The organism is Thioalkalivibrio sp. AKL7 (assembly GCF_000381705.1).
GTDB lineage: Bacteria > Pseudomonadota > Gammaproteobacteria > Ectothiorhodospirales > Ectothiorhodospiraceae > Thioalkalivibrio > Thioalkalivibrio versutus.
Genome location: NZ_KB906948.1, coordinates 115343 through 344675, shown reverse-complemented (window position 1 = coordinate 344675; position 229333 = coordinate 115343). Strand labels below are relative to the sequence as shown.

214 protein-coding genes, 1 tRNA gene and 7 pseudogenes (1 of these 222 only partly in view) are annotated in these 229333 nt (G+C 66.7%); 121 read left to right on the top strand and 101 right to left on the bottom strand.

Annotated elements, in window-relative coordinates:
• Positions 1-233, top strand: partial view of a nuclear transport factor 2 family protein gene (locus G315_RS0104505; RefSeq protein WP_019612003.1) — the 3' portion only. The gene continues 229 nt to the left of window position 1, outside the view; 233 of the gene's 462 nt are visible here — the last part of the coding sequence; its start codon lies beyond the left edge, outside the window; it ends in the stop codon at positions 231-233.
• 360 nt (positions 234-593) lie between these two features.
• Here G315_RS0104505 and G315_RS0104500 read toward each other — a convergent pair whose 3' ends face one another.
• The 6 genes and pseudogenes from G315_RS0104500 to G315_RS0104475 form a co-directional block, all read right to left on the bottom strand.
• Positions 594-1136 carry a shikimate kinase gene (locus G315_RS0104500; protein ID WP_019612002.1) on the bottom strand — a complete coding sequence of 181 codons (543 nt, stop codon included), beginning with the start codon at positions 1134-1136 and terminating at the stop codon, positions 594-596.
• Positions 1137-1242: 106 nt separating this feature from the next.
• Positions 1243-3394, bottom strand: a pseudogene (gene pilQ, locus G315_RS13730) (type IV pilus secretin PilQ).
• Between the two features lie 20 nt (positions 3395-3414).
• Positions 3415-3957, bottom strand: a complete 543-nt coding sequence (locus tag G315_RS0104490; protein WP_038031938.1) for a pilus assembly protein PilP — start codon at positions 3955-3957, stop codon at positions 3415-3417.
• Positions 3957-4538 carry a type 4a pilus biogenesis protein PilO gene (locus G315_RS0104485; protein ID WP_018144542.1) on the bottom strand — a complete coding sequence of 194 codons (582 nt, stop codon included), beginning with the start codon at positions 4536-4538 and terminating at the stop codon, positions 3957-3959. The genes G315_RS0104490 and G315_RS0104485 overlap by 1 nt, the downstream gene beginning before the upstream one ends.
• Positions 4538-5101: a PilN domain-containing protein gene (locus G315_RS0104480; RefSeq protein WP_018144543.1), complete on the bottom strand. Its 564-nt coding sequence runs from the start codon at positions 5099-5101 to the stop codon at positions 4538-4540. The genes G315_RS0104485 and G315_RS0104480 overlap by 1 nt, the downstream gene beginning before the upstream one ends.
• Positions 5098-6165 (bottom strand): pilus assembly protein PilM, encoded by a 1068-nt coding sequence (locus G315_RS0104475; RefSeq protein WP_038031942.1) that lies wholly within the window; start codon positions 6163-6165, stop codon positions 5098-5100. Before G315_RS0104475 ends, G315_RS0104480 begins: the two co-directional genes overlap by 4 nt.
• Before the next feature lie 143 nt (positions 6166-6308).
• Between G315_RS0104475 and G315_RS0104470 the strand changes: the two genes are divergently transcribed.
• On the top strand, positions 6309-8684 hold the full coding sequence (locus G315_RS0104470; RefSeq protein ID WP_018144545.1) for a penicillin-binding protein 1A: 2376 nt from the start codon (positions 6309-6311) through the stop codon (positions 8682-8684).
• Positions 8685-9314, top strand: a complete 630-nt coding sequence (locus G315_RS0104465) for a hypothetical protein (RefSeq protein WP_018144546.1) — start codon at positions 8685-8687, stop codon at positions 9312-9314.
• Positions 9315-9344: 30 nt separating this feature from the next.
• Here G315_RS0104465 and hemE read toward each other — a convergent pair whose 3' ends face one another.
• The 4 genes from hemE to rpsU form a co-directional block, all read right to left on the bottom strand.
• Positions 9345-10400 (bottom strand): uroporphyrinogen decarboxylase, encoded by a 1056-nt coding sequence (gene hemE, locus G315_RS0104460; protein ID WP_018144547.1) that lies wholly within the window; start codon positions 10398-10400, stop codon positions 9345-9347.
• 8 nt (positions 10401-10408) lie between these two features.
• Positions 10409-11815, bottom strand: a complete 1407-nt coding sequence (locus G315_RS0104455; protein WP_018144548.1) for an FAD-dependent oxidoreductase — start codon at positions 11813-11815, stop codon at positions 10409-10411.
• Positions 11816-11890: 75 nt separating this feature from the next.
• A complete protein-coding gene (locus G315_RS0104450) occupies positions 11891-12337 on the bottom strand; it encodes a GatB/YqeY domain-containing protein (protein WP_018144549.1) in 447 nt (148 codons plus the stop codon).
• A 39-nt stretch (positions 12338-12376) separates the two neighbouring features.
• Positions 12377-12592, bottom strand: coding sequence for a 30S ribosomal protein S21 (rpsU, locus tag G315_RS0104445; RefSeq protein ID WP_018144550.1), 216 nt, complete (start codon positions 12590-12592; stop codon positions 12377-12379).
• Positions 12593-12772: 180 nt separating this feature from the next.
• Here rpsU and aroB point away from each other — a divergent pair, with 180 nt between their 5' ends.
• The 7 genes from aroB to G315_RS0104410 all read left to right on the top strand — a co-directional run bounded on the left by aroB (position 12773) and on the right by G315_RS0104410 (position 25878).
• A complete protein-coding gene (gene aroB, locus G315_RS0104440) occupies positions 12773-13882 on the top strand; it encodes a 3-dehydroquinate synthase (RefSeq protein WP_018144551.1) in 1110 nt (369 codons plus the stop codon).
• A 4-nt stretch (positions 13883-13886) separates the two neighbouring features.
• Positions 13887-15056 (top strand): deoxyguanosinetriphosphate triphosphohydrolase, encoded by a 1170-nt coding sequence (locus tag G315_RS0104435; protein ID WP_018144552.1) that lies wholly within the window; start codon positions 13887-13889, stop codon positions 15054-15056.
• A gap of 11 nt (positions 15057-15067) precedes the next feature.
• Positions 15068-16948: an SPOR domain-containing protein gene (locus tag G315_RS0104430; protein WP_026182035.1), complete on the top strand. Its 1881-nt coding sequence runs from the start codon at positions 15068-15070 to the stop codon at positions 16946-16948.
• 192 nt (positions 16949-17140) lie between these two features.
• Positions 17141-21604, top strand: coding sequence for a glutamate synthase large subunit (gene gltB, locus G315_RS0104425; RefSeq protein ID WP_018144553.1), 4464 nt, complete (start codon positions 17141-17143; stop codon positions 21602-21604).
• A 186-nt stretch (positions 21605-21790) separates the two neighbouring features.
• Positions 21791-23572, top strand: a complete 1782-nt coding sequence (gene dnaG, locus G315_RS0104420; RefSeq protein ID WP_018144554.1) for a DNA primase — start codon at positions 21791-21793, stop codon at positions 23570-23572.
• A gap of 176 nt (positions 23573-23748) precedes the next feature.
• Positions 23749-25698: an RNA polymerase sigma factor RpoD gene (gene rpoD / locus G315_RS0104415; RefSeq protein ID WP_255346797.1), complete on the top strand. Its 1950-nt coding sequence runs from the start codon at positions 23749-23751 to the stop codon at positions 25696-25698.
• 103 nt (positions 25699-25801) lie between these two features.
• Positions 25802-25878: transfer RNA gene (locus G315_RS0104410), tRNA-Ile, on the top strand.
• A gap of 230 nt (positions 25879-26108) precedes the next feature.
• Here G315_RS0104410 and G315_RS0104405 read toward each other — a convergent pair.
• The 4 genes and pseudogenes from G315_RS0104405 to G315_RS14055 form a co-directional block, all read right to left on the bottom strand.
• Complete coding sequence (locus G315_RS0104405) at positions 26109-26537, bottom strand: hypothetical protein (RefSeq protein WP_018144556.1); 429 nt, start codon at positions 26535-26537, stop codon at positions 26109-26111.
• 205 nt (positions 26538-26742) lie between these two features.
• Positions 26743-27450, bottom strand: coding sequence for a hypothetical protein (locus tag G315_RS0104400; protein WP_026182036.1), 708 nt, complete (start codon positions 27448-27450; stop codon positions 26743-26745).
• A 19-nt stretch (positions 27451-27469) separates the two neighbouring features.
• Positions 27470-29605 carry an adenosylcobalamin-dependent ribonucleoside-diphosphate reductase gene (locus G315_RS0104395; RefSeq protein WP_019612000.1) on the bottom strand — a complete coding sequence of 712 codons (2136 nt, stop codon included), beginning with the start codon at positions 29603-29605 and terminating at the stop codon, positions 27470-27472.
• A gap of 101 nt (positions 29606-29706) precedes the next feature.
• Positions 29707-30411: pseudogene (locus tag G315_RS14055) on the bottom strand (2OG-Fe(II) oxygenase).
• Between the two features lie 390 nt (positions 30412-30801).
• Between G315_RS14055 and G315_RS0104385 the strand changes: the two are divergent.
• From G315_RS0104385 to G315_RS0104320, 14 genes are all read left to right on the top strand, one after another.
• Positions 30802-32133, top strand: a complete 1332-nt coding sequence (locus G315_RS0104385; protein ID WP_018144560.1) for a choice-of-anchor D domain-containing protein — start codon at positions 30802-30804, stop codon at positions 32131-32133.
• 581 nt (positions 32134-32714) lie between these two features.
• On the top strand, positions 32715-33578 hold the full coding sequence (gene gspC, locus G315_RS0104380) for a type II secretion system protein GspC (RefSeq protein ID WP_018176198.1): 864 nt from the start codon (positions 32715-32717) through the stop codon (positions 33576-33578).
• Entirely contained in the window at positions 33575-35494 is a 1920-nt protein-coding gene (gene gspD / locus G315_RS0104375) for a type II secretion system secretin GspD (protein WP_018144562.1), read from the top strand. Before gspC ends, gspD begins: the two co-directional genes overlap by 4 nt.
• The gene (gspE, locus tag G315_RS0104370) at positions 35495-37051 is read left to right on the top strand and encodes a type II secretion system ATPase GspE (RefSeq protein ID WP_018144563.1); all 1557 of its coding nucleotides are present in this window, start codon (positions 35495-35497) and stop codon (positions 37049-37051) included.
• Positions 37052-37055: 4 nt separating this feature from the next.
• Positions 37056-38285: a type II secretion system inner membrane protein GspF gene (gene gspF, locus G315_RS0104365; RefSeq protein ID WP_018144564.1), complete on the top strand. Its 1230-nt coding sequence runs from the start codon at positions 37056-37058 to the stop codon at positions 38283-38285.
• Between the two features lie 2 nt (positions 38286-38287).
• Positions 38288-38758, top strand: coding sequence for a type II secretion system major pseudopilin GspG (gene gspG / locus G315_RS0104360; protein ID WP_018144565.1), 471 nt, complete (start codon positions 38288-38290; stop codon positions 38756-38758).
• An 8-nt stretch (positions 38759-38766) separates the two neighbouring features.
• Positions 38767-39339: a GspH/FimT family pseudopilin gene (locus G315_RS0104355; protein WP_018144566.1), complete on the top strand. Its 573-nt coding sequence runs from the start codon at positions 38767-38769 to the stop codon at positions 39337-39339.
• 2 nt (positions 39340-39341) lie between these two features.
• A complete protein-coding gene (gspI, locus tag G315_RS0104350; protein ID WP_018144567.1) occupies positions 39342-39734 on the top strand; it encodes a type II secretion system minor pseudopilin GspI in 393 nt (130 codons plus the stop codon).
• On the top strand, positions 39721-40407 hold the full coding sequence (gene gspJ, locus G315_RS0104345; RefSeq protein WP_026182037.1) for a type II secretion system minor pseudopilin GspJ: 687 nt from the start codon (positions 39721-39723) through the stop codon (positions 40405-40407). The genes gspI and gspJ overlap by 14 nt, the downstream gene beginning before the upstream one ends.
• A complete protein-coding gene (locus tag G315_RS0104340) occupies positions 40404-41204 on the top strand; it encodes a general secretion pathway protein GspK (protein ID WP_018144569.1) in 801 nt (266 codons plus the stop codon). Before gspJ ends, G315_RS0104340 begins: the two co-directional genes overlap by 4 nt.
• Positions 41205-41252: 48 nt before the next feature.
• The gene (gspL, locus tag G315_RS0104335; RefSeq protein ID WP_018144570.1) at positions 41253-42551 is read left to right on the top strand and encodes a type II secretion system protein GspL; all 1299 of its coding nucleotides are present in this window, start codon (positions 41253-41255) and stop codon (positions 42549-42551) included.
• Entirely contained in the window at positions 42548-43042 is a 495-nt protein-coding gene (gspM, locus tag G315_RS0104330; RefSeq protein WP_018144571.1) for a type II secretion system protein GspM, read from the top strand. The genes gspL and gspM overlap by 4 nt, the downstream gene beginning before the upstream one ends.
• A 1-nt stretch (position 43043) precedes the next feature.
• Entirely contained in the window at positions 43044-43862 is an 819-nt protein-coding gene (gene gspN / locus G315_RS0104325; RefSeq protein ID WP_018144572.1) for a type II secretion system protein N, read from the top strand.
• A complete protein-coding gene (locus tag G315_RS0104320) occupies positions 43859-44554 on the top strand; it encodes an outer membrane protein assembly factor BamD (RefSeq protein WP_018144573.1) in 696 nt (231 codons plus the stop codon). The genes gspN and G315_RS0104320 overlap by 4 nt, the downstream gene beginning before the upstream one ends.
• Positions 44555-44836: 282 nt before the next feature.
• Here G315_RS0104320 and G315_RS0104315 read toward each other — a convergent pair whose 3' ends face one another.
• On the bottom strand, positions 44837-45613 hold the full coding sequence (locus G315_RS0104315) for a hypothetical protein (protein ID WP_018144574.1): 777 nt from the start codon (positions 45611-45613) through the stop codon (positions 44837-44839).
• A 489-nt stretch (positions 45614-46102) separates the two neighbouring features.
• On the opposite strand from G315_RS0104315, the gene G315_RS0104310 reads away from it, so the two are divergent.
• Complete coding sequence (locus G315_RS0104310) at positions 46103-48445, top strand: S8 family serine peptidase (protein WP_018144575.1); 2343 nt, start codon at positions 46103-46105, stop codon at positions 48443-48445.
• A gap of 174 nt (positions 48446-48619) precedes the next feature.
• Here the strand turns inward: G315_RS0104310 and G315_RS0104305 are convergent, their stop codons facing one another.
• The 5 genes from G315_RS0104305 to G315_RS0104285 form a co-directional block, all read right to left on the bottom strand.
• On the bottom strand, positions 48620-49606 hold the full coding sequence (locus G315_RS0104305; RefSeq protein WP_018144576.1) for a DUF4382 domain-containing protein: 987 nt from the start codon (positions 49604-49606) through the stop codon (positions 48620-48622).
• A 254-nt stretch (positions 49607-49860) separates the two neighbouring features.
• Complete coding sequence (locus tag G315_RS0104300) at positions 49861-50586, bottom strand: 2OG-Fe(II) oxygenase (RefSeq protein WP_018144577.1); 726 nt, start codon at positions 50584-50586, stop codon at positions 49861-49863.
• Positions 50587-50742: 156 nt separating this feature from the next.
• On the bottom strand, positions 50743-51501 hold the full coding sequence (locus G315_RS0104295; RefSeq protein ID WP_018144578.1) for a molybdopterin-binding protein: 759 nt from the start codon (positions 51499-51501) through the stop codon (positions 50743-50745).
• Between the two features lie 22 nt (positions 51502-51523).
• Positions 51524-52618, bottom strand: a complete 1095-nt coding sequence (gene hemH, locus G315_RS0104290) for a ferrochelatase (protein ID WP_018144579.1) — start codon at positions 52616-52618, stop codon at positions 51524-51526.
• A 114-nt stretch (positions 52619-52732) separates the two neighbouring features.
• Complete coding sequence (locus G315_RS0104285; protein ID WP_018144580.1) at positions 52733-53314, bottom strand: HNH endonuclease; 582 nt, start codon at positions 53312-53314, stop codon at positions 52733-52735.
• Between the two features lie 334 nt (positions 53315-53648).
• Between G315_RS0104285 and G315_RS0104280 the strand changes: the two genes are divergently transcribed.
• The 8 genes from G315_RS0104280 to G315_RS0104245 all read left to right on the top strand — a co-directional run bounded on the left by G315_RS0104280 (position 53649) and on the right by G315_RS0104245 (position 66784).
• Positions 53649-54782, top strand: coding sequence for an NAD(P) transhydrogenase subunit alpha (locus tag G315_RS0104280; protein WP_018144581.1), 1134 nt, complete (start codon positions 53649-53651; stop codon positions 54780-54782).
• Positions 54779-55090 carry an NAD(P) transhydrogenase subunit alpha gene (locus G315_RS0104275; RefSeq protein ID WP_017942675.1) on the top strand — a complete coding sequence of 104 codons (312 nt, stop codon included), beginning with the start codon at positions 54779-54781 and terminating at the stop codon, positions 55088-55090. Before G315_RS0104280 ends, G315_RS0104275 begins: the two co-directional genes overlap by 4 nt.
• Positions 55087-56475 carry an NAD(P)(+) transhydrogenase (Re/Si-specific) subunit beta gene (locus G315_RS0104270; RefSeq protein ID WP_018144582.1) on the top strand — a complete coding sequence of 463 codons (1389 nt, stop codon included), beginning with the start codon at positions 55087-55089 and terminating at the stop codon, positions 56473-56475. Before G315_RS0104275 ends, G315_RS0104270 begins: the two co-directional genes overlap by 4 nt.
• A gap of 405 nt (positions 56476-56880) precedes the next feature.
• Positions 56881-59097 carry a primosomal protein N' gene (locus G315_RS0104265; RefSeq protein ID WP_019611998.1) on the top strand — a complete coding sequence of 739 codons (2217 nt, stop codon included), beginning with the start codon at positions 56881-56883 and terminating at the stop codon, positions 59095-59097.
• Positions 59098-59197: 100 nt separating this feature from the next.
• Positions 59198-60961 (top strand): arginine--tRNA ligase, encoded by a 1764-nt coding sequence (argS, locus tag G315_RS0104260; protein ID WP_018144584.1) that lies wholly within the window; start codon positions 59198-59200, stop codon positions 60959-60961.
• Between the two features lie 3 nt (positions 60962-60964).
• The gene (locus tag G315_RS0104255; protein ID WP_018144585.1) at positions 60965-61555 is read left to right on the top strand and encodes an SPOR domain-containing protein; all 591 of its coding nucleotides are present in this window, start codon (positions 60965-60967) and stop codon (positions 61553-61555) included.
• 2 nt (positions 61556-61557) lie between these two features.
• Positions 61558-65502, top strand: a complete 3945-nt coding sequence (gene hrpA / locus G315_RS0104250; RefSeq protein ID WP_018144586.1) for an ATP-dependent RNA helicase HrpA — start codon at positions 61558-61560, stop codon at positions 65500-65502.
• A complete protein-coding gene (locus G315_RS0104245; protein WP_369699424.1) occupies positions 65492-66784 on the top strand; it encodes an FAD-dependent oxidoreductase in 1293 nt (430 codons plus the stop codon). The genes hrpA and G315_RS0104245 overlap by 11 nt, the downstream gene beginning before the upstream one ends.
• 169 nt (positions 66785-66953) lie before the next feature.
• Here the strand turns inward: G315_RS0104245 and G315_RS0104240 are convergent, their stop codons facing one another.
• The 3 genes from G315_RS0104240 to G315_RS0104230 are packed head-to-tail and all read right to left on the bottom strand — an operon-like array spanning position 66954 to position 69356.
• Positions 66954-68288, bottom strand: coding sequence for an ATP-binding protein (locus tag G315_RS0104240; RefSeq protein WP_018144588.1), 1335 nt, complete (start codon positions 68286-68288; stop codon positions 66954-66956).
• 25 nt (positions 68289-68313) lie between these two features.
• Entirely contained in the window at positions 68314-69030 is a 717-nt protein-coding gene (locus tag G315_RS0104235) for a response regulator transcription factor (protein ID WP_018144589.1), read from the bottom strand.
• Positions 69027-69356 (bottom strand): PepSY domain-containing protein, encoded by a 330-nt coding sequence (locus tag G315_RS0104230; RefSeq protein WP_018144590.1) that lies wholly within the window; start codon positions 69354-69356, stop codon positions 69027-69029. The genes G315_RS0104235 and G315_RS0104230 overlap by 4 nt, the downstream gene beginning before the upstream one ends.
• 95 nt (positions 69357-69451) lie before the next feature.
• On the opposite strand from G315_RS0104230, the gene G315_RS0104225 reads away from it, so the two are divergent.
• Together G315_RS0104225 and G315_RS0104220 are read left to right on the top strand one after the other, a co-directional pair.
• On the top strand, positions 69452-69763 hold the full coding sequence (locus G315_RS0104225; RefSeq protein WP_018144591.1) for a DUF2288 family protein: 312 nt from the start codon (positions 69452-69454) through the stop codon (positions 69761-69763).
• On the top strand, positions 69764-70156 hold the full coding sequence (locus tag G315_RS0104220; protein WP_018144592.1) for a DUF3775 domain-containing protein: 393 nt from the start codon (positions 69764-69766) through the stop codon (positions 70154-70156). It abuts the gene before it with no gap.
• Between the two features lie 16 nt (positions 70157-70172).
• Here the strand turns inward: G315_RS0104220 and G315_RS0104215 are convergent, their stop codons facing one another.
• The gene (locus G315_RS0104215; protein ID WP_077277014.1) at positions 70173-70481 is read right to left on the bottom strand and encodes a PilZ domain-containing protein; all 309 of its coding nucleotides are present in this window, start codon (positions 70479-70481) and stop codon (positions 70173-70175) included.
• A 224-nt stretch (positions 70482-70705) separates the two neighbouring features.
• Between G315_RS0104215 and G315_RS0104210 the strand changes: the two genes are divergently transcribed.
• Both G315_RS0104210 and G315_RS0104205 read left to right on the top strand, forming a co-directional pair.
• Positions 70706-71017 (top strand): c-type cytochrome, encoded by a 312-nt coding sequence (locus G315_RS0104210; RefSeq protein WP_018144594.1) that lies wholly within the window; start codon positions 70706-70708, stop codon positions 71015-71017.
• Positions 71018-71034: 17 nt separating this feature from the next.
• A complete protein-coding gene (locus tag G315_RS0104205; RefSeq protein WP_018144595.1) occupies positions 71035-72330 on the top strand; it encodes an FCSD flavin-binding domain-containing protein in 1296 nt (431 codons plus the stop codon).
• 314 nt (positions 72331-72644) lie between these two features.
• Here G315_RS0104205 and G315_RS0104200 read toward each other — a convergent pair whose 3' ends face one another.
• The gene (locus G315_RS0104200) at positions 72645-72845 is read right to left on the bottom strand and encodes a YdcH family protein (protein ID WP_018144596.1); all 201 of its coding nucleotides are present in this window, start codon (positions 72843-72845) and stop codon (positions 72645-72647) included.
• A gap of 348 nt (positions 72846-73193) precedes the next feature.
• Here G315_RS0104200 and G315_RS0104195 point away from each other — a divergent pair, with 348 nt between their 5' ends.
• Positions 73194-73964, top strand: coding sequence for a S9 family peptidase (locus tag G315_RS0104195; RefSeq protein WP_018144597.1), 771 nt, complete (start codon positions 73194-73196; stop codon positions 73962-73964).
• A 120-nt stretch (positions 73965-74084) separates the two neighbouring features.
• On the opposite strand, the gene G315_RS0104190 is transcribed toward G315_RS0104195, so the two are convergent.
• Complete coding sequence (locus G315_RS0104190; protein ID WP_018144598.1) at positions 74085-74825, bottom strand: ferredoxin--NADP reductase; 741 nt, start codon at positions 74823-74825, stop codon at positions 74085-74087.
• Between the two features lie 115 nt (positions 74826-74940).
• Between G315_RS0104190 and G315_RS0104185 the strand changes: the two genes are divergently transcribed.
• Both G315_RS0104185 and G315_RS0104180 read left to right on the top strand, forming a co-directional pair.
• On the top strand, positions 74941-75522 hold the full coding sequence (locus tag G315_RS0104185) for a thioredoxin family protein (protein WP_018144599.1): 582 nt from the start codon (positions 74941-74943) through the stop codon (positions 75520-75522).
• Between the two features lie 175 nt (positions 75523-75697).
• Complete coding sequence (locus G315_RS0104180) at positions 75698-76228, top strand: hypothetical protein (RefSeq protein WP_018144600.1); 531 nt, start codon at positions 75698-75700, stop codon at positions 76226-76228.
• Positions 76229-76633: 405 nt separating this feature from the next.
• Here G315_RS0104180 and G315_RS0104175 read toward each other — a convergent pair whose 3' ends face one another.
• Positions 76634-76990: a hypothetical protein gene (locus G315_RS0104175; RefSeq protein WP_018144601.1), complete on the bottom strand. Its 357-nt coding sequence runs from the start codon at positions 76988-76990 to the stop codon at positions 76634-76636.
• A 98-nt stretch (positions 76991-77088) separates the two neighbouring features.
• Between G315_RS0104175 and G315_RS0104170 the strand changes: the two genes are divergently transcribed.
• On the top strand, positions 77089-77295 hold the full coding sequence (locus tag G315_RS0104170; RefSeq protein ID WP_018144602.1) for a hypothetical protein: 207 nt from the start codon (positions 77089-77091) through the stop codon (positions 77293-77295).
• 76 nt (positions 77296-77371) lie between these two features.
• Here G315_RS0104170 and G315_RS0104165 read toward each other — a convergent pair whose 3' ends face one another.
• From G315_RS0104165 to nadA, 3 genes are read right to left on the bottom strand one after another with little or no spacing between them, the layout of a single operon-like run.
• Entirely contained in the window at positions 77372-77713 is a 342-nt protein-coding gene (locus tag G315_RS0104165) for a DUF86 domain-containing protein (protein WP_018144603.1), read from the bottom strand.
• A 4-nt stretch (positions 77714-77717) separates the two neighbouring features.
• Positions 77718-78029: a nucleotidyltransferase family protein gene (locus G315_RS0104160; protein WP_018144604.1), complete on the bottom strand. Its 312-nt coding sequence runs from the start codon at positions 78027-78029 to the stop codon at positions 77718-77720.
• 43 nt (positions 78030-78072) lie between these two features.
• On the bottom strand, positions 78073-79155 hold the full coding sequence (gene nadA / locus G315_RS0104155; protein WP_018144605.1) for a quinolinate synthase NadA: 1083 nt from the start codon (positions 79153-79155) through the stop codon (positions 78073-78075).
• A gap of 134 nt (positions 79156-79289) precedes the next feature.
• On the opposite strand from nadA, the gene G315_RS0104150 reads away from it, so the two are divergent.
• A complete protein-coding gene (locus G315_RS0104150) occupies positions 79290-79721 on the top strand; it encodes a hypothetical protein (RefSeq protein WP_018144606.1) in 432 nt (143 codons plus the stop codon).
• Positions 79718-80257, top strand: a complete 540-nt coding sequence (locus tag G315_RS0104145) for a protein disulfide oxidoreductase (RefSeq protein ID WP_018144607.1) — start codon at positions 79718-79720, stop codon at positions 80255-80257. Before G315_RS0104150 ends, G315_RS0104145 begins: the two co-directional genes overlap by 4 nt.
• Positions 80258-80316: 59 nt before the next feature.
• Here G315_RS0104145 and G315_RS0104140 read toward each other — a convergent pair whose 3' ends face one another.
• A complete protein-coding gene (locus G315_RS0104140) occupies positions 80317-80616 on the bottom strand; it encodes a HigA family addiction module antitoxin (protein ID WP_018144608.1) in 300 nt (99 codons plus the stop codon).
• A gap of 24 nt (positions 80617-80640) precedes the next feature.
• On the bottom strand, positions 80641-80919 hold the full coding sequence (locus G315_RS0104135; RefSeq protein WP_081612096.1) for a type II toxin-antitoxin system RelE/ParE family toxin: 279 nt from the start codon (positions 80917-80919) through the stop codon (positions 80641-80643).
• A gap of 248 nt (positions 80920-81167) precedes the next feature.
• On the opposite strand from G315_RS0104135, the gene G315_RS0104130 reads away from it, so the two are divergent.
• The 4 genes from G315_RS0104130 to G315_RS0104115 all read left to right on the top strand — a co-directional run bounded on the left by G315_RS0104130 (position 81168) and on the right by G315_RS0104115 (position 82496).
• Positions 81168-81419, top strand: a complete 252-nt coding sequence (locus tag G315_RS0104130) for a type II toxin-antitoxin system Phd/YefM family antitoxin (RefSeq protein ID WP_081612091.1) — start codon at positions 81168-81170, stop codon at positions 81417-81419.
• The gene (locus tag G315_RS0104125) at positions 81416-81670 is read left to right on the top strand and encodes a Txe/YoeB family addiction module toxin (RefSeq protein WP_018144611.1); all 255 of its coding nucleotides are present in this window, start codon (positions 81416-81418) and stop codon (positions 81668-81670) included. The genes G315_RS0104130 and G315_RS0104125 overlap by 4 nt, the downstream gene beginning before the upstream one ends.
• A 203-nt stretch (positions 81671-81873) precedes the next feature.
• Entirely contained in the window at positions 81874-82116 is a 243-nt protein-coding gene (locus G315_RS0104120) for a type II toxin-antitoxin system Phd/YefM family antitoxin (protein ID WP_019611997.1), read from the top strand.
• A complete protein-coding gene (locus G315_RS0104115; RefSeq protein WP_019611996.1) occupies positions 82116-82496 on the top strand; it encodes a type II toxin-antitoxin system VapC family toxin in 381 nt (126 codons plus the stop codon). The genes G315_RS0104120 and G315_RS0104115 overlap by 1 nt, the downstream gene beginning before the upstream one ends.
• Positions 82497-82639: 143 nt before the next feature.
• Here G315_RS0104115 and G315_RS0104110 read toward each other — a convergent pair whose 3' ends face one another.
• Positions 82640-83506 (bottom strand): SUMF1/EgtB/PvdO family nonheme iron enzyme, encoded by an 867-nt coding sequence (locus G315_RS0104110; protein WP_019611995.1) that lies wholly within the window; start codon positions 83504-83506, stop codon positions 82640-82642.
• A gap of 274 nt (positions 83507-83780) precedes the next feature.
• Between G315_RS0104110 and G315_RS0104105 the strand changes: the two genes are divergently transcribed.
• Complete coding sequence (locus tag G315_RS0104105) at positions 83781-84314, top strand: GspH/FimT family pseudopilin (protein ID WP_026338820.1); 534 nt, start codon at positions 83781-83783, stop codon at positions 84312-84314.
• A 45-nt stretch (positions 84315-84359) separates the two neighbouring features.
• On the opposite strand, the gene G315_RS0104100 is transcribed toward G315_RS0104105, so the two are convergent.
• Positions 84360-84773, bottom strand: a complete 414-nt coding sequence (locus tag G315_RS0104100) for a type IV pilin protein (protein WP_019611993.1) — start codon at positions 84771-84773, stop codon at positions 84360-84362.
• A 189-nt stretch (positions 84774-84962) separates the two neighbouring features.
• Here G315_RS0104100 and G315_RS0104095 point away from each other — a divergent pair, with 189 nt between their 5' ends.
• From G315_RS0104095 to G315_RS0104080, 4 genes are all read left to right on the top strand, one after another.
• Positions 84963-85514: a GspH/FimT family pseudopilin gene (locus G315_RS0104095; protein ID WP_019611992.1), complete on the top strand. Its 552-nt coding sequence runs from the start codon at positions 84963-84965 to the stop codon at positions 85512-85514.
• Positions 85508-86323 carry a prepilin-type N-terminal cleavage/methylation domain-containing protein gene (locus G315_RS0104090; RefSeq protein ID WP_019611991.1) on the top strand — a complete coding sequence of 272 codons (816 nt, stop codon included), beginning with the start codon at positions 85508-85510 and terminating at the stop codon, positions 86321-86323. Before G315_RS0104095 ends, G315_RS0104090 begins: the two co-directional genes overlap by 7 nt.
• A gap of 22 nt (positions 86324-86345) precedes the next feature.
• The gene (locus G315_RS0104085; RefSeq protein ID WP_019611990.1) at positions 86346-87644 is read left to right on the top strand and encodes a pilus assembly PilX N-terminal domain-containing protein; all 1299 of its coding nucleotides are present in this window, start codon (positions 86346-86348) and stop codon (positions 87642-87644) included.
• Positions 87645-87711: 67 nt separating this feature from the next.
• Positions 87712-89100, top strand: coding sequence for a hypothetical protein (locus tag G315_RS0104080; RefSeq protein ID WP_019611989.1), 1389 nt, complete (start codon positions 87712-87714; stop codon positions 89098-89100).
• A gap of 147 nt (positions 89101-89247) precedes the next feature.
• Here G315_RS0104080 and G315_RS0104075 read toward each other — a convergent pair whose 3' ends face one another.
• The gene (locus tag G315_RS0104075) at positions 89248-89847 is read right to left on the bottom strand and encodes a hypothetical protein (RefSeq protein ID WP_369699423.1); all 600 of its coding nucleotides are present in this window, start codon (positions 89845-89847) and stop codon (positions 89248-89250) included.
• A gap of 122 nt (positions 89848-89969) precedes the next feature.
• On the opposite strand from G315_RS0104075, the gene G315_RS0104070 reads away from it, so the two are divergent.
• The 4 genes and pseudogenes from G315_RS0104070 (at position 89970) to G315_RS0104055 (ending at position 91641) form a co-directional block, all read left to right on the top strand.
• On the top strand, positions 89970-90281 hold the full coding sequence (locus G315_RS0104070; protein WP_019611987.1) for a nucleotidyltransferase family protein: 312 nt from the start codon (positions 89970-89972) through the stop codon (positions 90279-90281).
• Positions 90271-90618 (top strand): annotated as a pseudogene (locus G315_RS13725) (DUF86 domain-containing protein). The gene G315_RS0104070 and the pseudogene G315_RS13725 overlap by 11 nt, the downstream one beginning before the upstream one ends.
• Before the next feature lie 404 nt (positions 90619-91022).
• Positions 91023-91253, top strand: a complete 231-nt coding sequence (locus G315_RS0104060; protein WP_017942638.1) for a type II toxin-antitoxin system Phd/YefM family antitoxin — start codon at positions 91023-91025, stop codon at positions 91251-91253.
• 1 nt (position 91254) lies between these two features.
• Positions 91255-91641 (top strand): type II toxin-antitoxin system VapC family toxin, encoded by a 387-nt coding sequence (locus G315_RS0104055; protein WP_017942637.1) that lies wholly within the window; start codon positions 91255-91257, stop codon positions 91639-91641.
• Between the two features lie 216 nt (positions 91642-91857).
• Here G315_RS0104055 and typA read toward each other — a convergent pair whose 3' ends face one another.
• From typA to speA, 3 genes are all read right to left on the bottom strand, one after another.
• Positions 91858-93678: a translational GTPase TypA gene (gene typA, locus G315_RS0104050; RefSeq protein WP_017942636.1), complete on the bottom strand. Its 1821-nt coding sequence runs from the start codon at positions 93676-93678 to the stop codon at positions 91858-91860.
• Positions 93679-94136: 458 nt separating this feature from the next.
• Positions 94137-94379 carry a YcgL domain-containing protein gene (locus G315_RS0104045; protein ID WP_018144623.1) on the bottom strand — a complete coding sequence of 81 codons (243 nt, stop codon included), beginning with the start codon at positions 94377-94379 and terminating at the stop codon, positions 94137-94139.
• A 4-nt stretch (positions 94380-94383) separates the two neighbouring features.
• Positions 94384-96288 carry a biosynthetic arginine decarboxylase gene (gene speA, locus G315_RS0104040; protein WP_019611984.1) on the bottom strand — a complete coding sequence of 635 codons (1905 nt, stop codon included), beginning with the start codon at positions 96286-96288 and terminating at the stop codon, positions 94384-94386.
• A 292-nt stretch (positions 96289-96580) separates the two neighbouring features.
• Here speA and speE point away from each other — a divergent pair, with 292 nt between their 5' ends.
• The 3 genes from speE (at position 96581) to G315_RS0104025 (ending at position 98404) form a co-directional block, all read left to right on the top strand.
• Positions 96581-97432: a polyamine aminopropyltransferase gene (gene speE / locus G315_RS0104035; RefSeq protein ID WP_019611983.1), complete on the top strand. Its 852-nt coding sequence runs from the start codon at positions 96581-96583 to the stop codon at positions 97430-97432.
• Between the two features lie 460 nt (positions 97433-97892).
• Positions 97893-98120 carry a ParD-like family protein gene (locus tag G315_RS0104030; RefSeq protein ID WP_018144627.1) on the top strand — a complete coding sequence of 76 codons (228 nt, stop codon included), beginning with the start codon at positions 97893-97895 and terminating at the stop codon, positions 98118-98120.
• Entirely contained in the window at positions 98120-98404 is a 285-nt protein-coding gene (locus G315_RS0104025) for a type II toxin-antitoxin system RelE/ParE family toxin (protein ID WP_018144628.1), read from the top strand. Before G315_RS0104030 ends, G315_RS0104025 begins: the two co-directional genes overlap by 1 nt.
• 137 nt (positions 98405-98541) lie before the next feature.
• On the opposite strand, the gene fetB is transcribed toward G315_RS0104025, so the two are convergent.
• From fetB to folB, 6 genes are all read right to left on the bottom strand, one after another.
• On the bottom strand, positions 98542-99348 hold the full coding sequence (fetB, locus tag G315_RS0104020) for an iron export ABC transporter permease subunit FetB (RefSeq protein WP_018168345.1): 807 nt from the start codon (positions 99346-99348) through the stop codon (positions 98542-98544).
• Positions 99339-99959, bottom strand: coding sequence for an ATP-binding cassette domain-containing protein (locus G315_RS0104015; protein ID WP_019611982.1), 621 nt, complete (start codon positions 99957-99959; stop codon positions 99339-99341). Before G315_RS0104015 ends, fetB begins: the two co-directional genes overlap by 10 nt.
• 333 nt (positions 99960-100292) lie before the next feature.
• Entirely contained in the window at positions 100293-101546 is a 1254-nt protein-coding gene (locus G315_RS0104010) for an ammonium transporter (protein ID WP_018144631.1), read from the bottom strand.
• 34 nt (positions 101547-101580) lie between these two features.
• Positions 101581-101919 (bottom strand): P-II family nitrogen regulator, encoded by a 339-nt coding sequence (locus G315_RS0104005; RefSeq protein ID WP_012981610.1) that lies wholly within the window; start codon positions 101917-101919, stop codon positions 101581-101583.
• 68 nt (positions 101920-101987) lie between these two features.
• Positions 101988-102701, bottom strand: a complete 714-nt coding sequence (locus G315_RS0104000; protein ID WP_018144632.1) for a TorF family putative porin — start codon at positions 102699-102701, stop codon at positions 101988-101990.
• 280 nt (positions 102702-102981) lie between these two features.
• Positions 102982-103347, bottom strand: coding sequence for a dihydroneopterin aldolase (gene folB, locus G315_RS0103995; RefSeq protein WP_018144633.1), 366 nt, complete (start codon positions 103345-103347; stop codon positions 102982-102984).
• 73 nt (positions 103348-103420) lie between these two features.
• On the opposite strand from folB, the gene G315_RS0103990 reads away from it, so the two are divergent.
• Both G315_RS0103990 and G315_RS0103985 read left to right on the top strand, forming a co-directional pair.
• Positions 103421-104446 (top strand): amidoligase family protein, encoded by a 1026-nt coding sequence (locus G315_RS0103990; protein ID WP_018144634.1) that lies wholly within the window; start codon positions 103421-103423, stop codon positions 104444-104446.
• A 49-nt stretch (positions 104447-104495) separates the two neighbouring features.
• On the top strand, positions 104496-105263 hold the full coding sequence (locus G315_RS0103985) for a gamma-glutamyl-gamma-aminobutyrate hydrolase family protein (RefSeq protein WP_019611981.1): 768 nt from the start codon (positions 104496-104498) through the stop codon (positions 105261-105263).
• Between the two features lie 39 nt (positions 105264-105302).
• Here G315_RS0103985 and msrA read toward each other — a convergent pair whose 3' ends face one another.
• The 13 genes from msrA to def form a co-directional block, all read right to left on the bottom strand.
• Entirely contained in the window at positions 105303-105935 is a 633-nt protein-coding gene (gene msrA / locus G315_RS0103980; protein WP_019611980.1) for a peptide-methionine (S)-S-oxide reductase MsrA, read from the bottom strand.
• A gap of 11 nt (positions 105936-105946) precedes the next feature.
• Positions 105947-107107, bottom strand: coding sequence for a PQQ-dependent sugar dehydrogenase (locus tag G315_RS0103975; RefSeq protein WP_019611979.1), 1161 nt, complete (start codon positions 107105-107107; stop codon positions 105947-105949).
• Positions 107108-107149: 42 nt separating this feature from the next.
• The gene (locus tag G315_RS0103970) at positions 107150-107977 is read right to left on the bottom strand and encodes a DNA-formamidopyrimidine glycosylase family protein (RefSeq protein ID WP_019611978.1); all 828 of its coding nucleotides are present in this window, start codon (positions 107975-107977) and stop codon (positions 107150-107152) included.
• Positions 107978-108242: 265 nt separating this feature from the next.
• The gene (locus G315_RS0103965; protein WP_019611977.1) at positions 108243-109235 is read right to left on the bottom strand and encodes a lysophospholipid acyltransferase family protein; all 993 of its coding nucleotides are present in this window, start codon (positions 109233-109235) and stop codon (positions 108243-108245) included.
• Positions 109232-109591 (bottom strand): tetratricopeptide repeat protein, encoded by a 360-nt coding sequence (locus G315_RS0103960; RefSeq protein ID WP_018144640.1) that lies wholly within the window; start codon positions 109589-109591, stop codon positions 109232-109234. The genes G315_RS0103965 and G315_RS0103960 overlap by 4 nt, the downstream gene beginning before the upstream one ends.
• A 40-nt stretch (positions 109592-109631) precedes the next feature.
• Entirely contained in the window at positions 109632-111086 is a 1455-nt protein-coding gene (locus G315_RS0103955; protein WP_018144641.1) for a TrkH family potassium uptake protein, read from the bottom strand.
• Positions 111087-111099: 13 nt separating this feature from the next.
• Positions 111100-112479 (bottom strand): Trk system potassium transporter TrkA, encoded by a 1380-nt coding sequence (trkA, locus tag G315_RS0103950; protein ID WP_018144642.1) that lies wholly within the window; start codon positions 112477-112479, stop codon positions 111100-111102.
• Between the two features lie 23 nt (positions 112480-112502).
• Positions 112503-113882 (bottom strand): sigma-54 dependent transcriptional regulator, encoded by a 1380-nt coding sequence (locus G315_RS0103945; RefSeq protein WP_018144643.1) that lies wholly within the window; start codon positions 113880-113882, stop codon positions 112503-112505.
• Entirely contained in the window at positions 113879-116080 is a 2202-nt protein-coding gene (locus G315_RS0103940) for an ATP-binding protein (RefSeq protein WP_018144644.1), read from the bottom strand. Before G315_RS0103940 ends, G315_RS0103945 begins: the two co-directional genes overlap by 4 nt.
• A complete protein-coding gene (locus tag G315_RS0103935) occupies positions 116065-116643 on the bottom strand; it encodes a DUF4390 domain-containing protein (RefSeq protein WP_018144645.1) in 579 nt (192 codons plus the stop codon). Before G315_RS0103935 ends, G315_RS0103940 begins: the two co-directional genes overlap by 16 nt.
• Positions 116643-118001 carry a 16S rRNA (cytosine(967)-C(5))-methyltransferase RsmB gene (gene rsmB, locus G315_RS0103930; RefSeq protein ID WP_018144646.1) on the bottom strand — a complete coding sequence of 453 codons (1359 nt, stop codon included), beginning with the start codon at positions 117999-118001 and terminating at the stop codon, positions 116643-116645. The genes G315_RS0103935 and rsmB overlap by 1 nt, the downstream gene beginning before the upstream one ends.
• The gene (gene fmt / locus G315_RS0103925; RefSeq protein ID WP_018144647.1) at positions 118001-118966 is read right to left on the bottom strand and encodes a methionyl-tRNA formyltransferase; all 966 of its coding nucleotides are present in this window, start codon (positions 118964-118966) and stop codon (positions 118001-118003) included. Before fmt ends, rsmB begins: the two co-directional genes overlap by 1 nt.
• Positions 118966-119499, bottom strand: coding sequence for a peptide deformylase (def, locus tag G315_RS0103920; protein ID WP_018938922.1), 534 nt, complete (start codon positions 119497-119499; stop codon positions 118966-118968). Before def ends, fmt begins: the two co-directional genes overlap by 1 nt.
• A 142-nt stretch (positions 119500-119641) precedes the next feature.
• On the opposite strand from def, the gene G315_RS0103915 reads away from it, so the two are divergent.
• The 16 genes from G315_RS0103915 to G315_RS0103840 all read left to right on the top strand — a co-directional run bounded on the left by G315_RS0103915 (position 119642) and on the right by G315_RS0103840 (position 135048).
• On the top strand, positions 119642-120808 hold the full coding sequence (locus G315_RS0103915) for a LysM peptidoglycan-binding domain-containing protein (RefSeq protein WP_019611976.1): 1167 nt from the start codon (positions 119642-119644) through the stop codon (positions 120806-120808).
• Positions 120809-120829: 21 nt separating this feature from the next.
• Positions 120830-121969 (top strand): DNA-processing protein DprA, encoded by a 1140-nt coding sequence (dprA, locus tag G315_RS0103910; protein WP_019611975.1) that lies wholly within the window; start codon positions 120830-120832, stop codon positions 121967-121969.
• Entirely contained in the window at positions 121966-122451 is a 486-nt protein-coding gene (locus G315_RS0103905) for a DUF494 family protein (RefSeq protein ID WP_018144651.1), read from the top strand. Before dprA ends, G315_RS0103905 begins: the two co-directional genes overlap by 4 nt.
• A gap of 139 nt (positions 122452-122590) precedes the next feature.
• Positions 122591-125149, top strand: coding sequence for a DNA topoisomerase I (locus G315_RS0103900; protein WP_018176248.1), 2559 nt, complete (start codon positions 122591-122593; stop codon positions 125147-125149).
• Positions 125136-125741 (top strand): L-threonylcarbamoyladenylate synthase, encoded by a 606-nt coding sequence (locus G315_RS0103895; RefSeq protein WP_019611974.1) that lies wholly within the window; start codon positions 125136-125138, stop codon positions 125739-125741. The genes G315_RS0103900 and G315_RS0103895 overlap by 14 nt, the downstream gene beginning before the upstream one ends.
• Positions 125742-125757: 16 nt before the next feature.
• On the top strand, positions 125758-126687 hold the full coding sequence (gene hemF / locus G315_RS0103890; RefSeq protein ID WP_019611973.1) for an oxygen-dependent coproporphyrinogen oxidase: 930 nt from the start codon (positions 125758-125760) through the stop codon (positions 126685-126687).
• 23 nt (positions 126688-126710) lie between these two features.
• The gene (gene hemB, locus G315_RS0103885; RefSeq protein WP_026338818.1) at positions 126711-127727 is read left to right on the top strand and encodes a porphobilinogen synthase; all 1017 of its coding nucleotides are present in this window, start codon (positions 126711-126713) and stop codon (positions 127725-127727) included.
• Entirely contained in the window at positions 127724-128572 is an 849-nt protein-coding gene (aroE, locus tag G315_RS0103880) for a shikimate dehydrogenase (protein WP_019611971.1), read from the top strand. Before hemB ends, aroE begins: the two co-directional genes overlap by 4 nt.
• 102 nt (positions 128573-128674) lie before the next feature.
• On the top strand, positions 128675-129337 hold the full coding sequence (locus G315_RS0103875; protein WP_018650581.1) for an OmpA family protein: 663 nt from the start codon (positions 128675-128677) through the stop codon (positions 129335-129337).
• Positions 129338-129529: 192 nt separating this feature from the next.
• Complete coding sequence (gene aroQ / locus G315_RS0103870; RefSeq protein WP_018176254.1) at positions 129530-129970, top strand: type II 3-dehydroquinate dehydratase; 441 nt, start codon at positions 129530-129532, stop codon at positions 129968-129970.
• Positions 129971-129979: 9 nt separating this feature from the next.
• Positions 129980-130435, top strand: coding sequence for an acetyl-CoA carboxylase biotin carboxyl carrier protein (gene accB / locus G315_RS0103865; RefSeq protein WP_019563328.1), 456 nt, complete (start codon positions 129980-129982; stop codon positions 130433-130435).
• 51 nt (positions 130436-130486) lie between these two features.
• On the top strand, positions 130487-131833 hold the full coding sequence (gene accC / locus G315_RS0103860) for an acetyl-CoA carboxylase biotin carboxylase subunit (protein ID WP_018938912.1): 1347 nt from the start codon (positions 130487-130489) through the stop codon (positions 131831-131833).
• 31 nt (positions 131834-131864) lie between these two features.
• A complete protein-coding gene (prmA, locus tag G315_RS0103855) occupies positions 131865-132746 on the top strand; it encodes a 50S ribosomal protein L11 methyltransferase (RefSeq protein WP_019611970.1) in 882 nt (293 codons plus the stop codon).
• A 228-nt stretch (positions 132747-132974) separates the two neighbouring features.
• Positions 132975-133622, top strand: a complete 648-nt coding sequence (locus tag G315_RS0103850) for a DUF3426 domain-containing protein (protein ID WP_018951817.1) — start codon at positions 132975-132977, stop codon at positions 133620-133622.
• Between the two features lie 110 nt (positions 133623-133732).
• Positions 133733-134725 (top strand): tRNA dihydrouridine synthase DusB, encoded by a 993-nt coding sequence (gene dusB / locus G315_RS0103845; RefSeq protein ID WP_019611969.1) that lies wholly within the window; start codon positions 133733-133735, stop codon positions 134723-134725.
• Complete coding sequence (locus G315_RS0103840; RefSeq protein ID WP_018144664.1) at positions 134722-135048, top strand: helix-turn-helix domain-containing protein; 327 nt, start codon at positions 134722-134724, stop codon at positions 135046-135048. The genes dusB and G315_RS0103840 overlap by 4 nt, the downstream gene beginning before the upstream one ends.
• 56 nt (positions 135049-135104) lie before the next feature.
• Here the strand turns inward: G315_RS0103840 and G315_RS0103835 are convergent, their stop codons facing one another.
• Positions 135105-135866, bottom strand: a complete 762-nt coding sequence (locus G315_RS0103835) for an inositol monophosphatase family protein (protein ID WP_018176257.1) — start codon at positions 135864-135866, stop codon at positions 135105-135107.
• 161 nt (positions 135867-136027) lie between these two features.
• Between G315_RS0103835 and G315_RS0103830 the strand changes: the two genes are divergently transcribed.
• Positions 136028-136345, top strand: coding sequence for a DUF2322 family protein (locus G315_RS0103830; protein ID WP_018938908.1), 318 nt, complete (start codon positions 136028-136030; stop codon positions 136343-136345).
• An 18-nt stretch (positions 136346-136363) separates the two neighbouring features.
• Here G315_RS0103830 and G315_RS0103825 read toward each other — a convergent pair whose 3' ends face one another.
• The 3 genes from G315_RS0103825 to G315_RS0103815 are packed head-to-tail and all read right to left on the bottom strand — an operon-like array spanning position 136364 to position 137882.
• On the bottom strand, positions 136364-136948 hold the full coding sequence (locus G315_RS0103825; RefSeq protein ID WP_019611968.1) for a histidine phosphatase family protein: 585 nt from the start codon (positions 136946-136948) through the stop codon (positions 136364-136366).
• Positions 136945-137502 carry a 1,6-anhydro-N-acetylmuramyl-L-alanine amidase AmpD gene (gene ampD / locus G315_RS0103820; protein WP_018951821.1) on the bottom strand — a complete coding sequence of 186 codons (558 nt, stop codon included), beginning with the start codon at positions 137500-137502 and terminating at the stop codon, positions 136945-136947. The genes G315_RS0103825 and ampD overlap by 4 nt, the downstream gene beginning before the upstream one ends.
• The gene (locus tag G315_RS0103815) at positions 137499-137882 is read right to left on the bottom strand and encodes a thioredoxin family protein (protein ID WP_019611967.1); all 384 of its coding nucleotides are present in this window, start codon (positions 137880-137882) and stop codon (positions 137499-137501) included. The genes ampD and G315_RS0103815 overlap by 4 nt, the downstream gene beginning before the upstream one ends.
• Before the next feature lie 86 nt (positions 137883-137968).
• Here G315_RS0103815 and G315_RS0103810 point away from each other — a divergent pair, with 86 nt between their 5' ends.
• Together G315_RS0103810 and G315_RS0103805 are read left to right on the top strand one after the other, a co-directional pair.
• Entirely contained in the window at positions 137969-140020 is a 2052-nt protein-coding gene (locus tag G315_RS0103810) for a UvrD-helicase domain-containing protein (protein ID WP_019611966.1), read from the top strand.
• A 2-nt stretch (positions 140021-140022) separates the two neighbouring features.
• Positions 140023-140817 carry an endonuclease/exonuclease/phosphatase family protein gene (locus G315_RS0103805; protein ID WP_019611965.1) on the top strand — a complete coding sequence of 265 codons (795 nt, stop codon included), beginning with the start codon at positions 140023-140025 and terminating at the stop codon, positions 140815-140817.
• On the opposite strand, the gene G315_RS0103800 is transcribed toward G315_RS0103805, so the two are convergent.
• Positions 140780-142507 carry a potassium/proton antiporter gene (locus G315_RS0103800; RefSeq protein ID WP_026330508.1) on the bottom strand — a complete coding sequence of 576 codons (1728 nt, stop codon included), beginning with the start codon at positions 142505-142507 and terminating at the stop codon, positions 140780-140782. The two genes, G315_RS0103805 and G315_RS0103800, sit on opposite strands and share 38 nt — an antisense overlap.
• Before the next feature lie 88 nt (positions 142508-142595).
• On the opposite strand from G315_RS0103800, the gene G315_RS0103795 reads away from it, so the two are divergent.
• The gene (locus G315_RS0103795; protein ID WP_018168382.1) at positions 142596-143555 is read left to right on the top strand and encodes a lipid A deacylase LpxR family protein; all 960 of its coding nucleotides are present in this window, start codon (positions 142596-142598) and stop codon (positions 143553-143555) included.
• Positions 143556-143565: 10 nt separating this feature from the next.
• Here G315_RS0103795 and G315_RS0103790 read toward each other — a convergent pair whose 3' ends face one another.
• On the bottom strand, positions 143566-144540 hold the full coding sequence (locus G315_RS0103790) for an MBL fold metallo-hydrolase (protein ID WP_026331237.1): 975 nt from the start codon (positions 144538-144540) through the stop codon (positions 143566-143568).
• Positions 144541-144700: 160 nt separating this feature from the next.
• On the opposite strand from G315_RS0103790, the gene G315_RS0103785 reads away from it, so the two are divergent.
• The 3 genes from G315_RS0103785 to dut all read left to right on the top strand — a co-directional run bounded on the left by G315_RS0103785 (position 144701) and on the right by dut (position 147299).
• Entirely contained in the window at positions 144701-145297 is a 597-nt protein-coding gene (locus G315_RS0103785) for a DUF502 domain-containing protein (RefSeq protein WP_018176261.1), read from the top strand.
• Between the two features lie 302 nt (positions 145298-145599).
• Complete coding sequence (gene coaBC, locus G315_RS0103780) at positions 145600-146817, top strand: bifunctional phosphopantothenoylcysteine decarboxylase/phosphopantothenate--cysteine ligase CoaBC (protein ID WP_019611963.1); 1218 nt, start codon at positions 145600-145602, stop codon at positions 146815-146817.
• A gap of 20 nt (positions 146818-146837) precedes the next feature.
• The gene (gene dut, locus G315_RS0103775; protein ID WP_019611962.1) at positions 146838-147299 is read left to right on the top strand and encodes a dUTP diphosphatase; all 462 of its coding nucleotides are present in this window, start codon (positions 146838-146840) and stop codon (positions 147297-147299) included.
• A 24-nt stretch (positions 147300-147323) separates the two neighbouring features.
• On the opposite strand, the gene hmpA is transcribed toward dut, so the two are convergent.
• On the bottom strand, positions 147324-148505 hold the full coding sequence (gene hmpA / locus G315_RS0103770) for an NO-inducible flavohemoprotein (protein ID WP_019611961.1): 1182 nt from the start codon (positions 148503-148505) through the stop codon (positions 147324-147326).
• A gap of 175 nt (positions 148506-148680) precedes the next feature.
• On the opposite strand from hmpA, the gene argB reads away from it, so the two are divergent.
• Complete coding sequence (gene argB, locus G315_RS0103765) at positions 148681-149559, top strand: acetylglutamate kinase (RefSeq protein WP_018168391.1); 879 nt, start codon at positions 148681-148683, stop codon at positions 149557-149559.
• On the opposite strand, the gene G315_RS0103760 is transcribed toward argB, so the two are convergent.
• Entirely contained in the window at positions 149549-150217 is a 669-nt protein-coding gene (locus G315_RS0103760; protein WP_019611960.1) for a DUF4124 domain-containing protein, read from the bottom strand. The genes argB and G315_RS0103760 overlap by 11 nt on opposite strands.
• On the opposite strand from G315_RS0103760, the gene G315_RS0103755 reads away from it, so the two are divergent.
• Positions 150210-150971, top strand: a complete 762-nt coding sequence (locus G315_RS0103755; protein ID WP_018144681.1) for a sulfite exporter TauE/SafE family protein — start codon at positions 150210-150212, stop codon at positions 150969-150971. The genes G315_RS0103760 and G315_RS0103755 overlap by 8 nt on opposite strands.
• Positions 150972-151221: 250 nt before the next feature.
• Here the strand turns inward: G315_RS0103755 and G315_RS0103750 are convergent, their stop codons facing one another.
• Both G315_RS0103750 and G315_RS0103745 read right to left on the bottom strand, forming a co-directional pair.
• Positions 151222-153405 carry an HAD-IIB family hydrolase gene (locus G315_RS0103750; RefSeq protein WP_019611959.1) on the bottom strand — a complete coding sequence of 728 codons (2184 nt, stop codon included), beginning with the start codon at positions 153403-153405 and terminating at the stop codon, positions 151222-151224.
• Positions 153402-154799: a glycoside hydrolase 100 family protein gene (locus G315_RS0103745; RefSeq protein WP_018168395.1), complete on the bottom strand. Its 1398-nt coding sequence runs from the start codon at positions 154797-154799 to the stop codon at positions 153402-153404. Before G315_RS0103745 ends, G315_RS0103750 begins: the two co-directional genes overlap by 4 nt.
• A gap of 115 nt (positions 154800-154914) precedes the next feature.
• On the opposite strand from G315_RS0103745, the gene G315_RS0103740 reads away from it, so the two are divergent.
• From G315_RS0103740 to G315_RS0103725, 4 genes are read left to right on the top strand one after another with little or no spacing between them, the layout of a single operon-like run.
• Positions 154915-155556: a TetR/AcrR family transcriptional regulator gene (locus tag G315_RS0103740; RefSeq protein WP_019611958.1), complete on the top strand. Its 642-nt coding sequence runs from the start codon at positions 154915-154917 to the stop codon at positions 155554-155556.
• Between the two features lie 16 nt (positions 155557-155572).
• On the top strand, positions 155573-156007 hold the full coding sequence (locus G315_RS0103735) for a cytochrome c (RefSeq protein WP_018168397.1): 435 nt from the start codon (positions 155573-155575) through the stop codon (positions 156005-156007).
• A 7-nt stretch (positions 156008-156014) separates the two neighbouring features.
• On the top strand, positions 156015-157154 hold the full coding sequence (locus G315_RS0103730; RefSeq protein WP_018168398.1) for an efflux RND transporter periplasmic adaptor subunit: 1140 nt from the start codon (positions 156015-156017) through the stop codon (positions 157152-157154).
• The gene (locus G315_RS0103725; protein ID WP_019611957.1) at positions 157151-160240 is read left to right on the top strand and encodes an efflux RND transporter permease subunit; all 3090 of its coding nucleotides are present in this window, start codon (positions 157151-157153) and stop codon (positions 160238-160240) included. Before G315_RS0103730 ends, G315_RS0103725 begins: the two co-directional genes overlap by 4 nt.
• 13 nt (positions 160241-160253) lie before the next feature.
• On the opposite strand, the gene G315_RS0103720 is transcribed toward G315_RS0103725, so the two are convergent.
• On the bottom strand, positions 160254-161333 hold the full coding sequence (locus G315_RS0103720; protein WP_018168400.1) for an EAL domain-containing protein: 1080 nt from the start codon (positions 161331-161333) through the stop codon (positions 160254-160256).
• A gap of 116 nt (positions 161334-161449) precedes the next feature.
• Between G315_RS0103720 and msrB the strand changes: the two genes are divergently transcribed.
• The gene (gene msrB, locus G315_RS0103715; protein ID WP_019611956.1) at positions 161450-161848 is read left to right on the top strand and encodes a peptide-methionine (R)-S-oxide reductase MsrB; all 399 of its coding nucleotides are present in this window, start codon (positions 161450-161452) and stop codon (positions 161846-161848) included.
• Positions 161849-161902: 54 nt separating this feature from the next.
• Entirely contained in the window at positions 161903-163102 is a 1200-nt protein-coding gene (locus tag G315_RS0103710) for an MFS transporter (RefSeq protein ID WP_019611955.1), read from the top strand.
• Between the two features lie 303 nt (positions 163103-163405).
• On the opposite strand, the pseudogene G315_RS14710 reads toward G315_RS0103710, so the two are convergent.
• The 5 genes and pseudogenes from G315_RS14710 to gshA all read right to left on the bottom strand — a co-directional run bounded on the left by G315_RS14710 (position 163406) and on the right by gshA (position 171065).
• A pseudogene (locus G315_RS14710) lies at positions 163406-163612 on the bottom strand (hypothetical protein).
• A gap of 374 nt (positions 163613-163986) precedes the next feature.
• Entirely contained in the window at positions 163987-167127 is a 3141-nt protein-coding gene (locus G315_RS0103705) for an efflux RND transporter permease subunit (protein ID WP_019611954.1), read from the bottom strand.
• The gene (locus G315_RS0103700; protein ID WP_018144692.1) at positions 167124-168236 is read right to left on the bottom strand and encodes an efflux RND transporter periplasmic adaptor subunit; all 1113 of its coding nucleotides are present in this window, start codon (positions 168234-168236) and stop codon (positions 167124-167126) included. Before G315_RS0103700 ends, G315_RS0103705 begins: the two co-directional genes overlap by 4 nt.
• A 76-nt stretch (positions 168237-168312) precedes the next feature.
• On the bottom strand, positions 168313-169329 hold the full coding sequence (locus tag G315_RS0103695; RefSeq protein WP_018144693.1) for a glutathione S-transferase family protein: 1017 nt from the start codon (positions 169327-169329) through the stop codon (positions 168313-168315).
• Between the two features lie 149 nt (positions 169330-169478).
• Positions 169479-171065, bottom strand: a complete 1587-nt coding sequence (gene gshA, locus G315_RS0103690) for a glutamate--cysteine ligase (protein WP_018144694.1) — start codon at positions 171063-171065, stop codon at positions 169479-169481.
• Between the two features lie 175 nt (positions 171066-171240).
• Between gshA and G315_RS0103685 the strand changes: the two genes are divergently transcribed.
• From G315_RS0103685 to G315_RS0103640, 9 genes and pseudogenes are all read left to right on the top strand, one after another.
• The gene (locus G315_RS0103685; RefSeq protein WP_018144695.1) at positions 171241-172098 is read left to right on the top strand and encodes a helix-turn-helix domain-containing protein; all 858 of its coding nucleotides are present in this window, start codon (positions 171241-171243) and stop codon (positions 172096-172098) included.
• Positions 172099-172237: 139 nt separating this feature from the next.
• A complete protein-coding gene (locus tag G315_RS0103680) occupies positions 172238-173326 on the top strand; it encodes a class I SAM-dependent methyltransferase (RefSeq protein ID WP_019611953.1) in 1089 nt (362 codons plus the stop codon).
• 24 nt (positions 173327-173350) lie between these two features.
• Positions 173351-173650 (top strand): annotated as a pseudogene (locus tag G315_RS0103675) (hypothetical protein).
• A 34-nt stretch (positions 173651-173684) separates the two neighbouring features.
• Positions 173685-174137, top strand: coding sequence for a DUF302 domain-containing protein (locus tag G315_RS0103670; RefSeq protein ID WP_019611951.1), 453 nt, complete (start codon positions 173685-173687; stop codon positions 174135-174137).
• 45 nt (positions 174138-174182) lie between these two features.
• Positions 174183-174797: a hypothetical protein gene (locus tag G315_RS0103665; RefSeq protein WP_019611950.1), complete on the top strand. Its 615-nt coding sequence runs from the start codon at positions 174183-174185 to the stop codon at positions 174795-174797.
• The gene (locus tag G315_RS0103660; protein WP_019611949.1) at positions 174797-175318 is read left to right on the top strand and encodes a TlpA disulfide reductase family protein; all 522 of its coding nucleotides are present in this window, start codon (positions 174797-174799) and stop codon (positions 175316-175318) included. Before G315_RS0103665 ends, G315_RS0103660 begins: the two co-directional genes overlap by 1 nt.
• 126 nt (positions 175319-175444) lie before the next feature.
• Positions 175445-175844 (top strand): annotated as a pseudogene (locus tag G315_RS13720) (hypothetical protein).
• Between the two features lie 269 nt (positions 175845-176113).
• Complete coding sequence (locus G315_RS0103645) at positions 176114-176515, top strand: hypothetical protein (protein ID WP_019611945.1); 402 nt, start codon at positions 176114-176116, stop codon at positions 176513-176515.
• Between the two features lie 217 nt (positions 176516-176732).
• Positions 176733-178418: an alpha/beta-hydrolase family protein gene (locus tag G315_RS0103640; RefSeq protein WP_019611944.1), complete on the top strand. Its 1686-nt coding sequence runs from the start codon at positions 176733-176735 to the stop codon at positions 178416-178418.
• 12 nt (positions 178419-178430) lie between these two features.
• Here G315_RS0103640 and G315_RS0103635 read toward each other — a convergent pair whose 3' ends face one another.
• The gene (locus G315_RS0103635; RefSeq protein ID WP_019611943.1) at positions 178431-178847 is read right to left on the bottom strand and encodes an ABZJ_00895 family protein; all 417 of its coding nucleotides are present in this window, start codon (positions 178845-178847) and stop codon (positions 178431-178433) included.
• Between the two features lie 94 nt (positions 178848-178941).
• Positions 178942-179304: a hypothetical protein gene (locus tag G315_RS0103630; protein ID WP_018169192.1), complete on the bottom strand. Its 363-nt coding sequence runs from the start codon at positions 179302-179304 to the stop codon at positions 178942-178944.
• Positions 179305-179555: 251 nt separating this feature from the next.
• On the opposite strand from G315_RS0103630, the gene G315_RS0103625 reads away from it, so the two are divergent.
• Complete coding sequence (locus G315_RS0103625) at positions 179556-180200, top strand: outer membrane protein (protein ID WP_019611942.1); 645 nt, start codon at positions 179556-179558, stop codon at positions 180198-180200.
• Between the two features lie 36 nt (positions 180201-180236).
• Here the strand turns inward: G315_RS0103625 and G315_RS0103620 are convergent, their stop codons facing one another.
• A complete protein-coding gene (locus tag G315_RS0103620; protein ID WP_018144708.1) occupies positions 180237-183413 on the bottom strand; it encodes an efflux RND transporter permease subunit in 3177 nt (1058 codons plus the stop codon).
• Positions 183414-183416: 3 nt separating this feature from the next.
• Positions 183417-183836 (bottom strand): annotated as a pseudogene (locus G315_RS13715) (efflux RND transporter periplasmic adaptor subunit); the annotation flags it as partial.
• A 209-nt stretch (positions 183837-184045) separates the two neighbouring features.
• On the opposite strand from G315_RS13715, the gene G315_RS0103610 reads away from it, so the two are divergent.
• Positions 184046-184882 carry a zinc-dependent peptidase gene (locus G315_RS0103610; protein WP_018144710.1) on the top strand — a complete coding sequence of 279 codons (837 nt, stop codon included), beginning with the start codon at positions 184046-184048 and terminating at the stop codon, positions 184880-184882.
• Positions 184879-185286 (top strand): flagellar basal body-associated protein FliL, encoded by a 408-nt coding sequence (gene fliL / locus G315_RS0103605; protein WP_018144711.1) that lies wholly within the window; start codon positions 184879-184881, stop codon positions 185284-185286. Before G315_RS0103610 ends, fliL begins: the two co-directional genes overlap by 4 nt.
• Positions 185287-185419: 133 nt before the next feature.
• Here the strand turns inward: fliL and G315_RS0103600 are convergent, their stop codons facing one another.
• Complete coding sequence (locus G315_RS0103600; protein WP_018144712.1) at positions 185420-185716, bottom strand: hypothetical protein; 297 nt, start codon at positions 185714-185716, stop codon at positions 185420-185422.
• Between the two features lie 86 nt (positions 185717-185802).
• The gene (locus tag G315_RS0103595) at positions 185803-187716 is read right to left on the bottom strand and encodes an ABC-F family ATP-binding cassette domain-containing protein (protein WP_019611941.1); all 1914 of its coding nucleotides are present in this window, start codon (positions 187714-187716) and stop codon (positions 185803-185805) included.
• A 265-nt stretch (positions 187717-187981) separates the two neighbouring features.
• Here G315_RS0103595 and G315_RS0103590 point away from each other — a divergent pair, with 265 nt between their 5' ends.
• A complete protein-coding gene (locus tag G315_RS0103590; RefSeq protein ID WP_018144714.1) occupies positions 187982-188905 on the top strand; it encodes a GGDEF domain-containing protein in 924 nt (307 codons plus the stop codon).
• Positions 188906-188923: 18 nt separating this feature from the next.
• Here G315_RS0103590 and G315_RS0103585 read toward each other — a convergent pair whose 3' ends face one another.
• Entirely contained in the window at positions 188924-189862 is a 939-nt protein-coding gene (locus G315_RS0103585; RefSeq protein WP_019611940.1) for a hydrogen peroxide-inducible genes activator, read from the bottom strand.
• The gene (locus G315_RS0103580) at positions 189859-190215 is read right to left on the bottom strand and encodes a DUF3301 domain-containing protein (protein ID WP_026289493.1); all 357 of its coding nucleotides are present in this window, start codon (positions 190213-190215) and stop codon (positions 189859-189861) included. Before G315_RS0103580 ends, G315_RS0103585 begins: the two co-directional genes overlap by 4 nt.
• Positions 190216-190311: 96 nt before the next feature.
• On the opposite strand from G315_RS0103580, the gene G315_RS0103575 reads away from it, so the two are divergent.
• The 4 genes from G315_RS0103575 to G315_RS0103560 all read left to right on the top strand — a co-directional run bounded on the left by G315_RS0103575 (position 190312) and on the right by G315_RS0103560 (position 194959).
• The gene (locus G315_RS0103575; RefSeq protein WP_018144717.1) at positions 190312-191142 is read left to right on the top strand and encodes an inositol monophosphatase family protein; all 831 of its coding nucleotides are present in this window, start codon (positions 190312-190314) and stop codon (positions 191140-191142) included.
• A complete protein-coding gene (locus G315_RS0103570) occupies positions 191139-192542 on the top strand; it encodes an adenylate/guanylate cyclase domain-containing protein (RefSeq protein ID WP_019611939.1) in 1404 nt (467 codons plus the stop codon). The genes G315_RS0103575 and G315_RS0103570 overlap by 4 nt, the downstream gene beginning before the upstream one ends.
• Positions 192539-193660, top strand: coding sequence for a tetratricopeptide repeat protein (locus tag G315_RS0103565; RefSeq protein ID WP_019611938.1), 1122 nt, complete (start codon positions 192539-192541; stop codon positions 193658-193660). Before G315_RS0103570 ends, G315_RS0103565 begins: the two co-directional genes overlap by 4 nt.
• Positions 193661-193744: 84 nt before the next feature.
• On the top strand, positions 193745-194959 hold the full coding sequence (locus G315_RS0103560; protein WP_018144720.1) for a TraB/GumN family protein: 1215 nt from the start codon (positions 193745-193747) through the stop codon (positions 194957-194959).
• 36 nt (positions 194960-194995) lie between these two features.
• Here G315_RS0103560 and G315_RS0103555 read toward each other — a convergent pair whose 3' ends face one another.
• The 4 genes from G315_RS0103555 to G315_RS0103540 are packed head-to-tail and all read right to left on the bottom strand — an operon-like array spanning position 194996 to position 198073.
• The gene (locus tag G315_RS0103555; protein WP_018144721.1) at positions 194996-195994 is read right to left on the bottom strand and encodes a zinc-binding dehydrogenase; all 999 of its coding nucleotides are present in this window, start codon (positions 195992-195994) and stop codon (positions 194996-194998) included.
• Between the two features lie 59 nt (positions 195995-196053).
• Positions 196054-196545 carry a Slp family lipoprotein gene (locus tag G315_RS0103550; RefSeq protein WP_018144722.1) on the bottom strand — a complete coding sequence of 164 codons (492 nt, stop codon included), beginning with the start codon at positions 196543-196545 and terminating at the stop codon, positions 196054-196056.
• Positions 196546-196547: 2 nt separating this feature from the next.
• Complete coding sequence (locus G315_RS0103545) at positions 196548-197132, bottom strand: Slp family lipoprotein (protein ID WP_051080078.1); 585 nt, start codon at positions 197130-197132, stop codon at positions 196548-196550.
• Between the two features lie 44 nt (positions 197133-197176).
• A complete protein-coding gene (locus G315_RS0103540) occupies positions 197177-198073 on the bottom strand; it encodes an HDOD domain-containing protein (protein WP_018144724.1) in 897 nt (298 codons plus the stop codon).
• 194 nt (positions 198074-198267) lie between these two features.
• On the opposite strand from G315_RS0103540, the gene G315_RS0103535 reads away from it, so the two are divergent.
• The gene (locus G315_RS0103535; protein WP_018144725.1) at positions 198268-199062 is read left to right on the top strand and encodes a dienelactone hydrolase family protein; all 795 of its coding nucleotides are present in this window, start codon (positions 198268-198270) and stop codon (positions 199060-199062) included.
• 51 nt (positions 199063-199113) lie between these two features.
• On the opposite strand, the gene G315_RS0103530 is transcribed toward G315_RS0103535, so the two are convergent.
• The 5 genes from G315_RS0103530 to metH form a co-directional block, all read right to left on the bottom strand.
• Positions 199114-200487, bottom strand: coding sequence for a response regulator (locus G315_RS0103530; protein ID WP_018144726.1), 1374 nt, complete (start codon positions 200485-200487; stop codon positions 199114-199116).
• A gap of 213 nt (positions 200488-200700) precedes the next feature.
• A complete protein-coding gene (locus tag G315_RS0103525) occupies positions 200701-202254 on the bottom strand; it encodes a bifunctional GNAT family N-acetyltransferase/carbon-nitrogen hydrolase family protein (RefSeq protein WP_018169211.1) in 1554 nt (517 codons plus the stop codon).
• Positions 202255-202311: 57 nt separating this feature from the next.
• Positions 202312-202635 carry a hypothetical protein gene (locus tag G315_RS0103520; RefSeq protein ID WP_018144728.1) on the bottom strand — a complete coding sequence of 108 codons (324 nt, stop codon included), beginning with the start codon at positions 202633-202635 and terminating at the stop codon, positions 202312-202314.
• On the bottom strand, positions 202632-203024 hold the full coding sequence (locus G315_RS0103515; protein ID WP_018938304.1) for a PH domain-containing protein: 393 nt from the start codon (positions 203022-203024) through the stop codon (positions 202632-202634). Before G315_RS0103515 ends, G315_RS0103520 begins: the two co-directional genes overlap by 4 nt.
• Positions 203025-203160: 136 nt before the next feature.
• On the bottom strand, positions 203161-206952 hold the full coding sequence (gene metH, locus G315_RS0103510; RefSeq protein WP_019611937.1) for a methionine synthase: 3792 nt from the start codon (positions 206950-206952) through the stop codon (positions 203161-203163).
• A gap of 155 nt (positions 206953-207107) precedes the next feature.
• On the opposite strand from metH, the gene G315_RS0103505 reads away from it, so the two are divergent.
• Positions 207108-207842 carry an arginyltransferase gene (locus tag G315_RS0103505; RefSeq protein WP_019611936.1) on the top strand — a complete coding sequence of 245 codons (735 nt, stop codon included), beginning with the start codon at positions 207108-207110 and terminating at the stop codon, positions 207840-207842.
• A 29-nt stretch (positions 207843-207871) separates the two neighbouring features.
• Here G315_RS0103505 and G315_RS0103500 read toward each other — a convergent pair whose 3' ends face one another.
• Together G315_RS0103500 and G315_RS0103495 are read right to left on the bottom strand one after the other, a co-directional pair.
• The gene (locus G315_RS0103500; protein WP_019611935.1) at positions 207872-208720 is read right to left on the bottom strand and encodes a methyltransferase domain-containing protein; all 849 of its coding nucleotides are present in this window, start codon (positions 208718-208720) and stop codon (positions 207872-207874) included.
• Complete coding sequence (locus G315_RS0103495; RefSeq protein WP_018169217.1) at positions 208717-209535, bottom strand: class I SAM-dependent methyltransferase; 819 nt, start codon at positions 209533-209535, stop codon at positions 208717-208719. The genes G315_RS0103500 and G315_RS0103495 overlap by 4 nt, the downstream gene beginning before the upstream one ends.
• Before the next feature lie 492 nt (positions 209536-210027).
• Between G315_RS0103495 and purH the strand changes: the two genes are divergently transcribed.
• Genes purH through G315_RS0103480 form a run of 3 tightly spaced genes read left to right on the top strand, consistent with a single transcriptional unit; the run spans position 210028 to position 215425 of the window.
• Complete coding sequence (purH, locus tag G315_RS0103490) at positions 210028-211593, top strand: bifunctional phosphoribosylaminoimidazolecarboxamide formyltransferase/IMP cyclohydrolase (RefSeq protein WP_019611934.1); 1566 nt, start codon at positions 210028-210030, stop codon at positions 211591-211593.
• A 13-nt stretch (positions 211594-211606) separates the two neighbouring features.
• Complete coding sequence (purD, locus tag G315_RS0103485; protein WP_018144735.1) at positions 211607-212896, top strand: phosphoribosylamine--glycine ligase; 1290 nt, start codon at positions 211607-211609, stop codon at positions 212894-212896.
• Positions 212897-212938: 42 nt separating this feature from the next.
• Positions 212939-215425, top strand: a complete 2487-nt coding sequence (locus G315_RS0103480) for a glycogen/starch/alpha-glucan phosphorylase (protein ID WP_018144736.1) — start codon at positions 212939-212941, stop codon at positions 215423-215425.
• Between the two features lie 15 nt (positions 215426-215440).
• On the opposite strand, the gene cysQ is transcribed toward G315_RS0103480, so the two are convergent.
• The 3 genes from cysQ to G315_RS0103465 all read right to left on the bottom strand — a co-directional run bounded on the left by cysQ (position 215441) and on the right by G315_RS0103465 (position 217778).
• On the bottom strand, positions 215441-216274 hold the full coding sequence (cysQ, locus tag G315_RS0103475; protein ID WP_026182045.1) for a 3'(2'),5'-bisphosphate nucleotidase CysQ: 834 nt from the start codon (positions 216272-216274) through the stop codon (positions 215441-215443).
• Between the two features lie 51 nt (positions 216275-216325).
• Positions 216326-216871, bottom strand: coding sequence for an ADP compounds hydrolase NudE (gene nudE / locus G315_RS0103470; protein ID WP_018144738.1), 546 nt, complete (start codon positions 216869-216871; stop codon positions 216326-216328).
• A gap of 193 nt (positions 216872-217064) precedes the next feature.
• Positions 217065-217778, bottom strand: a complete 714-nt coding sequence (locus G315_RS0103465; RefSeq protein ID WP_026338817.1) for a hypothetical protein — start codon at positions 217776-217778, stop codon at positions 217065-217067.
• A gap of 32 nt (positions 217779-217810) precedes the next feature.
• On the opposite strand from G315_RS0103465, the gene G315_RS0103460 reads away from it, so the two are divergent.
• Positions 217811-218548 (top strand): HAD family hydrolase, encoded by a 738-nt coding sequence (locus G315_RS0103460; RefSeq protein WP_019611932.1) that lies wholly within the window; start codon positions 217811-217813, stop codon positions 218546-218548.
• Here G315_RS0103460 and G315_RS0103455 read toward each other — a convergent pair.
• A complete protein-coding gene (locus tag G315_RS0103455) occupies positions 218541-218780 on the bottom strand; it encodes a hypothetical protein (RefSeq protein ID WP_018144741.1) in 240 nt (79 codons plus the stop codon). The two genes, G315_RS0103460 and G315_RS0103455, sit on opposite strands and share 8 nt — an antisense overlap.
• Positions 218777-219418 (bottom strand): 7-cyano-7-deazaguanine synthase, encoded by a 642-nt coding sequence (locus G315_RS0103450; RefSeq protein ID WP_018938314.1) that lies wholly within the window; start codon positions 219416-219418, stop codon positions 218777-218779. The genes G315_RS0103455 and G315_RS0103450 overlap by 4 nt, the downstream gene beginning before the upstream one ends.
• Positions 219419-219461: 43 nt before the next feature.
• Here G315_RS0103450 and G315_RS0103445 point away from each other — a divergent pair, with 43 nt between their 5' ends.
• Both G315_RS0103445 and G315_RS0103440 read left to right on the top strand, forming a co-directional pair.
• A complete protein-coding gene (locus G315_RS0103445; protein ID WP_018938315.1) occupies positions 219462-219923 on the top strand; it encodes a TerB family tellurite resistance protein in 462 nt (153 codons plus the stop codon).
• A gap of 311 nt (positions 219924-220234) precedes the next feature.
• Complete coding sequence (locus G315_RS0103440; protein WP_018938316.1) at positions 220235-220897, top strand: sulfite exporter TauE/SafE family protein; 663 nt, start codon at positions 220235-220237, stop codon at positions 220895-220897.
• Between the two features lie 49 nt (positions 220898-220946).
• Here G315_RS0103440 and G315_RS0103435 read toward each other — a convergent pair whose 3' ends face one another.
• From G315_RS0103435 to ppsA, 4 genes are all read right to left on the bottom strand, one after another.
• Positions 220947-221399, bottom strand: a complete 453-nt coding sequence (locus tag G315_RS0103435; protein ID WP_018144745.1) for a DUF4426 domain-containing protein — start codon at positions 221397-221399, stop codon at positions 220947-220949.
• Positions 221400-221536: 137 nt separating this feature from the next.
• Positions 221537-222097, bottom strand: coding sequence for a YggT family protein (locus G315_RS0103430; RefSeq protein ID WP_019568473.1), 561 nt, complete (start codon positions 222095-222097; stop codon positions 221537-221539).
• Positions 222098-222329: 232 nt separating this feature from the next.
• The gene (locus tag G315_RS0103425) at positions 222330-223160 is read right to left on the bottom strand and encodes a pyruvate, water dikinase regulatory protein (protein ID WP_018938318.1); all 831 of its coding nucleotides are present in this window, start codon (positions 223158-223160) and stop codon (positions 222330-222332) included.
• Complete coding sequence (gene ppsA, locus G315_RS0103420; protein ID WP_019611931.1) at positions 223153-225525, bottom strand: phosphoenolpyruvate synthase; 2373 nt, start codon at positions 225523-225525, stop codon at positions 223153-223155. The genes G315_RS0103425 and ppsA overlap by 8 nt, the downstream gene beginning before the upstream one ends.
• Before the next feature lie 175 nt (positions 225526-225700).
• Here ppsA and G315_RS0103415 point away from each other — a divergent pair, with 175 nt between their 5' ends.
• Genes G315_RS0103415 through G315_RS0103400 form a run of 4 tightly spaced genes read left to right on the top strand, consistent with a single transcriptional unit; the run spans position 225701 to position 229287 of the window.
• Complete coding sequence (locus G315_RS0103415) at positions 225701-226195, top strand: ATP-dependent zinc protease (protein ID WP_051076217.1); 495 nt, start codon at positions 225701-225703, stop codon at positions 226193-226195.
• Positions 226192-227727 carry an inactive transglutaminase family protein gene (locus tag G315_RS0103410; RefSeq protein WP_018938321.1) on the top strand — a complete coding sequence of 512 codons (1536 nt, stop codon included), beginning with the start codon at positions 226192-226194 and terminating at the stop codon, positions 227725-227727. The genes G315_RS0103415 and G315_RS0103410 overlap by 4 nt, the downstream gene beginning before the upstream one ends.
• Positions 227727-228755: an alpha-L-glutamate ligase-like protein gene (locus G315_RS0103405; RefSeq protein ID WP_019611930.1), complete on the top strand. Its 1029-nt coding sequence runs from the start codon at positions 227727-227729 to the stop codon at positions 228753-228755. The genes G315_RS0103410 and G315_RS0103405 overlap by 1 nt, the downstream gene beginning before the upstream one ends.
• 49 nt (positions 228756-228804) lie before the next feature.
• Positions 228805-229287, top strand: a complete 483-nt coding sequence (locus tag G315_RS0103400; protein ID WP_018144752.1) for a transcriptional repressor — start codon at positions 228805-228807, stop codon at positions 229285-229287.
• Positions 229288-229333 lie beyond the last annotated feature (46 nt).

Genomic DNA, 229333 nt, shown 5'->3' with positions numbered 1-229333 from the left:
CGAAGATCGTGGGGCGCCAGGAGACCGGGGAGATCATCAGCCTGGTCATCGAAGAGGCGATCACGCGACCGGGCGACGTCACGCCCACCGGGACGATCCTGATCAGCCAGACCTGGCGCTGGCTCGACACGGGCTGGCGCCTGCTGTTTCACCACGCCTCGCACGGGCGCCGCTCACCGCCATCGCAGGACGGCATGTTCGTCCCCGATGGCGGCGGCAACACCCGCCACTGACGATCAACGCGACCCGGCGGGAACGACACGCAACCGGTCATACGCGGTTCACAGGAAGACTGGAAGATCGGAAGGATGTTTTGCGGGTGATGCCGGGGGCACAGGCCCCTTGGCGCATTTTCCGGCTTTCGGTTGGTGATTTTCTCTTCCTGACTCGCAAAGGCGTTCAGCCAGCCGACGGGCCGTAGGATGGGATGAGCGCAGCGAATCCCATCAAGGAACGGACACGACGCGGGAAATGATGCGTTTCGCTGCGCTCCACCACACCCGACCGCAGCGGAGGGGACCCAACGCTCCCCGCGATTGGCTGAGGCTCGTGGCTAATCCGATTTGTCTTTGCCTCCTGCGTGGAGGAGCCAACTACCCGTCGGAGCGGGGCTGGCACAGGTCGGGGCGCTGCACCTGCAGGGCCGCGCATACGCCCTTGACCGCATCGCGCACCCGCCGCCCCTTGCCCTCCAGCGTAAGGTCCGCGACCTCCTGATAGAGCGGATCGCGGACCGCGAACAACTCCTGAAGGCGGGCCTTCGGGTCCGCGGCCTCCGCGATCAGCGGGCGCTTGCGGTTGCGGCGAGTCCGCCGGAACTGCTCCTCTACCGGCACCCGCAGGTAGATCACGAACTGATCGCGCAGCTGTTCCCGGTTCTCCGGGCGTTCGACAACCCCCCCGCCGGTGGCAATCACCGCGCCCTCCTGTTGCAGGAGCGACTCCAGCATCGCCGTCTCGCGCTTGCGAAAACCGCCCTCGCCCTCGAACTCGAAAATGGTCGGGATATCCACGCCGGTACGCCGCTGGATTTCCTGATCGGTATCGAAGAACGGCCGCCGCAGCAGCCCCGCGAGGCCGCGCCCGATTGTGCTCTTGCCGGCCCCCATCGGGCCTACCAGTACGATGTTCTGCATGGGCGCCAAGGCTACTGGCTGGGCCCCCCAAAGAAAAGCCGGGGACAAGCCCCGGCTTTCGAGATCGAACCCATCGGGGGGCAATCCCCGACGCCACACCTTGCGCTCAGTCGAGTACGCGCGGCGTCACAAAGATCAACAATTCCGCTTTGGTATTCTCCGTGGAGCGATTGCGGAACAGGTTTCCGAGGAACGGAATATCCCCGAAGAACGGCACCTTCTCGAGGTTGGTGCGGCTGTCGATCTCGTACACACCGCCCAGGACCACGGTCTCGCCGTTGCCCACGAAGACCTGGGTCTCCACCTCGCGCTTGTTGATCCCCGGCACCCCAAGGATCACACGCTGGCTGGGCTCGTCCTTTGTCACCTTGATGTCGAGGATCACGTTGCCGTTCGGCGTGATCTGCGGCGTCACTTCCGTCGACAGTACGGCCTCGATGAACTGGGTCGAAGTCGCGCCGGATGCAGTGGCTTCCTGGAACGGGATCTCTTCACCTTGCTTGATCGTCGCCGTCTGGCCATTGGCGGTGATCACACGCGGGCTGGAGATGATCTCGCCGCGATTCCACCTGCAGCGCGGATAGTTCCAGGTCGAGCAACACGCCACTGCGCAGGATGCTCAGCCCTGCCTGCCCGGCATTGCCACCGGCCGGCAGCGAGCTGTTCAGCCGGTTGCCCAGTTCTACACCCCCCGCTCGTGCACTCGCGCCGGTGGGATCTTGATTGGGGATACCACGGGCGCTACTAGCCCCATCCAAAGACCCACCGACACCCAACTGAGTTCGCCCACTAGTTCCCCGTGATCCACTAATCCCGAACCGCGCACCCAGTTCCCGGTTGAAGGTGTCCTCCGCGATCACGATGCGGGTTTCGATCAGCACCTGCTGCACCGGGACATCCAGTGTGGAGACCAGGCGACGGACGTCCTCGATCCGGCTCTGGGTATCCTGCACCAGGAGGGTGTTGGTGCGCGTGTCGATGGTGATGCTGCCACGCTCCGAGAGGAATTCGCCGCCATCACCGCCGCGAATCAGGGACGCGATCTGCTCGGCCTGGGCGAAATTGATCTGCACGAACTCCGTGCGCAGGGGCTCCAGCTCCTGTCGATCGCGCTGAGCCTCCATCTCCAGGCGTTCACGCGCCGCGATCTCTTCGCTGGGGGCGACGTACAGGACATTGCCGTCCATTCGCTTGTCGAGCCCGCGGGCACGCAGGATGATATCCAGCGCCTGGTCCCAGGGGACGTTGTTCAGGCGCAGGGTGATGTTGCCCCCCACCGTGTCACTGACCACGATGTTCAGATCGGTGAAATCCGCCAGCAACTGCAGAACGGAGCGCACCTCGATGTCCTGGAAATTCAGGGACAGGCGCTCGCCGGCGTACTCCTCTTCCTCGCGGGCGCGGGCCTGGCGTTCGGCCTCGGAAATCGGGGCGACCTCGAGGACGAACTGGCGATCACTCTGGTAGGAAATGATCTCGTACTCGCCGCGCGCCTCGATCTCCATGCGTACACGATTGCGCTCGGCGACGGTGTCGATGGTATGCACCGGGGTGGCGAAATCGACCACGTCGAGGCGACGTTCCAGCGACTCGTCGACCATGGCGCGCGGGAAGGTCATCTCGATGCGGCCGGCCTGCTCGCGAACGTTGATCTCGGCACCAGAGCGGGAGAGATCCACCTCGACGCGACCTTCGCCCTCGCTGCCCCGCCGGAAATCGATACCCGTGATCTCCATGGGTCGGGCGCTGCGGGTCGTGGCGGCGGGTTCACCCGCACGATCCACGACCTGCTGGGTGCGTGCATCCGCCTCGGAAACCCCGCGGCCCAGCGTAAGGATGAGATTATTGCCCTCGACTCGAGTCTGGTACTCGGAGGCCTGAGTCAGGTTCAGCACCACGCGGGTGCGGTTGCCCGCCTCGACCGTGCTCGCCCGCAGCACCGGGCCCACATTCAGGTCCGTCTCGCGCCGCGGCAATGCATTGCCGACATTGGGCAGATCCAACGCGATGCGCGGCGGTGAATCAATCGCAAAGGCGCGAATATCGGAGGGCGGCGTCTCCGAGAAACGCAGGTTCACCTGCACCCGGTCACCGCTCAGACTGCCGGCCCGGATCTCTTCCAGTTCGGTGGCAGCCACCCCCTGGGACACCATGAACAGCAGGCCCGCAACGACCGTGCCTGCGAAAGCGCGCATGGAAGAACCCATGTTGAATCCCCTGTTGGTTGTGCCGACCTTGCGGCGAATGCTCGTCATCATCTTCTTCTCCCCCCCAACCGCTAGTCGGTCAGCGCCACCGAGTTTTCACGTTCCACGTGACCGCCGAAGGCATCCGGCACGATCTCGACCAGCCGGATCTGGGTCGGCGTGATCTCGATGATCTCCCCGTGGTTCTGGCCCATATAGTTGCCCGCAGTGACGCGCTGAACCCCTCGATCCGGGGTCCGGACCAGGGCGTAGCGCACGCCATGCTGCTCCAGCGACCCGACCATCCGCAGCGAATCCAGCGGAAAGCCCTCGAGGAACTCGCGCGGGCGGTCAGGATCAATCTCGGCGTCTCCTGGCTGCCCCTCGGCCGCGGCGAGCTCCGGCTGGGCGATTACCGACGAGTCGAAAGGCGACCGGGCATGCCCCGGATAGAGATAGGGCTCGTGCGGCTCCAGGGTGGGGATCGGCTCGATCCCGCTCCCCGGGCGCTCCTTGACCTCGGCGATGTACTGCTCGAGGTCACGGTTGTCCTGAGTACAGCCCGACAGCAGGATCCCGCCCATCAGGACCATGGCCAGTCCGGGCCATACCGCTCGCATGGAAGAATGCCTCATCAGTTCTCCTCCAGGTAGCGATAGGTGCGGGCGACCGCATCCATCAGCAGGTCGTTGTCGGAATCGCCCGGACGGATATGCATGTTGTGCATGGTGACCACGCGCGGCAGGGCCGAGACACCGCTGACGAACTCCGCGAGATCCTCGTAATCGCCCCGGACGCGCAGACGGATCGGAACCTCGGCGTAGAAGTCGCGCCGGTTCTCGCCACGCGGCTCGAACAGCTCGATCTCGAGACCCGCCTGCAACCCTGTCTGCGAGACATCGACCAGCAGGCTGGGGATCTCGGCACTACTGGGCAGCAGCTCGAGCAGCGAGGCGAACATGCGCTCCATCTCCTCCAGCTGGTCCTCGTAGGCCTGGAGGTTGGCAGCCCGCTGCTGCTTGTCCTCGAACTCGCCGCGCAGCTGCAGTTCGCGGCTCTCCGCGCGCTCGAGCTCTGTCCGCTGATCGCCGATGAAGAGGTAATAGGACAGGCCGAGGATGGCCAGAACAATCACGACCAGGATCAGGCCCTTCACGCCCCAGGAGGCTTCCCCGATGTTGTTGAAATCGACCTGCTTGAGTTCATTGAGATCCATCAGGAATCCCCCTCTGCGGCATCCGGCCGGGTCTGTGTGGCATCCAGTCGGAAGTCACGCACCTGGAGGCGACCCTCCTCGCGGGTCTCGATAATCTGCAGATTGGAACTGCCCAGCCAGGGCGACCCATCGATCCGGCGCATCAACGCGGAGATCCGGGTGTTGGACTCGGAGCGCCCGACCAGGCGCACATTCTCGCCTTCCTGGCGGACCTCGTTGAGGTAGGTACCATCGGGCAGGGTCTCGACCAGCTGATCGAAGAGATGCACGGCCTCGGGCCGCTGCGCCTGCAGGGTCTGGATGACTTCCATTCGGGCAATAAGGGCCTCGCGCTGTTCGTCGAGATCGCGAATCCGGGCGATCTGACGATCCAGTTCGCGGATCTCGCTTTCCAGCATCTGGTTGCGGGACTGCTGGTGGTCGATCAACGCGCCGATAAAACTGTAGCCAACGAAGGCGAGCAGGACGCCGACCACCGCGGCGCCACCAACCGCGGCGAAGAACTGCTTGCGCCGCTGTTCGCGTGCCTTCTCGCGCCAGGGAAGGAGGTTGATATAAATCATGACGCATACCCCCGCACGGCCAGGCCACAGGCCGTCATCAGCGCCGGGGCATCATTGGCAAAACGTTCCTGGTTGACCCTTTTGGCCAACGCCATCCCGCGGAACGGGTTCGCGATCGATACCGGCGTGCCGGCGGCCTCCTCGAGCAGTTCGTCCACCCCCGGGATGGCCGCACAGCCGCCACCCAGGAGGATGTGATCGATGGTGTCCTGCGGGCGGGTCACGTAGAAGTACTGCAGCAGCCGCTGGATCTGGTCGACCATGGTCTGCTTGAAGGGCTCGAGGATGGAGCTTGCGTAGTCGGACGGCAGGTCGCCACTCATCTTGGCGGAGCCGGCCTCCTGATAGTTCATGCTGTAGCGCCGCATGATCTCCTCGGTGAGCATGCGGCCGCCGAAATTCTGCTCGCGGGTGTAAACCACGCCCTCGTCCTGACTGACGACATACACGGCGGTCACCGAAGAGCCGACATCCACGACCGCCACGATCGGCTTGCTCTCGCGGTCGGGGACCTGCTCCATCAGGCGCTCGGCGGTATGCTCGATCGCGTATGCCTCGACGTCGATCAGCTCGGGGGTCAACTTGGCCGCCTCGGCAATGGCCACGCGCGAGTCCACGTTCTCGCGGCGCGAAGCGACCACCAGGACATCGACCATCTCGGGGTTTTTCTCGTTCTTGCCGAGGACCTGGAAATCCAGGTTGACCTCTTCAAGCGTGTAGGGGATGTACTGATCCGCCTCCACGAAGACCTGGCCCTCGAGCTCCGCATCGCCCAGCGCGGCCGACATCTGGATGGTCTTGGTGATCACGGCGGAGGACGGCACAGCCATCGCGCAGTGCTTGAGGCGGGTGCCGGATCGCTTGACCGCCCGGGCGAGGGCATTACCCACGGCCTCGGTGTCCTGACAGACCTTGTCGACCATCACCCCATCGGGCAGCGGTTCGACCGCGAAGGCCTCGACCCGATAGCCCTTACCCTGTCGCGTCAGCTCCAGCACCTTGACGGCTGCCGAGCTGATATCCACGCCCAGGACCCCTTGTTTGGATTTTCCGAGACTCAGCACACATCCCCCTGTATACCCCGACGAAAGTAACTGGTAGCGTTACAATCACGTATGCTAGCTGGTTCACAATATACACCGCGACTTCAGGGTTGCAAGTCGCTTTGAAAGCGACTTCTCATCTTGGCCTCACTTTTTTTGCTGTCATGAATCCGCTCCTTAAGATTATTACGGCGCTGCTGGCCCTGATTCTGGCAGCCGGAATCGGCCTGTCCATCGCGGCGGCCGCTCTCTATGTTTACTACGCGCCGAGCCTCCCGGAGGCCGACGCCGTACGCGATGTGCGCCTGCAAACTCCACTGCAGGTCCGCAGTGCGGATGGCCGCCTTATGGGTGAATTCGCGGAAGAACGGCGCATTCCCGTGCCGATCGACGCGATCCCGCAGCAAGTCCGCGATGCCTTTATTGCGGCGGAAGACGAGCGCTTCTATGACCATCCGGGTGTGGATGTCATGGGTCTTGCCCGCGCCGGACTGAATGTGATCTCCACCGGCGGCGAGCGCAGCCAGGGCGGCAGCACCATCACCATGCAGCTCGCGCGCAATATCTTCCTGACGCGCGAGCGGACCTACGAACGCAAGCTGCGCGAGATCTTCCTGGCCATCCGCCTGGAACAGGAACTCGAGAAGGACGAGATCCTCGAGCTATACCTGAACAAGATCTATCTGGGACAGCGCGCCTACGGGATCGAGGCCGCCTCGCGGGTATATTTCGGCCGCTCGCTGGATGCGCTGGAACTGGACGAGATTGCCACGCTCGCCGCCCTTCCCAAGGCGCCATCGACCACCAACCCGGTAAGCAACCCGCAACGGGCCGAGATCCGCCGCAACTACGTACTGCGGCGGATGCTGGAGACCGGCGTGATCGACGAGGATGCCTATACCTCCGCCATCGAGCGCCCGGTGCTGTCCGAACGCCACACCACAGCCACCGAGATCGACGCCCACTGGGTCGCCGAAATGGCGCGCCAGATGGTCGTGAACCTGTGGGGTGACGACGCCTACCGCCGCGGCCTGCAGGTGCACACGACGATCGACTCCCGCCAGCAGGAAGCGGCCAACCAGGCACTGCGCGAAGGATTGCTGGAATATGACGAGCGTCACGGTTTTCGCGGTCCCGAAATACGGCTTCCCGGCAATACCCTGGAGGACGCCGAGGCACGCGAGCGAGCGCTGATGGCCATTGGGGTGCACGGAAGGCTGCTGTTCCCGGCCGTCGTCCTGGGGACCGACGCCGGGGTACTGCGCGTCGACGGCGGCCGCATTGGCGAACTGGAAGTCCTGCCGGAAGACCGCGAATGGGCCGGCTCACCGGCGCTCGAACGCGGCGACGTGATCCGTATACGTCCCTATACCGACGGCCGCTGGCGCCTGGCGCAAAAGCCGGAAGTCACCGGCGCCGTGATCGCCCAGGCCCCTCAGGACGGCGCCATCCTGGCACTGGCCGGCGGGTTCGACTTCTTTGAAAACCGCTACGACCGCACGACCCAGGCGCAACGCCAGCCCGGATCCGCGTTCAAGCCGCTGGTCTATGCCCTGGCCCTGCGCGAGGGCCACCGGCCCGAAGGGACCGTGATCGACGCGCCGATGGTCTTCAACGACCCCGCCCTGGGGGCCGAATGGCGCCCGCAGAACTACTCGCGGCGCTTCCACGGCGAGACCACCCTGCGCGAGGCACTCGCGAATTCCCGCAACCTGGCCTCCATCCGCCTGCTCGACCGCCTGGGCACCGGAAACGTGCACCAGGAACTGACGCGCTTCGGCCTGGACCTCGAAAGGCAGCCAAACAATCTGTCCATGGTCCTGGGTACCGGCTCCCTCACCCCGCTGCAGCTGAACAATGCCTATGGCGTGTTCGCCAGCGGCGGCCGCCTGAACAGCCCCTGGATCATCGCCCGCATCGAGACGGCGGACGGCGAGACCCTGTACGAGGCACCGACCGAACGCGCCTGCCCGGCGCCCTGCACAAACCCGAAGGGACAGGATCTGCCGCTGGTCGCCAGCAGTGGCCCGTTGCAGTACACCGATCCGGTACCGGTCCTGGATCCCGGTGTCGCCTGGCAGATGAGCGACATGCTGCGCAGCGTCATCACATCCGGAACCGGACGGCGGGCCATGGAACTGGGCCGGTCCGACCTGGCCGGCAAGACCGGCACCACCAATGACTACCGCGATGCCTGGTTCGCCGGGTTCAACGCGGAGCTGGTCGCAACTGCCTGGATCGGCTTCGACGACAACCGCGAGCTGGGCCGGCGCGAAAGTGGCGGGCGCGCGGCCCTGCCAATCTGGACTCGCTTCATGGGCAGCGTGCTGGCCGACCAGCCGGAACGGCCGGTGGAGCGCCCCAACGACCTGGTGCGAGTCGCCATCCTGCCGAACGGCCAGCGCGCCCCCAGCGACGACGCCCCGGGCGCGCGCAACCAGTGGCTGCTACCCCACCAGATCCCGGAACGCGGACACGTCATTCCGGGGAACGGCGAGAACGGCAGCAGCGGGAACCAGCAACCCGAACTGGTCTTTTAAATGGCCAGCCCCTCGCGCGCGCGCCAGGAGCTGGCCCAGGAAGCCGCTCGCATCATGCTCGACGACGGCATCCGGGACTTCGGCCTGGCCAAGCGGAAAGCCGCGGAACACCTGGGCGTGGACGCCCGACACGACATGCCCGGCAACCTGGAGATCCAGGACGCCGCCATCGAACGCAGCCGGCTGTTTGCCAGCCCCGCCAGCCGCGCCGCCTACCGCGGCCGCCTGGAAGCGGCGCTGGTCGTGATGGAACGCCTGGAGCACCTGGAACCGCGGCTGGTCGGCCCACTCCTTCAAGGGCTAGTGGAATCGCAACCGCTGATCAATCTGCATGCCTTCGCCGAGACAGTGGAAGAGGTCATCCTGGAGATGGGGGATCGGGGGATTCACTGCGAGACCGGCGAGCGCCGTTACCGCAGCCGGCAGGGGCGCGAACAGCGCATCCCCTTCCTCGCCTTCCGCGGACCGGACGACACCGATGTTGAGCTCACGGTATTCCCGCTGGACGGCCTGCGCCAGGCGCCACCGTCGCCGGTGGACGGCCGCCCGATGCAACGCGCAACCCGCGCGGACGTAGAGAGGATGCTGGCGGAGGCCGGCGCCGAAGAGGCGGCGGCCACGGCGGAATAGCAACCGGGCCGTACGCTCGCGCCGGGCGGACTAGCGTCGGTAGTTGGTTACGGTATCCACCATCGCGGCGACCCGCTCCGGATCGATCCCCGGATGAATGCCGTGGCCAAGATTGAAGACATGACCGGTTTCGCGGTCGAAACCATCCAGCACCCGCTGGGTCTCTTCGCGGACTACCGCCTCGGGTGCGTAGAGCACCGACGGATCGAGGTTGCCCTGCAGCGCAACGCGATCGCCGACCCGCCGGCTGGCCTCGGCGATCTCGATGGTCCAGTCCAGCCCCAGGGCATCCGCCCCGGTATCCGCCATCATTTCCAGCCAGGCGCCACCACCCTTGGTGAACAGCGTCACCGGGACGCGGCGGCCATCGTTTTCACGGATCAGCCCGTCGACGATGCGCTGCATGTAGGCCAGCGAGAACTCGCGATAGGCCCGCGGAGTAAGCGAACCACCCCAGGTGTCGAAGATCATCACCGACTGGGCGCCGGCGCGGATCTGCGCATTCAGATAATCGGTCACCGCGGTGGCGACCTTTTGCAGCAGGGCGTGCATCGCCTGCGGCTCGCCGTACATCAGACGCTTGGTCTCGGCGAAGTCGCGCGAGCCCTGGCCCTCAACCATGTAGGTCGCCAGGGTCCATGGGCTGCCGGCAAAACCAATCAGCGGGACCTGGCCGTCCAGCTCGCGGCGGATCAGGCGCACCGCGTCCATCACGTAGCGTAGCTCCTGCTCCGGGTCCGGCACCGGCAGGTTCTCGATCGCCTCCAGCGTACGCACCGGCTCGCGGAAACGTGGGCCCTCGCCCGTCTCGAAATACAGACCCAGCCCCATCGCGTCGGGGATGGTGAGGATGTCGGAGAACAGGATCGCCGCATCGAGAGGAAACCGGCGCAGTGGCTGCATGGTGACTTCGCAGGCCAGCTCCGGGTTCTGGCACAGGCTCATGAAGCTGCCGGCCTGGGCGCGGGTCTCGCGGTACTCCGGCAGGTAGCGCCCGGCCTGGCGCATGATCCAGATCGGCGGACGCTCCACCGGTTCGCGCAGCTGGGCTCGCAGCAGGAGGTCGTTCTTCAGGTTCTGGGACATCGAAAGGCTCAAACGCCGAGGTATTCAAGGATGCCTTCGGCGGCCTCGCGGCCCTCGAAGACGGCGGTGACCACCAGATCGGAGCCGCGCACCATGTCGCCGCCCGCAAAGACCTTCGGATTGCCGGTCTGGAAGGCATGCTCGCCCGCGGTCTGCACGCGGCCGCCCTCGTCGATGCCGATCTTGTAGTCGGCAAACCAGTCGGAGGGAGACGGACGGAAGCCAAAGGCGATCAGCACCCGGTCGGCCGGGATTACGTGTTCGGAGCCGGGGACCGGCTCGGGACGGCGGCGGCCACGTTCGTCCGGGGCGCCCATCTGGGTACGCACGACCTTCACGCCCTCGACCTTGCCGTCGCCGACGATCTCCACCGGCTGCACGTTGAACTCGAAATGCACACCCTCTTCGCGCGCATGCACCACTTCCTTGCGCGAACCGGGCATGTTGTCTTCGTCGCGGCGGTAGGCGCAGGTCACCGATGCCGCGCCCTGGCGGATCGAGGTGCGGTTGCAGTCCATCGCGGTGTCGCCGCCACCCAGCACGACCACCCGCTGGTCGGCCATGTCGATGAACTCGTGGCCTTCTTCCTGCGGCCAGTTCATCACCTGGCGGATATTGGAGATCAGGAACGGCAGGGCGGGATAAACGCCCGGCAGGTCCTCGCCGGGGAAACCGCCCTGCATCGCGGTGTAGGTGCCCATGCCGAGGAACACGGCATCGTATTCCTCCATCAAAGCGTCCATCGCGATGTCGCGGCCGATCTCGATATTCAGGCGAAACTCGACGCCCATGCCCTCGAGGATCTCGCGGCGGGTGCGGATCACGTGCTTTTCCAGCTTGAACGGCGGGATGCCGAAGGTCAGCAGACCGCCAATCTCCGGATAGCGGTCATACACCACCGCCTGCACGCCATTGCGCGCCAGGATGTCCGCGCAGCCCAATCCCGCGGGCCCGGCGCCGATCACCGCGACCCGCTTGCCGGTCGGGGTGACATCCGACAGATCCGGGCGCCAGCCGGCCTTCAGGGCCTCGTCGGTGATGTACTTCTCAACCGAGCCGATGGTGACCGCGCCGAAGCCGTCATTCAGGGTGCAGGCCCCCTCGCACAGACGATCCTGCGGGCATACGCGGCCACAGACTTCGGGCAACGAGTTGGTCTTGTGCGAGAGCTCGGCGGCCGCGAACAGATTGCCTTCCTCCACCAGCTTCAACCAGTTGGGGATGAAGTTGTGGACCGGGCACTTCCATTCGCAATAGGGATTGCCACAGGCCAGGCAACGGCCGGCCTGTTGACCGGCCGTGGCGGGATCGAACTGACCAATGATCTCGCCGAATTCGTGGATCCGGATCTCGGCGGGGGTCTTCTGGGGGTCCTGGCGCGGGAGGTCCAGGAACTGCATCGGATTGGAAGCCATGGAACACTCGCTCCGACGAAATCGGGATAGGGGCCGCGATGGGCCCGGGGAGTTCGGCCGGGATCCGGCCCGTAGTCAGCCCTGCAGGGCGGCGCGGACCTTCTGGCTCACCTGGCCCATGTCCGCACGCCCGAAGACCCGGGGTTTCAGCACCCCCATGACGCGGCCCATGTCACCCGGGGCACTGGCTCCGGTCTCGGCAATCGCCTCGCTTACCAACTGGTCCAGCGCGGACGCGTCCAGCGGCTCGGGCATGTATTCCTCGATAATGACGACCTCGGCGGCCTCGCGCTCGGCGAGGTCCTCGCGACCGCCCTTCTGATACTGATCGATGGAATCACGCCGCTGCTTGAGCATGCGATTGAGGATCGCCAGCACGGTGTCGTCGTCGGCCTCGCGCCGCTCGTCCACCTCGAACTGCGATACCTCGGCCTGAATCATGCGCAATGCAGCCAGGCGGTCCTTGGCGCGGGCCCGCATGGCCTGCTTGACGTCATCCTGCAACCGGGCCTTGAGCGACATCTTTGGGTCCTCGGGTCCGGGCAGCCACCCGGACGGGGTTCAGTACAAACGCACCCGACGAGTCATGTCGCGGGAATTCTTCTTCAGCTGACGCTTCACCGCGGCAGCGGCCTTGCGCTTGCGCTCGGTGGTCGGCTTCTCGTAGTACTCACGGCGGCGGACTTCCGCGACCACGCCGGCTTTCTCGCAGGTGCGCTTGAAACGGCGCAGGGCGACCTCGAAGGGCTCGTTCTCACGAATTCGTACGTGCGGCATACAATCTCCGAAACGGATGCAGGATCATCTCGATCAAAAATAACAAAACCGGCCGCCAAACACTCCGGGCGACCATGCAGAACTCCCTATGGTAATCCAACCGGCGCCAATTGCAAAAGTCCGTGAAGCGATCCGCACCATGCGGAATGCCCGGCTTACGCCGCCGTCGGCCCGCACGCTATGATGACGGGCATGGAAAGTCTCAACGTAGAACTGGGCGAACGCGGCTACCCGATCCACATCGGGCCGGGCATGCTGGGCGAACCGGAGCGGCTCCGGCCGGCACTGCACGGCCGGCGCATCGCCGTGGTGACCAACACCACGGTCGGGCCGCTGTATGGCGACGCCCTGCGCCGGAACCTCGCCGCCTGCGACATCAGCAGCGACCCGCTATGGATCGAACTGCCCGACGGCGAACAGCACAAGACCCTCGTGACGGTAGAGACCATCCTGTCCCGGCTGCTGGAGGCGCGCCTGGATCGCGGCAGCCGCATCGTCGCCCTGGGTGGCGGGGTGGTCGGGGATATCGCCGGGTTTGCCGCCGCGATCTACCAGCGCGGTATCGACTTCGTTCAGGTCCCAACCACCCTGCTCGCCCAGGTCGACTCCTCGGTTGGCGGCAAGACCGGTGTCAATCACCCGCTGGGCAAGAACATGATCGGCGCCTTCCATCAGCCACGCGCCGTGGTCATCGACACCGACACCCTCAAGACCCTGCCCCAGCGCGAGCTCCAGGCGGGCCTGGCCGAGGTGATCAAGTACGGCCTGATCCGCGACGCCGAGTTCTTCGCCTGGCTGGAGGAACACATCGACGCCCTGCGCGCACTGGAACCCGAACCGCTGGCCTACGCGATCCGTCGCTCCTGCGCCTGCAAAGCCGAGATCGTCGCCGCCGACGAGCGCGAGGGCGGCATTCGCGCCCTGCTCAACCTGGGCCACACCTTCGGCCACGCGATCGAGGCCGGCATGGGCTACGGCGCCTGGCTGCACGGCGAGGCCGTGGGCACCGGAATGGCCATGGCCGCACGCATGTCCGAACGCATGGGCTGGCTGGATACCGCTGGTCGCGAACGCGCCGAGGCCCTGATCCAGCGCGCCGGCCTGGCCCTGGAACCGCCGGGGGCGGTGACCCCGGACCGCTTCCGCGAACTGATGGCGATCGACAAGAAGGTGGCCAGCGGCCGCCTGCGCCTGGTACTGCTGCGCGGCATTGGCGAAGCCGTCCTCACCGACGCGTTCGATCAGGACGCCCTGGACGACACCCTGCACGAGCATGCCCGTGTCGCCTGAAACCATGGCCACCCCCAGCGCCGCCACACCGGGCCTGGCGCCCTACGCCTGCGACCCCGCACGTTCGCGCGGCCGCGCCCAGGCCGAGGCCGCGCCGCGTCACCGCAGCGATTTCCAGCGCGACCGCGACCGCATCGTGCATTCCAGCGCCTTTCGCCGGCTGGAGTACAAGACCCAGGTCTTCATCAGCCACGAGGGCGATCTGTTCCGCAACCGCCTGACCCACTCGCTGGAGGTCGCGCAGATCGGGCGCTCCATCGCGCGCGCCCTGCAACTGAACGAGGACCTGACCGAGGCCGTCGCGCTGGCGCACGATCTCGGCCACACCCCCTTCGGGCATGCCGGGCAGCACGCACTGAATGCCTGCATGCGCGAGCACGGCGGCTTCGAGCACAATCTGCAGTCGCTGCGCATCGTCGACCTGCTGGAGCGCCACTACGCCGACTTCGACGGCCTCAACCTGACCTACGAGACCCGCGAGGGCATCCTCAAGCACTGCGCACCCGAGAAGGCGCGCCAGCTGGGCGAGATCGGGGTGCGCTTCCTGCAGAAGGAACAGCCGAGCCTCGAGGCCCAGCTCGCGAACGTCGCCGACGAAATCGCCTACAACAATCACGACGTCGATGACGGCCTGCGCTCCGGGCTGCTCACCATGGACCGCCTCGCCGAGGTCACCCTGTTCCGCGACTGCCGCGAGACGGTCCAGGCCCGGTATCCAAACCTGGACCCGCGTCGCATCCAGCACGAGACCGTCCGGCGCATGATCGACGCCCTGGTCGGCGACCTGATCGAGACCAGCCAGGCCGCGATCGACCACCAGCGCCCGCAAACCCCCGACGACGTGCGCCGCGCCGGCGAGGCACTGATCCGCTTCAGCCCGCAGATGGCGGAACAGGCGCGCGAGCTCAAGGGCTTCCTGCGCGAGAACCTCTACCATCACCACCAGGTCCACGGGGTAATGCACAAGGCCCGCCAGCTGATCCACGATCTGTTTGCCGCGTTCGAGTCGGAGCCACGCCTGATGCCCGAGCACTACCAGCGGCATGCCGACGAGATGGCCACCCACGACGCGCACGGGCCGCAACGCGCCATCGCCGACTACATCGCCGGCATGACCGATCGCCACGCCATCCGTGAACACCACCGCCTGTTCGACCTGGGCACGCTGACCTGAAAAGGAATTCGATGGCGCTTTCCGAACAATGCCTGGAACACCTCGGCCTGCACGCGCCGCCGTTTGACGACGCGCCCGACGAGACCTTCATCTACAGCGACCCGCTGCTGGATGGCCTGCTCGAGTCCGCGCGGGCTGCCCTGAACGGCCCCGGCGCAGTCGTGCTGATGACCGGCGAGAACGGTTCCGGCCGCAGCCTCCAGCTGATGCGGCTGCTGGCGATGCTGCCCGACCCGTTCGAGCTGATCGCCTTCCGTGCGCGCATCAACACCCAGTTCGAGTCGGTGGACAACACCATCCGCAATTACCTGCGCTCGCAGAACGCGGACGACCCCGATCGCCCACTGACCGAACTCCTTGGCGACCGCGTCGCCGAAGGCGTCGACCCGGTTATCGCGATGGATGACGCGCACCTGGTCGGCACCGACATCGTCAACAACCTGATGCGCATGCGCAGCGAGATCCTTGCCAGGCAGGGCCGCGCCCCGCGCATCATCCTGGTCGGCTCCAGCGGACTACTGCGCCGCCGCCTTTACCTGCCCGACCCCTCCGACGAGGACCAGGTCACTCGCGTCAGCCTGCGCGCGTTCAACCTGGAGCAGACCGCGGCCTACCTGCGCCACCGCCTGCAGGCCGCCGGCCTGGCCGACCCCGATCGCCTGCTGGATGCAGACGCCATCCATCACCTGCAGACCACCAGTCAGGGCCTGCCCGGCAACCTCAACCGCGAAGCCAACAGTTTCCTCGAGCGCCAGTGCCGCAGCGAGCGCCGGACCGGTGCCGCAGCCGCCGGCAGCACTGCCCCGGGGGTGGCCGCGGGCGAGGCGGCCGAGACAGACACCGACATCGAACCGCAAGACGGGGAGCCCGCGGTCACCCCCTCCACCCGCGAGGGCGAGCCGGCGAGCGAAACGCCTCCGGAGACGGCCATCCACGCCAGCCGCGACCCGGAAGACGACCGCTTCACCCCGGCGGCCGAGGCTCTTGCCGCGTCCACTCCGCGACCCGACCCGCCCCGCGCGACAGCCCCCGAGGTGCCGCCGGGCGAGCCGGGCGGCATCGACGCCGATCACCGCATCCCGGAGCCGCCGGCGGCGGAGAACGTCGCCTTCTGGAACCAGCGCTGGTTCGTCCCGGCGGTAGCCATCACCGTGGCCCTGGGCATCGCCGCCCCGGTCGCCTGGCAACTGCTGGAGACGGAATCCGCGCCGACCGATAGCGAGATCATCGAACTGCCCCTGCCCGCGCCGCGCATCACCGAGGCCGAGCCAGAACCCACGCCCGCACCCGCACCCGAGGAGCCGAAAGCCACCACCGACGACGAGGTCGCCGTGGCCGACCCCCTGGACCTGCCCCCTCCGGCCGAAGCCGAACCGACCGAGCGGGAGACCGCCCCCCAGGACCCGGCCGCGGACGAGCCCGAACCCGAGACGGCGGCGGAACCCGCGGAGACGGCGCCCGCATCCGAACCGCAGGCCGAGCCAGAAACCACGCCGGAGCCGGAGCCTGAACCCGCACCCGAACCCACGCCCGAGCCCACGCCCGAGCCGGAACCCGCCACCGAAGAGCCGGCCGCAGAGGATGCCGACGCCGAGCGCCTGCGCAACGACCGCGCCTGGCTGAACGACCAGGACGGTGGCGCCACGACCATCCAGCTGCTGGCCGCGCCAAACATGGGGGCCGCACGGGCCTATGCCGATCAGCACGACCTGGGCGGGATCCGCTATATCCCAACGCGCGTCAACAACCGCGAATTCGTGGTCATCCTGGCCGGGGTCTTCCCCGACCGGGCCGCCGCCCAGCGCGCCGCGGAGGACCTGCCCGCCGCCGTGCGCCGCGACGAACCCTGGATCCGCTCCATCGGCTCGGTCCAGAACGCCGTGCGCGACTGATCCCCCGCGCTGCGTGGTCACCACGACTTAACCTGCGTCGATGTCGTGTCTTCTTGACCGGCCCCGGTTTGCCGGGAGAATGACGGTTCGGCTATATTCCTGCGCCTTTTTCCGTGTTCTTTTTCCAGGGACGGCCCTGACCAACGTACCGCGCCCGCGTATGGCCCCGCGCGCTGCGACCGGAGTTGACCAATGCGACAGAACCAACTGAACGGCACCCTCTACCGCCCCGAATTCGAGCGCGACAACTGCGGCTTCGGCCTCATTGCGCACATGGACGGCGTAGCCAGCCACTGGGTGGTCGACACCGCGATCAAGGCCCTGGAACGCATGACCCACCGCGGCGCGATCGCCGCCGACGGCAAGACCGGCGACGGCTGCGGGCTCCTGATGAAGACCCCCGAGGCCTTCCTGCGCACCCTCGCCTCCGAGTCGAAGATTGAACTGGCCGAGCGCTTCGCCGCCGGCATCGTGTTCATCAACCCGGCAAAGATCGCCGAAACCCGCGCCGCCGTGGAGAGCGCCATCGAGCGCGGCCCGCTCCGGCTTGCCGGCTGGCGCGAGGTGCCGGTCAATCCGGAAGAGGCCTGCGGCGCCGAGGCGATGAAGAGCCAGCCGCACATCCTGCAGGTGTTCATCAATGCCCCGGCGGAGATGGACGCGGCCGACTTCGAGCGCGCGCTGTTCGTGGTGCGCCGCCGCGCCGAGATCGCGATGGGCGACGACCCGGTGTTCTACGTGCCCAGCCTGTCGGCACACGTACTCTCCTACAAGGGTCTGGTGATGCCGGCCAACCTGCCGGTGTTCTACCCGGACCTGAAGCGCCCGGAACTGGAGACGGCAATCTGCGTGTTCCACCAGCGCTTCTCCACCAACACCTTCCCGCAGTGGGGCCTGGCGCAGCCGTTCCGCTTCCTCGCCCACAACGGCGAGATCAACACCGTGCAGGGCAACCGCAACTGGGCGGTCGCGCGCCAACACAAGTTCGCCACCGAGAAGCTGCCGGAGCTGACCGAGCTGGAACCGCTGGTCAACCTGGCGGGCTCCGACTCGCAGAGCCTGGACAACATGCTGGAGGTCCTGCTGGCCGGCGGTATGGATCTGTTCCGCGCAATGCGCCTGCTGGTCCCGCCGGCGTGGCAGAACGTCGCGCACATGGACTCCGACCTGCGCGCGTTCTACGAATACAACTCCATGCACATGGAACCCTGGGACGGCCCGGCCGGCATCGTGCTGACCGACGGCCGCTACGCCGCCTGCACCCTGGACCGCAACGGCCTGCGCCCGGCGCGCTACGTGATCACCAAGGATCGCCACATCACCCTGGCCTCGGAGATCGGCGTGTATGACTACGCCCCCGAGGACGTAGTCGCCAAGGGGCGCCTGAAGCCCGGCCAGATGCTCGCCGTGGACACCGAGTCCGGCGAGCTGCTGCAGCCCGAGGACGTCGACCGCATCAACCGCACCCGCCAGCCCTACCGCCAGTGGCTGCGCGCGCACGTGAAGCACCTGAAGAGCCAGCTGGACGACAACCAGCTGTTCTCCGGCGAGCCGATGCCGCCCGAGCGCCTGGAGACCTACGAGAAGCTGTTCGACGTGACCTTCGAGGAACGCGACCAGATCCTGCGCGTGCTGGCCGAGGCCGGGCAGGAGGCCGTGGGCTCCATGGGCGACGACACCCCGTTCGCAGTGCTCTCCAGCCACACCCGTTCGCTGTTCGACTACTTCCGCCAGCAGTTCGCCCAGGTGACCAACCCGGCGATCGACCCGCTGCGCGAAAGCATCGTGATGTCGCTGGAGACCTGCTTCGGCCGCGAACAGAACCTGTTCGAGGAGACCCCGGACCACGCCCACCGCCTGGTGTCCGACTCCCCGGTGCTGTCCGAGGCCAAGTTCCGCGAGCTGTGCAACCAGACCGAGGACGCCTTCCGCGTCGAGCGCATGGACCTCAACTACGACGTCCATTCCGGCTCGCTGGAGGACGCCGTGAAGGCCCTGACCGAGCACGCGGTCGAGGCCGTGCGCGACGGTGCCGTGGTGCTGGTCCTGTCGGATCGCGGCATCGACCCCGAACGCCGCCCGATCCCGGCCGCGCTGGCCGTGGGCGCGGTTCACCATGCCCTGATCAGCGCCAAGCTGCGCACCGACGCGAACATCGTCGCCGAAACCGCCACCGTGCGCGACCCGCACCACTTCGCGGTGCTGCTGGGCTATGGCGCCACCGCGATCTATCCGTACCTGGCCTACTCGGCGCTGCACGGCATGTGCCAGTCCGGCGAGATCCCGAACGCGGACCCGCTGACCCTGGCGCAGAACTACCGCCGCGGCATCAACAAGGGCCTGTTCAAGATCCTGTCCAAGATGGGCATCTCCACCATTGCCAGCTACCGCGGCGCGCAGCTGTTCGAGATCGTCGGCCTGTCCGACGAAATCGTGGAGACCTGCTTCAAGGGCACCACCAGCCGCATCCAGGGCACCCGCTTCGCCGACATTCAGGCGGATCTGGAGACGCTGTCGAAGCGTGCCTGGAACCCGCGCAAGAGCGCTGGCCAGGGCGGTCTGCTGAAATACGTCCACGGCGGCGAGTACCACGCCTACAACCCGGACGTGATCCAGACCCTGCACCGCGCGGTGCAATCCGGCGACTACGGGATCTACAAGGAATACGCGGACCTGGTGAACGAACGCCCGGTGACCGTGCTGCGCGACCTGCTCAAGGTGCGCGACGACATCGAGCCGATCGAGCTTGACGCGGTCGAGCCCGAGGCCGACATCCTGCCGCGCTTCGACTCCGCCGGCATGAGCCTGGGCGCGCTGTCGCCCGAGGCCCACGAGGCCCTGGCCACCGCGATGAACCGCCTCGGTGGACGCTCCAACTCCGGCGAGGGCGGCGAGGCCGTCTCCCGCTACGGTACCGAGCGCATGTCCAAGATCAAGCAGGTGGCCTCCGGCCGCTTCGGCGTGACCCCGCACTATCTGGTCAACGCCGAAGTCCTGCAGATCAAGGTCGCCCAGGGCGCCAAGCCCGGCGAGGGTGGCCAGCTGCCGGGGCACAAGGTCAACAAGATGATCGCGGAGCTGCGCTTCTCGAATGCCGGCGTGGCCCTGATCTCGCCGCCGCCGCACCACGACATCTACTCCATCGAGGACCTGGCGCAGCTGATCTTCGACCTCAAGCAGGTCAACCCGGATGCGCTGGTCTCGGTGAAGCTGGTCTCCGAGGCCGGGGTCGGTACCATCGCCGCCGGCGTGGCCAAGGCCTACGCCGACTTGATCACCATCTCCGGTTACGACGGCGGCACTGGCGCCAGCCCGCTGACCTCGGTGAAGTACGCCGGCACCCCGTGGGAGCTGGGCCTGTCCGAGACCCACGCGACCCTGCGCGGCAACGACCTGCGCGACAAGGTGCGCCTGCAGACCGACGGCGGGCTGAAGACCGGCCTGGACGTAATCAAGGCCGCGATCCTGGGCGCCGAGAGTTTCGGCTTCGGCACCGGACCGATGGTGGCGCTGGGCTGCAAGTACCTGCGCATCTGCCATCTGAACAACTGCGCAACGGGTGTGGCCACGCAGGACAAGGTGCTGCGCATGAACCACTTCATCGGGCTGCCCGAGATGGTCATGCACTACTTCCAGTTCGTCGCCCGCGAGACCCGCGAATGGATGGCGAAGCTGGGTGTGCGCAGCCTGACCGACCTGATCGGCCGCACCGACCTGCTGGAGATCCTGCCGGGCGAGACGCCCAAGCAGCAGCACCTGGACCTGAACGGCCTGCTGGCCAGCGGCGACCTGGCCGACAAGCCGCGTTTCTGCAAGGCGCCGAAGAACGAACCGTTCGACAAGGGTGAGCTCGCCGAGAAGATGGTCGCGGAGATGCTCGAGGCCATCGAGAGCAAGGCCGGTGGCGAATACCACTTCGACGTGGCCAACACCGATCGCTCGATCGGCGCGCGGCTGTCCGGAGAGATTGCCAAGCGTCACGGCAATCAGGGCATGGCGGACGCCGCGATCACCGTGCGCATGAAGGGCACGGCCGGGCAGAGCTTCGGCGTGTGGAATGCCGGCGGTCTGCACCTGTACCTGGAAGGCGATGCCAATGACTACGTCGGCAAGGGCATGACCGGCGGCAAGCTGGTGATCCGGCCGCCGGAGGGCTCCAGCTTCGCCAGCCAGGACACCACCATCATGGGCAACACCTGCCTGTATGGGGCGACCGGCGGCAAGCTGTTCGCGGCCGGCCAGTGTGGTGAGCGCTTCGGCGTGCGCAACTCCGGCGCGATCGCCGTGGTGGAAGGCATCGGCGACCACGGCTGCGAGTACATGACCGGCGGCGTGATGGTGGTACTGGGCAATACCGGCATCAACTTCGGCGCGGGCATGACCGGCGGCTTCGCGTTCGTGCTGGACCGGGAGAACGACTTCCCGGACCGCATCAACAACGAGCTGATCGACCTGCACCGCCTCGACACCGAGGAGATGGAGGCGCACCGGAACTACCTGGAGGAACTCGTCACGGAATTCGTGCACGAGACCGACAGCGCCTGGGGCCGCGAAATCCTGGAGCGCTTCGACGACTACCAGGGCTCGTTCTGGCTGGTGAAGCCCAAGGCCTCGGAACTCCGGGGCCTGCTGGCCAACCTGCGCCAGGCCGCCTGACCCGCCATCCGGCAGCACTACGATTCGGGCCCCTCACGGGGCCCGTTTTGTTTGGGCGATCGCAAAGGCGGGATGAGGGGGCTCGCACTGACGTGAACGGATCGATGCCCTGACGACCACCGGGCCCTCCGGGCTATCATGCGAACCCAACCACCGGCACGACTCCGAGGAACACGCAGCGACCCCATGGCAGGCCTCATCCCCCAGGCGTTCATCGACGATCTGCTAGAACGCAGTGACATCGTCGAGATCATTCAGCGCCGCGTCAGCCTGAAGAAGGCCGGGCGCGAGTTCGCGGCCTGCTGCCCGTTCCACGGCGAGAAGACGCCGTCGTTCTACGTCTCCCCGCAAAAGCAGTTCTATCACTGCTTCGGCTGCGGGGCGCATGGCACGGCCATCAGCTTCCTGATGGAGTACGAGAACCTTAGCTTTCCCGAGGCGATCGAGCAGCTGGCCGAACAGGCCGGGCTCGAGGTTCCGCGCGAGGCCGGGGATGACGACCGCCGCGAGGCCCATGCCCCGCTGTATGACGCGCTGGACGCGGCCGCCGAATGGTACGTACAGCAACTGCGCCAGACCCCTAGGGCAGTCGAGTACCTGAAAAACCGTGGCATCGACGGCGCCACCGCACGCAACTACCAGATCGGCTGGGCCCCGCCCGCGGGGCTGATCGAGGCGCTCAAACCACGTTTCACTCCGCAGCAACTGGTCGATGCCGGCCTGGCCGCGCGCCGCGACGACGGCGGCATCCGCGAGCGCTTCCGCGCGCGCATCATGTTCCCGATCCGCGACCGGCGCGGGCGCATCACCGGCTTCGGCGGGCGCCTGATCGAGGACGGCGAACCGAAATACCTGAACAGTCCGGAGAGCGAGGTTTTCCACAAGGGCCAGGTGATCTATGGCCTGTTCGAGGCGCGCAAGGCCGGCACCCGGCTGGACGACATCGTGGTGGTCGAGGGCTACATGGACGTGGTCGGCCTGGCCCGCGCCGGGTTCCACCGCGCAGTGGCCTGCATGGGTACCGCGCTCACCCGTGCCCACCTGGACAGCCTGTTCCGTCAGGTCTCGCGCATCACCCTGTGCTTCGATGGCGATGCCGCCGGCCGCCGCGCCGCCTGGCGCTCGCTGGGCGAGGCGCTGCCCGCGATCCAGGGCCTGCGCGAGGTGCGCGTGCTGTTCCTGCCGGAGGGCGACGACCCGGACAGCCTGGTCCTGCGCGACGGCCTGGCCGGCTGGGAGGAGCGCCTCGCCGGCGCCCTGCCCTTGTCCGAGACCCTGATGCGCCTGCAGCGCGAGGAGCACCCCACCGACACCGCCGAAGGCCGCACCCGCTTCGCCCACGCGGCGATGAAGCTGGTCGCCACCGCCCGCGATCCGCTGTTTCGTGACCAGCTGGTCGAACGCATCGGACAGGAGACGGGGCTCAGCCAGGAGCGACTGGAACAGGTCCTGTCGGAACAGCCACCCCAGCCTGCCCGCAACCCTGAACCGGGCCCGGGTCACGAGCTCCCCGCCACCCCCGGCGGCCGTGCGCCCGCGCGCGGCGAGAGCGCCCCGGCCTTGTGGGGTGCCCTGCTCGCCCGCGTCCTGCAACACCCGGAACTGGACTGGTCACAGCCCGAGTTCCGCCAGGTCGTCGAGCTGCCCGGAGCGGCCGCCGAGACCCTGCGTAATGTCCTCGCGGCCCTGGACGAGAGCCCTGGACGCCACACGGCCGGCCTGCTGGAGCGCTTTCGCGACCAGCGCCACTTTCAGCGACTCATGGCCCTGGCCCACCAGGAGCTCAACGACGGCGAGCCAGCAGTCACCCGCCAGACGGCGCTGGACTGCGCCCGCCAGCTCCTGCGTCAGCACTATCGATTGCGAATTCGTGAACTGACTCGCCCCGGTTCCGAACTCGGAACGGAACAACGCGCCGAGCTCGCCCGTCTTACCCAGCAGTTGCAGCGGTTCGACCTGCCCAAATAGCGCGCCGGGGCTTGAAGCGCCCGGATTCGCCCTCAACATAGCGGTCAAGGAGGTCGCCCCAGAGCCGGGTCGCGACCCAGCCTTGACCCGAGAATCCATCAGGCCACCGGCAATATAAGAATCTTCTGCTACAATGTAGGATTGATTTTTCTGCGTCCCACTTTCCTTGAGCCGTCTTGCCACGGCTCAAACAAGCACCTCGGAGTACGACCGCAATGAATCGTGAAGAGCAGCAATCCCAGCTCAAGGAACTGATTGCCAAGGGCAAGGAGCAGGGATACCTCACGTATACCGAGGTAAACGACCACCTGCCCGACTCGATCATCGACTCCGACCAAGTCGAGGACATCATTGCGATGATCAACGACATGGGCATCGCGGTGCATGAGCAGGCCCCGGACGCCGACAGCCTTCTGCTGTCCGACGGTTCGGTCTCTGCCGACGACGACGCCGAGGACGCCGTGGCGGCGCTCGCCTCCGCCGACAGCGACTTCGGCCGCACCACCGACCCCGTGCGCATGTACATGCGCGAGATGGGCACGGTCGAGCTGTTGACCCGCGAAGGCGAGATCCGCATCGCCAAGCGCATCGAAGAGGGCCTGATGCAGGTCCTGTTCGCGCTCGCCCACCATCCGGGCGCGATCGAACGGCTGATCCGCGAATACGACCGGATCGTCGAGAACAATGGCCGCCTGACCGACCTGGTGGTTTCCTTCATCGACCCGAATGATCACGCCAACGGTGAGGCCGTGGCCCGTGGCCTGGTGACACCGGAGCAGGCCCAGAAGGCCCAGGACGAGCAGAAGGCGGCTGCGGCGGCCGCCGCCGAGCAGCAGGCCAGCGCCGAACTGGATGCCATCGTCGACGAGGTGGAAGACGCCGAAGAAGACGAAGAAGCCGCCGAGCCGGTGGACACCGGCCCGGATCCGGAAGAGGCGCGCGAGCGCTTCGAAAAGCTGCGCAAGCTGCACGCCAAGGCGCACAAGGCCTTCGAGAAGGGCAACCGCGAGGCCTACGCTGTAGCACGCGAGGCCACCGCCAAGTACTTCATGGAGTTCAAGCTGATCCCGCGCATGGTCGACCAGCTGACCACCCAGCTGCATGGCAGCATCGACCACGTCCGCCGCCACGAGCGCCGCATCATGGCGCTGGCCGTCGAGCAGGCCCAGATGCCGCGCAAGGCCTTCATCGACAGCTTCCCCAAGAACGAGACCAATCTCGACTGGATCAAGGAAGCCTGCAAGGCCAAGGGCAAGTACACCAACGCCCTGGCCCAGCACGAAGAAGAGATCGTGCGCCTGCAGAAGAAGCTGGCCGAGATCGAGCGCGAGGCCAGCCTGAACATCGCCGAGATCAAGGAGATCAACCGCCGCATGTCCATCGGCGAGGCCAAGGCCCGCCGCGCGAAGAAAGAGATGGTCGAGGCCAACCTGCGCCTGGTGATCTCCATCGCCAAGAAGTACACCAACCGCGGCCTGCAGTTCCTCGACCTCATCCAGGAAGGCAACATCGGCCTGATGAAGGCCGTGGACAAGTTCGAATACCGCCGCGGCTACAAGTTCTCGACCTACGCCACCTGGTGGATTCGCCAGGCGATCACCCGCTCCATCGCGGACCAGGCGCGCACCATTCGCATCCCGGTGCATATGATCGAGACGATCAACAAGCTCAACCGCGTCTCCCGCCAGATGCTGCAGGAGATGGGCCGCGAGGCCACCCCGGAAGAGCTGGCCGAGCGCATGGAGATGCCCGAGGACAAGATCCGCAAGGTGCTGAAGATTTCCAAGGAGCCGATCTCCATGGAGACCCCGATCGGCGACGACGAAGACTCGCATCTGGGCGACTTCATCGAGGACGAGAAGGTCGCCTCGCCGTCCGACTCCGCCGCACAGGAGAGCCTCACCGAGGCCACCCGCGAGATCCTGTCCACGCTGACCCCGCGCGAGGCCAAGGTCCTGCGCATGCGCTTCGGTATCGACATGAACACCGACCACACCCTCGAGGAGGTCGGCAAGCAGTTCGACGTCACCCGCGAGCGCATCCGCCAGATCGAGGCCAAGGCCCTGCGCAAGCTGCGCCACCCGACCCGCGCCGAACTGCTGCGCACCTACACCGACGCCGAGTAACCGGCGTCCCGGCCCGGCGGCCGGAACCCGACCTAGCGATGCGGCGCCATCTTCCCCTTGCGGGTAGAATGGCGCCGCAGTCGTTTGTACGCCCCCCGAATACGGGCCTGTAGCTCAGTTGGTTAGAGCAGGGGACTCATAATCCCTTGGTCGTCGGTTCGAGTCCGACCGGGCCCACCATTCGCTTGCGCTCGCGCTGGGCGGGTCGGACTATCCCGGCGCACGCCGTTCCGGCCTCGCGAAGCCAGGCTTCGCGCCGCTACGCAGCCGGCCTCCACCCAACCGGGCCCACGACTCCCATCCGAGATTTACGGCACAAGCCCGTCCCTGTAACGAGCCGGCATGCAGCCATACCCATCTGCACGGGCAATACGCCCCCTGCGGCAGCGGCCCCGCGCGGGACCTTGCGCTCAGGGCGCCTCGGCGGTGATGAGGCCGCGCTGGAGGTCGACGGTGATCCGCTGTCCCTCGATGACCGTGGCGCTGGCCAGCAGGAAGATCTCCACGAACTCGTTTCGCTCCTCCTCCGGCATCTCCGAGGAGGCACTGGAGGCATTAAAGGTGCCGAACATGGTGTCGTGGGCGCCGGCCGAGTACAGGATCAGTCGCTGCATGGCGGTCTGGTCGTCCGGCGATGGTGCAGCAGTATCCAGGACCGGTTCGCCCAGCTTCTGCTTGATGGTGGAATAGAGATGAAACAGGTATTCCGCCGCGCTTTCGCGCCCGCGCCGATCCTGCAGGGTGAAATTGGCGGAGACCGCCTGGCCACTGCGGGCACGTAGCACGATGTGCTTCGACTCGGGCTGCTCGTCGGCGTACGGGTTCAGGATGTTGGCCACGATGTCTCCAGAGCGGAATGGACGAGCCGGGGAGACTACGAGACCCCCTTTGAGATTTCCACGGCGGCCCTGTCGGCCGAGGGGTTATCCATGCTGGTGGATACGCGATGAGGGCCACCGGCACCGACGAGTCAGGGGCCGGTGGCCTCGGTTTGTTCGGGCGGACCACGGGGAGGCTGCGCGCCCTTTCCTGTCGCCGAAGGAACTAGCACTTGGAATAGCCGCAGTCGCGGCAGGTGGGGCAGCCGTCGATGATCTCGAGGTGGCCGCCGCACTGGGGGCAGGGGGCTGCGCCGATGGTTGTTTGAGCCGGTGCCTCCAGGGTCACGGCTGCGGCGGAATCAGGGGTTAGGTCCTGGTCGCGAAAGGTGGCAGCAAGCTCGCGCAGCGGGCGCGGCTGGCCGTCCGGATCGAGGAAGCCGCGGCGCTGGAGGATTTGTTGCAGGGCGTGGGCAATGGCCGCGACCTCGGAGGGATGGTAGAGGGGCTTGCCGTATTCGTTGGTGCCGCAGCGGACCGGGCCGCGATCCCAGGTGACCTTGCGCAGGTCGCGCAGGGCGTGGGTGGCGTAGCCCCCGCGGGCCGCCAGCGACAGGCTGCGCATGGTGGCGGAGATCCACTGGTAGGACTCGGAGTGCTGCCCGGTGGGCAGGAAGAATTCGATCGGGCGCTCGATGGTCACACGCTCGCCGCCCACCGTGCCGGAAACGGCCACGAAGCTGACCACGAGGTAGACCGTCTGCGGCCCCTCCTGGGTCCAGTAGCGGACCTTTTCGGTGACCGACTCAAGCTCGCCCTCGGGGCGCGACGGGATACGCTTGCCCAGCGGGTTATCGTCGCCCGGCGGTGGACTCTCTCCTGCCGCAACATCCGAGCGGCGAACGGCGATGATGGGCTGGTCGATCCGGTGCATCGTGTCCTCCCCGATGACGTCAGACATCGTCGTAGTAGCCCTCGTCCAGCGCCGCGAAGAGATTGGCGGCGGTGTGCACCTGGCCCTCGTACTCCACATCTTCGTCGCCGCGCAGGGTCACCTCCTGGCCATCCGCCAGGGTAAAGGTGTACCAGGTGCTGCGCAGGCGCTCCGGGTCCATCAGCACGCCCATCTGCGCCTGCGGGTTCGGCCGGTAGGTGGTGCAACCCTTGAGCCCCGCGCGCCAGGCCTGCAGGTAGACCTGCTGAAAGTCTTCGAACGGGAACTCGCTCGGGACATTGAGCGTCTTGGAGATGGCCGAGTCCACCCACGGCTGGGCGGCGGCCTGCATGCGGATGTGGGCGTCCACGCTGACCTGGTCCGCGGTGATCGCGTTGGCGGGCAGATCCCCCGGCCCCGCCTCGGCATCGACCAGAGCGCGGTAGGCCAGCAGTTCGAAGGAATAGCAGTCCACCGCCTCGCGGGTACGCCGCCCGGGCTGGCGGATGTTGCGCGTGGTGTGGTGGAGAAAGGTCGGCTCGATGCCGTTGCTGGCGTTGTTGGCGACCGAGAAGCTGATGGTGCCGGTGGGCGCGATGGAGGTGGCGTGGGTAAAGCGCGCGCCCTCCTCCGCCAGCGCCGCGACCAGGGCCGGGTCCTCCCCGGCGATGCGCTGCATGTAGGCGCTGAAGCGCGCGTGCAGCTCGCGCCCCTTCAGCACGTTGCCGACCCGATAGCCGGCCTCGGCCAGCGCCGGCTGACGACGCAGCATGTCCGCGGTCAGCGTGAAGTCCTCGTCCATGATCGGCGCCGGGCCCTTCTCCCGCGCGAGATCCAGCCCGACCCGCCAGCTCTCCAGCGCGAGACGTCGACAAACCTCCCCGGTGAAGGCTGCGGCCGACTCGGATCCGTAGACCTCCCCCAGCATCGCCAGCGCCGAACCGAGCCCGAGGATACCCATGCCGTGGCGGCGCTTGCGCAGCATCTCGGCGCGCTGCTCCGGCAGCGGCAGCCCCGAGATATCCGCGACGTTGTCCAGCATGCGCGTGAATACGCGCACCACGCGCTCGAAACGGGCCCAGTCGAATGTCGCGTCTTCGGTGAACGGATCGGAGACGAAGCCCGTCAGGTTCACCGACCCCAGCAGGCAGGCCCCGTCCGGCGGCAGCGGCTCTTCGCCGCAGGGGTTGGTCGTTCGGATCACCTCGTCGAACCAGGCGTTGTTCTGGCGATTGACCTGATCGATCAGGATAACGCCGGGTTCCCCGACGTCATAGGTGCTGCGCATCAGGGCCTCCCACAGCTCGCGGGCACGGACGCGGCGGTAGATGCGGCAGGCGACGCGGCCCTGTTCATCGACGCGGTAGTCGTCCTCGATCACCGGCCAGTCGCGGTAGACGATGTCGGATGCGGCCACCTGGTCCCGCTCTACAGGCAACAGCGGGAAGGCCAGCGCCCACTCCGCGTCGCGCTCCACCGCCTCCAGGAAGGCGTCGCGCACCAGCACCGAGAGATTGAACTGGGTCAGCCGCCCCTTGCGGCGCTTGGCGAGGATGAAGCGCTGGATGTCGGGGTGGCCGACATCCAGCGTCGCCATCTGCGCCCCGCGGCGCCCGCCAGCCGCGCCGATGGTCCGGCAGGTCTGGTCGAAGATCGGCATGAACGCGACCGGACCGTTGGTCGGGGCCCCGGCGCCCGCGACCAGCGCACCTTTCGGGCGCAGCGTGCTGAAGTCATAGCCGATGCCGGCCCCGGCCTTCAGCGTCAGGCCGGCAGCGGTATTGGCATCGAGGATGGCCTGCAGGGAATCGCGGATCGTCCGCGAGACGGTGCAGTTGATCAGCGTGGTGTGCGGCTTGTACGCCTCGGCCGCGGCATTGGCCAGGATGCGCCCGGCCGGGATGGCGCCATTGTCCAGCGCCCAGCGGAAGTCCCGCTCGACCTGCGCGCGCTTGCCCGGCACCTCGACCGCAGCGAGCGCCCGCGCCACACGGTCGAACATCGACTCCACCGAACTGTCCACGGGCTCGCCCTGCGCATCGCGAAGCTGATAGCGCTCGGCCCAGATCGCATAGGACGAGGGCTGCAACGGCACGTCGAGCGACGTGTCCCGAGGGGGTAGCGCGTTGTCATGCGATTGCCAGCTGTCGCCCATGATGGCCCGCCGCTCCGCGTTCGATCCGGGGCTTCAGGAAGCCCGTTCTCCGATCATGGGCGCCGGCGGCGGACGCTGCAAGGCAGCGCGGCCGGCATCCATCAGAAGCGGTCGAGGCTGGCGAGCGGGTTCGGCAGGTCGCGGATGCGCATCCAGGAGGCGATGCTGGCGCGCCAGCGGCGAGTGGACAACACGGCATGAGGAACAGCACCAGCGTCCCCGCCCGCGGCCGGATGCGGCGGATCTCGCACCCTTCGCGCTCGTAGATCGCGAACTGCCCACCGTCGCGTTCGCGTCAGTGGCGGTTCAGGTAGGACATCAGCGACAGGCGGCGGCAGTTACCGGCCTGGAAGGCGCCCACGTCCCAGGCGTAGTGGGTGCCCGGGCGGATACAGGGCGAAGTGCGATTCCGTCTCGAACAGGCCCGGGATCAGCGACCGCCTCACCTGCAGCCGGATCTCGTCCAGGCGCGCCATGAACGCCTGCCGGGCGGGGCTCGAACCATCCAGCCAGTGAATCCAGTCGCCACGTGTAGACCGGTCGCGATGGCGCTCCCCCGCACGCCCGATCCGCGCCTGCTCCAGCCGCGCCGCATCCCGCAGCGCATACACCTCGTCGCGCAGGGCGTCGACCGTCGACGCGGGCAGGAAATCAGGCCAGACGAACAACTGATCGCTCGCTAGGGCATCTAGCCAGTCATCCGGCTCGCGGGTTCCGGGGAATGCAACATCAGACGGCCTCGGCAGGCAGGCCGGAACGATCTCGGTGGGGGATGGCCACTCGGGCCGCGGGAGAGGCAGATTCACGCGCAGGGGTCGTCCATTCGGGCCGCCGTGGTGGCACACAGGCAAGTGCTTGCCGAAGCAGTATACCGGGCAAATATCCGCTTAATCGGGGTAGCACCCCGCTTCACGGGACCCCGGCGCGATAACGAGGGGGTAACGGCGTGCCTTCCTCGGCGTTCATTCATCATTATTCTTAGGCAGAAGGTAGCCCTCCGGACGACAGGGGTTCTGGCGCGGCCGGGTCGCCTATGTTCGGCACCGCACGGACCCAGTTCTCGTTCTTCCACTAGATTTTCTCCGTAATCAGGTTCCCGGCGGACAACCCGACGCGCCGCCTGACCGTTCCCGGCACCCGCAACCCTTGCAGGGCACCGATCCGGTCACCCCGCCCATCGATGGAGAAACAAAGCCATGACGCTTGAATATGGAAAGTCCCGACTCCTGGTACCAGCCCTGCTGGCAGCGTCCCTTGGCCTGAGTGGCTGCGGTGGCGGGGGCGGCGGTGATGGCGGCGGTGGCAACACGGCTTCCGGGATCACGGTGGTGCCGAAGAGTTTCGATTTCGGGATTATTACGGAAGGCAACGAGGATCACGTGCTCCCTCGGCAGTTCATCATCCGCAACGAGGGAACAACAACCCACAACATCTCGAGCATGAGTCTGTTTGGGGATCACCCAAACCAGTTTGAGCTGGACGAGTCGGGTGGCAACGCCCCCTGCGGAGCGCCCCCGTTTGACCTCCCGGCCGGCGGCAGCTGTACCGTTGTGGCTGAATTCAAGCCTGTGCGTCTCGGCGAGTTCAATGCCCTGTTGGTTGCGCAAAGCGATGACCCCAACACCCCCACGTTCGGGGGCGTTCTGAGGGGCACTTACGAACCAATCAAGTCGATCCACGTCAACGTCAACCAGGTCAACGCGTGCGCCTTTCCCCCCAAGGCATTTGTGTCCGTCACCGACCAGGCCGACTTCCCCATTCCGAACTTGGTCGCTGGCGATTTCACTCTTGCAGGGTTCGCCCCCGGTAGTTATGGCGTGCAACCGATCAGCCGAAACTACACCGACCTCTCTCTCAGCATCACGATGGACTATAGCGGCAGTATCACCGACTTCCCCGACGCTGTAGACAACATGGAGGCGGGCGCGACATCGCTGGTAGACGCGATGCAGGACAACGATGAGGCGGACATCATCAAGTACGCCGACGATGTCAAGCCCATGACCGAGTATTTCAAATCCGACAAGGACATACTGAAGGCCGCGATCAACAATCCGCCCGACCTCGGCAGAGACACCGCGTTCTACGGCGCAACCGAGGAAGCCATCGCACGGTTCGATAATCCCGGCAGCAACAACGACAGGAAGGCCGTCATCGCTTTGACCGACGGCGAAGATACTGTTGTTGAGGACACGGAGGCCGCGCTGCACGACACTATCGGTGAGGCGGTAGGAGCGGATATCCCTGTTTTCACCATCGGGTTCGGCGAATTCCTTCAGGAAGCTCAGAAAGATGAACTACAAAGGCTCGCGGACGGCACGGGCGGCTTGTTCTACCAGCCAGCAAGTGACGCCAACCTCCAACAGGCCTTTCTGCAAGTGGCCCTGCTACTCTTTGAGTATCAATATGTGATCGAGTTCGACGACCTCTCAGATAAAGAAGGAACCTCACTTGAGGTCACCGTAGCGTACGAGGGTGTCAAGGACGCGACAGGGACCAAGACCATCCAGGCTTGTTCGGGACCGTAATTCCGGCATTCGCCCGAAAGCCATTTTCGGTGCGGGGACGGCGCTCGTTGCGGAAGCCGACGATATCGGCGGTGATGTCCGTCAACCAGGCCGCGTTCGGACACGATGGATGGAGCCGCCGGTCCAGGTGGCTCCATCCACCGGCCGGCGCGGCCTCATCCCATGGTCGTCACGACGAACGCCCGCTTCCAGACCGGGCGCAGCCCCTGTTCCCGAATCCGATGGCAGCCCCGGCAGCGGCCGGCATCCAAACGTGGACTTCACCAGGAGAAATCGACTTGGGAGCCGCAAGACACGACACCTTCGCGCCTCCGGGGCGTTCGCCTCCGCGCACGGGCGCGAGGCGTCTCCGGAAAACCGGAAGCCGCATGGGCCGGGACTCGACCCCACTTGGCGAAAGCGGCATGCTGAACAATGCAGGATCGGGGAATCAGGGGCATCCACGCGAACGGGTACATTAAATCGTGTTCCCCCAGGCCCTATTTCAAGACGCGATCCGACTCGACCTAGCGAGAACCGCCGGGGCCAGCCAACCGAATAAACCGCGAACGCCGTTGACGATGCCACCTTCGCCCCGACTTGTGCCCTTACTCCCGCTCTGGATCCTCAGTGCCGGGCTGCTGGCGGTCACGGCATGGCTGATCGCGGGTCTCGTCTGGTCGATCGCCGTTCCGGGGTACACCTACCCGTCGGGCACCACGGTCCACGCGGAACGGGCAACCGCCAGTCGCCCCGCCCCGTCTCCTGGAGCCGATGCCCCTACTCGGTCCGGGTTTTCCCGAAGCGCCGAATTCACTCCCTTCGGCAGCCCCCGGCAAGCGGGCCAACAGGCCATCGAGAACGCGCCGGAGACCCGCCTGAGTCTTGAGCTCCTCGGGGTCCTGGCGACCGGACAGGGCAACGGTAGCGCGATCATTTCCGCAGGGCGGGCCAATGTCGAGCTCTACCACGTGGGCGACACCATCGGGAACCAGCTGGCGACACTGCATCAGGTACACGCGGACCGGGTCATCCTGGAGCGCGAAGGCCGACTGGAGACACTGCGGCTCCCGCGGGGCGACGAACTGCGAGTCGATGGCGGCCGCTCCGATACCGATCAGCGCTCGTCACAAACCACCGGTTCCCCAGCGCCGATCACGGCCAACATCAGCCGATCCCGCTGGCTCGAGGACCCGCAGCGCGCCATGAATTCGCTGCGTGCCCAGCCCGTAATGCGGGATGGCGCGCTGCTGGGCATTCGGGTCACCCCGACGCGCAACCAGCGCGAATTCGAACGCGCCGGTCTTCAGGAAGGCGACATCATCACATCGATCCAGGGGCAGCAGGTCCGCGACATCGAAGACCCCGAACAGATCCTCGCTGGACTCGGCAACACCGACCGGGTGAACATCACCATAGAACGTGACGGGCAGACCCTGCCGCTGACCATCGAGTTAACCGAATGAGCCTTCGACTCCGCCTTGGCGCCCTTGCACTGTCCCTGATCTGCGCAACGGGGTCCGTCGCAGCGGACGAGCTGACGCTTAATCTTCGCGACACCAACATCAGCAACCTGATCGATCTTGTGTCCGAGGAAACCGGGACCAATTTCATCGTGGACCCACGGGTGCGCGGCAACATCACGGTCGTTTCCAGCCGCCCCGTGCCTCGGGACGAACTGATGGATCTGTTCCACGACATCCTCAAGATCCACGGATTCGCAGCCATTCCGGGCGAATCGTCCACCCGCATCGTGCCCGACGCGCAGGCCAAGCAGGATACGCCCACAATCCTCGATATCGAGGCAGAACCGGACGCCGACGTACGGGGCGGGAGCATTGTCACCCACGTGATCGCATTGCGGCATGTCGCCGCCGCCCAGCTCGTTCCGGTCCTTCGCCCGCTGATCCCGCAAGGGGGGCATCTTGCGGCGGCCACCGAGCCCAACACGCTGCTGATTTCGGATACGCGCAGCAACGTGCATCGCATCCGTGCCCTCGTCGAACGCATGGACCTGCCATTCGCTGACGATTTCGAGGTCATTGAACTCCGGCACGCCCGCGCCGGGGAACTCGCCGAGCAGCTGCAGGTTCTGGCCCGGGAGGGCACGGGAGAGCTCGCCACACCCCAGGTCCTCGCGGATCGTCGCAGCAACGCCATCATCCTCTCCGGGCGCGAGGAGTCTCGCCTGCGCCTGCGCGGGCTCATTGCCCAGCTTGACCGCGAGATGGAAGAAGGGAACGCACGCGTGCACTACCTGAAGTATGCGCGGGCCGAGGAGGTTGCCGAACTGCTGCGCAACATCGCCGAAAAGAGCCCGGATATCGGCCCCGACGAACAGGGCGGAAACAGGATCCACATCGAGGCACACGAGTCCACAAACGCCGTGGTGACCTACGGCCCCTCCGACTTCATCCGCGACTTCGACATCATCGTGGAGCAGCTCGATATCCGCCGGGCGCAAGTCCTGGTCGAAGCCGTCATCGCGGAGGTCTCGTCGGATCGCGTGCAGGACCTCGGCGTGCAGTGGGGCGCCATCGGAAACAGCGGTGCCGGGGTCCTCAACTTTTCCGGCCCCGGGTCACGCGGGATCCTCGAACTCGCCGCGGGCGTGGAGGGGTTCCTTGACGGGAGCGTGTCCTCCCCCCCGGATATCGGGGACGGCCTGACCGCCGGGGGCGTGGGGTCGACCGGAAGCACGCGGATCGCGGCCCTAGTCAACATGCTGCAACGCGACACCTCCAGCAACATCCTGTCCACCCCCAGCCTTCTGACACTGGACAACGAGGAAGCCGAGATCGTGGTCGGCCAGAACGTGCCGTTCATCGTCGGACGCTCGATCGAGGATTCGGGCCAGGCCTTCGACACGATTCGTCGCGAGGATGTCGGGGTGAAGCTTCGTGTGCGGCCTCAGATCAACCAGGGCAATGCCGTGCGCCTGGAGATCGAACAGGAGGTCTCGCAGTTGGCGCCGGGTACTTCCGGCGCGGCCGATCTCATTACCAATACCCGGACACTGAAGACCCACGTCCTGATCGATGACGGCGACATGCTGGTGCTCGGCGGGCTGATTGAAGAACAGCAAACGGACAGCGAGGCGCGCGTCCCCGGGCTGGGCAGCATCCCCGGGCTTGGGCGACTCTTCCGGGCGGACCGCAACCAGACCGAGAAACGAAACCTGATGGTGTTCCTGCACCCGCGCATCGTCCGGGACAGCGCCCGTGGCGCCGAGCTGACCAGCGAGAAGTACAGCTTTATCCGCGGCGAGCAACTGCGCGAGCAGGCGCGCACCCAGCAGCGCAGAAGCCCGGTCCTGCCGGAATGGGAGCGCCTGACCCAGCTCCCGCCCAGCTTCGAAGATGTCCATGGCCATCGCGACTGAATGGCCGAGGGTACCCCGGCCATGAGCGCGGGGGCGACCCGGGAACTCGTGCCGGACGCCCCGAACGCGCCCGGGACGCCGGTGACCGGTACGTTCGCCGTGAGCTACACCTTCGCGCGCCGGGTCGGCGCCGTGCCCGGCGATCTGGTCGCGGGCAAGCGCCAGATCTTCCTGCGCCACGACGCCGATCCGCAGGGGCTCCTGGAACTGCGCCGACGCAGCCCCGAGCCGCTGAACCTGCAAACCGTCGACGACAAGACCTTCGAGCAGCGGCTGCGCGAGCGCTACGAATCCTCCAGCTCGCGGGCCATGCAATCGATGGAGGAGCTGGATGGCAACCTCGACCTGTCGAGCGTGGCGGAATCCCTCGCCGAGCCGCAGGATCTCCTGGAGGCCGAAGACGATGCCCCGATTATCCGGCTCATTAATGCGCTGCTGACGGAGGCGGTACGGGAAAACGCGTCGGACATCCACATCGAGCCCTTCGAGAGCCGCCTGGCCGTCCGGCTGCGCGTGGATGGCGTCCTGCGCGAAATTCTGACCCCGCCCGCGGGGCTTGCATCGCTTATCGTCTCGCGCATCAAGGTGATGGCACGGCTGGACATCGCGGAGAAGCGTCTGCCGCAGGACGGACGCATCTCCCTCAGGGTCGCCGGTCGCGCGGTGGACGTGCGCGTCTCCACCCTGCCCTCGGGCCACGGAGAACGCGTGGTGATGCGACTGCTGGACAAGCAGGCCGGTCGCCTTGACCTTACCCACCTGGGCATGGATCCGGATACCCGTGACACCCTCGAACGGATTGTCACGCGGCCGCACGGGATCGTGCTGGTCACCGGCCCGACCGGGTCGGGCAAGACGACCACGCTGTACGCGGCGCTGACCCGGCTCAATGACCGCAGCCGCAATATCCTGACCGTCGAGGACCCGATCGAGTACTACCTCGACGGGATCGGACAGACCCAGATCAACAGCCGTATCGACATGACCTTCGCCCGCGGCCTGCGAGCCATCCTGCGCCAGGACCCGGATGTCGTGATGGTCGGCGAGATCCGCGATGTCGATACCGTCCAGATCGCGGTGCAGGCGAGCCTGACCGGTCACCTGGTCTTTTCGACCCTGCATACCAACTCCGCGATCGGGGCCATCACGCGCCTGCGCGACATGGGCGTGGAACCGTTCCTGCTCTCCTCGACCCTGAACGGGATTCTCGCCCAGCGGCTGGTACGGGTCCTTTGCAAGGACTGCCGCGAACCGCACCCGGCATCGCCACGGGAATGCGAACTGCTGGGCGTAGCCTCCACGGAACCTCCCACGCTCTACCGTGCGCACGGCTGCCCGAGCTGCAACGAACTCGGCTATCGCGGCCGGACCGGCATCTATGAGCTGGTGGAAGTGAACGAACGCCTGCGCACACTCATTCATGACAATGCGAGTGAACAGGCCATGGTCCAGGCCGCGCGCGAGAACAGCGTGAGCCTCCGCGCCGATGCCTGCCGGCGGGTTCTCGACGGCACGACCAGCCTCGAGGAAATGCTGCGCGTCACCGAGGCGGGCTAGGGCCATGCCCGCCTTCGAATACCAGGCGCTGGACGCAGCCGGCCGAACGCACAAGGGCGTGACCGAGGGGGATACCGCCCGCAGCGTCCGGTCCCAGTTGCGCAGCGAAGGCCTGACCCCACTGGATCTGCTCGAAATCGGCGAATCCTCGGCCGCCACGCGGGGTACCCGGACCCACTCGGGACGCGGCGGGGCCGGCGGCATCGGCGCCCTCGACCTCGCGCTTGCGACACGCCAGATGGCCACGCTTGCGCGCGCCGGCCTGCCGGTGGAGGAATGGCTGGCGACCGTCGCACGCCAGTCCGAAAAGCAGAAGGTACGCAACATCCTCAGTGCCGTGCGCACCCGGGTCATGGAGGGGCATTCGCTGGCCCAGGCGCTGGGCGCATTTCCGCGCGCGTTTCCCGAGATCTACCGCAGCACCGTCTCGGCCGGCGAGGCCTCGGGGCACTTGCACCTGGTACTGGAGCGTCTGGCCGAATACCTCGAGAATCGCCACGCGTTGCGGCAAAAGGTCATGCTCGCCCTGATCTATCCGGTCATCCTGACCCTGGTGGCCCTTGGCGTGACCGTGGGCCTGGTTGTCTATGTCGTACCCGAAGTGGTCCAGGTCTTCGAGGGCCTGGACCAGCAGCTGCCCACACTGACCCGCATGCTGATCAGCACCAGTGATCTGTTGCGAACCTATGGCCTGTACGCACTGATCGCCCTGGGCGTGCTCGTGGCATTGCTGGCCCACTGGCTGCGCAAACCCGGGCCGCGCATGCGCTTCGACCGGCTGGTATTGCGCCTCCCGCTCGTGGGGCGCTTGGTCCGGGGGCTCAACACGGCCCGGTTTGCACGCACCCTCAGCATCCTGTCCGCCAGCGGGGTGTCACTCCTGGATGCGCTGCGAACCGGCGCCGAGGTCATCGACAGCCGCCCCATGCGCGCCGCGGTGGAGGATGCCTCGCTGCGAATCCGCGAGGGCCGCAGCATCGGTCAGGCCCTGGAAGAGACGGGATACTTCCCGCCGATCACCGTACACTTGATCCGTAGCGGCGAGTCCAGCGGGCGGCTCACCGAGATGCTGGAACGGGCCGCCGAGACCCAGGAGCAGGAGGTCGAATCCCGCATCAGTATCAGCATGGGCCTGTTCGAACCCTTGCTGATCCTGACCATGGGCGGCATCGTCCTGGTCATCGTCCTCGCCATCCTGCTCCCGATCTTCGAACTCAACCAGCTGGTGAATTGAACATGCAAGAACCCCGCTCTGCCTGCCTTGCGCGTACCGGATTCCGCGGTGCCCGAGGTTTCACCCTGATCGAGATCATGGTGGTGGTGGTCATCCTCGGCATCCTTGCGGCCATCGTGGTCCCTCGCGTGATGGATCGCCCGGACGACGCCCGGATCACCAAGGTCAAGCAGGATATCCGCACCATTGAAACTGCTCTGAATCTCTACCGTCTGGATACTGCCCGATATCCCACCACCGACCAGGGACTGGATGCCCTGGTGGAACGCCCGCGCAGCGGGCCGGAAGCCCCCCAGTACCGCCAGGGCGGCTACATGGACCGCCTGCCGAGCGACCCCTGGGGCAACCCATACCAGTACCTGAACCCCGGGCGACATGGCGACTTTGACGTCTTCAGCTATGGCGCCAACGGACGCCGCGGTGGCGAGGGCATCGAGGGCGAAATCGGCAACTGGAACATGGACGAATTCTGAGCACGCCCATGGCGACCCGCCGCGCATGCCCCTCCGGCTTCACCCTGATCGAACTGCTGGTCGTGATGTTCGTGATCGGCGTGGTGGCCAGCATCGGCGTGCTGTCCATGAGCCAGCTGGGCAGCCGGAGCCTCGAACAGACCGCTCGCCAGCTGGCGGGCCAGATCGAACTCGCCCGGGAACACACCCTGTTGACCGGCCAGGCGCTGTCCATCGGAATTGGCACGCAGGGGCTGGTCATTCTGGAGCGCCAGTGGCTCGACGACGCCCGGGTCACCTGGACACCGATCGAGCGGGGGCCGCTGGGTCCGCGGGACTTTCGGCAACACGGGCTGCAACCACGGCTTTATGTAGACGGGCGGCGCAGCAGCCTCCGCGAAGGGCCGGAGCATAATCGCATCGCCATCAGCAGTAGCGGCGACATCGAACCCTTTGAATTGGTGCTGGAAAACCCCGACGGGCAAAGCGGTTTCGTGCTCCGGGTCGAACGGGGTCAACCCATCCAGGCCTTCGAGCACCCGCCACCGGTAGGCGGCGAGCCCCGCCACCTGTTGATGGCCCGTCCGGCACAGCCCAACTAGCCATGGCGGCACGCGGCACACGGCGCGGATTCACGCTACTCGAGGTCCTGATTGCCCTGGTGGTGCTCGGCGTCGCCCTCGGGGCCCTCATCAAGGCGGGCAGCGAACACGCGCGCAATACCGCCTATCTGCAGGAACGTACACTGGCCGGATGGGTGGCCAGCAACCTGCTCGCCGACTACGAGGCCGGGTTGCGGCGCGTCGATGTCGGTACCGAGCGCATTCAGTCCACCCTCGCGGACCGCGAATGGGAGGCCAGCATCGAGATCACCGATACGGTCATCGACGCCCCGCTGGAGCTGCCGGCGGTGCGCCGTATCGAGGTCCGGGTGTGGCCGCTCGATGGCGACCCCGACCATCCTCTCGTGCAGACGACCGGCTATGCATTGCCCTGAAATGCCGGCACATCGGCCATGTTCATTGGGCGCCTCGCGCGGCTTTACCCTGCTGGAGCTGCTCGTGGCCGTGGCCGTGTTCGCCACCGTTGGCGTGCTGGCCATCGGCGGACTGCGTGCAGTGCTGATGGCGGACCATGCCACGCAAGCCCAGAGCCAGCGCCTGGCGGAGCTACAGGTCACGCTGGCGGTGCTGGAACGCGATCTGCGCCACAGCATCGAGCTGCAGCCCCGCGACGGCTACGGCGACCGCCTCCCGGCCCTGCGTTACAGCCCGGTCACGGACCCGCGACAACTGGAGCTGGTACGGGCGGGAAGCGGGGAACACGGCCGTCTGGCGCGGGTCGCCTGGAGAGTCAGTGAACGCGGGCTGGAACGGGTTACCTGGCCGGTGCTGGACGGTGCCCTGCCGGAATCCGAGCAGGTGCGCCTGTTTCTCGGTCGGGACGCACATGCCGGGGAAAGCGCCACGGCGGATCGCGAAATGACGTGGGACACGGGCGATGAACTGGAGATCCGCTTCGACTTTGTCGATGGCGACACCCAGGAGGTCACGGACAGCTGGCCACCGCTGGATAGCGGCGACCGCCGACCGACGCAGGTGATCGTCCGCCTGGTCGTTCCGGGACTCGGACCCGTCGAGCGCCGCATTGCCCTGCCGGGGGCCCAGTGAAGAACAGACATTCGGGTGCCGCGCTGATCACGGCCCTGCTGGTGGTCGCGATCGCCAGCGTGACGGCGGTCACCATGACCATGCGCGACAATCAGCAAGTGTTCCGCGCGGCCACCATCCAGGACCAGGATCGGGCGCGGCACCTGACCCAGGGGGCCGAAACCGTCGCCCTGCACATGCTGGAAAGGCTGCCAGATTACGACGACCTGCCGTGGGAGGGCTGCGCGTCTCCCACATTGCCACTGGAGGTCGAGGGTGTCGGCGTGCGCGCCCGCCTGGAGAATCTTCACTGCCGCTTCAACCTCAACAGTCTCGGACGCGCCGATGACCCGCCCCTTGAGGCCTTCGCCGGCCTGATCGAACAGGCCCTCGCGGCAACCGAGGGTCAGTCGGGTAACGCCCAACGCCTGGCGGTCGCCGTACATGACTGGATGAACCCGGAAACGGACGACCCGGTATATCGCGGCCTGGAGCCGCCCCGGCTCAGCGGCAACCGCCCGATGCGCCTCGCGTCGGAATTGCTTCAGGTACACGGGTTCGACCCGGACCTCTGGCAGGCGCTGGCACCCTGGGTCGTGGCCCGGCCGGGCACCGACAACGCCATCGACATGGAACGCGCCCCGGACTCCGTCACCACCGCGGCGCTGGGTCAGGCGACCGAACAGAGCCGCGACGTTCGCTATTTCCGTCTGCAACTGGTTGTCCGCATCGCCGGACGGGATTATTTTCACTGCGCGATCCTCGATGGCCCCAACGGGCGTACCATTATTCGCGAACACGCTCCCTGCGAACCCTGAACAAGAAGACTGGATGCCTGCAGACGCCTTTCACTCACTGGACTCGGCATGAACTGGTTCCTCTTCCAGCTGCCAGAACCCGAGATGCTGGGCGCGGATACGCCGCTTCGGCTGCGCTGGCTGCGGCTGCGCAGGAACGGCGCGCTGGCGGATCAGGGCAAGGCGGCACCGGACGAGCTGCGCGCCCTGATCGCCGCGGACGACCATGCGGTTGCACTGCTCCCCGGGGAACGCGCCCCTCTCCATCGGGTGTTCGTGCCCGGGAAGTCGGGCCGCGTGCGTCGCCGCGCGCTTCCGTTCGCCCTGGAAGACCGCCTCAGCGAGGATCTGGAACAGCTCCGGATCGTTGCCGGCCCTCGCCACGGTACCGAGACCCTGGCCGGCGTGGTCGCGCATCGGGACCTGGACTGCTGGCAAGACTGGCTTCGCGAGCTCGGCATCCGCGTGTCGCACATGATCCCGGATCTTGCGCTACTGCGAACCCTGGACCCGGGCGATCAGGTCTTCCTGCTCTCGGGAACGCAACGCAGCATCGTGCTTTCGCCCGAGGCCGAACCCCTCGCGATGCCCCGGGAAGTCGCCAGCTGGTGGTTGCAACAACGCTCCGCCGCCACCACGGCCTCCGATGACACCAGCGCCAACGAAACGCGGCCTCCCCAGACCGCCGTTCATGTGGTGGGTCCGGCCGCCGAACCCGACCCGCACACCCCCCTCCAGCCGCCGTCCGAATGGTCCGGCGACGTCCTCGAGCTCCTGCTGGCCGGGGTGCAATCGGGAGGCCTCCCGCCGCCCGAACTACAGCGCGCCGTACGGGCTGCCCTTGCCTTCGACTTCGCATCGCCCGCCGAAAGCCGGACCTCGCTCGGCGCCCTTCCCGCACCATGGCGCGCACCGGCGGCACTGGCGCTCGTGCTGGCCGCCGTCTGGCTTGGGTCCGTGTGGCTGGAGGCCTGGCAACTCGAGCGGGAATACCGGGCGACCGAACGGGACATCGCGGCCCTGTTCGAGGAAACCCTGCCGCAGGCCCGCATGGTCGCCCCCGTGGCCCAGTTCGAGGGCCTGCTGGGACAGGCCGAATCGGACACGACGACTGCGACCATACACAGCCCGCTCGGCGAAGCCCTTGCCAGCATCATGGAGGGCCTCGCCCCGCGCGACCTGACCCTGCAGCGTCTGCGGGGCGACCCGGATCGCCTCGAACTCGAGCTGGAGGGCAGCGGAATCGCGGAACTGGAACAGTTGCGCGAGGCCCTGCGCGAAGCCATGTCCGCGCGTGTGCGGATCGTCTCGGCCGAAACCGGCGAGCAAGGCGTCCGGGCACGCATGACCATCGAGCAAGAACCATGAAGGCCTACTGGGACGCCCTGCAGACACGCGAGCAACGGATCCTGCTGGCAGGTGGCTTGGTCCTGCTCATCGCAGTGGGGTTCCTGGGCGTCGTCGAGCCTCTGCTGGAAAGCCGCGAACAGTCCCGCGACCGACTCACCGAGGCGCGCGCGGAACTGGCCTGGATGCAGGCCACCGCCCCCGAGGTCGCGGCCGCCCGCAGCCGCGAACCGACACAGGACAATCAGCGCCCGCACCTTGAAGGCCGCTCGCTGATCGCCCACGTGGATGCCTCCGCGCGAGCCTTCGGTCTCGGCGAATACCTGGCACGCGCGCGCCCTGGCGATACCGGCGTGACCCTGCACCTCGAGGGGGCGCCCTACAGCGACCTGATGCGCTGGCTCGGCGAACTGGAACAAGAAGACGGCGTCGTGCCCGGACGCATCTTGCTGGAACGCGTCGTCGAACCGGGGCGCATCAATGCCGAACTCTTTCTGACCCGCGAGTCGTAGTGTGACCGTCGCCGCCAACAACCGCGTCGATGAACGCCACCGGGATCGCCCCGCATGGTTCTCGCTGGGGGCGCTTTTTGTTCTCGTCCTGCTGCTTGCGCTGGTCGTACGCGCGCCCGCTTCCGTCGCGCTGGCGGGTGCCGAGCGGTGGGCCGGTTTGCCGGAGACGATCACCTGGGAACAGGTGCACGGGTCGCTCTGGCAGGGTAGCGTCGAGGGGGTTCAATCACCGGCGGGGCCGCTGGGCCAGCTGCACTGGGATGTGCGACCCGGCGAGCTTCTGCGCGGGGGGCTGGGCGCCGACATCCACTGGGCCCCGCCCGGCGGCGGCGAACTCCGGGGAGCGCTCCGGCTCGGCCTCGACAGCGTGCAGCTCTCCGGGCTCGAAGGGACCCTGCCAGCGGCCGCCCTGCATCAGTGGGACACGGGCATCCCCCTGGTTCTGGACGGCCGGTTGCAGACCAGCGGACTGCACCTCCGGGTCCATCGGGACGGAACGGTGGAACACGCCTCGGGGCGGGTCAACTGGCAGGAAGCGGCCGCGGGCCTCCCCCGCCCCTTGCCCCTGGGCGAGCAACGCGCGACCCTGCGCGAAGAGGACCAGCGCTTGGAGATCGACCTGGATGCCTCGCCAGATGCCGAACTGGGCATCACCGGCACGATTCGCCTGGACCTGCGTACGGATCCCCCGGGCATGGATGCGCGGGTTTTGCTGGACCCGCGCGCCCACGCCGATGCCGCCATTCAGCGTTTGCTCGAAAACAATCTTCGCCGTGACGACCAGGGACGGTATCTATGGACCGCAGGATCAGCCCCGTGACACCCGAACGAAACCCGATAACGCCCCGCCGGTTCCGGCCTGCCTCCCCGACTGCCGCGCTGACCGCCAGCGCACTGTTCGGCCTGATGCTGGCGGGTTGTGCCACCACCCCGCCAAACGGGTCCCAGCCCCCGCCAGAGGATATCCGCTATGCCCTGGAACGCGGGGACTGCCGTGCGGCTTACAGTGCGCTGGATACGGCCGACGCACCCGCCTCGGTCGACGTCCGCCTGTCGGTCGCCCGGGTATGCCTGCAGCGCGGGGAATTCGCGCGCACCCGCAACCTCACCGATACCATCCGCCAGGAGAACCCGGATCATCCGGATATCGACTACGCCGCGTATCTCGGTGCCCTGGCGCATCTGGGAACGTGGAACCGGGCCTCGTCCGCGCCACCCAAACAACGCAGCGAACAGGGCCGCCAGGTCTTCCTCCAGCTGGCCGCCTTCCTCAACGACTACCCCATGTCGGAGTACGCGGAGTCCATTGCCCCGCGCCTGGCCCGCCTGCGCGAGAACCTGGCCGACATCGAACTGGAGATCGCCGACCGATCCGCCGCGGCAGGACACGCAGACGAGGCCCGCGCCCGAATCGAGTACGTGCGCGACTATTACCCGGGTACCACGGCCGCCCAAACCGCCGCCGAAAGACTGAAAGCACGTGAAGTCGACGAAGACGATTCCAGGAACTGACCGACCAAGCGACACACCCCGACAGCCGGCAGGGCCGCCTGTCGCATTCCCGCCCCTCACTAAGCAGGGCAAGTCGCCCCCCCTCGGGAAGTCGACAGGTCCACCAGGACGAAAGAGAAGTCCGTACGGGATGTAGCCGTGACCGATAGCTGGTCTCTGGCGCACCCCTTTCCATCCGAGGCAACAAAAAGGGCCCGGATCCATCTGGATTCGGGCCCTTGTGGAAAGGCTGCCAAAGCGGTTCATCTGAACACGCAAGCCAACCCCCAGGGTTGACCAATATCAGAGCACTGGCTGCAAGGGCCGGAAGACAATGGCATTCGGGTTGGAGACTACGATCTGCAGAATTTCGCCCATGCCCGGCTCGTTCAGCAAGGCCGCAAAGCCAGTGTAGTCTCCGTTCAGATTGTCACATCCCTCAACCGTCATATCGACCGAGTAGAGATTCTTGTCCGGATTCAGGGACCGCGCCCCTCCGGAATAGAAACACCCCTCACTGTCCTGGGCAAAGAAGTCGCCCGCAGCATCGATAGGGACTACAACATGGTATCCAGGTTCATAGTAGCCCCAACTACCTTCGATCATGTCCGTATCCGAAGGCTGGTCGTACTGGGTGTCGTATTCAAGGGAAACCGTACCCTCGGTGTCCAGTGAGGTTTCGAATACCAGACTCATGGATTCTGACGTCGTCACCGTGCCTTCCAGCACAGCATCCGCGAAGTACCAGCCGTTGATTCCGTAAGCACGGACATCGGCATTCACCCGCTCACCCGTTACCGAGTATTCGCCAGCGTAAATGACCCCCTCGTCCTCGCTGATCGCAAACACCCGGCCGTCGTAGAAAAGTCCTTGGGCATCGAACGTCCCAACGCCTTCTTCGGTGAAGGTGCCACGCCAGATGCCTTCTGCAGACGCTTGTTCCTGTTCATCGCCTTCATCGCTCCCGCTTGAAGAACCGCCACCACCGGACGACCCTCCGCAGCCTGCCACCAGGGCGATTGTCACGGCCGCAAGGCCGAGCTTCCATGCAGATCCCTCTGCCGATTTCAGATTCCACATACTTCCCTTCTCCCTTTTATTTTTTCCATAAAGCCTGTGAGGGCTTGGCCGAGTCTAAAGAACCGGGGATTCAATCACCAGCCGCGCAAACAGCCAGAACCCATATGGAAAGCCACTCCTGACCGATACTAAAAGACCGAACTGGGCAGGGTTTGACAGTCCCAGCCGCCCGGACCTGCGATTCTTGTTCGACCGCGGCGAGTTCCTTCTCGCGTCGGCGGCCGAGCGAGCTTGAAGGACAGCGCGCTGGGCGCACCCGTCGAAATCGCCGATGCCCCAGACATGCTGGTGACCCGGAGGAGCTTTGGAGTGAAGCAGTCATTCGGCCCATCAAATGGCGACGTGCATCGCCATGAACCAGCGCGATCGATGCGGCAGGTCTTCGCATGGATTTCACTGGCGTTGTCTTCGGCGCTTCTGGCGGTCGGGTGCGGGGGTGGGGGCGGCGGATCATCCAGTGGGGGTTTCGTCGTGTCCGGGAGCATCGAGGTGCAGGCCTTGCATCATGTCGATTCCGATACGAACGACCCGGAAAGCCGGATCTCCAGCAACAACGACCTGGCCAATGCGCAAGCGGTGCGCATGCCCGCCATCATCGGCGGATTTGTGGCCAGCCCCCTGACCGACAGCCGCTTCGGCTCGGCCGGAGACCCGGATGACATATTCGTGGCCGAGTTCGAGGCCGGCGACCAGGCCTTGCTGGAGTTCCCGGATCCCGCACGGGCCGATCTCGACCTGAACCTGATTGATGAAGACGGGATGCTGGTGGATGCCTCCATCGGGATCGACGGTTTCGAACGCGTCGTCGCACCCGAGGCCGGGCTTTACTATGTCCGGGTATCGGCCTATTCGGGCCAGTCCGCGTACCATTTGCGACTCGACTCGTCGCAGCTGCTGGACCCCGCGCATGCGGCAAGCCTGCGTGTGGCGGATGACTTTGTGCCGGGCGAGATCATCGTGCGCAGCGCGGACGAGATCCGCCCATTTGCACAAGGGAAAACCCCGGCCGACATGCTCCTGCAGAGGATTTCCGGGGCGCCGGGACGCGAGCAGCTCTGGCGCATCCCCGAGGGTCATGCGGAGGCAGTCATCAGTACGCTGGGCCTGCATACGCCCTCGATCTCGCCCGCAGTGGCCTGGCGCACCCCGGAACACGCCGCTCGCCATGACACCCTGCGCGTCATCAAGGCGCTGCGGGGACAACCGGATATCGTCTCGGCATCGCCCAACTACCGAATGACTCCCCTGCGGACGACGCCCAACGACCCACACTGGGGAGATCAATGGTTCCACGAAGCCATCAACCTGCCGCAAGCCTGGGACATCACCACCGGCCAGGAAGCAGACGAAGAGGTTGTCGTGGCCGTCATCGATACCGGCGTCTACCGCGAGCACGAAGACCTGGACGAGAACCGACTCTTCCCGACAAAGCGGTTTGTCTGCGATCCGGCAGACAGCACCTGTGATGAAGAGCGTTCCTGGCATGGTACGCACGTCACCGGAATTATCGGGGCGGCCACCGACAACAGTCTGGGCGTCGCCGGCATCTCCTGGGGGGTGGACATCCTCCCCGTCTGGACGCTGAACGGGACCGGGACCCTGAACGACACGCTACAGGGGATTCGCTATGCCGCGGGTCTGCCGAACGACTCCGGCACCGTACCCGACAAGCCGGCCGACATCATCAACCTCAGTCTCGGGGGCGGTGGCTACAGCGCAGAGGCCGATGCACTCTTGCAGGAGGTACGCGAGCTCGGAATCCTGGTGGTCGCGTCCTCGGGCAACGACGGAGTCGGCACGGTCGGCTATCCCGCGGCCTACGAATCGGTACTGGCAGCGGGCGCCACGGACCGCAACGCCGAACGCGCCTGGTACAGCAACTACGGCCCCCGCCTGGACCTGGTGGCGCCCGGGGGCGTCATGATTCACCCCGAAGACGGCATCCTGAGCACCTGGGTCAATGACACGGGCGAAACCCTTGCATCGGACTACGCATTCCTTCAGGGCACTTCAATGTCCACAGCGGTCGTTTCCGGCGTCCTTGCGCTGGGCCACGCGGTGAATCCGGAGCTCTCCCCGGGATTGCTGCTGGAGCTGCTCGAATCGGGCCAGCTCACCCAGGACCTGGGACCCACGGGTTGGGACCCGGAAACCGGGTGGGGCGAGATCGACGCGCATCAGGCGGTCCAGGAGATCGCGGCCCGGGCCGGCTCGGGAGAGCTGGCACCCCGGATCTCGGCATCCCCACAAAGCCTGAACTTCGGCTTCACCGGAACGGGCCTGGATCTGCGCCTGCGCAACGGGGGCGATGGCACCCTGCTGATTGAAGACATCGCCTCGCCCGCGACCTGGCTCACCGTGGAACAACACGCGGTCACCGACGACGGTCTGGGGCTTTATCACGCCTACGGGCAGCGCGATGCCCTGAGCCCGGGCGACTACGAGTCTCGCTTGCGCATCACCGCCGACAACGGCGACCCGCGCGACATTCCGGTCGGCATCCGGGTCGCCGAGCGCGACCCGCAAAGCGATACCGTGGGACGGGTCTACGTACTCCTGCTCGACCGCGACGATCGCGTCGTGGCGCAAACGGCCCTGGAACCCGAGTTCGGGACCTACCGCTATCGCTTCGAAGGGGTGCCCGCCGGGGATTATCGCGTGGTCGCCGGCACCAACATCGCGGGCGATGACCAGATTTGTGCCGGCGCCGAGGCCTGCGGAGCCTGGCCTCAATATGGAGCCCGCGAGACCTTCCGGGTGGATCGCGACCGTACCGGACTCGACTTCGGAATCGCCTGGCGGCCGTTCACAGACGGTGGTTTTGCCCTGTAGCCCCGCTGCCCAGCGCTTGGGGTGAACTGGATCACCGGGCCTCGCACCGGGACGCGGGAAACGATTTACACCTAGAAACAGAAAGGGGTGCCGGGTCAGAACCCGGCACCCCTATGGCTTTCCCCTACTGCAGGGCAGCGGCCCATAAGCCGTAACCCACTCGGACGATCGATACTAGCTATCCGGGAAATTCACTTCCGTCGTCTCACCCGCCTCGACTTCGGCGTTGGCCTGATCGACGAACTCGATGGCAGTGGCCTCCTCCGGATCGTCCTCGCCCGCCTCGAAGGTCAGGGCCACCGTGTAATCGCCCGCCTCCAGGAATCCTGCGGTGTAGCGGTACTCCCAGTCACCGGTCGCCTCGACATGGCGGTAGTGCACGTTGGCCGTGGTCACCGCATCGTCATCGTCGTCGCGGAGATCACGCGGCTCACGGTCAGGGCCCTCGAAGACATAAACCGCCGCGCCCGGGCAGGCGTACAGCCCCGGTTCGCGCTCTTCGCAGGTGAAATCCGCGGGGAGCAGCCCGGGATCCACTGTCCCCGTAATGGCGCCCGCTTCACGGTTATCCACCAAACGCAGCGAACGCCGCATGCGATGGTAGCCCTCAAAGCGAGTGTCTTCGCGGATCGCTTTGCGCAGATCAAAGTCCACGGTGAACGAGGCCTCTTCGTCCTCCGCAATGCTGAAGCCGCTGGATAGCTGCAAGCCCGCCTGCAACCCACCCGGGATGATCAGGTTCTCGCTGTAGCCATCCACGAACTCGATGAACGAGCTGGTCGCGAAATTGGAGAGCGGCGGCGCACTGACACCCTCTTCGCGCTCCAGATGAAAACGGATCCAGTCGTAATCGCCTGCCGGGACTTCTGCGTCCTCGAACAGGAATTCAGAGTCTTCGCCTTGCAACGCGAGCAAATCGATCTCGCGAACGGATTCGTCCTCACCCAGATCGATGCGAATGCGTTCGCCGTCGGAAGGCTGTAGCTCGATATGGGTAAAGCGGACCACGACCCGGCTGGCCGAATCGACAGGGGCATCCGTCACGGCAAGGCTCATCTGTCCGGTCCCGCCACCGCTGCTCCCGCCGCCGCCACAGGCGACGAGCCCCGCCGTCGCGATCCCCAACCCCACCAAACGAGTCAAATTGCCAATCTTGTGCATCACGGTCTCCCTCTAGCCAGAAACGTCCTTTGCAAGCCTAGGCAGTTTGCCAGGCCCGATGACGCACAAAGCCGCATGGACCGCGGAAAGGCTGGAAAACCAGAAGCGCATCACACGAAACGAACCGCACGGAGCCGCTGTCGGGGCGAGTCCCGCGTCGCGAATGGGCGGGGTCGACTTGCGATTTCGGCGAGAACTCGGCAGGCGTCGGCCCGCCGCAGCGTTGGTCGACACCGCCGAGGCAACCAGAAGCGTCAGAAGCGGTCGAGGCTGGCGAGGCTGGCGAGGGGGCCCGAGAGATCGCGGATGCGCATCCAGGAGGCGATGCTGGCGCGCCAGCGGCGGGTAGGCAGGACGGCATGGGGTACGGTCTGACTGAGAAACATCACCAGCGTCCCCGCGCGTGGCTGGATGCGGCGGATCTCGCGCCCTTCGCTGTCGTAGATTGCGAGCTGGCCGCCGTCGCGTTCACGCCAGTGACGGTTCAGGTAGAACACCAGGGACAGGCGGCGGCAGTTGCCGGCCTGAAAGGCGTCCACGTGCCGGGCGTAGTGCGTGCCAGGCGGATACAGGGCGAAGTGGGATTCGGTCTCGAACAGGCCCGGAATCAACGCCCGGCTCGCCTGCAAACGAATCTCGTCGAGGCGCGCCATGAACGCCTGCTGCGCGGGACTCGCGCCATCCAGCCAGTGAATCCAATCGCCGCGGGTCGCCCGGTCCCGATGGCGTTCGCCGGCACGGCCGATCCGCGCCTGCGCCAGTTGCGCCGCATCACGCAGCGCATAGACCTCCTCTCGCAGGGCGTCGACGATCTCCTGCGGCAGGAAATCGGGCCAGACGAGCCGATGCTCGTGCGCCAGCGCATCCAGCCAGCCGTCGGGCTCGCAGAATTCAGAGGAGGAGTCGGCCACGACCGGCGCAAGGGTTGGCGCGGTCTCGGCGGCTTCCAGCCATTCGGGGCCAAGGGCAGGCAGGTTCACGTACTCGGGTCTTCCATTCGGGCCGCGATCGCGGCGCGCAGGCGGGCGCCTGTCAGGCAGACGCCCAGATCAGCGTCTTCCCCACAGGATATATACCGGGAACGCCAGGGTGCGCAAGGGCTTTATAGCACCGTTGCCCTGCCAAGAGGCTGCAGACTAGTACGCCAGAAAACCGCCGGCGATCAGGTGCTGGCGCAAGGCGGCCTGGGCCTCGGTGACGCGGGCGCGGGCGCCACGCAGGCCCAGCTCGACCTGCGGCGCCTGGCGGTCCATGCGCGGGAGACAGGAGATGCGCAGGTCGGGGAACGCGGCCTCCATGGCCTCGAGCACCGGGACCAGGCGGCTCTCGGTGACATTCTCCAGGCGCAGGACCTCTTCCACGGCACCCGCTGCCGCATCGCGGTCGGGGAAGCGCTGCTCCAGGACCCGGCGGGCCATGGGCTCGGCCATGGCCGGGAAACCGGGTACGCAGTGATGCTGCGCACAGCTAAAGCCGGGGATGCCGTTGACCGGGTTCGGGATCAGGCTGGCCCCCTCGGGGAGCTCGGCCATGCGTACGCGGTGGGGCCAGGCGTCGGCACCGAAGCGCTCCTCGAGGATGGCCATGAATTCGGGATGAGGCGCCAGCGGCCGGCCCAGTGCCTCGGCCAGGCAGGCGCGGGTGCGATCATCCGGGGTCGCGCCGATGCCGCCGAAGCTGAACACCTCGGCGCCGCTGGCCAGGGTCTCGCGGAAGGTCTGCGTCAGCAGGCGGGCGTTATCACCGACGATACGGATCCACGCAAGTTCCAGCCCCCTTTCCGCCAGCGCCGCGGTCAGGTGCGCCTGATGCCGATCGCGGCGCTTCCCGCTCAGGAGCTCGTCGCCGATGATCACGGCGCCGATCTCGATCGTGTGCGATCCCCGGCCGTCCATCGTGGGTCGATCCATCGCCGATCTACTGCTTGGCACCCATGGCCAGCGCGCGCTCGCGCGCAGCCGCACGCGCCTCGGGGGCGTTGTCCGGATCGTCGAGCCACGGCGCCAGGTGCTGCTGCAGCAGCCCGGCCAGGAAGTCGAGATGATCGGCGCGGTCGTTCAGCGCCGGGATGTAGTGGAAGCGCTCGCCGCCGGCCTCGGTGAAGATCTCGCGGTTTTCGTCGCCGATCTCCTCGATGGTCTCCAGGCAATCCGCCGAGAAACCGGGGCAGATCACGTCCACCGAGCGCACGCCCTGTCCCGGCAAGGCCTCCAGGGTCTTGTCGGTGTAGGGCTGCAGCCATTCCTCGCGACCGAAGCGCGACTGGAAGGTGACCTGCCACTGGTCGTCGTTCAGCCCCAGCGCCTGCGCCAGCTTGTGCCCGGTGGCGTGGCACAGGCAGTGGTAGGGGTCGCCCTGCAGCAGGTAGCGTTTGGGGATGCCGTGGAAGGACATCATCAGGCGATCGGCCTGACCATGCGCCTGCCAGTGCTCGCGCACGCTGTTGGCCAGGGCCTCGATGTAGCCGGGCTGGGCGTCATAGGCGGCGATGAACTGCAGATCGGGCACCCAGCGCCAGCCCTTGAGCACGTCGGCCACGGCATCGAAGGTGGAGCCATTGGTGCTGGCCGAGTACTGCGGGTACAGCGGCAACACGACCACACGACGCACGCCCTGGCGGCGCAATTCGTCCAGGCCGGATTCAATGGACGGGTTGCCATAGCGCATGCCCAGGGCGACCGGGACATCCTCGCCGACCTGCGCGGCCAGGCGCTCGCGCACACCGGCGGCCTGGCGTTTCGAGATCGCCAGCAGCGGCGAGCCCTCGTCGGTCCAGACGGTTGCGTATTTCGCCGCCGAGCGCTTCGGCCGGATATTCAGGATCACGCCGTTCAGGATCAGCCACCAGATGGGTCGCGGGACCTCGACCACGCGCGGGTCCCAGAGGAACTCCTTCAGGTAGCGCCGCAAGGCGGGCGCGGTGGGTTCGTCCGGCGTCCCCAGGTTGGTCAGCAAAACGCCGACGCCGCGCGCCTGGCCATGGCGATAATCCGCTTCTCCGAAATACTTCATGGGGCTCCTTGCAGGCATGGGGGACGGTGACTCCCTGTCGGAGTCACGGAGCGTCGCTTTGGTTCACACGCCAAGGATACCCGCGGGCACGAGTGGGCGCGCGCCCGGGACGGATCAGACGCTACGACCCCGCAACGGGCTGGTACGCGGGAAGTGCGCCTGCAGGAACTCCATCTGGTCGGCCAGCACGCGCTTGCCCTTGAGGAAGATGTATTCCGCGTGGGTGGGCGTAAACGGGATGGCGAGCAACTGCATCCCGGCCTCTTCCGGCGTGAACCCGGCCTTGTGGTTATTGCAGCGCTTGCAGGCGGTGACCACGTTGGTCCAGGTGTCTTCGCCGTCCTGGCTGATCGGGGTCACGTGGTCGCGGGACAGATCGTGTTCGGGGAACGCGTGACCGCAGTAGAGGCAAAGGTGGGCATCGCGGCGGAACAGGGTGGTGTTATTGAGCGGGGGGATGTAGTCGTTGAAGCGGGACTTGCGGGTGCCGTGAGTGGCGATGATCGAGTTGACCTCGACCCGTGACTGCAACCCGGTGCGCGCGTTGATGCCGCCGCGCATGCGATATAGCGGGCTGCCACAGGTGTAGGCCACCTGCTCGGTGTAATAGAGGCGCACGGCCTGCTCCAGGCCGATCCACTCCAGCGGCATGCCCGCGGCATCCGTGCGCAGGACCTGATGCTCATTCGGCAACATGACCCCGTCCCGTCTCAAGGAAACACGGATTTGCTCACGCGGCGTACGGGTGAACAAATCCATGCCGCCTTCGATACCCGAAAAACAATAAACAGCCTTCAGGAACAAAGCAATTACAACGCCATGACCCGCGGTATCGTAAGCTCGCCCAACCTGACGGGCCCTGCAACGAGAGTGGACACGGTTTAAGCACGAGGCCGGATCCGCTACACTCGCGGGTCGTTTTTTGTGCGGCACGCCCGAATCACGCGTGCCGCATCCGATTTCACCACCCGCGAGCGCGGCTGAACGTCCCATAGGGAATACGGGAACGCTTGGCCCGGGGAGAGAGCGCATGGCAATCAAATTATCCGTTCCCAAGGAGTCCGCCAGCGGCGAGCGCCGCGTGGCCCTGGATCCGTCGGTAGCGGCCAAGTTCAGCGATATGGGCATCACGGTGCAGCTGGAAAAGGGTGCCGGTTCCGAGGCCCATTTTCCGGATGCGGCCTACGATAAGGCCTCCGTGGTCGACACCGAGACCGCCTACGGCCAGTCGGACCTGATGGTCCGCGTGGCACCGCCGACAGTCGAGGAGATCAACCAGCTGCCGGAAGGCTCGACCGTGGTCAGCCTGTTCCACGCCCACCGCAACCCGGATGTGGTCAAGGCGATGCAGGAGCGCAAGATCCTGAGCTTCGCGATGGAGCTGATCCCGCGCATCTCGCGCGCCCAGAGCATGGACGTGCTGTCCTCGCAGGCGGCCGTGGTCGGCTACAAGGGCGCGATCATGGGCTCCGACCTGTCCTGCCGCTTCTTCCCGATGCTGACCACCGCGGCCGGCACCATCCGTCCGGCCAAGGTCATCGTGATCGGCGCCGGCGTGGCCGGACTGCAGGCGATTGCCACGGCCAAGCGCCTGGGCGCGATGGTCGAGGCCTATGACGTGCGCTCCGCCACCAAGGAGCAGGTCGAGTCGCTCGGCGCGAAGTTCCTCGATCTCGGCGTCTCCGCCGAGGGCGAGGGCGGCTACGCCCGCGAACTGACCGCGGAAGAGAAAAAGCAGCAGCAGGATGCCCTGGGCGAGTACATCGCCAAGGCCGACGTGCTGATCACCACCGCCGCGATCCCGGGACGCGATGCACCCAAGCTGATCCCCAAGATCATGGTCGAGGGCATGAAGCCGGGTGCGGTCATCATCGACCTGGCGGCCGAAGGTGGCGGCAACTGCGAGCTGAGCAAGCCCGGCGAGACCCACGACCACAAGGGCGTGATCATCCATGCCCCGTTGAACGTGCCCTCGCAGGTCCCGCTGCATGCCTCCGAGATGTATGCCAAGAACCTGCTGAATTTCCTCACGCCGATGATCGCCGAAGGCGGCGAATTCCAGCCCGACTGGGATGACGAGGTCATCGCCAAGAGCGTGCTGACCCGCGATGGCGAGATCGTGCACGAGGCCACCCGCGAGGCCCTGAAGGGAGCTCAATCATGATCATCGAAGGCTTTATCGCGCTGTACATCTTCATGCTCGCGGCCTTCACCGGCTACGAGATCATCTCCAAGGTCCCGGTCATCCTGCATACCCCGCTGATGTCCGGTTCCAACTTCGTCCACGGCATCGTGCTGGTCGGGACCATGGTCGCGCTCGGCCACGCCACGACCCCGCTGGAACAGGCCATCGGCTTTGTCGCCGTGATCCTGGCCGCGGGCAACGCCGTGGGTGGCTATGTCGTCACCGAACGCATGCTGGAGATGTTCAAGACCAGCAAGAAGGACGACAAGAAGGGAGATAACGCATGAGTCTGATTATCAACCTCGCCTATTTTGCGGCGGCGGTCCTGTTCATCGTCGGCCTCAAGCAAATGTCTTCGCCGACCACCGCGCGGCCGGGCATCATGTGGGCCGGCGTGGGGATGGTGCTCGCCACGCTCGTGACCTTCGTGCATCCGGAGGTCTCCGGGGGCGTGAACTACACCCTGATCGTCCTGGGTATCGTCATCGGTGGCGGTCTCGCCTGGTGGAGCGGCAAGAAGGTCGCCATGACCGACATGCCGCAGATGATCGCGCTGTACAACGGCATGGGCGGCGGCGCCGCGGCCGGCATCGGCGCGATCTACCTGCTGCAGGCCACCCCGGAAAGCGTCAGCAACACCGGCCTGGCGATCGCCACCACCGGCTCGCTGATCGGTTCGGTCGCCTTCTCCGGTTCGCTGGTGGCCTACGCCAAGCTGCAGGGCCTGATGAAGAAGACCTTCCACTTCCCGGGCCAGCAGGTGGTGAACATCGCCATCTTTGCTATCACCGTGATCCTCGGCTTCATGCTGGCGACCGGCGGCGGCGAGATCGGCTCGGCCACACTGCTGCTGTTCTTCGTCCTATCGCTCGCCTTCGGCATCCTGATGACCCTGCCGATCGGCGGCGCCGACATGCCGGTGGTCATCTCGCTGTACAACGCCCTCACCGGCCTCGCGGTCGGCCTCAAGGGCATCGTGCTCGACAACCCGGCCCTGATGATCGCCGGTATCGTCGTTGGCGCGGCCGGCACGCTGTTGACCCAGCTGATGGCCAAGGCAATGAACCGCCCGATCAAGAACATCCTGTTCAGCCAGTTCGGTGGCAGCAGCGGGGGTGCCGAGGAAGCGATCGAGGGCACCATGAAGGAGATCCAGGCCAACGACGCCGGGATCATGATGGCCTTTGCCGAGAAGGTGATCATCGTGCCGGGCTACGGCATGGCCGTGGCGCAGGCACAGCACAAGATCTGGGAATTCACCCAGCTGCTGCAGAAGCGCGGCGTGGACGTGAAGTTCGCGATCCACCCGGTCGCGGGCCGCATGCCCGGGCACATGAACGTGCTGCTGGCCGAGGCCGGCGTGCCCTACGACATCATCTTCGACCTCGACGAGATCAACGAGGAGTTCAAGACCGCGGATGTCGCCATGGTCATCGGCGCGAACGACGTCGTGAACCCGGTGGCCCGGACCAATCCGGACTCGCCGATCTACGGCATGCCGATCCTCAACGCGGACCAGGCGCACAACGTCATCTGCGTGAAGCGCGGCAAGGGCTCCGGTTTCTCGGGCATCGAGAACCACCTGTTCTATGCCGACAACAACCAGATGTTGTACGGCGACGGCCAGAAGGTGGCCGCCGAACTGGTGGCATCGGTCAAGGCCCTCGGCTAGTCGGCCCGCCCCACTCGCGGGGCCCGGACACCGGGCCCCGCAACCGAAACCCGGCCACCGTTTTGCGGTGCCGGGTTTTTTTGTTGCTCACCCACCGGGCCAGGATTGAAACCCGAAATCTGTACGATTCCTGTACAAACTACCCACAAGGGCCGGGGTCAAACCCCGGTTAGCACACACAGCGCGCACTCGGTTTCACATAACGATCATAACTCGCTGTTTTCCCTATATTAAATGGATCTGGTCGATTTTTGCCCAATCCAAGTAGCCCTTAGCAGTAACAAGCATTTAGGGATGTTCATACCGATTCACCCACAGAGTTATCCACAGCTTTTGTGGATAACCCCCTCCCGCAGTGCGGCGGCCACTCCCCCTCCCCGGCGTCCGACACAGTAGACTGTGCGCATGCCTGCCGCGCCCCGAATCGCCTGCATCGCGCTGGATCGCCCTCTGGACCGGCTGTTCGACTACCGCATCCCCGAGGACCTGACGCTTGCACCCGGCCAGCGGGTGCGCGTGCCCTTCGGGCGCGGGTCGACCATCGGGGTCGTGGTCGAGCTGGCATCCACCAGCGAGGTTGCACCCGGCCGCCTGCGTGCGATCCAGGAAGCACCCGAGGCAAAACCGATCCTGGGGCCCCGCCTGCTGGAGTTGCTGCAGTTCGGGGCGCGCTACTACCACCACCCCCTGGGCGAAGCCCTGCTGGGGGCACTTCCCCCGGCCCTGCGCCATGGCGACCCGCTCCCCGCCCTGACCCCGGAGACCCTGTGGCGGATGACACCCGCGGGCCGCCAGGCGCTGGCCGACGGTGACGCCCGCGGGCGACGCCAGCAGGCCGTCCTCCGCGCGCTGGCCCACCCGGATTCCACACCACATGCCTCACCAGCCCTGGATCGCGCCACCCTGGCCGCCGCCACCGGGCTGCAACTCGCCCCGCGCGAACTGCGCGCGTTTGCGGAACGCGGCTGGCTGGAGGCGATCACGCCCGACCCGAAACAGCCACCGCCCCCGAACACCAGCGACCACACCCTGACCGCCGAACAACGCGCCGCCGTCGACGCCCTGACCCCGGATACCGGCGTACCCCTCCTGCTGGAGGGTGTTACCGGCAGCGGCAAGACCGAGGTCTACCTGCAAATGGCCGAACGCGTGCTGGCACGCGGGCGCCAGGTCCTGTTCCTGATCCCCGAGATCGCCCTGACGCCACAGCTGAGCGCGCGCATCCAGCAGCGCTTCCCCGGGCAGGTCGCCCTCCTCCACTCCGGGCTGTCCGAGGGCGAGCGCCTGCGCGCCTGGGAGTCCGCCCGTCAGGGGCAGCGCCGCATCGTCGTCGGCACCCGTTCGGCGCTGTTCACGCCCCTGCCCGATCTCGGCCTGATCATCGTTGACGAGGAGCACGACAGTGCCTTCAAGCAGCAGGACGGCTTTCGTTACAACGCCCGCGACCTGGCCATCAAGCGCGGCCAGCTGGAACAGGCCGCGGTGGTCCTGGGCTCGGCCACGCCGACCCTGGAGACCCTGCATGCGGCGACCACTGGCCGCTACGCCCATGCCCGACTGGCGACGCGCCCGGACGGCTCTCAACCGCCCGCCGTCGAGGCCATCGACACGCGTGTGCACACCCCGGACGAGGGCCTCACCGCCCCGCTTCTGGATGCCATGCAACAGACCCTCGCCGCCGGCCACCAGTGCTTCCTGCTACTGAACCGGCGCGGCTTCGCCCGCGTGCTGGCCTGCGACGCCTGCGGCTGGGTCGCCGAATGCCCGGACTGCGATGCGCGCCTGACCATCCACGCGCACAACCCGCGTGCCGTCTGCCACCTCTGCGGTCACCAGGAACCGCGCCCCCAGCGCTGCCCGCAATGCGGCGAGGCCCTGGCCCAGCGCGGTCTCGGCACCCAGCGCCTGGAACAGGCCCTGGCCCGCCACTACCCGACCACTCCGCTGATCCGCCTGGACCGCGACAGCATCCGCCACAAGGGGGCACTCGAGGAGGCACTGGACCGCATTCGCCAGCTGGATGCCGCCATCGTCGTCGGGACCCAGATGCTGGCCAAGGGCCACGACTTCCCGCAGGTCGGACTGGTCGGCGTGATTGACGTCGACCAGGGCCTGTTCAGCGTCGACCTGCGCGCGACCGAAAACACCCTGCAGCTGATCGTGCAGGCCGCCGGGCGCGCCGGACGCGGTTCCGGCGGCGGCCGCGTCCTGCTGCAGACCGGTCATCCGGACCACCCCCTGATCCGCGGCCTGAACGCCGCGGACTACCCGGCGATGGTCGCGCCCCTGCTGGAGGAGCGCGCCGCCGCCGAGATGCCACCCCACGGCCACCTGGCCCTGGTCCGCGTCGAGGCGGGCGATGCCGAGACCACCCGCCGCCACGCCGAGCGCGTCGCCACCCACCTGCGCAACGCCGCCGCCGAAGGCCTGCGCGTGCTCGGCCCGGCCCCCGCACCGCGCCACCGCGTCAATCGCCGCTTCCGCGAACAGATCCTGCTGCAGTCCACCCAGCGCGGCCCACTCCATCGGGCCCTGACCCTCGCCCGCCACGCCTGGCAGACCGACGACCTCCCGCGCGGCACCCGCATCGCCATCGACATCGACCCGGTCTCGCTGGCGTAAACCGCCGCCCGGTTCCCTTCGAGCGCCCCGTACCGGGGCGGCACGACCAGCGCTTCCGGGTTAGAATGCGGCCCTTTTTACCCGACGGATCGAGCTTCCCTTGAAAGACACCCTGACCGAGGCCCTGGCGGCCGCACTGGAGACCCTGGTGGCCGAAGGCCGCGTACCCGCCGACCACGGTGTCGAGGTGCAGGTCACGCGTGCGCGCGACCGCGAACACGGCGACTTCGCCGCCAACCTCGCGATGCAGCTCGCGCGCCCGGCGAAATCCAAGCCACGCGATCTGGCCGAGGCCCTGTGTGCGGCCATGCCCGAGGTGCCCGGCCTCGCCGGCACCGAGATCGCCGGCCCCGGTTTCATCAACTTCCGCCTGGCCGCGGATGCCCGCACGCTGGTGCTGGGCCGCGTCGCGACCCAAGGTGCCGACTTCGGCCGCTCCAGCGTAGGCGGCGGACGCCCGGTGCAGGTGGAATTCGTCTCCGCCAATCCCACCGGGCCGCTGCATGTCGGCCATGGCCGCGGCGCGGCCTTCGGCGCCACGGTGGCCGACCTGCTGGATTTCTGCGGGTTCGATGTCACCCGCGAGTACTACGTGAACGACGCCGGGCGGCAGATGAACATCCTCGCTGCCAGTGTGTGGCTACGCTACCTGGAGCAGCACGGTGTCCCGGTGCCGTTCCCGGCCAACGGCTACAAGGGCGACTACATCTACCCGGTCGCCGAGACGCTGACCGCGCAGATCGGCGAACAGGGCGTGCACCCGGCCGAGGCCGTCACCCGCGGTCTTCCGGCGGACGAGCCGGACGGCGGCGACAAGGAAACCTTCATCGACGCGGTGATCGGCCGCGCCCGCGAGCTCCTGGGCGAGACGCTCTACCGCAAGGTGTTCGACTGCGGCCTGAACGCGATCCTCGATGACATCCGCGACGACCTGCGCGAGTTCGGCGTGGAGTACCAGTGCTGGTTCTCCGAACGCAGCCTGGCCGACTCCGGCGCGATCGACGCCGCGGTGGAGGACCTGCAGGGGCGCGGCGCGCTGTACGAGCAGGACGGGGCCCTGTGGTTCCGCTCTACCGACTACGGCGACGACAAGGACCGCGTGGTGCGCCGCGAGAACGGCGACTACACCTACTTCGCCTCCGACATCGCCTACCACCGCGAGAAGTTCCAGCGCGGTTTCGAGCGCGTCATCAACATCTGGGGCGCCGACCACCACGGCTACGTCCCGCGCGTGCGCGCCGCGCTGCAGGCCCTGGGCCTGGACCCCGGCCGCCTCGACGTGCTGCTGGTGCAGTTCGCGATCCTCTACCGCGGTGGCGAGCGCCTGCCGATGTCCACCCGTGCCGGGCAGTTCGTCACCCTGCGCGAGCTGCGCGACGAGGTCGGCTCGGATGCCGCGCGCTTCTTCTACGTACAGCGCCGCTGCGACCAGCACCTGGACTTCGACTTGGATCTCGCCAAGTCGCAGTCCAACGACAACCCAATGTACTACATCCAGTACGCCCACGCGCGCATTGCCAGCGTGCTGCGCACCGCCGCCGAGCGCGGACATGCCCCGGCCGCCGCCGACGCCGCAGGCCTCAGCACGCGCCTGACCGAACCGCAGGAGGATGACCTGCTGGATCGCCTGGACCGTTTCCCGGAGGTGATCGCGGCGGCCGCCGAGGCCTGCGAACCGCACCAGATCGCCCAGTACCTGCGCGAGCTGGCCGCCGGCTTCCACGCCTACTACAACGCGGTACCCTTCCTCAACGCGGACGACCCCGACGTGATCGGCGCGCGCCTCGCGCTGCTGACCGGCGCCAAGCAGGTGCTGCAAAACGGCCTGCGCCTGCTGGGCGTGACCGCCCCGGAACGGATGTAGACCATGGCCCAGGCGCGCAAGACCCGTCGCAAGTCCGCCCCGCGGAAGGCCTCGCGGCCGATCCCCGGCTGGGTATGGATGTTGCTCGGCCTGCTGATCGGCCTGGGGCTTGCCGCCGTGCTGTACCTGCAGGGTGCCGACCGCTCGCCGGATCTGGGCGCGCTGTTCGGTGACCCGGATCCCGCGACCGAGACGGCCGCCCCGACCCCGGCACCGGTGGAGCGGGACACCGTTCCCTCGGACGACGAGCCCCGCTTCCGCTACTACGAGCTGCTGCCCGAGGACGAGATCCGGGTGCCGGAGTCCGAGCGCGACGCGCCCGCCCCGGCTGTGCCACCGGCCGCATCGCCCAGTGAAGGCGATCCGGTCGTCCTGCAGACCGGCTCGTTCCGCCGCTTTGCCCAGGCCGACGAGATGAAGGCACGACTGACCCTGCTCGGTCTGGACCCGAAAGTGCACGAGGTCGAGATCCAGGGCGAGACCTGGTACCGCGTCTACCTCGGCCCGTTCAGTGACGAGGACCGCGTGCGCCAGGCGCTGGAGCGCCTGCGCACGGAGAATATCGAGGCCCTGCGTCTGCGCTACCAGGGCTGAGCGTGAAACCGGCCCCCGCACCGGATCTCGACGCCCTCGCGGCCCGCATCGAGGCGTTGCCCTCCGGCGGCGAACGCAAGGACCTCGCGGACCTGCTGCGCCGGGCCCGCCAACGCCAGCGGCGCGGGCAGCCGTGCGACCGCATGGCCCGCACCCTCGCCGAACGCCTGGCCACCACCGAGGGGGCCGGCCCCCAGGTAGGCAGCGACGAGCGCGCCCGCCTGCGCCCGCAACCCGTCTACGCCGGCGACCTGCCGATCCACGCCGAACGCGAACGCATCGTCGCCGCCATCCGCGAGCACCCGGTGCTCGTGCTGTGCGGCGAGACCGGCTCCGGCAAGACCACCCAGCTGCCCAAGCTGTGCCTGGAGGCCGGGCGCGGCGAGGCCGGGCTGATCGGTCACACCCAGCCGCGCCGGATCGCCGCGCGCTCGGTGGCCAGCCGCATCGCCGAGGAACTGGGCACCACCCTGGGCGGCAACCGGGACTCCACGGTCGGCTTCAAGGTACGTTTCTCCGACCAGACCGGGGCAAACAACTGGATCAAGCTGATGACCGACGGCATCCTGCTGGCGGAAATGGCGCATGACCCGGAGCTACGCGCCTACGACACCATCATCGTCGACGAGGCGCACGAACGCAGCCTGAACATCGACTTCCTGATGGGCGTGCTCAAACGCCTGTCGCACAAGCGCCCCGAGCTGCGCATCATCATCACCTCGGCCACCCTCGACCCCGAACGGCTGTCGGCGTTCTTCGACGACGCCCCGATCCTGACGGTGGCCGGACGCACCTATCCGGTAGAGGTCCGCTACCGGCCGATCGAGCCGGAGGATACTGGGGACGAAGGCGACGAACAGGGGCGTGGTGAACGCGACCTGTTCGACGGCATCCGCGACGCGGTGGCCGAGTGCGAGCGCGCCGGGCCCGGCGACGTACTGGTGTTCCTGCCCGGCGAGCGCGAGATCCGCGACGCCCACCAGGCCCTGCGCGGCCAGGTCCGCGCCGACACCGAGATCCTGGCGCTCTACGCACGCCTGTCCGCGCGCGAGCAGTCGCGGGTATTCCAGTCACACAGCGGCCGCCGCATCGTGCTCGCGACCAACGTCGCCGAGACCGCGCTGACCGTGCCCGGCATCCACTTCGTAATCGACTCGGGGCTCGCGCGCATCTCGCGCTACTCCTGGCGCTCGCGGGTGCAACGCCTGAGCCTGGAGGCCATCTCGCAGGCCGCCTGCGACCAGCGCGCCGGGCGCTGCGGCCGGCTGGGCCCCGGCATCTGCATCCGGCTGTTCGCGGAAGACGACTTCAACCTGCGCCCGCCCTTCACCGACCCGGAGATCCAGCGCTCCAACCTCGCCTCGGTGATCCTGCAGATGGCCGCGCTGAAGCTCGGCCAGCCGCGCCAGTTCCCGTTCCTCGACCCGCCCGACCCGCGCCTGGTCAAGGATGGCTACCACCTGCTCGACGAATTGGGCGCGGTAGACGAGCGTGGCCGGATCACCCGGCGCGGGCGGCAGCTCGCGCGCATGCCCATCGACCCGCGCCACGCGGCGATGCTGCTGGCCGGCACCGAGCACGACTGTGTCACCGAGACCGCCACCATCGCCGCGTCCCTGTCGCTGCAGGACCCGCGCGAGCGCCCGGCCGAGGCCACCCAGGCGGCGGACCAGGCCCACCGCGAGTTCCAGGTCGAGGGGTCCGACTTCATGGGCATGCTGCGGCTGTGGGACGCCTGGCACATCGCCCGCGAGGACCTCGGGTCCAGTGCCCTGAAGCGCTGGTGCCGCGAGCACTTCCTGAACTTTCTGCGCATGCGCGAATGGCAGGAGCTGCGCGTACAGCTGCTGCGCCTGGCGCGCGAGATGGACCTGCACCCGAACCAGCAACCGGCGGACGCCGAGGCGGTGCATCGGGCGCTGCTGACCGGGCTGGTCAGTCAGGTCGGGCAGAAGACCGAGCGCGGCGACTACCTGGGCGCGCGCAACCGCCGCTTCCAGATCCACCCCGGCTCGGTGCTGGCGAAGAAGAAGCCGGCCTGGGTGATGAGCGCGGAGATCGCCGAGACCACGCGTGTCTACGCCCGCGACAACGCGCGCATCGAGCCCGACTGGATCCTGACCGCCGCCCCGCATCTGCTTAAGCACCACATCTTCGAGCCGCACTTCCAGGGCCGCAGCGGACGCGTCGGGGCCTTCGACCGCATCACCCTGTACGGGCTGGTCGTGGCACCGAAAAAGCCTGTGGACTTCGCCAAGCACGACCCGGCCGAGGCGCGGCGCATCCTGATCCGCGAGGGCCTGGTCGGTGGCGAGCTACGCTCGCGCTCCAACGGCGTGCGCGCCAACCGCGAGGCGGTGGCCGAGATCGCCGAACAGGAGGCGCGCGGGCGCCGCCGCGACCTGCTGGTGGAAGAGGAGCGCCTATTCGACTTCTACGACGCCCGTCTGCCGGCCGCGATCACCGACGGCACGAGCTTCGAGACCTGGGCGCGCAAGACCGAAAAACACGATCCGGAGGCGCTGAAGATCGACCGCGCCGAGCTCATGAACGAGCCAGAGGCCACGCTCCCGGAAGGCGCCTATCCCGACCATCTGGAGCTCGAGGGCCTGCGCCTGCCACTGGCCTACCGCTTCGAACCCGGCCAGCCGGACGACGGCGTGACCGTCACCATCCCCATCGCCGCGCTGAACGCGGTGCCCGACTGGCTGGGCGACTGGCTGGTGCCGGGGCTGCTGGAGGATCGCGTGACCGCCCTGCTGCGGAGCCTGCCGAAGGCCCTGCGCCGCCAGTTCGTACCCGCCCCGGACTTCGCCCAGGCCGCCCTGGCCCGCATCGAACACCGCCAGGGCCCATTGATTCCCGCACTGGCCGCGGCCCTGCGCGCCATGACCGGCACCGACATCCCGCTGGATGCCTGGCGCCCGGAGACCCTGGAGCCGCACCTGGTGATGCGCTTTCGCATCCTCGACCCGGAGGGAAAAGAGCAAGCCAGCGGCCGTGACCTGCCCGCGCTGAAGCGCCAGCTGGGCGACAGCGCCGAGGCCCACTTCGACGCCAGCCGCCCGGACGAGATCACCCGCGAGGGCATCACCGAGTGGGATTTCGGTGCGCTGCCGGAGAGCGTCGAATTCGACCACCAGGGGGCACAGCTGCGGGCCTTCCCGATCCTGGTCGACCGTAACGATTCGGTCTCGCTGGAGCTGGAACCCGACCCGACCAAGGCCGAACGCGCCCACCGCGCGGGCCTGCGCCGGCTGTTCCTGCTCGGCGCCCGCAAGACCGCGCGCGATCTGCGCCGCCAGCTCCCGGAGATCGAACGCGCCTGCCTGAACTACTCGACGCTGGGCAGCTGCGAGACCCTGCGCGACCAGATCCTGGAGGCCGCTGCGGACCGCGTGTTCCTGACCGAGCCCTGGCCACGCGCCGCCGAGGCGTTCGCCCAACGACTCAACGAGTCGCTGCCGGCGTTCTCGCCCACCGTAATGGAGCTCTCGCGCCTGACCGCCGAGATCCTGCGCCGCTGGCACGACCTGCGCACCCGGCTGCAGGGCGACCTGCCGCTGTCCTGGATCGAGGCCGCGCGCGACATCCGCGGGCAGCTGGAAGCGCTGGTCCCGGCGGATTTCCTGCTGCGCATCCCGCATGATGTCCTGCCGGAACTGCCGCGCTACCTCGAGGCGATCGACAAGCGCCTGGAACGCCTGAGCCAGGCCCCGGACAAGGACCGCGCCCGCCGCGTCGCCGTGGAGCCGCTGTGGCAGCAGGCGCAGGAACTGATCGCCCGCGCCCCGGACCACCCGGACGTCCTCGCCTTTCGCTATCGCATCGAGGAATTCCGCGTCTCGCAGTTCGCCCAGGAACTGGGCACCCGCGAGAAGGTTTCGCCCAAACGCCTGGAACGCGAATACGCGACACTGATCCAACGACTGGCCAGTGGCACATGAGCCACGACAACGGAAGGACCAACGGATGCGCGTAGCGGTCATCGGCGCCGGGGTGATCGGTGTCACCACAGCCTGGTACCTGCAGGAGGCCGGAGCCGAGGTCGTGCTGCTGGACGCCGCTGCGGCGCCGGCCAGCGGATCCAGTTTCGCCAATGGCGGCATGCTGCATGCCAGCCATGCCGAACCCTGGAACGCCCCGGGCGTGGGTCTCGACCTGCTGCGCTATCTCGGGCGCCGCGATTCGCCACTACTGGTGCGCCCGCACGCCATACCGGGGCTGATCGGCTGGGGCCTGCGCTTTCTCGGCAACAGCCGCCGCGCGCGCTTCGAGGAACACACCCGGCTCAATGCGCGCCTGGCGGCCTTCTCCCTGCAGGAGATCGACCGCCTGCAGCGCGAGCTGGCACCCGAGGGGCTGGACTTCGACTTCCGCCGCAGCGGCATCCTCAAGCTATTCCAGGACCCGGCCAGCCAGGCCCGCAATCGCACCGCCAGCGAGGACATGGCGGACGCCGGCGTGCGCTTCGAGGACTGGACCGTGGAACGCATCATCGCCGAAGAGCCGGCGCTGGCCCCCGTGCGCGATCAATTGTGCGGCGGGCTCTACTTTCCCGACGATGCCATCGGCGATGCCGCCCGCTTTACCGCGGGCCTGCTGGCCATCGCCCGCCGCCGCGGACTGACCTATTGCCCGGGCGTGGCGGTGCGCCTCCTGCGCACCTTCCGCGGCCGCCTCGATGCGCTGGAGACCTCGGAAGGCCCGATCGCCGCGGATGCCTGTGTCGTTGCCAACGGCTACCACGCGCCCGATCTGCTGCGCCCACTCGGGATCCGGCTGCCCGTGGCACCGGTCAAGGGCTACTCGCTGACCCTGCCGATGGACGCCGGAACCCGGATTCACCTGCCGCTGATCGACGACGCCAACAAGGTCGTGATGACCCCGCTGGGCGATCGCCTGCGCCTGGCCGGCACCGCGGAGTTCGCGGGTCGCGACGGCAGCCTGAACCCGCAGCGGGCCGCCAGCGTACTGGATCATTGCCGGCGCACCCTGGCCAGCCTGCCCGACCGAATGGATGCCGAGACCATGGCCCCGTGGACCGGCCTGCGCCCGATGAGCGCACGCGGCACCCCGATCCTCGGGGCGACCGCGGTACCCGGCCTTTACCTCAATACCGGGTCCGGCCACCTCGGCTGGACCTTCGCCTGCGGCGCGGCCGCGCTGGTGCGCGACAGTGTGCTGGGCGAGCCCCCGGCGTTGCCGATGGACGGCCTCACACTCTGATTTCGAAGGGTTTGGGGCGCGACACGCCCTGGTTGATGCGTTTCGCGGTGCTCAACGCATCCTACGGGGGCGATGTCCAGCCGCGCGGTGTCGTTGCGGAGCTTTGTAGGATGCGTTGAGCACCGCGAAACGCATCATGGAGTAACCCCCGACCCCGCCCGCACCGGTTTCAGGACGCGGAAAACACCATGCGGATGCGCGCGCCGTGGAGCTCCGGGGCCTGCTCGATGAACAGCGTCCCGCCGTGGTCGGTCACCAGGGTGTGGATGATGCTGAGACCGAGCCCCTGACCCTCACCGCGGCCGTCATCCTGGCCGCCGCGGGTATCGGCGCGCTGCCCGCGCTCCAGCACCCGGGCACGATCGGCCGGCGGGATGCCGGGGCCGTCATCGTCGATGATCAGCATCACCTCGCCGGGCTGGCAGCGAGTGGTAATGCGCACCCGCGTGGTCGCATGGCGGATGGCATTGTCCAGGGTATTGCCGAGGAGCTCGAAGATCGCCCCGCTGTCCATGCGCAGGACGCAGCCCGCAGCCAGATCGGTCTCCAGCGCCACCCCTTCCTGGGCCGCGAGCCGTCCCAATGCCTGTCCGGTACGCTCGATGATCGGCCCCAGCGGCTCGGCAGCCTGGAACGGGGCCGGCCCAAGCCGCTGGGCCTGGTTGAGCTGATGCTGGACGATGCCCTGCAGCCGGTCGACCTGGCGCTGCATGTCGTCATTATCCGGTCGCGCGCTCTCGAGGTTCAGGCGCAGGGCGGAGATCGGGGTCTTCAGGCTGTGAGCCAGATCCGCGAGGGCATTTTGCTGGCGCGCCAGGCGGGCGCGTTCGAACTCGACCAGGTCGTTGATGCTGCCGGTCAGGGCGCGGACCTCGGTGGGATAATCGCCGGCCAGATGCGCATGGTCGCCGTGGCGCAGGGCATCGAGGTCACGCCGGACCTGGCGCAGCGGGCGCAAGCCCCAGAACCACAACGCCAGCGAGAGGACCAGGATCATGGAGAGGGTCATGGTCATCAGCCCCTGCCAGAGGCTGGTGCGGTACTGCTCGACCTGTTCGCTGAAGGCCTCGCGGTCCTCCAGCATCTGGAAGGTCAGGCCGACCTGACCGCCGTCCAGCTCCCACTGCACCGGCAGGCTGAAGCTGAAGTAGTCGTCTTCCGTCCAGCCGCGCAGGGAGACGCCGACCGCGGACGGCGAGCGCCACAGGGTCTGACCCTCCTCGCCCAGGATACGCGCGTACAGACCGCTGACTGGCAACTGCAAACGGCTCTCGGGGAGCATCTCGGGGACGCGCACATCGGCCGGGCCAACCACCTCGGCCAGCCCCATCAGCAGCAGGACTTGCGCCTCGAGGCGGGTTTCTACCGCATCCGCCGCATTGTCGCGGAAGGCGGCCTCCAGCACCCAGGCGGTCAGCAACGAGAAGATCAGCACGGTGATCGCCGTGACCCCCGCCAAGCGCAGGACCAGACTCCCACGCAACTTGCGCAGGGCCGCTGTCATGCGGACCCGGCAGCCTCGCGGCAGGTCATCGAGGGCTGTCCGACTCGTTTTCCGGCACGGCGTCGGGTTCGCGGGCGAAGCGGTAGCCGCGTCCGCGCAGGGTCTCGATCAATCCCAGGCTGCCGTCGGCATCCAGCTTGCGCCGCAGGCGCCCGATCAGGACCTCGATCACGTTGCTTTCGCGGTCCTCGTCGTGATCGTAGAGGTAGTCCGCCAGCGCATCCTTGCTAAGCACCCGGCCCGGCTGGCGGACCAATGTCATCAGCAGGCGGTATTCGAATGTGGTCAGGGTGACCGGCTCGCCATTCAGCCAGACCTCGTCACCCGCGGTGTCGATCACCAGCGGCCCGAACGCCAGCCGCTCCTGGCCCGACTGCAGGCTGCGGCGTGCCAGGGCGCGCAGCCGCGCCAGCAATTCCTCGATGTGGAACGGCTTGGCGAGGTAGTCGTCAGCCCCGGCCTCCAGGCCCTCGACCTTGTCCTGCCAGCGGTCGCGCGCGGTCAGGATCAGGATCGGCAGGCGCGGCTTGGACTCGCGCGCCTTGCGGATCACGTCCAGCCCATCCATGCCCGGCAGGCCCAGATCCACCACCGCGATGTCGCAGTGGTACTCGGTCAGCAGGTAAAGCCCGGTCTCGCCGTCCGAGGCGGTATCCACGCGGCAGCCACTGCGGTCCAACTCCTCGCCAATCTGGTTGCGCAGCGCGACGTCGTCTTCAATCAGTACCACGCGCAGGTTCATTCCGGGAGCTCCACTTCGGTGCCTTCCTCGATCCGGAGGGTACGCACTTGTTGATCGTTGGTCAGGATACGGATGATGAACAGACGCGCCCCGAACTGGCTCACATCCTCGCGCGCGTGGAGCACCCGGCCCGGGTAGTGCGCCTCGATCTGGGCAACGGCCTCGTCGAGATCCCAGACGGCGGCCTCGGGGTCATCCGTGTTGAACTGGCCTTGCGCCGGAAGCGCCACGAACAGCAGCGTCGCCAGCACCAGTGCGTGGCCCGCGCGGGGCCGCGTCAGGTCCCGCCCGCGGTATCCGGGCTGGAGATCCGGCGTGGGTCGCATATCGGTGCATTCTCCGGACGCGTGCGTGGGCAGATGTTGAAGATACAAGGGTATCGGCCTAGCCTGAACGATATCTGAAACCGACTGGAACCGTCATGCACGACGCCACTGCCGAACAACCCGAAGTCCCACTGGAAGAACAGGCCGGCCCGCTGCCGTGGAAAGACCTGATGCCGCATTTCGCGCGCGGCGTGGTGATCCGCGTGGCGCCGGAGCTGGATCTGATCGAGGTCGCCCGCGCCATCCGCGACGATGCGACCCACCAGGTCAGCGAATGGCTGGCCAACGACCAGGTCGCGCGGGCCTCGGATGACGATGCCCGCCGCTGGGCCGCGAACGACCCGATCTTCACCGCGATCGTGGCCGCCCCCTGGGTCCTGGCCCAGGAACGGACGCCGGCCCACTAGATGGCCATCTCCCTCGGCATCACCGGCGAGACGATGGAGCGGTTAATCCAGGCCGCACGGGAATTCCATGCCAAAGAGGATGTGGTCTTCCCGGATACCGGAAGCGAGGGTAGCGATAATGACTGGGCGATGCAGATCCTGGCTGATCACGCCAGCGACCTGACCCTGCAGGAACTGGAGGGCACGCTGCGCGACCTGGGTCCGGACCAACAGGCGGAGCTGCAGGCCCTCAGCACCCTGGGGCGCGGGGATTACACGGCAGCAGACTGGGAGAGCGCCCTGCAAGAGGCGCAGGATGACTGGAGCCCGGACACCGTGAACTGGCTGCTGACCAATCCGCTGATCGCCGACGAATGGGCCGCTGGGCTGGAACAGATCGAGCGCGAGGCGTAACGCCGGTTCCCGGTGGCTATTCCAGCTCTTCGGGGTCAAAGCGCACCGCAATACCCCCGTCCATCACCCGCACCACCTGGGCCTTGACCCGCGGCGCCGCGCCGCCATCCCCCAGCATGCCGAATACCTGCAGCATCAGTTCGTCGTCCGAGGCGAGCTTCATCAGGTGCCCCACGCAGGCATTTTCCGGGTCTTCCCACTCGAGGAAGGCCCCCCCGCCGGAGATATCGTTCGTGGTCAGGGTGACCGTATCCCCGCTCTCGCACTCGGCCACGACCTCGACCGTCATCGGGATCCTTGGATGACGACGTCGTTCTCCTGTCATGGCACTCCTCCTGGCGGCATATGCCTTTGCAATGCATCGAAAAGGCGTTTTTTCTGTGCTATACGAGGTTCATGATCGTTGGTTTTCGCGATCAGGCGCAACTACCGGGCTCGAACCCGGTGGCGTAATCACAACCCGGATCTTCACACCGGGCCAAAGGATGAAGACAGTACTTCACAGCTGTCGCTCGCTAAAAGCCACTTCTTACGGAGGAGTCCGTTTCAATGAAGAAATCGCACTTGTACCTGGTGGGGCTTGCCGCCTCGCTGGCGATGGCGGGCACTGCTACCCAGGCCCTTGCCGACGACGAAATCACCCGGGGCCAGCTGATGGCCGCGTCCTGCAAGGCCTGCCACAACGCAGCCGCTGCAGACGACGGCGTACCGGAACTGAACCGCATTCCCGCTGAAGTCATCGAGAGCCAAATGAAGGCATTCCGCGACGGTGACCGCGACGCGACGATCATGGATCGTCACGCCAAGGGCTACACCGACGAGGAAATCGAATCGATGGCCGGCTACTTCAGCCGCTTCTGATCAGGGGGAAACGAATCATGCATGACTTTAATCGACGTAATTTCCTGAAGGTCGCGGGCATCAGCAGCGCCGCGGCCCTCACCGGTATCGGCTGTGCCGCCAATGGCATGCGCGGGGCCGAAAAGGCCCACATCGTGGTCGTCGGCGGCGGCTCCGGCGGCGCGACCACCGCGAAATACATCAAGCAGTTCTCGCCCGACATGCGCGTAACGCTGATCGAGCCCAACGCCACCTACTACACCTGCTACGGCAGTAACTGGGTGATCGGCGGCTTCGCCGGCATGGACGACATCGCCCAGGGCTACGACACCCTGCGCGATGAATACGGCATCGAGATCATCGAGGACCGCGTCACCGCGGTGGACGCCGATGCGCGCAGCGTGCGCCTGAGCGGAGGCGACCGCGTGAGCTACGACAAGCTCGTGATGTCACCGGGCATCGACTTCCGCTACGACGACATGCCGGGCATCTCCGAGTCCGATGCCGAGCGCATCCCGCATGCCTGGAAGGCCGGTTCGCAGACCGAACTGCTGCGCTCCCAGCTGCAGGACATGCCGAACGGCGGCGTATTCGTCATGGTCGCCCCGCCCAACCCGTTCCGCTGCCCGCCGGGGCCGTACGAACGGGTATCGCTGGTCGCGAACTACTTCAAGCAGGAGAAGCCACGTTCCAAGATCATCATCCTCGACCCGAAGGATGGCTTCTCCAAGCAGGGCCTGTTCGAGGAAGGCTGGGCCGAGCATTATGGCGACATGATCGAGTGGCGGGCCGGCTCATCGGGCGGGCGCGCCGAGGAGATCGACGTCTCCAACATGACCGTACTGGCCGACAGCGGCTTCGAACGCGTCCGCGCCGACGTGCTGAACTTCATCCCGGCCCAGCACGCCGGTCAGATCGCCCATGACGTCGGCCTGACCGACGACGCCGGTTGGGTGCCGGTCGACCAGCTGACCTTCAAGTCGGAGATGGACGACAACATCTACGTCCTGGGGGATGCCAGCGTGGCGGGCGCCATGCCGAAGTCCGGCCACTCGGCCAACAACCAGGGCAAGATCGTGGCGGCCGCCATCGTCCGCGAACTGGCGGGGCAGGAGCCCATCAACCCGTCGTCCGCCAACACCTGCTACAGCCTGGTGACCCCCGATTACGCGGTCAGCGTAGCCGCGGTCTACCAGTACCAGGACGGTGCGATGGCCGGGGTATCCGGTGCCGGTGGGGTCAGCCCGTCGGGTGCCAGCACCAGCTTCCGTCGCCGCGAGGCGGAATACACCCGCGCCTGGTACAACGGCATCACCAGCGACATCTGGGGCTAAGCTCCAGCGTTCCACTATGGAACACACTCAAACGGCGCCTCCGGGCGCCGTTTTTTGTTGTTGGTCAACATGAAGCGCACGAAGGCACGAAGAAGGGCCAAAGGCGTTTGAACCACAGAGGACACGGAGGTCACGGAGAAAACCGGGGATGGTGTGCAAAAAGGGTAGGATGCGGATGAGCGCAGCGAATCGCATCGGCTCTGCGGAACGGCCGGCCCCTGATGCGTTTCGCATGGCTCAACGCATCCTACTCGCCTGACAACCGCCTAAAAACCTTGCCCTTCTTCATCCGCTTCGTGGTAAACAAAGGCGCGTCAGGCGTTGAGGTCGGGGATCAGGCGGCTGCGCAGGCGCTGGATAGAGTCCTTCAACTGCAGCTTGCGCTTCTTCAGGCGCTGGATGGCGAAATTGTCCGGTGCGGCCTGCTCGTGCATCACGCCGATCGCGGAATCCAGAGCCCGGTGCTCGGCCTCCAGCTCGGCCAGGCGTGCGCGAATCTGACTCTCGGTTTCCAAGCCGTCCCCCAGTGGTCCCGTGAAGTGGTGGCCGTATACCGGGAGACACCCCGCGTGGCCATTCGGATCATCAAACCCGTATGATCGCAGACCGCCCCCGGTGGGACCACCATAACCAGTGCTTCCCTAACACCCAGCCTGACTAGCAATGTCGTTCAGCCAGCCGCCGGGTCGTAGGATGGGATGAGCGCAGCGAATCCCATCAAGGGACTGGCGCGACGCGGGAAATAGTGCGTTTCGCTGCGCTCAACGGCACCCTGCCGCGGCAGAAGGGAGCCAACCAGTGGGCAAATATTCCCTGCAATCGGCTGAAGCTGGTTGCTAATCAGGACACCCGGAGACCACCCGATGGCGACCCACAACACGCCGCTGACCATTCAGACCCCGCGCGGCGCCCGCCTCGGCGGCGTGATCGTCGCGCCCGAGCCCGATGCCCTCCGCGGCCAGGCCTGCATTGCCCACTGTTTCGCCTGCTCCAAGGACTTTCCTGCCACGGTGCGGCTTGCACGCGCGCTCGCCGCGGAAGGCATCGCCACCCTGCGCTTCGACTTCATGGGGCTGGGCGACTCCGAAGGGGAGTTTCGCGACAGCACGCTTGCGACCTACTGTGAGGATCTGCACTCCGCCATCGAGGCGCTGGAGACCTACACGGGGCGGCATACCAACCTGCTGATCGGCCATAGCTTCGGCGGCGCCATGGCGATCTATGTGGGGGCGCAGCGCGAGTCACTGGACGGCATCGTGACCATCGCCGCCCCCAGCCGCCCCGGCCATGTCGCCCACCTGTTCGGCGATACCGCGGAGGAGATTCGGCGCGAGGGTTCGGCCCGCATCAGCATCGGCGGGCGGCCGGTGGAAATCGGCCATGCCTTTATCGAGTCGATCGAGGAGCCGACCCTGGATGCCGCACTGGAGACCCTGGAGCAGCCACTCCTGCTGCTGCATGCACCGGGCGACACCGTGGTCAGCGTCGACCACGCCCGCAAGATTTTCCAGCAGGCCCATCACCCGAAGAGCTTCGTCGCCCTGCACCAGACCGACCACCTGCTCTCGCGCCCGGAACACACCCGCTATGTCGCCGGCCTGATCCGCGCCTGGTCGGCGAACCTGCTGGACTAGCGCCAGGGCCCGCCCCGGGGGCTTGATACTCGTAGGAGCGTGCTTGCACGCGAAGCCCCTGCCAAAGTCGGAAGTGAGCAGGGGCTTCGCGTGCAAGCACGCTCCTACATATCCGGGGACCTACCAGTAGTTCTCGGTCGTGATCTGCCCCGGCTTGCGTCGGCGGTTCTTCTCCAGCCCGCGCTCGCGCAGGATCGCGGCGGTGTCCTTCACCATGTCCGGGTTGCCGCACAGCATGACCTGGGAGTGCTCCGGCGTGATCTTCAGGCCCGCGTGATGCTCCAGGCGGCCCTCGGCAATCGCGGCCGGTACCCGGCCCTCGAGCCCACCCGGGAACGGCTCGCGGCTGACAAACGGGATGTACTGGAACCGCTTCGCATCACGTTCCTGGAACTGCCGGATCGTGTCCTGATAGGTCAGTTCTTCGGCCTTGCGCGCCGCGTGGATCAGGCGGATGTTCTCGAAGCGTTCCCAGGGGGTATCGGTCTTCAGCATGGACAGGAACGGCCCCAGCGCAGTGCCCGTGGAAAGCAGCCACAGGTCGCGGCTGTCCGGTAGCTCATCCAGGGTGAAAAAGCCGGTCGCGCGCGGCATCAGCTCCACCGTGTCGCCCGGCCCCAGTTGCGCCAGACGATTGGACAGCGGTCCATCCGGAACGGTGATCAGATAGAAGTCCAGCGGCGTTTCGCCCGGCGCATTCACATAGGAATACGGCCGGGCCACCGGCTCGCCGCCGATCTCCAGACGCAGGCGGTTGAACTGCCCGGCCTTGAACAGCTCAACCTCGGCATCCACCCGCAGCGAGAACAGTCGATCCGTCCACTGCTTGCGCTCCTGTACGACACCGGTCACCCAGCCCATATTCCTTACTCCATTGCTAGGGTATTATCTCGAAGAGTGCTGGCGGGGCCGGAAGGTTTCAAGCACCCCCGGCCAACGCCGTATAATTGTCGCAAATCCGAACACTGGAGCAGTCATGGCCCGCACCCCCTCGCAGATGATCGAACTCGGCACCGAGGCACCCCGCTTTTCCCTTCCGGACGTCGTCTCCGGCGAGACCATCAGCCTCGACAGCTTCCCCGACGCGAAAGGCTACATCATCGCCTTTATCTGCAACCACTGCCCGTTCGTGCAGCTCATCCGTCACGAGTTCGCCCGCTACGGCCGCGAATACTCCACCAAGGGCATCGCGGTCATCGCGATCAACTCCAACGACATCCAGGCCGTGCCGGACGACGCGCCGGACAAAATGAAGGACGATGCCCGCCGCTTCGGCTACAACTTCCCCTACTGCCTGGACGAGGACCAGTCCGTCGCCAAGGCCTATCACGCCGCCTGCACGCCGGACTTCTACCTGTTCGACGCCGAACGCAAGCTCTACTATCGCGGCCAGTTCGACGAGACCCGCCCGGGATCCGACGTCCCGGTGACCGGACGTGACCTGCGCGCCGCCAGCGACGCACTCCTGGCCGGCAAGCCGGCACCCGAGCCCCAGCACCCGAGCCTCGGCTGCAACATCAAGTGGCGCCCGGGAAACGAGCCCGACTACTTCGGCTGAACCGGGCACTCCTGTTCAAACAAGGCTTTGCGGGAACCGCCCTGTGGGAGCGAGCCTGCCCGCGAATGCCCCTGCCCGCGGCCGATCCTGGCCGGGGCATTCGCCCGCGGGCCATCCCCAACAAGCCCCTCGCCGCGCCGTATACTGACCCCATCTATTTTCCGGGGAGCGCCGCATGCCGCCCAATAACGTAATCGACGGCCCGCGAGTCTCAACATGGCGCTGCCCCTCCTGCCAGGAGTCGGTCCCGCGCCTGCTTCCGAACGGCAAGACCAACCGCATCCCGGTCGCCCCGGAACGCATGGCGCTGCCAGACGGAACGGTGCGTCAAGCCTGTGCGCGCGTGCAGGGCCTGCGTGCACCGGAAATCTGCTATGCCTGTGACCAGGCCTATCAGGAGCTGTTGGGCACACTGGTGCGCCCCCCCGCCGAGTTGGGCGATGCCCGCAGCGACCCCGGGCTGAACGACACCGGCCTCATCGGCGCCCTGCTGCCCATCGCCGACCAGGGTACGCAGATCCTCATCTTCAACGTGATCAACGAGGAACTGCGCTGCACCGAGATCGAGCGCCTGATCAGCTTCAACCCCGACCGCCTCACCTACCCCGGCTCACGCGGCGCCATCGCCCCGCGCATCTGGGCGCTCTACGAAGACCACCTGGCCCAGCTCCACGCCCGCGCACCCGTCCCCTACCACCCCGAGTAGAAGCACCTCAGCCCCCGGTGGAGCCTCCCCACAACGGATTGATGAGCACGTCATCGCGAGGCGCGCCGCGCCGTGGCGACCTCCGCGGACAGCCCGAACGCCACCCCCTCACCCGCGAGGCAAGCATCGGGGTTTCGGATGGGTATTGCCCCCCCTCGCGGGCTTCGCAATGACGGAGGATATCGTCATCCCGGCCGAAGCGAAGCGTAGAGCCGGGATCTCGCCGGAACGGGCAGGGTCAATGATCCTGGATCACCGCTACGCGGTTCCCGGGATGACGGATCAGGAGACGGATCGACGGCAGGAACTCAAGAATTGTGGCCAGGATTCCGGAGAATTGGGCGCGGCCATCCAGAACGACCTCGCGAAGCGCAAGGGCCCCGCCCGACGCGCACGACGAACTACTCAGGCATCGTCTTCGGCGTCCACGCGCGCGAGCATGCGCATCCCACCGACCATGCAACGCAGCACCTCCAGGGTCTGCAGGTCGAACGCCGCCCCGGTCTCGCCCGGCAGCGTCCAGTACTTCGGGCGGCAGGTGGCCGGGCGTTCGGCGGGCATCGCGCGGGCGGCCGCCGCGTCGACCGCCACGAGCAGGTCGGCCCACGCCAGATCCTCTGCCGTGACCCCGCCCATGATCCGCGCCGGGCGCACCTCGATCCAGTCCTCGAACGCGTCGGCGGCCGCCAGCTCGGCCACGCGTGCAGCACGCCCGTCGGCCCGCTCGGCCGCCACCAGCAGGCGCGCCCGCCGCTTAAACATGTCCGATACCCCGCAAGCCCATTTGTCCAGCCACCGAGGTCAACGCCAAGCTATATTCAGAGACACGAATTACCCACCCCATATGGAGAACGGACACCATGGCCCACCTCGACTGGTCGCATTATCCGGTGAATGAACTGAAGCTCGTCTACAGCACGCTGCACGCGCAACTGACGCTGGAGCCCGAGCTGATGGATTCCGAACTGATGGCCGACCTGCAGACCCACCTGCAGCAGGAAGCAAAGGCTGCCGGCGTGGACGCCTCCACCCACTCGCAGTGGGCCGCGTGGCTTAACGACCGATAGAAACCTATGGAACACATGTCCCACGCAGCTAGCGGCGGACGTCGAAGCCCGACAGGCGGCCAAAAAACCCTAGCCCCTACAACTCCTGGCGCATTTTCTCGAGACCGCTGACCAAATCTGGAAGGTGCTCGTCCACCAAATTCCAGATCGTGTCGCTGTCGATACCCAGATAGGCATGGATCAGCCGATTGCGGGTAGCAACGATCATGCGCCAGGGAATATCCGGATGCGCCTCCCGGACCTCGGGGGGCACATGACTGGCAGCCTCGCCGATCAGCTCGAGGTTACGGAGTACGGCGTCGAAGACGAGCTCATTCCGTATGAACATGTCGCGATCAAGACCATCCGTATAGGCCATCGCCTTGCGAGCGAACCGAATCATGTCGTCCAGATAGAAACGCCACTCGCGCCCGGCCATGGACTCAGACACGGATCGCCTCGCGCTCGACGAACGGACGAAGCTCGGCGCGCAGAGCTTTTTCCGAGACCAGATCCACCGGATACCCCAGAAGATCCTCGAGGTAAAACTGCACACCGAAATACTGTTGTGCGGAGGCCGGGCCGTCGTAACCCACCAGGATATCGACGTCACTCTGCTCTCCGGCCTCGTCGCGGGCCAGCGAGCCAAACAGCGCCAGGCCGCACACGCCGAATTCGCGTTCGAGATACGCACGGTGATCTCTGAGCGCCTTCAAGACGGCGGTACGGTCCAGCCTGCGAGACATTTGGCCCATTACATCGTCCTGTTAATGCCCGTCGGTCATCCCGGCAAAGTGCTCAGGCGTCGCCTTCGGTGGCCTTGCGGTGTTCGGCGGCGAAATCGAGCATGCGCTGGGTGGCGACCAGGGCCTTCTGGCGCGCGGTCTCGTCGACGAAGATCTCGTTCTTCGCCGGCTCGTTGGTGTCTTCCAGCGTCTCGGCCAGCGAGACCAGGTCGTTCATCGCCATCCACGGGCAGTGCGCGCAACTGGTGCAGGTGGCGCTGTGGCCACCAGTGGGCGCCTCGATCAGCTTCTTGTCCGGCGCGGCCTGCTGCATCTTGTAGAAAATGCCCTTGTCCGTCGCGACGATGAATTCCTGTTCCGGGCGGTCCTTAACCGCCGCGATCAACTGGCTGGTGGACCCCACCACATCCGCCTGGTGGATCACCTCGCGCGGGGATTCCGGGTGGACCAGCACGGCGGCGCCGGGATGGCGCCCGCGCAGGTCTTCCAGCGCCCAGGAACGGAACTCGTCATGCACTACGCAGGAGCCGTCCCACAGCACCATGTCGGCGCCGGTAGTACGGCGAATGTAATCGCCCAGGTGCTTGTCCGGGGCCCAGAGCACCTTCTTGCCCTGGTCGCGCAGGTGCTCGACCAGCGGCACGGCGATGCTGGAGGTGACGACGTAATCGGCCTGCGCCTTCACGTCCACCGAGGTATTCGAATACACGACCACGGTGTGGTCCGGATACTGCGCGCGGAACTTCGCGAACTCGTCCGCCGGGCAGCCCAGATCCAGCGAGCACTCGGCCTCCAGCGTCGGCATCAGGACGCGTTTCTCGGGACTCAGGATCTTGGCCGTCTCGCCCATGAAGCGCACGCCGGCGACCACCAGTGTCTCCGCGGGGTGCTCCTTGCCGAAGCGCGCCATCTCCAGGGAGTCGGACACGCAACCGCCGGTCTCGTCCGCCAGGCGTTGCAGGGATTCGTCCACGTAGTAATGCGCAACCAGCACCGCGTTGCGCTCGATCAGCAAGCGCTTGATGCGGCGCACCAGCTCGTCGCGCTGGGTGTCGGTCAACGCGTGCAGCGAGGCCGTCACATGGTCCGTGCGCGGCACGTGGAAGATCGGTTTTTCGGCCACCGGTGCGTTCATCTGCCCTCTCACCCCAGGATCCGGGGTAGATCATCGTCTTCTAATAGTACGACAGGCCCCAGGCCGCTGTCGTTCCTGCACATTGTGGGGTCGTATCGGCGCATCCCAACCGGCCCGCCTATAATGTTGCGGCCATGACCGAGCTGAAGCAGCAATACAAGGCGATGACGTTCGAGGAACGCATGGACCTGGCCCTGTCCGCGGACCTCGCGGACCAGTGGCGCCCGCTACTGGTACGCGACCAGCACGCCCAGGTGAAGGCGTATTTCTCGCGGCGCATGGACCTGACGCCGGAAGAGGTCGTCCTCCTACTGGCCGACCCGAACCAGACCGTGCGCCTCAACTGCGCCAAGCGCCCGGACCTGACCCCGGACCAGGTGGAGGCCTGCGTAAATGACCGCGACCCCAACCTGCGCTACTTCGTCGCGCGCAATCCGCTGTTGACCGAGGCACAAAGGGAACGCCTGATGAAAGACGAGGACGAACTGGTACGCATCGCCGTGCGCAAGGGCCCGAAGACCCGCGGCACCCGCGCACGCCCTGGACAAGCCGAGATGATCCGTTGACCGAGACCCCGCCAGAAACGCCGAAACGCCCCAAGCCCTCGCGGCGCCGCCGCGCGCTCAGCTGGGGCATCCAGATCGGGCTCGCGCTGGTGATCTTCCTGGCGGTGCGCGCCTGGATGGCGCGCGACATGGTCGAGGGCCCGGCGCCTCAATTCGAGGCCCATCTTCTGGATGGAACGCCCGTTTCGCTCGCGGACTACGCGGACGAACCCATGCTGCTGCACTTCTGGGCCACCTGGTGCCCGATCTGCCGCCTGGAGGAAGGCGAGATCGTGCGCCTGTCGCAAGGCCACCCGGTGCTGACAGTCGCCATGCAGTCCGGCGTCAAGGAAGAGGTGCTCGACCACCTGAACGAACGCGAGCGCGAACTGGCCGTGATCAACGACCCGGAGGGCGCCCTCGCCGCACGCTACAACGTGCGCGGCGTCCCGGCCAGCTTCATCATCAACCCCGACGGCGAAATCGTCTTCCGCAAGCAGGGCTACGCCCCGCCGCTCGAACTGCGCCTGCGCCTCTGGCTCGCCCGCTGGCTGTAGCGGCACCGCCCGACACGGTGCAGTTCGCTTCGCTCAGTGCACCCTACGTCCAACCGTGATCACGCGGCGCGGGGTTCGATCTCGCTACGCACGCGGTCGGCGAGTTCGATCTGGGCACGCCGCAATTCGTATTCAACCTGGAGGTTCAGCCAGAAACGCTCGGAAGTACCGAAATAACGCGCCAGCCTCATAGCCGTGTCGGCGGAGACGCCCCGGCGCTCGCGCACAATGTCATTCATGCGCGTCGTCGGCACGTGCAATGCCCCGGCAAGCGCGTTCACACTAAGCCCTAGCGGAGCAAGAAACTCCTCGCGCAGGACCTCGCCTGGATGGATGGGCCGCATACCGTTTGTAGTCATGGTCTAACCTCCTTCGGGAACCCTTCAGTGGTAATCGACGATCTCCACGTCCTCGGCACCCTCGTCCGTCCACCGGAAACAAATGCGCCACTGGGCGTTGATGCGAATGCTGTGCTGTCCCGCACGGTCGCCTGAGAAGGCCTCCAGCCGGTTCCCCGGCGGTGACCGCAAATCCTGCAGCTTCTCCGCCGCTTGAAGCTGAATCAGCTTGCGTTCCGCGATCATTCGGACGCTCGACCAGCGTCGACTCCTGCCCGTTTCGAACAGCGCCCAGGTTTCCCTACACCGAAAGCTCTTGATCATGTGCACATGAATATAACGCTTAACGGTAAGCAGCAAACCAATGGCGCAGCTCGCTTCGCTCAGTGCACCCTACACCCAGCCAGCCCCGCGTAGGATGCTGTTGAGCACAGCGAAACGCATCGCTCCCGCCTTCCCCGGCCCATACCCCCCACTACGCCACGATCACTGGACCAACTGGCTTGCGGCTACCCGCCCCTTTATGTACATTATTCTGTACATGTACACCCCCAACCTCCCAGAGGTACCCCATGGACGCCATTAGCTACACCGCAGCCCGGAGTAATCTGGCCAAGACGATGGAAAAGGTCTGCGAGGATCACTCCACGATCATCATCACCCGCAACAAGGCGCCCTCCGTGGTCATGATGTCACTGGAAGACTTTGAGGCCCTGCAGGAAACGGCCTACCTGCTTCGGGCGCCAGAGAATGCTCGACGCCTGCTGGCATCGGTCGCCGAACTGGAAAAGGGAGGGGGCAAGGAGCGGAGCCTGGAGGAGTGAGGCTGCTCTTTGCTGAACTTGCCTGGGAGGACTATCTCTACTGGCAACGACACGACAAGAAAACGCTTCGCCGCGTGAACGAGCTAATCAAGGCCATCCAGCGCGACCCGTTCACGGGCATCGGGAAACCCGAACCGCTCAAGCACAACCTTGCCGGCTACTGGTCCCGCCGGATCGATAGCGAACACCGCATCGTCTACAAGGTGGACAACAATACCCTGCTGATTGCGCAGCTCCGCTACCACTACTGACCGGAACCATCGGGCGCGCCACCGTTCGCAACCAAGCGAACGGTGCTGTTCGCTTCGCTCAGTGCACCCTACACCCAGCCAGCCCCGCGTAGGATGCTGTTGAGCACAGCGAAACGCATCAAAATGGCCGTGGCCAGCAACCCAGCTTCTTGACCCCCAACGCGCACAAGTTACACTTCAAAGTGTAACCAAGGGAGGCCGCCATGGAAGCCACCACCAAGGACATGCGCCTGCACAGCCGCGAACTGCTCGCCGCCGTGGACCGGGGCGAGGAGATCGAGATCACGTATCGAGGCCGCTTGCGCGCCAAATTGGTCCCATACCGGAGCGCCGCGGCCCCGCAAGCACGCGCCGCCCATAATCCTCTGTTTGGAATCTGGCGGGACCAGCAAGGCTCGGTTGACGAACACGTCCGACGAATCCGGCAACCGAGAAACTTCAAGTAATGCTAGTGGACACGGATGTCCTGATCTGGAATCTGCGCGGGAATCAGAAAGCCGGCGAATGGCTCGACCGCTCGCCCGGATTCACGGTGTCCGCCGTCACCTACATGGAGCTCATCCAGGGCCTGCGCGACCAGACCGAATTCCGCGCGCTGCGCCAAGCCATCCAGTACTGGGACGCCCGCATCCAACCGGCAAGCGAAGCCATCTCGAACCGCGCAACCTTCCTTGTCGAGACCTACGCCCTCAGCCACAACATGCAGATGGCCGATGCGCTGATCGCGGCGACCGCCACACAGCTGGGCCTGCCACTCGTCACGGCCAACGATCGGCACTATCGGCACATTGAGGGTTTGGAGATCCACCTGTTCCGACCCGAATAACGGATCGGTGCAGTTCGCTTCGCTCGGTGCACCCTACGTCCAGCGAGCCCCGCGTAGGATGCTGTTGAGCGAAGCGAAACGCATCACGCCCGCAACAGCCCACCCAGCGGCTCACCCTGCACCGCGACCTCGCCCGGTACGCCTCAAGCGTCCAACTCCCGCAGGACGCGGAAGCCCAGGTTGGTGTCCATCTCGTCGATGTTGCGGCGGCGCCGGGCGGCGCTGCGCGTGTTCACGGCGGCATCGAACCAGGAGCCGCCCTTGGTCACCACCCACTCGTTTTCCGGGTCTCGGCGATAGACGCCGTCACGCGGCAGCGACTGGTGTCCGTCGTGCCAGGGGGTGGAGGTGAATTCCTGCACGTTCCCGTGCATGTCGTACAGCCCCCAGAGGTTCGGCTGGAAGCTGCCCACATCCAGCGGGCGCGACAACGGGAAACACGCCGGGATATACCACCTGCGCCGCTGGCGCCGCTCCTCGTACGGAAACAGCGAATTGAAGTGCACGTCGCGGCACCCCACCACCTCGCCAAAGGCGAACGGCGTGCGCGTGCCCGCCCGACAGGCGTATTCCCACTCCGCCTCGGTCGGCAGACGATAGCGCTTGCCCGTCTCCTCGCTCAGCCAGTCGAGATACTGCTGGATGCTGTCCGGCTTGATGTTGAAGATCGGCATGCGCGGGGTGCTGGGCCACACCAGCCACTCCCAGGGTTCCCAGCCGGTCGCGGCCTGGAAGGCCTCCCACTCCTCGCGGGTGACTTGATAGCGCCCCAGCGCAAACGGTCGCTCCAGCGCCACGAAGCGCCGCGGTGCCTCATGCGGCTGATGACCATACTCCGAGGCATCCGAACCCATCTCGAACTCCCCGGCCGGAATCACCTGCAGCTCCGGCGTCGGCACGCCGGAGCGCGCCTCGTCACGAAAGCCAACCGATCCGCCCACCTGGCGCGCCGCCTGCTGCTGCAGATCCAGCAGATCCGCCTGATCCATCCGCTGCACGTCCTTCACCATGAGCCTGCTCACCTCCAGCACCTTCAATTTCCGCGCACCTGCCACGCCGCGTCATTACGGAGCCCCTGGCCCGTCATTGCGAGCAAAGCGAAGCAATCTCCTGCCGCATCCGCAGCATCCAGTCAGAACCACCGCCCGCATGCCTGCCCGGACCTCTGACTTGTAGGCAACCTGTCGCCGGCAACGTTCCAGCACCACCCGAACGGGCTCGTGGCCCCAGGCGCCGCGCTCGTCTATGCTCTCGCATGCACGCGATCTCAGGGAGGAGACGACGATGCAGACTTGCAAAGGAATCACGGCCATCGAGCTGATGGTCGCGCTGGGCGTGCTCGCCATCCTGGCCATGCTCGCCGCCCCTGGCTTCGGCCAGATGCTCGAGCGTCAACGCGTCATCGGCGCCACCAACAGCCTGCTCAACGCCATGCATCTTGCACGCAGCGAGGCGATCAAGCGCAACGAGCGGGTCACCCTTTGCCCGTCCAGCGACGGCGAGACCTGCCGCGAAGACGGCGACTGGGCCTACGGCTGGATCTGGTTTGCCGACCCGGAACACTCGGGCGAGCGCTCCGATGAGGACCCTCTCATCGGACACGCGAATCCAGGGCTACAGGACTTGCTCTCTATAAAGGGGAACACCCCGGTCCGGGACTACGTGTCCTACGTAGCCCGGGGGACAACCCGGCGCACGAGCGGCGCATTGCAGATGGGCAGCTTTACCGTTTGCGGCAACGGTCACGAAGGCCGACGCGTCATCGTCAGCAGCATCGGGCGGCCGCGGAGCGAGCCATCGAAGAGCTGTCCTGATTAGCGTTGTCCTCAGCCCACGAAAAAGGTTCGGTCAGGAACGGACGGATCACCAGCAATCATCGCCACCCGGGGTTCCATCCCGGTCCGCGTTCCCTCCGGTAACCACGAGCGTAATGCTCTGACAATTGGAGTCATTCGCCTGGCGCCCCTGGGCGGTGGCAGTCGCGGTAAAGCTCGATCCCGACTCGTTGGATATCGCCAGCTGGTAATGCCCATCGTCCGATTCGGCGGTCAGACCCAGGTCCGAAAGGTCTCCGGTGTAGGCCGGGTTGTTTGCCCGCCAGCGCTCCTGCTCCATCTGAATTCGCAGCAGCGAATCATGCGCATCGGCACGCTGCGACTTGAGGATGTAGTTCTGGTATGACGGATATGCGATTGCCGCCAGGATGGCCACGACCGCGACCACGATCATCAGCTCGATCAGGGTGAAACCCCGCGCCTTCGTGTTTGCTGCCTTCATCGTTCCATCCCCTCGGACACTTCCGTTTTCGTCAAATCTGATTCCACCACAATCGCCCAGCGGTAAGCCCCACCAATATCGCGAGTGGAAGCATTCGCACCACGAGCGGTAGCCAGACGACATGCCCAAGATACCCCAAACCGTATAATGGGAGTCGAGACCTCCCTTCCTCCTGCCCGGGGACCGCGCATGGCCGCACCGCAAAAACCCTTCGGCTTCACCCTGATCGAACTCATGATCACCATCGCCGTGCTGGTGATCCTGGTCACGCTGGCCGCCCCGGCCTTCAACCTCGCCGAACAGCGCCGCGTGATCGGCGCCGCCGAAAGCGCCCTCGACCAGATCCAGATGGCCCGCACCGAGGCCATCAAGCAGGGGCGCGATATCCGCTTCGTGAGCCAGGTGGACGGCGACGCCTGGTGTCACGGCATAACAAGCACACCCGCCTGCGATTGCACGGTCGAGGACCCGGCCGCCGCGAACGCATGCACCATCGTGATGGCAGGTGACGAGGACGCAGTGCTGCGCACGACCAGCTCGGATGATTACCGCAACGTCTCGATGACGGGCGAACAGACCGTCACCTTCAATCACGTGCGCGGCACCGTGCAGGGCGACCGGTCCGATCTCCTCTTCACGTCATCGCCAAACAACTTTGGGATGCAGGTCCAGATCAATCCGATCGGACGTCCTCGCGCCTGCGGAACCAACCGTGCCATGGGGGCGTATAGCGAATGCTGAACCGAGCTAGAAACACTGCGCCGATTCCTTCGCGCCGCCGCAACGGCGCTGGGGGCTTCACGCTCATCGAGCTGATGATCGGGATCCTGGTCGGAACGATCGTGATCGCCGCGGTGATTGCCCTATACATCACGGCCATACGGGGCGCCACCTTCGTCACCCAGGAAGCCCGGCTTACGCAGGAAACGCGCATTGCGCTGGATCTAATGGCCAACGACATCCGTCGCACGGGCTATTCGCACCCCGACCGCATTGAGTTCGACGAAGAATCCGATGCGCTTCCGAGAAACCCCTTCATGGCCTCGGACCTGAACCTGGCAATTCACGAAGGCGGCAGCTGCATCCTGCTCAGCTACGACCCAACTTACGGCTACATCATCGAGGATCCGTTGCAGGCACTGGACGAGATCGACGAACAGTACGTGTTCGGCTACCGCCTGGCAGGGAATTCGATTCAGATGCTGACCGGCCAGATCGAGTCAACCGGATCATGTGACCAGAATGACGGCTGGGAAACCCTCACAGACCCGACAACAACTAACGTCACCCTGCTCGACTTCTCGCTTGACCGGTCGTCCTGCCTGCACCTAAACGCAGACGGGAACGCCACCGAGACAGCCGGCCTTTGCCCCGACAACGGCGGCGACGAAGATTTTTACTTCGAGAACCGACGCGTAACCATCCAGCTGGAAGCGCAGCACGCCGACGAGCCCGACACACGGGTCTCGTTCACTGACAGCGACGACCGAGATACCAGCCTGACCGTCGGAGTCCGCAACGCGCGAATCTTTAATGGTAGCGACGACTGACCCGCTACAACGGAGCAACTGCATGACATCGTATTTTTCCAGGTTACCGCGCAGAGGCCACCAGAAAGGCCTTGCGACCCTGTTGATCACGGTGATCATCCTGGTCGCCATCACCCTGGTGATCATCTTCGCCTCGCAGACCGCCATTCTCGAACAGCGCATGTCAGCCAACGAATTGCGCATGAAACAGACCAACAACGCCGCGCAGGCGGGACTGGAAGCAGCACTGGCCTACGCAGCGGAGAACAACCGCCCCCCGGGCTGGGAAGACAATGGAGATTCGTTCCTCACGCTGGAGACAGACCGATACGCGGCCCGAGCGGCCTTCCTTGCGCCTACGGCTGCGAGTGAAGCCTTCGGCACCGCGGATGCAATCTGCGGCAATACTCCGGACGCCTTTGCTCAAGCCGTGGCCAACCTAAACTCTGCTTCCGGCGACCCTTTGCTGCTCACCAGCGCTGACGAAGAAACAAACATCCGGAATGCCGTGGCCCTTTCTTGCGGCTGGAGCGATGACCGAGCCGGACGGAAGGCGATACTGGTCGGCGTACAGGCCGGTCCATCAATCGCGAATCCACCTGACAACCCCCTCGTGACACGAGGAGGCCTCGCAATCTCCGGTACAGCTGCGGTTTACAACGCCTACACGGACACCACCATCCGCTCCGGTGGTGAAATCAACATCAGCGGTGGTGGTACAGGTAACAGTTTCCTCTTGCGCGAGGGCGAATCCCGCCCTTCCACGGACCCAGCCAACCCAGACCCAGTCCCTCTGGACGGGGACGGGACTTATGTCCAGGAGTCTCGCGGTGACCTGCTGGGCCTTGATGTCATCGACCGAGACGACAACTTTGGCGTCACCGGAGATGAGTTCTTCGAATCATTCATGGGCTCCAGCATGGAGTCATACAAGGAAAACCAAATCGAAAATGTCCTCGAGTCAAACGGAGACCGATTCGAATTTGATGCAAGCGAATGGGGCCAGACGATCTGGATCGAAGGCGATGCCGAACTGACTGGGACCTTGGGTAGCCGCGAAAACCCCGTACTGCTAGTTGTGGAAGGTGACCTCAGGACAACGGGTAATTTCCAAGACTTTCACGGCATTCTCTACATTACTGGCGACCTTATCGCGCGAGGCAATCCCCGGTTCTTTGGTGCCGCCATTGTCCAGGGGCGTACGGACGTACCTGACGACGCAGAGGTCTCCGGTACACCCTTCTTCTACTTTGATCCGATCGCAGCTGGCGGTGCGGGCAGCGTAGGGGCACGCTCTCTGGTATCTGGAAGCTGGCGCGACTGGACCCATGGCGTTGACTAAAGCAAGCACCACCGCCCGCCTGCATCCAACGACAGCCCCGTCACGCTTCGCGTACAGAGGTTCAAAGATGATGTCTCACCCTAAACAGCGCACGTTCGGAATCACGTTGATCGAGGCACTAATTGCCTTGGCGGTGATCGGCCTCGGAATCCTTGCGTTGTCCAAGCTGTACGGGGACCTGATGGTCTCGACGGCAGACTCCAAGGCCCGGGCAGAAGCCGTCCAGGTCATGGAGTCCCGCATCGACAACATGCGTGATTCCCTCACGGAGACAGATTTCAACCTTGCGAAGGATGCATTGACCGAAGGCTTCACCGGGACCAATGCAAATTTTCGTTTTGAGCTTGACGAAGGAACCATCAACTCCCTCGATGGCACCACCACAATCGAGCTGACAGCATTCTGGGACAACGCGAGAGATGAAGAACAGAGCGTTCAAGTCGCGAGCGTACTCTACTGGACCGACCCCCTTCTGAGCCTTAACCAGGCGCGGGGACGCCTCCCCGGCGGCCAGAATATCGCATCGCCCTCCGGTGACGCCCGCACTGGCGGGGACCCAATTGACCCGTCAGACGCAACGACGCTGGCCGAGCTGCCTGATGACCGAGGGTTTGGACGGATGGAGATGCGCGCAGATGATGATCGTCGCCAACTGGTCCGCATTGACACGGACGGGACCGAGACCGTTCTTCTCGAAACCGACCTTTCTCTGGGATTCAGCACGATCTCGGGGTTGGTAATCCGTCTATTTGACGACGATCAATTCGATACTCTGCGTGCCCGCGTCTCCGATTCCGGCTATTGCGTAAACAACGACATCCCTGAATTCGAACCCGAGACGTTCTTTTATCGATGCTACGTGGGACGGGGATGGTTCGGCAATATCGCCGTCCGCGACTCTCAAATTGACGTGTCCGACCAAAGTGGCGCAATCGCAGTGGGCGACCCCGAGTTCGACCTCGCAGATTCGGGGGATAACGAACCCCGAGTCACCGAACCGTCCGTCTCGATCCGCCGGGCCTTCCGGGGCAGCGGGATATGGCAGCGCGCAGAGCTCGGGATGACCCACCCGCTGGTGCAGGCCCTCGTCGAGCGCGACTCCGTCAACGGTAACCGCCCCACGTGGCTACCGCCAGAGTTCGACGCCAGCGACAGCGTCCCTCCCGAGATGGTTAGACGGGGTGGCACGGGTGGACCGAACGCGGAGTACGCGGACTATTTCGACGATCAGGACCAACTCATCGATTTCGGGCAGCACTTTGTCTTTGCGCGAATCACTGGAGAACGTGACATTGACGACGCAAAGGGTGCGCTCGAGGAAGCGAACGACGAAATTGTCGAGTCCCTGGGATGGGATACCGCAACAGACGGAGCCCCCCTTGCCGATAACGCAGGGGAATTCTACCGTCTCTGGTGTGATCAAAGTGATGTAACCTGCCCTGGATTTAGCCAATAGAACAAGGGAAGTGGCAGGGTCAGAGATTGCCACCTCCACGTGCTCTGCAAGACGCACGCTGGCAACACACACAAAAAAACGCCCGGCGGATGATCCGACCGGGCGCTTCTGTCTGCCTTGCCCACTGGCGGGGCGTTGGCGTCGGCCTTACGCCGAGGCGGCGCGGGAGGCCTTCTTGCGTTCGTGCTCCAGCAGGAACTTCTTGCGGATGCGGAGGTTTTCCGGGGTCACCTCGACCAGCTCGTCGTCGTCGATGAACTCGATGGCCTGCTCCAGTGTCATGCGGATCGGCGGAGTCAGCTGGATGTTCTCGTCGGTCCCGGCGGCGCGGACGTTGGTGAGCTGCTTGGCCTTGAGCGCGTTCACGACCAGGTCGTTTTCGCGCGAGTGCAGCCCGATGACCATGCCCTCGTAGACCTCTTCGCCGGGGCCGATGAACATCTTGCCGCGATCCTGCAGGTTAAACAGGGCAAAGCCCAGCGCCTTGCCGGTGGCGTTGGCGATCAGCACGCCGTTCTGGCGCGAGGCGACCGAACCGGGCTGGTACGGGCCGTAGTGATCAAAGATGTGGTGCAGGATGCCGGTGCCGGAGGTCGCGGTCATGAACTCGGTCTGGAAGCCGATCAACCCGCGCGACGGGATGATGAAGTCCAGGCGCACGCGGCCCTGGCAGAACGGGGACAGATTTATTTTCGGTCTCAATCCCTGCTGTTGTCCCCTACCCTTGACCAACGACCCCCTACCCACAGTAAGACCGCTAGCGAAGCGCGCCCCCTCTCAGCGGACCAAACGGCGCCTCACCCGAGCATTGCCTTGTGGCTGCGCTTCGGGCGTGACTGTCGTATCGTATGCTGGCAGGAGGCTCGAGCATGCATCCATTGATTCAACAACATCGGAACGCCCTCGAATCGGTATGCCGTGACTTTGGTGTGTCGCGGCTGGACGTTTTCGGGTCTGCGGCTCGCGGGGAAGATTTCGACCCTGAACGTTCGGACGTGGATTTCCTCGTGGAATTCGGGCCGGATCAGGCCGGATTGTCCCTCGAGCAATTCCTCGGTCTGCGCAGAGAGTTGAGCGACATTCTTGGACGGCCCGTGGACCTGGTGACGCCGCAAAGTGTGACCAATCCGTATGTCCTCGCGGATATCGAACGAACCCGGGAAGCGGTCCATGCGGCGTGATCCGCGGGCGTACCTTTGGGACGCACGTGAGGCCGCGAGACGCGTGGCGGAATTCGTGAAGGACGCAAACCAAGAGGACTACATAGCCAGCGATTTGATGCGCTCCGCCGTTGAGCGGCAGCTTGAGATTCTGGGCGAGGCGCTGGGCCAGCTGGAATGAACGGATCCTGATCTGGCCCGACAGATTCCACAATTGAGGGCGGCCGTGGATCTGCGAAACCTGCTGATCCATGGTTATGCCAAGATCGACAGCCGCATTGTCTGGAACACTGCCACGACTGACGTCCCGGTTATGGCCCGGGAACTGGACGGTTTACTGCGGCGACTGGATGGGTGAGGCCTGCAATGGCGTCCGTCCGATTCAAGCGCGAGCTGCAGGGGCAAACTTTGCCTTTTCCAGTCCACCGGCGGAGTGCTTCATAGAGATCCCAGATAATCGCGTTGCGATTTCCGGGATGACGAAAATCGTGGTCCCAGCGGACGAGACACAAAAAAGCGCCCGGCGGATGATCCGACCGGGCGCTTCTTTTTGCCTTGCCCACTGGCGGGGCGTTGGCGTCGGCCTTATGCCGAGGCCGCGCGGGAGGCCTTCTTGCGCTCGCGGGGCCTCGGGGTCAAACGTTGCCTTTTGCGTCGGGCCTGGCTGAGCCCCACTCGACGGAGTGACCAGCGGATACGTTTGATTGATGCAACTCCGACATATAGGCTTAGTCTTAAGACTTAGTCAGGCGAGGCAAGCTCATGAGCACAACGGTCAACGTACACGAAGCGAAGACGCATCTGTCCCGCTTGCTGAAGCGCGCGCATGATGGCGAGGAAATCATCCTGGCGAAATCCGGCCGGCCGTATGCACGACTGGTGCCGCTGGAGCCCACTCCGCAACGGCGCCAACCCGGGCGCGTAACGGGCCAGGTTGAAGACGCATTCTTCGCCCCCTTGCCGGAGGATGAACTCGCCGCCTGGGAGCAGTAGTGTGCGAGTCCTGCTCGATACCCATGCGTTGCTCTGGTGGTTCACAAACGATGCGCGGCTATCGGCACGCGCACGGGAAGTTATTGGAGACCTGGAAAGCACCGTCCTCGTAAGCGCCGCCAGCGCATGGGAGATTGCGACCAAGCACCGTCTGGGCAAACTGCAAATTGGCGGTGTGGTCATCCAGCGCTTCGATGAGCTGGTCACCGCAGATGGCTTTACGCATCTGGCCGTTAACTACTCGCAAGCCATTCACGCCGGGACGTATTCCGTCGACCATCGCGACCCGTTTGACCGCATACTGGCTGCCCAGGCAGAGCTCGAGCAGATCCCCTTACTGACCACCGATCCGGCCTTACGCGACTTTCCGATACGCTGCGTCTGGTAACACGCTGGCCCGCCCGACTCGACTCATCGTTCATGGTAAAACCGACAACCCTGAACTCCGGGGGTTGCGGCATGGAAATCCCGGATAATAGCTTTGCGATTTCCGGGATGACGAAAATCGTGGTCCCAGCGGACGAGACACAAAAAAGCGCCCGGCAGATGATCCGACCGGGCGCTTCTGTCTGCCCTGCCCACTGGCGGGGCGTTGGCGTCGGCCTTACGCCGAGGCGGCGCGGGAGGCCTTCTTGCGTTCGTGCTCCAGCAGGAACTTCTTGCGGATGCGCAGGCTTTCCGGGGTGACCTCGACCAGTTCATCGTCATCGATGAACTCGATGGCTTGTTCCAGCGTCATGCGGATCGGCGGCGTGAGCTGGATGTTCTCGTCGGTGCCGGAGGCGCGCACGTTGGTGAGCTGCTTGGCCTTGAGCGCGTTCACGACCAGGTCGTTCTCGCGCGAGTGCAGGCCGATGACCATGCCCTCGTAGACCTCTTCGCCGGGGCCGATGAACATCTTGCCGCGACTCTGCAGGTTGAACAGGGCGAAGCCCGGCGCCTTGCCGGCGGCATTGGCGATCAGCACGCCGTTCTGGCGCGAGGCCACGGCACCGCTCTGATACGGGCCGTAGTGGTCAAAAACGTGGTGCAGGATGCCGGTGCCGGAGGTGGCCGTCATGAACTCGGTCTGGAAGCCGATCAGCCCGCGCGACGGGACGATGAAGTCCAGGCGCACGCGGCCCTTGCCGTCCGGGACCATGTTGGTCATGTCGCCGCGGCGTTCGCCGAGCTTTTCCATGACGGTGCCCTGGTGCTCTTCCTCGACGTCCACGGTGACGTGTTCGTAGGGCTCCTGCTTCACGCCGTCGACTTCCTTGATGACCACCTCGGGACGCGCGACCGCCAGCTCGTAACCTTCGCGGCGCATGTTCTCGATCAGGATGCCCAGATGCAGCTCGCCACGGCCGGACACCTTGAACTTGTCCGGGTCCTCGGCCTCTTCGACGCGCAGGGCGACGTTGTGCTTGAGCTCTTCCTGCAGGCGATCGCGCAGCACACGCGAGGTGACGTACTTACCCTCGCGGCCGGCCAACGGCGAAGTGTTCACCTGGAAGGTCATGCTGACGGTCGGCTCGTCGACGGTCAGCGGCTCCATCGCCTCGACGTGGTTCGGATCGCACAGGGTGTCGGAGATGAACAGCTTGTCCATCCCGGTGAAGGTGATGATGTCGCCGGCGCGGGCCTCTTCGACCTCCACACGTTCCAGGCCGTGGAAGCCCATGATCTGCAGCATGCGGCCATTGCGGATGCCGCCTTCGCGGTCGACGATCTTGACCGAGGTGTTCGGCTTGATGCGCCCGCGCTTCACGCGACCGATGCCGATCAGGCCCTGGTAACTGTTGTAGTCCAGCGAGGAGATCTGCATCTGGAACGGCCCGTCCGCGTCGACGTTCGGCGGCGAGACATGCTTGACGATCGTCTCCAGCAGGCAGGTCATGTCGCCTTCGGTCACGCTGGAATCCATGCCGGCAAAGCCGTTCAGCGCAGAGGCGAACACGATCGGGAAATCCAACTGCTCGTCGGTCGCGCCCAGGCGATCGAACAGGTCGAACACCTGATCCACGGCCCAGTCGGGGCGCGCGCCGGGGCGGTCAATCTTGTTGACCACGACGATCGGCTTGAAGCCCATCGCGAAGGCCTTCTGGGTGACGAAACGCGTCTGCGGCATCGGGCCGTCCACCGCATCTACCAGCAGCAGCACCGAGTCGACCATCGACAGCACGCGCTCGACCTCGCCACCGAAGTCGGCGTGTCCGGGGGTGTCGACGATGTTGATGCGGTAGTCCTGCCATTCGATGGCCGTGTTCTTGGCCAGGATGGTGATCCCGCGTTCTTTCTCGATGGCGTTGGAGTCCATGATCCGCTCGCCGTGGTCGCCACGCTTGTCGAGGGTGCCGGACTGGCGCAGGAGCTGGTCGACCAGCGTGGTCTTGCCATGATCAACGTGGGCGATGATGGCGATGTTGCGAAGCTTCTCGGTCATGGAATGCAAACTCTAGATACTGGCAAAAGGGCCGACACTATACAGAGTTATGCGTTGGCGCGCTGAGACTTCCACGTTTTCAGCGCAGGCTCCGCGCGCTTGCCCCCGTCATCCCGGCCAAAGCGCGGCGCAGTTCGCCCCGACAATGCCGAGCGACCTCGTCATCCCGGCCGCAGCTCGCCGCGACCATGCGGTGCTCCCACGTCGTCATCCCGGCCGCAGCGCAGCGAAGAGCAGGGATCTCCCACGCCGGATACCCCCAAGGCCTGGCCAGACCACGGCGCACGAGATCCCGGATCACCGCTGCGCGGTGTCCGGGATGACGGGGGAGAGGCCGGTGCCCAGGACGCCGAAGAGGGCGCCAGCGGCAGGGTGACGACGATATGCAACGATCCGGGGTGACGGAGAGGGTCCCTCCCCCCAGGTCGACGGCAAGGGCCCAAGCGGCTAGGTCAGGGCTAGCGGTCTTCTTCCGGAGGCGGGAACTGGAGGTGGAAGCCCTGCTCATCCAGGTTGGCGAGGACCTTCTGCGGGTCTTCCTGGGCCAGGGTGCGTTCCGGGGTCAACTCGAATTCCAGCGCGAACTCCAGGCGACCGAGCGCCCGAACCACGCCCTCGGGGAGTTCGGAGAAATCATCCTTCTCCGGGAGATACACATAGGTATCGGCACGCTTGGTCGCGCGATAGACGTAACACTGCATGGGTTCAGTCCTCGAGATAGGTGTAGCCGGTCAGGCCGTGTTCCAGTTCCGCCAGCAGGCGCCCGGCGGCCTCGCCGCGCAGGCCGATGGCATCGATCTTGGCGCGGAAGGCGCGGCGCAGGTCGTCCGGGGCAAAGTGCACGTAGGAGAGCAGCTCGTCCACGGTGTCGCCGCGCTCGGGGTTCAGCAGGCGGTAGCCGCCCTGCTCGGTCAGCTCCACGTTCACCGTGTCGGTGTCGCCGAACAGGTTGTGCAAGTCGCCGAGGATCTCCTGGTAGGCCCCGACCAGGAAGATGCCGAGATAGTAGGCCTCGCCCGTTTTCCACGGGTGCAGCGCCAGGGTGGTGTGCGTGCCCTCCCGCTCCACGTAGTGCTCGATGTGGCCGTCGGAGTCACAGGTCAGATCCTGCAGCACGGCGCGGCGGGTCGGGGCCTCGTTCAGGCGGTGCAGCGGCATGATAGGGAAGATCTGGTTAATCGCCCAGGTATCCGGGATCGACTGGAACACGGAGAAATTGCAGAAAACCTTGTCCGCCAGCTTGTCCGTCAGCTCCGCATGGATCTCGGCCGGCAGCGCGTCCGGCTGCGCCAGCAGCCGCTGACACAGGGCGAAATAGATCGCCTCGGCGCGCGCCCGGTCCGCCAGCGACAGCATCCCGCGGGCGAAACGCGCCTGCAGATCGGACAGGCCGAAGGCCGCATCGTGGTAGATCTCGGAGGCCGGGCGGTCGCGCTCGTCCAGCAGTGCGCGCATCGCGGCGATCTCGGGCAGTTCGTCATCCGGCGCGGGCGGCACATCACCATCCCCGGGGGCCGGTTCGCAGTCGATCACGTTGGTGATCAGCACCGCGTGGTGCGCGGTCAGGGCCCGCCCGGACTCGCTGAAGACCTCGGGCATGGCGAGATCATGCTCCTCGCAAATGCGCTTGAGCGGGCGCAGGATGTTCAGCGCGTACTCCTCCACCGAGTAGTTGATGGAGCATTCGTTGCGCGAGCGCGAGCCTTCGTAGTCGATACCCAGGCCGCCACCGACATCCACCACCTGCAGTGCGGCCCCGGCCTCGGTCAGCGCGGCGAAGTAGCTGGCCGCCTCGCCCATGCCGTTCTGGATGTCGCGGATGTTCGCGATCTGCGAGCCCATGTGGAAGTGCAGCAGCTGCAGCCGATCCAGCCAGCCGAGGCCGCGCAGGCGCTCGAGGATGCCCAGCACATCCGCCGCGGACAGACCGAACTTGGCCTTCTCGCCACCGGTGTTCTGCCACTTGCCCTTGCCAATCGACGCCAGGCGCACACGCAGCCCCAGCAGGGGTGCGATATCCATGTGCTCGGCCTGGCGGATGACCTCCTCCAGCTCCGAGGGCTTCTCGATCACGATGTACACGCGATGCCCGAGCTGGCGCCCGATCAGCGCCAGGCGCACGTATTCGCGGTCCTTGTAGCCGTTGCAGATGATCGCGGCGCCCGGGCGCGACTGCGCGAGCACGGCCATCAGTTCCGGCTTGCTGCCGGCCTCCAGCCCCACCCTCGGGGTAAAGCCATCGGCATCCGGCGCATCGCCCGCCGCCAGGATCTGATCCACCACGCTGCGCTGCTGGTTCACCTTGATCGGATAGATCGCCGTGAACGCGCCCTGGTAGTCCAGCTCGCGTGCGGCCGCATCGAAGGCCCGCGCCAGGCGGCGCACACGCCCGTCCAGCACGTCCTGGAAACGCACCAGCACCGGCGGCCCGATATGCTCCTCGCGCAGCCGCCCGGCCAGCTCATGCAGATCGACACCCGGGTGATCCGGCCAATCCGGTCGCCGCATCACCACATGGCCAGCGTCGTTCAGATCGAAAAAGCCACCATTCCAGTGGTCGATCCCGTAGGTGGCGCGGGCCTCATCCAGATTCCAGGGCGTGACAGACATGGCGGTTCCGGGTTTCACAGCGGGTATATCCCCGTCATTGCGAGGAGCGAAGCGACGCGGCACAAAAGCAGCGAAGCTGCGTTGAACGGCCGCAGGCCGGCCCGAAGGGCGAGCGTAGCGAGTAATCTCCGAAGGCTGGCACGGCGCCGGAATACGAACGCCCTCCGGGGGAAGCGCTTCGTCGCCTGCGGCTCCTCGCAATAACAGGTTGCGCAGAGTTGCCCGCAGGATACAGGGCACTATCATAGCGGCGCATCATACCGTCCACCGCATCCGCAAGGGGAGCCGCCCAATGGCACTCGACAACAACTGGTTCAGCGAACCGCACGAAAACATGGCGCTGTCCCTGCGCATCAAGCAGAAGCTGCACGAAGAACAGACCCCGTACCAGAAGATCGAGATCTACGAGACCGAGGCCTTCGGCAACCTGATGGTGATCGACGGCTGCGTGATGCTCACCGGGCGCGACAACTTCATCTACCACGAGATGATGTCGCACCCGGTGCTCTACTCGCACAGCGCCCCGAAGAACGTGGTCATTATTGGCGGCGGCGACTGCGGCACCCTGCGCGAAGTGCTCAAGCACGACGAAGTGCAAAAGGCCGTGCAGGTGGATATCGACGAGCGCGTCACCCGCTTGGCCGAGCAGTACTTCCCGGAACTGTGCGACGCCAACGACGACCCGCGCGCCGAGCTCCTGTTCGACGACGGCGTGCAGTACCTGCAGGACGCCACACCCGGCTCCGTCGACGTAATCATCGTCGACTCCACCGATCCGGTGGGCCCGGCCGAGGGCCTGTTCTCCACCGCCTTCTACAAGGACTGCGTGAAGGCCCTGGGCCCGGATGGCCTGCTGGTACAGCAAAGCGAATCGCCGCTGTTGCATACCGAGAGCATCATCCGCCCGATGCACGACAGCCTGCGCACGGCCGGCTTCATCGATGCATTGACGCTGCACTTCCCACAACCCACCTACCCCTCCGGCTGGTGGACCTGCACCATCGCGGCGAAGGACGCCCCGGTGTCCTTCCTGCGCGAGGAAGCAGCCGAGGAGGCGACGTTTGTCACCCACTACTACAACGCCGCCATCCACCGCGCCGCCGGGGCCACGCCCGAGTTCTTCCGCCGCAAGCTGTTCGCCTGATCCCGGGCAGGCCCCTGGCGCGACCCAAACCCGTCATTGCGAGGCCCCGCAGGGGCCGCGGCACAAAAGCGCGAAGCGCGTTGAACGGCCGCAGGCCGGCCCGAAGGGCGAGCGCAGCGAGTAACCTCCCGACGCAACCCCGACGTTTGCCCAGGCCGGCGTCGGGGCGCCCACGGAGATCGCCACGTCGCTGCGCTCCTCCCGATGACGGTGCTTGCTGGCCCCGTCATTGCGAGGCCCCGCCAGGGGCCGTGGCAACCTCCCGACGCAACCCCCGAAGTTCGCCCTGCCCCGCGCCGGGGCGCCCACGGAGATCGCCACGTCGCTGCGCTTCTCGCGATGACAGGCATCACAAACGCCGTAGGATGCATTGAGCGAATGCGAAATGCATCGATCCAGTGATTGCGAACCATGCAGGGCCGCGCTAATCTGACTACATTTGTAGTAGAGGAGGCACGCCATGAGTTTGCCCGTCCGCATTGATGAGACGCTGTATCAGCAGGCCCGGGCCCACGCCAAGGCCGAGCACCGGACCATCGCCGGTCAGATCGAGTTCTGGGCCGAGGTGGGACGCACCGCCATGGACAACCCGGACCTGCCCATCGACTTCGTCTGCGAACTGCTGATCGCTCGTGCCGAGGGCCGGGAACTCGCCACCCCGTTCACCCCCGAGGGCAAACGCGACTAATGGCCGCGGACGTGGAGGTGCTGCAAAGCACTCGCTTCCGGCGCGCCTACAAGCGCCTCCATCCCGCCCAGAAGGCCGACGTAGACGCCGCGGTTGCCGAGATCGTCCGCAATCCCGAGATCGGCACCAGCAAGAAAGGGGATCTGGCCGGGATCATGGTCCACAAATTCAAGTCGCGCGAGCAACTGATGCTGCTCGCCTACGAGTACGACCCCACCACCCGCCTCCTGCTACTGCTGGGCACACACGAAAACTTCTACCGAGATTTGAAACGGGGCTCGTAGGATCTGCACGCGCAGGGGGTCGCGAAACACACGCCATGTGATGCGGTTCGCTGCGCTCAGCGCATCCTACGAGGGCTCGGCCGCGCGTCGCAGGGCGCATTGAGCGAATGCGAAATGCACCGTTCGGGCGGATAGGGCTACGTGTGACGGCCCGGCTTGAGGCGGTCGAGGCGCAGGCGTTCGCGGGTGTCGAACAGGCGGCGGGAGGCGAACCAGACCGCACCGAGGGTGCCGAAGCCGGTGCCGGCGGTGATCAGGAACATGATCAGGATCTGATACTTGACCGCCTCCACCGGCGGGGCGCCGGCGAGGATCTGGCCCGTCATCATGCCCGGCAGGCTGACGATACCGGCTGCGGCCATGGCATTGATGGTCGGCATCAGACCGGAGCGGGCAGCCTCGCGGCGCATGGTTGCAACGGCCTCGCTCCAACCCGAGCCCAGTGCCAGGCGGGCCTCGATGGTGCGGCGCTCGCGCCAGACCGTCTGGGTCAGGCGGTCCAGCCCCAGCGCGATGCCGGTCATGGTGTTGCCCAGCAGCATCCCCAGCAGCGGGATGGCGTACTGCGGCTCCCACCAGGGCGAGGGCCCCACCATCGTCGTCAGCGCGAGCACGGTGACGGCAAACGCGGAGACGAACATGGTGACCGCACCGATCCCGTAGCCCCACAGCCCGGCAAAACGGCGCTGCTGACGCGCCATCACCTCGTAGCCGGCGATCGACACCATGACCAGCGCCATCAGCGCCACCCAGCCCAGGTGCGCGTGGTCGAACAGCGTCTGCAGCACCAGGCCGATCAGCAGCAGCTGGATCACGGTGCGCGCCCCGGCGATCAGCAGACTGCGCCCCAGCCCCATGCGCGCCCAGATGGTCAGGCCAGCCAGGGCGACAACCAGCAGCGCCGCCAGCGTCAGATCCAGCGCGGAAAGCGAGATCAGGTCCATGCGTTTGCCTCCAACTGGCCATCGCGGATGGTCAGGATGCGCCCGCCCAGACGCTGGCGCTGCAGCGTGTCATGACTGACCCATAGTGCCGCCGCCTCTTCTTCGGCCAAGTACGCCCGCACCGCGCGCTCGATGCGCTTGGTGTTCTCCAGGTCCAGGTTGGCGGTGGGCTCGTCCAGCAGCAGGACGCGGGGCCGGTTCAGCAGCGCGCGCACCAGACCCAGGCGCTGTTTCTCGCCGCTGGAGAGACGCTCGATCTCCCAGCCCAGCGAGGCCTCCGGCAACGCGACCTGTTCCAGCAGGTGCAGGGCCGCCTCGCGCGAGAAATCCGCCGGCAGGTGTTCGTCCACGCGCTCGCCCCACCATGCGGTCTCGGCCGGCACATAGGCCACGCGCCGGCGCCACTGGACCGGCAGCATGGCGTCGCGCGCCTCGCCGTTCAGCATTACCTCCCCCGTGTTGGGGTCGAGATCCGCCAGGGCGCGCAACAGCAGGGACTTGCCGGCACCCGAGGCGCCGGTGACCTGCACGAGCTCGCCCGGCTGAACCGCCAGGTCCAGCGGGCCCAGCTGTGGCGTTTGCAGTTGTCGAACGTCCAGCAGGCGATCCATGCGACAGGGTTCCGGTGCGGCGAAAACGGGATCGTAACCGAAGCCGGGGCACCGGGATGAATGGCCCGACCAGGAGACCCTGCTTGCTGGGAAGAGAGCCGGCCGGGGTGTTAGTAGCCCGCGGGCATCAGTCGCAAGAACCGCCGCGGGCGGGGGCTTCGCGGGCAAGCCCGCTCCCACAGGGTGTGTCGAACAAAAAAAGGGCGCCCGATAAAGGGGCGCCCAAAGGCCAACATCCAAGTCCTGGGAGACTGTCTTGTCGGCGTCGGAGGAGACGATGTATCGGGATCGAGCCGGGTTACGGCCCGACCCCGGTTTCAGGTTAACGAGGCTTTATTGCTTCCCGGTGAACTCCGGGTAGGCCTCGAGACCGCACTCGGCGATATCGGCGCCCATGGCCTCGTCCTCTTCGCTCAGGCGGATGCCCATCACCGCCTTGAGGATCGCCCAGACAATCAGGCTGGCCACGAAGACGAACACGAAGATGGCGAGCAGGCCCACGATCTGGCCGAAGAAGGTCGCGTCCGGGTTGGACAGCAGCACCGCCATCACACCCCAGATACCGGCGGTACCGTGCGCGGAGATCGCACCAACCGGGTCGTCGATCTTCAGCTTGTCGAGGGCGACGATCGAGAACACCACGATCACACCACCCACGGCACCGATGATCATCGCCAGGACCGGGCTGGGCATCAGCGGCTCGGCGGTGATGGACACCAGGCCTGCAACCGCTCCGTTCAGCGCCATGGTCAGGTCGGCCTTGCCGAAGATCAGACGGGTGGTGATCAGCGCGGCCACCACACCCCCGGCCGCGGCCAGGTTGGTGTTGGCGAACACGGCGGCCACGGCATTGGCGGACTCGATGTCCGACACCTTCAGCTCGGACCCGCCATTAAAGCCGAACCAACCCAGCCACAGGATCAGCACACCCAGCGTGGCCAGCGGCATGTTGGAACCCGGAATGGCGTTGATCTTGCCATCCGCGCCGTACTTGCCCTTGCGCGCCCCGAGGAGCAACACACCGGCCAGCGCCGCAGCGGCACCCGTGAAGTGGACGATGCCGGAACCGGCGTAGTCCAGGTAGCCGATCTGGTCGAGGATACCGCCACCCCAGCTCCAGAAGCCCTGGATCGGGTAGATGAAGCCGGTCAGCACGACCGCAAAGGCCAGGAAGGCCCACAGCTTCATGCGTTCGGCCACGGCACCCGAGACGATGGACATCGCGGTGGCCACGAACACGACCTGGAAGAAGAAGTCGGCACGATCGGAGTAGTAGATGTCACCACCGCTACCCAGCACGTCCGCGACTGCGTTGTCGCCGCTGATCAGGAAGCCCAGCCCCGGGATGATGGAGCTGAGACCATCGCTGTACATGATGTTATAGCCGATCAGCATGTACATGATGCTGGCGATCGAATACAGGGCGATATTCTTGGTTGCGATTTCGGCCACACTCTTGGTGCGCACCATACCGGCCTCGAGCATGGTAAAGCCCGCGGCCATCCACATCACCAGTGCACCGGCCACCAGAAAGTAAAAGGTGTCCATCGCATAGGCGAGTTCGACAACTTGCTGTTCAATTTCCATGATTGAAATTCCTCATTCGCTGGAAGGCAAAGGTTTAAAGCGCTTCCGGTCCGGTTTCGCCCGTGCGAATGCGCACGACCTGCTCCACCGGCGTAATAAAGATCTTGCCGTCGCCGATCTTGCCCGTGCTGGCGGACTTTGAAATGGCCTCGACGACCTGGTCGACCAGGTTTTCGTCAACGGCCACTTCAAGCTTCACCTTGGGCAGAAAATCGACTACATACTCGGCACCGCGATACAACTCGGTATGACCGCGCTGGCGACCAAAACCCTTCACTTCGGTCATGGTCATGCCCTGCACGCCGATCTCCGAGATCGCCTCGCGAACATCATCAAGCTTGAACGGCTTGATCACGGCGGTAATCATCTTCATGTCAGACTCCTGTGGGCGGGCCCGTCGGAACACGGACCCGCCTTTGCATTAAGAGGTAATAGCCGGCTTCAGAACGTCTTGGACCAGCCCACCCAGGCGCCCAGGTCCTCGTCGGATTCGTCGACGTACTCGAGGTTAAGGCTGAATTCGCCCCAGTCCCCGGCGTCGCGCGCCAGGCTGGCGGTATAATGGGTGTAGTTTTCGGCATCGGAATCGTCGAAGCGGGTACGACCCACGAGGAACCCGGCGCTGTAGACATCCATGAACGGGATATCCAGACCGGCGTAGAAGTACATGTCGTCATCCTGCAAGGCCGAGTCATCACTGTCGTGAACAACATAGGCCATGCCGCCGTAGAGACCGACGGTGCCAGTATCAAAGCTGACTTCCCCGTAGATCTCGCCAAAGTCGGCGCTCAGGGAGCCGGTATCATCCCGGGCGTCGGGATAGGCGTAATAGATGTAACCGACGTCATATCCGAACCCGCTGGCGAACTCGTCGGCGAATCCGGCATAGAGATCGAGTTCGTAGCTGGTGTCATCACCAAAATCGACGTTCGACAGCCAGGTTCCGGCGTAAAACCCGGAGGCATGCTCGTAATCAATGCCGCCCTGAATGGCCGCACCGTCATCGCTTTCGGAAAAGCCCCGGAAGTAGTAGTTGGACACCGCACCAATGTTCACGGACAGCTCCGCGGCGGCGGTGGAGGTAAACGCGACGCCACCGGTGGAGCCTACGGTGAGGACAGCAGCGGCCAGCGCGGAACGGGTGAACTTCTTCATATTGGTCATCTCCCAGATTGGTCAATCGAGTGTCGCGTAGTCGACACCCGGTCCTTGCACGGGCTGTGCCAAGTACCAAAAGGGAGCAAAATCGGCTTTTCACAACACGTGTTGCGGCCGAACCACGAGGTTTTGCCTCTGGATGGTGCGCACTAAAAGTGCACACGCACCAAAAGCGTGCGCTCAACAAAAAGTGTGAACACGGTCCGGCCTCCGCACGGGGCAGACGCGGAACAAGAGACAGGAAAGCGGGCCGGAAGGACCCGCAGGAGAAGAGGGGCTAGTCGGACGTCGCGAGGGTGCCGCGTTCGATCTCGATGCCGACCTCGCGTACACCGGGAACGGCCCCGGGCTTGCCCAGCTTGATGCGCACCCAGGGGGTGCCGAACTGGGCCATCAGGGCCTCGGCGATCTCTTCGGCCAGGGATTCCAGCAGCGCGTGCGGCTCGCGCGTGACGATGGCACGCACCGCGTTGGCCACCGCCTCGTAATCGACGGTATCGCCGATCTCGCCGGAATAGGCGGCGATGCGGGTATCCGCCGCCAGTTCGATGTCGAATCGCAGGCGGCGCTGGATCCGCTGTTCCCAGTCGTAGACACCGACAACGGCATCAATTTCGAGGTCGCGCAGATAGATTCGATCCATGGGCTCGGCGGGCTCCTGTAGGTCGGCGCCTATCCTACTGCCCGGGCCGCACGAGGTACACCGAGCCGTTATCATGGAGCTCTCCTTGCACGGCTTCGAGACACGCATGAGCGAGCCCTTCCACGACCTCCCGTGGCCCGACAGCCCCGAGGGCGAACCGCGTCGCATCGGGGTAGAGATCGAGATGGCCGGGGTCTCGCTGGAGATTATGGCCGAAGCAGTAAAGGCCGAATTCGGGGGGGAGATCGTGCCGGACAGTGCGTTCGTCGCCCGCGTGCGCGATACCGATGTCGGCGACTTCCAGCTGGAACTGGACGCCCGGGTGCTGAAGGACCGTGCCTACCGCGAGCATCTCGCGCGCCTCGGCATCTCGCTGGACGACTCCGACAAGGCGGCGCTGGATCGCTGGCTGGCCGACGCCGCCGGCCGCCTGGTCCCGCATGAAATCGTGGCCCCGCCGATCCCGGTGGCCGACCTGCCCCGCCTGGACCGGGTACGCGCGGCCCTGCAAGAGGCCGGCGCCCAGGGCACCGAACGCTCGTTTCTCTACGCCTTCGGGTTGCAGATCAATATCGAGATCCACCGTACCGATGCCGAGTGGCTGCTGGCGATCCTGCGCAGCTTCCTGCTGATGGCCGAGGCCCTCACCGCGGCCGGCGCAATCGACCTGGCACGGCGACTGTCGCCCTACATTCGCGCGTTTCCCGGGCCCTTTGTACGCCACATGCTGGACCCGGACTTCCAACCCGATCAGGCCGGCCTGATCGATGCCTACCTGGCGCACAGCCCGACCCGCAACCGACCACTGGACCTGTTGCCCTTGTTTGCCCACCTGGACCCGGAACGGGTCAACGCCGCACCGGTGGAACACGACTTGATCAAACCGCGCCCGGCCTTCCATTACCGCCTGCCGAACTGCGAGATCGACGACCCGGACTGGAGCCTGGCGCGACCGTTCAATGGCTGGGTCGAGGTGGAACGTCTGGCGGCGGATCCGGAACGCCTGGAGCGCCTGTCGCGGGAATACCTGGACCGCCCCGGCCAGGCCCTCGGCCGCTGGGCCGACGACTGGAGCCAGCGCCTCCGTGACTGGTTCTGACTCGGCTCCCAATGCAACCAGCCGGGTCACGCCCCAAGCCCGTCGCCCGGTGATCGCGATCACCGGGCCGGACCAGGGCGGGGGTCCGGCCTGGCTGTTCACCGCCCTGGCGGTGTGGCGCGCGGGAGGCCGCCCTTTGCGGTTGCGTCCGGGGAGACCGCGCGGCCGTTGCCCGTTCGACGGACTGATCGTGGGCGGCGGGGCGGATGTCGACCCCGAGCTCTACGGCGAGACCCTGCCCGACGGGCCGGATGCGGCCGCCATCCGCCAGGCGGAGCGCCGCCTCTCGCAGCGCCTGATCGGCTATCTCTTCTACCCGGCCCTGTGGCTGCTGCGCCGGCTGTTCCAGTCGCACGGCGGCGTACTGGACGTCGACCGCGACCGCCTGGAGAAGGCCCTGATCCACCGCGCGCTGGACGATCATCGGCCGATCCTCGGCATCTGCCGCGGCATGCAGCTGGTCAACGTGGTGCGCGGCGGCACGCTGCAGCGCGACCTGGCCGAGTTCTACGTGGAAACACCGCAGGCCCGCAGCCTGTTGCCGGTCAAGCCGGTCCAGCTGGAGCCGCGCAGCCACCTGGCCGACATCCTGGGCGACGCCACGCTGCACGTGAACGCCCTGCACAATCAGGCGGTGGATGGCCTGGGTCGCGGGCTAAGGGTCGCCGGCCGCGAGAGCAGCGGCGTGGTACAGGCGATCGAGGCCGACCGCGGCTGGTGCATCGGCGTGCAGTGGCACCCGGAATACCTGCCCCAGAAGCGCCGCCACCAGCGTCTGTTCCACGCCCTCGTTCAGGCCGCCGCCAACAACGGCTAAAACCCGATTCACCAAGAAGACACGAAGAAGGGCAGGCGCTTAGACCGGGTACGGCACGGAGAGGCCGCCGAGGCCGCAGTAGCCGTGGGGGACCTTGGCCAGGTATTGCTGGTGATCCTCTTCGGCGAAATAGAACGCCGGCCCTTCGGCGATCTCCGTGCTGATCGTTCCGCCCCGAGCCTTGTCCAGCGCGGCCTGGAAGCGTTGGCGGCTGGTCTCGGCGGCCGCCAGCTGGTCCGCATCGGTGGTGTAGATCGCGGAGCGGTACTGGGTACCGACGTCGTTGCCCTGGCGCATGCCCTGGGTCGGGTCGTGGCCTTCCCAGAAGGTACGGAACAGCGCCTCCAGCTCGACTCGCCGCGGATCGAATACCACACGCACCAGTTCGGTGTGCCCGGTCTGGCCGCTGCATACCTCGCGATAGGTTGGATTCGGGGTATAGCCCCCACCGTAACCGACGCTGGTGGAGTACACCCCGTCCAGCTGCCAGAACAGGCGCTCGGCGCCCCAGAAGCAGCCCATGCCGAACTGAATCACCTGCATGCCCTCGGGGTATGGCGGCGCCAACGGGGTTCCCAGCACCATGTGGCGCTCGGGCACCGGCATCGGCTCCTCGCGCCCGGACAAGGCCTGCTCGGGCGCAGGCATGCGCGGCTCGGAAAATGCGAACATCGGCGACTCCATCAGTCGGCCGGGGTGAGCCGGATCAGCTCCCCCGGATTGTGGTCGGTAAGTACGTAGATTGCGCCTTCGTGCACGCGCACGTCGCGCACACGGCGATCCAGATCCGGCAGCACCTCGGACTCATTGACCAGGTCGCGCCCGCCGAAGGTCAGGCGGCGCAGCGTCTGGTGCGCCAGTCCGCCGACCAGCAGGTCACCATCCCAGTCGGCAAAGGCCGGATCGCGCAGGATCGCCATGCCGGACGGGGCAATGGAAGGCGTCCAGTGATGCAGCGGTGACTCCATCCCCTCCTTCTCGGTCAGACCCTCGCCCACCTGGCCGCCACGGTATTCCTCGCCGTGGGTAATGACCGGCCAGCCGTAGTTCAGGCCAGGTTCAATGATGTTGACCTCGTCACCCCCGCGCGGGCCATGCTCGTTCTGCCAGAAGGTGCCGGTCTCGGGGTCCATCACCATGCCCTGCGGGTTGCGCACACCCCAGGCCCAGATCTCCGGGCGGGCATCGGGTTCATCCACCAGCGGGTTGTCGTCCGGCACCGAACCATCGTCATGCAGACGGATGATGCTGCCGATATGGGTGGAGGTGTCCTGCGCATGATCGCGATCGCCGCGGTCACCCACGCTGATGTACACGTACCCGGCCTGGTCAAACACGATGCGGCTGCCGAAGTGGCGGCCGCCGCTGACACCCGGCTCGGCGGTGAACAGCGTCTCCACGTCCTGCAGCTCGCCATCCTGGAAGCGCCCACGCGCCAGGCGGGTCGTCAGTCCGCCCTCCACGCTCGCCGAGTAGGTGAAGTACAGCCAGCGGTTTTCGGCGAACTCCGGATGCAGGGCAAGATCCAGCAAACCGCCCTGGTTGCGCGCCTGCAGGTCGTCCGGCAACCCCGGGACCCGCACACCCCGCCCGTCGAAGGACTCGGCGTCCTCGAACCAGCGCAGGGTGCCCGGGCGCTCGCTGATCAGTGCACCGCCTTCGGGCAGGAAGGCGATGGCCCAGGGGTGATTCAGTTCCTCGTGCAGCACGCTGACCTGCAGATCCTGCTGCCCGCCCTCCAGGCCCTCGGCCGAGACCCCGGAGGACCCGGTGCATGCCACCAGAAGGCCCACGGTCATGGGAACCACCGTTACACGTCCCAGGATATGTTTGCGCTTGCTCATGGCTCGCTCCTTGTTCGGTCCGATGTCCATTGGTACCTGTGTTCAGGCGGCGGGTTCCCTCGGCTGGCAGACAGGGCACCAGTACGTCGAGCGGCCGTGTTCGCCCAGCAGGGCATATTCGACCGGTGCGCCGCACTGCCGGCAGGGCTCGCCACGGCGGCCATAGACGTTCAGGAACGCCCCCTCCTCCGCGCGCTCGCGGGTGATGCGCGGACCCGGCTTCAGGTTGCGCCGCAGCAGCCGCTCGGCATCGCGGTACAGCCCCGCCAGCACCCGCTGCGATACCTGCCCGAGAGGCCACAGCGGGTGACAGCCTTGCAGGAACAGCACCTCTGACTTGTAGATGTTCCCGATGCCCGCCGCCAGCGACTGATCCAGCAGCACATCCAGGATCGGGCGCGCCGGGTCCGCGACGGTCCGCACCCGCATGACCACGGCATCCAGGTCGATCGCCGGGTCCAGCAGATCAGGGCCGACACGGGCATCCAGACGCGGGACATCCGCCGCCCCCGCCGTGCGCGGGCGCCACTGCAGCTCGCGAGGATGAAAGCAGACCAGCACCCGCTCCGGGAGGCTGAGGATGGCCCAGGCACTGGAGGCCGGCTTGTGCCAGGCGACACCCGGGGCGTACTGGTGCCAGGTCCCGTACATCCCCAGGTGGGTGCGCAATTGCCACGGCCGGCCATCCGCAGCTGCAAGATCCAGCAACAAGTGCTTGCCCCGGGCCTGCACGGTCCCGGCGGTCATCGCGCCATGCTCGAGCAACGGATCGCCGCGCCGGGCGCGGGTCGCTACCGCCGTCAGCGTTGCGCCCTCCAGTACCGGCCGCAACGCGGCGGCCAGCTTGTGGATCGTGTCGCCCTCGGGCATGGCCGGCGGAGTTAGGGAAACACTGATTAATGCACGCGCTCGCGCTCGAGTCGCTTTTGCGTGCGAACAAGGCGCGGTGACTGCCGTGCAGTCATTCTGCACAAGGGAGCCGCAACGCCGTGCGCGCGCAAAAGCGGCCGAGCCCCGTGGGGTTGGCACCCCAGGTTCCCCGATCCTGCGTTGCGCCGCTTGCGGGTAGAACCACTACCCGCTGCACGACGCGCCTTGTCTCGGAAAACCTGGGGTGCCAACGCGAGTGTGTGCATTAATCAGTGTTTCCCTTGCGCTCGCGCGCGGGGTACAGGCGCGGCTCGCCCTCGGGCCGGGTGCGGAACAGGCGCATGGACCACAGGTACTGCGCCGGGGCCTGCTCGATGCCACGCTCGATGGCGGCGTTCATCTGCCGCGCATCGACGGCATCATCCCCCGAGGGATAGTCTTCCAGGGGCGGCCACAGGCGCATCACGTACTGGTCCGCCGCCGCGTCATACCAGGCGAAGCTGGGCAGGACCGCCGCCTTCGACATGCGCGCCAGACGCGCCAGCGCGGTCAGCGTGGCCTTCTGCACACCGAAGAAATCCACGAATACCGCGCCCTCCGCGCCCAGGTCCTCGTCCGGCAGGTAATAGAAGAAGCGACCGCGCTTGAGCTGGCGAATGGCCGGGCGCAGGCCCTGGCCGCGGGCGAAGATATCGCCGGAATAGCGCGTGCGGCTGCGGTGGTTGATCCACTCCAGCACCGGGTTCTTCATCGGCTTGGCGAAGGACACGCCGTCGAACATCTGACTCATGCGCACGCCGCCGTAATCCAGCCCCAGGGAATGCGGCGCCAGGATGATCACTGGCGTCCCGCCGGAGCGCAGGCGCTCGTAGTGCTCCAGACCCTCGATGCGAATGCGGGCGGCGTGCTGGCCGGGCTTGCCGAACCACAGCAACCCGTAGTCCAGCGCCGTCTGCGCCTGGTAGCGGTAATAGGCCTCCAGGCGCTGGGCGCGCTCCGCGGCGCTCATCGCCGGGAAGCACAGCTCCAGGTTGCGCTCGACCACCGCCCGACTGCGCCCGGCCAACCGGCGAATCAGCCGGCCCAGCCCGCCGGCGAGACCGCGCACGGCCGGGCGCGGCAACTCCTGCAGCACCCAGGCCAGGCCCAGCAACAGCCAGCTGCCCCAGTAACGCGGGGCGAAGTGCGCGGCGGTCAGCGGGGCCTGGTAGGCACCAGCACCCTCGCGCCGCCCGGTTTCGTCGTCGACAGCGCTCATGCGCCCCCGGCACCGTCGGTGGGCCCGTCCGTGGCGGCCTGCTGCTTGCGGGCGCGCTTGGCGTAGACCTCCATCTCCTTCGCGGCCTGCAGATCACCCTTCTCGGTGGCCACGCGGATACCGCGCTCGCAGGTGGACAGGGCCGACTCGGGGCGCTCCAGCTCCACCAGCGTCTTCGCCAGCAGCTTCCAGGCCGCGGAATAGCCGCCGTCCAGATCCAGCGCCCGTTGCAGATGGGGCACTGCGGCCTCCAGCTGGCCATCGGTCGCCAGGGCATTGCCCAGCGAGAAACGCAGCATGGCGGAATCCTGGCCGCCGTCGAGCATATTCTGGAAGCGTTCGATCATGTCGCTCATGGGGTACCTCCCTCGGCGCGTGCCGATACGTACAGTCAGGCTAACGCCGCCAGAAGGCGGGCGACAGAAGCACCAGAACGGTAAAGATTTCCAGGCGCCCCATCAGCATCGCAACCACCAGGACCCACTTGCTGAAATCGTTGATCGACTGGAAGTTGGGCCCGACCTCGCCCAGACCGGGACCCAGGTTGTTCAGCGAGGCCGCCACTGCCGAGAACGCGGTGACCTGATCCAGACCGGATGCCATCAGCCCCAGCATCATCACTACGAACACCATCACGTAGGCCGCCAGGAAGCCCCACACCGCCTGCACGACGCGATCCGGGGCCTCCTTCCCGTTGACCTTCACGGCGATCCGCGCGTGCGGGTGGATCAGACGCTTGATCTCGCGCAGCCCCTGCTTCACCAGCAGCAGCACGCGCACCACCTTCATGCCACCACCGGTGGAACCGGTACAGCCACCGATGAACGACAGGAGGATCAACAGCACAGGCAGGAAACCGGGCCACAGGTAGAAGCTGTCTGTGGCATAGCCCGTCGTGGTCGCAATGGACACGACATGGAAGACCCCGCGGCGCAATGCATCCCCGAACTGATCGGTAAACCCGCTCCAGAGCATGAAACCGACCACCAGGACGATCGCCGAGCCGAGCACCAGGAGGTAGGCGCGTAACTCCTCGTCCCGCCGGTAAGGCTTCCAGGTCGCGCGGTGCAGCACCAGAAAGTGGAGAGCAAAGTTCATCCCGCCCAGAACCATGAACGCGATGGCGACCATCTCGATCGCCACGGAGTCGAAATGACCGATGCTGGCGTCATAGGTCGAAAAGCCACCAATCGCCACGGTGGTGAAGGAGTGCGCAATCGCATCGAAGGCATCCATGCCGGCGGCCCAGTAGGCCAGCGCGCAGGCCACGGTCAGGCCCAGGTAGATGTACCAGAGGTTGCGCGCGGTCTCGGCGATACGCGGCGTCAGCTTGTTGTCGCGGATCGGCCCCGGGGTCTCGGCCTTGAACAGCTGCATGCCGCCCACGCCCAGAAGCGGCAGGATGGCCACCGCCAGCACGATGATCCCCATGCCGCCCATCCACTGCAGCTGCTGGCGATACCACAGCAGCGCCCGCGGCAGATCATCCAGCCCGGTCAGCACGGTGGCGCCGGTCGTGGTCAGCCCGGACATCGACTCGAAGGCGGCATCGGTGAAGGACACGTGCAGGTTCGGATCGAGGTACAGCGGTGTCGCCCCGGCGATCCCCAGTCCCAGCCAGAACAGCACCACCAGGATGAAGCCGTCGCGCGCCTGCAGGTCCTGGCGCATGCGGTACAGCGGCGCCCACAGCAGACCGCCCATCAGCAACAGGAGGGCGAAGGCCTGCAGGAACACGTACGCGGTGGACTCCCCGTACAGAAAGCCGATGGCCGCCGGCGGCAGCATCGCCAGACTGAACAGCGTCAGCAGGACACCCAGCAGCCGGGCCGTGGAGGCGAGATGGAGCATCCGCGCGCTGCGCCTAGAAAAACAGCGCCGTGGGCTGGAAGAGGCGCTGCACCTGCTTCACCTTGCGCCGATCGGTCACGAACAGGATCACGTGGTCTCCGGCCTCGATGACCGTGTCGCGATGGGGGATGATGACCTCCTCGCCCCGCACCACCGCTCCGACGCGAGTGCCCTCGGGAAAGTCGATCTCGTCGATCCGGCGGCTGACCACCTGCGACGTCCGGGCATCGCCGTTGACCACGGTCTCGATCGCCTCGGCCGCACCGCGGCGCAGGGCATGCACGGTGGCGGTTCCGCCCTCGCGCACCCGCGCTAGCAGCGCACCGATGGTCGCCTGCTGTGGCGAGATCGCGACATCGATCGTCCCGCTTTGCAGCAGGTCCACGTAGCTCGGCCGATTGATCAGCGACATCACCTTGCGCACGCCCCAGCGCTTGGCCAGCATCCCGGCGAAGATGTTCGCCTGGTCGTCGTTGGTGACCGCGCAGAACACGTCGCTGTGCTCGACGTTGATGGATTCGAGGAAGCGGTCATCCGAGCTGTCCCCGTGCAGCACCAGGACATTGCTGGGTAGGGTCCGCGCCAGATGATCGGCACGCTCGGAATCGCGCTCGATCACCTTGACCCGGTAGCGCTTGCTGAGGGTCTCGGCCAGGCGCTCGCCGATGTTGCCGCCACCGGCCACCATGATCCGCTTGTAGGGCTTTTCCAGCTTGCGCAGCTCCGAGGTCACCGCGCGGATGTTCTTCTTCGCCGCGACGAAGAACACCTCGTCATCGGCCTCGATCACCGTGGAACCATCCGGCTGGATCGAGCGATCCTTGCGGAAGATCGCGGCCACCCGGGTCTGGATGCCCGGCATGTCGTTTTGCAGATTCTTCAGCTCGTGCCCGACCAGCGGGCCACCGTAGTAGGCGCGCACCCCCACCAGCGAAACTCGGCCCTCGGCGAATTCCAGCACCTGGAGCGACCCGGGGTGCTCGATCAGGCGCTGGATGTGGCTGGTCACGATGGCCTCGGGCGAGATCAGCATGTCCACCGGCATCGCGTCCTGGGCGAACAGCGCCGGGGTCTCGTGATAGTCGCGGGCCCGCACACGGGCGATCTTGGTCTCGATATTGAACAGCGTGGAGGCCACCTGGCAGGCGACCATGTTGGTCTCGTCCGAGTTGGTAACCGCGATCAGCATGGACGCGTCCTGCGCACCGGCTGCCTCCAGCACCGAGGGGTGCGCGGCAAAGCCGTGCACGGTCTTGATGTCGAAACGATCCTCCAGCTCCGCCAGCATCTCGGCGCGGTAATCGACCACCGTAATGTCGATCCCGTCGGCGCTCAGCGCCTCCGCCAGCGACTGCCCGACCTGCCCGGCCCCGAGGATGATGATGTGCTTCATGCGTCTCCCGTCCCGGAGCAGGTTCAGCTATCGGTTTTCACGCGCTTGGGGTCGATCCCCAGCGCCTTGAACTTGCGGTACAGGTGCGTGCGCTCCAGCCCCACCCGTTCCGCCAGGCGCGTCATGTTGCCCTCGGAGCGCTCCAGCTGTTGCTGCAGGTATTCGCGCTCGAACTGTTCGCGCGCCTCGCGCAGCGGCAGATCGGGGATGGCGACCGTCCCCTCGCCGCCCTCCTCGGCGCGCTGCGGCTGCCCGCTGAGGGTCCGCTCCACCTCGTCGCGGGTGATCTCGTCGCCCGAGCCCAGGATCATCAGCCGCTGCACCAGGTTGCGCAGTTCGCGCACGTTGCCCGGCCAGTGGTACTGCTGCAGCCGTTCCAGGGCCGGACGCTGGAAGGCGCGCGGCGGCAGCCCCTCCTGCTGGTGCAGGTGGCGCATATGACACTCCAGCAGTTCCGGGATGTCTTCGGGGTGCTCGCGCAGGGGCGGGATGGTCAGTGGCAGGACATTCAACCGGTAGTACAGGTCCTCACGGAAGTGGCCCTGCTTGACCGCCTCGGCCAGGTCGTACTGGCTCCCTGCGATCACGCGCACGTTCACGCTGATGGGCTGGTTGCCGCCGATGCGGGTGATGCGCTGGGTATCCAGCGCATGCAGCAACCGCCCCTGGGTCTGCAGATCCATCTCCGCGACCTCGTCCAGGAACAGCACGCCACCCGCCGCCTGCTCCAGCAGCCCATAGCGCACGTGTTCTCCCTGCTCGCTGCCGAACAGCTCGGCGATCGCCTCCTCGCCCGAGAGCGACCCCACCGAGACCACGATGAACGGGCTCTCGCGGCGCGCGCTGCGCGCATGCAGCAGCCGCGCGAAGGTCTGCTTGCCCACGCCTGGCTCGCCGGTGATCAGCACCCAGGTATCGTGCTGCGCCATGCGCTGCACCTGGTCGCGCAGGTTCACCATGGTGGCGCTGTCGCCCACCGGGTCGGCCACCGTACCGGCGTGGCGCTTCAGGCCCACGTTCTCGCGCTGCAGGCGTGCGGCCTCCAGGGCATTGTTCAGGGTGATCAGCAGCTTGTCGATGGACAACGGCTTCTCGATGAAGTCGTAGGCGCCCAGGCGCGTGGCATCCACAGCGGTCTCGACGTTGCCGTGACCGGAGATCATCACCACCGGGCAGGGCAGCCCCTCGTCATCGCCCCACTCCTTGAGCAGGGAGATCCCATCACCGTCCGGCATCCAGACATCCAGCAGGATCAGGTCCGGGCGGCGACTGCGACGCTGCGCCTTGGCCTCGGCCACGGAGCCGGCGAGTGCTACCTGATAGCCCTCGTCCTCCAGCACATCCTGCAGCAGCATGCGGATGTCCGGCTCGTCGTCGACTACGAGTATGTAGGCTTCGCTCATTCGGGCTCCTCGTGAACCACCGGACCATGCTCCACCGGGATGCGGATGCGGAAGACCGCCCCGCCCGGCCCGGACTCTGCATTATGGCACTCAATCATGCCGCCATGCTCCTCCACGATCTTCTGCGCGACGGCCAGACCGAGACCGGTTCCACGCGGCTTGTCGGTGGTGTAGGGCTCGAAGATGCGCTCGAGGAACTCCGGCTTGATGCCCGGGCCGGTGTCGATCACGCGCAATTCGATATGCGGCCCGGCCGAGTCGTCGAGATACGCCGTGGCGACATGCACCTCCATGTCCTCGTGGCCCTCGCCCGCCTCCAGGGCGTTCTTGATCAGGTTGTGCAGCAACTGGCGCAGACGCCCGGCGTCGCCATGGATTCGCGGCAGGGACGCATCCAGCGTGACATCGACGCGCGAGCGCCCGTCCTGGTCCAGGTACAACTCGCAGACGTCCCGGATCAGCTGGTTCAGATCCACCGACGCGCGCTCCAGCTGCGGGGCCTGGGCATAGTCGCGGAAGGCGTTGACCAGGGTCTTCATCGCCTCCACCTGCTGCACGATGGTCCCGGTGGCGCGATCCAGCACCTCGCGATCCGCCCCCTCCAGCACCTTGCCCAGACGCCTTGAGAGGCGCTCGGCGGATAACTGGATCGGGGTCAGCGGGTTCTTGATCTCGTGCGCCAGGCGGCGCGCCACCTCGCCCCAGGCGGCGTCACGCTGGGCCTTCAGGAACTCGGTCATGTCGTCGAACACGATCGCGTGCAGACCGCGGCTGGACCCCGAGGTCGGCAGCCACACCGCACGGGTCATCAGCACCTTGCGCCCGCTACGGGTGAACACCACCACCTGGCGCGACCATTCTTCTTCCTGGCGCACCAGGGCATCGCTGATCGCCTCGAAAAACTGCGCCACCAGCGGGCACTCGGCGCCCACCTCCGACATCACCCGGGTGCGCGCCCGCTGCAGGTCGCACTCCAGGATCTCGCTGGCCGCGGCGTTCGCGGTACGCAGGCGCAGGCTGCCATCCAGCGCCAGCACGCCGGAGCGCAAGTGTTGCAGCACGCTCTCCAGGTAGGCGCGCTCGGCGTCCAGCAGGCGGCGGTTGCGTTCCGCCTCGTCGCGCGCCTCGTTCAGGGTGCGCGTCATGGTATTGAACGACTGCACCAGGAAACCCAGCTCGTCGGCGCGCTGCACCGCCAGGCGGGTGCTGTAGTCGCCCTGGGCGACCATGCGTGTGCCCTGCACCAGGTCGGAGATCGGGCGCACCATGCGCCGCGCCACCAGCAGCCCCGCCCACAGCGCAGCCATCAGCGAGATCGCCAGCGCCAGTGACAGGGTGAACACAAAGCCCTGGATCATCGGCCCGCGCAGGTAGGCGAATTCGCGATAGTCGGCGAAGGCGTCCTGCACCCGTAGCGACAACGCGCTCATGCGCGGGTCCACGGGGTAGATGCCCTGCAGGATACGGTTCTCCGAGCCCGGGCGGCGGCTGCTGGTGGTGGCCACCACGCGGATGATCAGCGAGCCGTCGGGCTGCGGCTCCAGCCGCGAATACGGCTGTTCCGGGCGCACCCGCATCAGGATGTCGGACCCGGGCGGGGTCGGCAGACGACGGATTGGACTGTCGGTGCTGGAGGCGATAATGCGGTTGTTGGAGCCGACCAGAGTCAGCTCCTGCGCCCCGACCTGGCGGCGATAGTCGTTCAGCGCCAGCGGCACCAGCCCCTCCGAGACCCCCTCGAGATCGCTCATCAGTTCCTGGGTCTCGTTCGCCAGCTGGCGCACCCGCAGATCCAGCGACGAGCGCGACAGCTCCAGCGCATCCTCCAGCGCCGACTCCACGCGCACGTCGAACCACGAATCCACGCCCTCGTTCAGGAACTTGAAGGAGAAGTAATAGACAACGGACACCGGCAGCACCGCCACCAGCATGAACACCGCAACCAGGCGCAGGGTCAACCGGCTGCCGGGGACCCCGCGGCGATACTGGATCGCCATGCGCGCGACCTGATAGATGATCAGCCCGCCCAGCGCCACCAGCACGGCGACGTGGAACACCAGCAGCCACAGGAACAGCTGCTCGAAGCGCGCCTGGTTCTGGGCCGCATCGCCCATCACTACCAGCGAGGTCAGCAGCAGCACGAACAGGAGCCCGATGCCGAACAGCCCCCACGGGAAGCCCCTCAGTCCAGCGACCATCGCCGCCACTCCTGTCGCGTCGTCAGGTCACCGCGCAACCCGGCATCCAGCTGCAGGGGCAGAGGCAGCGCCGAGTACACCAGCATCAGGCGCGCCGCCACGTCGAACTCCCCGGGATTCGCGCGCGCCGAAGCGGGAATGCCATCCAGGCGCAGCCGGCCCAGCCGCCGGGCGACCTGGTCCAGGGCATCCCCCAGGGTCGGTTTCAGATCCATGCGCTCGTCGGTCACCGCGGTTACCAGGTAGTGCCGGTTCAGCGCAAAGTATTGCAGCTGGACCCGGCGGGTCTCGCTCGCCAGGGTGTCGCGCCCCACCCGGCGACCGCGCTCCAGACGGGCCTCCGCCTCGAACTCCAGGGTCACGCCGTTGGCCAGGGCAGCTTCCAGCACGGCGGGCAGACGCATGTCGATATCGAGACGCACCAGCACAGTGGTGTCGTCCAGCCACAGGTGATTGGCGCCGCGGATCTCCACCGCCGCAGCCGGCGCAGGCAGCGCCAGCAGAGCAAACAGGCAGCACAGCGCCACGAAGGGCCCGCGCCACGGGGAGGCGCCGCTCGGCATCAGGGGGCCTGCTTCTCCAGGAGCGCATAGTAGAAGCCATCGCCGCCCTCGAGCCCCAGCGGCAGCGACACGCCGACCTCGCGCGGCCGGCTTCCGGGGATCCCCGCATCGCCGTTCACGGGAAGCACCCGCGCATCCGCGGTCGCGGCCACGAACGGGGCCACAACGGCCTCGTTTTCCGGCGACAGCAGCGAGCAGGTGGCATACAGCAGCCGCCCGCCCGGGCGCAGCAGGCGCCAGGCGCCGGCCAGCAGGCGGGCCTGCTCCGCCGCCAGGCGCGGGATGTCCTCGGCTCGGCGCAGGGTCTTGATATCCGGGTGACGCCGGATCACGCCGGTGGCGGAACAGGGCACGTCCAGCAGGATCGCGTCGAAGGCCTGGCCGTCCCACCAGTCGTCGGTGGCCTCCAGGTCGGCGGCGACCAGACGGGCGTCGAAGCCCAGCCGGTCGAGATTCTCGCGCACCTGCTCGAGGCGTTCCGGGTCATTGTCCAGCGCGGTGAGGTCCAACTGGCCACCGGCGCGCTCCAGCAGGTGCCCGGTCTTGCCGCCCGGGGCCGCGCAGGCATCCAGCACCCGCTCCCCCGGCTGCGGATCCAGCAGGTGCCCGGCCCATTGCGCCGAGGCGTCCTGGACCGACAGCGCCCCGTCGGCAAACCCCGGCAGCGCCCCGACGTCGACCGGATTCTCCAGGGTCAGGGCGCTGGCGAGCACCGGGTGCGGCCGGGCCGGCGTCCCCGCAGCGGCCAGCGCCTCCAGCGCCGCCTCGCGGCTGTCACGGTGCAGGTTCACCCGCAGGGTCATCGGCGCCGGCAGCGTCGAGGCCTCCAGCAGCGTCTCCCAGTCCTCGGGCCAGGCGTCGCGAATCGCCTCCAGCAACCAGTCCGGGACCGCATAGCGCAGGCCCGGCTCCGCCTCGATCCGGGCGGCCAGCGCATCCTGCTCGCGCAGGGCACGGCGCAGCACCGCGTTGATCAGCCCCACCGCGCCGGGTCGATGGATCTCGCGCGCCAGCTCGGCCGTCTCGCGCACCGCCGCATGATCCCGCGTACCGAAATGCAGGACCTCGGCCAGGCCCTGCGCCAGCAGCACGCCGATCACCGCATCCTTCTTGCGCAGCGGTCGGTCGAGAAACCCGCCGACCAGCCCCTCCAGCTGCGGATACCAGCGCAGGGTGGTGTAGGCCAGGGCCTGCACCCAGGCGGCATCGCGCGCCGCGAGCCCCTCGGTCACCAGCTCCACCGCCCGGGTCAGCGACTGCCCCTGCAGCACCACGCGTTCGACCGCCTCCAGCGCACGCTGACGCGGCGAACGCGAATCCACCCGCGAGGGCACCACACGCTTTTGCTTGCCTGCCATTAGACCGCCCCCATCAGGGTCTGACCAACCAGGTCGGCATTACGAGCCCAGTCGGCCGCCGCGACCGGGCGACGTCCCGGCAGCTGCACCGTTTGCAGCCGCAGGATGCCGTCGCCCGTGGCCACGTCGACGCCGTCCACCCCAGTATTTCGAATCGTCCCCGGCGCCGCCTCGGCCGGTCCGGCAAACGGGGTCGCGGCATACACCCGCACCACCTGCCCCTGCCAGCCGGTCTGGGCCACCGGCCAGGGGTTGAAGGCACGTACCTGGCGATCCAGGGCGACGGCCGGTTGCGACCAGTCCATCCAGGCCTCCTGTTTCTCCAGCTTGCGGGCATAGGTGGCCTGCGCATCATCCTGCGGCAAGGAGGCGGACTCGCCAGCGGCAATCGCCGGGAGCTGCTCGACCAGCAGTGCGGCGCCTTCACGGGCGAGAACGTCGTGCAGGTTTCCGGTGGTGGTCTCCGGCGTAATCGTCACACCCCGGCAGGCATGCACCGGGCCGGTATCCAGCCCCGGGGCCATCTGCATCAGGCAGACCCCGGTCTCGGCATCCCCCGCGAGGATGGCACGATGAATCGGCGCCGCGCCGCGCCAGCGCGGCAGCAACGAGGCATGGATATTGAGACCGCCGAGCGGCGGGATCGCGAGCACCGCGCGCGGCAGGATCAGCCCGTAGGCCGCCACGATCAGGATATCCGGGCGCCAGGCCGCGAGCGCCGCCTGGGCCTCAGGGGTTTTGAGACTCTCCGGCTGCACTACCGGCAGCGCCGCGGCCTCGGCGACCTGCTTGACCGGGCCGGGGCGCAGCTTGCGCCCGCGCCCCGCCGGGCGGTCCGGCTGGGTGTAGACCGCGACCGGCGCATGCCCGCTCTCGATCAGGGCCTGCAGCGCCGGGACTGCAAAATCGGGCGTCCCGGCATAGACGATGCGCAGGGAGTCGACGTCCGTGTCCGCCACCCCCATCAGACCGCGGGGACCGCGGCCTTGTCACCCGCCCCGGTGCGGACGCCCTGCTTCTCCAGCTTCTTGCGAATGCGGCTGCGCTTCAGGCTGGACAGGTAATCGACGAACAGCTTGCCGTCGAGGTGGTCGATCTCGTGCTGGATGCACACCGCGAGCAGCCCGTCGATGTCCAGCTCGAAGGGCTGGCCATCGCGCCCCAGGGCGCGCACGCGGATGCGGTCGGCACGCTGCACCTTTTCGTAGAAACCGGGCACGGACAGGCAGCCCTCGTCCATCTCCTCCTCGCCGGAGGTTTCCAGGATCTCGGGGTTGATCAAGGCATGCGGCGCGCTCTGATCATCGGAGACATCCGCCACCAGCACTCGCTTTTGCACGTTGATCTGGGTGGCCGCCAGGCCAATGCCCGGGGCCTCGTACATGGTCTCGAACATGTCGTCCACCAGGGTACGGATCTCGTCATCCACCTCGGCGACCGGCTCGGCCTTCAGGCGTAGCCGGGGATCGGGGAAGTGCAGGATTTCACGCTTGGCCATGAAAAAACCTCAAACTTTGTACTGTACAGACGTCGCAATTCTGCTAACGTTGGACCGCAATATCCGCGGAGTTGCGTCATCCGACTGGGGCCGGGCCACAGGAAGGCTCGGGGAGCGCGCGGACCTGACAGGGGACACTAAAATGTACAAGACCAGGGCCACCACGACCTTCGTTCTGCCGGGCATTCTCTTCAGTGTAACGCTGTTGCTGAGCGCCTGCGCGGCCACGCCAGAGAATGGCAGCGCCGAAACGGCTGTATCCGACACCAGCGAAACGCAAGCTGCCGCCCGCGAGTCGCGCAACGCACTGGAACGACGCAGCTCCGCCGAGGCCGAGGCCGAGCCGGAGATCCGCGAATCCGCGCCGGAACGCTACGTCGTCAAGAAGGGCGACACGCTCTGGGATATCTCCGCGATGTTCCTGCAGGACCCCTGGTACTGGCCGGAGATCTGGCTGGTCAACCCCGAGATCGAGAACCCCCACCTGATCTATCCGGGTGACGTGCTAAGCATTCATTACGTGGATGGCCAGCCGCACATCATGGTCGACGGCGGCCCGCGCGTGCGCCCGACCCATCGCCTGTCGCCCGAGGCCCGGGTGGTGGAGCGCGACGAGGACATCTCCCCCATCTCCACCCTGCAGTCGTTCATGTTCCGGCCGCAGGTGCTGGACGAAGAGACCCTGGAGAACGCGCCGTATGTCCTCGCCTCGCAGGACGAGCGCGTGATCTTCGGCCCCGGCGACCGCGTCTACGTGCGCAACGCCGAAGACACCGAACAGTACGAGCTCTACCACATCGTGCGCCACGACGGCATGCTGATCGACCCGGATACCGGCGAGGAGCTGGGCGTCGCGACCCTGCCGGTGGGCGAGGCGGAGATCATCGAGCCGGGCAACGTCGCCCGCGCCGATATCCGCAAGGGCGAACGCGAGGCCATCCGTGGCGACCGCCTGGTGCCGTATGCCGAAGAGCAGGACCGGCTGTTCGACATTGGCCGCGCGCCGGCCGGCGCCGAGGGCACGATCATCTCGCTGTTCGACGCCATCAGCCAGATCGGCCAGTTGCAGGCCGCCATCATCAACCGCGGCGAGCGCGACGGCATCGAGAACGGTCACGTCTTTGCGGCCTTCACCGCCGGACGCGAGGTGCGCGACCCGATCAGTGATCGCGCCAACGACGTGGTCACCCTGCCGGAAGAAGAAGTCGGCACCGTAATGGTCTTCCAGACCTTCGAGAAGGTCTCCTACGTGCTGGTAACCGAGGCCGAACGCACCCTGCGCGAGGGTGACAAGGTTCGCGCCCCCTGACCGGACTTGCGGCCCGGCTTCATGCGTGATGCCGAATCGGCGGCCGCTCCGCACCAGGACTGGCTACGCCTGATCAACACCCCCGGCCTCGGCCCGCGGCGCATGCTGCAACTGGTCGAGGCCTTCGGCACTCCGGGCAACGCCCTCGACGCCCCCACCGCCGAATGGCAGCGCGCGGGCATCGACCTCAAGCTGGACGATGCCGCGCGCCAGGCCCGCGACAAAGGGGCCGAAGCCGACCGGGCCTGGCTCGATGCCGATCCCCGGCATCACCTCCTGTGCCTCGACGACCCCGCCTATCCGCCCCTGCTGGCCGAGCTCCCCGACCCACCGCCAGTGCTGTACCTGAACGGCAACCCGGAACTGCTGCGCGCCCCGCAAGTGGGGATCGTCGGCAGCCGCGAGGCGACCCCGCAGGGCGAGCGCCTGGCCAGCGAATTCGCGCGCGAGCTGGCCACGGCCGGGCTCACGGTCACCAGCGGCCTGGCGCGCGGCATCGACGGCGCGGCCCACGAGGGCGCCCTGGCCGCACCCGGCGGGCGCACCATCGCGGTGGTCGCCACCGGGCCCGACCGCATCTACCCCGCCCAGCATCGCCGGCTCGCCCATCGCATCGCGGACCATGGCCTGGTCGTCTCGTTATGGCCCACCGATACCCGGCCACTGGCGCGGAACTTCCCGCAGCGCAACCGGGTGATCAGCGGGCTTTCGCTGGCCACCCTGGTCGTCGAGGCGGCCCTGAAGAGCGGTTCGCTGATCACCGCGCGGCTGGCCGCCGAGCAGGGGCGCCAGGTCTATGCGGTCCCGGGCTCGGTACTCAGCCCCGCCAGCCGGGGCTGCCACCAACTGATCCGCGACGGCGCCCAACTGGTGGAGTCGGCCGACGAGATCCTCGACGACCTCGCGGACTGGCTAGGCGTGCCGCCCAACGCCCCAGTTGTTCCGGCGGAACCCACCAGCGAACCGCTGGACCCGGAGCAGGAACGCGTGCTGAACGCGATGGGTTTCGACCCGGTCCCACTGGAAACCCTGCGCGAGCGCACCAAATTGACCATCGAACAGCTTTCATCCATGCTGGTTTTGCTTGAACTCCATGGCCGCGTGGCCGCCCTCGACCACGGGCGCTTCCAGCGCCTCGACGCAGGATCCCCCGAATCATGAACGAGAACGTGCTGGATGTGCTCATGTATCTCTTTGAGCACACCATCGACGAGGAATCCGACGAGGAGCCGGACCGCTCGGAACTGGAGCGCCACCTGGTGGAGGCCGGTTTCGCCCGGCGCGAGATCGATCGCGCCCTCGGCTGGCTGGACCGCCTGATGAGCGAGGCCCCGTTGGCAGGCCGCGGCGGGGACGGTGCCGCCCAGCGGATCTACGCCCCCGAGGAGCGCAAGCGCCTGGACACCGAGTCTCACGGCTTCCTGCTGCACCTGGAGCAGAACGGCCTGCTGACGGCCGGCACCCGCGAGCTGGTGCTGGATCGCGTCATGGAGCTGGATGCCGAGGAGATCGACCTCGACCAGCTGCGCTGGGTGGTGTTGATGGTGCTGTTCAACCAGCCCGACGACGCGATCGCCTATTCCCGCCTGGAAGAGGTGATGCGCGACGACTCGGGCCCCAGTGCCGTGGATTATCTGCACTGACCACCGTCTTTCGATGGTTACGCGGTAGCCACAGGCGTTTTCCTCATCTAGTCTTTAGCGCCCGTGAACCCGGTTGCATGCCTGCAACCGCCACCGCCCCGACACGGAACCCGCTGCCACGGAGACGGTCCCGAGCCACATGAGCAAGCACCTCGTCATTGTAGAGTCCCCCGCCAAGGGCAAGACCATCGAGAAGTACCTGGGTCCCGACTACCAGGTCCTCGCCTCGTATGGCCACGTACGCGATCTCGTACCCAAGGAGGGCGCGGTGGATCCGGAAGACGGCTTCCGGATGAAGTACGACATCATCGAGCGCAGCGAGAAACAGATCGAGGCGATCGCCAAGGCGCTGAAGAAGTCCGACGACCTGATCCTCGCGACTGACCCCGACCGTGAAGGCGAGGCGATCTCCTGGCACCTCCACGAGGTCCTGCGCGAACGCGGCCTGCTGGAAAACCGCGACGTGCACCGGGTGGTGTTCCACGAGATCACCAAGAAGGCGATCCAGGAAGCGATCGAGCACCCGCGCGACCTGGCCCAGCCGCTGATCGACGCCCAGCAGGCGCGCCGCGCGCTGGACTACCTGGTCGGCTTCAACCTCTCGCCGCTGTTGTGGCGCAAGATCAAGCGCGGCCTGTCCGCCGGGCGCGTGCAGAGCCCGGCCCTGCGCATGATTGCCGAGCGCGAGAACGAGATCGAGGCCTTCGTCGCACGCGAGTACTGGACGCTCGACGCCCTGACCGAACGCCAGGGCCAGTCATTCACCGCGCGCCTGACCCACCTGGACGGCAACAAGCTGGACCAGTTCGACCTCAACAGCACCGAGCTGGCGCACGACGCCCAGAAACGCCTGACCGACGCCGCCAGCGGCGAGCTCCGGGTCGCCAAGGTCGAGAAGAAGCAGCGCCGCCGCAACCCGGCCGCGCCGTTCACCACCTCGACCCTGCAGCAGGAGGCCTCGCGCAAGCTCGGCTTCACCGCCAGCCGCACCATGCGCACCGCCCAGCAGCTCTACGAGGGAATCGACCTCGGCTCCGGCGCGATCGGCCTGATCACCTACATGCGTACCGACTCGGTGGCCCTGGCCGGCGAGGCGATCGGCGAAATCCGCGGTCTGATCGAGGAGCGCTACGGGGCCAACAATGTCCCCGACAGCCCGCGCCAGTACAAGACCAAGTCCAAGAACGCGCAGGAGGCCCACGAGGCCATCCGCCCGACCTCCGTGCGCCACGTGCCGAACGAGATACGCGATCGCCTGAGCAGCGACCAGGCACGCCTGTACGACCTGATCTGGAAGCGCACCGTCGCCTGCCAGATGATCCACGCGACCTTCGACACCGTCGCTGCTGACCTGGTCCCGGGCGAGACCCAGCACCAGTTCCGCGCTACCGGCTCCACCCTGGTCGACCCCGGCTTCATCGCGGTCTACCAGGAGGGCCGCGACGACACGCAGGACGACGACGAGGACAAGCGCCTGCCGGAAATGGCCGAGGGCGACAGCGTCAAACTGAACGAAGTCACCGCCGACCAGCACTTCACCGAGCCGCCGCCTCGCTACACCGAGGCCAGCCTGGTGAAGACGCTGGAGGAATACGGTATCGGCCGCCCCTCCACCTACGCCAGCATCATCTCCACCCTGCAGTCGCGCGAGTACGTGGAGATGGATGGCAAGCGCTTCATCCCGACCGACACCGGCCGGATCGTGAACAGCTTCCTGACCCAGCACTTCGACCGCTACGTGGACTATGACTTCACCGCGAAGCTGGAAGACGAGCTGGATGCCATCTCGCGCGGCGAGAAGGACTGGGTCCCGGTGCTGGAAGCGTTCTGGGGCGACTTCCGCGACCGGGTGAAGGAAAAAGAAGAGAACGTGACCCGCGCCGAGGCAGTGCAATCGCGCGAGCTGGGCCCCGACCCGCAAAGCGGGCGCCCGGTCAGCGTACGCCTGGGCCGGTTCGGACCGATCGTGCAGATCGGCACCAAGGACGACGAGGAGAAGCCGCGCTTCGCCGGCCTGCTGCCCGGGCAGAAGATGGACAAGGTCACCCTCGAGGAGGCGCTGGAGCTGTTCAAGCTGCCGCGCGATCTCGGCGAGACCCCCGAGGGCGAACCGGTGATGGTCAACATCGGCCGCTTTGGCCCGTACGTGAAGTACGGCTCCAAGTACGCGTCGCTGGGCCCGGACGACGATGTCTGGAGCATCGAGCTGCCACGCGCGCTGGAGGTCGTCGCCGAGAAGAAGAAAAAGGACGCCGAACGCTTCATCAAGAGCTTCGACGCGGAAGGCATCCAGGTCCTGAACGGGCGCTACGGCCCCTACGTGACCGACGGCAACAAGAACGCCAAGATCCCGAAAGAGACCGACCCCAAGTCCCTGACGCTGGAACAGTGTCAGGAACTGATCGCCGCCGCCCCGGAACGCAAGGGCCGCGGACGCAAGGGGGCGACCAAGTCCACGGGCAAGACCGCTGCCAAGTCCTCTAGCAAGACCGAGGGCAAGACCGCCAGCAAGACGTCGGCCAAGTCGACATCCGCGAAAAAACCGGCGACCAAGAAGAAGGCCACCGCCAGCAAGACGGGCGCGAAGAAGACCACCGCCAAGAAGACCCCGGCGAAGAAGTCGTCTACTGCGAAGTCCGCCGGCGCTGGCGACAACCGCCTGAGTGCCGAGCCCTCCGGCGATCGTGGATCGGAATAACGCCCCGCTGCTGACCGCCGAGATCGATCCCGTCGCGCACCACGTGCGCGACGGCGGGGTGATCGCCTACCCCACCGAGGCGGTCTTCGGCCTTGGCTGCCGCCCGGACGCGCCGGAGGCCATCGAACGCATCCTGACACTGAAGGGTCGACCGGCGGCCAAGGGGCTGATCGTGGTCAGCGACCGGCTCGACCGCCTTGCCCCCTGGCTGGCCCCGCTGCCCGCCGACCGCCAGGCCGAGATCGACGCGAGCTGGCCCGGCCCCACAACCTGGCTGCTACCCGTAACCCCTGACTGCCCCATCCTACTGCGTGGCGAACACGACAGCCTGGCCGTGCGCGTAACCGCCCATCCAGCCGCACGTGCGCTGTGCGCCGCCGTCGACAGCGCGCTGGTCTCGACCAGCGCGAACCGCGCCGGCGCGGAGCCCTGCCGCACCTGGGATTGCGTTACCTCACAACTCGGGGCGGACATCGATGCGATCCTGCAGGCAGAATGTGGCGGGCGCGACGCCCCCAGCGCGATCCGCGACGCCCGCACCGGCGCCTGGCTCCGGGGTGGACCGGAACCCGACGCGAACACCGACCACTGATCAACCGGGACGCAGCATGAGCCAGGACAACGTCTCCATCGAGCGCGTAATCGACTACCTGCAGGGCCTGCAGGACCGCATCTGCCAGGGCCTCGAGGGCCTGGACGGCCGGGCCCGCTTCGAGGAGGACGCCTGGGAGCGCCCTGCCGGCGGCGGCGGGCGCACCCGCGTGCTGCGCGAGGGCGCGGTGTTCGAGCAGGCCGGGGTGAATTTCTCCCACGTGATGGGCGACAACCTCCCGGCCTCGGCCACCGCCCACCGTCCGGAGATGGCCGGGCGCTCGTTCCAGGCCACCGGCGTGTCCCTGGTGATCCACCCGCACAACCCCTTTGTTCCGACCTCGCACGCCAACGTGCGCTTCTTCATCGCCGAGAAGCCCGGCGAGGACCCCATCTGGTGGTTCGGCGGCGGCTTCGACCTGACGCCCTACTACGGCTTCGACGAGGACTGCATCCACTGGCACCGTACCGCCGAGGCCGCCTGCCGCCCGTTCGGCGAGCACCTCTACCCGGCGCACAAGAAGTGGTGCGACGAGTACTTCCACCTCAAGCACCGCGACGAACCGCGCGGCGTGGGCGGGCTGTTCTTCGACGACTTCAGCGAGGGCGGCTTCGAGCATGCCTTCGGCTACATGCAGAGCGTGGGCAACGCCTACCTCGACGCCTACGCCCCGATCGTCGAGCGCCGCTGCGCCAGCGACTTTGGCGAGCGCGAGCGCCAGTTCCAGCTCTACCGCCGCGGGCGCTATGTCGAGTTCAACCTGGTCTACGACCGCGGTACCCTGTTCGGCCTGCAGTCGGGCGGGCGCACCGAGTCGATCCTGATGTCGCTGCCGCCGCTGGTACGCTGGGAGTACAACTACCAGCCGGCGCCCGGCACGCCCGAGGCCGAACTGTACGAACGCTATCTGAAGCCGCGCGACTGGCTCGCCGAGACTGCCGGCTGACTCCAAACACGCAAGGACCTGGCATGACCGCACCGATCGCTCCCTATCCTTCCGGCCGCCCGCGCCGAATGCGCCGCGACGGCTTCTCCCGCCGCCTGATGCGCGAGCATCACCTGCGCGCGGACGACCTGATCCTGCCGGTGTTCGTCACCGAGGGCCAGGGCGTGCGCGAGGCGGTACCGTCGATGCCCGGCGTGGAACGCGTCTCCATCGACCAGCTGCTGGAAGAGGCGGCCGCCGCCGTGCGCCTGGGCATCCCGGCACTGGCGCTGTTTCCGGTGGTGCCGGGCGAGAAGAAGAGCCTGGACGCACAGGAGGCGTGGAACCCCGAGGGCCTCGCCCAGCGCGCGGTGCGCGCACTGAAGGCGGCGCACCCGGATCTCGGCGTGATCACCGACGTGGCCCTGGACCCGTTCACCACCCACGGTCAGGACGGCATCATCGACGACGACGGCTACGTGGTGAACGACATCACCACCGAGGCCCTGGTGAAACAGGCGCTGTCGCACGCAGCGGCCGGCGCCGACGTGGTCGCCCCCTCCGACATGATGGACGGGCGCATCGGCGCGATCCGCGGCGCCCTGGAGGACGGCGGGCACGTGCACACGCGCATCCTCGCCTACTCCGCGAAATACGCCTCCGCATTCTACGGCCCGTTCCGCGACGCGGTGGGCTCGGCCGGCAACCTCGGCAAGGGCGGCAAGGAGACCTACCAGATGGACCCGGCCAACGGCGACGAGGCCCTGCACGAGGTCGCGCTGGATCTCGCCGAGGGGGCCGACATGGTGATGGTCAAACCGGGCATGCCGTACCTCGACGTGGTGCGCCGCATCCGCGACGAATTCCGGCGCCCGACCTTCGTCTACCACGTCTCCGGCGAGTACGCGATGCTCAAGGCCGCCGCCGAGCGCGGCTGGCTGGACGAGCGCGCCTGCGTGCTGGAGGCCCTGACCGGCATGAAGCGCGCCGGGGCCGACGGCATCCTCACCTACTATGCGCGCACCGTGGCCGAATGGCTGGCGGAGGACGCGGCGCGATGAGCGAGCCGCGTCCGGATCGCTACGCGGTGGTGGGCAACCCCATTCACCACTCGCTGTCCCCGCGCATTCACACCCTGTTCGCCGAACAGACCGGGCAACACCTCGTGTACGAAGCCCGCCTGGGGACGCCGGGCCAGTTCGCCGAGGAGGTCAACGCCTGGTTCGCCGAGGGGCTCAAGGGCCTCAACGTGACCGTTCCATTCAAGGAGGAGGCCTTCGCCCTGGCCCGGGTGCTGAGCGACCGGGCGCGCCATGCCGGGGCAGTCAACACCCTGTGGCGGGACGGCGACCACCGCATCCACGGCGACAACACCGACGGCGTCGGATTCTGTCGCGATCTCGACCGCCTCGGCTTCGACGTGCGCAATCGCCAGGTCCTGATCCTGGGGGCCGGAGGCGCCACCCGCGGCCTGCTGCAGCCCCTGCTGGAAGGCGCACCAGAGGTGCTGATCATCGCCAACCGCACCGTGGCCCGCGCCGAGGGGCTGGTGGATGCCTTCCGGGATATCGCCCCGGCCACCCGGCTCTCCGCCTGCGGCCTGGACGCCCTGCCGCAGGGTCCGTTCGACCTGGTGGTCAACGCCACCGCCACCGGTCTCGGCGACGATGCACTGGCACTCCCCGAGCACCTCGTCCACGCGGACAGTCTGGCCTATGACCTGGTCTACGGCGCCGGTGCCAAGCGCTTCCTGGACTGGGCCGCCGGTGCGGGCTGTGTACGCGGCAGCGACGGCCTCGGCATGCTGGTGGAACAGGCGGCCGAGGCCTTCTCCATCTGGCGCGGGGTGCACCCCGAGACGGATCCCATTCTGCGTCAACTGCGTCACGAAATCGCTCCCGAATAGCCCACCCACAACCCGGGTTCATGGACGGTTCACGCGCCACAGCGCAAGCTGAACCTATTGCCCCGTATCCGCACGGGGCCAGCGAATACTGGGAGATTCATCATGCAACGCATTCTCGCCCTGGCCGTCACCAGCGCCCTGGTACTGGTGGTGGGCTGCACCACCACGGATCCGTACACCGGGGAAGAACGCGTCTCCCGAGCCACCATCGGGGCCGGCATCGGGGCCGCCACCGGTGCGGTACTCGGCAGCGTCACCAGCAGTCGCAACCGTACCCAGCGCGCCATGATTGGTGCCGGCATCGGGGCCCTGGCCGGTGGCGCCATCGGCAACTACATGGACCGCCAGGAGGACGCCCTGCGCGAACAGCTGCGCGGCACCGGCGTGAGCGTGACCCGCGATGGCGACAACATCATCCTCAACATGCCGAGCAACATCACCTTCGATTTCGATCGCAGCGAGATCAAGCCGCAGTTCCATGACGTCCTCGACTCGGTCGCACTGGTGCTGGAGGAGTTCGACCAGACCGGGATCGAGATCGCCGGGCACACCGACAGCACCGGCCGGGTGGAATACAACATGGACCTCTCCGAGCGCCGTGCCGAGAGCGTGGGTCAGGCCCTGATCCGCCGTGGCGTACAGCCGGTGCGGGTGCACACCATCGGCCTCGGGCCGCACCAGCCGGTCGCTACCAACGACACCGATGCGGGCCGCGAACAGAACCGCCGCGTCGAACTCACCCTGTTCCCGCTCACCGCCGACTAACCTGCACGTTCCGTGCCCGGCACCCCGGCGCTCGCCGGGGCGCCGGGCCGACCCCATTCTGGCGACGTCTCCAGCGCCTCGCGCTGGACACTCCTACCCTTCCTGCGGCAGAATCCCGATCATTCGCTGCATCGTGATTTTTCGGTGCAATCGCGTCCATTCTCGACAGGATCGCTACCGATTCCCCCTGCCATGGCGTCCATACTGCTGCTCAACGGCCCCAACCTGAACCTGCTGGGACAGCGGGAGCCGGAGCGCTACGGCGTACAGACCCTGGCGGACATCGAGACCGACCTTAAAGCCCGGGCGGAACAGGCCGGCGCGACCCTCGACTGCTTCCAGAGCAATCACGAAGGCGACCTGATCGACCGCATCCACGCCGCCGCCGGCGAGGGCGTGGAGCACATCCTGATCAATCCGGGCGGCCTGACCCACACCAGTGTCAGCCTGCGCGATGCCCTGCTGGGCGTCGCCATCCCGTTCTACGAGATCCATATCAGCAACATCCACGCCCGCGAGCCCTTCCGCCAGACCTCGCGCCTGAGCGATGTCGCCGCCGGCCTGGTCAGTGGCTTCGGCGTCATTGGCTACCGGCTGGCGCTGGATGCGGCGCTTGCAGCTATCAAGGACTAAGAGGCTTCCATGGACATTCGCAAGGTCAAGAAACTGATCGACCTGCTCGACGAGAGCGGCATCCACGAGATCGAGATCCACGAAGGCGAGGAGTCGGTGCGCATCACCCGCTCCGCCAGCGGGACGCCCATGGCCGCCGCCCCGGCCCCATTGCCCCCAGCGGCGCCCGCCGCCGCGGCGGCCCCGACCGCAGCCCCGGCGGGGACGACGGAGGCCGTACCGGAAATGGACGGTCATCGGGTCACCGCGCCCATGGTCGGCACCTTCTATCGGGCGCCGAGCCCGGGCTCCAAGCCGTTCGTCGAGGTCGGCCAGACAGTGGAGGCCGGCGAGACCCTCTGCATCATCGAGGCCATGAAGATGCTCAATCCGATCGAGGCCGACCAGAGCGGCACCATCCGCGACATTCTGGTCGAGAACGGCAACCCGGTGGAATACGGGCAGCCGCTGTTCATCATCGGATGAACCCATCCGTCGGGCGTCACATTCCCGGCTTCGCTGGAAACAGGTTCGAGCATGTTTGAGAAAATTCTGATCGCCAACCGCGGCGAGATCGCCCTGCGGGTCCTGCGTGCCTGCCGCGAAATGGGCATTGCCACCGTCGCCGCGCATTCCAGCGCCGACCGCGACCTGAAGCACGTTCGCCTGGCGGACGAGTCGGTCTGCATCGGCCCCGCGGCCTCGGGCGAGAGCTACCTGAACATCCCGGCGCTGATCGCGGCCGCCGAGGTCACCGACGCCGGCGCGATCCACCCGGGCTACGGCTTCCTGTCGGAAAACGCGGACTTCGCCGAACGCGTGGAGTCTTCGGGCTTCGCCTTTATCGGTCCGCGCGCCGAGACCATCCGTCTGATGGGCGACAAGGTCTCCGCCAAGCAGTCGATGCTGGAGGCCAACGTGCCCTGCGTCCCCGGCTCCGGCGGCGCCCTGGGCGACGACGCGGATACCAACCTGGCGCTGGCGCGCGAGATCGGTTACCCGGTCATCATCAAGGCCGCCGCCGGCGGGGGCGGGCGCGGCATGCGTGTGGTGCACACCGAGGGCGCGCTGCTGAACGCCATATCGCTGACCCGCAACGAGGCGCAGCAGGGGTTCGGCAATGACACCCTGTACATGGAGAAGTACCTGGAACACCCGCGCCACGTGGAGTTCCAGATCCTCGCCGACAGCCACGGCAACGCCGTGTGCCTGGGCGAACGTGACTGCTCCATGCAGCGACGCCACCAGAAGGTCATCGAGGAGGCACCGGCCCCGGGTATTACCGATGACCAGCGCCAGGCCATGGCCGAACGGCTGATCCGTGCCTGTCAGGAGATCGGCTACCGCGGCGCCGGGACCTTCGAGTTCCTGTACGAGAACGGCGGGTTCTATTTCATCGAGATGAACACCCGGCTGCAGGTCGAGCACACCGTCACCGAGCAGGTCACCGGCATCGATCTGGTGCGCGAACAGATCCGCATCGCCGCCGGGGAACCCCTGGGCTACACGCAGGACGACGTGCGCATCACCGGTCACGCGATCGAGTGCCGCATCAATGCGGAAGACCCCCGTACCTTCATGCCCAGCCCCGGGACCATCCAGCAATACCACGCGCCGGGCGGACCGGGCATCCGCATGGATACCCACATCTACAACGGCTATATGGTGCCGCCGTACTACGACTCCATGATCGGCAAGCTGATCGCCCACGGCAACAGCCGCGAGATCGCGCTGGCGCGCATGCGCGGCGCCCTGGGCGAGATCGTGGTGGACGGCATCCAGACCAACGTCGCGCTGCACCACGACCTGATGATCGACGCGAACTTCCAGCGCGGCGAGACCGATATCCACTATCTCGAGAAGAAGCTCAAGGCACAGGCCTGACCCTTCCCCCTCGCGCCACGAGCCTGATGCCATGAGCCTTGCCGAACTTGAATGCCAGATCAGCCCGGAACAAGCCGAGCCGCTGGAGGACACTTTGTTCGAACTGGGTGCCGTCAGCGTCGAGCTGTTCGACGCCGCAGACGAACCCCTCTTCGAGCCACCCCTGGGCACCCATCCCCTGTGGTCCACCGTGCGCCTGAAGGCGGTGTTCCCGGACACCACCCAGGCAGACCTCGCCGCCGCCGCGCTGGCGCGCCAGGCGCAGGCCCCGGAGGCGATCCAGGTCCAGGCGATCGAGGACCAGGACTGGGTCCGCGCCGGGCTGGACGGTCTTGGCGCCATCCATTGCGGCGGCACACTCTGGATTGTGCCCTCCTGGGAGGACGAACCGGCGATCGAGGAAGGCACCTTCGTGCGCCTGGACCCCGGTCTTGCCTTCGGGACCGGCAATCACCCGACCACCGCGATGTGCCTGGCCGCCCTGGCCCAGCAGCCACCGCGAGATCAAGAGGTCCTCGACTACGGCTGCGGCTCGGGCATCCTCGCGATCGCCGCCCTGAAGCTGGGCGCACGCCATGCACTGGGCATCGACATCGATGAACAGGCCGTGCAAGCCACCCGCAGCAATGCCGACTCCAACGCCATCCCGCCCGCACAGCTGGAGACGGGGCTGACCAATCACCCTGTGCCCGACGCGGCCTATGACCTGGTGCTGGCCAACATCCTCGCCAAGCCGCTGATCGATCTGGCACCGGAGTTGGCTCGGGCGGCGAAACCGGGCGCACGCATCCTGCTCGCCGGGCTGCTCGAACGCCAGGCAGACGAGGTCATCGCGGCCTACTCTGACACCTTCGATATCGGCGTCGAGGACTGTCGCGAAGGCTGGGCCCTGCTCGGCGGCCGCCGGCGCTAGGGAGACGCTGAGTCATGGACGCGCCCGGCCGAGTCGATCGCTCTCAACGGCAAGGCGCCGCAAGCACAGGATCGCCCGGCTGCAGCAACGCGCCGCAAGCCCATCAACAGGCCCCATCGGGCGAATCCTCGCGACACCTGACGCCCAGCCCGTAGGATGCTGGCCCGCTGCCCCCAATGCGGCGTCACCCACGCCCTCGCCCGCGGGGCCAAGCTCCGCCAGAGGCGAGTGCACTGCTCCAATTGCGATGCCGAGTTCGATCTGTTCCCGGCACTGGAGATCGGCGGCGCGGGCGAACGCGTGTTGGGCCAGGGGCTCCTCCCGGCACGCCAGGCGCCCCTCCACGCCATCGAGCGGGCCCCGGGCGCTGCAATACCCCTCAACATCGAACGCCACGCAAGCCCCCTGGGCTCGGCAGACACGATACGCCGGCGCTCCTGGCCGGGGGTCATGCTGGCTGCCGCCCTGATGCTGCTGCTGGGCGCGCAACTACTGGCAATCCCGCCCGTGGCACCGGACCAGAGCCCCCAGCTGGACCAGGCCCGGGCGCAAGTGTGCGGGGCCATCCCCTGCCCGACCTGGCACCCGCGGCGCGCCCCTGGCCAAGTCCGCACCTCGGCGCCCGATTTCTTCACCACCAGCGACGGCACTCTGCACCTGCAATTCGTGCTCGAGAGCCCGATCCGGCAGGCCTGGCCGATCCTCGATATTCGCCTGACCGACCAGCTTGGGACGCCCCATGGCACCCTCCGGCTGACCCCCGACGACTACACCGACACCCACGCACCGATGAATGCCCACTCCCCCCATTCCGTGCGTCTGGCCGTTGCCAGCCCTCATGGCCACATCACCGGCATCGAAATCCAGCCCCGGTAATTCCCGGGTCCAAGCTCGCGCGCATTCACATGGTTTCGCGATCGACCGCACCGGAAACCGCGCAGGTTAGCTGCTAGACTGGCCCGCTTGCTCCCGACCCGATAGCCCCGATGCAGCTCGGAACTCACCACTTCCCCGACCCTGTCGTGTTTCTGGCGCCGATGGCCGGGGTCAGCGACCGTCCGTTTCGGTTACTGGCCCGCCGCCTGGGGGCCAGCGCGGCGGTATCCGAGATGGTGACCTCCGACACCCGACTATGGACCAGCGACAAGAGCCGCCACCGCCTGGATCATCGCCACGAGCCGCGCCCGCGCATCGTACAGTTGCTGGGTAACGAACCCGAGGCGCTGGCCGAGGCTGCGCGCGAGAACGTGCGCCGCGGTGCCGACGTGATTGATCTGAACCTCGGCTGTCCGGCCAAGAAGGTCTGCAGCAAGGCCGCCGGATCGGCGCTACTGGGCGAGCCGGAACGGGTGCGCGAACTGCTCCAGGCGCTCACCACCGCGGTCACGGTCCCGGTGACCCTGAAGATGCGCCTGGGCCTCGACCGCGAACGGATCAACGGCGAGACCATCGCGGCCATTGCCGAGGACTGCGGCATAGCGATGCTGACCGTGCATGGCCGCACGCGGGCCGATGCCTATCGCGGAGAGACGGACTACGCCGCCATCGCGCGCATCGTCCGGGCCGTTTCCATCCCCGTGCTCGCCAATGGCGACATCACCGGCCCCGAAAAGGCCCTGCAGGTACTGGATACGACCCGTGCGGCGGGCGTGATGATCGGGCGTGCCGCCCAGGGCCAGCCCTGGCTCCCGGGCCAGATCCGGGCCGCGCTGGCGGGCGAACCGATACCGCCGGCACCCGGGCGCGCCGCCCGCCTGGCCCTGATCGAGGAGCACATTGGCGAACTGCACGCCCAATACGGCGAACCGCAGGGCGTGCGCATCGCGCGCAAGCACCTGGGCTGGTATCTTCAGGGCCTGGGTCTCGACGAGGCCCGCACCCGGGCGGCCCGGGCTGACCTTCTCGCCGCCCCCACGGCCAGCGAACAACTGTGGCGCCTTCGGGCCCACCTGACGGGAATCGCAAGCGAGGCTGCATGAGCATGAACATGCCACTCGAACAGGACCCTGAGGTCCACGAGACGCCGGTTGCAGGCGTCCTCCCGTCCGACTGTGTGCTGGCCGAGTCCGTGCGCCATGCACTGGACCAGTACTTCGAGACCCTGGATGGGCAGAGCAGCCACGATCTCTACGCGCTGGTGATGAACGAGGTGGAGCGCCCCCTCCTGGCCAGCGTGCTGGAGCGCTGCGGGGGCAACCAGAGCCGCGCGGCGGCCCTGCTCGGACTCAACCGCGCCACCCTGCGCAAGAAGCTGCGCACCCACGGACTGGTGGGAACCAACGGGAACGGCGCCGGAGAATAACCCCCGGCGCCGGCAACCCCATGCCGCCCCGATCGGGGCGCATGGGAAGGCGCTGACTAGCCCTTCCAGCCCAAGCGGGTCAGGGCCGTACGATGCAGTTCCGGGGTGGCCGCGGCCAGGACATTCGCGGTCTGCAGGTCCAGCTCGCCGCCAGAGAGGTTGGTGAACACGCCCCCCGCCTCGCGCACGATCACCGCCAGTGCGGCGATATCCAGGATATTCACGTCCGACTCGACGATCAGGTCGATGCTGCCGCGCGCCAGCAGGTGGTAGTGGTAGAAGTCGCCGTAGCCACGGGTGCGGTTCACCTCGGCCGTGATGCCGCCCAGTGCCTTCCAGCCTTCAGCATTCTGCGCCAGGGACTTGAGGTTACCGGTGGACAGGGAGGCCCGCCCCAGATCGGTGGTCTTCTCGACCGCGATCGGGTCGCCATTCAGGAACGCGCCCTGGCCCTTTTCCGCCCAGGCCCGCTCACCAAACTGGATGCCATTGGACAGCCCCAGGATCAGGTCGCCCTTGTACATCAGCGCGATCTGGGTGGAGAAGAACGGGTAGCGACGCACGAAGCTCTTGGTGCCGTCGATCGGGTCAATCAGCCAGACATAGTCGGAATCCATGTCCGACTGCCCGGTCTCCTCGCCGTAGAAACCGTGATCCGGGAAGTGCTCGCGGATCACCTGGCGGATCGCCTGTTCGCTCTCCACGTCGGCCCGGGTCACCGGGGTATCGTCGGGTTTGGTTTCGACGTCGACACCCGCCTCGTAATAGTGGCGGATTACCTTCTCGGCGGCATCGGCGGCGGCCTGGGCGGCCTCCATGAACGCGCTTCGCGACATGTTCGTGTCCCCTCGACAAAAGCCGCTATCTTAGCATGTGGCGCCTTCGTCGCTGACCCGGCGCGACCCTGCCGCCTTCGCGGGTTGGTTGTCGCCACCGGGTCATGCCCCGATAATGCCGCCATTATTTCGAGGAGCCCGACATGTCCAAGAAGCTGCCCGACGTCAGCAATATCGAACGCCTGGAATTGTTTGGCGAAGACTACAACCCCACCGCAACCATCGAAAACGTGGAAGGCCAGAGCCTGTCGCTGCAGATCTACTACCAGCTGGCGCTGGACTTCGGCGGCATCGGCCCCAAGGCGGCCAACTCGGGGCTGCTGATGTACGGCAGCCACGCCGATGACGCCCGCGCCAACCCCGGCAAGCACCCGAACATCGATCGTCTGATCGACGTGCTGAACAACGACTTCTACCTGTCGGTGAAGGCCGTCCCCAAACGCAGCAACCAGGCCGGGTAGACCGGAGCTGCGTCCGACTCAAACCCGGTTGGCGTGGATCAGGCGCCAGCCCCGGGTCGGGTGCCGGTGCAGGCGGGTTCGGCTGGCATAGTCGCATTCCAACTGGAACAGGCGGGCGTCCGGCACCCCCATCACCCAGCCCACCAGGGCGCGGATCACCCCGGCGTGTACGACCAGCAGCACGCGCTCGGCCTCCAGGGGCCGCAACGCCGCCTCGAAGCCGGTCTCCACCCGCCGCCGAAAGTCCGCCAGCGGCTCGGCCCCTGCCGGCCGCGCGTGGACTGGGTCGGCGTAGAAGGCGCGGTACTCCTCCGGCCGGTCACGCTGAAGCTCAACCCGGGTCCGCCCCTCCCAGTCGCCGAAGCCCACCTCGCGCAGATCCGGCGCCAGGGACAGCGGTAAATCCTGCCCGGCGGCGAAGCGTTCAGCGAAGGCGCGGCAACGCTGCATCGGCGAACTGACCACGTACTGCCAGCCGGCCTTGCCTTTCACCGCCTGCTCCATCTGGGCCCACCCGCGCGGGCTCAACGGATCGTCGCAGCCATGACCGCGATAGCGCTGACCGCCCTCCGGCTCCCCGTGGCGCAACAAATCCACGATCATGCCGTCACCGCCTGCAATTGCCGCCGCAGGCGCGTCCAGTCGAAGCAGGGCCCGGGGTCCGTCTTGCGCCCCGGCGCGATGTCGCTGTGCCCCACCAGCCCATCCGCGCCAATACCGGGGTAGCGTGCCCGGAGCCAGCCCACCAACCGCGCCAGTTCGGCGTACTGCGCCGGGGTGAACGGATCCTCGTCGGTCCCCTCGAGTTCGATCCCGATGGAGAAATCGTTGCAGCGCTCGCGTCCGCACCACTGCGACGCCCCTGCATGCCAGGCACGGCGGGAGAACGGCACGAACTGGGTAGCCCACCCGTCGCGGTTAATCAGCACATGGGCGGAGACATGCAACGCCGCGATCTCGGCAAAGTAGGGATGGGCCTGCGGATCCAGCCGGTTCTGGAAGAGCTCGGCGATATGCGGTCCGCCGAACTCGCCGGGCGGAAGACTGATCGCATGCACCACAATCAATTCCGGGTCCTGTCCCGGCGGGCGGGCATCCTGGTTCGGGCTTTCCACCACGCGCGCGGGCGGCCACCAGTCGATGTCGTTCGAGGTCATGGTGCCTCCTCGGGTGGGCGCGCGAGGCAGGCGGTCAGCGCCTCGCGCAGCAGGGGCAACCGGGGCGGGGCCTCCAGGCGACCGTGGTAGGCGCCCGCCTGGAACACGAACAGCGCCGGCAGATGGAAGACCTCGAATTCGCGCACCAGGGCGGTATCCGTCTCGGCGTCCACCACGAACAAGGCAGGCGCATCCGCGGCCGCCTGCCACTCCGCCAGGACCCGCCCCATCACCTTGCACGCGCCGCAGCCCTGGCGCGTGAACAGAATCACCGCCGAGCCCGGCACATCCATCAGGCGCTGATGAAAATCAAACTGGGTCAGACGCGGGAGCGGCCCGTCCGTCCCGGCCGCGGCTGCAGTGCCCGACACATCGGTCAATGGCTTACCCTCACCGTTACTGTCTTTATGAATGCTGGATCGTGGGTTAGTTTACGCGCCCCGCTGAGAAGGAATCGATCACCCCGGTGTCTGAACTGAATCCTCAACAACAGGCCGCCGTGACCACCACGGACCACCCACTGCTGGTGCTGGCCGGAGCGGGGTCGGGCAAGACGCGCGTGATCACCGAGAAGATCGCGCACTTGATCGAGCAGCGCGGGCTCGAGGCGCGCCGCATTGTTGCCATCACCTTCACCAACAAGGCGGCGCGCGAGATGCGCGAGCGCGTGCAGGGCCGCCTGGCGCGCGAGCAGGCACGCGGGCTTAGCGTCTCCACCTTTCATACCTTCGGGCTCAATTTCCTGCGCCGTGAACTGCAGGCGGCCGGGCTGCGTGCCGGCTTCTCGATCCTCGATCCGGGCGACTGCCGGCAGTTGCTGCGCGAGATCACCTACCGCGACGACACCGGCTCCGAGGTGGACGCACTGGTCGCGCACATCAGCCGCTGGAAGAACGACCTGATGACGCCGGCGGAGGCGCTGCACGAGGCGAGTCAGATGACCGATGCCCCGGAGGCCATCGCCGCCGCCAACCTCTACCCACGCTACGAGGACGCCCTGCGCGCCTACAACGCGGTGGACTTCGACGACCTCATCAAGCGCCCGGTGGACTGCCTGCGCGATGATCCGGAGCTGCGTAACCGCTGGCAGGACCGCATCCGCCACCTGCTGGTCGACGAGTACCAGGACACCAACTCCGCGCAGTACCAACTGGTGCGCCTGCTGGTTGGCGTCAGTGATGGACTGACGGTGGTGGGTGACGACGACCAGTCGATCTACGCCTGGCGCGGCGCGCGCCCGGAAAACCTCGTGCGCCTGCAGGACGATTTCCCGCGCCTGGAGGTGATCAAGCTGGAGCAGAACTACCGCTCCACCAACCGCATCCTGCACACCGCGAACGCGCTGATCGCGAACAACCCACACGTGTTCGAGAAGCGCTTGTGGAGCGCGCTGGGCGAGGGCGAAAAGATCGAGGTCATCGGCTGCTCCGACGCCGACACCGAGGCGGCGCGCGTGGTCTCCGAGCTGATGCGCCGGCGTTTCCGTCTCAACGCGGGCTGGGGGGATTTCGCGATCCTCTACCGCAGCAACCACCAGTCCAGGCTGTTCGAGAAGCTCCTGCGCGAGCAGGGTATCCCCTACCGCCTGAGCGGCGGCCAGTCGTTCTTCGAGAAGGCCGAGATCAAGGACCTGGTTGCCTACCTGCGCCTGCTCGCCAACCCGGACGACAACACCGCGTTCCTGCGCGTGGTCAACGTCCCGCGCCGCGAGATCGGGCCAGCCACCCTGGAAAAGCTCGGCCACTACGCCAACCAGCGCGGCACCTCCCTGCTGCAGGCCGCGCGCGGCGCCGGTCTTTCCGAATACATGGATGCCCGCGCCCAGGCCCGGCTGGAGCGCTTTACTGACTGGATTGACGGCTTTCAGCGCCGCGGCGCGGAAGAGTCCCCGGACGTCCTGCTACGCGCCCTGGTCGAGGACATCGACTACGAATCCTGGCTGTTGGAGAACAGCCCCAACCCGCGCGCAGCGACCCGGCGCATGGACAACGTGCGCGAATTCATCGACTGGGTCGGGCGCATGGGCGGAGCGAACACCACGGCCGAATACGGTGATGACGAGGCCGAGGACACCCGCAGCATGGGTCTTGCCGACATCGTCAATCGCATCAGCCTGATGGACATCCTCGACCGCAACCGGGATTCCCAGGACGGCAACGAGTCGGTACAGCTGCTGACCCTGCACACCGCCAAGGGCCTGGAGTTTCCGCATGTCTGCCTGGTCGGCTTCGAGGAGGAACTGCTGCCACACCGCGTCAGCGTCGAAGACGACTCCATCGAGGAGGAGCGCCGGCTGGCCTATGTCGGCCTGACCCGCGCCCAGCAAACCCTCCTGATCACCTACGCCCAAAGCCGAAGCCGCTACGGCGAAAGCATCGATTGCGAGCCCTCGCGCTTTCTCGACGAACTCCCCGGGGAGCATCTCGACTGGCCCGACGCCAAGCCGCCGGACCCCGAGACCCAGCAGCTCACCGCCCGCGCCCACCTCGCCGGCCTGAAGGCCATGCTCGAAAAATAGGGATGAGGCTCGTCAGCTGGAACTGCAACGGGGCGTTGCGCAACAAGCTCGATGCAATCAGCAGACTGGATGCCGATGTACTCGTCGTTCAGGAATGCGAGGATCCCGCTCACTCGACTCCGGCCTTCCACCAGTGGGCCGGCAATTACCTCTGGGCCGGCGAATCACGGCACAAAGGCATCGGAATATTTCCGCGAAATGGCCATTCGGTTCGTGCCCTGCACTGGTCCGGAAACTTTCAGCTGCCCGGGCTTTCCGGGACCAGCCCGGCCCTCGAATGGGCCACGAACGATCTGAAACTATTTCTGCCGTTCGTGCTGGACGAGAATCAGGTCTTCATCGCCGTCTGGACCAAGGGCAGCAACCAGCAGGCCTTTCGGTACATCGGACAATTCTGGAAATATCTCCAGATCCACCGCGAACAAATCCGTCAGCATCAGGCGGTCATCGTTGGCGACTTCAACAGCAACACGGTCTGGGATCGCCCCGACCAATGGTGGAATCACACCGACGTCGTGTCCGAACTCGAGGCAATCGGGCTGCGAAGCCTTTACCACCACCAGTTCGACGAATCACAGGGCGGCGAGTCCCAGGCCACGTTCTATCTCCAGCGAAACGCGAACAAGCCTTATCACATTGACTACGCCTTCGTACCCCACGACCAGCTGGCACAGTGCGCGATCGAAATTGGCTACCCGACCGATTACTGGCTGAAAGTCAGCGACCACATGCCCCTGCTTTTAACCTGGCAGGACATGATCACGAAGGCTTCAGCAGCTTCAGGCCGACGCGGGTGATACGGGCGCCGTCCATCTCGCGGATGACCAGGCGCATCGGTCCGAGATCGACGGCATCGCCGACGACCGGTTCGGCCTGGAGCTCGCGACGCAGATAGACCTCCAGGGTTTCACCCTGGCGTTCGGGCGGGACCGGGGCGCCATAGGCCATGCCGACTGCGCCGAGCTGGGCGTCGCCGTTGAGCGCAAATTCGCCGAACACGCTGCGCTCGGTGAGGCGCTCCGGCACCTCGTCCTTGGGCACGAACAGGCGGTCGAGGTCATGCAGATCCGCGGGCGTGACCATGATGTAGAGATGGTCGCCGGCGTGCAGATCCAGCAGCTCCAGGGTCTCCAGCAATTTGCCCTTGCGCAGATGCGCCACCACCCGTGCGCTGCCCGGCAAGCGGAAGTTCGACCAGGCCTCGCGCACCACCGGGGTGGTCTCCGCCAGACGGTAGCCGACCAGCTCCATCTCCTGCTGCCCCGGGATGTCGAGCTCGGTGCGCTGCACCCGCGCGGTGGTGGGGGGCAACTCCAGCCCCAGCCAGCGTGCCGAGGTGGCGACGGTCCAGCCCTGCACCAGTAGCGAGATCAGCACGACGAAGAACACCACGTGGAAGAAGTAGCCAGCCAGTTCCAGCCCGGCCAGCAAGGGGAACAGCGCGAGGATAATCGGCACCGCCCCGCGCAGACCGACCCAGGAGATGAACACCTGCTCGCGCCAGGGAAAGCGGAATGGGTAGAGGCAAATCCACACCGCCAGCGGCCGCGCGATCAGGATCAGCACGGCGGCGACCAGGCCGGCGTCCAGCGCCACCGGCGGGAGCTCGGACGGGGCGACGATCATGCCCAGCATCAGGAACATGCCGATCTGCGCCAGCGAGGCGATGCCGTCGTGGAAGCGCTTGATGTTCTGCGAGGCCTCCAGCGGTCGGTTGCCGAGCAGCAGCCCCGCCAGGTACACGGCGAGGAACCCGGAACCGCCGACCAGCCCGGTGAGCCCGAAGATGGCCAGTGCCCCGGCCATGGCAAACAGCGGATAAAGCCCGGCCGCCATCGGGACCCGGTTGATCAGCGCGAGCAGGGCAAAGCCGCCACCCACCCCGAGCAACGCGCCCAGGCCCATCTGCTGGATGAACTCGACCAGCACCACCAGGCCGAACTGCTGTTCCGGCAGCAGCAGCAGCTCGATCAGCACAATGGTCAGGAAGATCGCCATCGGGTCGTTGGAGCCGGACTCGATCTCGAGCGTGGCGCCGACACGGCTCTTCAGCTCCAGCCCGCGCGAGCGCAGCAGGGAGAACACCGCCGCAGCATCGGTGGACCCAACAATCGCCCCGAGCAGCAGCCCCTCCAGCCAGGACAGTCCCAGCCACCACACGGCGAACGCCCCGGTCAGCCCCGAGGTGACGATGACCCCGAGTGTGGCCAGCCCCAGCGCCGGCTTCAGCCCGATGCGGAAATTGCGCGCCGGTGTGCGCATCCCGCCGTCGAACAGGATGATCGCCAGCGCCGCCGAGCCGATCAGATAGGCAACGGTGATATTCTCGAACACCAGACCGCCCGGGCCTTCCGGGCCCAGCAGCATCCCGATGACCAGGAACACCAGCAACAGGGGCACACCCAGCCGCGAGGTGATCACGCTCGAAAGGATGCTCCCCAGCAGCACGATCGCGGCCAGGAAGATGATCTGGTTGGAGAGGTCCATGCGCCAATCATACCGGAACACCCCCGCATCCCGACGGCGCTCCACCCGCTGGAGAGAGGCTGGCCTGCTGGCCACGGCACTCCTGTGCGTGGCGGTCGCCAGCCCAACCAGCCTGGCCGGTAGCGGCGTCGATGCCTTGCACTTCGAATTCGAGAACGACCTGTTCGGGGGCGAGGATCGCTACTACACCAACGGGGTTCGCATCGGCTGGACGCGCAGCGAAGAACGCGTGCCACCGTGGCTGCGGACTGTGGCGGACAGCCTGCCGTTCTTCATCCGTCGCGAGGAGCCCGAACGCCTGAAGGCGGCGATCCACCTGGGTCAGAACATGTACACCCCGGAGGATATCGAGCGCACGACGCCGGACCCGGATGATCGCCCCTACGCCGGCTGGCTGTACCTGAATTTCAGCATGGCCGCGGAACACGACAACCGCCTGGACCGCCTGCAGGTCACGCTGGGCACGGTCGGCCCGGCCTCCCTGGCCGAACGCACCCAGAGGGAGGTCCACAGCTGGTCCAGCGCACCGGAGCCAAAAGGATGGGATCACCAGATCGGCAATGAACCGACGCTGATGCTGGCCTACGAACGCCAGCTGCGCGGCCGGTCACACCGCACGCCAAACGGCTGGGGCGCCGACCTGACCCCGCACTGGGGCGCGGCCGCCGGAACCCCCTTCACCTTCGCGAATGCCGGCGCCATCGTGCGCGCGGGGCGCAACCTGCCGGGCGATTACGGCCCGCCCCGGATCCGCCCGGCCTTGTCCGGCACCCACACATTCGAGACCACCGCGCGCGTCGGCGGCTATGCGTTTGCCGGTATCGACACGCGGCTGATGCTCTACGACCTGTTCCTGGACGGCCCGGTCTTTCGTGACGGGCCCTCGGTAGACAAGCACCCCGTGGTGGGCGAGCTCACCGCCGGGGTCGTGTTTCATGTAGGCGGGGTGCGCCTGGGCTACACCCATGTCTGGCGCTCGCGCGAGTTCAGCGGGCAGGCCAAGGGCGCGGCCGAGTTCGGCTCGCTGCACGCCACCTGGCAGTTCTGAACACGGGGATTCAGAACACCGCGGCCTCGACATCCGGGTACGTGGTAGCCACCGAGCGGTCGATCTTGTCGTCGAAGCCGGGGTAGTAATCGATCAGGTCACCCATGCGTTCGCGCACCAGCGGCACGGTCTCGAAAGCGGCCAGCCCCTGTTCCACACCTTCCTCGATCGCCTCCCAAAGCGTGACCAGATAACGCTGCAGCCGGGCCAGCGTCTGCGCATCCTCCAGCCGACCGTGGCCGGGTACGACCACCGCCGGCTCCAGCGCGATCAGCTCGTCCAGCAGGTCGATCCATTGCGCGACATCGCCATCCCAGACCGACGGCGCACGATCGCTGTAGACCACGTCCCCGGCCAGCAGGACCCGCGTCTGCGGCAGCCAGATGCTCAGATCGCCCGGCGAATGGGCACCCCCGGAGGGAAGAATCACCACCTCGGTGCCGCCAAGGTCACGGGTGATACGCTCGTCCACCGCAACATTCGGCAACAGCGGCGTGGTGTCACCGGTCGCGCCCTCGGTCATCTCGCGGAAATTCTCGACCCAGCCTTCGGCCTCCGTCTCCATACGCGCGGTCGCGGCGGAACCGGCCATGATCTCGGGGTCGGAATCGGCGAAGGCGTGGTTGCCCAGCCAGTGATCCCCGTGGCTGTGGCTGTTCACGATCCAGCGCACCGGCTGATCGGTGACCTCGGCGATCGCCTCGCGCAGCGCCACACCCATGGTCTCGGAGGAACCCGTGTCGAACACCAGCACCCCGTCGTCGGTCACCACGAACGCCATGTTCGCGTTCCAGCCGAGGTTCTCGCGACTGGGGAGATCCCGCGCCGGCGTCATCACCGCATAGACGCCCGGCGCCACCGCCTCGGGCGTCATCGCGTAGTCCTCGGGCGCGGCCGCGTCCGACTCCCCCGCGATGGAGGCCTGCGGTAGCGCAACCGCCGAGACTACCAGCGCCAGCACACCCAACCCGGTCCATCTGCTCATGATTCACTCCCTCTACCGGCAACAATGCCGCTCAAACCCAACTCATAGACTGCACCCGATCACGGAAGTGCCGCCCCGAGCAAGCGTGGACCAGCAGCCGACCGTACTGCGGACGCGGATGCGTTAGCATTCCGGAGATCCCCCCTGCACGGAGCCTTTTGTGCGCCGAATCTCCCGCACCTTCCTGACCGGCCTGGCCGCGATCCTCCCGGCCGCGATCACGCTGGCCCTGCTGTGGTGGCTGGGCAGCACCGCCGAGGATGTCCTCGGGGGCCTGCTGCAGGCCGTCCTGCCGGATCTGCTCTACTTCCCGGGCATGGGGATCCTGGCCGGCATCGGCCTGATCTTCGGCCTCGGGGTGTTGCTGCAGGCCTATGTCGTGCGCTGGCTGTTCGACTGGCTGGAGGGCCTGATGCAGCGCATCCCGGTGATCAAGACGATCCACGGCACCGTGCGCGACGTCACCAACCTGCTCTCCGGCGACATCCATCAGCGCTTCGGGAAGGCCGTGCTCGTCACGTTCCCCGGCACCGACTTCAAACTGGTCGGCTTTGTCACCCGCGAGGATTTCGAGGGCCTGCCGGACAACCTGGGGGGGCCGGAGACGCTCGCGGTCTACATGCCCATGAGCTACCAGATCGGCGGCTACACCCTGATGCTGCCGCGCGAGCGGGTCGAGCCGCTGGACCTGCCGCTGGAGGATGCAATGCGCTACGCCCTGACCGCCGGCGTCTCCGCGCGCCAGGACAAAGGCTAAGGAGACGCTGATCAATTCGCACGTCCGCGTTGGTGCCCCATTTTTTCCGAGACAAGGCGCGGTGCGCAGTGCCGTAGTCACTCTACGGTCAAGCGGCGCAACGCAGAATCGGGGAAAATGGGGCGCCAACCCCTTGAGGGCTCGGCCGCCTTGCCTTCTGGATTCGGGCCCGCTGACGGCGTTGCGGCTCGCTTATGTAGCTCGGCTACACTTCGCTCGCCGCGCCTTGTCATCGAGCAAAATCGACTCGAGCGCGAACGTGCGAATTAATCAGCGTCTCCTTAAGGGGTAGAATCCGCCACATGACGGATCACGACACCCAGCCCCGGATACTGGTCGGCGTCAGCGGCGGCATCGCCGCCTACAAGGCCTGCGAGCTGGTGCGCGAATTGACGCGCGCCGGCTGCGCGGTGCGCGTGGTGATGACCGCGGGTGCCCGCGCCTTCGTGACCCCGCTGACCTTCCAGGCCCTGTCCGGCGCGCCGGTGCGCACCGAACTGCTGGATGCCGAGGCCGAATCCGGCATGGACCATATCGCCCTGGCGCGCTGGGCCGATCGCATCGTGGTCGCCCCCGCGAGCGCCAACCTGATCGCCCGCTACGCCCAGGGCCTGGCGGACGACCTGCTGAGTACCCTGCTGCTGGCCACCACCGCGCCGGTCACCCTGGCGCCGGCGATGAACCACCGCATGTGGGCACACCCGGCCACGCAGGCCAACATTGCGACCCTGGTCGAACGCGGCGTGACCCTGATCGGACCCGACAGCGGCGACCAGGCCTGCGGCGAGCAGGGCGAAGGCCGCCTGCGCGAGCCGGCCGCGATCGCGCGCGAACTGCTGCAGCCAGCAGACGCCCCGCTAGCCGGTCGCCAGGTGCTGATCACCGCCGGCCCCACCTTCGAACCCATCGACCCCGTGCGCTTCATCGGCAACCGCAGCTCCGGGCGCATGGGCTTCGCCCTGGCCGCGGCCGCGCGTGATGCCGGGGCACGCGTGACCCTGGTGCATGGCCCAACCTCACAGGCCGTGCCCGCCGGCGTCGAGGGCGTTACCACCGAAACCGCCGCCGCCATGCACGCCGCGGTGATGGAACGCCTGCCCGCGACCGACATCCTGATTGCAGCGGCGGCCGTGGCCGACTACCGTCCGGCCGCACCACAGGCCCACAAGCTCAAGAAGTCCGACCCCACGATGAACCTGGCCCTGGAACGCACCGAGGACATCCTCGCCGACGCCGCGCGCCAGGCGGCCACGCTCCCCCGGCGCCCGTTCCTGGTGGGCTTCGCCGCCGAGACCGAGCACCTGCGCGAGCACGCCGACGCCAAGCGCCGAAACAAGGGGCTCGACCTGATCGCGGCCAATCGCGTCGGCGAAGGCCTCGCCTTCGGCACCGCCGACAACGAGCTGCTGTGTCTGTGGGAGGGCAGCGAGCGCACGCTGGCGAACCAGCCCAAGGCCCAACTGGCGCGCGCGCTGATCGACCTGGTCATCGAGCGCCTGAACGCACGCGAAACAGATTAGTCATTGCCAAGGAACCCCGAATGTCCGTCCCCGAGATTGACCTGAAGATCCTCGACCCACGCATGGGCGCGGACTTCCCGCTGCCCGCCCCGGCCACCGACGGCTCTGCCGGCGTGGACCTGCGGGCAATGATCGAGGCCCCGCTGACGCTGGAGCCGGGCACGGCCGAGCTGATCCCGACCGGGCTGTCGATCCACATCGAGGATCCGGGCTATGCCGGGATGATCCTTCCGCGCTCCGGGCTCGGGCACAAGCACGGCCTGGTACTGGGGAATCTCGTGGGCCTGATCGACGCCGACTACCAGGGCCCGCTGATGGTCTCCTGCTGGAACCGGGGCGCGAGCGCCTACACACTCGAGATCGGCGAGCGCCTGGCGCAGCTCGTCATCGTCCCGGTCATCCAGCCGAAGTTCCGCGTGGTCGAAGACTTCGAAGAGACCACCCGCGGCGCGGGCGGCTTCGGGTCTTCGGGCCGGGGCTGACCCCGGCCCGGCACCCCAACCGCATCAGGCCTCCAGCGCAGAGGCGGGCCCGAAGAACTCGTAGTTCACCCGGTCGTCCGGGATACCCAGCCCGCGCAGGTGGGCGCGCACCTGCTGCATGAAGGGCTTCGGTCCCAGGAAATAGACATCCACCTCGCGGCTGTCGGGCAGCCACTCGGCGAGCTGCTCCCGGGTCAGGAAGCCTTCCGCATGCGGCTGGTCGCCGGCACGCGGTTCGCTGTAGCAATAACGACGCGTCAGAGCGGACACCTGTTCTGCCTGACGTTCCACCCAGTCATGGAACGCATGCACGCCACCGTGTCGCGCACAGTGGAGAAAGTGCACCTCGCGACCGTCCGCCAGCGCCGCCTCGGTCATCGCCACCGCGGGCGTAATCCCGACCCCCGCGGTCACGAAGGCCACGGGGCGATCCGACGCCCGCAGCACGAAATCGCCGGCCGGCGGGAAGACATCCAGCACGTCGCCCTCCTGAACCCGGTCATGCAGGAACGTCGAGGCAACACCGCCCGGCTCGCGCTTGACGCTGATGCGCAGGCTCTTGCCGTTCGCCGCCGCCGACAGGGAATAGTTCCGCCGTACCTCCTTGCCGTCGATCATTAGGCGCAGCCCGAGGTATTGCCCTGGCTGGTGCGGCGGGACGGGCTGACCGTCCACCGGCTGCAGATAGAACGAGGTGATCTCCTCGCTCTCGAGGAACTTGCGCTCCACACGAAAGGCGCGGGCACCACGCCAGCCGCCGGGTTGCTGTTCGTGCGCGGTGTACACGCCCTCTTCGGCCTCGATCAGGATGTCGGCCAGTTGCTGATAGGCCGCGCCCCAGGCCTCCAGCACCGCATCGGTCGCGACCTCCTCGCCCAGCACCTCGCGCATGGCCTGCAACAGGCAGGTGCCGACAATCGGGTAATGCTCGGGCTGCACCTGCAACGAGACGTGCTTGTTGACGATCTGGCCCACCAGCGGGCCCAGGGCCTCCAGTTGGTCGATGTGCCGTGCGTAATTCAGGACCGCATTCGCAAGTGCCCGTGCCTGTTCGCCACTGGCCTGATGCGCCTGGTTGAACAGCGGCTGCACCTCCGGGTAGTCGCGCAGCATGATCTCGTAGAAGTGACGGGTGAGGGCTTCGCCGCCGGATTCCAGCAGCGGCACGGTTTGCTGGATGATCGCCTTCTGTTCGGTCGAGAGCATGGGACACCTTCAATTGCTGTATATGATGCGCAGCTTTATACCCGCCACGGCGTCACCGGTCAAACCATGCATATAGAATCGACCTTCAAGGAGACGCTGACCATGGCCGCCCCGACGCACCCACAAGGCGGGGTGCTAAACTGCGCGGCTGCGAAACCCGACAACCGGACCCGCCATGGATACCCAGACGGCCCATTCCGTTGCCCACGTACTAATTGAAGCGCTGCCCTATATCCAGCGCTTCGCCGGCAAGACCATCGTGATCAAGTACGGCGGCAACGCCATGACCGAGGACCACCTGAAGGCCTCGTTCGCGCGTGACATCGTTCTGCTCAAGCAGGTCGGCGTGAATCCAGTGGTCGTGCATGGCGGCGGGCCACAGATCGGCGAACTGCTGAAACGCCTGGGCAAGGAGACGGAATTCGTCAACGGCCTGCGCGTGACCGACCGCGAGACCATGGACGTGGTGCAGATGGTGCTCGGCGGGCTGGTGAACCAGGAGATCGTGTCGCTGATCAACCGCTTCGGCGGCCGGGCCGTCGGCCTGACCGGCAAGGACGGGCAGATGATCCGCGCGACCCCGTTGCGCGACTACGGCGCGGCCGAGGGCGAACCCAGCGTCGACCTGGGCCATGTCGGCCAGGTGGAAGGCGTGGACCCGAGCATCGTCCACACCCTGGATCAGAGTGACTTCATCCCGGTCATCGCCCCGATCGGCTTCGACCGCGACGGCAAGGCCTACAACATCAATGCCGACACCGCGGCCGAGAAGCTCGCCGTGGTGCTGGATGCGGAGAAGCTGTTCCTGCTGACCAACACCCCGGGTGTACTCGACGGCAGCGGGGCGCTGCTACCGCGCCTGGCCGCGCCGGAGGTGGATGCCATGATCCGCGACGGCACCATCCACGGCGGCATGATCCCGAAGATCCGCTGCGCCCTGGATGCCGTGCGCAGTGGCGTGAACGCCACCCACATCGTGGACGGCCGAGTGGAACACGCGGTACTGCTGGAGCTACTGACCGACCAGGGTGTGGGGACGTTGATCAGTCGTTAACGCGGCCGTTCAGCACCAGTTGCTGAAAGTCGCGGCGGTCCAGATCCAGGCGCTCGTGGATCGCGGACAGGCGCTCACGCTGGCCCCGACGGTACTGGCGCTCGCGAGCAATGCGCGCGTCCAGCTCGTCCAGCTCCGCCCGGTAACGATCCGCCAGCGCGGAGTTTTCATTGGCGCCGTCCAACTGCCGGCGGATGCGCTCGCGTTCACGCAACAGGGTCTTTTCCTGGGCCTCGCTGCGCAGGACGTTGCCGCCAATCGATCGCTCGCGGCGCTCGCGCAGCTCCTCGATCTCCTCCAGCGAGGTGTAAGCCCGACGCAACTGGTGCTCGCGCGCAACTCGATCCTGTCGCGCGCGTTGCGTCGCCTCCAGGTTGCGTTCCGCCTGCTCGCGCTCGGCCGCGGCCTGCGCCCGCTCCTCGGCGCTCATCGGGGCCGGCAGGATCTCGCGCATACGCCCCTCGGAGTCGTAGATGCGGCGTTCGCGCTGGCTGGTCTCGGGCTGCGGGGTGCTGGAATAGTGTACGGTCCCGTTATCATCCACCCAGCGGTAGATATCCGCCTGGACCGGGACCGCGAGCCCCAGCAACAACGCACCGGCCAGCGCCGGGCGAAAAAACCCTGACCGCTGCCCGTTCCACACACCCCAAATGACCATTTTCGAACACCTCGGACTCGTCTTCATCGCCATCGTGGCCAACGGGTTCTCCGCGTTGGCCGGTGGCGGGGCGGGCCTGTTGCAATTGCCCGCCCTGATTTTTCTGGGCCTTCCCTACCCCGTGGCACTGGCCACCCACAAGATCGCATCCGTGGCCCTGGGTGCCGGTGCCGGCCTGCGCCACTTCAAGAAAAGCACATTCGAGCCCGGGCGCCTAGCCATTATCCTGCTGGCCGGTCTGCCTGGGGTGTTAATCGGTGCCTGGCTGGTGTTGGGGATCCCGCCGCGGGCCGGCGAAATCGCCCTGGGTCTGCTGACCATCGGCCTCGGCTGGTACTCCTGGCGCCGCCCGCAGCTCGGGCAGGTGGTGCGCGAGATCGGCTTTTCCTGGAGCCACGCCCTGATCGGCGCGGCCGGTCTGTTCCTGATCGGCATCCTGAACGGCTCGCTGGCCTCGGGCACGGGGCTAATGGTCACCCTGTGGCTGGTGCGCTGGTACGGCATGAACTATACCCAGGCGGTCGCCTACACCATGGTCCTGGTCGGCCTGGTCTGGAACGGGGCGGGCGCCCTGATGCTCGGGACGCTCGGCACGGTGCAGTGGGACTGGCTGCCGGCACTGCTGGTGGGCAGTTTTGTTGGCGGATATCTGGGCGCCTGGGCGGCCCAGCACTACGGCAACCGCCTGGTCAAACGCGCCTTCGAGGTCGTCACCGTCCTCACCGGGATCGCCCTGCTGCTGCCCGTGCCCTGACAGAAAAAGAAAGCACGGGAAGGAAGAAGGGAGGCCCGGAGGGGCGTTCAGTACGATGCGGTTGAGCGCAGCGAAACGCACCCATTCCCGCAGCGTGCCAGTCCCTTGATGGGATTCGCTGCGCTCATCCCATCCTACGACCCGGTGGCTGGCTGAACGTCTTTGCTTATCAGGTCCGGCCTTCCAGCCTCCCTGGGAATGGCTGCTGACCTGGAACCCGCTCCTTCGTGTGCTTCGGGGTGAAAAAGACCTATTCTTCGGCCTCGGCGTCGCCCGGGCTTTCGCAGCGGTTGAGGAGGTCGAAGTGCTCGATCCCTTCGAGGAGGCCCCGCGCGTGCGTGGCCCCGGCGAAGAAGATGCGCTGGAAGCCGCGCAGGCTCTCCAGCTCTGGCTGATGGTTGCCCACCACCGTCCCCAGCAGGCGCCCACGCAGCATGTCCTCGTCGTTGCCGGAATCGCCGGCGACCAGCACGTGCTCCAGCGGGATGCCCCACTTGTCGGAGAGATAGCGCACCGCCAGGCCCTTGGAGGCGCGCACCGGCAGCAGGTCGAGGAACCGGTCGTGCGAGTAAATCACCCGGGCGTGCAGGTCCTCGCGGTATAGCCGGCTCTCCACCGCCTTCGCATCCAGACTGCCGGGCGGCTCGACGAAAAAGCTGACCTTGAATGCGCGCTGGTCCACATCCGGCTGAAGGACCAGATTTTTCTCCTGCTGCAGACATTCGCGCAGCCGGTCCGGCTCCCAGCGATGACTGATATGTCGCGCCCAGCCGCGATCCTCGGTCTGCTTGGTGCCGTAATGAATCTCGCTGCCCACCGAGGTGATCCAGACGTCCGGGGTGGGCACGCCATGCTCCTCGAGGATCGCCGCGGCCGAATCGATGCGCCGGCCGGTGGCGACACCAAAGGCAACCCGCTTGCGATTGCGCTTGAGCCAGGCGACGAAGGCACGAGTGGCCTTGTCATCGCCCAGCAGGGTGTTGTCGATGTCGGTGATCACGGCGCGATCCATCTGCGCCAGGTGGCCGGAGACCCGGCGCTCGTGGTGGCGCTCCTGGCGCACCTCGCGGGTCAGCGACTTCACCAGCTTGACGTATTTCTCGGCGTGGCCGTCCCAGGAATAGTGCTGGCGCACGCCCTTGAGCCCGGCGCGCGAGTAACGCTGCCAGCGCGGACGATCCGCCAGGATGCCCTGGATCGCGTCGGCGATGCCTTCCGGGTCCAGCGGATCGATCAACTGGCCGTTGTGGCAGCGCGAGATGATCTCCTCCGGTCCGCCGTCGTTGGTGGCCACAATGGGGGCGCCGCTGGCCGCGGCCTCGATCAGGGTCAGGCCGAAGGGCTCGGTCAGCGCCGGGTTCACGAACACGCCCTTGCTGGAGGCCACCAGGCGGTAGAGATCCGGCACGTCGTCGGAGTCGTGGTGCTTCGGGTATGCCACCAGGCCATGCAGGTCGTGGCGATCGATCCGCAGGAGCAGATCGGTCATGACATCGCGCGCGCCCTTGTCGAGGTCGGCGATGTCGTCACGGTTACCGGCAACGATCAGCAGGTTCGCGTTCTCGCGCAGCCAGTCATTCCCGGCGTAGGCCTCCAACAGGCCGCGGATGTTCTTGCGCTCGTCGGCGCGCGACAGGGCCATGATCAGCGGGCGATCGGGGGTTTCCAGGAAGCGCCGGACGGCGGCCCAGATCGGGGGCTTGCGCTGGCCCCGTTTCGGCGGATGGAAGCGCGTCAGGTCGGTGCCCGGCGGAATCACCTCCATGCGCTCCGGCTGATAGTTGTCGTAGGTCGCGTACTGTTCGCCAATCTCCTGGCGGGTACTGGCAATCACGCGGTGGGCATGGGCCAGCGCCTCCTCCTCCGCATGAATGCGGGTGGAGATGTTGTAGCGCGCCTCGATGTCGGCGTCCGACATCCCGCTCTCGCGCAGGCGTTCGCGCTTGACCCGCCCCAGCGAGTGGCCGGTCTGCAGCATCGGCGCGCCCAGCAGGTTCGACAGCTGCACCGCGACATGCCCGGCATCGGCGTAATGCCCGTGGATCACGTCCGGCCGCAGCCCCACCCGCCGGATATGCCCCAAGGCGTTGTCGGCGAAGCAGTCCAGATAGGGCCAGAGCTTCTCCTTGCGCAGGTAGCGCCGCGGGCCGCAGTCCAGGCGCACGATATGGGCCCCGTCGCCCAGGTCTTCTTCCGGTTCGGCGTAGTCGGCGGATACCTTGCTGTCGACCACCCGCCGGGTCAGCAGGTCAACCCGGCCGACCTGCGGGTGGCGGGCCAGCGCGCGCGCGAGTTCGACCACGTAGAGCGTCTGCCCGCCGGTGTCGGCGTCGCGACCCAGCTCCAGCTCCCGTCCGCGGACCAGGCCGTGGACACTGATCAGGACGAGATAAAGGCCTTCACCGTCGCGTGACTTGCTCTGGGTCTTTTTCATGGCACCTCGGGTTCCGGGCTGTCGAACAGGCTGAGGGTCTCGGGGTTGTCGATCAGGCCCTGCGAAACAAGCACCGCGGTCGCCGACCAGGTCTGGCGATAGTTGGCTCGCCGGCCGACCAGACGACCATGGCGCCCGTCGTAGTACTCCGGCCAGTTATCGCGATACAGACGCTCGGCCGCGACCGCATGCACGCTACGCGCGAGATCCGGCCGCCCGACGCGCAGGGCCGCGCCGGTGAACGCCCACAACAGTGCCGGCCAGTTGCCGCCGTTGTGGTAGGACCACGGGGTGTTCTTGGGATCGGACCCGGTCAGCAGGCGCCACTCCTCGCCCACCATCGCCGGATAGCAGATCTTGACCGGCATGGTCCCGATCAGGTCCTCGAAGCGCTGCTCGAAGGTCTGCATGATCGACCGCGACTGGTGCTCGTCGGCCAGCCCGAACAGCACCGCCAGCAGGTTGCCGAAACTGAAGAAGCGAAAGTCCATGCGTCCGGGGCCGAGGTTGCCGACCAGGTAGCCGCTCTCCGAGGGGATCCAGTCCACCAGCCAGTCGGGGATGCTCTCGGGATAGATGTTCAGCGAGTTCTCTGACTCGTGGCCGAAGTGCTCGGTGCGATAGCGATGGATATCGTTCAGCCGCTCGAGATCCAGCCAGTAGTAATTGCGAATGTAATCGGACAGCTGCCGCGTACGAATCGCGGACTGCTCGCACAAGAGCTCCGAGTCCTTGTCGCAGGGTTCGAGCATCGCCAGCGAGGCCTTCAGCATCCCGTAGAACAGGGCCTGGATCTCCAGCGGGTGGCCGAACACCCCCATGCGCCGATCGATCATGAAGCTGCCGTCCGGCACCAGCAGGGTCGGGAAGACCTCGAAACGGTCCTGCAGGCAGATGCTCAGGATCAAGCGGATGCCGCGCTGCACATCGGCACTCTTGATGAAATCGGTATCGCCCGTGCGGTTCTGGTAGGCCCGCAGCAGCAGCACCCACCACATCATCGAGTCGACCGGCGCCACACGCCCGATCGCGCGATCGCCGAAGTCCGCCGCCAGGGACTCGCGCCCGTTCTCGTCGGTGAACACGCGGAAGCTCGCCGGCATCACCCGCGGCAGGCGGCGATGGCCCTCGATCTCTTCCTGGGTATCGCGGATCTGCAGGATCAGCGCGAGAAAGTCGCGCACCACCTCGGGCTCGTCGTTCAGCAGATAGACCAGCCCCGACGGCACAAAGTCACGGATGAAGCAGTCGGCATAGTTTTCCGCAGGCGCCCGCTCGTCCAGGCTGGCCACCGTGCCCACCGTGCGCCCGCGATAGCGCACCTCGGCATCGTGCAACAGCTGGTAGGCGGATTCGAGCGTCGGATTGCGGGCGTCGGGCGGGAGCTGATTCATAAACACCGAGTCTATGGAAACCCGTGCGTTTGTGCACGCACCCCAGCCACTTGCCACGCCCCCATAAACTTCATACGATCTGCATCATAAAGAGCGAAAGCGATTACTTACTTGCATGCAACGAAAATCCGGCGACGAACGGCGCGAAGAGATCGTTCAGGCCCTACTCGACCTGACAGCCGAACGCGGGGCACGGGACGTCTCCACCCAGGCCATTGCCGATCGGGTGGGCATCGCCCAGCCCACGATCTTCCGGCATTTCCCAACCCGCGACGCGATCTTCCGCGCGGCGCTGGAGTCCATCGGCCGCAGGCTCCTGGACGTACTCACACCGATGCTGTCCGGACGCGGCTCGGCAGACGTCCGCCTGCGCAACCTCCTGACCCGACAATTGCGATTCATCAGTCGGCGCAAGGGGCTGCCGCGCCTGATCTTCTCCGAACGCCTGCACCTGGAAGCCCCCGAGTTGAAGGCCGTGGTCCGCGACATCATCGACCGTTACACCTCCCGGCTGGAGGAACTGCTCCGGGAAGGCGTCACCCAGGGATGCTTTCGCCAGGACCTGGAAACCGCCGAAACCGCCCGCCTGATCGTGGCGATGATCCAGGGGCTGGTCATGCGCTGGTCACTCTCCGATTTCGAGTTTCCGCTCGACCAGCAGGGCGACGTGCTGTGGCGACTGCTGGAGCCTGCATTGCGAGCACCGCAGGACCAACCGACTCAGGCACCCGGCCCGCACCCGAACACATTCGACTAACCCGAGGAGACTGGATATGTCCTTCACCCGTGCCACCCTGGTCGTCGCCGTTCTCGCCATGCCCCTGGCTAGCACTGCGTCGGCCGATACCTTCCAGTCCGTGATGCAGGGGCTCACGGACGACATGAACCGGGTCCAGTCCGCGTTGTTCGTCGAGGACTTCACTGCCATCACCGAGGCAGCCGAGGCGATCGCAGATCATCCGAAGCCCTCGCTCGGCGAACGTCGCCGTGTCCTGTCGGCAGTAGGGTCCCGGGTCAGCGAGTTCCGTGCGCTGGATCAACGGGTGCACGGTGCCGCCGAAGGGCTTGCCGACGCGGCGCGTGACCAGGATCTGGACAAGTCCATCCGCTACCACGGCAGGCTCGTAAATGCCTGCATCGCCTGCCACAGCGCATTCCGGGACGAGGTGGTCAGCGCCCTGTCGCCGGAAGACGCCCCAAAACGCTGAGCACAACATGAACGCATCCCGGACTCCATCCGGTCGTCGCGGTCTTCGGCGGACCCTGGGCCTCCTCGCGCTGGGCGGGGTGGTGCTGGTGACGGTCTGGAGCGCGGCGGACCGGCTGTCGGAGCGGTTTTCGCCCGAGGCCGCACGCACCGTGCCACCGCCGGCCGTCACCACGATCGCCGCGGAACCTACCGGAGTCACACTCTATAGCCCTGCGTACCGAGGCAGCATCGAGACCCATGACGAGACCACCATTTCGGCCCGGGTCACGGCCCAGGTACGGGAAAGCCCCCTGAATGCCGGGGACCGGGTCGAGGCGGATGGCGTCCTGGTGCGTATGGATACCGACGAGACCCGCCTGGAGGTCCGGCAGCGAGAGGCCGCCGATCAGCGCCTGGACGGAGAACGTGCAACCGCCCGGCGCAACCTCGATCGCCAGCAGGACCTCTTTTCCCGGGGCCTGATTCCGGAAAGCGAACTCGACGACGCTCGCCAGCGCGTCGCCACACTGGAGGCCCAGCTCCGCGAAAATCGGTCGGCGCTGGAACTGACCCGCAAACGCCTGGAATACACGACGGAACGGGCCCCTTTCGCCGCTCAGGTGCGGCGCACCCATGTCCGCCCCGGCGACCTGGCGGTTTCGGGGCAGCCCCTGATCGAGCTGGTCGGCCTCGAGGGCCTGCATGCGGTCCTGCGCGTGCCGGAGCGCGACAGCCTGCTGCTCCAACCCGGTCTGGCCGTGGAGCTGACCATCCCCGCCCTGGAACACACCGTGACGACCCGGCTGGACCGGGTCCACCCCACACTGGATGCCGGCCGGCGCAGCGGGAGCTTCGAGACACGCCTGCCCGACCCGCCGGAGGCGTTGCGCCCCGGCATGGCCGTACAGGCCCGGGTCGTCCTAGACCATCTGGACCCGGTCATCCGGGTACCGGCACATGCGGTCCGGAGCGACGCCGATCACCAATGGGTCTATCGGCTGGAAGACGGACACGCATACCGCACGGAGGTGGTGACACGGTCGTTGCCGAATGGAGAACAGGCGATTCTCGAGGGCATCAACCCGGGTGACCGCATTATCGTGACCCCGGATCGGCGGGTCCGCGACGGGGGGCCCGTGCAGGCCGTGGACGACAGCGACCGATGACCTGGGTCGAAGGCCTCCTGCGGTACCGGCACACGGTGCTGGCCCTTCTGGCGGCCGCCTTGATCCTGGGCCTGCAGGCGCGCTTCGATTTGCCCGTCCAGCTGTTTCCCGACACCGATCCGCCGACTGTCACGGTCATCACTGCATACCCCGGCATGGCGGCCCTGGACGTCGACCGCGAACTCACACGCCTGCTGGAGGAGGAGTTTGCCAGCCTCGACGGCGTCACCCGGATCCGCTCCTCCAGCCAGACCGGGCTGTCCGTGGCGCGCATGGAATTCGACTACGGCATCACCAGCGCCCTGGCTGCAGTGGACGTCCAGAACGCCGTCGGACGGTTGCGTCCCGACCTGCCCGCCACCATCGAAGAACCGCAGATCCTGGAGTTCTCCACCGCCGACAAGCCGATCATCACCATCGCCCTGACCAGCGACACATTGCCGCTCTACGCGATCCGCGAACAGGCCGATAACGCCGTCCGCGAAACCCTGGAGTGGATCCCCGGTGTCGCCGCGATCGACGTGGTCGGGGGGCACAAGAGCGAGTTGCATGTTGCCCTCGACCCCGAGCGCGCCGAGGCCCTGGGGATCGACATGTCCCGGGTACTGGAGGCCCTCGACGACTGGAATCTCATGGCGCCGGGCGGACGCGTCCGCATCGGTGAACTCGAGAGCGTCGTGCGGTTCGATGCGCCATTGCGAAGCGAGGCCGATGCGCGCGGGCTCATCCTGGAGGCGGACGGCGATTCCCGGGTGCGCCTGGGTGATATCGCCCGTATCCGTCTGGAGCCCGGTGAGCCGCGCTCGGCCTACCGTCATGACGGCCGGGCAGCCATTGCCGTGCAGGTGCTGCGCCGGGACGATGCCAACACGGTGGAGGTGGCCGCGCGGGTCCGCGAGGCGCTGGCCCCCCTGCGCGACGCCACGCCCGAGCTGGACATCGTCGTCGCCGACGATGATTCGGTGTTCACCGAGAAGGTCATCGCCGACATGACACAGACCGTGATGATCGCCATCGCCCTGACGATGGTGATCGTTCTGCTGTTTCTCGCCGACCTCCGTCAGGCCGGGATCATCGCCCTCTCGATTCCGGCGGCGTTCCTGGCGACCTTCGGCCTGATGCAACTGGCCGGCCTGGATCTGAACATGGTCACCATGTCGGCGCTGATCCTGGCCATCGGCCTGCTGGTCGACGACGGCATCGTGATCCTCGAGAACATCCACCGCCACCTGGACGAAGAGGGCCAGCCCCCGCGCCAGGCGGCCATCGAGGGGGTCGGCGAGGTCTTCGGCGCCAAGCTGGGCGGGACACTGACCACGCTCGGCGTACTGCTGCCTCTCACGTTCATGGGCGGCTTTGTCGGTGAGCTGTTCCGTCCGCTGGCACTGACCCTGGCGTTCGCCCTCGGCGCGTCGTTCGTGATGGCCGTCACCCTGATCCCGCTGCTGGCCACCTACTGGCTGCGCCCTGCAACGTCGACTACCACCCCGCGCTGGAGGGAGACCCTGGAGGCACCGGCGCGAGGGGTCCGCAACCTCTATCTGGACGTCCTTGCCCTGGCACTGCATCGTCCGCTGGCGACGCTGGTGGTGGCGGTCGTACTCCTGGCACTCAGCCTGGGCATGCTCCGCATGACCGGAAGCGAGATGCTGCCGCGTTTCGACTCGGGCAGCTTCCAGGTTCTGGTCGACATGGCGCCGGGAACCCGGCTCGACACCACTCTGACAACCCTGGAACCCGTCGAGCGGTATCTGGCCGAACATGAATACGTCGTGGATGTCAGCAGCCAGTTCGGCCACGAAGCCGGCGCCCGCTCGATGGGCGACCGCGGCGCCATGGGCGTCAACCAGGCCGAGGTCACGGTGACGCTGCTGCCGCGGACGCAACGCTCCCTCACACAGTGGGAGATCATGAACGACGTGCGCCAGCGCCTGGAGGCCACCCCGGGCGTGACTCTCGCCGTGCCCCGGGAACTCGGCGGCACCGCGCGCTCGTCAACCGCCGCCCCGATCATCGCCCGGATCAGTGGCGAGCAGGAGCGAACCCTGGACCACACAGCGAGCGATCTGCTGGACCATCTTGCCGGCATTCCCGGCATTACCGATCTGTACAAGGACTGGGCCCTCGACACCCCCGAGGTGCGGGTCCGGGTCGACCATGACCGCGCGGCCGAACTCGGCCTCACCGGTACCGCGATCGCCCGCGCGGTGCACCAGGCCATGGACGGCGCCGTGGCCACGCGCTTCCGCCAGCCGCCGAAGCGGGATCTGGACGTGGTCGTGCGCTACCAGGTATCGCACCGCCGCTATCCGGAAGACCTGGAGGGCATCCTGCTGCCCACCCGCGAGGGCCCGATCGCCCTGAGCGAGGTCGCAAGCCTTGAACACACCCTGGGTCCACGCATCGTCACGCGGGAAAACGGCCAGCGGACCCTGGACATCCTCGGCTTCCACCTGGGGCGTCCACTGTCCGAGGTGGTAGCCGACGTCCAGCAGCGCCTGGACACCTTCGCCGCCCCGGATGGCTACCCGGCGACGCTGGCCGGCGAGCAGGCGGACTTCGACGAGGCGCGTGGCCACATGATGCGGGCGCTGCTGCTGGCCGCCCTGGCCGTCTACCTGCTGCTGGTCGTGCAGTTCCGCAGCTTCGCCCACCCCGTCATCATCATGGCCGCCATTCCGTTGCAGTTCATCGGCGTAGTCGCTGCACTGCTGATCGCCGGAAAGTACGTATCCATGCCGGCGCTGCTCGGGATCGTCCTGCTGATCGGCATCGTGGTGAACAACAGCATCATCCTGCTCGACCTGGCCCGGCGCCGACTGGCCGAGGGCCGGGACATTTACGCCGCCGTCACCGAGGCGGTGGAAACCCGCATGCGTCCGATCATGATGACCGCCCTGTCCACCATCGCCGGGATGCTGCCGCTGGCCCTGGAGATGGCCGTCGGGGCCGAACGTTTCTCGCCGATTGCCACAGTGATCATCGGCGGCATCCTGGCTGCGACCGTTCTGACGCTGGTGGTGATTCCGGCCCTGTTTGTGCTTCTGCAGCGATTCGGACCCATGACCGCCAACGCCCGGGGGTAGAACGGATGGGTAGTCAGGACTCCGGGTGGTTCGGCAGCGGCGGCTCCGCGGCCGGGCGCGCGAACAGGTAGCCCTGACAGAGATCCACGCGCTCCTTCAGCCAGCGCCATTCCTCCACGGTCTCGACGCCCTCGGCCACGACCCGGATATCGAGATCCCGCGCCAGCTCGATGATCTTTTCGAGGATCTTCTGCTGGTAGATATCCTGGTCGATCCCGCTGACCAGTTCGCGGTCGATCTTCACGAAATCCGGGCGCAGTTGCGACAGCATGTTGAGCGATGCGTACCCCGCCCCCAGGTCGTCCAGGGCGACCTGGAACCCGGCGCGGCGATAGCGCTCGACGATCCGCGACAGGTGCTCCATGTCGTTGACCTGGTCGCTCTCGATCACCTCGAAAACGAAGCCGGCGGGCCCCGGCTGGCCTGGCACGCGTGACATGATCTCGCGCACGGTCGTTTCCAGGCAGAAGGCCGGGTCATAAATCGCGGTCGGGTTGAAGTTGATGAACAGATGGCTACGGACCCCGCGCTCACTGGCGCGACGGATGGCATTGATCCGGGCGGAACGATCCAGATGGAACAGGAGCTCGGCATTGCGCGCCGTCTTGAACAGGTCCAGCGGCGGGATGATGTCACCGCCCGGCGTGGAGGCGCGCACCAGGGCCTCGTAGGCAAAGACCTCGGTGGGGTTCGCGGCATGCACAATCGGCTGGAAGTGGAAGTCCAGGGTGTCGTTGGCCAGGATCGCGGAGAGATCGCGCGCGTTGTGCCGCGCAATCAGCGTGGACAGCAGGTGGGTGTCCTGCAGATGCGCCAGCCCGAAGTCCTCGCCTTCCGGCACGAAGGTCGCGCGGCAACCGGCCTGCTCGGAGCTGCTCAGGGCCTGCTCCAGCCGCACCAGCATCTCGCCCAGCCCGCCGGCACCCTTGACCGGCAGGGCCAGGATGCCCGAGCTCGGCTCTGCGCAGGGCAATTGCTCGTCCACCATGCGTTGGCGCAGGGCCGCGCGGGTGTGCGCCAGCACCGGTGCCAGGTAAAGAGTGCCGGAGGCCGCCGGCAGCAGATCGATACGTTCGCAATCGGGACAACCCACGACCACCTCCAGCGGTCCAGTCTTTGGCCACCCGGCCGAGAACCGGGGATAATTTTCCCGGTCCACCGGAAGACCCATTCTCGATTCGCAAACAATAGCATCAACCCGGAGATTGCATGAGCTCATCCCAACGCCCGACCGACGCCGAACTGCGCGACCGCCTGACACCGGAGCAGTATCACATCGCCCGCGAGGGCGGGACCGAGCGGCCATTCACCGGCGCCTACAACGACCACAAGGCGGACGGCCTCTATCACTGCGCCGCCTGCGGCGCGCCGCTGTTCGACTCCGCAGCCAAGTTCGACTCCGGCAGCGGCTGGCCCAGCTACACCGCCCCCGTGTCCGCTGCCGCCGTCGACGAACACCGCGACCGCGCGCTGGGCATGGAGCGCACCGAGGTCCGCTGTGCCGCCTGCGACTCCCACCTAGGCCACGTCTTCCCCGATGGCCCGGCGCCCACCGGATTGCGCTACTGCATCAACTCGGCGGTGCTCGAGTTCCATCCGCGCCGCTGACCCAGTTACCCGAACCGGGCCATGAGGCCCGGGCCCAATGCCGAAAGGAATCTCATGTCCGGCCAGACCACCCCGCGCGAGCGCGCGAATGTCCTGATCCTTGCCCTCGGCCAGGCCCTGTTCCTGATCGCCGCGGTGACCGTGATGACCCTGAGCGGCGTGGTCGGCGAGCGCCTGGCCAGCGACCCGTCGCTGGCCACCCTGCCGGTCGCCGCCATGATGATCGGGACCCTGGTCATCACCCTGCCGGCATCCCTGTTCATGAAACGCTTCGGGCGGCGCACAGGCTTCCTGCTGGGGGCGGGCGTCGGCGGCTTCGGCGGGGCGGCAATCGCCGCGGTCGGGGTATTCGCCGAGGCCTTCTGGATTTTCGTGCTCGGCAATCTCCTGCTGGGCGCCTACCAGGCCTTCGCGATGTACTACCGTTTCGCCGCGGCGGATGTCGCCAGCGACGCCTTCCGCCCGCGCGCCATCTCCCTGGTCATGGCCGGGGGCGTGGCCGCAGCCTTCCTCGGCCCGTGGAACGCCCACCATGCCCAGGCCCTGCTGCCACAGACGCCGGAAGCCGGTCCCTACCTTCTGCTCGGGGCACTCGCCCTGCTGGCCATGCTGCTGCTGGCCTGGCTACGCGTACCAACACCGCCGGCAGCAGAACGTGCCATATCCCGTCCCCTGCGCGAGATCATGCCCCGGGGCCGGTTCGTCGTTGCGCTGACAACGGCCGCCCTGGGCTACGCGGTGATGATCCTGCTGATGACCGCAACCCCGCTGGCCATGCGCCAGGCCGGCTTCGACATGGGCCAGGTCGCCCTGGTGATGCAGTGGCACGTGCTCGGGATGTTCGCCCCCTCCTTCGTCACCGGCCACCTGATCACGCGTCTCGGACTTACGCGGGTGCTGGCGCTGGGCAACGCGCTGGTGCTGTTCAGCGTGGCCACCGCCGCGCATGGCGACACCCTTGGGCACTTCTGGCTGGCGCTGTTCTTGCTGGGGGTCGGCTGGAACTTCCTGTTCATCGGCGGCAGTACCCTGCTCACCACGACCCACACGGCCGGCGAAAAGGGCAAGGTCCAGGGCGTGAACGACCTGACGGTGTTCGCCCTGGTCACCGCCGGCTCCCTGCTGGCCGGCGCGCTGCTGCGCCCGCTGGGCTGGGATGGCCTGAACCTGGCGATGCTACCGGTGATCGCGGTACTGACCGTCGCCATCCTCTGGCTCTGGCGCGACGACGCCCGCGCCCCGGCACGCGCCTGACCGGTCCATTCCCGCCGACCACGCTCGTCCTCCCGCCGTCCGGTCCACGATCATGGCGCATCATCAAGTGTTTACGGTGGCTTCGGTCTACCACCTGCCATGTTGTGGCTGGCCATGGTTCGGCACCTGGAGTTTACGTGGCTCCGTCTGACCGCCTGCCACGCGCTCTCTCGCGAGCGCACCGCGAGGTACTTTCTTGCTTGCCCAAGAAAGTACCCAAAGAAGGGCACCCGGATTCCGCCCGGGAACCTTGCTCCAGGGCCCTCGGGCCGGCGGCGCTGAACTCGCTGCGCTGCGCTTCGCTCAGACATCCAGCGCCTTCTCCCGGCCCGAGGACCCTTCCGCAAGGGGCTCCATACGGGAGGGGAACGTCAAAACAGCAGGTATTCCGGCCCCGTGGCACAACAAAAGGCACAGCCGCTCGAACACCCCCGGCGCCCGCTACGCGGGCGCGGCACGCCATGGCCGCAGGCCGAGCGTGCCGAAGATGTATGAAGACCTAGCCATTATCCGCTGGCAAGAACGCTGGGATCGCCGTTGTTTGGACCTGCCTCCCCGTTGTCGTCGCGCCGAGTGGAGAGGCTTTTCGCGGGAGAAAAGGCGCTGGATGTCTGAGCGAAGCGCAGCGTAGCGAGTTCAGCGCCGCCCGCGAAAAGCCTCGGAGCGAGGGAAACCCCGGCCCGCGCAGCGGGCCGGGGTCGCGGCAGTCGGGCGTGTTTCTTGGGTACTTCTTTGCACGAGCAAAGAAGTACCTCGCGGTGCGCTCGCGAGAGAGCGCCTGGCAGGCGGTCAGACGAAGGCACGTAAACACCGGAGGATGAACCAAGCCTAGCCACAACCGTCGCCGGCAGCAGTCCGCAGCCGTCTACCGAAATCCTGAGCGATCAGGGCGCGGCGCGGGCGCCCCTACGCTCGCCATCGACGACCTCGACCTCGGCGTCGAGGTCGTGCAGGCGGCGGGTGGTCGCCAGCGGCGAGGTCGTGCCGCGGGCGACCAAGCGGTAGGCCGCCGGGATCACGAACAGCGTGAACAGCGTGGCGAACAACACCCCGGAGAACACCGCTACCCCGATCACGAAGCGCGTCTCCTCGCCCGGACCGGAAGCCAGGATCAGCGGGATCGAACCGGCCACAGTGGTCAACGCGGTCATCAGGACCGGCCGCAGACGCATGCGCGAGGCCTCGAGGATCGCGGTATCGAAATCGCGCCCGCGATCGCGCAGCTGGTTGGCAAACTCCACGATCAGGATGCCGTTCTTCGCTGCCAGCCCGATCAGCATGACCATGCCGATCTGGCTGTAGATGTTCAGCGTCTGACCGGTAACCGTCAGCCCGATCAGCGCCCCGACCACCGCCAGCGGCACCGTCAGCATGATCACCAGCGGGTGCACGAAGCTCTCGAACTGCGCCGCCAGGACCAGGAACACCACCAGCAGGGCCAGCGCGAACACGAACAGGATGGCCTCGGAGCCACTGCGCAAATCCAGCGACTCGCCCTTGTAGTCGATCCCCGCCTCGGCCGGCAGCAGCTCGGCCGCCTTCGCGTCCAGGGCGTCCAGGGCCTCGCCCAGGGTCATGCCGTCACGCAGCCCGGCGGTCAGGGTCACCGCGCGCGAACGGTTGTAGCGCTCCAGCGACGACGGACCGGCCTGCTCCTCGTAGGTCACCAGGCTGGACAACGGCACCATCGAGCCAGAACTGGAACGCACGTAGAGGTTGTCGATATCCCCGGGCGTGCGGCGCTGGTCGGCCAGACCCTCGATGATGACGTCGTATTCCTCGCCACGGTCGACAAAGGTGGTCACATCGCGGCCGCCCAGCACGATGTCCAGCGTGCGCCCAACATCGCGCATGGAAACGCCCAGGTCCCCGGCCCGATCCCGGTCCAGACGCACGTTGAGCTGCGGCTGGGTGGGCTCGTAGTCCAGGTCCACACGGGTCAGGCCGTCGATGCCCTCGGCGGCCTCGCGCATGATCTCGCCCCATTCCTCGAGTTGATCGTAATCCGGCCCGGAGATGACAAACTGCACCGGCGGACCGATACGGCCACTCGATAGCCCCTGACGCATGATCACCCGCGCCTCGACTCCCGGCATCTCGTCGATGATGCCGCGGATCTGGTTGATGACCTCCTGGCCCGAGACGTCACGGTCATCCCAGTGCTCCAGGATCGCGATCACGAAGCCATTGTTCATCAGCTCCGAACCACCAAAACCGCGCGGCGTGCGCACCAGTGCACGGCGAATCGGGCCATCCTCGATCAACGGCTGGATGCGTGCCTCGACCTCGGCCATCTGCCGGCTCATGTACTCGAAGTTGGCACCCTCGGGGCCATCCACCAGCACGAAGAAAGATCCGCGGTCCTCCTGCGGGGCAAATTCTTCGGGCAGTTCCGCGAACAGGTACCAGCCACCCGCCAACACGGCGGCGAGGAGCGGCAAGACCAGCCAGGAGCCCTTGAGCCCCTTCGCCAGTATCCGACCGTAGCCAGCCTCCAGCGCGGCAAAGCCGCGGCCGATATAACGCGCCACGCCGGTCTCGTCGTCGCCCTTGTGCATGAGGCGCCCGGCCAGCACGGGGGCCAGGGTCAGTGCCACGATGCTGGAGAAAAACACGGCAATGGCCATGGCGATGGCGAACTCGGTGAACAGCTGGCCCACCGTGCCGTCGAGGAAGGCCAGCGGCACGAATACCGCGATCAACACGGAGGTCGTCGCGACGATCGCGAAGCCCACCTGCCCGGCGCCGCGATAGGCCGCCAACAGTCCCGGCTCGCCGCGCTCGATGCGCCGGTGGATGTTCTCCAGCATCACGATCGCGTCATCCACGACCAGGCCGACCGCCAGCACCAGCGCCAGCAGGGTGAGCAGGTTGACCGAGAATCCGAACAGGCTGATGCCAATGAAGGCCGCGGTGATCGCCACCGGGACGGTCACCGCCGGGATCAGGGTCGCGCGCCAGCTGCCCAGGAACAGGTAAATCACGAACACCACGGCCGCGGTCGCCACCGCCAGGGTGATGTAGACCTCGCGGATCGCGCCCTCGATGAATACCGATTCGTCGTAGGTGGTCACCAGCGAGGTGCCCTCCGGCAGGGAGCCCTGCAGGCTGGCCGCCATGGCCTTCACGCCGTTGGCCACCTCCAGCACGTTGGCGTTGGACTGGCGGATGATCCCCAGCCCGATCATGTCCTCGCCATTGCCGCGGAACTCGCTACGTTCGGTATCCGCGCCCACGTTCACCTCGGCGACATCGCCCAGGCGCACCAGTTGTCCGCCCTCGCCACGCTTCAGCACCAGACCGGAGAAATCCTCGGGCGTGCGGTACTGGCGCTCCACGCGCACGGTGAATTCGCGCTCCAGCGAATCCAGGCGCCCGGCCGGCAATTCCACGTTTTCCTGCTGCAAGGCGTCAGCGATGTCGGTCACGGTCAGCTCGCGCGCGGCGAGGGCCTCGCGGTCGACCCAGATACGCATCGCGTAGCTGCGGGCGCCGCCCCGGCGCACCAGGCCCACGCCATCGACCACCGAGAGGCGGTCGATCAGGTTGCGCTCGGCGTAGTCCGCCAGCTCCAGCGCATCCATCGTGGTGCTGGCAAGGTTCAGCCACAGGATCGGGTTGGAATCGGCATCCGCCTTGGTCACCTCGGGCGGGTCGACTTCGTCGGGCAGATCGCCCAGTACCCGGCTGACCGCCTCGCGCACGTCATTCGCGGCGGCGTCGATGTCGCGACTCAGATTGAACTCGATGGTGATCCGCGAGCGCCCGTCCTCGCTGGAGGACTGCATGAAACGGATCCCCTCGATCCCCGCGATGCGGTCCTCGATCCGCTGGGTCACCTCGCGCTCGATGATCTCGCCACTGGCGCCCGGATAGATGGTGTCCACCGTCACCACCGGCGGATCGACATCCGGATACTCGCGCAGCGGCAGGCTGTCGTAGGCGATCAGGCCGAAGGTGATCAGCAGCAGGTTGAAGACAATCGCCAGCACCGGCCGGCGATTGGCGACGTCCGAGATAATCATGTGTCGGCCCCGGCCTCGCCGTTGCCGTTATCGGAATCCGGTACGCGCGGCGGGAGCACTCGTACTTCCCGCCCGTCACGGACCCGCGAGACCCCTTCGGAGACCACGGTATCCCCCGGCTCCAGGCCATCCAGCACCTCGGCGTAGCCCGGGTCGCGGCGGCCAATACGGATGCGCACGCGCTCCACCGTGCCGTCGTCGCGCAGCCGGAACACGAAGTGCTGATCGGCGACCTGCTGGATGGCCCCCTCTGGCACCCCCGGGCGTTCGACCGGGTCCAGCGGCAGACGGATGTTTACCAGCATGCCGGGGCGCAGCAATAGATCGGGATTCTCGACCAGGGCGCGCACGGTCAGGGTACGGGTAGCCACGTCCAGACGATTGCTGACCGCCGCCACCTGCCCCGCGAACTCTCCGCTCGCGCTGCGGCCCGCGACTTCCATACCCAGACCGATGGCGGCGGCATGGCGCTCGGGCACGGCGAAATCGACTTTCACCACCGATACATCATCCAGCTCCACGATCGCGGTACCCGGACTCACCAGGGAGCCGGGGCTGACCTGGCGCAAGCCCAAACGGCCACTGAACGGAGCCCGGATCACCCGGTTCGCGACCCGCGCCTCCGCTGCCGCCAGGCGGGCCTCGGCCTCGTTCAGCCGCGAACGCTGTTGATCCACCTGCTGTTGCGTGACCACGCCATCGGCCACCCGGTCGCGCACGCGCTCCAGCTCGCGCCGGGCCTCGTCCACCTGCACGCGGATCTCGCGTACCGCCGCGCGTTCTTCGTCGGCGTCCAGGCGAACCAGCACGTCGCCGGCCTCGACCGCATCGCCATCATCGAACAGGATCTCGACCACACGCTCGGTCACGCTCGCGGTCACCACGACCGACTCGTTGGCCTCCACCGTGCCCAGGGATTCGACCATGGTCTCGAAGGTGCGCGGAGCCACCTCGCTGACCCGCACCGGCGTGCGCTCGTCGCGTTGGGACGCGGCGGGGGCATCGCCTCCCTCGTCACGGGCGCCATCCTCGGGGCCGAACGCAAACCAGGCCGCGGCCACGATCGCCACAACCAGGACCAGCCCCAGGAACCCGCCTATCGCCTTCACTTGCCTTTCCCCCGACACGAATGCGGCCCGGCATCTAGCCGGGCCACGGTTGAACGTCCCAACAGTGTAACGACCGTCACGTTTCGTCGACGTTCCGCAACGCGGCCGGCAGGTCGCCCAGGGGGCGGCCATGCGGCCGGGCGTAGTCAATCATTGGGCCCTTCGGCACGATGCCGCTGGGATTCAGCATCGGGTGACTGCCGTAGTAATGCGCCTTGATGTGATCCATGCGCACGGTCTCGGCCACCCCCGGGCGCTGGTACAGCATGCGCAGATAGGCGGAGAGGTTCGGGAAGTCCAGCAGCCGCTGGCGATTGCACTTGAAATGGCTGTAGTACACCGGATCGAAGCGCAGCAGCGTGGTGAACAGCCGCCAGTCGGCCTCGGTCAGTCGCTCGCCGATCAGGAACGGCTGGCGTGCCAGGCGCTCCTCCAGCCAGTCCAGGGTCTCGAACAGACGGTCGAAGGCCGCCTCGTAGGCCTGCTGGCTGGTCGCGAAGCCGCTGCGATACACCCCGTTGTTCACGTTCTCGTAGACCCGCTCGTTGACCGCGTGGATCTCCTCGCGCAGATCTTCCGGATAGAAATCCAGGGTGTTGCCGGTAATGCCGTCGAACGCGCTGTTGAACATGCGCACCATGTCCAGCGACTCGTTGTTCACGATGCGGTCGGTCTGGGTGTCGAACAGCGCCGGCACGGTGATGATGCCGGTGTAGTTTGGATCGGTACGGGTGTAGAGCTCGTGCATGTAGCGCGACCCGTGCACCCGGTCCCCGGTGCAACCGTCGCAGTCATCAAACGACCAGCCGGCGTCACCCATGTAGTGGTGCACCACCGAAACCCCGATATGCGGCTCCAGACCCTTCAGTTTGCGCAGGATCAGCGTGCGGTGTGCCCAGGGGCAGGCGTAGGAGACATACAGGTGATAGCGCCCTGACTCGGCCGGATAGCCGCCGTCACCCATCGGGCCCGGCGAGCCATCCCTGGTGACGTAGTTACGGTACTGCTGGTCCTGGCGCACGAACTCGCCGCTCTCGTCCGACTCTTCTTCCAGCCAGCCCTCGCGCAATTCACCGTTGATCAAAAGACTCATGCCATGCTCCCGCCGTCTGTGCCCGGCACCGAATGCGCGCACGCCTCAACGGCTGAATGTATGTGATAGCCCGATCATCCCATCGATTTTATCGAAGATAAATCGCGTTAAATGCGGTCGACCGTTCTGAAAAATCGAACGAAACCGATTCAGGAGGCCCGCAGGGTGCCGTCGAAATAGCGCATCAGGAAGGTATCGAAGTCCAGCTCGTCCGCCTGCTCGATGGCCGCCTGATCGGCCAGGCTCTCGCGGGCCAGGGCCTCTAGCGTCTCGGCGCGCGGCAGCGGCCCGTTAAAGCGAAAGGCCTCGCGGTGCTGGGCCGACAGGCGGCGCGCGTAGGAGTAGAACCCCTCCTCGCGCGCCATCATGTCTTCCAGCATGCGCGCGGACGGGGTCAGATCCGCCTGCTCGACCTTGCCCCACTGCTCACTGAGCGCACGGCGGTAGGGGTCACCCGGCAATTCCTGATCCAGAACGGCCGCCACCGGTCGCATCAGCGCCAGCAGCTCGCGCGCCCAGGCCTGGAGCGCAACGCTCTCGCCCCCCCGGCGGAGCTCGAGGCCCGGGCGACGCCCGTAATGCGCGACGTCCAGCAGGTTGCGGTCGATCGCGTCCAGCTCGCCGTCGGCCAGCAGCGGGCTCGGCTGCAGCAGACAGGCCAGCGCGAACACCTCGAGAAAACGCAGCTGAGTCTCGTCCACCCCCAGCGGGTGCTGGGCGTTGATGTCCACCGAGCGCAGTTCGACGTATTCGATGCCACGCGCCTCCAGGGCGTCGGTCGGCTTCTCGAAACGCTCCAGCGGCTGCTTGGGCCGCACGGTGGAGTAGTACTCGTTCTCGATCTGCAGGATGTTGGCATTCAGCTGGCGATACTCGCCATCCACCTTCACCCCGATGTGCTCCCACTCGGGGCTGGGGGTATTGATCGCACAGCGCAGGGAGTCGACATAGCCGGCCAGCGAGTTGTAGTCCGCCTTGATGCCGGTGTCCGCCTCCTTGCGGTTGGTGTAGCCGATATCGCCCATGCGCAGGCTGGTGGCATGCGGCAGATAGGAGGTGTCGTCGTCGAAGTCCTCCAGCACCGCGCCGTGGCCTTCGAGAAAGGAGTTGCAGACGGCCGGCGACGCCCCGAACAGATAGGGCACCAGCCAGCCAAAGCGCAGCAGGTTGCGGATCATCCCCATCATGCGCTCGTCGCGGAAGGCGCGGCCGTCGGGCGCACCGAGCACCTCCGCCAGCGCCGGCCAGAATTCCGGGCGCGGGGAGTAATTGAAGTGGACCCCGGCGATCACCTGCATCTTGCGCCCGTAGCGATGCCCGAGACCGATGCGGTAGACGGTCTTCATGCGCCCGGCGTTGGAGGCACCGTACTGCGCGACCGGAATCGCATTGTCATCGGCCGTCACACAGGGCATGGAGGTCGACCACAGGGTCTCGTCGCCGACGTTGGCGGCGGCGAAGGCCTGCAGGTCGTGCAGGAAACCGAGGGTCTCGCGTACATCCTCGAACGGCGGCGTCACCAGTTCCAGCAGCGCCTCGGAGTAATCCGTGGTGATGTATGGATGCGTCAGCGCGGATCCCAGCGCGGCCGGGTGCGGCGTAAGCGCCGGCGAGCCTTCCGGCCCGACCCTCAGGGTCTCCTTTTCCAGCCCGATCTGCCCGTGCAACCCGACACCCGCCAGCGCCTCGGCCAGCTGGTGCGTCAGATCCTGCAGCTTGCGCTCGTCCGTACTCACGTGATGGTAACCCTGCGGTCATCGAAACCCGGCGAACATACCCGAATGCAACGCCACGGTCACATACGACCCGGTGTGGTCCGCGAGGTTCGTGCGACGCCTGCACCGCAAGCGGTTCCCAAATGGCCTATAACAAACTTGCGGGGTACACGGAATGCTGCAACCTTCATCCAGCATGCTCGACTTTTTCGCCCGGGGACGTGACGCGCCGTTCCTGGAGGAGGCCCGTGCGCGACCCGATCTCCCGGTGCCGATGATCGAGAACGCGCACCCGGCCGGCCACCTGAGCACCCCGCCAGTCTGCGAACTGATGCTGAGCCAGTCCGTGGGCGCCCCCTTTCGCTACCACTGTGACATCGGGGCCGGTCCGTTCTCCGGTTGCGCCGGCCCGCGCGAATTCGTGGTGATCGCCCCGCAGGTCGCGGGACGCTGCCATATGCGGGACCCGGCACGCATGCGGTTTTTCGGCATCCCGCCCGAGCTGGCCCGGGACTGCCTGGAGCGCGACCCCGGCGATCCGCTGGACTTTGGCCACCTGCATACCCGCCACCACCGGGACCCCCTGATCACCCAGGCCCTGGATGCCCTGTGGCAGGAGATGGACCGCGACGACCCGGCCGCGCAACTGTTCGTCGAGAGCATGCTCGCCGTTCTGATTGTGCGCCTGGCCCGCATGGCCGAACACGACCGGGACCTGGACAGGCGCCGGGGCGGCCTGGCACCGCACCAGTCGGCACGGGTGATTGACTACATGCAATGCCACCTGGATCAGCGCATCACCCTGCGCGATCTGGCGGCCCTGACCGGACTCTCGCCCTGGCACTTCGCGCGCGCCTTTCGCGATACGCACGGCCTGCCACCGCATCGCTATCTCACCCGCCTGCGCGTGGAGCACGCCCGCGACCTGCTGACCCGAACATCCCTGAGCATCACCGAGATCGCTGCCGCGACCGGGTACTCCCCGCAACAGCTGGTCCGCCATTTCCGCCAGGCCCTGGGTGTGGCCCCCGCGGCATACCGGCGCCAGCATTAAAACGGATCCATGCGCCCCTGAAATAACCGCAAGATTCGCCCCACCCCCGCAAGATCGTGACCGCCCGCAAGGGCTTCCCGGCCTAGGCTCGAAGTAACACCGACACCCGGCCCGGTTTGTCCTGGCGGAGGTCCACTGCATGTCGTCAGCCCCGGAATGCCTGTCACCCCCATCTGCCGCCGAGGCCTTCGGCGAGCATCTGGTCAGCGTGCTCAACCACGGCGCGCTGTGCCTGACCCTGTCGATCGGGCACCGCACCGGGCTGTTCGACCACATGCGCGACCGGCCGCCTGCCACCTCCGGCGAGATCGCCGCCGCCGCGGGCCTGAACGAGCGCTACGTACGGGAATGGCTCGGGGTCATGGCGACCGGCGGCATCGTCACGGTGGATGCGGATGGCCCACGGTTTGCCCTGCCCGCGGAACACGCCGCCTGCCTGACGCGCGCGGCAGCCGCCGACAACCTGGCCGTGTTTGCGCAGTACATCGGCCTGCTGGGTGGGGTGGAGGACACGATCGTTGCTGAATTCCGAACCGGCGGTGGCGTGGGGTACGAGCACTACACGCGCTTCCACGAGGTGATGGCCGAGGACAGCGGCCAGTCCGTACTGTCGTCACTGGAAAGCGACATCCTGCCCTTGGTTCCGGGCCTGACCGACCACCTCGAGCGCGGCATTCAGGTCCTGGATATCGGCTGCGGCAGCGGGCGCATCCTCAACCAGTTGGCCACGCTTTACCCGCACAGCCGGTTCACCGGCCTGGACCTGTCCACAGAGGCTATCGAGCGCGCCCGCGCCGAGACACGCGCCACCGGGCTGGGGAACGTCGAATTCATCCAGGCCGACGCGGCCGAACTGGATCGGCATGTCGCCGCGCAACAGTTCGCGCTGATCACCACCTTCGATGCCATCCACGACCAGGCCGACCCGCTGGGCGTACTGACGGGCATTCACCGCGCGCTCGAGTCCGAAGGCATCTACCTGATGCAGGACATCCGCGGCTCCGGGCAGATTCATGGCGATCTCGAGCATCCGCTCGGACCCTTTCTCTACACCATCTCCTGCATGCACTGCATGCCGGTATCGCTCGCCCGGGGCGGACCCGGCCTGGGCGCGATGTGGGGCGAGCCCCGGGCACGTGACTACCTGGAGCGCGCCGGCTTTCATGACATCCGGGTCCACCAGCTGGTCCACGACCCTCAGAACAACTGGTACGTGGCCACCCGTTAACGACGGCGCGAGGAGGACTCATCCATGACCGAAGCCAATCTCTACCAACGCCTGGGCAGCAAGGCACGCATCCGCAGGCTCGCCAGGCAGCATCTTCGACGAGGGGAACACGGATGCATCTGCAACGGCGCCGGCGGCCCGCGGGCCTGCAGGGACCGCGACAGGCTGACCATCCATCGCGGCATGAACATCCGCGAGGAGGCGTTCGTCGGCGTGGTCGACGACCTCGCCGAGACCCTGGAAGAACTCTGAATTGGGCAGCGCGAAAAGGAAGCGCTGCCGATGATCTCCGAGTCACTGAAACCGGAGATCGTTCGCGTCTGACGCGCCTTCACCCACCCACCTGGAGGACACGATCATGAAAACACTCACACCCATCGCCGCCTTCACGCTGGCCATTGCTCTGGCGCTGTCCGCCCCGCTGGCGGCCACCGAGCCAGACGACCACTTCATCATCCGCGACTGCGAACAGTCGCGCGCGGACCTGGCGGGGGCGATTCGCGAATACGCCGAAAACGAGGAGGACTGGATCTTTCTGGCCGAGTTCGACCTGGCCGGCGGTGACATCACCGCGCTCAAGGTCTGCTACCTGCCGCTGGGACCGGACATCCTGGATGCCGGGCTGCATGTCGGGGCGATGATGCCCTGCGGCCACATCGGCCTGTACGAGGAGGACGGGGGCACAAAACTGTCCATGCTGCACCCGAAGTTCATGACGACACTGCAGCCGCACCCGAGCCTTGAACGTGCCGTGGAAAACGCCGAGCCCGCCTTCGAGGCGCTGCTGGATCATGTCCTTGGTGGGTCATAGGGACGCCGCGCCAGGCCACCCCGTCGGTTTGCCACGAGGCGCCCAATGCCCGGCCCAGGGTTGACGGTCGTCGCATGGTCGCTTCTGGCTCTGGCGGGGCCGGCCCTTCCGGGCGGCGCCGGGACGGCGGAGGAGATGCAGGTGCATACCGACCCCGACAGTGGGCTGATGACCTGGCACTGGCAGGGCGAGGGGCTTTCGCTGGAACTCGCACAGCGGATCCCGGACCAGACCCGCGCGTTCTTCCTGGGCCGCGGGTTCGACACCGAGGATGCGACGTTCATCGCCGGCCACTGCGTGTTTCAGGGCGTCCTGCGCAATACCGACCGCAGCGCATCGGCCACCGTGGACCTGCGCCAATGGCGCAGCCAAACGCCCAACGGGGCCGCGCGACCGCTCCCCAACCGCGACTGGCAGGACGAGTGGGCGAGCCGGGAGGTTCCGGAAGTAGCCCGCATCGCCTTTCGCTGGGCCTTGTTCCCTGGCGAACACCGATTCCAGCCCGGCGACTGGCTGATGGGCATGATCGTCTTCAAGCACCCGCCCAGCACGACATTTGATCTGACCGTGCACTGGCGGCAACAGACGACCCCGCGGCAGTCCACCCTGCCCGATCTGCGCTGCGCCGGGGAACCGGAACGGGACGAGGCCGAACCATGATGAACCGGCGCCGCTTCCTGACTGCAATCCCCGGGGGCCTGCTCGGCCTTTCGCTGCGCCCCGTGTGGGCGGAGGCCACGCACCTGACCGCGCTGGAGCCACGCCCCAAGGGCCCGCCCCTGGCACTGGAGGACATCGATGGGCAGCACCACCGACTGGAGGACTATCGCGGACGTGTGGTGGTGGTGAACTTCTGGGCCACCTGGTGCCCACCCTGTCGCGACGAGCTGCCGTCGTTGCAACGGCTCTGGGAGCAGTTGCGCGATGCGGGCCTGGTGGTGCTGGGCGTGAACGTGGGCGAAGACGCTGATCGCATCTTCTTGTTTACCGCCGACTACCCGGTCGATTTCCCTCTGCTGCTGGACCAGGATTCCGCCACCATCGACCGCTGGCCGGTTCGCGGCATCCCCACCACGTTCATCATCGATCCCGAGGGCCGCATCGCCTACCGCGCCATCGGCGCCCGCGACTTCGATCATCCGCGCCTCCTCGAGCGCCTGCGCGCGCTCGCACTCGACTGACAGCCCGCTGCAGCGCCCATGGCGCTTTCTGCGGGGCGGCGGCCTTCCCGGATATCGCGGCCGCCCGGTATCCCGATGCCGGCCGATCTTGTAGATTAGCAATCCCTAATAATCAAGGGATGAGACGTGGAGTCGTCCGGAGAACACCGTAGCTGGGAGGACCGGATCGTGGATGCGCTACGCGCGCCCGCGACCTGGCTGTTCGTGCTGGGGCTCGTGCTCGGTGCCGCCGCCGTGCACTGGGGCGTCGAGCGCCCACCGGCCGAGGGGGCGTTGATGGTCACGGTGCACAATGACAGCGACGTGCTGATCCAGGCGATCCACTTCGACTTCGGCCACGACCTGTCGGAATCGAGCATCCGCGAGGGCCAGCTCCAGCCCGGGGGAACACCGGCGGGTGGCGCTGAACCATATCCCCGCCGCCGGCTTCAACATGGAAATCCGCTACGCCGACGGGCAGGTACAGGAGTTCTGCGCCAACCGCGGCGTGGAAGGCTGGGAACAGGAAATCCGGGTCTACCGCTAGGGAGACGCCGCCCCGGCCAGGTGTTCAGGTGCCGGCCCGCGCCGGGGCGACATCGGCGAATGCAAAGACTGGGTCGAGCACTGCACCGCCTTGGTGGAGGACCGCGCCGGCAACCTCAGCCTGCTGCACTGGCCCGATCATGGCACTGTGCAACACGCGAAGACGGGCACCCCCGCGGTCAATACACTCAATCTTGATTCGCTCCTCGCCAAACGATAGGTGGGCGCCTGTCACCGGGCTGTCATGGCCCCTGTAGTACCGTGGACACAATGAACGAATCGCGATCGCGTCACTGGGCGGGAGCCGACGCCGACCTGCTCCTGCTGCTGCAATCCATCACTAACCATGAACAGGCCCAGCGCCTGGCGCGTGTGACCGGCTGGGTGCTGGTGTTCGCCGGGGTCGTGGTGGTGATGCTGGGCGTCCTGGTGCAGCACACGCCCACCATGCTCGAGGGCACGCTGGTCGCCCTGCTGGCACTGGTGGGCGGCTGGCTGCGCAGCCGGGTCGCCGCCACACTGCTGATGCTGCTGATGGCACTGGGGCTCGCCACCGGCCTCGCGGTGGGCGCGGCAACCGGCGGACTCCTGCTGCAAGTCGCGTTGTTCGGTGTCGCCCTGCGCATGGTCGAGGGCAGCTTTCGCTTTCGCAAGTCCGTCACAACCCAATAGGCCATATTACGAGGCAGCGAAGCACGAGGGGTCGAAGCACGTTAAGAGGCATTGGTGGCGCCGGACAGCGATTGCTTCGTCGCTGCGCTCCTCGCAATGACGGGGACACAACAAAACGCGATATCGGCGGGCCGCCCGCGGGCGCGGAAACTTGAACCCAGCCGGCGGGGCGGACAGGATGAGCGCCTCCATACCCCGCCAAGGAAGCGCGAACGCGATGTCCGTCGTCGGCCGCCTGCAAACCCGCCTGCGAGCCTTCATCTGGCCGGCCTGGGCCACCCGCATCCTCGGGACGCTGTCGATCCCGGGGCTCATCCTGGCCACGCTGTTCTTTGCCGCCTCGTTGACCCCCAGCCTGATCCCGCGTACCGACGACGTCCAGGGCATCCTGTCCGGGGTGTCGCTGGCGGCCGGCTACGGCCTGGGCGTGTTCTTCCACTGGCTGTGGTCGTACCTGGAACTGCCGGAGCTCGGCGAGCGCACCCACAACACCCTGGTCGTGATCGCCGGCGGCGGGGCCGTGCTGATCGTGCTGATCTTCCTGTGGCAAGCCACCGAGTGGCAGAACAGCATCCGCGCGCTCATGGAACAGGAGCCGGTGGACGGTGGATTCCCCATACGCCTGGGGCTGATCGCGGCGGCGGTGTTCATCGCCACGCTTGCGGTGGCACGGCTGTTCCAGTTGCTGGTGCGCTTCCTCGCGCGGCACCTGCGCCGCTTCATCCCGCGCCGGCTGTCCAACGTAATTGGCGTGCTGGTGGCGGCCGGGGTGTTCTGGGCGGTGATCGATGGGGTCATCCTGGAATACAGCCTGCGCGCCGCCGATCGCAGCTTCCAGCAGTTCGACGTACGCGAACACCCCGGGGCGGAGCAACCGGGCGCGACCTTCCGCACCGGCAGCCCGGCCTCGCTGATCAGCTGGGACGAGGGCCTGGGGCGCCAGGGCCAGCGCTTCATCCACCAGGCCCCGGACGCCACCGCCATTAGCGACTTCTCCGGCGAGACCGCGTTGGATCCCATCCGCGTGTATGTGGGGCTGAACGCCGCCGAGACCATCGAGGAACGCGCGCGACTGGCCCTGCAGGAGATGCTGCGGGTCAATGCCTTCGACCGCTCGGTGCTGGTGCTGGCCACGCCCACCGGACGCGGCTGGGTGGACAATCGCGCGATCCAGCCGGTCGAGTACCTGCACGGTGGCGATGTGGCCACGGTGGCCGTGCAGTACTCCTACCTGCCGAGCTGGCTGTCGCTCATGGCGGAATCGCAGTACGGCCATGAGACCGCCCAGGCGGTGTTCGCGGAGATCTACGGCTACTGGAAACAGCTACCGCCGGACGCCCGCCCGGACCTGTACCTCTACGGCCTCAGCCTGGGCGCGCTCAACTCCGAGCGGGCCGCGGACCTGTATGACGTGATCGGCGACCCGTTCTCCGGCGCGCTGTGGGCGGGCCCGCCGTTTCGCAGCGAGACCTGGCGCGACATCAAACGCCAGCGCCAGCCCGACTCGCCGGCCTGGTTGCCGCGCTTTCGCGACAGCTCGGTGGTGCGCTTCACCAATCAGGGAAACCACCTGGATATCCCCGGCGCCGAATGGGGCCCGATGCGCATCGTGTACCTGCAGTACGCGAGCGACCCGGTCACCTTCTTCGAGCCCCAGGCGCTGTACCGCCAGCCGGAATGGATGCAGGCGCCACGCGGCCCGGATGTCTCCCCGGACCTGACCTGGTACCCGGTGATCACCATGCTGCAACTGGCGGTGGACGTAGCGATCGGCGATGCCGCCCCGCGCGGCTACGGCCACGTCTACGCCACCGAGCACTACATCGACGCCTGGCAGGCAGTGACCAACGCAGACCGGTCCGCGGACGAGATCGAGTGGCTCAAACGCCACCTGGCCGACTGACCGACAGGGTGCCTACCCCGCGCTTTCCCCGGCGACCAGGCCTCGCTTGCGCAGGTTGCGGCCCGTGAAGTTAACCATTGCCACCACGGTCCCGGCATACAACAACGCGACGCCCCCCACGATCCCGAGCATCACGGCGTCCAGTGCAATCCCCTCGGCCCACATCACCAGCAGGGTGAGCGGAATCTGTGTACCGAGGAGCACCGCGATCATGGCGGCGATCACGCGCCACTTCTCGGCGCGCGACAGATAGCGCCCGTTCCTGCGTCCGAAGGACTCGCAGGGCCACACCACCGCCAGCGCCAGAATGCCCATCCCGATCGCCGTACCAGCTTGATCCAGATCGAAATAGGCGCCCGCTACCATGGCAGCGATCGACAGCGCGAAATAAAGCAGTACAAATCGAAACAGCAGACCCTTGATGGACATCGTCTCCCCTCCCTGGGATATCTGAAAGCCGCACCACCCTGTGCGGCCTGGATGCATGTCGGATTGCCCCGACATGCACGATCATGACATGCGGCTACTGCTCGGTGAACTTGGCGCCTTCGAGGATCACCGGATAGCTGTAGCCAGCCCCGAAGTCGCGATCCAGGATCAGCGTTCCGGTCACCGAGACGCGGTCGCCCACCTCGGGCAACTCGGTGGAGGTGACGGTGATGTAGTCACCCTCGCTGCCGGTACCGTCGACGAAGTGGATGAAATTGCGCCCCATGATGTCCTCGTTCACCCGGCCCACAATGCCTTCGAGCCGGACCTCTTCCCCATCCAGCTCGGCCGGGGCCTGATTCAGTTCCTCCACCGTATGCATCGGTTCGGCGCTCGCCACGCCCCACCCGAGCAACCCCACCAATAGTCCCGCCAGAATTCCCGCTTGTCCGCGCATTGCTCGACTCCTGTTCTTTTTACTTGCTTGTGTGCGTACGGGAGGCGCTGATCAGCGCCTCCCTGGGCGAATCATCCCGGGGTCGCACACACCCATGCCATCGATTGATGCAGGGGTAGCCGTGCGCCCGGAAGCCCGGTCCGTCCCATTCTGGCACACAAGGACCGGCGCCCTGTCTGACCGCCTTTGCCACTATGCGCCCGGATGGGGCACCCGTTCACTGCCGCAACCACACCGCAAATGAAGCCACCATGTCCAGCCCGTATCGCCTCGCCACCGCCGTGACCGGCGCCTGCATCCTCCTGGGCTCGGCCGGGGCAGTTCAGGCAAGCCCGTTCCACGGTTCCTACGTCGGCGGCCAACTCGGCTGGGTCGGTTATGACATCGACTACCGCGAAGACAGTGACGGCGGCATCTCCGGGCTTAGCGCCTCCGGCTTCACCGGGGGTGTCATGACGGGCTGGGGTACCGTCCTGGACAACGGCCTTTACCTGGGCTTGGAACTGGATGCGCAGAACGAGGACGCCGACCTGACGGTCACCCTTGATGAGAGCGAACTGGGGGTGGATAGCACGTACAGCTACGGCATCACCGGCCGGCTCGGCACCACGGTAAACGACAACATCCTGTTCTACGGCCTGGCCGGCTACCAGCGCTCGCGCCTGGACTACCGCCTTACCGATACAGAAGAGGACATATCCATTCGCTTCAAGGACAGTATCAACGGTGCCCGGCTCGGTGTAGGCGTCGAATACCAGATGGACAACCGCCTGTTCATGCGTGCCGAGTACTCGTACACGCTCTTCGAAAGCGAGCGCTATCGCATCGAGGGCGAAACCCTGCACTTCGATCCCGATGCCTCGCGCTTCATGGTCGGTCTCGGCTACCGCTTCTAGCCTGACTGGATGCCCGCCACTTCAATGGCGGGTTTTTCAGGTGACAGGGGCGGCACCCCATGCGCTACTCGTCAGGCGCCGCTTCAGTCCCTCCGCAGCGCGGTTCACTACCAGGTACAGGCAGGGCACCACCAGCAGCGTCAGGATCATCCCGGCAACCAGGCCACCCACCACGGTCAGCGCCAGCGGGCGCATGATCTCCGCCCCTTCGCCGAGGCCGATCGCCAGCGGCAGCATCCCGAGCACCGTCGTCAGCGTGGTCATCAGGATCGGGCGCAGGCGCAATGCCCCGGCCTCCACGACCGCCCGCGCCGGGCTCAGGCCACGGAGTCGACGGCCCTGCTCGATGTACTCCACCAGCAGGATCGCATTGTTCACCACCACCCCGATCAGCAGGATCGCGCCGATCATCACCGGGGCGGAGACCGGTGTGCCGGTCGCCCACAGGATCGCGACCACCCCGATCAGCGACAGTGGCGCGGCCGCCACGATCACCAGCGGGTTGGCCAGGCGCTCGTACTGCACCGCCAGCACCACCAGCACGAGGAAGATCGCGAGCGCCACCACCGTGGCCATCTCGCGCTGGGTCTCCTGGATGGTCTCCCACTCGCCACCGATCAGCAGACTGTAGTGCTCGGGCACATCCACCTCGGCCAGGCGCTGCTCGACCGCGGTCATCACCGAACCGACATCGTTCACCTCGGTGTTGATATCGCCGTTCACCCGCACCACCCGGCTCTGGTTCTCGCGCTCGATATGCGCGGGTCCCTCGCCGATCTCGAACTCGGCCACGTCCGCCAGGCGCACGGGATCCCCGTTGTCGCGGAACAGGATCATCCGCCCCAGGGTGGCCGTATCCTGCACATCCTCGCGCGGCAGGCGCACGCGCAGGTCGTATTCGCGATCGTCACGGACGTACTGCGTCGGCACGGCGCCCTCCACCGCGTCGCGGATCGCCTGCCCCACCTGGCCCACCTGCAGGCCCAGCGCAGCCGCCCGCTCGCGATCCACATGGACGCGCAGGATCGGGCTCTGGTCCTCGCGCCCGACCTCGACGCCCTCCAGGCCCCGGATGCCTTCGAGGCGCCCGGCGATCTCGCGGGCAATGCGGCGCATCTCGGTCAGATCCGCCCCGACCACCGCAATCGAGAGGTCATCCCCGGTGATACTGAACTGCAGCCCCTGGATACTCGGCGGTCGCACGGTAATCCGTGCCCCGGGGAGTTCCAGCGCATCCATTGCCTCCTGCGCCTCGGCCACCCATTGTCCCGCGCTCATCTCGCGCTGTCCGGCCGGGGTCAGCTGGACGGTGATATTGGAGGTGCCGGGGCGCTCGTTGACCACGCCGCCACCGAGATGCCCGCCGACCATCGCGAACACGCTCTCCACATGCGGCAACGCCTCCAGCGCGGCCTCGATATCGCGTGCGGCCGCATCCGTCTCGTGCGGGGGCGTGCCCGGCGGCAGGACCATGCGCACGCTGACCTGGCCATCGTCGACCTGCGGCAGGAACTCGGTGCCCAGCTCACCGCCCACCTGCACCGCGCCGATCAGCAAAACGACGGCCGCCCCCAGCACCGCCCAGCGCAGGCGCAAGATCTTCGGTAGCAGACGGCGATAGCGCCGGCGCAACCCCTGCACCCCGCGATCGAACCCGCGCAGCAGCCAGGTCCGGTCCAGCCCGCTCTCCCAGCGGATGCGCGAAAGAAGGGCCGCGAGCATCGGCACCAGGGTGATGGCCGCGGCCAGGGTCGCGATGATTGCAAACGAAAGCGTCAGGATCAGCTCGCGGAAGATCAGCGCGCCGATCCCGGTGATCAGCAGGAACGGGAGCACCGCGGCCAGATTGGTCAGGGTGCCAGCGGTCACCGCCGAGACCACCTCGCCGGCCCCGTCATGGGCCGCCTGCTCCGGCGACTTTCCGAGCTTGTCGCGATGGCGGACGATGTTCTCCAGCATCACGATGGCGTTGTCGAGCAACAGCCCCACCCCCAGCGCGAGCCCGCCGAGGCTGATGATGTTCAGGGTGAGCCCGCCCAGGCCCATCATGGCGAAGGTCGCCATCAACGCGATCGGGATCGACAAGCCGATAATGAAGCTCTTGCGCAGACTGCCGAGAAACAGGAACACCGCCAGCATCGCCAGCACGCCGCCCAGGATCGCGGCGGTACCCACCGAACTGACCGCGCCACGGATGAACGGGGCGGAGTCGCTGACGACCTCCCACTGGATGTCCTCGGGGATGAAGCCCGAGCGCTCGAGTCGTTCGAGCGTGGCGCGTACCGAGTCCACCGATTCGACGGTATTGGCATCCGGCAGCTTGAACACGGACACACGCGCGGCCGGCGTGCCATCCAGGCGGATGAACAGGCGCTGCTCGCGGTGACCATCGCGCACCTCGGCCAGCTCGCCCAGGCGCACATGCGCGGACTGCGGGCCCGGCAACGGGATCAGCACGTTGCGCACGTCCGCCTCGGAGGTAAACAGCCCCTCGGTCTTGGCCATCACATCGAAGGTGTCGGAGGTCACCCAGCCACCGGCCACCTCGCGGTTCTCGGCCGCCAGCGTCGTGCTGATCGCCGCCAGCGACAGGCCGTAGCCGCGCACCCGCTCCTGGTCGAGGATCACCTCCAGCTCGCGCTGCTGGCCACCGGAGGCCTCCACCGAGGAGATGCCGTGGATCGCGATCAACTGCGGCGCCAGCTGATGTTCCACCCAGTCGCGGACCGCGGTCTCCGAGCGCACGGTGGAGGAAAACCCCGCCTCCCAGATCGGGTCCTGCGAGGGGTCGTACTTGTACAGGCGCAGGGACTCGAAATCGTCCGGCAACTGGGTGCGCGCCAGCTCCAGGTGGCGTGCCGCATCCTGCAACGCCAGATCCAGGTTGGTCCCGTACTCGAACAACAGATTGACGTTGGTGCGGCCCTCGGAGGCACGGCTGTAGATGCGGGTCAGGTTCTCGGTGGCCGCGAGGTTGCGTTCCAGCACGCGGGTCACCTGTTCCTCCATCACCTCCGGCGCGGTGCCGGGATGGTTCACGGTCACGCGGATATGCGGATACTCGACGTGCGGCAGCAGGTCCACCGGCAGGCGATCAACAAAGAACATGCCGAGCACGATCACCACCGAGGCCAGCGCCATGATCGCCACCGGCCGGCGAATGGAGAAGCTGGTCACCCGCCCGCGCGGACGGTCCTCCGGTTCGGCCGCCACCCCCTAGCCCCGCCAGCCAACGATGCGCACGCGCTGGCCCTCGCGCATATCGATCGGGTTGGTGGCCAAAACAATCTCGCCGTCCTCCAGGCCGTCCGTGATCTCGGTCCATGGGCCTCGGGTCACGCCGGTCTCGACGCTGCGGCGCTCCAGCTGCTCGTCCACCACCACGTAGACATAGCGCTGGTCGCCGTCCTCGCCGATGGCGGCGGCCGGGACCGCCAGCGCATCCGGGCGTTCGTCGACGGTCATGCGGATGCGCGCAAGGTTGCCCGGGCGCACGCCGTTGTCGGCCGCCTCGGCCGGCAGGGCAATCTCCACCGTCACTTGCTGCGAGTCCGGCGAGGCCGCCGGAAAGATGCGCCGGATCTTCGCGACATAATCGGCATCCGGAAACGCATCCAGCCGAATGGGCACATCCTGGATGTTCGGCATGTGCAGCGACCTGTTTGGCGAGGGGGGCGCGCGGTGCCATCGTGCTCCCGCGGGCGACCGACCGTTGGGATTGATCCCCATGGTAGCGGTTCCTGCCCACGCCCCGCAGGCCAGGGAGGCGCTCGGGGTTCGCGCGGGTGCCCCCTGTTTTCCGGTCCTGCACGGCGCCCGGCGGGCAAACATGCGACGATTGGACGATGCACTCGACACCGCATTTTCCGCTGCGTGGCCTGTTCCGCCGCCTGCTGGGGCCGTTTGCCGGCCTGGAGCCCGAGGCCGTGCAGCTGGACAACGATGAGTGGGAGACCCTGCGCCGGCGGGTCCCGTTCGTCGCCCGCCTCACACCGGAAGAGCGCTCCCGGCTGCGCGAACTGGTCGGCCAGATCCTGGCGCAAAAGGAATTCATCGGCATCGCCGCGGAACCGGAACCCTGGCAGTGCCAGGTGATCGCCGCCTACGCCGCGCTGCCGGTGCTGGAACTGGGCCTCGAGCCCTACCGTGACTGGCGCACGCTGATCCTGTATCCCGACACCTTCGTGCCCGAGCACGAGTGGGTGGACGAGGCTGGCGTCGTCCACCAGGGGGCGATACCCCAGTCCGGCGAGGCCTGGGAGCGCGGCCCGGTCATCCTGTCGTGGAACGATGTCGAGCGCGACGGCGCTGTGGTCGTGCACGAGATGACCCACGTACTGGACGCCGGCAACGGCGAGGTGAACGGGTTTCCGCCGCTACGCCGCGGGCAGTCGGCCGGTGCCTGGACGGAGGATTTCTCGCGGGCCTTCGAGGCATTCGTGGAGGCCGTGGAGTCCGGAGAGATCGACGAGGCGGAGCTGCCGCTGGACCCCTATGCGGCCACCGCCCCGGAGGAGTTCCTGGCCGTCGCGACAGAGTCCTTTTTCTTCGAGCCGGCGCGCCTGCGCGAGGCCATGCCCGAAATCTATGAGCATCTGGTGGCATACTTTGATCAGGAGCCCCATCGACGCGGCGACCTGATCGCCTCCAGCACGCAACCCGCCCCGGAGCACACACCATGATCCGCAGTCCCTTTCGTTCCCTGCACCTTGCTCTTCTGGGGATTGTCCTGATGCTGACCGCGCCCCTCGCGCTCGCCGTGGACGACCTGGACAGCCATTACGTGACCCTGGAGCCCGTGGTGGTGAACATGGCGTCCTCCGACCGCGGGCGCTACCTGCAGGCCTCCATCCAGCTGGAAGGCAACGATCTGGAAGACGCCCGCGCGATCCGCGAGCACATTCCCGCAGTGCGCGACCGACTGATCCGCATCCTTGGCGGGCGCAGTCCCGACAGCCTGACCGGCGGTGGCGCGCGCGAGGACCTGCGCAACGAGGCCACGGAGGAGCTGAACGAGTTGCTCGATGAGATTACCGGGGCGCCGCGGATCGCAGCCCTCTACTTCTCGGATTTCATCCGCCAGTAATCCTCACTCGCCGGCAAGGAAAAGCCCCCGGCAGCACAGGCTACCGGGGGCCGATGCTCCCGCCAGTACATGACGGGATCGAGCCCCGCTGGGGGCTCACTCCTTAATCGATCATCGCTCCTTGATGGAACGATCAGTGCGGCCGATGCAGCAGCGGCATCTCGCCACGCTCCATCATGTGCCGGATCAATGCAGCCCGACCGGGCTCTTCCTGCTCCAGCTCGTCGGCGCACTGCGAAGGCTCGTGCGCGGCCTCCGATAGCATGACCTCCAGCTCGCGCAGGTCGACCTTGGGTTCCTGCAGGTCTTCCGGCTTCGGGTTCTCCAGCATGTTGGTTTTCCAGAACATGCGCGGGTGCCAGCAATGCAGCTTCGCATCCGGGTTGTGAAAGAGCTCGACACAGCGACGATTCAGTTCCTGTGCATTCATGGGGATCACTCCTCGCTCCAATGCGTTCACCCTGATGTATAGACCCCGCAATACCCGAGTTCAAGGGTTGGTCTTTGAAGAAGGTCTCACTCCGCAGTCTCACCCTGGGCGGATTCCAGCGCCTCCAGCGCCTCCATCCACTCGGCCTCCGCCGTCTCCAGCCGACTGCGCAAATCGCCCTGTTCGCGGGTCAATTGGGCCAGGCGATCCGCCGCCTCATCGGCGTACAGCGCCGGATCGGCCAGCTCGGTCTCCAGCGCATCCAGTCGCTCCTGAACACGGACACATTCCTGCTCGGCTCGGTCCGCACTCTTTTTCAGTGGCTTGAGTGCGGCACGCGCCTGCGCCGCCTGCTGCCGCCGTTCCTTCTGTGACAGTGCCGGACCACTCGGGGACGTCGTGGCGGGCGTTCCGGGGTCTTTCGCGGCGACACTTTCCCGCTCGCGGGCCTTGAGCTCGCGGGCGTAGTCATCCAGGTCCCCCTCGAAGTCGCTCAGGTGGCCGCCTTCCACCTTCCAGAAACGGTCGCAGACGCGAGCCAGCAGTTCACGGTCATGCGCCACCACCACCAGGCCACCGGCATAGTTCTCCAGCGCCTCGGCCAGCGCCTCGCGCATATCCAGATCCAGGTGGTTGGTGGGTTCATCCAGCAGCAGCAACGAGGGCGCCTGCCAGATCAGCAGCGCCAGTACCAGGCGCACCCGCTCCCCGCCGGAACACTGACCCACCGGAGCGTCCGCTTTCTCGCCGGGAAAACCCATGCCACCGAGAAAGTTGCGCAGGCGCTGCTCCTCGGCGCGCGGGTCCTGACGTTGCAGGTGCACCAGGGGCGAGGCCTTCAGGTCCAGCTGCTCGCTCTGGTGCTGGGCAAAATAGCCGACCTTCAGGTTCGGCTCCACGCGGCGCTCGCCCGCGGTCGGGGCCAGCTCGCCGGCCAGCAGCGTCAAGAGTGTCGATTTCCCGGCACCGTTCGGGCCCAGCACGCCGATCCGGTCCTCGGGGCGCAGACGTAAAGTCGTCGGATGCAGGCGGACACGATCCCCGGATCGGACCTCGGCATGATCCAGCGCCAGCAGGGGGTCGGGCAGACGCTCCGGGGTCGGAATCTCCAGGTGAATCGGCCGGGCCGCGCGGATCACCGCAACCTCGTCGAGCTTCTCCAGACGCTTCAGTCGGCTCTGGGCCTGGCGGGCCTTGCTCGCCTTGGCACGGAAGCGACGCACAAAGTCCTCCAGGTGGGCGCGCTCGGCCGCCACCTTTGCGGCCGACGCCTCGCTCTGGGCCATGGCCTCGGCGCGCTTGGCCTCGGCGTGGGTGTAGCTGCCGGCGTATAGCGCGATACCACCGCGCTCGATGTGCGCGATATGGGTGCAGACCGAATCGAGAAACCGACGGTCATGCGCAATCACGATCACCGTCCCCGGATAACGCGCCAGCCAGTCCTCCAGCCACAGGATGGTCTCGACATCCAGGTGGTTGGTGGGCTCGTCCAGCAACAAGAGATCCGAGCGCGTCATCAGCGTGCGCGCCAGGCCCAGGCGCATGCGCCAGCCGCCGGAGAAATCGCTCATGGGCCGATCCGCATCCGCCGCAGCGAATCCGAGGCCTGCCAGCAGTCGGCGCGCACGGGCATCGGCCGTCCAGCCGTCAATCGCCTCCAGCGCGCCAAACAGGCGGGCCTGCTCGGCGCCATCGGACACCTGCTCCAGGCGCTGCTGCAGGTCGCGCAGTTCGGTATCCCCATCCAGCACGTAGTCCACGGCCGAGCGCTCGCTCCCCGGGACCTCCTGCGGAAGGTGCGCCACCACCCATTCCGCGGGCTGGTCGATCTCGCCGGCATCCAGGCTCAATTCGCCCTGCAACGCCGCCAGCAGGCTGGATTTGCCGGACCCGTTGGCGCCGGTCAGGCCGACGCGCCAGCCCGCATGCACGGTGAGGCTGGCGTGCTGCAGCAGGATCTGGCGGCCGCGACGCAGCTCGATATCTTGTATTCGAATCATGCGGCGCAGTGTAGGGCAAGCGCGCGCCCGGCTCATGTAGGCCGGCCGTTCCTCGGGAAACGCCGCCCCGGCGCAGGGTGTCAGAATCCTGCCACCCCTTGCCGCCTGCGGCGGTGAGGACCTGCCGGGGGCGGCGAAAAATCGCCGAATTTCCGTCAAGACCTCTGTTATCCGTGATGCAAATCACTGTTTTAACTAAATATACGATAAGTGGCATGGATCTGGCTTTACTCTCGACCCAACGATCGATGCGAGCGAGACGGCCATGAACCGCGACGGGAACGCCCACAACCTGCGACTGGTATCCGCCAAGGGCAAGACGACTGGCGATGCCGGGACGCCCTTTGATGCCCTGGCCTTCGTGCAGGCCCTGTCCTCCAGCCTCGAGCTCGGGACCGTCCTCGCCCGCCTGCAGGAACACCTGCACGCCCAGGTCCACCACAGCGGCTGGTTCTTCATCCTGCAGGAGAGTGACGAGACCTGGTCCGGCGGCGACGAGGATCGCCATCGCATCGAGTACGGCATGAGCTTCAACAACGAGACCATGGGCTCGCTGATCCTGATGCGCGGCCGCCGCTTCAGCGACGACGAACAGCAGTTGATCGAGGCTTTGCTGGGGCTGGCCGCCCCGGCACTGGCCAACGCCCTGCGTTTCCAGCGCCTGAACGAAAGCCTGGAGACCGATGAACTGACCGGTCTCGGCAACCGCCGCGCCTTCGAGAAACAGGGCGCCCAGTGGCTGGCCGACTGCCGCCGCCAGGATCGCCCGATGTCGGTGCTGGCCATCGATCTCGATCACTTCAAGCGAATCAACGATGAATACGGCCACAGCGTGGGCGACGACATCCTGCGCCTGGTGGCGAAGACCCTGCGCAGCACCACCCGCGAGTCCGACCTGTGTGTGCGCATGGGCGGCGAGGAATTCCTGGCGGTCCTGCCCGGCGCGGATTTGAGCCGCGCGATGGAATGTGCCGAACGCATCCGCCTGGCACTCGCCAGTCTGCGCGCCGGCGCCACCGCCGGCGACAAGTCAACACTGGAGAGCGATGGATCGGTCAAGGTGACCGCGAGCATCGGGGTGGCCGGCATCGGACCCAACGCCACGCTGCAGTCCGCCTACCAGGCGGCCGACGAGGCCCTCTACGCCGCCAAGCGGGCCGGACGCAACCGCGTCCTCGCCGGGAACTGAATTCCCGGAAAGCCGCCCCTATCCGCTGCCAGGCGGAATGAAGTCGACGCAGGTCAGCGGGGTCGACAGCACCGCCTGACGCAGCGCCTCGATGGCCTCCGGACGCGGGAAGCTGGTGCGCCAGGCCAGGGCGACGCGGCGGCTGGGCGCCGGATCCTGAAACCGGCGCACGGCCAGCAGCCGCTGGGCATAACGATCCGCCCCCACCGCCGTGCACGGGAGGATGGTTACCCCCATCCCCGAGGCCACCATGTGGCGGATTGTCTCCAGCGACGACCCCTCCAGATTGCGCGGCGTACTGCCATCCGCAGTTACCGTACGCTGACAGTCCGGGCAGCGCTCCAGCACCTGGTCGCGAAAACAGTGTCCGGCGCCCAGCAACAGCAGGGTCGCATCGGCCATGTCCTCCAGGCGCAGGGGGTCCTTGTCCTTCAGCGGGTGCGCCGCCGGCAGCACGGCCATGAATGGTTCGTCGTACAAGGGAAGCGTGACCACGCCCGGCTCCTCGAACGGCAACGAAATAAGGATCGCGTCGAGCTCACCCTGCTTGAGCCGCTCGCGCAGCCGCCCGGTGTAGTTCTCCTCGATCACCAGCGGCATGTTCGGCGCGCGCTCGTGCAGCGCGGGGATCAGCTCCGGAAGCAGGTACGGACCGATGGTGTAGATCGCACCCAGGCGTAGCGGGCCGGAGAGTTGATCCTGACTCTGTACGGCCACCGAGCGCAGCTGTTCGACCTCGGCCAGCACACGCCGCGCCTGCGCGATCACCTGCTCGCCCGCCGGCGTCACCGAGACCTCGCCGCGGCCGCGCTCGAACAGGGTCACGCCCAGTTCTTCCTCGAACTTGCGCACCGCCACCGACAGCGATGGCTGACTGACATGACTGGCCGCGGCCGCCCGCCCAAAGTGGCGGGCATCGGCGACGGCGACCACATACCGCAGCTCGCTCAGGGTCACCGGGGCGCCCCTCCGCTGTTGTCATCGCTGTCCAGCCCCTGAAACTCGCGGCCGCCGTCCGGCCAGTCCAGGGTCACGCGCTTCAACTGTCGGCCTTCCAGCGAGATCTCGCCGGGATGTCGCCCCGCTCCATCGGCGGAAAACTCGAAGCGGTAGCGGCGTTGCAGGGCCAGACCACGGTCGCCCCAGACCAGGCGCTGGCCGGTACGCACGACGGTGGCATCGAGCAACTGCACCCCTGCCCGCTCGCAGGCCTGCCGCCCCACCCGACGGGCACGTTCGTTGGCACGCCAGGTGTCATTAACGTAAAACCCTATCAAGGCAATGGAGATGATTATGATCAAGCCGGTCATGGACCGGTATGATAAGCGCAAACGAACCCGAGTTTTTCCGGGCATGCCCGGCCGTCTCCGGTTCGTTTACCTTGCCACCAGCGTTTCCGGGTCTGCATGACTACCACTGCCATCCCCTTCTCCGATCTCGCGCAGGGCCTGCGCGAGATCGGGCAGCAAGAACTGCTGCCCCGCTTCGAGGCCGATATCGCCGTTGATTACAAGGCGGACGGCAGCGTGATCACCGAGGCCGACCACGCGGTGGATGCGCGTGTACGCACCCTGCTGGGCGCATACGGACAGAACACGCCGGTACTGAGCGAGGAACAGACACGCGGCGAACAGGCACGCGTACTGGAGACCGCCCCCGCCTTCTGGCTGGTGGACCCGCTGGACGGCACCTCCAATTTCGCCGGTGGCATGCCCTTCTTCGCCATCTCCATCGCCCGCATCGAGGGTGACCGGGTCACCCATGGCGCGACCTACGATCCGGTACGCGAAGAACTCTTTACCGCCACCGAAGACAGCGCGCTGGAACTCAACGGGGTCACCCCGCCGGCGACCACTCGCCCTCCCGTCACGGAGCTGGGCCGCGCCATCGCCCTGGTGGACTACAAGCGCCTGGATGCCCCCCTGGCGGGTGAGCTGGCCTGCAACGCACCGTTTCGCTCGCAACGCAACCTCGGCGCCTGCGCCCTGGAGTGGGCCTGGCTGGCCGCCGGCCGCGCCGATCTGTACCTGCACGGTGGCCAGGCCCCATGGGACAGCGCGGCCGGTGGGCTGATGCTCGCCCGCGCCGGCGGTGCCATGTGCAACCTCGCGGGCGAGCCCGTATTCGGACGATCGCTGACCAAGCGCTCCGCGGTGGCGGCGCGCTCCGACACCCTGCTCGCCGACTGGCGGGCGTGGCTGGCCCCTTGGCTTGCCGCCCCGGAGACCCCCTCGTGATCCGCCGCCGCAAGTCCGGCGGTGGCGCACGCCTGGGCGTCGGCAGCACCGACTTCACCCCACGCTACCTGCCGATCGCATGGAAGATCGTCGCGGCGATCGCCGGGCTGACACTGGCCGGGATCGTGACCCTGTCGGCTGTGGTGCTGAACCAGGTCAGCAACGTGCTGGACAACCAGATTCGCGCCCAGGCCGAGAGCACCGTGGCGCCAGTCGCGCGGACCTCGGCGGAACTGATGCTGGCCGAGGACTACCTGACCCTGGAGACCCTGCTGAACTCACTGGTGGAGGAGGGGCGCGTCGAGTCCATCGCCGCCTACGCGATCGACCGCGGTCAGGTTGCCCGCGCCGGGACACCCCCGGAGCAATCCCTCACCGACGGGGTGTGGCCGCTGGCACCGACGATGGAGCCCTACCGACGCAACGTGCGCTTTCAGGACGTACAGGTGGGCTACATCGAGGCCTACATCGACACCTCGCCAATGCAGGAGCTAATCCGCAACACCCTGAACGCCGGGATCGCCACGGCCGTCGGGGTGTTTCTGCTGAGCCTGATCCTGGCAATCGACATCAGCAAGCGCCTGGTGCGCCCACTGGAACGCCTGGCCGAGAGCATGCGTTCGCGCGCCCGCCCCATGGATGACCAGGGCAACACGCTGCCGATGGTGCGCCAGGACGAGATCGCCCAGCTGACCGACGCCTTCAACGATATGGCGCGCGACCTGCTGCGCAAGGACCAGGTCGAGGCCGCCCTGCGCCGCTATGTGTCGGACGCCATCGCCCAGGACATCCTGGAGAATCTGGACCGGGTGGAGCTGGGCGGTCGCGCGCTGGAGGGATCGGTACTGTTTGCCGACATCCAGGGCTACACCGCGCTTTCGGAGCGCTGCAGCCCGGAGGCCCTGGGCCGCATGCTCAACGAATTCTTCGGGCCGATGTCGGAATGCATTGCCCGTCACGGCGGCACGGTGGACAAGTACATGGGCGACTGTACCATGGCGGTCTTCGGCCTCGCGGCGGATGCCGGAAACCATCGCCTGACCGCTGTGCAGACCGGCCTGGCCCTGCTGGACACCGTCGCCTCGATCAACGCCGAGCGTGAACGCCGCGGCGATACCCGGGTGGAGTTCCGTATCGGCCTGAATGCCGGCGAGATGCTGGCCGGCAACATGGGGGCCGAAGACCGCATGCAGTTCACCGTAGTCGGCGACACCGTCAACCTCGCGGCCCGCCTGGTCACGGTCGCGCCCGCCGGCGGGCTGGTCACGACTGCCGCATTCATGGAGCACGAGCAGGTGAAGGGACAGTTCCGCACCGAAGACTGGGGCACCCACGAGCTGCACGGGGTCAGCGAAGCCGTGCCCACCACCCGGGTACTGAACGCTACGGATCGCACATGACTGCAGCCCGCGGCCTGTTCCCGCTCGCGAGTATCCTGCTGGCCCTTCTGCTGGTCCAGGGCTGCGCCGCTCTGGACCCCTTCGCCCCGCCCGAGCAGCGCATCGAACGCGCACTGGAGACGGGTAACTACCAGCATGCCCTCGAGCTGATCGACGAGCACGACCCGGAACCGCGAGCCCGATGGGCCGAGCGCCGGGCAGCCATCGAGGACGAGGCCGCGACCGCCGCGACCGAGGCGATGCACGAAGCGCGCGCCGCCTCGGCCGAAGGCGCGGTCGCTCAGGCCCTGGAGATCCTCGAGACGGCCGAGGCACAACTGCCGCCGGACAGCGAACGGCGGGAATTCATCAGCCAACTGGAACGCCAGCGACAGGTTGGATTGCAGACCCTGCAGCAACGCCACGACATCCTCGAGGCGCGCGCCCTGGTCCAGCGGCTGCGCCTGCTCGAGGTGATGCGTCCGTTGGTGCGCCACAGCGAACGGCTGCCGGACGATCCCGACCGCCTTGCCAATCGTCGCGAGCCCCTGGCGCGGGCGCTGGATGGCTACGCCGCCGACACCGATGGCGAGGAACGCCTGGAGCTACTGCACCTGGCCCAGGGCCTGGCCTCCGACTCCGAACGCGCAGAACGCATCGCGCGCCTGGAGCGGGAACTGCGCCAGGCCGAAGCCCCCGAGATCGAGGAAGAGGTCCCGCGTTCCACCATCAATGCACGCCTGCGTCAGGCCCTGGAGGCCGGCGAATTGGCCACGGCAGCGCGCTGGTGTCGCAACGAGATCACCCCCGACACCGACGCCTCCGGCCCGGACCAGGCCGCCCAGCGAGCCCATCGCGCGCTGTGCGAGGAATGGCGCGAGCGCCGAGACGCGCGCGCCGAGACGCTGCTGGAGGAGGGCCGCAGCCATTACTCCGCCGGTGACATCGAAGAGGCCCTGAGACACTGGGAAGAGGGGCTCGAACTGGCGCCCGACCATGCCGGACTCCTCTCGGCCCACGAGCGTGCGCTGCGCGTCGTCGAACGCCTGGAGAGCCTGCGCGTGCCGGAACCGCTCCCCGAAGCGGAGGCAGACAGCCCGCCCGACGACGTGCCACAGGCCGAGCCCGATGCCCCGTAGCGCGCGATCCGGCGGCCGGCGCTGCGGGCCGCGCGTATTCGCCGTAGAATACGGCCCGCCCACCGGAGCAAGAGCCCGCCACGCATGAATCCCGCCGTCCAGGAACTGATCGCCGACGAACCCCACCGCGTCCTGCAACTGGGCGACACTGAAGTCGTGGTGCTGGGCACCGCGCACGTGTCGCGCGCCAGCGCCGACAAGGTCCGAGCCCTGATCGACACGGGGGCCTTTGACAGCGTGGCGGTCGAGCTTTGCGAAAGCCGTCAGCGCGCGATGCTGGACCCCGACGCAGTCGGGCGCATGGATCTGTTCAGCGTGATGCGCAAGGGCCAGGCCCCGATGATCGCCGCCAGCCTGGCGCTCGGGGCCTACCAGCAACGCCTGGCCGACCAGTACGGCATCGAACCCGGCGCCGAGATGCGCGCGGCCATGGACGGCGCCCTGGACAATGGCCTCCCCCTGGCCCTGATCGACCGGGATATCGGCCTGACCCTGCGCCGCACCTACCGCGCAGTGCGCTGGTGGGAACGCATGGGGCTGATCGGCGGATTGTTCAGCTCGGTACTTTCGCGCGAGAAGATCGACGAATCCGAGATCGAGCGCCTGAAGGAAGGCGACATGCTGGAGTCCACCTTCAGCGAGTTCGCCGAGCAGTCCGAGGACCTCTACCGCACCCTGATCGAAGAGCGCGACCACTACATGGCCGCCCACCTGCGCCGCCTCGCGGCCAACCCGGAGACGCGCTGCATCCTGGCGGTGGTGGGGGCTGGCCACCTGCCCGGGATTGCCGAACAGGCCGAGGATCACCTGACCCCACCGGACGCGATCCTCGACGCCCTGGACCAGGCCCCGCCCAAGGCGCGCTGGCCCAAGGTCGTCCCGTGGGTGGTGATCGGGATCATCCTCGCCGGCTTTGCCATCGGGTTCTCGCGCAACCCGGATATCGGCCTGCAGATGGTGATCGACTGGGTACTGATCAACGGCGGGCTGGCGGCCCTCGGCGCGATCATCGCCCTGGCCCACCCACTGACCGTGCTCACCGCGGCCCTGGCGGCCCCGCTGACCTCGCTGAATCCCACCATCGGGGTCGGCTTTGTGGCGGCCGCGGCCGAGCTGTTCCTGCGCAAGCCGCGGGTCTCCGACTTTGCCAGTCTGCGTCAGGACACCACCACGCCACGCGGCTGGTGGCGCAACCGCGTCTCGCGCGTGTTGCTGGTCTTCCTGCTGACCACCCTGGGCTCGGCCGCCGGCACCTACATCGGCGGCGCCCGCGTCTTCAGCCACCTCTTCGGCAGCTAATCCCCCCCTCACGCGCTTCGTGGTTGCAAGACCCGCTTATTCGGGGATGCGCAGCACGAGCTTGCCGCGGCGTCCACCGGCTTCGATGCGCCGGTGGGCCTCGGCGGCCTCGCTCAGCGGGAGAGTATCCTCGACGTTGACCTGCAAGCGACCGCTGGCCAGCCGGGCCAGACCCTCGGCCACCAGGGTGGCCTGGTGCTTCAGACGGCGGCGATCATTCTCCAGCATCGGGGTCAGCATCAGCTCCAGGCTGATGCTCGGGTTGCGCAGCCGCGCCGGGTTCCAGTCGGTATCCGCCGGGGGAGCCAGAAGGGTCACCAGATCCCCGCCATAGGCCACCTGCGTCAGTCCCTCGCGGAAGACCTCGCCACCAACGGTGTCCAGCACGATGTCGAAGCCACGCCCATCGGTGTACTGCATGATCGCGTCCGCGGCATCCGGCTTGCGCAGGTCGACGACATCGCCCCCAAGTGCGGTGACAATCGTGCCCGCCTCGTCGCGCCGCACCAGCCCCAGTACCCGGCCGCCGGCAGCGCGTGCGATCTGTACGGCCATCTGCCCGACCCCGCCGGCCGCCGCGTGAACCAGCACGCTCTGGCCGCGCTGCAGGTCGGCCCGCTCGAACAGGGACTCCCAGGCGGTCAGCCAGGTAAGCGGCAGGGCGGCGGCCTGGGCATCGGATACCGCCGCCGGCACCGGGACCACCGCGGCCTCGGGCACCACGACCTGTTCGGCGTAGGTCCCCGGATCGGCCCCGACCCCACCAAAACAGAAGGCAACCCGCTGCCCCGGCCGCGCGTGATGCACGGCGCTGCCACATTCCTCGATGATGCCCACCCCATCGCAGCCCGGCGTGTTGCGCGGCGCACCGGGGACGATCATGCCCCCGGCGCGCACCTTCGTATCCACCGGATTGACACCGGCCGCCAGCATCCGGATGCGGACCTGGTCGGGGGCCGTGAGCGCCGGCTCCGCTACTTCGTCCAGACGCAGGGCCTCGGCGGCTCCGGGTTCGTCGAACACGACTGCTCGCATGAATACTCCTCGTTGCATGGGGATTCGTGGAAACGCGCGCCGGCCGCCCCGAGTGCGGCCTACAGGCCGATCCCGATGCCTATGCCAAAGCGCACACCACCGGAAGATCGTGCCGGCTCGGGCTCCGGCCACAGGTGCACCGAGTGGGCCTCCAGCACCGGGAAGACGTAGTCCAGCTCGCCGATCCGGCCATCCTCGACCCCGGTCACCGTGCCGACACCGGTAACCCGGCGCCCGGCACGATAGTCCACCGGGTCGGCGAAGCCCTCCACACGCAGGCGGAAACGCCCGGTGGTGGACTGCCGCGTCTGTGGCTCCTGACGACTGAGCGGGTACCCGACCACCTCGATGAAGGTCGCCTCGGCGCGATTGTCCACGCGCGCGATCACCCCGCCCCATACCTGCTCGTCGGGCGGCAGGCTATCGGCGGTGACTGCACGCGGCTCGACCTGCACGGCCGGGTCATCCGGGGCCTCCAGCGGGCCGGACGCGCAGGCGGCCAGGAACACGGGCAGCAGCAATGCCAGAAAAGGACGCAGGAATCGGGTCATGCTCACCAGTACCAGGGATGCGGGTGATAGCGCCCATAGAGGCCGTAACGCGGGCCCCAGGGGCTATAGAACGGGTCATAAAACGGGTCGTAGAACGGATCGCGATACCCGCGCTCCGTCGGTGGCGGGCGCCGCGACCACAGGTAGACCGCATCCGCCTGCAGCGTAACGAAGGTATAGGCGTAGTCACCGATGCGGCCCTCCTCGATCCCGTGGATGACACCCCGCACGGTCACCTCGCGGCCTTCCTTGTAAATCTGCGGGTCGAGAAAACCGCTGCTGACCACGCGGAAGCGCCCGGGTGAGCGATCCGCCTCCTGCGGTCGCCCCTGGCGATCAAGTTCGCGGGCCACCACCTCCAGCCGGGTACCGCCCGAGGTGTTCTCGATGTCCGCAATCACCCCGCCCCAGACCACGGTCTCGCCCTTCACGGCCTCGGGATCCGCCAGCACCTGATCGCGATCGGGGGCGGCAGCAGGCAACGGGGAAAGGGCCGCCGGAACCCCGGCACACCCTGTCAGCAGGAGCAGCAGCCCCGCCAGGACCAGCGCGCGCAATCGTACAAGTGGCAATGCCCGACTCTGCATAGCCGATGGGACTCGCGCCGCATCCCCAAGTTCACGGCGAGCGGTCATGGCCGCGGCTCCCCCTCGTGCGCCGGATCGCAAAGGTCCTGCACCGCCAACACCTCGTGCTGGGCCTCCTCCACCGCGGAGAGCAAGACCTCGGGGGCCAGGTGCAGGGCGTCCCACACCGCCGGATCTACCGGGGGCGCATCCGCCCAGTCGCGCGAATCGATCTCGGCGAGATGGGCACCGGTGTTGGCCAGATGCACCAGCATCACGGCGGTGCGATTGCGCTCCGGCGCCTGCAGCGGCTGATGGTGACCGGCGAGGCAGTCGACCAGGAGTTCCGGCAGACCCCAGTGCGCGGCCAGGGCCCCACCCAGCTCCGCATGATCGAAGCCCAGTTGCGCGCGCTCCGCGCCCTGCGGGCTCAGGCCGTCGCCAACATCCAGACTGGAGAGGAAGGCCCGGTGGGCCGATTCCGGCGACTGCGAGAACAACAACAGCTTGCCAAGATCGTGCAGCAGGCCGGCCAGGAAGATCCCGCTGGCCTGGCGCGGCAGCACGCGCATCGCCAGTTGCCGCGCGATAACCGCGCAATAGGCCGAATGGCGCCAGAACACCTCCAGCGGCAGGCGCTCCTGATCCGGGATGCTGGCCGTGGCACGCGTGATCGCGCTCGCCACCACCAGACGCTGCAGGGCATCGCGACCCAGCATGGCAATCGCGCGGTCCACCGAGTCAACCGGACGCGCCGGGGCATAGGCAGGGCTGTTGGCGATGCGCAGGACCAGGGCCACCAAGCCGGGATCGCGTCCCAGGCTGCTGGCGATCCTGGCAGCCGTGGCGTCGTCCTCCTCCAGCAGGCGCGCAACCTCGAACACCACCTGTGGCATGGCCAGAAGCTTGTCAGCCGACTGGACGCGGGCCTCAAGGGAATCGTTGGCAGATCGGTCGGACATGGGTGGATCCTCTTGCCGAGGCGGAACGGGGATCGCTGCGCCTCACTCGTCCTGTTTCGAGGCCACCTCGCGCACGTGGCCCCGACCTCTCTACTGTAGCCGCTGTCCCCTTCGTTGTAACCCGGCCGGGCGCGAACCATACTCGCAGGCCCGGGTCGAAAAAACGACGCGTCGACCACCAAGGAGGTGCCCATATGTTTAGCAAGCCCGCATTTGCGCCGCTGGCCGTTTTGCTCGCCGGCCTGCTCCCCGGCATGGCCCTGGCCGGTATCCAGACCGAAGAGATCGCCTACGACCATGACGGCGACGAGATGACCGGCTACCTGGCCCACCCCGAAGGCGACGGGCCGCACCCGGCGGTCCTGGTCATTCACGAATGGTGGGGCCACAACGACTACGCCCGCGACCGTGCCGAACAACTGGCCCGCGAGGGTTACACCGCCTTCGCCCTGGATATGTACGGCAGCGGCAAGTTGGCCGATCACCCGTCTACCGCCGGCGAATTCGCCGGGGAAATCCGCGAGAATCGCGACCTGATGCTGAGCCGCTTCCAGGCCGCCTACGACTGGCTGCGCGCGCATGATGCCAGCGCGGATGCGGCGCCCTCCGCGGTCGGCTACTGCTTCGGCGGCACCGTGGCCCTCGAGGCCGCGCGCGCGGGGATGGACCTGAACGTGGCGGCGAGCTTCCACGGCGGCCTGGGAACCGAGCACCGGGCCGAGGCCGGCAAGGTGTCGGCCGAACTGCTGTCCTTCACCGGCACCGCAGACCCGATGATCCCGCCGGAGCAGGTCGCCGGTTTCCAGGAGGAGATGCAGGAGGCCGAAGTACGCTACACCGTGGTGGAATTCTCCGGCGTGAAGCACAGCTTCACCAATCCGGGGGCCGATGCCATTGCCGAGGAGTTCGGCATGCCGGTCGGCTATGACGCCCGCGCCGACCACGACTCCTGGAACCACCTGCTGGGTGTCCTACGCGATCGGCACTAAACCCGATGTACGGCGGGCACTGCCAGGTGCCCGCCACTTTCACGCGGAGCCTCAGATCCCGCGCAGGTAGATCGCCACCCCCAGGACCACGATCACCGCCAGCACCCCGAAAAACGCCAGCCGGAACCAGCGGCGACGCCCCAGACGCGCGGGTCGCGCGTGTTGCGCATCGAACAGGGACGCTCGCAGGCTGTCCTCCGGCTCCGCCTTGACCGGTTCGCCCCGACTCGGCTCGCTCGCCGGCTCCGCAGCAGCGGTGGTGCTGTGGCCGGTCAGGGCATGTTCCAGATCACGGATGCGGCCACGCAGGTCCTGGTTGCGCTGCTGGGCCTCCGCCAGCTCCCGCTCGCGGGCCACCAGGCGGTCACCCAGATCCGAAGCCGAATCCTGGCTATCCGTACAGCGCTGCTCGGCCTCGGCCTGGGCCTTCTCGGCCGCCGCGGCGCGCTCGCACTGCTGGTTGCGCTCGCGGCGCAGACGTTCGGCCTCGCCCCGCGCCACCTTCAGCTCCGTCTGCTCCTCCTCGCGCTGGCGCTCCAGGTCGACGAGCTCGTGGTCCAGACGGACATTCTCGCTCTCGAGCTCGCGCACCCGGCTACGCAGTTGTTCGGTCTCGCGGTCGGGCTCGGTCGACTCCGGGGCGCCCTCAGCCTCGAGTTCTTCCACACGCACACGCAAGGCCGCAAGCTCCTCCTCGCGGGCCGCGGCCTGTTCGGCTGCTGCCGCGACCTCTTCGTCCCGCGCCCGCGCCTCGGCCAGCGCCGTCTCCGCCTCCTCCAGACGACCCTGCAGGGCCTCGATTTCGCGATCCCGCTCTTCCGCGCGCTGGAACGCCGCCGTGGACTCGTCGCGGGCCTCGCCCAGGGCGTTGCGCAGACGCTCCAGCTCTTTCTGCGCCTCGCGCTCATTGGAGGATTGCTGTCGCAGCATCAACTCGCGGCGCAGGCGCTCGACCTCGTCGCGCAGGGCCTGGTTCTCGGCGGAGTCGGGGGCCGCTCCGGAGGGGGGCGGCTCGGGGACCGGCGGCGGTGGCAGGAGTTCGGCCACGACCTCGCGCACGCGGGTGGGAACAAACGGCTTCATCAGGACGGCATTGGCCCCCAGTGAACGCCATTCGTCGCTGGCCGCCTCGTCGCTCTCCTGACCGGTCACGATCACCACCGGGAGGTCCGTGGGGAGATCATCGACGCCATCACGAATACGCAGCAGGAGATCCTGGCCGTCGATGCCCGGCATCGAGAGATCGGTCAGCACCAGCCCGATATCGGGATACTGCTGCAGCAGCTCCAGGGCCTGTTCGCCGTCGGCCGCCTCGTAGACGGTGTTCTGACCCTGCAGAATACGTTGCAACGCAACCCGGATGACCTTGGAGTCATCCACCACGAGGATCGCGGCGCGTTTTGGGTCCGGTATCTGATCGCTCATGCTTCCCCCTGACTGACCTCCGCCCGCCTGACAGCGGCACGGCCGTCGACCACGCTGGATTCCCAGTGGCCGAGCATCCCTAGAGTCGCAAGACTACGGGCCCCCGCGTCCGGATGCCAGTGGGGTCGCCGGGGCAACCGGAACCGGTTCACACTTTCTCGCTCCGGGCGATCGGCCCGCGGAGCATCATGCGCGACCACCGCTCCGTGTTTGCTACACGGGCTTCGACTTCCACTTGACCGAATAGAGGTCGCGCCGACGATCACGCAGGTTGCGCACCGAGCCGTGGTTGCGCAGCTCTTTCAGGTTGTCGAGGTCGAGATCCACGATCAGGGTCATTTCGGTGTTGGGCGTGGCCTCCGCCGCCACCGCGTCATGCGGGAAGGCGAAGTCGGAAGGCGTGAACACCGCAGCCTGGGAGTACTGCATGTCCATGTTCTCGACCTTGGGCAGGTTGCCTACCGAGCCGGACATGACCACGTAGCACTCGTTCTCGATCGCGCGGGCCTGGGCGCAGCGCCGTACCCGGAGATAGGCATTCTTGGTGTCGGTCCAGTAGGGCACGAACAGGATCTGCAGGCCGTGATCGGCCATCACCCGCGGCAGTTCGGGGAACTCCACGTCGTAGCAGATCAGGATCCCGATCTTGCCGAAGTCGGTGTCGAAGACATGCACCTCGTCGCCGCCCTGCAGGCCCCAGTAGGAGACCTCGTCCGGGGTCACGTGGATCTTGTACTGGCGGTCCCAGGTGCCGTCACGACGACACAGATAGGAGACATTGCGCAGCACGTCGTCGGTGTACTCGGGCATCGAGCCAGCCACGATGTTGATGTTGTAGGCCAGCGCCAGGCGCACCATCTCCTCGCGGACCGCCTCGGTGTACTCGGCCAGCCGGCGCACGGCCTCGGCCGGGTAGTCCTGGTTGAAGGCCCCCATCAACGGGCCGTTGAAGAATTCCGGGAACAGCACGCAGTCCGAGCGATAGCCGGAAACCGCATCGACGAAATACTCCACCTGCTGGAACAGGGAGTCCAGGTCCACCGTCGGGCGCATCTGCCACTGGACGACGCCGATGCGCACGTCCGAACGGCTGCCGCCGATCAGCTTTTCCTTCTCCTCGTAGTAGATGTTCAGCCACTCGATCAGCGTCGCGTAGGCCCCGGACTTCTCGTCGTCCGGCAGGTAGTTGGTGATGATCTTGCGGACGTGAAAGTCGTTCGCCAGCTGGAATGTCAGGATCGGGTCGATGATCTCGTGGTTCTTCACCCGGCGTACGTACTGCTGCGGCGTCAGCTCGTCGCGGTACGGCTCGTAGCCGGGGATACGCCCACCGGCGACGATCGCCCGCAGGTTCAGCTTCTCGCACAACTCCTTGCGCGCGTCGTACAGGCGCCGGCCCAGGCGCAGCCCGCGATAGTCCGGATGCACGAAGATGTCCACGCCGTACAGCGTGTCGCCGTCCGGGTCGTGGGTGGTCAGGAAGCCATTCCCGGTGATCTGCCAGTAATTGTGCTGATCGCCGAAGCGCTTGTATTCGACGATCAGGCTGATCGCCGCGGCGACCACCTTGCCATTGTCCTCGATGCAGATCTGGCCCTCGGGGAAGCGCATCACCTGGGAGCGGAACTGCGCCTCGCTCCAGGCACCGTCGAGGTCGTGATAGACCCGCTCCATGATCTCGCGGATGTCCTCGTAGTCCTCGACCCGCGTCGGGCGCAGGGTCAGGTGGTGCTGGGGGTTCGACTCGTTGTCCGCGTCAGTGGTCACGCTTGGGGGCTCCGGGGTTGAGACAGAGGGGCAGGATGCACGGGGAGCGGGCGTGGATCAAAAGATCCAGGCCAGCATCAACCAGAAGAACACAAAGAACAGGAAGAAACCGGGGATCATGAACTGCAGCTCCCCGATCAGGCCCTCGCCGGCGGCCAGGGCGAACACGATCGACACCAGCACCGAGACGATGGCCGCGACCAGGGCCGCGTTCTTCAGGCCCATACCATCATCAAAGGTGAGCGCGACCCAGTCCGACAGCCCCGGCAGGGACACCGCTGCCGCCAGCACCAGCAAAGCCACCAGCAACGCGACCAGCGCCGAGGTGCCAAGCAGGATGCGCAGCGCCAGACGGCTGTCCCGCCGGTCCGCACGGCTCATGCCACGCCCTCGCGACGGCCTCGCACATATTCCCGCACCCGGTTGGGGTCCGGGATGCCGTTAACCCGGAATTCCGGATTGTCCCCGGTGGTGTACACCGCGATGCGGCCCACGCGGAAGATGCGGTCGAAGAAACTCTGATCCACCTTCACCGTGCGGATCTGACCGATGTCGAGGTCCACATGCGACTTCGACAGCAGGCCCCGCTCCAGATGCACCTGATCGGCGTCGATGCGCAGGCGTACCGAGCGCGTCTGGAGGTACCACCACAACAGGATCAGCAAGCCGAGGCCGAAGGCCGGGATCAGTAACACGCTAAGGATGAAGCCGAACGGATGATTGCGGAACATCGCCGGTCGAGCATCGATCGCGGGTTCACGAGCGGACATGCGCGGACTCCAGTTGGGGACAAGCCCGTCCAGTTTGGCGCGGTACCCCAAACAAAGCGAGCCCCGCACGGGGCGGGGCTCGCAGTTTTCCGGGCAAGGGCCAGTCGGCCAGCCCACCCGGGGCAGGATCGCGAAGTTACGCGGTCCGGGCGTCGCGCTCGGCCTTGGCTTCCGCCTTGGCCTCGTCACTGTCGTCGTAGCCGAGGTTCGGCGCGAGCCACCGCTCGGCCTCCTCGAACGACATGCCCTTGCGCTTGGCGTAGTCCTCGACCTGGTCGCGGTTGACCTTGCCGAGACCGAAGTAGCGCGATTCCGGATGCGCGAAGTACCAGCCGGAGACGGCCGAGACCGGCAGCATGGCGAAGCTCTCGGTGAGCGTCATGTCAGCATGCTCTTCCGGCTGCAGCATCTCCCACAGGGTCGCCTTCTCGGTGTGCTCCGGGCAGGCCGGGTAGCCGGGCGCCGGACGAATACCCTGGTACTTCTCCTCGATCAGGTCCTCGTTCTCCAGCGACTCGTCGGGGACATAGCCCCAGTATTCGCGGCGCACATGGTAGTGCATGCACTCGGCAAAGGCCTCGGCCAGACGGTCCGCCAGGCTCTTCACGAGGATGGCGTGATAGTCGTCGTTGGCCTTTTCGTATTCCTTGGCCTTGGCGTCGACATCACCACCGGCGCTGACCGCGAAGGCCCCGATGTAGTCCGGACCACCGGCTTCCTTGGGCATCACGAAATCGGCCAGCGAATGGCTCGGCTGCCCGCGACGCTTCTCGGTCTGCTGACGCAGATGGTGCAGCTTCTTCAGGACCTTGGAGCGGCTATCGTCGGTGTACACCTCGATGTCGTCGTCATCAACGGTGTTCGCCGGGAAGAAGCCGACCACGCCACGGCAGGTGACCCACTTTTCGTCGATCATCCGCTTCAGCATGTCCTTGCCATCCTTGAACAGCTTGCGCGCCTCTTCGCCGACCTTCTCGTCATCCAGGATGCGCGGGTAGGCGGCGTGCAGCTGCCAGGAGTGGAAGAACGGCGTCCAGTCGATGTACTTGGCGACCTCGTGGAGATCGTAATCATCGAAGCGCAGCAGTACGGTGCCGTCGCCATGCGGGTGCAGCACCTTCGGCTGCCCCGGCAGTTCGTCAGTTTCCAGCGCCTTCGGTTTCGGCGGCGTGTAGTCGGACCAGTCGATTGTCGGCTTGTTGGCGCGCGCCTTGTCGAGCGTGACCCATTGGGTCTTCTTCTTGCGCCCGGCGTTCTGCACGCGCAGCTTCTCGTACTCCTCGCGGACGTCGGCGGCGTACTTCTCGCGCAGCTCGGGGCTGATCAGACTCTGGGCCACGCCCACGGCACGCGAGGCGTCCTTCACCCAGACCACCGGACCGGAGTAGTTCGGCTCGATCTTCACCGCGGTGTGGGCGCGCGAGGTCGTCGCGCCGCCGATCATCAGCGGGGTCTTCATGCCTTCACGTTCGAGGTCGGCGGCGAAGTTGGCCATCTCCTCCAGCGAGGGGGTAATCAGACCGGACAGGCCGATGACGTCGACGTCGTGTTCCTTGGCGGCCTTCAGGATCGAGGCCCCCGGCTGCATCACGCCGATGTCGATGACCTCGAAGTTATTGCACTGCAGCACCACGCCCACGATGTTCTTGCCGATGTCGTGGACGTCGCCCTTCACCGTGGCCATCAGGATCCGGCCGTTGTTCTCGGTGCCGGTCTTCTCGGCCTCGATGTACGGGATCAAGTGAGCCACGGCCTTCTTCATCACGCGGGCGGACTTGACCACCTGCGGCAGGAACATCTTGCCCTCGCCGAACAGGTCGCCGACCACGTTCATGCCGTCCATCAGGGGGCCTTCGATCACCTGGATCGGGCGGTCATACGCCTGGCGTGCCTCTTCGGTGTCGTCGACCACGTAGGTGTCGATACCCTTGACCAGGGAGTGCTCGAGACGCTTGGAGACTTCCCATTCGCGCCACTCGAGGTTCTCTTCCTTCTTGCCGCCGCCCTGGCCCTTGTACTCCTCGGACAGTTCGAGCAAACGATCAGTGGCGTCGTCGCGGCGGTTCAGGACCACGTCCTCGACCGCTTCCTTCAGCTTCGCGTCGATATCGTCGTAGACCGCCAGCTGGCCGGCGTTGACGATACCCATGTCCATGCCCGCCTTGATGGCGTGATACAGGAAGACGGCGTGGATCGCCTCGCGCACCGGCTCGTTGCCGCGGAAGGAGAACGATACGTTGGACACGCCACCGGAGATCAGCGCGTGCGGCAGGTCGTTCTTGATGCGGCGGGTAGCCTCGATGAAGTCCACGCCGTAGTTGTTGTGCTCTTCGATGCCGGTCGCGACCGCGAAGATGTTCGGGTCGAAGATGATGTCCTCGGCCGGGAAACCAACCTTCTCGGTCAGCAGCTTGTAGGCCCGGGTGCAGATCTCGACGCGACGCTGCTCGTTATCCGCCTGGCCGTCCTCGTCGAAGGCCATGACCACGATCGCGGCGCCATAGCGGCGGCACAGCTGGGCCTGCTTGATGAAGTTTTCCTCGCCCTCCTTCATGGAGATCGAGTTGACCACCGGCTTGCCCTGCACGCACTTCAGGCCCGCCTCGATGATCTCGAACTTGGAGGAGTCGATCATCACCGGGACGCGGGCGATATCGGGCTCGCCGGCCAGCAGATTCAGGAAGCGGACCATTGCCTCCTGCGACTCCAGCATGCCCTCGTCCATGTTGATGTCGATGATCTGGGCGCCGCCCTCGACCTGATTCAGCGCGACTTCCAGCGCGACGTCGAATTCCTCGTTCTGGATCAGGCGCAGGAACTTGCGCGACCCGGTCACGTTGGTGCGCTCGCCGACGTTCACGAACAGCGAATCATCGGTGATGTTGCACGGCTCGAGACCCGACAGGCGGCAGGCCGGGGCGATCTCCGGCAGCTTGCGCGGCGCGTGCTTCTCGACCGCCTCGCGCATGGCCCGGATGTGCTCCGGCAGCGTGCCACAGCAACCGCCGATGATGTTCAGCAGGCCCTGCTCGGCCCACGGGCCGACATCCGCGGCCATCTGCTCCGGGCTCTCGTCATAGTCGCCGAACTCGTTCGGCAGGCCGGCGTTCGGGTGCGCGGACACAAAGGTATCGGCGATGCGCGAAAGCTCTTCCACGTACTGGCGCATTTCCTTGGCACCCAGCGCGCAGTTCAGGCCGATCGAGACCGGATTGGCGTGACGCACGGAGTTCCAGAAGGCCTCGGTGGTCTGGCCGGACAGGGTACGGCCGGAGGCGTCGGTGATCGTGCCGGAGATCATGATCGGGAGGTCCTTCCCGAGCTCGTCTTCCAGCGTCTTCACCGCGAAGATCGCGGCCTTGGCGTTCAGGGTGTCGAACACCGTCTCGATCAGCAGCAGATCGACGCCACCCTCGACCAGGGCCTCGGCCGCTTCCTTGTAGGACGCAACCAGGGTGTCGAAATCGACGTTACGCGCGCCGGGGTCATTCACGTCCGGGGAGATCGACGCGGTGCGGTTGGTCGGGCCAAGGATGCCGGCGACGTAGCGCGGCTTGTCCGGGGTCTTTTCGGTCCAGGCGTCGGCCGCCTTTCGCGCGAGCTTCGCGGATTCGCGGTTCAGCTCGGGGACCAGGTCCTCCATGTGGTAGTCCGCCATCGCGATGCGGGTACCGTTGAAGGTGTTGGCCTCGATGATGTCGGCACCGGCCTCGAGATAGTCGTTGTGGATCTGCTCGATGATATCCGGGCGGGTCAGCGACAGCAGATCGTTGTTGCCCTTCAGGTCGGATTCCCAGTCCTTGAACCGCTCGCCGCGGTAATCGGCCTCGTCCAGCTTGTACAGCTGGATGGTGGTACCCATACCGCCGTCCAGGATCAGGATGCGCTCTTTCAGCGCGTTCTCGATGTCTTTGCGTGTTGCCGTCATGTGCCGTACACCATTGGTTTCGAATGGGATAAGTGTACACGCCGGGGTTCCATCCCGTGCGTGGAGCCCACCCTGGTGGCAGGCTCTTTCAAATTGCGTCGCAGCCCCGGATGCGGCCTGGTTGCGCCCGTGAACAGAGCTGTCACGATAGCGCCATGCAGGAACATCCGATCCGCTGGTTCATTACTGCCCCGCAGGCCTGCCCCTATCTGGACGACCGCGAGATGCAGAGTTTGCTGGTCGACCCCGCGGTCAGCCTGGGCGGCGCGCGCTTCGGCCAGCTACTGGCCGAGGGCTTTCGCCGCAGCGGTCAGTTTGTTTATCGACATCACTGCCCCGAGTGCGCGGCCTGCGTGCCCGTACGCATCCCGGTTGCGGCCTTCCGCCCGAGCCGGAGCCAGCGCCGCTGCCTGGATCGCAACCGCGATCTCGCGGTGACGATCCGCCGGCCGCCGGAACAGCCCGGGACATCGCCCGCCGCCGATCTCGACGAGCACATGCCGCTGTTCTCGCGCTACCAGACCGCCCGTCACACGGGCGGTGGCATGGAACAGATGGGACGCGAGGAATACGCGGGAATGCTCGCCCACCGCAACGGCCCAGTGGATCTGATCGAATTCCGCCAGGCCGACACGCTGCTCGCGGTAGCCGTCACCGATCGCACCCCCCAGGGGTTGTCGGCGATGTACAGCTTCTTCGATCCGGATCAGCCGCGCCGCGGCCTGGGCACCCTCGCAATCCTGACCCAGGTGGCGCATGCGCACCGCCTGGGTCTGCCCCATGTCTACCTCGGCTACTGGATCAACCAGGCGCCGAAGATGGAATACAAGACCCGGTTCCAGCCGCTCGAAGGCCGCATGGACGGGGTCTGGAGGCTGCTGCCCGCCTGACGGCGGCCAGCAGCCTCCTCGCGCGCGGCCTAGCGGGCCGGCTTGCGGAAGCGGAAGATGCCCCAGGTCAGGTAGCCCGAGTTGCCGCCATCGACCCAGTGCTGCAGGCCCTGCTTCATGCGGTCGATGTAGTCCTGCGAGATGTAGTTTTTCAACTCGTCCTCGCGGGACTCGAGCTCCTGCTTCACGCGACCGTAATGGGTCGAGATCTGGCTGGAGTGTTCCTCGAAGCTGACCTCTTCCAGGCCGGCCGCCTTGGCCGCCTCGCGGTACAGCGCCGGGCTCGCCAGCGAATCCAGGTGGATGCGGGCCAGAATCGGGTCCAGCACGCCATCCGGGCAATCGTCGGTCTGCATCGGATCGGTGAAGATCAGCCAGCCACCCGGCTTCAGGACGCGCGCGGCCTCCTGGATCACCTTTTTCTTTGCCTCGTTCTGGCTGTGCAGGAAGGAGTCCTCGGACCAGACGACATCGTAGGATTCGTCCGGCTCGTCGACCTTCTCGAAGGAGCCATCGACCACGGTGATCTTGTCGTCGAGGTGGCGCGCCTTGTTGATCTCGCGATCGCGCTCGTTTTCCTTCTCGGACAGGTTCAGCGCGGTGACATCGCAACCGTAGTTTTCCACCAGGTAGCGGGCGACACCGCCGTAGCCGGCGCCCATGTCGAGCACGCGCCATTCCGGCTGCGGCTCGCCCAGGAGGTCGGACATGTGCGCGACCGTGCGACGGCTGGCGTCGCCGATCGGCTCGTCCTTGTACTCGTACAGCCCGATATGGAGGTCTTCACCGCCCCACACCATCTTGTAGAAGGTGTCGGCGTCCTCGCTGTTGTAGTAGTCGCGAGCGGTTTCGACTACGTCGGAGTAGTTCTCGCTCATCGTTCCTCGCCCTCGATATAACGCTTGTCGGCCACGTGGATGAAGAAGTCCGGATCACTCTCGCGATAGGTCTCCTGGAAATCCCCGTAGGTCTCGATCTTCTGGAAACCGACCTCGCGCATCAGGCGGCGGACATAGGCCTTGCGCAGCGGGAACATGTTCAGGAAGTACTCGGAGCCATCCGGGAACTTGTACTGGAAGCGCGCCAGGCCTTCGTCAACGTGGGCCGGCTGCACCTGGACGTTGTCGCCGCAGTAGTAGTAGGTGTGCTTGGACGAGTAACCGTGGTCCATGATGGTGTCGTAGTTGCGCTGGTCGAGGATCAGCACGCCATCGTGGTTCAGGGCGGAGTAGAACTCGGCCAGGGCCTTGCGGCGGTCGTGTTCATTGAACAGGTGGGTAAACGAGTTGCCCAGGCAGACGACGGCGTCGTAGCGGCCGTAGATGTCGCGATTCAGCATGCGCCAGTCGGCCTGCACGGTGCGCAGGATGTGACCCCGCTTGCGACCGTTCTCGAAGGCCTTGACGAGCATCTCGGGGGCGCCATCGGCGGTCACCACGTCAAAGCCCGCTTCACGCAACTGCACGGAATGGAAGCCGGTGCCGGCGGCGACGTCGAGCACGCGCTTGGCGCCGCGCTTCTTCAGTTCTTCGATGAAGAAGGTGCCTTCGCTCTTGGCGCGGTTGTCCCAGTCGATCAGGTCATCCCACTTGTCGACGAAGCCGGTGGTGTACTCGTTGAGATAATTCTCGGTATCGCGACGTTCGGTCGGCTTCTCGCCGAAGTCCTGATCATTCTTGATATTCGCTGCCATGCTGGTTCCTCTTGGCTTTGCTGCTGTTGTAAGCGTGACTGGACCGGCCTCTGGGCCGATCCGTCGGCACAACACCCCGCAAACGCAGTAAACCGCGACCTCCGCATCACACGGCGGTCTCGCCAGCAGCCCGATCGAGCCAGGCGGGTGCCGCCCGGTGTTCGGGTATCAATGCGCCGGGTGCGTTGTTCGCAGCACCCGACACCGGCCTGGCCGGTTCTTCCTGCACATCCGGAGGGCAATCGGTACCCGGATGCCGAGCCGTGGTCTGGCGGGCCCATCCCGCCTGGCTCGGGGATCGTTTACGGCGCCGCGCGATGCGTCTGAACGCGGGCGTTGTGTCCGAAATCGTTTTTATACCCTGAAGGTTTTGCGCAAAAATTACAAGCTGAGGGCCCGTCTGGCGACCTCGGCTTCGCGACTCCGAATGCCGATCCATCCGGGCCGCGCGTTCGATATAATGGTCGTTTTGCAGCGATCCCGAGGCCCCGCATGACCCCCAGCCGCCCTATCCAGCGCGCCCTTTTGTCGGTCTCCGAGAAGACCGGCGTCGTGGAGCTCGCCCGCGCCCTGCATGAACGCGGCGTCGAGCTTCTGTCCACCGGCGGGACCGCCCGCCTGCTGGCCGAAAACAACCTTCCGGTAATCGAGGTTTCCGCGCACACGGGCTTCCCCGAGATCATGGATGGCCGAGTCAAGACCTTGCACCCGCGCATCCACGGCGGGCTGCTCGGCCGGCGCGACATCGACTCCGCGGTGATGGCTGAGCAGGACATCCCGCCGATCGACCTGCTGGTGGTGAACCTCTATCCCTTCGAGGCGACGGTGGCCCGTCCCGGCTGCAGCCTGGAAGACGCCATCGAGAACATCGACATTGGCGGCCCGGCGATGCTGCGCGCCGCGGCCAAGAACTACCGCGACGTGGCCGTGGCCACCAGCCCCGACCAGTACAGCGAGATCGCCGCGGCCATCGGCGACGACGGCGAAGTGCCGCAGTCGCTGCGCTTCCGCCTGGCGGTCGCGGCCTTCGATCACGTAGCGCGCTACGATGCCGCGATCAGCAACTACCTCTCGGCCCTCGACGAGGATGGCGAAGCGGCTCCGTTCCCGGGACAGCTGAACGCCACCTTCGAACGCGTCGAGACCCTGCGCTACGGCGAGAATCCGCACCAGCGCGCCGCGTTCTATCGTGATCCACAGCCTGCACCCGGCACCCTGGCCAGCTACCGCCAGCACCAGGGCAAGGCACTCTCTTACAACAACCTGGCCGACGCCGATGCCGCCTGGGAATGCGTGCGCCAGTTCGAGGCCGGGGCCTGCGTGATCGTCAAGCACGCCAACCCCTGCGGCGTGGCCGTCGCGCCGACCCAGCTGATGGCCTACGAACGCGCCTTCCAGACCGACCCGACCTCGGCCTTCGGCGGCATCATCGCCTTCAACCGGCCGCTGGACGGCGACACCGCGCACGCGATCGTCAGCCGCCAGTTCGTCGAGGTGGTCATCGCCCCCGAGATCACCCCGGGCGCCCTGCGCGCCCTGGCCACCAAGAAGAATGTTCGCGTGCTGGAGATCCCGCCGGCGGGTGTCGGTCCCGGCCTCGACTACAAGCGCATCGGCGGCGGGCTCCTGGTACAGGATGCCGATCGCGGCAGCCTGGCCGATGTGGAGCTGAAGACCGTGACCGCGCGCGCGCCCTCGGAACAGGAGATGAAGGACCTCTGCTTCGCCTGGCAGGTGGGCAAGCACGTAAAGTCCAACGCGATCGTCTACGCCCGCGACGAACAGACCATCGGGGTCGGTGCCGGGCAGATGAGCCGGGTGTATTCCGCGCGCATCGCCGGCATCAAGGCCGCCGACGAGGGCCTGCAGGTGGCCGGCTCGGTCATGGCCTCGGACGCCTTCTTCCCGTTCCGCGACGGTATCGACGCGGCGGCCGAGGCCGGCATCACCGCGGTGATCCAGCCCGGCGGCTCGATGCGCGACCAGGAGGTGATCGACGCGGCCAACGAGCACGACATCGCCATGCTGTTCACCGGCATGCGCCACTTCCGCCACTGATCCGGGGCATTCCATGAACGTACTGGTAATCGGCAACGGCGGCCGCGAACACGCCCTGGCGTGGAAGCTGGCGCAGTCCCCGCGCATCGAGCGCGTCCTGGTGGCCCCCGGGAACGCCGGGACCGCGCGCGAGGCAAAGTGCGAGAACGTCGACATCGGCGTCACCGACATCGACGCGCTGCTGGCCCTGGCCGAGCGCGAGGCAGTGGCCTTTACGGTCGTCGGCCCGGAGGCCCCGCTGGTCGCCGGTGTAGTGGATGCGTTCCGCGCCGCCGGCCGGCGCTGCTTCGGCCCCACCGCGAAGGCGGCGCAGCTAGAGGGCTCGAAGAGCTTCGCCAAGGACTTCATGCAACGCCACGGCATCCCGACCGCCGCCTACGGCAGCTTCGAGGACGAGACCGCAGCGCTTGAGTTCATCGCCACCCACGGCGCACCCATCGTGGTCAAGGCCGACGGCCTGGCCGCCGGCAAGGGCGTCATCCTGGCGCAGACCGAAGACGAGGCGCGCGCCGCAGTACACGACATGCTGGCCGGCAATGCCTTTGGCGAGGCCGGGAACCGGGTGGTCATCGAGGAATTCCTGCGCGGCGAGGAGGCCAGTTTTATCTGCATGGTGGATGGCGAGCATGTCCTGCCGCTGGCCTCCTCGCAGGACCACAAGGCACGCGACAACGGCGACCAGGGCCCGAACACCGGCGGGATGGGGGCCTACTCGCCCGCCCCGGTGGTGACAAATGCCCTGCACGCGCGCATCCTGCGCGAGGTTATCGAGCCGACCGTGCAGGGCATGGCCGCCGATGGCGAACGCTACACCGGCTTTCTCTATGCCGGCGTGATGGTCGACGCCGCGGGCAACCCGAAGGTGCTGGAGTTCAACTGCCGCTTCGGCGACCCCGAGACCCAGCCGATCCTGAGTCGCCTGGACTCCGACCTCGGCGAACTGGTCGAGGCCGCGCTGGAAGGGCGCCTGGACCAGGTCCGGGCCGAGTGGGATGCGCGCGTGGCACTGGGCGTGGTCCTCGCCGCCGGCGGCTACCCTGGAACCTACCGCAAGGGCGACGCCATCACCGGCCTGGAGGCCGTGGAACGCGATCCCGATGCCCACGTGTTCCACGCCGGGACCGCACAGGGCGAAGACGGAACGATCGTCACCGCCGGGGGCCGCGTGCTGTGCGTGGTCGGTCTCGGCGAGGACGTGAAGGCCGCGCAGAAAAAGGCCTACGCGGCCGTACAACAGATTCATTTCGACGATATATACTGCCGAACAGATATCGGCTATCGCGCCGTCGCCCGGGAGGGATAACCCCAGGCAACGGCGCGTCTACCCCTCCTGGAGAACCACCCGATGGCCGCCCCCGAAGTCACGCACCTGCCCAACCTCCCCAACGACGCGGAGGGCCTGCGGCAATCGATCCGCGATGCCGTGGTCCGCGTGGTGGGGGAAGACCCGCGCGAAGCCACCGAACGCGACTGGATGGAGGCTCTCGCCTTCGCCATCCGTGAACGCATGGTGGAGCGGCGCCTGCTGACCCGCCGGCAATTCGCCGACGAGGACGTCAAGCGCGTCTACTACCTGTCGCTGGAATACCTGATCGGGCGCATGCTCGAGGCCAACCTGCGCAACATGGGCATCCTCGAGCCGGCACGCCAGGCGATGGCGGACCTCGGCGTGAACCTGGATACCATCCTCGACCTGGAAGACGACGCCGCCCTCGGCAATGGCGGCCTCGGGCGCCTGGCCGCCTGCATCCTCGAGTCGCTGGCGACCCAGGGCTACCCCGGCTACGGCTACGGCATCCGCTATGAATTCGGGATGTTCCGGCAGGAGTTCGAGCCCTACCAACAGGTCGAGCACCCGGACAACTGGCTGCGCTACGGCAACCCCTGGGAATTCCCGCGCTCGGATCGCAAATTCCCGATCCACTTCTACGGCTACGTGGTCGAGCATCATGGCCCCGACGGCTCCACTCGTTACACCTGGGAGGACGGCGAGGAAGTCCTGGCCATGGCCTACGACTACCCGACGGCGGGCTACGGCCGGCGCAACGTGAACAATCTGCGGCTGTGGGCGGCCAAGGCCACCCGCGACTTCGACCTGCGCTACTTCAACGAGGGCGATTACATCCGCGCCGTCTCGGACAAGGCCGAGTCGGAGACCATCTCGATGGTTCTGTACCCCAACGACACCACCGCGGTCGGCAAGGAACTGCGGCTGAAACAGGAGTATTTCTTCGTCTCCGCTTCGCTGCAGGACATCCTGGAGCGCCATCTGGCACTCGGCTACAGCCTCGATGAAGTGCCCGACAAGATTGCGATCCAGCTCAACGACACCCACCCGGCGATCGCCGTGGCGGAACTGATGCGCCTGCTGGTGGACCACCATGAACAGTCCTGGGACCACGCCTGGGACCTGAGCCGGCGCACCTTCGCCTACACCAACCACACCCTGATGCCCGAGGCCCTCGAGACCTGGCAGGTGGAGTTGATGGAGCGCGTGCTGCCACGGCACATGGGGATCATCTACCGTATCAACCAGGATTTCCTGGAAGAGGTCCGTCACCGCTACCCCGGGGACAATGACCGCCTGACCCGGCTGTCCATCATCGACGAGGACCATGGCCGCCGCGTGCGCATGGCCCACCTGGCCGTGGTCGGCTCGCACCACGTCAACGGCGTGGCCGCGCTGCATACCCAGCTGTTGCAGGAGACCCTGTTCGAGGACTTCTACGCCCTGTGGCCGGAGCGCTTCGTCAATGTCACCAACGGCGTGACCCCGCGCCTGTGGATGATCCAGTCCAACCCCGCGCTCACCGAACTGCTGGGCCAGCGCATCGGCAACGACTGGCAGTACAACCTGGACCGTCTGCGCGCGCTGGAGCCCTACGCCCAGGATCCCGAACTGCAAAAGGCGTTCATGGACGTGAAGCGCGCCAACAAGCAGCGCCTGACCGACCTGGTCCGCGAGCGCACCGGCGTGGAGTTGAACCCGGACGTGATGTTCGACGTGCAGATCAAGCGCATCCACGAATACAAGCGTCAATTGCTGAAGCTCCTGCACGTGGTGGATCTCTACCGGCGCATCCGTGCCGGCGAGGACGTCCCGCCGCGCGTGGTCCTGTTCGGCGGCAAGGCCGCACCCGGCTATGCCCGCGCCAAGGGCATCATCCAGGTGATCAACGAGGTGGCCGACATCGTGAACCACGATCCGGTCGTGGGCGACCGCCTGAAGTGCGTGTTCTTCCCCAACTACGAGGTCAGTTCCGCCAGCATCATCATCCCGGCGGCCGATGTCTCCGAACAGATTTCCACCGCCGGTTTCGAGGCCTCCGGCACCGGCAACATGAAGCTGGCGCTGAACGGCGCCCTGACCATCGGCACGCTGGACGGCGCCAACATCGAGATCCGCGACGCGGTGGGCGAGGAGTCCATCTTCATCTTCGGCATGACTGCCGACGAGGTGGTCGAGCATCGCCGCAACGGCCCGAGCCCCGAGGCCATCCTGGCGCAGCAGCCCAACCTGGCCGCCGCGGTGGAGATGATCGAATCGGGGTTCTTTACCTGCGACGACCCGGGGACCCATGGCGACCTTGGGCGCTACCTGCGCCACGAGGACCCGTTCTTCGTCATCGCCGACTATCCGGCCTACGCCGCGGCCTGCGACCGGGCGGATGCCCTGTACGCCGACCGTACCGCATGGGCCGAGGCAGCCATCCTGAATGTCGCGCGCATGGGGTACTTCTCCATCGACCGCACGGTGCGCGACTACGCCGACCGGATCTGGGATATCACGCCGGAGCCGGTGGCCCCGTCGCGGACCAACGGCGCCGCCTGACACGGAGCGCGGGACTCAGGCGTCGGGAAGCCCCAGGCGGCGCAACCAGCCGTCGGGGTTGCCCGCGCACACCAGGAATTCCGGGTTCAGCAGGCTTTCGCGCGTGTTGTAGCGCAGCTCCTGCCCGTGGAGATCCGTCACCCGTCCGCCCGCGGCCCGGACCACGGCGTGCGCCGCGCCGGTATCCCACTCGCTGGTGGGCCCCAGACGCGGATAGATGTCGGCGGCTCCCTCGGCCACCAGGCACAGCTTCATCGAGCTGCCCATGCTGACCAGGTCGTGGGGACCCAGACGGTCGAGGGCGACCTTGAGTCGCTCCGCCCCGTGCGAACGGCTGCCCGCCACCAATGGGTGATCGGTGCCAATACGGTCGCGCGCCACTGCGATTTCCCGCGGGGGCTGATCCTCATCACGGCGAATGGCCACGCCATCGCGATGACCGGCGTACAGGCGCTTGAGCACCGGGCACCAGACGACGCCCAGCACCGGCTCGTGGTCGTGGATCAGGGCCACGTTCACGGTAAATTCGCCGCTGCGCTTGACGAACTCGCGGGTGCCGTCGAGGGGATCGATCAACCAGTAGGTCTGCCACTGGCGACGGCGCTCGAAAGGCACGTCCTGCCCCTCCTCCGACAACACGGGCCAGTCGGGGTCGATGTCGGCCAGCCCATGGGCAAGGATCCGGTGGGCAGCCAGATCGGCCTCGGTGAGCGGCGAATGATCGGCCTTTTCGGTGACCGCAAAGCGCGTCTCGTAGAGTTCGAGGATCGCGTGGCCGGCCTGGTCGGCCAGCGCAGCCACCTCGTGCATCAGGGCAGTAAGAGCCGAATCCTTCGGCGGAGCATGCATGGGGAACTCCCGTTTTCCCGGAACGTTCCGCCTAGCTTGGCAGGGTTGCGCTCAGGCGTCGAGGTAATCGCGCACCATGTACAGCGCGGCGATGGAGCGCGCCTCGGTCAGGTCTTCCCGGGCGACCAGCTCGGTCAGCCGGTCCAGCGACCAGGGGACCACCTCGAGCGCCTCCGGCTCGTCGCCTTCCGCGGCCTGCGGATACAGGTCCTCGGCCAGCACCAGATGGGTCTGGTGGGCCATGTAGCCGGGTGCCACGGTCAGCGCGCCCAGGTGGGTCAGGCGATGCCCGGCGTGGCCGACCTCCTCCATGATCTCGCGGTTGGCGGCAGTCAGGATGTCCTCGCCCGCCTCCATCCGTCCCTTGGGCAGACCCAGCTCGTAGCGGTGGGTGCCGGCGGCATACTCGCGGATCAACAGGACGGTCCGGTCGGTCTGCACCGGGGCGATGATCACCGCCCCGTGGCCGCGACTGACCAGACGCTCGAAACAGGTGCGCGCGCCATTGCTGAATTCGAGATCCAGCTCCTCCACCTCGAACAGGCGGCTGCTGGCGACCGTACGCCGCCCCTGGACATCCGGCTTGTCTCGGCTCATGCGCCCTCCGGGAGAGATGTAGGGAAACGCTGATTAATGTACACGCTCGCGTTGGCACCCCACGGGGGTCGGCCGCTTTTTTGCGCGCATGACGTTGCGGCTCACCTGTAGCAAAGGGACTACACGGCGGTCACCGCACCTTGTTCGCACGCAAACGCGTCGAGCGCGAGCGGGTAAATGCGTCAGCGCTTCCCTAATGGCTGTTGCGTAGCCGCACCAGGGTGCGCAGTTCGCCCTCGAACAGGGTGTCGAACATGAAGCCGTGATCGGAGGTGGCCACCTCGAACCCGTCCTGGTCGGCCGGCTCGGTCTCCGCCAGGCGCAGGTCGAGATCGCCCCAGCTCACGGCCATGGTGACGCGCATCGGGAAGTAGCCATTCAGGAAGCGGCGCACGAACGGGCCGTTCTCCAGGCGATAGACGCCGTCCCCCTCGTCCTCGACGATCTTCATGCGCGCGGTCACGCAGACCTCGGCGTCCCGCTGCACCCCGCGCAGGTCCACGCGATCGCCCTCGGCACGCGCGGATTCGATATTGCGGGTGGACTCGACCTGGAGCTCGTCGATTCTGGCTTCATTGTACACAATGACCATGCGCCGAATGGCCGCCACATCATTGTGGCACTGGCGCAGATCGGCCCAGCCGTCCTCCAGCGAGGACTGCGTGATGCGGATCTGGTTCTGGTGGTGATGCGGAGTCCGGTCCGGCTCCTCCAGCAGGAAGGTCAGCTCCGGACTGGTGGTCTGGGTCTGGTCCGGGGAGACCGTCTCGCCCCACAGGCTGTCGTCCTCCAGCGGGTCGTAGTCCGGGTCGCCGGGGTCCATTCCCTGCACCGCCAGCGGCAGCGCCATCAGCGCAAGGAGCAGGGGCGCGGGAAGGAACCGCGATTGGGGTATCATGGGGGCCATCGTCGTCACCCTCTTTCGTGTAGCCGTTAGCTGTGGACCTGCAAAACCCCGAAAAAAATCCGCGCCCGCCGGCGGCCCGCGCGGCGATCGCCTGGGATCGCATCGACACTGTGCTGTTCGACATGGACGGGACGCTGCTGGATCTGCATTTCGACAATCGCTTCTGGCGTGAACTGATCCCGCAGGAATACATCCGCTGCCAACCGGATGACCCGGAATGCGCGCGCCGCCGCCTGGAGGACGAGATGCAGCGGGTGCGCGGCAAGCTGGAGTGGTACTGCGTGGATCACTGGACCCGCTTTACCGGTCTGGACATCCTCGGCCTGAAACGCGAACTGGCCCACCACATCGCCCTGAAACCGCATGCCGAGCAAGTCCTGGGTGCCCTGCAAAGGGCCGGGCGGCGGCGGGTGCTGGTCACCAACGCCCACCCGCAGGTCTACGCCTTCAAGCACCGCCTCACCCGCATTGGCGACCGCCTGGATACCATTGTCTCCGCCCACGACCTCGATTGCGCCAAGGAAGACGGCAGCTTCTGGGAACGCCTGCAGCGGGTCGCACCGTACGCTCCGGAACGTACGCTGCTGGTGGACGACAACCTGCTGGCGCTGGCCAGCGCCGCCGGAGCAGGGATCGCCGAACTGCGGGGCATGCGCTACCCGGACGAGCGCGGCGAGCCCATGCACTCGGGGGACTTCGAACTGCTGGAATCGCTCGCGGACCTGTTGCCCGGCCTGAGCGACCCGGGAGGCGTGGCGGCTGCTACTTGACCGGTGTCGGCAGGTTGCGGATCAAGTCCAGTCGGATCTGCACCGTACGGCCCTCGCATTCCCCGTCGAGCCAGTGGCACCCGTCCGCCTCGCGCACCTCGCGCGGGGTCACCTTGCCCCACCAGGCCTGGCTGGAATTGGGCTCGACCCAGTTCAGCTGCAGGGTCTCACCGGTAAGGATGGCGATCTCCAGACGCTCGGAGACATGACGGGGAATGGCGGGATCGGTCATCGGGGGGCTTCGCGGTAGTCGGTCGGGTCGGGGATGCCGGCCGCGGCGAACGCGGCACGCCGGGCCTGACACTGCGGGCAACGCCCGCACTGCCGCGATTGTGCCAGAAGGCAGCTCCAGGTGTGGCGCCAGTCGATCCCCAGCGGGTCGGTGGCGGCAATGATCTCGGCTTTGCTCCGGTCGATCAGCGGGGCCTCGACCTGCAGGCCGGACACCAGACCTGCGGCCAGCTCCGAGACCTGCTGCACGAACCCCGGTTGCGAACCCGGACCATGCCCCTGATCCTCGCGGTTCAGCGCCAGCAGGATGCGTGCCGCGCCGTGGTGCTCGGCCAGGTTGACCGCCAGGGCCAGCACCAACAGATTGCGCTGGGGCAGCGGCACGTGTCCGACCCAGTCGTTGCGACGGGTGAAGGCCGTGCGCAGGGACTGGAGATCCAGCGCGATGGGGGCACAACCGTAGACCGCCGACAGATGCTCCACCGCGGTCCATTCGCGCGCGGCATTACGCTGGCCGTAGTCGACCCACACGGCACGCAACGAGCGGCCGGCGGCATGCTCCTGCGCCAGCAAGGCGCTGCTCTCGATGCCGCCGGAGAGCAGGAGAAGATCGGGGGATTCGGGCCGGGCGGGTTCCATTCGGGCACCATACCGCACAGCGCAAGACCACGGAGACCCTGAATTGATCGAACAACTACGCAGCCACTGGCAGCGCCTGCTGGGCGCCGAACGCAGCGACCGCCCCGAGGGCGCCCCCGAGGAGCGCCTGCAACGCGCCGCGGCGGCGCTGATCATGGAGGTCTGCCGGGCCGACTTTGATCTGCACGCCGAGGAACTGGAGTCCGTGCGCGCCAGCCTGATCGAACTGTTCCGGCTGGACAGTGATACCGCCGATGCGATGCTGGAGATTGCCCAGGAGGACAGCGACGAACTGATCTCCATCCACCCCATGGTGCGCGAAGTGAACGCATCCTTTGATGCCGGGCAGAAGACCGACATCATGCGCGCCCTGTGGCGTGCCGCCTGGGCCAACCGCGACCTCAACAAGCGCCAGGAAGCGGTAATCCGGCACCTCGCAGACCTGCTCTACATCCCGCACGCGACCTTCATCCGCACCAAGCACGAGGTCCTAGGGAAACACTGATTCATGTACACGCTCGCGTTGGCACCCCAGGTTCTTCGAGACAAGGCGCGTCGTGCGGCGGGTAGTCGTTCTACCCGCAAGCGGCGCAACGCCGTATCGGGGAACCTGGGGTGCCAACCCCACAAACCATTCAATGCAGGGGCTCGGCCGCTTTTGCGCGCGCACAGCGTTGCGGTTCCCTTGTGCAGAATGACTGCACGGCGGTCACCGCGCCTTGTTCGCACGCAAAAGCGACTCGAGCGCGAGCGTATACATGAAGCAGTGTTTCCCTGGGCGATGCGGCCGACCCTCGCTGACCGAGGCGCTTTCTGATGAGTGATCCGGGTACCCTGCTGGCGGCCCTGGCCGTGGGCATCCTCGGTGGCGTGCACTGTCTGGGGATGTGCGGCGGCATCGTCGGCGCGATCTCCATGGGCCACGGCCGCCGCGGACCCGGGCTCGATCTCCTGCTGGCCTATAACCTCGGGCGCATGGCGAGTTACGTGGTCGCCGGCGCGCTGGCGGGATGGCTGGGGGCCAGCCTGCTCGGCGGCCTGCCCGCCGGGCAGGCGATCCTCCAGGGCATCGCCGCCGTCTTCCTGATCCTGCTCGGGCTCTATCTCGGGGGCTGGTGGCCGGTCCTGGCCCGTCTGGAAAAGGCCGGTGGCGTACTGTGGCGCCGCATCGAACCGCTGGGCCGGCGTTTCCTGCCAGTGCGCCATGCCGGTCAGGCGCTGATGGTTGGCGGGCTGTGGGGCTGGCTGCCCTGCGGCCTGGTGTACAGCGTGCTGGCCTGGTCGCTCAGTGCCGGCGGCGCGCTGGAAGGGGCCGCCCTGATGGGCGCCTTCGCCCTGGGGACGCTGCCGAATCTGCTGCTGATGGGGGTGTTCGCCGCGCGCCTGGCGGCCTTCGTGCGCCGCCCCTGGGTCCGCCGGATCGCCGGCGGCGGGGTCGCACTGTACGGCGCATGGATGCTGCTAGGCCTGGTGCTTTGATGCCCCGCCCGAACGAGCGGGGCATCGTTCGCAGGCCCCGCGGCGGGGCTCAGTCGGCGTAAAAGTCGCGGGTGAAACGGATCGGCAGCGTGCGGTCGCTGTCCGCCGGGGTAATGTCGATCTGGAACTCGAGCGTTTCCCCGCCACGCACCGTCACCTCGGAGAGGTGATAGATGGCATCACCGTCCTGAATCTCGCGGAAGCGCAGACTGCGCATCTGGTCATTCATGTTGGTGGCCGAACCACTGACTTCCGCGGAAACCGCCTGCAAGCCGTTGTCGCCCCGCTCCATCACGCTGATGTTGACCATGGCCCGGTTGGAACTGCGCCGCACGTCATAGGCCCGCGCGACCTCCGGGGACAGGAAGGTGGTGTTGATCACGTTGTAGTAGACGACGTAATTGTCGAATTCCGCCTCGTTGGCGGATGCGATCGAGCTTCCGAGAGCAACCGCCGCCAATGCGACGAGAAAGCCGGTGATGACCCGATGCACTCTTGCCATGACTGACTCCTGTTCCGTTTGAGAAACGGGGACCTGGCGGCGGCATTGCCACAGGGGCCCCTCGTCCCGAGTCTAGCCCGTTTTGCACCCGAACTGGCAAGGCCGCCCCGCGCATTTCGCCCGGGCGTCGATCTACCTCAAAAAGAGCGCACGATAATCAGCAAGATATAAAGCCCAACCAGGGCGATCATTGGCGAAAAATCGATCGCGCCGGTATTCGGCAGGGCCCGGCGCAGAGGGCCGAGGATGGGGCGGTTCACCGCTCCCGCCAGCCGCATGATGGGGTTGTTGGCGGAACCGCCCCCCGCCTGAAGCCAGCTCATCACCACCTCGGCAATAAGCGCGATGATGAAGACCCAGATCACCGTGGTCAGCAATTCCCGGATTGCCACGGCCAGGATAATCCCGACCCCGGCATCCACACCCACAATCAGCACGCGCAACCAGATTTCGATGAACTTGAGCACGATCATCAGCACGATCGCGGCCAGATCCACCCGCCCGACCGAGGGGATCACGGGCCGCAACACCCGCAACGGCGGGTCGGTCAGCATCACGATGGTCTGCGAGATCGGGTTGTAGTAATCGGCCCGCACCAGGCCGAAGATCGTCCTCAAAATCAACAGGATGATATAAATCCCGAAGACAACGCCAACGAGGAAGATGGCGATCTCTTGTCCGGTTCCGGTGGCGGGCATGCAGACTCCTTGCGATGCAGCGAGTTAACCGCGCCCATTCTCCGGCAAGCCCGGCGGGATGCCAAGCGAGGGAGACGCGGATCCAGTCGCCCGTACGCGCTCGACTCGATTCTGTTCGGTGACAAGGCGCGGCAAGTGAGGTGTAGGCAAGCTACATAAACGAGCCGCAACGCGCTCCGTGGGCGCCAACGCGGACGAGCGAATGAAGCAGTGTCTCCCAGGGAGACACTGCTCAAACGCCGCGGCGGGCATCCATGCAGTCGCGCACCCGGGTCGCGATTTCCTCGATCGACAGCTCGGTCACATCCAGATGCGGGATCTGCCAGCTGTCGAGGAACTCCTGGATCGCCGCACACTCGGCCCGGCACTGGGCCAGACTGGCATAACGGCTGTCGGGCCGTCGGCCCTCGCGGATCTGCGCGAGCCGCTGCGGGGTGATCGTGAGCCCCACCAGGCGCCCACCCAGGCCGCGCAGCCCTTCCGGCATGTGCGGGATGTCGCCCTGGCGCAGGTCCTCCGGGACCAGCGGGTAGTTCGCCGCGAACAGCCCGTAGTTCATGGCCAGATAGAGGCTGGTCGGCGTCTTGCCGGAACGCGAGGCACCCAGCAACACCACGTCGGCCACCGACAGGTCCTGCACGGCCAACCCATCGTCGTGCGCCAGGGTGTAGTTGAGCGCTTCGATGCGCCGGTCATAGCGGCTGACGTCACCCATGCCGTGGGCGCGCCCGGAGACCGACTGCGCCGTCGCTCCCAGCAGATTCTCCAGCCGCTCGAGCTGCTCGCCGAAGACGTCGATCACCGGCACCGAGCTCTGGCGAAGATCGGCCCGCAGATCGGCATTGGCCAGGGTGGCCACCACCAGGGCGGGCTGCGGCCCGGCCTCGACCCGGGCGAACACGGCGGCCAGGCGCCCGGGCGTCTGCACGAAGGGCAGGCGGTGCCAGGCGGGGTCGACATCCGGAAACTGAGTGAACAGCGAGCGCGCCAGGGTCTCCGCGGTGATCCCGGTGCCATCCGAGACCAGGTAGACCTGCGGGCACTGGGCGACGGAATCAGCCATCATCCGGCCCCCCGACCTTGGCCAGCTGCTCCCAGGTGGACAACAGCGAATCGGGGTTCAGCGACAGCGAATCGATGCCCTCGTTCATTAGCCAGACCGCCAGCTCCGGATAGTCGGAAGGGGCCTGCCCGCAGATCCCGACGTACTTGTCGGCGCGACGGGCAGCACGGATCGCCATGCTCAAGAGCGCCTTCACCGCATCGTTGCGTTCGTCGAAGGAATCCGCCACCAACCCGGAGTCGCGGTCGACCCCCAGGGTCAGCTGGGTCAGGTCGTTGGACCCGATGGAGAAGCCGTCGAAATGCTCGAGGAAGCGCGCCGCCAGCAGGGCATTCGACGGGATCTCGCACATCATCACGATCTTCAGGCCCTGTTCGCCGCGGCGCAGGCCCTCCTCGCCCAGCACCCGGATCACGTCCTCGGCCTCGGCGAGGGTGCGCACGAACGGGACCATGATCTGCACGTTGTCCAGGCCCATCTCGTCGCGGACCCGGCGCAAAGCCTCGCACTCCATCGCGAACGCCGGACGAAAACTCTCCGAGCGATAGCGCGAGGCCCCGCGAAAGCCGAGCATGGGGTTCTCTTCGTGCGGCTCGTAGCCAGCACCGCCGATCAGATGGGCGTACTCGTTGGACTTGAAGTCCGACAGGCGCACGATCACCGGTTCCGGCGCGAAGGCCGCCGCCAGCGTCGCGATACCCTCGGACAGCTTGCGCACGAAGAACTCGCGCGGGCCATCATCAAAGCCACGCAGGTGCTCGGCGATACGCTCCTGTACCTCGGGCTCCAGGCGATTCGGGTCCTCGGCATAGTCCAGCAGCGCCAGCGGGTGCACGCCGATGGTGCCGTTGATGATGAACTCCAGCCGCGCCAGACCGATCCCCGCGTGTGGCAGCTGCGAGAAGGCGTAGGCCCGCCCGGGGTTGGCCACATTCAGCATCAGCTTGACTGGCAGCTCCGGCAGTTCGCCGATCTCGGTCTTCTTGACCGCGTAGTCGAGTCTGCCGGGGTACACATGCCCGTCGTCGCCCTCCGCACAGGAGACCGTCGCCTCCATCCCGTCGCTCAGCACCTCGGTTGCGTTACCGCAACCGACCACCGCCGGTATGCCCATCTCGCGGGCAATGATCGCCGCGTGGCAGGTACGTCCGCCGCGGTTGGTCACGATCGCAGCGGAGCGCTTCATTACCGGCTCCCAGTCGGGATCGGTCATGTCCGCGACCAGAATGTCGCCCTCTTCCATGGTGTGCATCGCATCCGGCGAATCCAGCACGCGCACGATACCGGCCCCCACCTTCGAGCCGATTGCACGGCCGGTCACCACCGGCTCGGCGTCGTGCGGCGCCAGTTCGTAGCGCTCGCCCGCACCCAGCTCGACCCGGCTTTCCACCGTCTCCGGCCGCGCCTGCACGATGAACAGCTCGCCGGTCTCGCCATCCTGCGCCCATTCGATGTCCATCGGCCGTCCGTAGTGCTGCTCGATGGCAACCGCATAGCGGCCCAGCTGCTCGGCATCGGCATCCGAGAGGCAGAAGCGGTGGCGCAGGTCCGTCGGGGTGTCCTCGGTGCGGGTACCGTCCTCCGTGAGCACCATGCGCACGGCCTTGGTGCCCAGGGCACGGCCAATGATGGCGCGTTTTCCGGCCGCCAGCGCCGGCTTGTAGACCTGATACTCGTCGGGGTTCACGGCACCCTGCACGACCGTCTCGCCCAAGCCCCAGGCCCCGGTGATGAACACCGCATCGCGGAAGCCGCTCTCGGTATCCAGGGTAAAGATCACGCCACTGGCGCCGACGTCGGAGCGCACCATGCGCTGGATGCCGGCCGACAGCGCGACCTCGTCATGGGCAAAGCCGTTGTGCACGCGGTAGGCGATGGCGCGGTCGTTGTAGAGACTGGCGAAGCACTCGCGCAGCCGCTGCAGCAGGGCATCAATGCCGCGCACGTTGAGGAAGGTCTCCTGCTGCCCGGCGAACGAGGCCTCGGGCAGGTCCTCGGCGGTGGCCGAGGAACGCACCGCCACCGGCACGTCATCGCCCAGTTGCGCGTAGTGCTCGCGCACCGCCTGTTCCAGTTCGGCCGGCAGGTCGGCCTGCTCGACCCAGCCCCGCACCTCGCGCCCGGCCGCGCGCAGCGCCTCGATGTCGCCGATATCGAGGTCCGCCAGGCGGGCCTTGATCTGCGCGTCCAGCCCGTCCTTCGCCAGCAAGGCGCGATAGGCATCCGCGGTCGTGGCAAATCCGCCCGGCACGCGCACCCCGGCGGCGCCCAGCTGACCCAGCAGCTCGCCCAGCGAGGCATTCTTGCCACCCACCCGGGCAACATCGTTCATGGTCAAATTGGCGAGATCGACTACCCAGCGCATGGCAACTCCTGGACTCCGGGGGAACAGTGATCGGCGTTTACCCGGCTTTGTGACCCCCTTAACGGAGGACGGGAACTGTGATCAGCTAGACTTCACTATTTTGTAACCTTCAGGAGACTGCGTGACTGCCCCAGCCACCCGTCGTTCCAGCTTAACCGAATCCATCCTGCTGACCATGCTGCTTGGCCTGGCGGTCCAGACGCAATCCGCCGCGGCCCACGAGTCGGGGGCCTCCTTGGCCATCCTCGGTGTCGTGGAGAACGTCCTGATCGTCGAGGAAGGTGTTGCGCTGGAGGCGCGCATGGATACCGGCGCCACCTCCTCCTCGCTGAACGCGCTGAACAAGGAGCGCTTCGAGAGGGACGGCGAGGACTGGATCCGCTTCGAGATCATCGATCCGGAAGACGAGGATGCACGCATCACCCTGGAGCGACCCATCGAGCGCATCGTGCGCATTCGCAGGCACAGCGGAGACTCGCAGGAGCGTCCGGTGGTGCGAATGGAGTTCTGCATCGGGGACCAGCTCCTGACCGCCGACACCAGCCTGATCGACCGCACGGCCCTGACCTACCAGGCCCTGATCGGGCGCAGCCACATGGCCGGACACATCCTGGTGGACTCCGGGGAGGAACATCTGCGCGCACCCAATTGCGCGGCGGATGACCAGTGAGACGCTTCCACCTGCCGATCCTGATCGTACTGCTGAGTGCGATCGGACTCGGGGTCTTCGCCTACAAGGTCAGCGCGCTGGGGATGCCCCTGCAGCCGGACGCCACCGCCGAGACCTGGCAGGTGGAGGCCCGCGTGCGCTTTCAGGCCACCGGCGAGGCCACCACGGTGCAGCTTCGAATCCCACACCGCCTGCCGAATTTCTCCATCCTGGACGAAGGCTTCGTATCCCGCGGCTACGGCCTGAACACCGTCCTTCAGACGGAGGACCGCCTGGCCCAGTGGACAACCCGTCAGCCGCGCGGCGAACAGGTGCTGTACTACCGCGCCACGCTCTACCGTGACGGAGACGACCGCTCGGAATCCGACTACCCGGGGCCAGTGGCCGTGCCCGACTGGACCGAACCCTTCCGTTCGGCCGCCGAGGCGCTGATCGATGACGTCCGCGGACGCTCCTCGGACATCCAGAGTTTTGCCTCGGTACTGGTCAATGACCTCGCCAATGCCGCACCGGCTTCCAATGCGGCCGTGTTTATCGAGAGCGACGACAATCGCGCCCGCCGGGCCGAGACCCTGATCGAGCTGCTGGCCACCGCGCGCATCCCGGCCCGGCAGGTGACCGCCCTGCGCCTGGTCGACGGGCGCCGCGACATCGAGCCGCAGACCTGGCTCGAGGTTCACAACACGCGGCGCTGGGTGCCCATCGACCCGGAGAATGGCGAAATCGAGTACCCCGCCGACGTGGCCGTTTGGTCGCACGGCGACGCCCCGCTCCTGGAGATATCCAACGGCGAGAACGCGGAGGTGCGCTTTGCGGTGGCCCGCGGGGTGCAGGATGCCCTGGCGACCATCCAGCGCTTCGGCGACACCCTGGACAGTCGCTTCCTCGACTTCTCCACCCTGAACCTGCCGCTGGGCACACAGAACACCTACCGGGTGCTGCTGATGGTGCCGCTGGGCGCGATGATCATCGTATTCCTGCGCAACGTGATCGGCGTGCAGACCTTCGGCACCTTCATGCCAGTTCTGATCGCGCTGTCCTTCCGCGAGACCCAGCTGCTGGCCGGGATCATCCTGTTCACGCTGATCGTGTCGTTGGGTCTCGTGGTGCGCTTCTACCTCGAGCACCTCAGACTGCTACTGGTCCCGCGCCTGGCGGCAGTGGTCAGCGTGGTCATCATGCTCATGCTCGGCATCAGCATCTTGTCGCACCAGCTCGGCTTCGAACGCGCCCTGGCGCTGTCACTGTTCCCGATGGTCATCCTCGCCATGACCATCGAGCGCATGTCGGTGGTCTGGGAAGAACACGGCCCCGCCGATGCCATCACCCAGGGAATTGGCAGCCTGGCCGTCGCGGCCGCGGCCTACGGGCTGATGGCCAACCGCCAGCTGGAACACCTGTTGTTCGTGTTCCCGGAATTGCTGCTGGTCCTGCTGGCCATGACCCTGCTGCTGGGACGCTACACCGGCTACAGGCTCAGCGAGCTGTTCCGCTTCGGACGCATCCAGGATGCGATGCGGAGGACCGACTAATGCCGACCTGGCTGCCGCGCTTCGTGCGCCCGAAACTGTTGAAGGAACAGGGCATCGTCGGCATGAACGCCCGCAATGCCCGCTATATAGCCGCCTGGAACGCACGGCGATTCTACCCGCGGGTGGATGACAAGCTGCAGACCAAACAACTCGCCCTGGATGCCGGGCTCTCGGTGCCGGATCTGTACGGCGTCGTACGCACCCTGCGCCAGATTCGCGACGTGCGGAAGCAGCTGCGGAACTATGAAAACGGCTTCGTCATCAAGCCGGCCCACGGCGCGGCCGGCGACGGCATTCTGGTGATCGACGGCTGGCGCGGCGATCGGCCTCGTCGGGCCGGTGGCCGCGCCATGGAGCTGAGCGAACTGGACGATCACATCGCCAACGTCCTCTCGGGCATGTACAGCCTGGGTGGCCGACCGGATGCCGCCATGATCGAGCAGCGGGTGCGCTTCTCCTCGATCTTCGATGAGGTCTCGCATCAGGGCGTGCCGGATATCCGCACCGTGGTCTATCGCGGCTACCCGGTGATGGCGATGATGCGCCTGCCAACCCAGGACTCCGACGGCAAGGCCAATCTGCACCAGGGTGCCGTGGGAACCGGCATTGACCTCGGCTCCGGCCGCACCATCGGCGGCGTGCGCTACAACCGGCCCTGCCGCGAGCACCCCGACAGCGAAAAGAGCATTGTCGGTCTGCAAATCCCCGGTTGGGACCAGCTGATGGAACTGGCCGCCGGCTGCTTTGAGCTGAGCCAACTCGGCTACCTGGGGGTGGACGTGGTGATCGATGCCGACCGCGGGCCGCTGATCCTGGAACTCAACGCCCGGCCCGGGCTCGCCATCCAGATTGCCAACGGCGAAGGCCTGGACCACCGCATCCTCGCGGTGGATGCACACATGGTGGCCCGCGACATCGAGCCGGCCGCCGAACGCGCCCGGTGGTCCGCCGAGGTCTTCGCGCGCCCCGAGGCGACCCATCCAACCGAGCCCGACACCGAAACCACCCGCGCCGCCGAACCCGCCTGATCACCGAGGCGGTTACGGGCACCGTGATCGTTTGGGCTATCCTAGGCGCATGACTGCCGCCGCCGAGACCAAGACGCCGGACATCGAACAGGCCCTGGCCGACGCCGAACGCGTCTGCGCCACCCGTGGTGCACGCCTGACCGAGCAGCGCCGGCGCATCCTGGAGCAGATCCTGCGCACCGAGGGCGTCATCAAGGCGTACGACCTGATCCACGCGCTGTCCTCCGATGACCACAGCATCAAGCCGCCAACCGTGTACCGCACCCTGGCCTTTCTGCTGGAACAGGGCCTGATCCACCGTATCGAGAGCCTCAACGGCTTCGTCGCCTGCTCGCACCCCGGCGAGCGCCACGAGTCGGCCCTGATGATCTGCGACGGCTGCGGCCAGATCACCGAGTTCCACACCCCGGAGCCGGCCAGCCAGGCGCTGGAGCACGAGGCCGAGGCCCAGGACTTCGCCATCGACTCGCGCATGGTGGAGCTGCATGGCCAGTGCGGGGACTGCCGCCGGGGTCAGCAGGACCGCGCCTGACGCCGCGCGTCTGCACAGCCCACCCTGAACCCCGCCCTCCAATGAC

Coding starts and splice junctions, on each gene's coding strand:
- G315_RS0104500 (WP_019612002.1), bottom strand. CDS start 1,136: ATGCAGAACATCGTACTGGTAGGCCCGATGGGGGCCGGCAAGAGCACA.
- G315_RS0104490 (WP_038031938.1), bottom strand. CDS start 3,957: ATGAGGCATTCTTCCATGCGAGCGGTATGGCCCGGACTGGCCATGGTC.
- G315_RS0104485 (WP_018144542.1), bottom strand. CDS start 4,538: ATGGATCTCAATGAACTCAAGCAGGTCGATTTCAACAACATCGGGGAA.
- G315_RS0104480 (WP_018144543.1), bottom strand. CDS start 5,101: ATGATTTATATCAACCTCCTTCCCTGGCGCGAGAAGGCACGCGAACAG.
- G315_RS0104470 (WP_018144545.1), top strand. CDS start 6,309: ATGAATCCGCTCCTTAAGATTATTACGGCGCTGCTGGCCCTGATTCTG.
- G315_RS0104465 (WP_018144546.1), top strand. CDS start 8,685: ATGGCCAGCCCCTCGCGCGCGCGCCAGGAGCTGGCCCAGGAAGCCGCT.
- hemE (WP_018144547.1), bottom strand. CDS start 10,400: ATGTCCCAGAACCTGAAGAACGACCTCCTGCTGCGAGCCCAGCTGCGC.
- G315_RS0104455 (WP_018144548.1), bottom strand. CDS start 11,815: ATGGCTTCCAATCCGATGCAGTTCCTGGACCTCCCGCGCCAGGACCCC.
- G315_RS0104450 (WP_018144549.1), bottom strand. CDS start 12,337: ATGTCGCTCAAGGCCCGGTTGCAGGATGACGTCAAGCAGGCCATGCGG.
- rpsU (WP_018144550.1), bottom strand. CDS start 12,592: ATGCCGCACGTACGAATTCGTGAGAACGAGCCCTTCGAGGTCGCCCTG.
- aroB (WP_018144551.1), top strand. CDS start 12,773: ATGATGACGGGCATGGAAAGTCTCAACGTAGAACTGGGCGAACGCGGC.
- G315_RS0104435 (WP_018144552.1), top strand. CDS start 13,887: ATGGCCACCCCCAGCGCCGCCACACCGGGCCTGGCGCCCTACGCCTGC.
- G315_RS0104430 (WP_026182035.1), top strand. CDS start 15,068: ATGGCGCTTTCCGAACAATGCCTGGAACACCTCGGCCTGCACGCGCCG.
- gltB (WP_018144553.1), top strand. CDS start 17,141: ATGCGACAGAACCAACTGAACGGCACCCTCTACCGCCCCGAATTCGAG.
- dnaG (WP_018144554.1), top strand. CDS start 21,791: ATGGCAGGCCTCATCCCCCAGGCGTTCATCGACGATCTGCTAGAACGC.
- G315_RS0104400 (WP_026182036.1), bottom strand. CDS start 27,450: ATGCACCGGATCGACCAGCCCATCATCGCCGTTCGCCGCTCGGATGTT.
- G315_RS0104395 (WP_019612000.1), bottom strand. CDS start 29,605: ATGGGCGACAGCTGGCAATCGCATGACAACGCGCTACCCCCTCGGGAC.
- G315_RS0104385 (WP_018144560.1), top strand. CDS start 30,802: ATGACGCTTGAATATGGAAAGTCCCGACTCCTGGTACCAGCCCTGCTG.
- gspD (WP_018144562.1), top strand. CDS start 33,575: ATGAGCCTTCGACTCCGCCTTGGCGCCCTTGCACTGTCCCTGATCTGC.
- gspE (WP_018144563.1), top strand. CDS start 35,495: ATGGCCGAGGGTACCCCGGCCATGAGCGCGGGGGCGACCCGGGAACTC.
- gspF (WP_018144564.1), top strand. CDS start 37,056: ATGCCCGCCTTCGAATACCAGGCGCTGGACGCAGCCGGCCGAACGCAC.
- gspG (WP_018144565.1), top strand. CDS start 38,288: ATGCAAGAACCCCGCTCTGCCTGCCTTGCGCGTACCGGATTCCGCGGT.
- G315_RS0104355 (WP_018144566.1), top strand. CDS start 38,767: ATGGCGACCCGCCGCGCATGCCCCTCCGGCTTCACCCTGATCGAACTG.
- gspI (WP_018144567.1), top strand. CDS start 39,342: ATGGCGGCACGCGGCACACGGCGCGGATTCACGCTACTCGAGGTCCTG.
- gspJ (WP_026182037.1), top strand. CDS start 39,721: ATGCATTGCCCTGAAATGCCGGCACATCGGCCATGTTCATTGGGCGCC.
- gspL (WP_018144570.1), top strand. CDS start 41,253: ATGAACTGGTTCCTCTTCCAGCTGCCAGAACCCGAGATGCTGGGCGCG.
- gspM (WP_018144571.1), top strand. CDS start 42,548: ATGAAGGCCTACTGGGACGCCCTGCAGACACGCGAGCAACGGATCCTG.
- G315_RS0104315 (WP_018144574.1), bottom strand. CDS start 45,613: ATGTGGAATCTGAAATCGGCAGAGGGATCTGCATGGAAGCTCGGCCTT.
- G315_RS0104305 (WP_018144576.1), bottom strand. CDS start 49,606: ATGCACAAGATTGGCAATTTGACTCGTTTGGTGGGGTTGGGGATCGCG.
- G315_RS0104295 (WP_018144578.1), bottom strand. CDS start 51,501: ATGGACGGCCGGGGATCGCACACGATCGAGATCGGCGCCGTGATCATC.
- hemH (WP_018144579.1), bottom strand. CDS start 52,618: ATGAAGTATTTCGGAGAAGCGGATTATCGCCATGGCCAGGCGCGCGGC.
- G315_RS0104285 (WP_018144580.1), bottom strand. CDS start 53,314: ATGTTGCCGAATGAGCATCAGGTCCTGCGCACGGATGCCGCGGGCATG.
- G315_RS0104280 (WP_018144581.1), top strand. CDS start 53,649: ATGGCAATCAAATTATCCGTTCCCAAGGAGTCCGCCAGCGGCGAGCGC.
- G315_RS0104275 (WP_017942675.1), top strand. CDS start 54,779: ATGATCATCGAAGGCTTTATCGCGCTGTACATCTTCATGCTCGCGGCC.
- G315_RS0104270 (WP_018144582.1), top strand. CDS start 55,087: ATGAGTCTGATTATCAACCTCGCCTATTTTGCGGCGGCGGTCCTGTTC.
- G315_RS0104265 (WP_019611998.1), top strand. CDS start 56,881: ATGCCTGCCGCGCCCCGAATCGCCTGCATCGCGCTGGATCGCCCTCTG.
- G315_RS0104255 (WP_018144585.1), top strand. CDS start 60,965: ATGGCCCAGGCGCGCAAGACCCGTCGCAAGTCCGCCCCGCGGAAGGCC.
- G315_RS0104240 (WP_018144588.1), bottom strand. CDS start 68,288: ATGACAGCGGCCCTGCGCAAGTTGCGTGGGAGTCTGGTCCTGCGCTTG.
- G315_RS0104235 (WP_018144589.1), bottom strand. CDS start 69,030: ATGAACCTGCGCGTGGTACTGATTGAAGACGACGTCGCGCTGCGCAAC.
- G315_RS0104230 (WP_018144590.1), bottom strand. CDS start 69,356: ATGCGACCCACGCCGGATCTCCAGCCCGGATACCGCGGGCGGGACCTG.
- G315_RS0104225 (WP_018144591.1), top strand. CDS start 69,452: ATGCACGACGCCACTGCCGAACAACCCGAAGTCCCACTGGAAGAACAG.
- G315_RS0104220 (WP_018144592.1), top strand. CDS start 69,764: ATGGCCATCTCCCTCGGCATCACCGGCGAGACGATGGAGCGGTTAATC.
- G315_RS0104215 (WP_077277014.1), bottom strand. CDS start 70,481: ATGACAGGAGAACGACGTCGTCATCCAAGGATCCCGATGACGGTCGAG.
- G315_RS0104210 (WP_018144594.1), top strand. CDS start 70,706: ATGAAGAAATCGCACTTGTACCTGGTGGGGCTTGCCGCCTCGCTGGCG.
- G315_RS0104205 (WP_018144595.1), top strand. CDS start 71,035: ATGCATGACTTTAATCGACGTAATTTCCTGAAGGTCGCGGGCATCAGC.
- G315_RS0104195 (WP_018144597.1), top strand. CDS start 73,194: ATGGCGACCCACAACACGCCGCTGACCATTCAGACCCCGCGCGGCGCC.
- G315_RS0104190 (WP_018144598.1), bottom strand. CDS start 74,825: ATGGGCTGGGTGACCGGTGTCGTACAGGAGCGCAAGCAGTGGACGGAT.
- G315_RS0104185 (WP_018144599.1), top strand. CDS start 74,941: ATGGCCCGCACCCCCTCGCAGATGATCGAACTCGGCACCGAGGCACCC.
- G315_RS0104180 (WP_018144600.1), top strand. CDS start 75,698: ATGCCGCCCAATAACGTAATCGACGGCCCGCGAGTCTCAACATGGCGC.
- G315_RS0104175 (WP_018144601.1), bottom strand. CDS start 76,990: ATGTTTAAGCGGCGGGCGCGCCTGCTGGTGGCGGCCGAGCGGGCCGAC.
- G315_RS0104170 (WP_018144602.1), top strand. CDS start 77,089: ATGGCCCACCTCGACTGGTCGCATTATCCGGTGAATGAACTGAAGCTC.
- G315_RS0104165 (WP_018144603.1), bottom strand. CDS start 77,713: ATGGCCGGGCGCGAGTGGCGTTTCTATCTGGACGACATGATTCGGTTC.
- G315_RS0104160 (WP_018144604.1), bottom strand. CDS start 78,029: ATGGGCCAAATGTCTCGCAGGCTGGACCGTACCGCCGTCTTGAAGGCG.
- nadA (WP_018144605.1), bottom strand. CDS start 79,155: ATGAACGCACCGGTGGCCGAAAAACCGATCTTCCACGTGCCGCGCACG.
- G315_RS0104150 (WP_018144606.1), top strand. CDS start 79,290: ATGACCGAGCTGAAGCAGCAATACAAGGCGATGACGTTCGAGGAACGC.
- G315_RS0104140 (WP_018144608.1), bottom strand. CDS start 80,616: ATGACTACAAACGGTATGCGGCCCATCCATCCAGGCGAGGTCCTGCGC.
- G315_RS0104135 (WP_081612096.1), bottom strand. CDS start 80,919: ATGATCAAGAGCTTTCGGTGTAGGGAAACCTGGGCGCTGTTCGAAACG.
- G315_RS0104130 (WP_081612091.1), top strand. CDS start 81,168: ATGGACGCCATTAGCTACACCGCAGCCCGGAGTAATCTGGCCAAGACG.
- G315_RS0104120 (WP_019611997.1), top strand. CDS start 81,874: ATGGAAGCCACCACCAAGGACATGCGCCTGCACAGCCGCGAACTGCTC.
- G315_RS0104115 (WP_019611996.1), top strand. CDS start 82,116: ATGCTAGTGGACACGGATGTCCTGATCTGGAATCTGCGCGGGAATCAG.
- G315_RS0104110 (WP_019611995.1), bottom strand. CDS start 83,506: ATGGTGAAGGACGTGCAGCGGATGGATCAGGCGGATCTGCTGGATCTG.
- G315_RS0104105 (WP_026338820.1), top strand. CDS start 83,781: ATGCAGACTTGCAAAGGAATCACGGCCATCGAGCTGATGGTCGCGCTG.
- G315_RS0104100 (WP_019611993.1), bottom strand. CDS start 84,773: ATGAAGGCAGCAAACACGAAGGCGCGGGGTTTCACCCTGATCGAGCTG.
- G315_RS0104095 (WP_019611992.1), top strand. CDS start 84,963: ATGGCCGCACCGCAAAAACCCTTCGGCTTCACCCTGATCGAACTCATG.
- G315_RS0104090 (WP_019611991.1), top strand. CDS start 85,508: ATGCTGAACCGAGCTAGAAACACTGCGCCGATTCCTTCGCGCCGCCGC.
- G315_RS0104085 (WP_019611990.1), top strand. CDS start 86,346: ATGACATCGTATTTTTCCAGGTTACCGCGCAGAGGCCACCAGAAAGGC.
- G315_RS0104080 (WP_019611989.1), top strand. CDS start 87,712: ATGATGTCTCACCCTAAACAGCGCACGTTCGGAATCACGTTGATCGAG.
- G315_RS0104070 (WP_019611987.1), top strand. CDS start 89,970: ATGCATCCATTGATTCAACAACATCGGAACGCCCTCGAATCGGTATGC.
- G315_RS0104060 (WP_017942638.1), top strand. CDS start 91,023: ATGAGCACAACGGTCAACGTACACGAAGCGAAGACGCATCTGTCCCGC.
- typA (WP_017942636.1), bottom strand. CDS start 93,678: ATGACCGAGAAGCTTCGCAACATCGCCATCATCGCCCACGTTGATCAT.
- G315_RS0104045 (WP_018144623.1), bottom strand. CDS start 94,379: ATGCAGTGTTACGTCTATCGCGCGACCAAGCGTGCCGATACCTATGTG.
- speA (WP_019611984.1), bottom strand. CDS start 96,288: ATGTCTGTCACGCCCTGGAATCTGGATGAGGCCCGCGCCACCTACGGG.
- speE (WP_019611983.1), top strand. CDS start 96,581: ATGGCACTCGACAACAACTGGTTCAGCGAACCGCACGAAAACATGGCG.
- G315_RS0104030 (WP_018144627.1), top strand. CDS start 97,893: ATGAGTTTGCCCGTCCGCATTGATGAGACGCTGTATCAGCAGGCCCGG.
- G315_RS0104025 (WP_018144628.1), top strand. CDS start 98,120: ATGGCCGCGGACGTGGAGGTGCTGCAAAGCACTCGCTTCCGGCGCGCC.
- fetB (WP_018168345.1), bottom strand. CDS start 99,348: ATGGACCTGATCTCGCTTTCCGCGCTGGATCTGACGCTGGCGGCGCTG.
- G315_RS0104015 (WP_019611982.1), bottom strand. CDS start 99,959: ATGGATCGCCTGCTGGACGTTCGACAACTGCAAACGCCACAGCTGGGC.
- G315_RS0104010 (WP_018144631.1), bottom strand. CDS start 101,546: ATGGAAATTGAACAGCAAGTTGTCGAACTCGCCTATGCGATGGACACC.
- G315_RS0104005 (WP_012981610.1), bottom strand. CDS start 101,919: ATGAAGATGATTACCGCCGTGATCAAGCCGTTCAAGCTTGATGATGTT.
- G315_RS0104000 (WP_018144632.1), bottom strand. CDS start 102,701: ATGAAGAAGTTCACCCGTTCCGCGCTGGCCGCTGCTGTCCTCACCGTA.
- folB (WP_018144633.1), bottom strand. CDS start 103,347: ATGGATCGAATCTATCTGCGCGACCTCGAAATTGATGCCGTTGTCGGT.
- G315_RS0103990 (WP_018144634.1), top strand. CDS start 103,421: ATGGAGCTCTCCTTGCACGGCTTCGAGACACGCATGAGCGAGCCCTTC.
- msrA (WP_019611980.1), bottom strand. CDS start 105,935: ATGTTCGCATTTTCCGAGCCGCGCATGCCTGCGCCCGAGCAGGCCTTG.
- G315_RS0103975 (WP_019611979.1), bottom strand. CDS start 107,107: ATGAGCAAGCGCAAACATATCCTGGGACGTGTAACGGTGGTTCCCATG.
- G315_RS0103970 (WP_019611978.1), bottom strand. CDS start 107,977: ATGCCCGAGGGCGACACGATCCACAAGCTGGCCGCCGCGTTGCGGCCG.
- G315_RS0103965 (WP_019611977.1), bottom strand. CDS start 109,235: ATGAGCGCTGTCGACGACGAAACCGGGCGGCGCGAGGGTGCTGGTGCC.
- G315_RS0103960 (WP_018144640.1), bottom strand. CDS start 109,591: ATGAGCGACATGATCGAACGCTTCCAGAATATGCTCGACGGCGGCCAG.
- G315_RS0103955 (WP_018144641.1), bottom strand. CDS start 111,086: ATGCTCCATCTCGCCTCCACGGCCCGGCTGCTGGGTGTCCTGCTGACG.
- trkA (WP_018144642.1), bottom strand. CDS start 112,479: ATGAAGCACATCATCATCCTCGGGGCCGGGCAGGTCGGGCAGTCGCTG.
- G315_RS0103945 (WP_018144643.1), bottom strand. CDS start 113,882: ATGAGCGAAGCCTACATACTCGTAGTCGACGACGAGCCGGACATCCGC.
- G315_RS0103940 (WP_018144644.1), bottom strand. CDS start 116,080: ATGGTCGCTGGACTGAGGGGCTTCCCGTGGGGGCTGTTCGGCATCGGG.
- G315_RS0103935 (WP_018144645.1), bottom strand. CDS start 116,643: ATGCCGAGCGGCGCCTCCCCGTGGCGCGGGCCCTTCGTGGCGCTGTGC.
- rsmB (WP_018144646.1), bottom strand. CDS start 118,001: ATGGCAGGCAAGCAAAAGCGTGTGGTGCCCTCGCGGGTGGATTCGCGT.
- fmt (WP_018144647.1), bottom strand. CDS start 118,966: ATGGGGGTGGCGGACACGGACGTCGACTCCCTGCGCATCGTCTATGCC.
- def (WP_018938922.1), bottom strand. CDS start 119,499: ATGGCCAAGCGTGAAATCCTGCACTTCCCCGATCCCCGGCTACGCCTG.
- G315_RS0103915 (WP_019611976.1), top strand. CDS start 119,642: ATGTACAAGACCAGGGCCACCACGACCTTCGTTCTGCCGGGCATTCTC.
- dprA (WP_019611975.1), top strand. CDS start 120,830: ATGCGTGATGCCGAATCGGCGGCCGCTCCGCACCAGGACTGGCTACGC.
- G315_RS0103905 (WP_018144651.1), top strand. CDS start 121,966: ATGAACGAGAACGTGCTGGATGTGCTCATGTATCTCTTTGAGCACACC.
- G315_RS0103900 (WP_018176248.1), top strand. CDS start 122,591: ATGAGCAAGCACCTCGTCATTGTAGAGTCCCCCGCCAAGGGCAAGACC.
- hemF (WP_019611973.1), top strand. CDS start 125,758: ATGAGCCAGGACAACGTCTCCATCGAGCGCGTAATCGACTACCTGCAG.
- hemB (WP_026338818.1), top strand. CDS start 126,711: ATGACCGCACCGATCGCTCCCTATCCTTCCGGCCGCCCGCGCCGAATG.
- aroE (WP_019611971.1), top strand. CDS start 127,724: ATGAGCGAGCCGCGTCCGGATCGCTACGCGGTGGTGGGCAACCCCATT.
- G315_RS0103875 (WP_018650581.1), top strand. CDS start 128,675: ATGCAACGCATTCTCGCCCTGGCCGTCACCAGCGCCCTGGTACTGGTG.
- aroQ (WP_018176254.1), top strand. CDS start 129,530: ATGGCGTCCATACTGCTGCTCAACGGCCCCAACCTGAACCTGCTGGGA.
- accB (WP_019563328.1), top strand. CDS start 129,980: ATGGACATTCGCAAGGTCAAGAAACTGATCGACCTGCTCGACGAGAGC.
- accC (WP_018938912.1), top strand. CDS start 130,487: ATGTTTGAGAAAATTCTGATCGCCAACCGCGGCGAGATCGCCCTGCGG.
- prmA (WP_019611970.1), top strand. CDS start 131,865: ATGAGCCTTGCCGAACTTGAATGCCAGATCAGCCCGGAACAAGCCGAG.
- dusB (WP_019611969.1), top strand. CDS start 133,733: ATGCAGCTCGGAACTCACCACTTCCCCGACCCTGTCGTGTTTCTGGCG.
- G315_RS0103840 (WP_018144664.1), top strand. CDS start 134,722: ATGAGCATGAACATGCCACTCGAACAGGACCCTGAGGTCCACGAGACG.
- G315_RS0103835 (WP_018176257.1), bottom strand. CDS start 135,866: ATGGAGGCCGCCCAGGCCGCCGCCGATGCCGCCGAGAAGGTAATCCGC.
- G315_RS0103830 (WP_018938908.1), top strand. CDS start 136,028: ATGTCCAAGAAGCTGCCCGACGTCAGCAATATCGAACGCCTGGAATTG.
- G315_RS0103825 (WP_019611968.1), bottom strand. CDS start 136,948: ATGATCGTGGATTTGTTGCGCCACGGGGAGCCGGAGGGCGGTCAGCGC.
- ampD (WP_018951821.1), bottom strand. CDS start 137,502: ATGACCTCGAACGACATCGACTGGTGGCCGCCCGCGCGCGTGGTGGAA.
- G315_RS0103805 (WP_019611965.1), top strand. CDS start 140,023: ATGAGGCTCGTCAGCTGGAACTGCAACGGGGCGTTGCGCAACAAGCTC.
- G315_RS0103800 (WP_026330508.1), bottom strand. CDS start 142,507: ATGGACCTCTCCAACCAGATCATCTTCCTGGCCGCGATCGTGCTGCTG.
- G315_RS0103790 (WP_026331237.1), bottom strand. CDS start 144,540: ATGAGCAGATGGACCGGGTTGGGTGTGCTGGCGCTGGTAGTCTCGGCG.
- coaBC (WP_019611963.1), top strand. CDS start 145,600: ATGACGGATCACGACACCCAGCCCCGGATACTGGTCGGCGTCAGCGGC.
- dut (WP_019611962.1), top strand. CDS start 146,838: ATGTCCGTCCCCGAGATTGACCTGAAGATCCTCGACCCACGCATGGGC.
- hmpA (WP_019611961.1), bottom strand. CDS start 148,505: ATGCTCTCGACCGAACAGAAGGCGATCATCCAGCAAACCGTGCCGCTG.
- argB (WP_018168391.1), top strand. CDS start 148,681: ATGGATACCCAGACGGCCCATTCCGTTGCCCACGTACTAATTGAAGCG.
- G315_RS0103755 (WP_018144681.1), top strand. CDS start 150,210: ATGACCATTTTCGAACACCTCGGACTCGTCTTCATCGCCATCGTGGCC.
- G315_RS0103760 (WP_019611960.1), bottom strand. CDS start 150,217: ATGGTCATTTGGGGTGTGTGGAACGGGCAGCGGTCAGGGTTTTTTCGC.
- G315_RS0103750 (WP_019611959.1), bottom strand. CDS start 153,405: ATGAAAAAGACCCAGAGCAAGTCACGCGACGGTGAAGGCCTTTATCTC.
- G315_RS0103745 (WP_018168395.1), bottom strand. CDS start 154,799: ATGAATCAGCTCCCGCCCGACGCCCGCAATCCGACGCTCGAATCCGCC.
- G315_RS0103740 (WP_019611958.1), top strand. CDS start 154,915: ATGCAACGAAAATCCGGCGACGAACGGCGCGAAGAGATCGTTCAGGCC.
- G315_RS0103735 (WP_018168397.1), top strand. CDS start 155,573: ATGTCCTTCACCCGTGCCACCCTGGTCGTCGCCGTTCTCGCCATGCCC.
- G315_RS0103730 (WP_018168398.1), top strand. CDS start 156,015: ATGAACGCATCCCGGACTCCATCCGGTCGTCGCGGTCTTCGGCGGACC.
- G315_RS0103725 (WP_019611957.1), top strand. CDS start 157,151: ATGACCTGGGTCGAAGGCCTCCTGCGGTACCGGCACACGGTGCTGGCC.
- msrB (WP_019611956.1), top strand. CDS start 161,450: ATGAGCTCATCCCAACGCCCGACCGACGCCGAACTGCGCGACCGCCTG.
- G315_RS0103710 (WP_019611955.1), top strand. CDS start 161,903: ATGTCCGGCCAGACCACCCCGCGCGAGCGCGCGAATGTCCTGATCCTT.
- G315_RS0103705 (WP_019611954.1), bottom strand. CDS start 167,127: ATGATTATCTCGGACGTCGCCAATCGCCGGCCGGTGCTGGCGATTGTC.
- G315_RS0103695 (WP_018144693.1), bottom strand. CDS start 169,329: ATGAGTCTTTTGATCAACGGTGAATTGCGCGAGGGCTGGCTGGAAGAA.
- G315_RS0103685 (WP_018144695.1), top strand. CDS start 171,241: ATGCTCGACTTTTTCGCCCGGGGACGTGACGCGCCGTTCCTGGAGGAG.
- G315_RS0103680 (WP_019611953.1), top strand. CDS start 172,238: ATGTCGTCAGCCCCGGAATGCCTGTCACCCCCATCTGCCGCCGAGGCC.
- G315_RS0103670 (WP_019611951.1), top strand. CDS start 173,685: ATGAAAACACTCACACCCATCGCCGCCTTCACGCTGGCCATTGCTCTG.
- G315_RS0103665 (WP_019611950.1), top strand. CDS start 174,183: ATGCCCGGCCCAGGGTTGACGGTCGTCGCATGGTCGCTTCTGGCTCTG.
- G315_RS0103660 (WP_019611949.1), top strand. CDS start 174,797: ATGAACCGGCGCCGCTTCCTGACTGCAATCCCCGGGGGCCTGCTCGGC.
- G315_RS0103645 (WP_019611945.1), top strand. CDS start 176,114: ATGAACGAATCGCGATCGCGTCACTGGGCGGGAGCCGACGCCGACCTG.
- G315_RS0103640 (WP_019611944.1), top strand. CDS start 176,733: ATGTCCGTCGTCGGCCGCCTGCAAACCCGCCTGCGAGCCTTCATCTGG.
- G315_RS0103635 (WP_019611943.1), bottom strand. CDS start 178,847: ATGTCCATCAAGGGTCTGCTGTTTCGATTTGTACTGCTTTATTTCGCG.
- G315_RS0103630 (WP_018169192.1), bottom strand. CDS start 179,304: ATGCGCGGACAAGCGGGAATTCTGGCGGGACTATTGGTGGGGTTGCTC.
- G315_RS0103625 (WP_019611942.1), top strand. CDS start 179,556: ATGTCCAGCCCGTATCGCCTCGCCACCGCCGTGACCGGCGCCTGCATC.
- G315_RS0103610 (WP_018144710.1), top strand. CDS start 184,046: ATGCACTCGACACCGCATTTTCCGCTGCGTGGCCTGTTCCGCCGCCTG.
- fliL (WP_018144711.1), top strand. CDS start 184,879: ATGATCCGCAGTCCCTTTCGTTCCCTGCACCTTGCTCTTCTGGGGATT.
- G315_RS0103600 (WP_018144712.1), bottom strand. CDS start 185,716: ATGAATGCACAGGAACTGAATCGTCGCTGTGTCGAGCTCTTTCACAAC.
- G315_RS0103595 (WP_019611941.1), bottom strand. CDS start 187,716: ATGATTCGAATACAAGATATCGAGCTGCGTCGCGGCCGCCAGATCCTG.
- G315_RS0103590 (WP_018144714.1), top strand. CDS start 187,982: ATGAACCGCGACGGGAACGCCCACAACCTGCGACTGGTATCCGCCAAG.
- G315_RS0103580 (WP_026289493.1), bottom strand. CDS start 190,215: ATGACCGGCTTGATCATAATCATCTCCATTGCCTTGATAGGGTTTTAC.
- G315_RS0103575 (WP_018144717.1), top strand. CDS start 190,312: ATGACTACCACTGCCATCCCCTTCTCCGATCTCGCGCAGGGCCTGCGC.
- G315_RS0103565 (WP_019611938.1), top strand. CDS start 192,539: ATGACTGCAGCCCGCGGCCTGTTCCCGCTCGCGAGTATCCTGCTGGCC.
- G315_RS0103560 (WP_018144720.1), top strand. CDS start 193,745: ATGAATCCCGCCGTCCAGGAACTGATCGCCGACGAACCCCACCGCGTC.
- G315_RS0103555 (WP_018144721.1), bottom strand. CDS start 195,994: ATGCGAGCAGTCGTGTTCGACGAACCCGGAGCCGCCGAGGCCCTGCGT.
- G315_RS0103550 (WP_018144722.1), bottom strand. CDS start 196,545: ATGACCCGATTCCTGCGTCCTTTTCTGGCATTGCTGCTGCCCGTGTTC.
- G315_RS0103545 (WP_051080078.1), bottom strand. CDS start 197,132: ATGCAGAGTCGGGCATTGCCACTTGTACGATTGCGCGCGCTGGTCCTG.
- G315_RS0103540 (WP_018144724.1), bottom strand. CDS start 198,073: ATGTCCGACCGATCTGCCAACGATTCCCTTGAGGCCCGCGTCCAGTCG.
- G315_RS0103535 (WP_018144725.1), top strand. CDS start 198,268: ATGTTTAGCAAGCCCGCATTTGCGCCGCTGGCCGTTTTGCTCGCCGGC.
- G315_RS0103530 (WP_018144726.1), bottom strand. CDS start 200,487: ATGAGCGATCAGATACCGGACCCAAAACGCGCCGCGATCCTCGTGGTG.
- G315_RS0103520 (WP_018144728.1), bottom strand. CDS start 202,635: ATGAGCCGTGCGGACCGGCGGGACAGCCGTCTGGCGCTGCGCATCCTG.
- G315_RS0103515 (WP_018938304.1), bottom strand. CDS start 203,024: ATGTCCGCTCGTGAACCCGCGATCGATGCTCGACCGGCGATGTTCCGC.
- metH (WP_019611937.1), bottom strand. CDS start 206,952: ATGACGGCAACACGCAAAGACATCGAGAACGCGCTGAAAGAGCGCATC.
- G315_RS0103505 (WP_019611936.1), top strand. CDS start 207,108: ATGCAGGAACATCCGATCCGCTGGTTCATTACTGCCCCGCAGGCCTGC.
- G315_RS0103500 (WP_019611935.1), bottom strand. CDS start 208,720: ATGAGCGAGAACTACTCCGACGTAGTCGAAACCGCTCGCGACTACTAC.
- G315_RS0103495 (WP_018169217.1), bottom strand. CDS start 209,535: ATGGCAGCGAATATCAAGAATGATCAGGACTTCGGCGAGAAGCCGACC.
- purH (WP_019611934.1), top strand. CDS start 210,028: ATGACCCCCAGCCGCCCTATCCAGCGCGCCCTTTTGTCGGTCTCCGAG.
- purD (WP_018144735.1), top strand. CDS start 211,607: ATGAACGTACTGGTAATCGGCAACGGCGGCCGCGAACACGCCCTGGCG.
- G315_RS0103480 (WP_018144736.1), top strand. CDS start 212,939: ATGGCCGCCCCCGAAGTCACGCACCTGCCCAACCTCCCCAACGACGCG.
- cysQ (WP_026182045.1), bottom strand. CDS start 216,274: ATGCATGCTCCGCCGAAGGATTCGGCTCTTACTGCCCTGATGCACGAG.
- nudE (WP_018144738.1), bottom strand. CDS start 216,871: ATGAGCCGAGACAAGCCGGATGTCCAGGGGCGGCGTACGGTCGCCAGC.
- G315_RS0103465 (WP_026338817.1), bottom strand. CDS start 217,778: ATGGCCCCCATGATACCCCAATCGCGGTTCCTTCCCGCGCCCCTGCTC.
- G315_RS0103455 (WP_018144741.1), bottom strand. CDS start 218,780: ATGACCGATCCCGCCATTCCCCGTCATGTCTCCGAGCGTCTGGAGATC.
- G315_RS0103450 (WP_018938314.1), bottom strand. CDS start 219,418: ATGGAACCCGCCCGGCCCGAATCCCCCGATCTTCTCCTGCTCTCCGGC.
- G315_RS0103440 (WP_018938316.1), top strand. CDS start 220,235: ATGAGTGATCCGGGTACCCTGCTGGCGGCCCTGGCCGTGGGCATCCTC.
- G315_RS0103435 (WP_018144745.1), bottom strand. CDS start 221,399: ATGGCAAGAGTGCATCGGGTCATCACCGGCTTTCTCGTCGCATTGGCG.
- G315_RS0103430 (WP_019568473.1), bottom strand. CDS start 222,097: ATGCCCGCCACCGGAACCGGACAAGAGATCGCCATCTTCCTCGTTGGC.
- G315_RS0103425 (WP_018938318.1), bottom strand. CDS start 223,160: ATGGCTGATTCCGTCGCCCAGTGCCCGCAGGTCTACCTGGTCTCGGAT.
- ppsA (WP_019611931.1), bottom strand. CDS start 225,525: ATGCGCTGGGTAGTCGATCTCGCCAATTTGACCATGAACGATGTTGCC.
- G315_RS0103415 (WP_051076217.1), top strand. CDS start 225,701: ATGCTGCTTGGCCTGGCGGTCCAGACGCAATCCGCCGCGGCCCACGAG.
- G315_RS0103405 (WP_019611930.1), top strand. CDS start 227,727: ATGCCGACCTGGCTGCCGCGCTTCGTGCGCCCGAAACTGTTGAAGGAA.
- G315_RS0103400 (WP_018144752.1), top strand. CDS start 228,805: ATGACTGCCGCCGCCGAGACCAAGACGCCGGACATCGAACAGGCCCTG.